The 230686-nt window shown below is 43.0% G+C and carries 190 protein-coding genes, 4 tRNA genes and 3 pseudogenes (1 of these 197 cut by a window edge); 115 read left to right on the top strand and 82 right to left on the bottom strand.

Translation table 11 applies throughout. The features are described 5' to 3' along the window. From VB073_RS04540 to VB073_RS04495, 10 genes are all read left to right on the top strand, one after another. Positions 1 to 866 carry the 3' portion of a DUF2851 family protein gene (locus tag VB073_RS04540; RefSeq protein WP_323402957.1) on the top strand. 499 nt of this gene lie to the left of the window's left edge, so the window shows 866 of its 1365 coding nt (coding positions 500–1365); its start codon lies beyond the left edge, outside the window; its stop codon occupies positions 864 to 866. Between the two features lie 269 nt (positions 867 to 1135). Then, entirely contained in the window at positions 1136 to 3136 is a 2001-nt protein-coding gene (locus VB073_RS04535) for an Ig-like domain-containing protein (protein ID WP_323402956.1), read from the top strand. A gap of 41 nt (positions 3137 to 3177) precedes the next feature. Then, on the top strand, positions 3178 to 3987 hold the full coding sequence (locus tag VB073_RS04530; RefSeq protein ID WP_323402955.1) for a DUF3108 domain-containing protein: 810 nt from the start codon (positions 3178 to 3180) through the stop codon (positions 3985 to 3987). A 224-nt stretch (positions 3988 to 4211) separates the two neighbouring features. After that, positions 4212 to 4847 (top strand): redox-sensing transcriptional repressor Rex, encoded by a 636-nt coding sequence (locus tag VB073_RS04525; RefSeq protein WP_323402954.1) that lies wholly within the window; start codon positions 4212 to 4214, stop codon positions 4845 to 4847. Between the two features lie 8 nt (positions 4848 to 4855). Beyond that, positions 4856 to 5470: a fumarylacetoacetate hydrolase family protein gene (locus tag VB073_RS04520; RefSeq protein WP_323402953.1), complete on the top strand. Its 615-nt coding sequence runs from the start codon at positions 4856 to 4858 to the stop codon at positions 5468 to 5470. 29 nt (positions 5471 to 5499) lie between these two features. Beyond that, on the top strand, positions 5500 to 6660 hold the full coding sequence (porV, locus tag VB073_RS04515) for a type IX secretion system outer membrane channel protein PorV (RefSeq protein WP_323402952.1): 1161 nt from the start codon (positions 5500 to 5502) through the stop codon (positions 6658 to 6660). A 4-nt stretch (positions 6661 to 6664) separates the two neighbouring features. Beyond that, positions 6665 to 7147 carry a 2-C-methyl-D-erythritol 2,4-cyclodiphosphate synthase gene (gene ispF / locus VB073_RS04510; RefSeq protein ID WP_323402951.1) on the top strand — a complete coding sequence of 161 codons (483 nt, stop codon included), beginning with the start codon at positions 6665 to 6667 and terminating at the stop codon, positions 7145 to 7147. A gap of 6 nt (positions 7148 to 7153) precedes the next feature. Continuing rightward, the gene (locus VB073_RS04505) at positions 7154 to 7849 is read left to right on the top strand and encodes a hypothetical protein (RefSeq protein ID WP_323402950.1); all 696 of its coding nucleotides are present in this window, start codon (positions 7154 to 7156) and stop codon (positions 7847 to 7849) included. Between the two features lie 119 nt (positions 7850 to 7968). Beyond that, entirely contained in the window at positions 7969 to 8529 is a 561-nt protein-coding gene (locus tag VB073_RS04500) for a cob(I)yrinic acid a,c-diamide adenosyltransferase (RefSeq protein ID WP_323402949.1), read from the top strand. 56 nt (positions 8530 to 8585) lie between these two features. Next, positions 8586 to 8807, top strand: coding sequence for a DUF2795 domain-containing protein (locus VB073_RS04495; RefSeq protein ID WP_019538324.1), 222 nt, complete (start codon positions 8586 to 8588; stop codon positions 8805 to 8807). Between the two features lie 87 nt (positions 8808 to 8894). On the opposite strand, the gene trxA is transcribed toward VB073_RS04495, so the two are convergent. The 13 genes and pseudogenes from trxA to VB073_RS04430 form a co-directional block, all read right to left on the bottom strand. Beyond that, a complete protein-coding gene (trxA, locus tag VB073_RS04490; protein WP_323402948.1) occupies positions 8895 to 9209 on the bottom strand; it encodes a thioredoxin in 315 nt (104 codons plus the stop codon). A gap of 23 nt (positions 9210 to 9232) precedes the next feature. Continuing rightward, the gene (gene dnaE / locus VB073_RS04485; RefSeq protein WP_323402947.1) at positions 9233 to 12976 is read right to left on the bottom strand and encodes a DNA polymerase III subunit alpha; all 3744 of its coding nucleotides are present in this window, start codon (positions 12974 to 12976) and stop codon (positions 9233 to 9235) included. A gap of 164 nt (positions 12977 to 13140) precedes the next feature. Beyond that, positions 13141 to 13377 (bottom strand): annotated as a pseudogene (locus tag VB073_RS04480) (ATP-binding protein); the annotation flags it as partial. Positions 13378 to 13483: 106 nt separating this feature from the next. Continuing rightward, complete coding sequence (locus VB073_RS04475) at positions 13484 to 14119, bottom strand: outer membrane beta-barrel protein (protein WP_323402946.1); 636 nt, start codon at positions 14117 to 14119, stop codon at positions 13484 to 13486. Between the two features lie 165 nt (positions 14120 to 14284). After that, a complete protein-coding gene (locus VB073_RS04470) occupies positions 14285 to 16672 on the bottom strand; it encodes an ABC transporter permease (RefSeq protein WP_323402945.1) in 2388 nt (795 codons plus the stop codon). 217 nt (positions 16673 to 16889) lie between these two features. Continuing rightward, positions 16890 to 19214: an ABC transporter permease gene (locus VB073_RS04465; protein ID WP_323402944.1), complete on the bottom strand. Its 2325-nt coding sequence runs from the start codon at positions 19212 to 19214 to the stop codon at positions 16890 to 16892. 84 nt (positions 19215 to 19298) lie between these two features. Further along, positions 19299 to 19973: an ABC transporter ATP-binding protein gene (locus VB073_RS04460; protein ID WP_323402943.1), complete on the bottom strand. Its 675-nt coding sequence runs from the start codon at positions 19971 to 19973 to the stop codon at positions 19299 to 19301. Between the two features lie 214 nt (positions 19974 to 20187). After that, the gene (locus tag VB073_RS04455) at positions 20188 to 22557 is read right to left on the bottom strand and encodes an ABC transporter permease (RefSeq protein WP_323402942.1); all 2370 of its coding nucleotides are present in this window, start codon (positions 22555 to 22557) and stop codon (positions 20188 to 20190) included. Positions 22558 to 22743: 186 nt separating this feature from the next. After that, positions 22744 to 25077 carry an ABC transporter permease gene (locus VB073_RS04450; RefSeq protein WP_323402941.1) on the bottom strand — a complete coding sequence of 778 codons (2334 nt, stop codon included), beginning with the start codon at positions 25075 to 25077 and terminating at the stop codon, positions 22744 to 22746. Positions 25078 to 25248: 171 nt separating this feature from the next. Beyond that, positions 25249 to 27591: an ABC transporter permease gene (locus tag VB073_RS04445; protein WP_323402940.1), complete on the bottom strand. Its 2343-nt coding sequence runs from the start codon at positions 27589 to 27591 to the stop codon at positions 25249 to 25251. A gap of 146 nt (positions 27592 to 27737) precedes the next feature. Then, positions 27738 to 30101 (bottom strand): ABC transporter permease, encoded by a 2364-nt coding sequence (locus VB073_RS04440; RefSeq protein ID WP_323402939.1) that lies wholly within the window; start codon positions 30099 to 30101, stop codon positions 27738 to 27740. Between the two features lie 39 nt (positions 30102 to 30140). After that, entirely contained in the window at positions 30141 to 31391 is a 1251-nt protein-coding gene (locus tag VB073_RS04435; RefSeq protein ID WP_323402938.1) for an efflux RND transporter periplasmic adaptor subunit, read from the bottom strand. A 213-nt stretch (positions 31392 to 31604) separates the two neighbouring features. Continuing rightward, a complete protein-coding gene (locus VB073_RS04430; protein ID WP_323402937.1) occupies positions 31605 to 32936 on the bottom strand; it encodes a TolC family protein in 1332 nt (443 codons plus the stop codon). Positions 32937 to 33261: 325 nt separating this feature from the next. Between VB073_RS04430 and VB073_RS04425 the strand changes: the two genes are divergently transcribed. Both VB073_RS04425 and VB073_RS04420 read left to right on the top strand, forming a co-directional pair. After that, positions 33262 to 34632, top strand: a complete 1371-nt coding sequence (locus VB073_RS04425) for a sigma-54 dependent transcriptional regulator (protein ID WP_323402936.1) — start codon at positions 33262 to 33264, stop codon at positions 34630 to 34632. A gap of 11 nt (positions 34633 to 34643) precedes the next feature. Then, positions 34644 to 36062 carry a sensor histidine kinase gene (locus VB073_RS04420; protein WP_323402935.1) on the top strand — a complete coding sequence of 473 codons (1419 nt, stop codon included), beginning with the start codon at positions 34644 to 34646 and terminating at the stop codon, positions 36060 to 36062. 57 nt (positions 36063 to 36119) lie between these two features. Here the strand turns inward: VB073_RS04420 and VB073_RS04415 are convergent, their stop codons facing one another. After that, the gene (locus VB073_RS04415) at positions 36120 to 37658 is read right to left on the bottom strand and encodes a peptide MFS transporter (RefSeq protein WP_323402934.1); all 1539 of its coding nucleotides are present in this window, start codon (positions 37656 to 37658) and stop codon (positions 36120 to 36122) included. A 414-nt stretch (positions 37659 to 38072) separates the two neighbouring features. Here VB073_RS04415 and VB073_RS04410 point away from each other — a divergent pair, with 414 nt between their 5' ends. The 4 genes from VB073_RS04410 (at position 38073) to VB073_RS04395 (ending at position 42444) form a co-directional block, all read left to right on the top strand. Next, positions 38073 to 38918 (top strand): prephenate dehydratase, encoded by an 846-nt coding sequence (locus VB073_RS04410; RefSeq protein ID WP_323402933.1) that lies wholly within the window; start codon positions 38073 to 38075, stop codon positions 38916 to 38918. A 169-nt stretch (positions 38919 to 39087) separates the two neighbouring features. Beyond that, complete coding sequence (locus VB073_RS04405) at positions 39088 to 40260, top strand: pyridoxal phosphate-dependent aminotransferase (protein ID WP_323402932.1); 1173 nt, start codon at positions 39088 to 39090, stop codon at positions 40258 to 40260. A 158-nt stretch (positions 40261 to 40418) separates the two neighbouring features. Continuing rightward, positions 40419 to 41489: a bifunctional 3-deoxy-7-phosphoheptulonate synthase/chorismate mutase type II gene (locus VB073_RS04400; RefSeq protein ID WP_323402931.1), complete on the top strand. Its 1071-nt coding sequence runs from the start codon at positions 40419 to 40421 to the stop codon at positions 41487 to 41489. 181 nt (positions 41490 to 41670) lie between these two features. Next, a complete protein-coding gene (locus tag VB073_RS04395) occupies positions 41671 to 42444 on the top strand; it encodes a prephenate dehydrogenase/arogenate dehydrogenase family protein (RefSeq protein ID WP_323402930.1) in 774 nt (257 codons plus the stop codon). A gap of 116 nt (positions 42445 to 42560) precedes the next feature. Here the strand turns inward: VB073_RS04395 and VB073_RS04390 are convergent, their stop codons facing one another. From VB073_RS04390 to VB073_RS04380, 3 genes are all read right to left on the bottom strand, one after another. Beyond that, a complete protein-coding gene (locus VB073_RS04390; protein WP_323402929.1) occupies positions 42561 to 43664 on the bottom strand; it encodes an LptF/LptG family permease in 1104 nt (367 codons plus the stop codon). After that, positions 43661 to 44791, bottom strand: coding sequence for a tRNA guanosine(34) transglycosylase Tgt (gene tgt / locus VB073_RS04385; protein ID WP_323402928.1), 1131 nt, complete (start codon positions 44789 to 44791; stop codon positions 43661 to 43663). The genes VB073_RS04390 and tgt overlap by 4 nt, the downstream gene beginning before the upstream one ends. 233 nt (positions 44792 to 45024) lie before the next feature. Beyond that, positions 45025 to 47220: a S41 family peptidase gene (locus tag VB073_RS04380; RefSeq protein WP_323402927.1), complete on the bottom strand. Its 2196-nt coding sequence runs from the start codon at positions 47218 to 47220 to the stop codon at positions 45025 to 45027. Positions 47221 to 48003: 783 nt separating this feature from the next. On the opposite strand from VB073_RS04380, the gene VB073_RS04375 reads away from it, so the two are divergent. The 15 genes from VB073_RS04375 to VB073_RS04305 all read left to right on the top strand — a co-directional run bounded on the left by VB073_RS04375 (position 48004) and on the right by VB073_RS04305 (position 62087). Next, entirely contained in the window at positions 48004 to 48459 is a 456-nt protein-coding gene (locus VB073_RS04375; RefSeq protein WP_323402926.1) for a hypothetical protein, read from the top strand. 7 nt (positions 48460 to 48466) lie between these two features. Beyond that, positions 48467 to 48877 (top strand): T9SS type A sorting domain-containing protein, encoded by a 411-nt coding sequence (locus VB073_RS04370; RefSeq protein WP_323402925.1) that lies wholly within the window; start codon positions 48467 to 48469, stop codon positions 48875 to 48877. Between the two features lie 255 nt (positions 48878 to 49132). Beyond that, the gene (gene lipA / locus VB073_RS04365; protein ID WP_323402924.1) at positions 49133 to 49996 is read left to right on the top strand and encodes a lipoyl synthase; all 864 of its coding nucleotides are present in this window, start codon (positions 49133 to 49135) and stop codon (positions 49994 to 49996) included. Between the two features lie 32 nt (positions 49997 to 50028). Beyond that, positions 50029 to 50718, top strand: coding sequence for a lipoyl(octanoyl) transferase LipB (gene lipB / locus VB073_RS04360; RefSeq protein ID WP_416349501.1), 690 nt, complete (start codon positions 50029 to 50031; stop codon positions 50716 to 50718). A gap of 91 nt (positions 50719 to 50809) precedes the next feature. Then, complete coding sequence (locus tag VB073_RS04355; protein WP_323402922.1) at positions 50810 to 51805, top strand: AAA family ATPase; 996 nt, start codon at positions 50810 to 50812, stop codon at positions 51803 to 51805. A gap of 20 nt (positions 51806 to 51825) precedes the next feature. After that, positions 51826 to 52695, top strand: coding sequence for a DUF58 domain-containing protein (locus tag VB073_RS04350; protein ID WP_323402921.1), 870 nt, complete (start codon positions 51826 to 51828; stop codon positions 52693 to 52695). A 2-nt stretch (positions 52696 to 52697) separates the two neighbouring features. Next, positions 52698 to 53777: a hypothetical protein gene (locus tag VB073_RS04345; protein WP_323402920.1), complete on the top strand. Its 1080-nt coding sequence runs from the start codon at positions 52698 to 52700 to the stop codon at positions 53775 to 53777. A gap of 2 nt (positions 53778 to 53779) precedes the next feature. Next, complete coding sequence (locus VB073_RS04340) at positions 53780 to 54766, top strand: VWA domain-containing protein (RefSeq protein WP_323402919.1); 987 nt, start codon at positions 53780 to 53782, stop codon at positions 54764 to 54766. A gap of 15 nt (positions 54767 to 54781) precedes the next feature. Continuing rightward, positions 54782 to 55804, top strand: a complete 1023-nt coding sequence (locus tag VB073_RS04335; RefSeq protein ID WP_323402918.1) for a VWA domain-containing protein — start codon at positions 54782 to 54784, stop codon at positions 55802 to 55804. 104 nt (positions 55805 to 55908) lie between these two features. Next, positions 55909 to 56640, top strand: coding sequence for a tetratricopeptide repeat protein (locus VB073_RS04330; protein WP_323402917.1), 732 nt, complete (start codon positions 55909 to 55911; stop codon positions 56638 to 56640). Between the two features lie 96 nt (positions 56641 to 56736). Then, complete coding sequence (locus VB073_RS04325) at positions 56737 to 58581, top strand: BatD family protein (protein ID WP_323402916.1); 1845 nt, start codon at positions 56737 to 56739, stop codon at positions 58579 to 58581. A gap of 71 nt (positions 58582 to 58652) precedes the next feature. Further along, positions 58653 to 59555 carry a tetratricopeptide repeat protein gene (locus VB073_RS04320; RefSeq protein WP_323402915.1) on the top strand — a complete coding sequence of 301 codons (903 nt, stop codon included), beginning with the start codon at positions 58653 to 58655 and terminating at the stop codon, positions 59553 to 59555. A 135-nt stretch (positions 59556 to 59690) separates the two neighbouring features. Continuing rightward, positions 59691 to 60389, top strand: coding sequence for a phosphatase PAP2 family protein (locus VB073_RS04315; RefSeq protein ID WP_323402914.1), 699 nt, complete (start codon positions 59691 to 59693; stop codon positions 60387 to 60389). A 145-nt stretch (positions 60390 to 60534) separates the two neighbouring features. After that, entirely contained in the window at positions 60535 to 60825 is a 291-nt protein-coding gene (locus tag VB073_RS04310; protein WP_323402913.1) for a DNA-binding protein, read from the top strand. 116 nt (positions 60826 to 60941) lie between these two features. Then, the gene (locus VB073_RS04305; protein ID WP_323402912.1) at positions 60942 to 62087 is read left to right on the top strand and encodes a universal stress protein; all 1146 of its coding nucleotides are present in this window, start codon (positions 60942 to 60944) and stop codon (positions 62085 to 62087) included. Between the two features lie 202 nt (positions 62088 to 62289). Here the strand turns inward: VB073_RS04305 and VB073_RS04300 are convergent. The 8 genes and pseudogenes from VB073_RS04300 to ribD form a co-directional block, all read right to left on the bottom strand. Continuing rightward, positions 62290 to 63231: pseudogene (locus VB073_RS04300) on the bottom strand (IS256 family transposase, variant Zn-binding type); the annotation flags it as partial. A 194-nt stretch (positions 63232 to 63425) separates the two neighbouring features. Further along, positions 63426 to 63932, bottom strand: coding sequence for an OmpH family outer membrane protein (locus VB073_RS04295; RefSeq protein ID WP_323402910.1), 507 nt, complete (start codon positions 63930 to 63932; stop codon positions 63426 to 63428). 78 nt (positions 63933 to 64010) lie between these two features. Beyond that, positions 64011 to 64523 carry an OmpH family outer membrane protein gene (locus VB073_RS04290; protein ID WP_323402909.1) on the bottom strand — a complete coding sequence of 171 codons (513 nt, stop codon included), beginning with the start codon at positions 64521 to 64523 and terminating at the stop codon, positions 64011 to 64013. Positions 64524 to 64669: 146 nt separating this feature from the next. Next, positions 64670 to 67348, bottom strand: a complete 2679-nt coding sequence (locus tag VB073_RS04285; protein WP_323402908.1) for a BamA/OMP85 family outer membrane protein — start codon at positions 67346 to 67348, stop codon at positions 64670 to 64672. Positions 67349 to 67379: 31 nt separating this feature from the next. Then, the gene (locus VB073_RS04280) at positions 67380 to 68144 is read right to left on the bottom strand and encodes an isoprenyl transferase (RefSeq protein WP_323402907.1); all 765 of its coding nucleotides are present in this window, start codon (positions 68142 to 68144) and stop codon (positions 67380 to 67382) included. A 21-nt stretch (positions 68145 to 68165) separates the two neighbouring features. Then, entirely contained in the window at positions 68166 to 68876 is a 711-nt protein-coding gene (locus VB073_RS04275) for a DUF6089 family protein (RefSeq protein WP_323402906.1), read from the bottom strand. A gap of 110 nt (positions 68877 to 68986) precedes the next feature. Next, complete coding sequence (locus VB073_RS04270) at positions 68987 to 70360, bottom strand: DUF6242 domain-containing protein (RefSeq protein WP_323402905.1); 1374 nt, start codon at positions 70358 to 70360, stop codon at positions 68987 to 68989. Between the two features lie 86 nt (positions 70361 to 70446). Further along, positions 70447 to 71517, bottom strand: a complete 1071-nt coding sequence (ribD, locus tag VB073_RS04265; protein WP_323402904.1) for a bifunctional diaminohydroxyphosphoribosylaminopyrimidine deaminase/5-amino-6-(5-phosphoribosylamino)uracil reductase RibD — start codon at positions 71515 to 71517, stop codon at positions 70447 to 70449. A 24-nt stretch (positions 71518 to 71541) separates the two neighbouring features. Between ribD and prmC the strand changes: the two genes are divergently transcribed. The 5 genes from prmC to VB073_RS04240 all read left to right on the top strand — a co-directional run bounded on the left by prmC (position 71542) and on the right by VB073_RS04240 (position 74791). Next, positions 71542 to 72393 carry a peptide chain release factor N(5)-glutamine methyltransferase gene (gene prmC / locus VB073_RS04260; RefSeq protein WP_323402903.1) on the top strand — a complete coding sequence of 284 codons (852 nt, stop codon included), beginning with the start codon at positions 71542 to 71544 and terminating at the stop codon, positions 72391 to 72393. Continuing rightward, complete coding sequence (locus VB073_RS04255) at positions 72386 to 72886, top strand: regulatory protein RecX (protein WP_323402902.1); 501 nt, start codon at positions 72386 to 72388, stop codon at positions 72884 to 72886. Before prmC ends, VB073_RS04255 begins: the two co-directional genes overlap by 8 nt. Further along, positions 72873 to 73568, top strand: a complete 696-nt coding sequence (locus VB073_RS04250; protein ID WP_323402901.1) for a ComF family protein — start codon at positions 72873 to 72875, stop codon at positions 73566 to 73568. Before VB073_RS04255 ends, VB073_RS04250 begins: the two co-directional genes overlap by 14 nt. A 153-nt stretch (positions 73569 to 73721) precedes the next feature. Beyond that, positions 73722 to 74375: an orotate phosphoribosyltransferase gene (gene pyrE, locus VB073_RS04245; protein ID WP_323402900.1), complete on the top strand. Its 654-nt coding sequence runs from the start codon at positions 73722 to 73724 to the stop codon at positions 74373 to 74375. Beyond that, positions 74372 to 74791 carry an SRPBCC family protein gene (locus VB073_RS04240; RefSeq protein ID WP_323402899.1) on the top strand — a complete coding sequence of 140 codons (420 nt, stop codon included), beginning with the start codon at positions 74372 to 74374 and terminating at the stop codon, positions 74789 to 74791. Before pyrE ends, VB073_RS04240 begins: the two co-directional genes overlap by 4 nt. Before the next feature lie 53 nt (positions 74792 to 74844). On the opposite strand, the gene VB073_RS04235 is transcribed toward VB073_RS04240, so the two are convergent. From VB073_RS04235 to VB073_RS04160, 16 genes are all read right to left on the bottom strand, one after another. Further along, positions 74845 to 77280: a glycoside hydrolase family 95 protein gene (locus VB073_RS04235; RefSeq protein WP_323402898.1), complete on the bottom strand. Its 2436-nt coding sequence runs from the start codon at positions 77278 to 77280 to the stop codon at positions 74845 to 74847. An 18-nt stretch (positions 77281 to 77298) separates the two neighbouring features. Next, positions 77299 to 78681 (bottom strand): alpha-L-fucosidase, encoded by a 1383-nt coding sequence (locus VB073_RS04230; RefSeq protein ID WP_323402897.1) that lies wholly within the window; start codon positions 78679 to 78681, stop codon positions 77299 to 77301. A gap of 15 nt (positions 78682 to 78696) precedes the next feature. Further along, entirely contained in the window at positions 78697 to 80922 is a 2226-nt protein-coding gene (locus VB073_RS04225) for an alpha-L-fucosidase (RefSeq protein ID WP_323402896.1), read from the bottom strand. A 2-nt stretch (positions 80923 to 80924) separates the two neighbouring features. Then, positions 80925 to 82277, bottom strand: coding sequence for an L-fucose:H+ symporter permease (gene fucP / locus VB073_RS04220; protein WP_323402895.1), 1353 nt, complete (start codon positions 82275 to 82277; stop codon positions 80925 to 80927). A gap of 125 nt (positions 82278 to 82402) precedes the next feature. Then, the gene (gene fucI, locus VB073_RS04215; RefSeq protein ID WP_323402894.1) at positions 82403 to 84172 is read right to left on the bottom strand and encodes an L-fucose isomerase; all 1770 of its coding nucleotides are present in this window, start codon (positions 84170 to 84172) and stop codon (positions 82403 to 82405) included. 93 nt (positions 84173 to 84265) lie between these two features. Further along, the gene (locus VB073_RS04210; RefSeq protein ID WP_323403186.1) at positions 84266 to 85249 is read right to left on the bottom strand and encodes a GntR family transcriptional regulator; all 984 of its coding nucleotides are present in this window, start codon (positions 85247 to 85249) and stop codon (positions 84266 to 84268) included. A gap of 208 nt (positions 85250 to 85457) precedes the next feature. Next, positions 85458 to 86948, bottom strand: coding sequence for an alpha-L-fucosidase (locus tag VB073_RS04205; RefSeq protein ID WP_323402893.1), 1491 nt, complete (start codon positions 86946 to 86948; stop codon positions 85458 to 85460). A gap of 35 nt (positions 86949 to 86983) precedes the next feature. Further along, a complete protein-coding gene (locus VB073_RS04200; protein ID WP_323402892.1) occupies positions 86984 to 88324 on the bottom strand; it encodes an alpha-L-fucosidase in 1341 nt (446 codons plus the stop codon). Positions 88325 to 88390: 66 nt separating this feature from the next. Continuing rightward, positions 88391 to 89062, bottom strand: a complete 672-nt coding sequence (locus tag VB073_RS04195) for a DUF4998 domain-containing protein (RefSeq protein ID WP_323402891.1) — start codon at positions 89060 to 89062, stop codon at positions 88391 to 88393. A gap of 34 nt (positions 89063 to 89096) precedes the next feature. Next, positions 89097 to 90272 carry a DUF5000 domain-containing lipoprotein gene (locus tag VB073_RS04190; RefSeq protein ID WP_323402890.1) on the bottom strand — a complete coding sequence of 392 codons (1176 nt, stop codon included), beginning with the start codon at positions 90270 to 90272 and terminating at the stop codon, positions 89097 to 89099. Between the two features lie 23 nt (positions 90273 to 90295). After that, positions 90296 to 92215 (bottom strand): RagB/SusD family nutrient uptake outer membrane protein, encoded by a 1920-nt coding sequence (locus tag VB073_RS04185; RefSeq protein ID WP_323402889.1) that lies wholly within the window; start codon positions 92213 to 92215, stop codon positions 90296 to 90298. Positions 92216 to 92226: 11 nt separating this feature from the next. Next, positions 92227 to 95373: a SusC/RagA family TonB-linked outer membrane protein gene (locus tag VB073_RS04180; protein ID WP_416349498.1), complete on the bottom strand. Its 3147-nt coding sequence runs from the start codon at positions 95371 to 95373 to the stop codon at positions 92227 to 92229. 772 nt (positions 95374 to 96145) lie between these two features. Further along, positions 96146 to 96871, bottom strand: coding sequence for a hypothetical protein (locus VB073_RS04175; RefSeq protein WP_323402888.1), 726 nt, complete (start codon positions 96869 to 96871; stop codon positions 96146 to 96148). Between the two features lie 114 nt (positions 96872 to 96985). After that, the gene (locus VB073_RS04170; RefSeq protein WP_323402887.1) at positions 96986 to 98824 is read right to left on the bottom strand and encodes a YgiQ family radical SAM protein; all 1839 of its coding nucleotides are present in this window, start codon (positions 98822 to 98824) and stop codon (positions 96986 to 96988) included. Positions 98825 to 98828: 4 nt separating this feature from the next. Then, positions 98829 to 100550 carry a SulP family inorganic anion transporter gene (locus VB073_RS04165; protein ID WP_323402886.1) on the bottom strand — a complete coding sequence of 574 codons (1722 nt, stop codon included), beginning with the start codon at positions 100548 to 100550 and terminating at the stop codon, positions 98829 to 98831. A 188-nt stretch (positions 100551 to 100738) separates the two neighbouring features. After that, entirely contained in the window at positions 100739 to 101380 is a 642-nt protein-coding gene (locus tag VB073_RS04160; RefSeq protein WP_323402885.1) for a DUF4294 domain-containing protein, read from the bottom strand. Between the two features lie 216 nt (positions 101381 to 101596). Between VB073_RS04160 and VB073_RS04155 the strand changes: the two genes are divergently transcribed. From VB073_RS04155 to VB073_RS04145, 3 genes are all read left to right on the top strand, one after another. Next, a complete protein-coding gene (locus VB073_RS04155; protein WP_323402884.1) occupies positions 101597 to 103399 on the top strand; it encodes a long-chain fatty acid--CoA ligase in 1803 nt (600 codons plus the stop codon). A 174-nt stretch (positions 103400 to 103573) separates the two neighbouring features. Continuing rightward, on the top strand, positions 103574 to 106327 hold the full coding sequence (gene leuS / locus VB073_RS04150) for a leucine--tRNA ligase (protein ID WP_323402883.1): 2754 nt from the start codon (positions 103574 to 103576) through the stop codon (positions 106325 to 106327). Position 106328: 1 nt separating this feature from the next. Continuing rightward, positions 106329 to 107201, top strand: a complete 873-nt coding sequence (locus tag VB073_RS04145; RefSeq protein ID WP_323402882.1) for a YitT family protein — start codon at positions 106329 to 106331, stop codon at positions 107199 to 107201. 5 nt (positions 107202 to 107206) lie between these two features. Here the strand turns inward: VB073_RS04145 and VB073_RS04140 are convergent, their stop codons facing one another. The 6 genes from VB073_RS04140 to nusB form a co-directional block, all read right to left on the bottom strand. Beyond that, positions 107207 to 110026, bottom strand: a complete 2820-nt coding sequence (locus VB073_RS04140) for an FAD-binding and (Fe-S)-binding domain-containing protein (protein ID WP_323402881.1) — start codon at positions 110024 to 110026, stop codon at positions 107207 to 107209. Positions 110027 to 110150: 124 nt separating this feature from the next. Beyond that, positions 110151 to 110348: a winged helix-turn-helix domain-containing protein gene (locus VB073_RS04135; RefSeq protein WP_323402880.1), complete on the bottom strand. Its 198-nt coding sequence runs from the start codon at positions 110346 to 110348 to the stop codon at positions 110151 to 110153. Between the two features lie 118 nt (positions 110349 to 110466). Further along, positions 110467 to 111051, bottom strand: a complete 585-nt coding sequence (coaE, locus tag VB073_RS04130; RefSeq protein ID WP_323402879.1) for a dephospho-CoA kinase — start codon at positions 111049 to 111051, stop codon at positions 110467 to 110469. Next, entirely contained in the window at positions 111051 to 112040 is a 990-nt protein-coding gene (locus VB073_RS04125; RefSeq protein ID WP_323402878.1) for a hypothetical protein, read from the bottom strand. Before VB073_RS04125 ends, coaE begins: the two co-directional genes overlap by 1 nt. A 12-nt stretch (positions 112041 to 112052) precedes the next feature. Continuing rightward, on the bottom strand, positions 112053 to 112373 hold the full coding sequence (gene yajC / locus VB073_RS04120) for a preprotein translocase subunit YajC (protein ID WP_416349497.1): 321 nt from the start codon (positions 112371 to 112373) through the stop codon (positions 112053 to 112055). 26 nt (positions 112374 to 112399) lie between these two features. Next, positions 112400 to 113326: a transcription antitermination factor NusB gene (gene nusB, locus VB073_RS04115; protein WP_323402877.1), complete on the bottom strand. Its 927-nt coding sequence runs from the start codon at positions 113324 to 113326 to the stop codon at positions 112400 to 112402. A gap of 257 nt (positions 113327 to 113583) precedes the next feature. Here nusB and VB073_RS04110 point away from each other — a divergent pair, with 257 nt between their 5' ends. The 18 genes from VB073_RS04110 (at position 113584) to VB073_RS04025 (ending at position 132743) form a co-directional block, all read left to right on the top strand. Next, a complete protein-coding gene (locus tag VB073_RS04110; RefSeq protein WP_323402876.1) occupies positions 113584 to 115488 on the top strand; it encodes a beta-N-acetylhexosaminidase in 1905 nt (634 codons plus the stop codon). Positions 115489 to 115624: 136 nt separating this feature from the next. After that, the gene (locus tag VB073_RS04105; RefSeq protein WP_323402875.1) at positions 115625 to 116209 is read left to right on the top strand and encodes a 50S ribosomal protein L25/general stress protein Ctc; all 585 of its coding nucleotides are present in this window, start codon (positions 115625 to 115627) and stop codon (positions 116207 to 116209) included. 24 nt (positions 116210 to 116233) lie between these two features. Further along, entirely contained in the window at positions 116234 to 116794 is a 561-nt protein-coding gene (gene pth, locus VB073_RS04100) for an aminoacyl-tRNA hydrolase (protein WP_323402874.1), read from the top strand. 74 nt (positions 116795 to 116868) lie between these two features. Next, positions 116869 to 117267, top strand: a complete 399-nt coding sequence (locus VB073_RS04095) for an RNA-binding S4 domain-containing protein (RefSeq protein WP_323402873.1) — start codon at positions 116869 to 116871, stop codon at positions 117265 to 117267. A gap of 255 nt (positions 117268 to 117522) precedes the next feature. After that, positions 117523 to 118695, top strand: coding sequence for an ATP-binding protein (locus VB073_RS04090; RefSeq protein WP_323402872.1), 1173 nt, complete (start codon positions 117523 to 117525; stop codon positions 118693 to 118695). 5 nt (positions 118696 to 118700) lie between these two features. Continuing rightward, positions 118701 to 119282 carry a Maf-like protein gene (locus VB073_RS04085; RefSeq protein ID WP_323402871.1) on the top strand — a complete coding sequence of 194 codons (582 nt, stop codon included), beginning with the start codon at positions 118701 to 118703 and terminating at the stop codon, positions 119280 to 119282. A 119-nt stretch (positions 119283 to 119401) separates the two neighbouring features. Beyond that, positions 119402 to 120793: an aspartate kinase gene (locus VB073_RS04080; protein ID WP_323402870.1), complete on the top strand. Its 1392-nt coding sequence runs from the start codon at positions 119402 to 119404 to the stop codon at positions 120791 to 120793. Positions 120794 to 120871: 78 nt separating this feature from the next. Then, positions 120872 to 121501, top strand: coding sequence for a hypothetical protein (locus tag VB073_RS04075; protein ID WP_323402869.1), 630 nt, complete (start codon positions 120872 to 120874; stop codon positions 121499 to 121501). Next, complete coding sequence (locus VB073_RS04070; RefSeq protein WP_323402868.1) at positions 121498 to 121803, top strand: transcriptional regulator; 306 nt, start codon at positions 121498 to 121500, stop codon at positions 121801 to 121803. Before VB073_RS04075 ends, VB073_RS04070 begins: the two co-directional genes overlap by 4 nt. 149 nt (positions 121804 to 121952) lie before the next feature. Continuing rightward, on the top strand, positions 121953 to 123395 hold the full coding sequence (gene creD, locus VB073_RS04065) for a cell envelope integrity protein CreD (protein WP_323402867.1): 1443 nt from the start codon (positions 121953 to 121955) through the stop codon (positions 123393 to 123395). A gap of 236 nt (positions 123396 to 123631) precedes the next feature. Then, positions 123632 to 124276 (top strand): DUF47 domain-containing protein, encoded by a 645-nt coding sequence (locus tag VB073_RS04060; RefSeq protein WP_323402866.1) that lies wholly within the window; start codon positions 123632 to 123634, stop codon positions 124274 to 124276. A 10-nt stretch (positions 124277 to 124286) separates the two neighbouring features. Continuing rightward, positions 124287 to 126041 (top strand): inorganic phosphate transporter, encoded by a 1755-nt coding sequence (locus VB073_RS04055; protein WP_323402865.1) that lies wholly within the window; start codon positions 124287 to 124289, stop codon positions 126039 to 126041. Between the two features lie 28 nt (positions 126042 to 126069). Further along, complete coding sequence (locus VB073_RS04050; protein WP_323402864.1) at positions 126070 to 127446, top strand: OprO/OprP family phosphate-selective porin; 1377 nt, start codon at positions 126070 to 126072, stop codon at positions 127444 to 127446. 24 nt (positions 127447 to 127470) lie between these two features. After that, positions 127471 to 128310 (top strand): lamin tail domain-containing protein, encoded by an 840-nt coding sequence (locus VB073_RS04045; RefSeq protein WP_323402863.1) that lies wholly within the window; start codon positions 127471 to 127473, stop codon positions 128308 to 128310. 122 nt (positions 128311 to 128432) lie between these two features. Continuing rightward, positions 128433 to 129077: a hypothetical protein gene (locus VB073_RS04040; RefSeq protein ID WP_323402862.1), complete on the top strand. Its 645-nt coding sequence runs from the start codon at positions 128433 to 128435 to the stop codon at positions 129075 to 129077. A gap of 13 nt (positions 129078 to 129090) precedes the next feature. After that, a complete protein-coding gene (locus VB073_RS04035) occupies positions 129091 to 129561 on the top strand; it encodes a CYTH domain-containing protein (protein WP_323402861.1) in 471 nt (156 codons plus the stop codon). Positions 129562 to 129661: 100 nt separating this feature from the next. Then, positions 129662 to 131257, top strand: a complete 1596-nt coding sequence (locus VB073_RS04030) for a DASS family sodium-coupled anion symporter (RefSeq protein ID WP_323402860.1) — start codon at positions 129662 to 129664, stop codon at positions 131255 to 131257. Between the two features lie 22 nt (positions 131258 to 131279). Continuing rightward, positions 131280 to 132743: a hypothetical protein gene (locus tag VB073_RS04025; RefSeq protein ID WP_323402859.1), complete on the top strand. Its 1464-nt coding sequence runs from the start codon at positions 131280 to 131282 to the stop codon at positions 132741 to 132743. An 80-nt stretch (positions 132744 to 132823) separates the two neighbouring features. On the opposite strand, the gene hflX is transcribed toward VB073_RS04025, so the two are convergent. The 3 genes from hflX to mnmA all read right to left on the bottom strand — a co-directional run bounded on the left by hflX (position 132824) and on the right by mnmA (position 135900). After that, positions 132824 to 134047, bottom strand: coding sequence for a GTPase HflX (hflX, locus tag VB073_RS04020; protein ID WP_323402858.1), 1224 nt, complete (start codon positions 134045 to 134047; stop codon positions 132824 to 132826). A gap of 149 nt (positions 134048 to 134196) precedes the next feature. Next, the gene (locus VB073_RS04015) at positions 134197 to 134697 is read right to left on the bottom strand and encodes an outer membrane beta-barrel protein (RefSeq protein WP_323402857.1); all 501 of its coding nucleotides are present in this window, start codon (positions 134695 to 134697) and stop codon (positions 134197 to 134199) included. 138 nt (positions 134698 to 134835) lie between these two features. Beyond that, entirely contained in the window at positions 134836 to 135900 is a 1065-nt protein-coding gene (mnmA, locus tag VB073_RS04010; protein ID WP_323402856.1) for a tRNA 2-thiouridine(34) synthase MnmA, read from the bottom strand. Between the two features lie 256 nt (positions 135901 to 136156). Here mnmA and recJ point away from each other — a divergent pair, with 256 nt between their 5' ends. Together recJ and VB073_RS04000 are read left to right on the top strand one after the other, a co-directional pair. Continuing rightward, positions 136157 to 137872, top strand: coding sequence for a single-stranded-DNA-specific exonuclease RecJ (gene recJ / locus VB073_RS04005; protein WP_323402855.1), 1716 nt, complete (start codon positions 136157 to 136159; stop codon positions 137870 to 137872). Positions 137873 to 137891: 19 nt separating this feature from the next. Continuing rightward, positions 137892 to 139826, top strand: coding sequence for an ATP-dependent DNA helicase RecQ (locus VB073_RS04000; RefSeq protein ID WP_323402854.1), 1935 nt, complete (start codon positions 137892 to 137894; stop codon positions 139824 to 139826). A 127-nt stretch (positions 139827 to 139953) separates the two neighbouring features. Here the strand turns inward: VB073_RS04000 and VB073_RS03995 are convergent. Further along, positions 139954 to 140027, bottom strand: a tRNA-Arg gene (locus tag VB073_RS03995). 370 nt (positions 140028 to 140397) lie between these two features. Here VB073_RS03995 and rplM point away from each other — a divergent pair. The 5 genes from rplM to VB073_RS03970 all read left to right on the top strand — a co-directional run bounded on the left by rplM (position 140398) and on the right by VB073_RS03970 (position 147136). Then, entirely contained in the window at positions 140398 to 140853 is a 456-nt protein-coding gene (gene rplM, locus VB073_RS03990) for a 50S ribosomal protein L13 (protein ID WP_323402853.1), read from the top strand. Between the two features lies 1 nt (position 140854). Continuing rightward, the gene (gene rpsI, locus VB073_RS03985) at positions 140855 to 141241 is read left to right on the top strand and encodes a 30S ribosomal protein S9 (protein ID WP_323402852.1); all 387 of its coding nucleotides are present in this window, start codon (positions 140855 to 140857) and stop codon (positions 141239 to 141241) included. 196 nt (positions 141242 to 141437) lie between these two features. After that, positions 141438 to 142295, top strand: coding sequence for a 30S ribosomal protein S2 (gene rpsB / locus VB073_RS03980; protein WP_323402851.1), 858 nt, complete (start codon positions 141438 to 141440; stop codon positions 142293 to 142295). A gap of 31 nt (positions 142296 to 142326) precedes the next feature. After that, positions 142327 to 143148 carry a translation elongation factor Ts gene (tsf, locus tag VB073_RS03975; RefSeq protein WP_323402850.1) on the top strand — a complete coding sequence of 274 codons (822 nt, stop codon included), beginning with the start codon at positions 142327 to 142329 and terminating at the stop codon, positions 143146 to 143148. 142 nt (positions 143149 to 143290) lie between these two features. Then, positions 143291 to 147136: a TIM-barrel domain-containing protein gene (locus tag VB073_RS03970; protein WP_416349496.1), complete on the top strand. Its 3846-nt coding sequence runs from the start codon at positions 143291 to 143293 to the stop codon at positions 147134 to 147136. 36 nt (positions 147137 to 147172) lie between these two features. Here VB073_RS03970 and VB073_RS03965 read toward each other — a convergent pair whose 3' ends face one another. From VB073_RS03965 to mutY, 4 genes are all read right to left on the bottom strand, one after another. Then, the gene (locus VB073_RS03965) at positions 147173 to 147808 is read right to left on the bottom strand and encodes a 4'-phosphopantetheinyl transferase family protein (RefSeq protein WP_323402848.1); all 636 of its coding nucleotides are present in this window, start codon (positions 147806 to 147808) and stop codon (positions 147173 to 147175) included. Position 147809: 1 nt separating this feature from the next. Then, positions 147810 to 149141, bottom strand: coding sequence for a gliding motility-associated protein GldE (gene gldE, locus VB073_RS03960; RefSeq protein ID WP_323402847.1), 1332 nt, complete (start codon positions 149139 to 149141; stop codon positions 147810 to 147812). 99 nt (positions 149142 to 149240) lie between these two features. Further along, positions 149241 to 149699, bottom strand: a complete 459-nt coding sequence (locus VB073_RS03955; RefSeq protein WP_323402846.1) for a single-stranded DNA-binding protein — start codon at positions 149697 to 149699, stop codon at positions 149241 to 149243. Positions 149700 to 149782: 83 nt separating this feature from the next. Then, entirely contained in the window at positions 149783 to 150853 is a 1071-nt protein-coding gene (mutY, locus tag VB073_RS03950) for an A/G-specific adenine glycosylase (protein ID WP_323403183.1), read from the bottom strand. A 233-nt stretch (positions 150854 to 151086) separates the two neighbouring features. Here mutY and VB073_RS03945 point away from each other — a divergent pair, with 233 nt between their 5' ends. Further along, the gene (locus VB073_RS03945) at positions 151087 to 151368 is read left to right on the top strand and encodes an HU family DNA-binding protein (protein WP_298646694.1); all 282 of its coding nucleotides are present in this window, start codon (positions 151087 to 151089) and stop codon (positions 151366 to 151368) included. A gap of 291 nt (positions 151369 to 151659) precedes the next feature. Next, entirely contained in the window at positions 151660 to 153228 is a 1569-nt protein-coding gene (locus VB073_RS03940; protein WP_323402845.1) for an Rne/Rng family ribonuclease, read from the top strand. Positions 153229 to 153442: 214 nt separating this feature from the next. On the opposite strand, the gene priA is transcribed toward VB073_RS03940, so the two are convergent. Together priA and VB073_RS03930 are read right to left on the bottom strand one after the other, a co-directional pair. Continuing rightward, positions 153443 to 155680 carry a replication restart helicase PriA gene (priA, locus tag VB073_RS03935; RefSeq protein ID WP_323402844.1) on the bottom strand — a complete coding sequence of 746 codons (2238 nt, stop codon included), beginning with the start codon at positions 155678 to 155680 and terminating at the stop codon, positions 153443 to 153445. 3 nt (positions 155681 to 155683) lie between these two features. Then, on the bottom strand, positions 155684 to 156319 hold the full coding sequence (locus VB073_RS03930) for a porin family protein (RefSeq protein WP_323402843.1): 636 nt from the start codon (positions 156317 to 156319) through the stop codon (positions 155684 to 155686). Between the two features lie 624 nt (positions 156320 to 156943). Here VB073_RS03930 and VB073_RS03925 point away from each other — a divergent pair. From VB073_RS03925 to VB073_RS03910, 4 genes are read left to right on the top strand one after another with little or no spacing between them, the layout of a single operon-like run. Beyond that, on the top strand, positions 156944 to 158314 hold the full coding sequence (locus VB073_RS03925) for an IPT/TIG domain-containing protein (protein ID WP_323402842.1): 1371 nt from the start codon (positions 156944 to 156946) through the stop codon (positions 158312 to 158314). A gap of 19 nt (positions 158315 to 158333) precedes the next feature. After that, positions 158334 to 161438: a TonB-dependent receptor gene (locus VB073_RS03920; protein ID WP_323402841.1), complete on the top strand. Its 3105-nt coding sequence runs from the start codon at positions 158334 to 158336 to the stop codon at positions 161436 to 161438. Between the two features lie 13 nt (positions 161439 to 161451). Beyond that, positions 161452 to 163467 (top strand): RagB/SusD family nutrient uptake outer membrane protein, encoded by a 2016-nt coding sequence (locus VB073_RS03915; protein ID WP_323402840.1) that lies wholly within the window; start codon positions 161452 to 161454, stop codon positions 163465 to 163467. Between the two features lie 18 nt (positions 163468 to 163485). Continuing rightward, positions 163486 to 164484 carry a DUF4973 domain-containing protein gene (locus tag VB073_RS03910; RefSeq protein WP_323402839.1) on the top strand — a complete coding sequence of 333 codons (999 nt, stop codon included), beginning with the start codon at positions 163486 to 163488 and terminating at the stop codon, positions 164482 to 164484. 102 nt (positions 164485 to 164586) lie between these two features. Here VB073_RS03910 and VB073_RS03905 read toward each other — a convergent pair whose 3' ends face one another. From VB073_RS03905 to VB073_RS03895, 3 genes are read right to left on the bottom strand one after another with little or no spacing between them, the layout of a single operon-like run. Then, positions 164587 to 165342, bottom strand: coding sequence for a succinate dehydrogenase/fumarate reductase iron-sulfur subunit (locus VB073_RS03905; protein ID WP_323402838.1), 756 nt, complete (start codon positions 165340 to 165342; stop codon positions 164587 to 164589). 42 nt (positions 165343 to 165384) lie between these two features. Further along, on the bottom strand, positions 165385 to 167328 hold the full coding sequence (locus tag VB073_RS03900) for a fumarate reductase/succinate dehydrogenase flavoprotein subunit (protein ID WP_323402837.1): 1944 nt from the start codon (positions 167326 to 167328) through the stop codon (positions 165385 to 165387). 19 nt (positions 167329 to 167347) lie between these two features. Beyond that, positions 167348 to 168022 (bottom strand): succinate dehydrogenase/fumarate reductase cytochrome b subunit, encoded by a 675-nt coding sequence (locus VB073_RS03895; protein ID WP_323402836.1) that lies wholly within the window; start codon positions 168020 to 168022, stop codon positions 167348 to 167350. A 484-nt stretch (positions 168023 to 168506) separates the two neighbouring features. Between VB073_RS03895 and trpS the strand changes: the two genes are divergently transcribed. From trpS to VB073_RS03880, 3 genes are all read left to right on the top strand, one after another. Then, positions 168507 to 169496: a tryptophan--tRNA ligase gene (gene trpS, locus VB073_RS03890; RefSeq protein ID WP_323402835.1), complete on the top strand. Its 990-nt coding sequence runs from the start codon at positions 168507 to 168509 to the stop codon at positions 169494 to 169496. Positions 169497 to 169724: 228 nt separating this feature from the next. Then, on the top strand, positions 169725 to 170621 hold the full coding sequence (locus tag VB073_RS03885) for a DUF2156 domain-containing protein (RefSeq protein WP_323402834.1): 897 nt from the start codon (positions 169725 to 169727) through the stop codon (positions 170619 to 170621). A gap of 128 nt (positions 170622 to 170749) precedes the next feature. After that, positions 170750 to 171625, top strand: coding sequence for a GNAT family N-acetyltransferase (locus VB073_RS03880; protein WP_323402833.1), 876 nt, complete (start codon positions 170750 to 170752; stop codon positions 171623 to 171625). Positions 171626 to 171721: 96 nt separating this feature from the next. On the opposite strand, the gene corA is transcribed toward VB073_RS03880, so the two are convergent. Beyond that, positions 171722 to 172666, bottom strand: coding sequence for a magnesium/cobalt transporter CorA (corA, locus tag VB073_RS03875; RefSeq protein ID WP_323402832.1), 945 nt, complete (start codon positions 172664 to 172666; stop codon positions 171722 to 171724). Between the two features lie 42 nt (positions 172667 to 172708). Beyond that, on the bottom strand, positions 172709 to 173509 hold the full coding sequence (rsmA, locus tag VB073_RS03870; RefSeq protein ID WP_323402831.1) for a 16S rRNA (adenine(1518)-N(6)/adenine(1519)-N(6))-dimethyltransferase RsmA: 801 nt from the start codon (positions 173507 to 173509) through the stop codon (positions 172709 to 172711). 203 nt (positions 173510 to 173712) lie between these two features. On the opposite strand from rsmA, the gene VB073_RS03865 reads away from it, so the two are divergent. The 9 genes from VB073_RS03865 to VB073_RS03825 all read left to right on the top strand — a co-directional run bounded on the left by VB073_RS03865 (position 173713) and on the right by VB073_RS03825 (position 181297). After that, positions 173713 to 174696 carry a lysylphosphatidylglycerol synthase transmembrane domain-containing protein gene (locus tag VB073_RS03865; protein ID WP_323402830.1) on the top strand — a complete coding sequence of 328 codons (984 nt, stop codon included), beginning with the start codon at positions 173713 to 173715 and terminating at the stop codon, positions 174694 to 174696. Position 174697: 1 nt separating this feature from the next. After that, complete coding sequence (locus tag VB073_RS03860; RefSeq protein WP_323402829.1) at positions 174698 to 176161, top strand: aminoacyl-histidine dipeptidase; 1464 nt, start codon at positions 174698 to 174700, stop codon at positions 176159 to 176161. 5 nt (positions 176162 to 176166) lie between these two features. Continuing rightward, on the top strand, positions 176167 to 176667 hold the full coding sequence (locus VB073_RS03855; protein WP_323402828.1) for a flavodoxin domain-containing protein: 501 nt from the start codon (positions 176167 to 176169) through the stop codon (positions 176665 to 176667). Then, complete coding sequence (locus VB073_RS03850) at positions 176651 to 176875, top strand: LPXTG cell wall anchor domain-containing protein (RefSeq protein ID WP_323402827.1); 225 nt, start codon at positions 176651 to 176653, stop codon at positions 176873 to 176875. The genes VB073_RS03855 and VB073_RS03850 overlap by 17 nt, the downstream gene beginning before the upstream one ends. Further along, positions 176872 to 178536 carry a S8 family peptidase gene (locus tag VB073_RS03845; RefSeq protein ID WP_323402826.1) on the top strand — a complete coding sequence of 555 codons (1665 nt, stop codon included), beginning with the start codon at positions 176872 to 176874 and terminating at the stop codon, positions 178534 to 178536. Before VB073_RS03850 ends, VB073_RS03845 begins: the two co-directional genes overlap by 4 nt. Positions 178537 to 178538: 2 nt before the next feature. Beyond that, the gene (xseA, locus tag VB073_RS03840; RefSeq protein WP_323402825.1) at positions 178539 to 179795 is read left to right on the top strand and encodes an exodeoxyribonuclease VII large subunit; all 1257 of its coding nucleotides are present in this window, start codon (positions 178539 to 178541) and stop codon (positions 179793 to 179795) included. Positions 179796 to 179850: 55 nt separating this feature from the next. Beyond that, positions 179851 to 180042, top strand: a complete 192-nt coding sequence (xseB, locus tag VB073_RS03835; RefSeq protein WP_323402824.1) for an exodeoxyribonuclease VII small subunit — start codon at positions 179851 to 179853, stop codon at positions 180040 to 180042. Then, positions 180039 to 180731 (top strand): 2-C-methyl-D-erythritol 4-phosphate cytidylyltransferase, encoded by a 693-nt coding sequence (locus VB073_RS03830; RefSeq protein WP_323402823.1) that lies wholly within the window; start codon positions 180039 to 180041, stop codon positions 180729 to 180731. The genes xseB and VB073_RS03830 overlap by 4 nt, the downstream gene beginning before the upstream one ends. Positions 180732 to 180823: 92 nt before the next feature. Next, on the top strand, positions 180824 to 181297 hold the full coding sequence (locus tag VB073_RS03825) for an Lrp/AsnC family transcriptional regulator (protein ID WP_323402822.1): 474 nt from the start codon (positions 180824 to 180826) through the stop codon (positions 181295 to 181297). Between the two features lie 23 nt (positions 181298 to 181320). On the opposite strand, the gene VB073_RS03820 is transcribed toward VB073_RS03825, so the two are convergent. Both VB073_RS03820 and VB073_RS03815 read right to left on the bottom strand, forming a co-directional pair. Then, the gene (locus VB073_RS03820) at positions 181321 to 183240 is read right to left on the bottom strand and encodes a DUF3858 domain-containing protein (RefSeq protein WP_323402821.1); all 1920 of its coding nucleotides are present in this window, start codon (positions 183238 to 183240) and stop codon (positions 181321 to 181323) included. Positions 183241 to 183312: 72 nt separating this feature from the next. Then, on the bottom strand, positions 183313 to 185133 hold the full coding sequence (locus VB073_RS03815) for a DUF3857 domain-containing protein (RefSeq protein ID WP_323402820.1): 1821 nt from the start codon (positions 185131 to 185133) through the stop codon (positions 183313 to 183315). Between the two features lie 301 nt (positions 185134 to 185434). On the opposite strand from VB073_RS03815, the gene VB073_RS03810 reads away from it, so the two are divergent. Both VB073_RS03810 and VB073_RS03805 read left to right on the top strand, forming a co-directional pair. Further along, positions 185435 to 186010, top strand: a complete 576-nt coding sequence (locus VB073_RS03810; protein ID WP_323402819.1) for a hypothetical protein — start codon at positions 185435 to 185437, stop codon at positions 186008 to 186010. 2 nt (positions 186011 to 186012) lie between these two features. Continuing rightward, on the top strand, positions 186013 to 186309 hold the full coding sequence (locus VB073_RS03805) for a transcriptional regulator (protein ID WP_323402818.1): 297 nt from the start codon (positions 186013 to 186015) through the stop codon (positions 186307 to 186309). 108 nt (positions 186310 to 186417) lie between these two features. On the opposite strand, the gene VB073_RS03800 is transcribed toward VB073_RS03805, so the two are convergent. After that, positions 186418 to 186491 (bottom strand) — tRNA-Pro (locus VB073_RS03800). Positions 186492 to 186575: 84 nt separating this feature from the next. On the opposite strand from VB073_RS03800, the gene VB073_RS03795 reads away from it, so the two are divergent. The 9 genes and pseudogenes from VB073_RS03795 to VB073_RS03755 all read left to right on the top strand — a co-directional run bounded on the left by VB073_RS03795 (position 186576) and on the right by VB073_RS03755 (position 194421). Continuing rightward, a tRNA-Gly gene (locus VB073_RS03795) sits at positions 186576 to 186648 on the top strand. Between the two features lie 271 nt (positions 186649 to 186919). Further along, positions 186920 to 187234: an AbiEi antitoxin N-terminal domain-containing protein gene (locus VB073_RS03790; protein ID WP_323402817.1), complete on the top strand. Its 315-nt coding sequence runs from the start codon at positions 186920 to 186922 to the stop codon at positions 187232 to 187234. A gap of 24 nt (positions 187235 to 187258) precedes the next feature. Next, positions 187259 to 187684: pseudogene (locus VB073_RS03785) on the top strand (type IV toxin-antitoxin system AbiEi family antitoxin domain-containing protein); the annotation flags it as partial. A gap of 34 nt (positions 187685 to 187718) precedes the next feature. Continuing rightward, positions 187719 to 187904 (top strand): nucleotidyl transferase AbiEii/AbiGii toxin family protein, encoded by a 186-nt coding sequence (locus VB073_RS03780; protein ID WP_323403182.1) that lies wholly within the window; start codon positions 187719 to 187721, stop codon positions 187902 to 187904. Positions 187905 to 188020: 116 nt separating this feature from the next. After that, the gene (locus VB073_RS03775) at positions 188021 to 189391 is read left to right on the top strand and encodes a glycoside hydrolase family 140 protein (RefSeq protein WP_323402816.1); all 1371 of its coding nucleotides are present in this window, start codon (positions 188021 to 188023) and stop codon (positions 189389 to 189391) included. Between the two features lie 128 nt (positions 189392 to 189519). Beyond that, complete coding sequence (locus tag VB073_RS03770) at positions 189520 to 190962, top strand: glycoside hydrolase family 140 protein (RefSeq protein ID WP_323402815.1); 1443 nt, start codon at positions 189520 to 189522, stop codon at positions 190960 to 190962. A 202-nt stretch (positions 190963 to 191164) separates the two neighbouring features. Continuing rightward, positions 191165 to 192064: a bifunctional enoyl-CoA hydratase/phosphate acetyltransferase gene (locus VB073_RS03765; protein ID WP_323402814.1), complete on the top strand. Its 900-nt coding sequence runs from the start codon at positions 191165 to 191167 to the stop codon at positions 192062 to 192064. A gap of 23 nt (positions 192065 to 192087) precedes the next feature. Beyond that, entirely contained in the window at positions 192088 to 193167 is a 1080-nt protein-coding gene (gene buk / locus VB073_RS03760) for a butyrate kinase (protein WP_323402813.1), read from the top strand. Positions 193168 to 193257: 90 nt separating this feature from the next. Further along, positions 193258 to 194421, top strand: a complete 1164-nt coding sequence (locus VB073_RS03755; protein ID WP_323402812.1) for a hypothetical protein — start codon at positions 193258 to 193260, stop codon at positions 194419 to 194421. Between the two features lie 137 nt (positions 194422 to 194558). On the opposite strand, the gene VB073_RS03750 is transcribed toward VB073_RS03755, so the two are convergent. Then, the gene (locus tag VB073_RS03750) at positions 194559 to 195929 is read right to left on the bottom strand and encodes a dipeptidase (protein WP_323402811.1); all 1371 of its coding nucleotides are present in this window, start codon (positions 195927 to 195929) and stop codon (positions 194559 to 194561) included. Positions 195930 to 196005: 76 nt separating this feature from the next. After that, positions 196006 to 196962: an SMP-30/gluconolactonase/LRE family protein gene (locus VB073_RS03745; protein ID WP_323402810.1), complete on the bottom strand. Its 957-nt coding sequence runs from the start codon at positions 196960 to 196962 to the stop codon at positions 196006 to 196008. 166 nt (positions 196963 to 197128) lie between these two features. Between VB073_RS03745 and VB073_RS03740 the strand changes: the two genes are divergently transcribed. Next, positions 197129 to 199195, top strand: coding sequence for a hypothetical protein (locus VB073_RS03740; RefSeq protein ID WP_323402809.1), 2067 nt, complete (start codon positions 197129 to 197131; stop codon positions 199193 to 199195). A 122-nt stretch (positions 199196 to 199317) separates the two neighbouring features. Continuing rightward, positions 199318 to 199404, top strand: a tRNA-Ser gene (locus VB073_RS03735). 185 nt (positions 199405 to 199589) lie between these two features. Here the strand turns inward: VB073_RS03735 and VB073_RS03730 are convergent. After that, a complete protein-coding gene (locus VB073_RS03730) occupies positions 199590 to 200969 on the bottom strand; it encodes a DUF1080 domain-containing protein (protein WP_323402808.1) in 1380 nt (459 codons plus the stop codon). A gap of 145 nt (positions 200970 to 201114) precedes the next feature. Here VB073_RS03730 and VB073_RS03725 point away from each other — a divergent pair, with 145 nt between their 5' ends. The 5 genes from VB073_RS03725 (at position 201115) to VB073_RS03705 (ending at position 205092) form a co-directional block, all read left to right on the top strand. Continuing rightward, positions 201115 to 201978: an AraC family transcriptional regulator gene (locus VB073_RS03725; RefSeq protein ID WP_323402807.1), complete on the top strand. Its 864-nt coding sequence runs from the start codon at positions 201115 to 201117 to the stop codon at positions 201976 to 201978. 237 nt (positions 201979 to 202215) lie between these two features. Then, on the top strand, positions 202216 to 203043 hold the full coding sequence (locus tag VB073_RS03720) for an AraC family transcriptional regulator (RefSeq protein WP_323402806.1): 828 nt from the start codon (positions 202216 to 202218) through the stop codon (positions 203041 to 203043). A gap of 178 nt (positions 203044 to 203221) precedes the next feature. Beyond that, positions 203222 to 203410, top strand: a complete 189-nt coding sequence (locus VB073_RS03715; RefSeq protein ID WP_323402805.1) for a hypothetical protein — start codon at positions 203222 to 203224, stop codon at positions 203408 to 203410. 58 nt (positions 203411 to 203468) lie between these two features. Further along, complete coding sequence (locus tag VB073_RS03710; RefSeq protein WP_323402804.1) at positions 203469 to 204533, top strand: alpha/beta hydrolase; 1065 nt, start codon at positions 203469 to 203471, stop codon at positions 204531 to 204533. Between the two features lie 4 nt (positions 204534 to 204537). Continuing rightward, positions 204538 to 205092, top strand: coding sequence for a cyclophilin-like fold protein (locus VB073_RS03705; protein WP_323402803.1), 555 nt, complete (start codon positions 204538 to 204540; stop codon positions 205090 to 205092). 154 nt (positions 205093 to 205246) lie between these two features. Here the strand turns inward: VB073_RS03705 and VB073_RS03700 are convergent, their stop codons facing one another. The 11 genes from VB073_RS03700 to VB073_RS03650 form a co-directional block, all read right to left on the bottom strand. Beyond that, positions 205247 to 205516: a hypothetical protein gene (locus VB073_RS03700; protein ID WP_323402802.1), complete on the bottom strand. Its 270-nt coding sequence runs from the start codon at positions 205514 to 205516 to the stop codon at positions 205247 to 205249. Between the two features lie 370 nt (positions 205517 to 205886). Beyond that, positions 205887 to 207011, bottom strand: a complete 1125-nt coding sequence (locus tag VB073_RS03695) for a hypothetical protein (protein WP_323402801.1) — start codon at positions 207009 to 207011, stop codon at positions 205887 to 205889. 163 nt (positions 207012 to 207174) lie between these two features. Next, positions 207175 to 207549 (bottom strand): DUF3127 domain-containing protein, encoded by a 375-nt coding sequence (locus VB073_RS03690; protein WP_323402800.1) that lies wholly within the window; start codon positions 207547 to 207549, stop codon positions 207175 to 207177. A gap of 88 nt (positions 207550 to 207637) precedes the next feature. Further along, entirely contained in the window at positions 207638 to 208471 is an 834-nt protein-coding gene (locus VB073_RS03685; RefSeq protein WP_323402799.1) for a hypothetical protein, read from the bottom strand. A 137-nt stretch (positions 208472 to 208608) separates the two neighbouring features. Then, positions 208609 to 209172: a pentapeptide repeat-containing protein gene (locus VB073_RS03680; protein ID WP_323402798.1), complete on the bottom strand. Its 564-nt coding sequence runs from the start codon at positions 209170 to 209172 to the stop codon at positions 208609 to 208611. Positions 209173 to 209254: 82 nt separating this feature from the next. Further along, positions 209255 to 210646 (bottom strand): DUF4932 domain-containing protein, encoded by a 1392-nt coding sequence (locus VB073_RS03675; RefSeq protein WP_323402797.1) that lies wholly within the window; start codon positions 210644 to 210646, stop codon positions 209255 to 209257. 98 nt (positions 210647 to 210744) lie between these two features. Next, on the bottom strand, positions 210745 to 211029 hold the full coding sequence (locus tag VB073_RS03670; RefSeq protein WP_323402796.1) for an addiction module antidote protein: 285 nt from the start codon (positions 211027 to 211029) through the stop codon (positions 210745 to 210747). 158 nt (positions 211030 to 211187) lie between these two features. Beyond that, the gene (locus VB073_RS03665) at positions 211188 to 212366 is read right to left on the bottom strand and encodes a TolC family protein (protein ID WP_323402795.1); all 1179 of its coding nucleotides are present in this window, start codon (positions 212364 to 212366) and stop codon (positions 211188 to 211190) included. An 88-nt stretch (positions 212367 to 212454) separates the two neighbouring features. Beyond that, positions 212455 to 215676, bottom strand: a complete 3222-nt coding sequence (locus VB073_RS03660; RefSeq protein WP_323402794.1) for an efflux RND transporter permease subunit — start codon at positions 215674 to 215676, stop codon at positions 212455 to 212457. Between the two features lie 18 nt (positions 215677 to 215694). Next, complete coding sequence (locus VB073_RS03655) at positions 215695 to 217020, bottom strand: efflux RND transporter periplasmic adaptor subunit (protein ID WP_323402793.1); 1326 nt, start codon at positions 217018 to 217020, stop codon at positions 215695 to 215697. Between the two features lie 105 nt (positions 217021 to 217125). Then, the gene (locus VB073_RS03650) at positions 217126 to 217602 is read right to left on the bottom strand and encodes a hypothetical protein (RefSeq protein ID WP_323402792.1); all 477 of its coding nucleotides are present in this window, start codon (positions 217600 to 217602) and stop codon (positions 217126 to 217128) included. A gap of 186 nt (positions 217603 to 217788) precedes the next feature. Here VB073_RS03650 and VB073_RS03645 point away from each other — a divergent pair, with 186 nt between their 5' ends. Next, the gene (locus VB073_RS03645) at positions 217789 to 218439 is read left to right on the top strand and encodes a hypothetical protein (RefSeq protein WP_323402791.1); all 651 of its coding nucleotides are present in this window, start codon (positions 217789 to 217791) and stop codon (positions 218437 to 218439) included. 27 nt (positions 218440 to 218466) lie between these two features. Beyond that, positions 218467 to 219657, top strand: a complete 1191-nt coding sequence (locus VB073_RS03640; protein ID WP_323402790.1) for a hypothetical protein — start codon at positions 218467 to 218469, stop codon at positions 219655 to 219657. Positions 219658 to 219788: 131 nt separating this feature from the next. Here VB073_RS03640 and VB073_RS03635 read toward each other — a convergent pair whose 3' ends face one another. Further along, complete coding sequence (locus VB073_RS03635) at positions 219789 to 220103, bottom strand: HigA family addiction module antitoxin (RefSeq protein ID WP_323402789.1); 315 nt, start codon at positions 220101 to 220103, stop codon at positions 219789 to 219791. 4 nt (positions 220104 to 220107) lie between these two features. Then, on the bottom strand, positions 220108 to 220431 hold the full coding sequence (locus VB073_RS03630; RefSeq protein WP_323402788.1) for a type II toxin-antitoxin system RelE/ParE family toxin: 324 nt from the start codon (positions 220429 to 220431) through the stop codon (positions 220108 to 220110). 490 nt (positions 220432 to 220921) lie between these two features. On the opposite strand from VB073_RS03630, the gene VB073_RS03625 reads away from it, so the two are divergent. The 8 genes from VB073_RS03625 to VB073_RS03590 all read left to right on the top strand — a co-directional run bounded on the left by VB073_RS03625 (position 220922) and on the right by VB073_RS03590 (position 225444). After that, positions 220922 to 221227: a carboxymuconolactone decarboxylase family protein gene (locus tag VB073_RS03625; protein WP_323402787.1), complete on the top strand. Its 306-nt coding sequence runs from the start codon at positions 220922 to 220924 to the stop codon at positions 221225 to 221227. Between the two features lie 9 nt (positions 221228 to 221236). Further along, positions 221237 to 221500, top strand: a complete 264-nt coding sequence (locus VB073_RS03620; protein ID WP_323402786.1) for a TfoX/Sxy family protein — start codon at positions 221237 to 221239, stop codon at positions 221498 to 221500. A gap of 73 nt (positions 221501 to 221573) precedes the next feature. Then, positions 221574 to 222329, top strand: a complete 756-nt coding sequence (locus tag VB073_RS03615) for a class I SAM-dependent methyltransferase (RefSeq protein WP_323402785.1) — start codon at positions 221574 to 221576, stop codon at positions 222327 to 222329. Positions 222330 to 222878: 549 nt separating this feature from the next. Then, entirely contained in the window at positions 222879 to 223454 is a 576-nt protein-coding gene (locus VB073_RS03610) for a dihydrofolate reductase family protein (protein WP_323402784.1), read from the top strand. Between the two features lie 112 nt (positions 223455 to 223566). Next, on the top strand, positions 223567 to 223941 hold the full coding sequence (locus VB073_RS03605; protein WP_323402783.1) for a DoxX family protein: 375 nt from the start codon (positions 223567 to 223569) through the stop codon (positions 223939 to 223941). 7 nt (positions 223942 to 223948) lie between these two features. Beyond that, positions 223949 to 224482 (top strand): dihydrofolate reductase family protein, encoded by a 534-nt coding sequence (locus VB073_RS03600; protein WP_323402782.1) that lies wholly within the window; start codon positions 223949 to 223951, stop codon positions 224480 to 224482. A gap of 109 nt (positions 224483 to 224591) precedes the next feature. Further along, entirely contained in the window at positions 224592 to 224990 is a 399-nt protein-coding gene (locus VB073_RS03595; RefSeq protein ID WP_323402781.1) for a hypothetical protein, read from the top strand. A 106-nt stretch (positions 224991 to 225096) separates the two neighbouring features. Continuing rightward, positions 225097 to 225444, top strand: a complete 348-nt coding sequence (locus VB073_RS03590) for a DUF1801 domain-containing protein (RefSeq protein WP_323402780.1) — start codon at positions 225097 to 225099, stop codon at positions 225442 to 225444. 47 nt (positions 225445 to 225491) lie between these two features. Here the strand turns inward: VB073_RS03590 and VB073_RS03585 are convergent, their stop codons facing one another. Next, positions 225492 to 226358, bottom strand: coding sequence for an AraC family transcriptional regulator (locus VB073_RS03585; protein WP_323402779.1), 867 nt, complete (start codon positions 226356 to 226358; stop codon positions 225492 to 225494). A 183-nt stretch (positions 226359 to 226541) separates the two neighbouring features. On the opposite strand from VB073_RS03585, the gene VB073_RS03580 reads away from it, so the two are divergent. The 5 genes from VB073_RS03580 to VB073_RS03560 all read left to right on the top strand — a co-directional run bounded on the left by VB073_RS03580 (position 226542) and on the right by VB073_RS03560 (position 230593). Continuing rightward, on the top strand, positions 226542 to 227558 hold the full coding sequence (locus tag VB073_RS03580; protein WP_323402778.1) for an EFR1 family ferrodoxin: 1017 nt from the start codon (positions 226542 to 226544) through the stop codon (positions 227556 to 227558). Positions 227559 to 227896: 338 nt separating this feature from the next. Next, positions 227897 to 228382 carry an isochorismatase family cysteine hydrolase gene (locus tag VB073_RS03575; protein ID WP_323402777.1) on the top strand — a complete coding sequence of 162 codons (486 nt, stop codon included), beginning with the start codon at positions 227897 to 227899 and terminating at the stop codon, positions 228380 to 228382. Further along, complete coding sequence (locus tag VB073_RS03570; protein WP_323402776.1) at positions 228379 to 228948, top strand: YdeI/OmpD-associated family protein; 570 nt, start codon at positions 228379 to 228381, stop codon at positions 228946 to 228948. Before VB073_RS03575 ends, VB073_RS03570 begins: the two co-directional genes overlap by 4 nt. Positions 228949 to 229096: 148 nt before the next feature. Further along, positions 229097 to 229936 (top strand): class I SAM-dependent methyltransferase, encoded by an 840-nt coding sequence (locus tag VB073_RS03565; RefSeq protein WP_323402775.1) that lies wholly within the window; start codon positions 229097 to 229099, stop codon positions 229934 to 229936. A 120-nt stretch (positions 229937 to 230056) separates the two neighbouring features. Beyond that, positions 230057 to 230593, top strand: a complete 537-nt coding sequence (locus tag VB073_RS03560) for a CDP-alcohol phosphatidyltransferase family protein (protein ID WP_323402774.1) — start codon at positions 230057 to 230059, stop codon at positions 230591 to 230593. Positions 230594 to 230686 lie beyond the last annotated feature (93 nt).

Below are 230686 nucleotides of genomic sequence, written 5' to 3'. Positions count from 1 at the left end.
TGAAACATTTCAAGGAATCGTGGGATGAAGTGTTTTATGTGCTGCTGACCCGTAACTTCGGGTTTGGACTCAATAGCGATGTATTCGAGAGACTTGCCCTTTCATTGCCATTCAAATATATTCGCCGGCACGGCGATAACCTGTTTCAGGTAGAAGCGCTACTGTTTGGACAGGCGGGATTATTAGAAGGACCTGGAGACAGGAGAGATCGGGGAGACGGGGAGACAGGGAGATCCGGTGATGATGGAGCGGATGCGCAGACCGGGAGAACCCGAGGAGAAGGAGAAGACTATTTTCTGCAGTTGCAGCATGAATACCGTTTTTTGAAGAGAAAGTATTCACTGACTCCACTCGAAGGTTACCTTTTTAAGCGGATGAGAACCCGTCCACACTCATTCCCCGAAATGCGAATTGCTCAACTGGCGGCATTACTCCAATCTTCGGAACGTCTTTTTTCACTGGTCCTTGAACGGGAGAGAGTCGACGACTGGATATCATTGTTCTTTATATCCCCCTCTCCATTTTGGCAGACACATTACTCCTTCAGAAAACAATCGCCGGAATCATCAGGACAACTTGGAAGCGCATCGCGTCAAATACTGTTGATCAACAGTGTAGCACCGGTGCTGTTCGCCTACGGGAAAAGAACAGCTGTAGAGGGATATTGTGACAAGGCGATACATTTGCTGGAGTCGTTAAAACCGGAGAGAAACGTCATCGTTTCTGAATTCCGGGAGGCAGGAGTGATTTCCCGAAATGCGTTCGATACGCAGGCTCTTATCCAGTTGCGAAGGGCCTATTGTGATACGCGAAAGTGCCTCTTCTGCAGAATTGGACATACTCTGTTAGTGAAGAGTGAAAAATGAGATAATGAAGAGTGAAAAATGGGAGTGAAAAACAAAAAGTGCAGAGTGATAGCTGAAAACTAATGGACCTTGTAATTCTAAAAAATGAAAAAATTGTATGAGACAACATAAAACATTGTACATTTGTGTCGAAATTAGCATAGTATACACAATGAGAACTATTTTGTTAAGCAATACGAACAGAAGGCAAGCTTGCTTGGATTATGTCGTTGCGAGAATTAACAATCGAGGAGCGAATGCGACTCAAATAGTCTACATTTATTGAAATAATGTTACAAAAATTTTTCGCTTTCCTCTCCTGGCTGTTTCTTGTGACACTGGTCGCCGTCTTTTGCCACTCCTGTGCCAATATTGCTGCACCTACCGGAGGGTTATATGATGTGGATCCACCGGTAGTGAAAAAGTCTACCCCAGCTTTTAACTCATTGAATGCTAATCCGAAGAAGATTGAGATTGAATTCAATGAAAACATCAAAATCGAGAAGTCCAATGAGAAAGTAATTATTACTCCTCCCCAGAAAAACATGCCGGTGATCCGGTCGGCTGGAAGAGTCGCTATTGTAGAACTCAAAGATACACTATTAGCCAACACTACCTACACCATTGATTTTACGGATGCTATCGTGGATAATAACGAAGGCAACCCGTTGGAAAATTTTGTCTACTCTTTTTCTACCGGTGACCGGCTTGATACACTGTCCATTGCGGGTAGAGTGCTTACTGCGGATAATCTGGAACCTGTCACGGGTATGTTTGTGGGTATTCATTCCAATCATCATGATACGGCTTTTACCCGTATCCCGTTTGAACGGATTTCCAGGACCGATTCGCGTGGAAAATTTATTGTGAGAGGGATGGCACCCGGTAGTTACAGGGTGTTCGCGCTGAATGATCTGAACAGGGATTACAAGTATGATAATCCGCTGGAAAACGTTGCTTTCCTGGATTCAATCGTTATACCTTCTACCATGCCGGCAGTAAGACAGGATACAGTTTTTCAGGATAGCCTTACCATCGACACGATCAAGACTGTCCATTATACCCGTTTTCTCCCCGATAACCTGGTATTGCGCTCTTTCTTATCTGATTTTCAGCGACAATATCTACAAAAACTTGAGCGTAACGAACCGCATAAACTCACTCTCCTCTTTGCTGCGCCTACCGAGAAACCGACTTTCTTCCTGCTCAATCCCGACAGAAGGGATGATGATTGGTATGTGGCTGAGAGAAGTGCTAAAAACGATACCCTCACGCTTTGGGTCACCGATTCTCTGATCTATCAACAAGATTCCATCCGAATGCAGATCAATTATATACGTACCGACTCGCTCAATCAGAATTTTATCGCCACAGATACAGTCGGTTTTAACATAAGGCGCACCGCCCGTGATCGTGGCAATAAGGAAAAGGAAAAGGAAAAAGAAAAGAAAGATAAGGAAAAAGAAGGTGATGAGGAAATACCAATTACCTTCCTGAATGTGCAGACCAATATACAATCGACCTTCGAACTGTATAATCCCATACGGATTGAATTTGAACAGCCTGTCATTGCTTTTGACTCTACTTATGTGCAACTGTTGATCGGCGTTGATTCTTTATTCGAACCGGTTCCTTTTCGTGTGGAGGCTGACTCGTTGAATCCTCGTAAGTTTGCCCTGCGACCCCGTTGGGTGCCCGATGGGAAATACAAAATGATTATTGACTCGGCAGCTATTACCAGCCATTACGGACTCTGGAATAACAAATATGAACAATCGTTTACTGTAAAGAAACTCGACCAGTATGGGAATCTGGAATTATCCCTCTCCGGACTGCCTGAAAGTGAACAGGTTTTCGTGGAGTTACTGGATAAGAGCGATAAACCTTTTCGGAAAAGTTTCGTCAAAGGCAACAAGGCAAGATTTCAGGATCTGCCTCCCGGTGAAGTTTACCTGCGTCTCGTGATCGATGAAAATGGGGACGGTGTATGGACTACCGGTAATTATGAGAAGGGGCGACAACCAGAGCAAGTGTTTTATTTCCCGGGTAAATTGCCAATAAGGGCTAACGGATACCTGGACCAACCCTGGGACATCCATTCAACACCTGTGATAGAGCAGAAACCGTTGGAAATAACTACCAATAAACCACAGGAGAAAAAGCGGCGCGATCCCAATAGGGAGAGAGAGGAGCAGCAACGACAGAATCAACAAGGCTCTTCTTCCTCCAGGAGAGGAAGTTCAAACTCAGCTCCGGGTTCGAGTCTGGGAACTCCGGCCGATATGAGGTAAATGCAGTAATTGTTGCCGCCGTAAACCCTAAAATAACAATTATGAATTATATAAGGACTATATTTACTCTTGTTTTACTATTTTCTTTTTTTATCGTTAAGCCGGTCAGTGGTCAACAATGTAAACTGACCAATACGGCATTTTCGAGTGGTGAGGATATAAAATATGATCTATATCTGAACAGAGGTATTTTGGGTGTACGTGCCGGGAGAGGATCGCTCACGGTGACCGAAGCCAATTATCGCGGTGAAAACGCCTATAAGATGGTGATGATGCTTAATACATCAGGGTTGGCTGGTAGCTTTTATACTGTAAACGATACACTTACCTCGTATGTTGATAAGAACCTCCGGCCATTATTGTTTACCAAGGAAGCTTTCGAAGGAAAGGATTATTCGGTGGAGAGACAGTCTTATACCTACGAGGGGGATAAGGTGAAAATACGTGCTTATCGTCTCTGGAACGGAAAAGAGTTATTTGATGAGGTAATCAATTCCGATCATTGTACCTACGATTACCTATCCATATTACCCTATATCCGCAATCTCGACTATACCGGCATGAAACCGGGCGACAGACACCATATCCGCTTCATTTCCGGAAAAAAATCGGTGAATATGTATGTCAATTACCAGGGTATTTCATCGCTAAAAGCGAACAATGGTGAAAAATATGAAGTGATCAATCTCTCGATGACCATTCTCGATGAGGCTTTCGCAAATCAGAAAGATGCTTTGAAGGCCTCGCTTACCAATGATAAAAATCGTATTCCCGTAATTATAGATACTACCTTGAAAATTGGTACCATTAGAGCAATCCTGAAGGATATTTCGGGAATCAGACACCCGTGATATTCGGTAGTGATTCGGTAGATTTTCGGTTGTTGTTCGGTTGTTACTATCGAATAACATGAACGAAGTGAATGAATAACCACTGAATCATCCCGCAAAGCGGGAAATAACGGCGAAGCCGAATAACGCACGAAGTGTAAATAACAATAGATAAATTAGGATTAAAATTCTGAAATTTCTCCAAAAAGAGCGTATCTTTGTAAATTACTAAAGATTACAAAGGTATGCCAGACCTGATATATTCCACAAAAATACCTGAACCGGCCCTCAGAAGGCTTCCCTGGTATTTATCTTATGTGAAACTGCTTAAAAGTCAGGGTGAAACTATTGTTTCTTCTACCCGTATTGCAAAAAAAATAGATGTCTCAGCTTCACAAATTGCAAAAGATCTCTCTTATGTTGATGTGACCGGCAAGACGAGAGTCGGGTACGATATTGACGATCTGATCAATGTCCTGGAATCGTTTCTTGGATTTACCAACACGCATACGGCCGTTGTCTTCGGAGTAGGAAGCCTGGGAGCAGCATTATTATCGGACTCTGGTCTGGAGCAGTTCGGTTTGAAAATAATCGCCGGCTATGATGTGAATACGACAATTGTTAATCACTCGATAGGAGATATTCCGGTATTCCATTCCAATGAATTTATTGAACGGAACAAGATGATGAAGGCGGAGATAGGGATTCTCACCGTGCCGCCGGGAGCCGCCCAGGAGGTGTCGGAATATATGATCCGTGGAGGGGTTAAGGCTATCTGGAATTTTACACCTTTCCGGATTCGTGTGCCGGAAGGTATCGTTTTGCAAAATACCTCCCTTTATGCACACCTTGCCGTTATGTTTAACCGATTGAACGGATAGATTTTGAAATGAAGATTTTTGCTGTCGGATTGAATTACGCCTCTCACAATAAAGAGATGGAACGTACGTTTCAAAGTAAGGAGCCGGTTATTTTCATGAAACCGGATACCGCTTTGTTGAAAGACGGAAAGCCCTTCTTCCTGCCCGATTTTTCGGATGATGTGCATTACGAGACGGAGTTGGTGGTGAAAATAAACCGCTTGGGAAAAAATATAGGTGAACGTTTTGCTCATCGCTATTATGACGAGATAACGGTGGGTATAGACTTCACGGCACGCGATCTGCAAAGGAAGCAAAAAGAATTGGGCTTACCGTGGGAAATCGCAAAAGGATTTGATAATTCTGCCGCTATAGGAGGGTTTATTTCTAAAGAGGAAGTGGCTGATATCCAAAACGTGAATTTCCACCTTGAAATCAATAACGAGACGGTTCAGCAGGGTAACACCAGCGAGATGATCTACCCGGTAGATAAAATTATTGCCTATATCAGCCGGTTCTTTACCTTGAAGATAGGAGACCTTATTTTTACAGGAACTCCTGCCGGTATCGGACCGGTAGCGATCGACGATCATCTGGTGGGCTATCTCGAAGAGCGGAAGCTGTTGGATTTCCGTGTGAAATGATATTCAATCAACCATTATATCGTAACAACATGAATAAAGCAATTCTTACTATAATTTGCTGTATGCTCTGCATAACAACGACCTTCTCTGTCAGAGGGCAGGAGTATAATCCGATCCCGGTGGCGTTACCATCTCTCCAGATTGCACCCGATGCCAGGGGAGGAGGTATGGGGGATATAGGGGCAGCTACCATGCCTGACGTCTATTCCCAACATTGGAATGCAGCAAAATATCCATTTATTTCGGGTGAGGGTGGAATTGCGTTCTCCTATACGCCATGGCTCAGTAAACTGGTTAGTGATATTAATATGCTTTATGCATCGGGATATTGGAGATTCGGAGACGATAAGCTGAATGCTATCAGTACGTCATTACGTTATTTCTCGTTGGGAGATATAGAGGTGGGTAGCCTGAGCGATGAGTTCTGGCAGAGTATCTCACCTCATGAGTTCGCATTCGATGTGGCTTATTCCAGAAAGCTTACCGAAACATTTTCGGGAGCAGTTACATTGCGTTATATCCACGCCGACTATTCTACCGGAGACGATGAGACGACGCCGGGAAATGCTTTTGCAGCCGACATTTCTGGCTACAATGAATCCTATTTTTATATGGGACGTTCTGAGATGCTTCTTGGCTTAGGATTCAATATCTCCAATATTGGAACAAAAATATCTTATGATGGGGGAAACAGTTCCATGTTCCTTCCCGCGAACTTACGGGTGGGTGCTTCTTTAGGTTATCCGGTAGATCCGAAGAATACGCTCTCTCTCAGTTTTGATGTCAATAAGCTACTGGTTCCTACTCCTACGTTGGCATCGGAGGATGAAACCGACGAGGAGGCACAGCGACGGGTGGAAAAATATAATAATATCTCTTCTATCGGGGGTATTTTCAAATCGTTTGGTGATGCGCCCGGTGGATTCAGGGAAGAAATGCAGGAGGTCATGTGGTCGTTCGGGGTGGAATACCGGTACGACAACCGATTCTCGCTCAGGACAGGCTACCATCATGAGAACGAGTATAAGGGTAATCGTCGCTATTTTGCTTTTGGCGCCGGTTTCAGGAGTAATATCTTTCAGATTGATGCCGCTTATCTGGTGTCGACAGCCCAGTCGAATCCGTTGGATCAGACGTTGCGATTTTCCCTGGGGTTCGATATTGAAGGCATAAGGAATTTAATGAGGTAAGAATATGCAGATACGGGTTGGTTTCGGTTACGATATGCACCGTCTTCAGAAAGGGAGGGAACTCCGGATAGGAGGGATAAAACTGGATTATGAAAAGGGATTGCTGGGACATTCCGATGCCGATGTACTGATTCATGCGATCTGTGATGCTCTTTTGGGGGCAGCGAACCTGCGTGATATTGGTTATCACTTTCCCGACACTTCTCCCGAATACCACAATGTAGACAGTAAGCTGCTCCTGGGAGATACGATGAAGTTACTAAGAGAAAAGGGGTATAGCCTTGGAAATATCGATGCAACCGTCTGTGCGGAGCAACCCAAGCTCAATCCACATATTCCTGCCATGCAGCAGGTATTGGCCGAAGTGATGGCGGTGGACAGCTCCCTTATTTCCATCAAGGCAACCACCTCCGAGAAAATGGGATTTGTCGGTCGTGAAGAGGGTATCACCGCTTACGCGGTGGCTCTTATCCAGAAATCGGAATAAATTCTCATGGTAAGCTTTAATTGGCTGGCTAGATATGTAGATTATTGTGAGAGATGGTTCTATGCCCGCTTCCCGTGGCTTTTACGCAAAAGACAGTCGAAAGGGTATGGTATTCATTCTCCTTTTGCTTTCGATCTGATCACTAACGTGATTTATTCTCCTCACCATTTCTATGCTTTTTTCGATATCTGGGAAACGTTATCGCAAAACGACATCAGCCCCGAGTATATCACCCGGTTCAATTATCTTTCTTTTCGTTTGGTACATTATCTTCAAGCCGAAAATATTTTAGAGATCAACTCGGGTATCGGGATAAACAGCCTGTTTCTTACTGCTCTTTCGTCGCGTATCCATTGTAAATGTCTGGAGGTAGAAACTGAGAAAATTGCTGTGGCAGGAAGGCTTCAAGAGCAGACAGATCGGAAGTGGAAGATGATTTCTTCCCTCTCCGATTGTGAAGGTGAAACTTATGATGCTATTTTTGTAGATTTTCAGAGAAGTTGTATTCCGGATATACAAACTTTGTTAGAGATGAGCCATTCCAACACTTTCTGGGTGTTTGGTGCGATAAAAAAAGGAATTGGTAAACAATTTTGGAATAAAATCGTTCTTGATGAGAGGACACGGATGACTTTCGACCTGAAGGATACGGGAATTGTATTCCTCAGACCGGATCTTAGTAAGGCGAATTATCTGGTGTGAATGCGACAATGGATGTTCAGTTGTGATTCGGTTGTGGTTCTGTTGTTACTATCGAATAACATGAACGAAGTGAATGAATAACTACTGAATAACGGCGAAGCATGAATAACTACTGAATTATGAAAAAAAGTATAGTATATACAAAGACTGGTGACAAGGGTACTACTTCGTTGGTGAGAGGAATGCGGGTAAGTAAGACGCATATTCGCCTTGATGCGTATGGTACTGTGGATGAGTTAAACAGCTATATCGGCTGGTTGAATTGTGTCATGGAGGAGAGCGCTCATCGTGATTTTCTCCGCTACCTTCAGCATAAACTCTTTACTGTAGGTTCCTATCTGGCCACAGAGACTGAGAGTAAGGATCCTAAGGCGGCGAGCATTATTTCCGAAAAGGATATCTCTCGTGTTGAAGAACAGATCGATATGATCGATAGTGAGCTTCCGCGTCTGACCCGATTCGTACTACCCGGAGGCAATGAAGCGGCTGCGCGAGCACATATATGCCGTACCGTGGCACGGCGGGCGGAAAGGAATGTGTACCGTGTAGCCGAAAAATTTCCCGTTGCAGATGAGGTGCTTATTTTTATCAATCGGCTATCAGACTACTTTTTTGTGTTAGCACGCTATGAAAGTAATAAAACCTCAGAAGAAATATTTTGGGAACAAGGTGATATATAAAAAGTTTTTATACATTTGCGAAAAATTACACTAACAACAAATTAAATAAATAATCAATGTATTGGACACTTGAATTGGCCTCGAAACTAGAGGATGCTCCCTGGCCCGCTACAAAAGATGAATTGATTGATTATGCCCAACGATCCGGCGCTCCATTGGAGGTGATTGAGAATCTTCAGGAAATTGAAGAGGATGGTGAAATATTTGAATCGATAGAAGATATTTGGCCCGATTATCCCAGTAAGGAAGATTTCTTCTTCAATGAAGATGAATATTGACACTATTAGGTAGTGAGTGTAAGCATCAAACAAAAACATCCCGACAGTTCATTGCCGGGATGTTTTTTTATGCTATAAAGATTATATTTACATAAGTTTATTGATCTTATCAGTGAAAAGGGTTTTAGGACCTGCACCTACCAGTTTGTCCACAACTTTTCCGTTTTTGATGAAGAGCACGGTGGGAATATTGCGGATACCATATTTTGCGGTAGTATCGTCGTTGTCATCCACATTTAGTTTGCCCACAACTATTTTGTCCTTGTATTCTTCTCCGATCTCTTCGATGATCGGTCCGATCATCTTGCAGGGACCGCACCATTCTGCCCAAAAGTCTATGACCACCAGTTTGTCTGTATCCAATACTGAGTCAAGGCTTGCATCTGTAATTTGAAGCGCCATATTTCTCTTTTTTTTATTATTGATTAGTTAATTGTAAAGTCTATTGAAAGATTGTTCTTTAAGTAATCGATGAACCGTTTATTGACTTGAATTTTAGCCGGCCGTGAAAACAACTGAATTCTCATGTGCGGTTCTTCGCCGATGATTTGGAAATATAACAATGAATTTCCGGAATTGTTTTTTACAAGTGCCGATAATTCAGTTACTGAAGTATCATCTATCTCTGAAAGAGGTATCTGAAGTGTAATCTTTGACACTAATTTATCCTTCACTTCGGATAGCAGGGAGATGGATGTGATTTTTACTTCCATCTCCTCCGGACGGTATGTCTTGGGCTGTACTTTTCCCTGGATATAAACCGAAAGACCTATACGTGCGTATCTGCCGAAATTTACACTGTCTTCGCTGAAAAGCGCAATCTCAAATTTACCCGCATAATCTTCAAGTTTGAAAATGGTATAGGGTGAACCCCTTTTGGTCTGTCCTTCCCGAACAGCAGTAATAATACCTCCGAAGGTGATATCTTTCCCGTTGAGTGAATCGAGATCCTGTAGTTGCTGCGTATCGGCATTACATACATACTTGAGGATAAACTCATATTCATCCAGCGGATGTGCCGAAAGGTAAATCCCGATTAACTCCCTCTCTTTATTCAGTCTTTCCAGATCGGACCAACGGGCAACTTGCGGAATTTCAGGACGAGCTATCTGAAAGGAAGTATCGTCGCCGAAGAGTGAATTCATCGCTGCAATTTTGTCCTGTTGGTACTTATTACCGTAACGGATAAGGGTCTCGAGGAATTCCTCCCCCTTACTGTTCTGTGCGGCAAAGTGTTCTCTCTGTATGCCGGGGAAGGAATCGAAAGCCCCCGCCATCGCCAGCGCTTCGATATTCTTTTTATTGCAGGATGAGAGGTTTATCCGTTCTACGAAGTCGAAAATATCCCTGAATCGGCCGTTTTTTTTACGCTCGGCAATGATATCATTTACCGCGTTTTGCCCCACACTCTTGATGGCAGCCAGCCCAAAACGAACATCACCCGCATCATTGACCGAAAATTTCAGCAGTGATTCATTTACGTCGGGAGGAAGCACGTTGATGCCCATCGCCATGCATTCATCCATGAACTTGGTAATTTCAGTGATGTTGTTCAGGTTGTTGGAGAGTACTGCCGCCATGTATTCCGACGGGTAGTTGGCTTTGAGCCATGCCGTTTGGTAGGCTACCCATGAATAGCAGGTGGCGTGCGATTTGTTGAACGCATAGGAGGCAAATTTCTCCCAGTCGGCCCATATCTTATTGAGTACCTTGGCATCATGACCATTCTTGGTGCCGCCGGCGATAAACTTCTCCTTCAGAGCATTCATCTTGTCTATCAGCTTCTTCCCCATCGCCTTGCGCAACTCGTCCGATTGTCCACGGGTGAAATTGGCAAGCAGACGGGAGAGAAGCATCACCTGTTCCTGATAGACGGTAATCCCGTAGGTCTCATCCAGGTACTTCTCCATGATGGGGATATCGTACGCGATCTCCTCCCTGCCATGCTTACGGGCTACAAATGAAGGGATATAGTCCATGGGGCCCGGCCGGTAAAGGGCATTCATGGCTATCAGGTCTTCAAACTTGCTTGGTTGCAGCTCCTTGAGGTATTTCTGCATGCCCGCCGACTCAAACTGGAATGTTCCGGTAGTTTGTCCGTTACAATAGAGTTGATAGGTGGCAGCATCATTCATATCGATGGCGTCGATATCCACCTTGATCCCCCGGTTTTGCTCGATGATAGAAACAGCATCCTTGATGATGGAGAGTGTTTTGAGTCCGAGGAAGTCCATTTTGATCAATCCCGTCTCTTCGATCACCGAGCCTTCGTATTGGGTGACGAGCAGTTTCTCCCTGGTTTCCTTATCTTCCGCCGTGCTGATTGGGACTATGTCGGAGATATCGGTCTGGCCGATAATTACACCACAGGCATGTACTCCCGTACTTCGTACGTTTCCTTCGAGCATTCCGGCATATTTCAGTGTATCTTTCACCAAAGGGTCATTGCTTTGGGCGGCTTCCTGCAACTCAGGTACATTTTCGATCGCTGCTTTCAGGTTGATTTTTTTGACATTGGGTATCCTGTCGGGGATGAGTTTGGCCAACCGGTTCGATTCCGACAGGGGCAGTTTGTGTACCCGTGCCACGTCGCGGATAGATGATTTGGTGGCCATGGTACCATAGGTGATGATGTGGGCTACCCTTTCGCTACCATATTTCTCAGTTACCCAGCGTAGTACTTTGCCGCGACCTTCATCATCGAAATCGATATCGATATCGGGCATCGAGATACGGTCGGGGTTGAGGAAACGCTCGAACAGCAGGTCGTACTTCAACGGGTCGATATCGGTAATCCGCAGGCAGTAGGCCGCTGCTGATCCTGCTGCCGATCCACGTCCCGGACCGACGGCCACATCCATCGATCTTGCAGCATTGATAAAATCCTGTACGATGAGGAAGTAACCGGGAAAACCCATCGTCTTGATGGTATCCAGTTCGAAATCGAGCCGTTCTTCGACTTCGGGAGTAAGGGCATCACCATACCGCTTGCGGGCACCTTCCCTTGTGAGGTAAGTGAGGTAATCAGCCTCCAGTTTGATACGTACCACCTTGTCGTAACCACCCAGACGTTTGAAATTGGCTTCGCCGAACTCTTTGATCAGCACTGCTTCCGAATATTTTTCTTTGTAACTCTCTTCGGTACCGAATGTCGGGTCAATAGGATAGAAGGGCATCAGTGCGGCGTGATCAATCGAATAGTTTTCAATCTTTGCCGCTACCTCCAGCGTGTTGGTGAGCGATTCGGGGATATCGGCGAAGATCTGATTCATCTCGGCGGTAGTCTTCAGCCACTCCTGCTTAGTGTATCGCATCCGGTTGGGATCATCAAAATCCTTACCCGTACTCAGGCAGATAAGGCGGTCGTGCGCGTCGGCATCCTCTTCGTTGACGAAATGGACATCGTTGGTCGCGATGATCTTTACATCATACTTCCTGGCGATACGTATCAGTTCCTGATTTACCCGCTCCTGTTTGGGATAAGTAGTCTGGTCGGCATCGATGCGATCGGTTTTATGTCGTTGCAGTTCAATATAATAATCTTCACCGAAAAGGTTTTTGAACCATTGCACTGCCTCTTCGGCTTCCTGTAACTGTCCGCTGTCGATCTTCCGGGAGATCTCTCCTCCGAGACAGGCGGAGGAGACAATCAGTCCCTCGTGGTATTGTTCCAGCAGTTCCTTGTCGATACGGGGGCGGTAGTAAAAACCTTCAGTCCAGCTTTTGGAAACCATCTTGATCAGGTTTTTATATCCTTGCAAGTTTTTAGCCAATACCACTAAGTGCCATCCGCTACCGTCGATCTTCTCCGACTGCAAGTGGCGGCTGCGCCGTGCAACGTAGCATTCACATCCCACGATCGGTTTAAAGAGTTTACTTTCCGTTTCGGAGAGTTTTTGGCGGAGTTGTCCGATTTTTTCTTCGCTTTCTCCGTTTTTTTCCAGTTCGCTGATCTCTCCTTTTATTTTTTTAATCTCACCATTCACCGGCGCATTTTTCTTGCCGGCGTAATTGAGAAACTCCTTGATGCCGTACATGGCTCCATGGTCGGTGAGTGCCAGCGCTTTCATGCCGTCACCGATTGCTTTGTCGATCAGGCGCTGTATGCTTGCCTGGCCGTCGAGTAGCGAATATTGCGAGTGAACGTGTAGATGTACAAACGGATGCATATAAATTGGTCGATTTTTTTTCGTTCTGAGTAGGGCAAATATAGTGAAAGCCGAACGGTAAGCCAAACTTGTTTGAGCTTACCTGAGGCGCATCCTATATTTTACAAATATACGGAAAATCGGCCAAGGTTGGAGGAGATACCGGCAGAAGTTATCAACGGGTTTTAGAAATTGTCAATTATCTCTTTTGCCAGCTTCCACGCTTGGATATGACGAATGCCGCTGTTGGAAGGCAAGGAGAGATCGTCGAGTGAAACGACAAACTTTTCGTAATTATCGTGTATAGCTTCCAATGGGGCATATTCCGGGCGAATAGTTTGTTCGTCTGCCAGTAGATAAGTTGATTGAAGATAGATCAGCCGATCTCTTTTTCTTGCCACGAAATCAACCTCCTTTCCACGAATATCGTATCGTTCAGCACGATGTACAAGGAAAAATAAGAAAGGAATTCCCAACTTGAAAGAAAATCGTTGATCATTTTCGTATCGACCGGAAATAAGGTTGATTTTACGGAAGGTGATAGACGACACCCAACCGGAAGCCGCTTTCGTCTGTTCGCTGATGATAATTATCCAAAGAAAACGGAAGCAAGCTATGCATTTTGAAATAGGGATTGAAAAAGAAGCCTATCGGTATATTTTTCAAGTCATATTTTGCCCCGACACCGATCATCGCTCCAATACCGGTCTGGCTATCCAAATCATTCTCTTTTCCGGTATCTATTCCGAGTAACAATCCTCCGTTCAAAAAGAAATGCTTGAGAAATGTCCATCGAACAGTTACCGGTATATCGACTACGTCATTCGTTACATTGTAGGGCTTTGGTGTACCCTGGCCTGGCGGTGGCGTACTACCGACTTGATACTTATATTTACTATAAGAGATGCCGGTTTCTATATCCAAACGTTTTGTGAGAGGGTGTATATAGGTAATTCCAAGAGAATAATACCCTTTGCCGTTATATCCGGCTGTTCCTTCAAGGCTTTCAAAATAGTAGGCCTGGTTGTCCAATGAACCGGAATAGGTGATGCCGATAGCTCCTTTTGAGTTCGAAAAAGTTGATTGTGCATGTAGGTTGGTCTGCCAAAGATGGGAGATGGAAAAAAGTATTCCAATCAAAAAGAATTTTGCTGATCGTTTCATATCTGTTTGCCTGTTTTTAATTCAGTAGTGGTACAAAGAAAGGGTTTATATTATCAAGACGTATAGGAAAGAAAAACGTTGCATTATTTTTTAATTAATTTTAATTTATATCCAATCACAGGATCATGCATTTCTTCAACAGAGTAATCCGATGTTCTAAAAATTTCATTCACTTTTAACCACATCGGCAGGGTTTTGAGTGGAAGCCCGCCAGCTTTGCCATGACACAGATGCGGCCGATAACAGCAATACAGCAATACCTGCCAGTGCGAATATCCACCAGTCGAGTGTGGTCTTATGGGCGAAGTTGGTCAGCCATTGCCGCATTACCCACCAGGCGAGAGGAGAGGCAATCACAAAAGCGATGCTGATCCGGAAGATAAAGCTCCTGTTCAACATCCGGATGATCTGTCCGGGTTGCGCTCCGTTAACTTTGCGGATAGCAATTTCTTTACGACGCCGTTTGACAATAAATGCCATAAAGATGATCAATCCCAGGTTGGCAATAATAAGGCACAGTAGTGAGAACAGATTGACAAGTCGCCCCGCGTTGAACTCGTTCCGATAGACTTTCCCATAGACATCCTGCAGGAAACTGTAATTGGTAGGGTAATCGGGATTCAGCTTGTCCCATACCTTATTGAAAGCCTTCAATCCCTCTGCCTGCTTGTCTGGCACGAATTTCAGCATAAGACAATGCTGGAACATCTGTCTCTGCATGATCAGCAACGGGATGGAGTCTTCGTAGATATTGATATAGGTAAAATCATTGGTTACACCGCATATGGTGCCTTTGCTGATATAATCCAGTGCACCTTGCGAGAATTGAATGTTTTTTCCGATCGCCTCTTCGGGAGCGTGGAATCCAAAGATATCCAATGCCCTCCGGTTGAGCATATATTGTTCGGTGACATTCGGAGAGGAGGATTTATCCATAAAAAAATTCATCATCATGTTGAATTCTTCATTATAACTTATTTTGGGTGGGTCGAATACCTTGCCGGCAATGGTTTTTATGCCGAAGAACGAGAAGAAATCTTCGCCGACCACGAGAACTGGTAGTGGTATGGGTTCACTCTCGCCTTCTATTGTCACTCTTACTCCATCGCGGATAGCGGTGCCGGGTAACTGGAAAGCGGTGGTGACCAGCTCTATCTCGGGATGTTTGAGTAGTTCCGTTTTCAGTAATTCAAGACGTTCTATTACCTCACGAGGTTGTTCCTCCATCACGAGAATGTTTTCTGTCTTGCCGCCTACTTGTGTCGTTTTTATCAAGTCGAGTTGTTTCGATATCCCGAATGAGATAATCACGATAAATATCACAATCGCATACTGGACCACGAGCATATACCTGATATTGGCAAAGGAAAAACGTATTGGATGGAGACTACTTCTGGTACTGTTAAAAAGCGTGGAAGAGATATTTGCCAGCACGGGAATAAGTGATACGAACAGGGTAAGTGCTAAAAAACCGAGAACCAACCATAGTGTTCCGTGGGATAGGAATGGGAGTGTTGTGAAATGCAGGATGGGTGACAGGTAGTGGACAGTTATTCCACCGACCAGGACGGAAAGTAAGCCGATCAGGAAGGCCGGTATTGCCTCGTTATAGAGAATGGTGGAATTGTCCGCTCCGTTTAGTCTCAATAATTGATAATACCTTTTGTTGTAGGAGAATAAAAGGTTGTGATTCAACCATAAATTGAATAATACCACCACCAGTAGCAAGATGTTGGCACCTACAATCAGATAGATATAATAGATATTTCCGTTGAGTTCCATTTCCCGTTGTGCCCGGCCATGAAGATGGATATCGGTCAGCGACATCAGGTGAGTGGTCACTTTCTCGGGAATTTCTTCCTTCGCATTGTAATGTACTTCTACATGTTCCCTTACCTGCGGAAGCGTATTGATATCATTCAATAAAAGATAGACATACGCCCAGTCGGGATTACCTTCTGTACGGTGAAAAATCAAGTCGGTATGAAAATGGGAATTTTCGGGAAAATCATCGAAGACCCCGCTGACGAAATAGGTCTTTGTATTCAATCTTCGGCCTTCGAGTGAGAGTTCTTTCCCCATGGGATTTTCATCACCGAACAGTTCTTGTGCCAATGACCCGCTGACAAGGATACTTTCCGGTGATTTCAACACTTTCGACGGATCACCTATGGAAAGCGGATAGCTGAATACCTCGAAGAAATTGGGTGAAACCGAATAAAAGTCGTTGATGATACGCTTCTCTCCCGCATAGGTCAATATACCTGTATTATTTCTGGTGATGGAGACAAATTGCTCTATTCCGGCAATATCCTTTAATTCAGCCTCCACGTTTTCCACGTATAACCTCCCGTCCAAAGGCCTATCACCATATTGTAACGATAGCCGTGCGATACGATTGGCATTTTCATTGAAACGGTCATAACTGAACTCCTTGTAGATATATTGGTACGATAGGAGCAGGCACGCAAAGATTACCGATAGCCCCAGCAGATTCACAATACGTAAGGATCTGCTTTTTACAAGACGACGGAAAATTACAGATATGTTCATAGTTTTTATTTTAGACAGAAGAGCGAATACTTTTATAATTGAAAATGGACAATTGACAATGAATTGCAAATCGACATAGTCAATTAACAATCGGCGTAAGCCAAATTTTTACTTCTTCACTTCTCAACTTCATACTTCTTTTCTAATTAGTCTTATCCCAACATTTTGTGATCTCCACTTCGTTTCGATTGGCATATTGAATAATTGGCACATTGAACTACTCTCCTTTCAACGACTCCACTGGATTGGCCCGTGCTGCTCTCCAGGTCATATAACTTACCGAAATGAGTGTGAGAAGGAGTACTACCAATCCGGCGACGACAAATACCCACCAAGAAAGCGAGATCTTGTAAGGGAAATTCTCGAACCATTTTGTCATGGCCCAATAAGCAGTTGGACAGGCAACCACAAAGGCAATAACCACTCTTTTCAGTGAATCCTTATTGAGAAGCATCAATACCTCTTCTTCGGTAGCACCATTGATCTTCCGCAAGGCAATCTCTTTCTCCTTCTGGCGGATCAGGTAAAGTGACATGGCGAATACCCCCATCACCATAATGACAATAGTCAGCAAAGTAAAAGCACTCATGATGGTTGACATTTTATTCACCTTTTCGTAATTCTGTTGAACCCCTTCATCCACAAACTGGGCCTCGAACAGTTCACCGCCTGTATATTGTATATACTCCTTCTCAATCTGCTTTGACGTGGTGATATAATCGCTTCCGGGTGTCATCTTTACAATGATAGTCCATGGACCTTCATCACTTTTCCTCCATCTTATTCTCAGCTGAGAATAATCGCGATACAGATCCCTTATCTTGAAATCGCTGAAGATGCCGGCTACCTGAATTCTTTTGTCCCCATCTCTTTCCCGGAATGTTTGGGTTATTGCATCCACATGTAGTGCTTTGTATCCCTTTTCGTTTAACCACCAGGTATCATCTGATGGGGTAATTCCGGTTGGTTCAATAGTGATGCCGTATATTTGGAAAAAGGTGGAATCTACATAGAATTCCTGAAAACTGAACTGTTCTCCATCCACCTCGAACGACAAGTTATTGCCGCTACCAAGCGGTGTACCACATGAGAACGATACTAATTCTACTCCGGAAATAGACTGAAGTTTAGATTTGAATCCATCTAATTGCTTTATTTCTAATGCCGTATTTCTGATTTCTAGAATGCCTTCCCGATTATAACCCATATCGTAGTTGATTAAAAAATTGGATTGTCGTTGGATAAAGATGGTGGAAATAAGCAGGGCTATTGCCACACTGTATTGGAAGATAATCAATACTTTTGAATAGGAAGACTTCACTTTTCTGGAGAAAGTCCCTTTCACCACTTCGAGCGGATCGAAATTGGAAATGAACAAAGCTGGGATAATGCCCGCAAGAAACGAAACAACAAGCAAGAGAAGTAGTGATATTCCCACCATGGACAGAGTAAACTGATGAGCCAGATTAAGTTTAGTATTCAGTACGTTGTTGAAAAATGGCTCCGTGAGAAATGCAAGTAGTAACCCGATCAGGAATGTCATGGTGGTAATCAACAACGACTCGGATAGTAACTGAGTGACCAATTTGGATTTGCTGCTACCCAGTAGTTTTTTGATGGCTGATTCCTTGCCTCGGAATCCTGCCTGAGCCACAGTAAGATTGATATAATTCAATAGAGCAATTACCAAAACCAGTATGGCGATTGCCATATATACCGTGATGGTGGTCATGCTGTTATGCTGAAGACCAGCAGATCCTGAGTTCTTCACTTGGAAATAGGCTTCTTTGAGAGGAATAAACTCAACGCTTTCGGATAATCCGCGTTGGAAATACCAAAAATCTTTTTTGAACATTTCAAGCAACATGGGAGCTTTTGAAGGAAGATCGGCTCCTTGGTTCGCCATGAAGAACATGGTAAAACCAAAGTTGTCAGAGGTGTCGAGCACCCAGTTACCCCAAAATAGTGAGATTGAGAGGTAGTTTATCACTATTTCGGAACTGGGGAGCATGGAATTTGTGGGCATATCTTCCATTATGCCTGTCACTATATGTTCATGTCCTTCAATGAAAAGGCTTTTCCCAACCGGGTTTTCGCTGCCAAATGTTTTTGCAGCGAAGGTACGGCTTACCACTACACTTTTTTGTGCCTCCAATACCTTTGTCGGATTCCCCTCGATCAGTGGATATGAAAAAACGTGGAAGAAAGCAGAGTCGGCTAACAGTGCTTCTGCCTTAACCTTATCATTTCCACTCTGACCGATGGCTACACTACGGGAATGTAGCCTCACGTACGATTCCACATCGGGTGTTTTGTCCTTAACATAAGAGGCGACAGGATTACCGAAGTAGGGTTGATAATCGTGCGTCATTAGGAAAATACGGTCTTTGTTCTTCTGAAAATTATCGGTCGATAATTCTTGCTTGACATACAATCCCAGGATGATGACGAACATCAATGAAATGGAAAACCCGACAATGGAAACAAACGTATAGAGTTTGTTACGTGAAAGGAATTTGAGATAGGTTTTTAAGTTGAGCATGTTCTTTAATTAATTGACAATGGACAATTGAAAATAGATGAAAATTTTCAATTGTCCGGAAGATTACACCGCTTGCCTAATTTATTACATCTGCACCTCGGTGACGATCTGGCCGTCGAACAGGTTGACGATGCGATGTGCAAACGAGGCATCGTGTTGTGAGTGGGTTACCATCACGATGGTGGTTCCTTCCCTGTTGAGCTCGGTGAGCAGGTCCATCACATCCTTCCCATTTTTGGAGTCGAGGTTACCGGTCGGCTCATCGGCGAGGATCAGTTTGGGATTGGCGATCACTGCACGGGCGATGGCGACACGCTGTTGCTGTCCTCCAGAAAGCTGGTTGGGGAAGTGTCCTGCCCGGTGGCTGATATTCATACGACGGAGTACTTCTTCTACCCGTTTTTTGCGCTCGGCGGATTTTACTTTAAGATAGGTGAGAGGTAGTTCCACGTTTTCATATACCGTCATTTCTTCGATCAGGTTGAAACTCTGGAATACAAATCCGATCTGTCCTTTCCGGGTTTGGGTCCGCTCTTTTTCTTTGAGATGTCCCACCTCCTTGTTGTCGAGCCAGTATTGACCAGATGTCGGGTTATCCAGCAATCCGAGAATATTCAACAAAGTGGATTTACCACAACCTGATGGCCCCATGATGGCCACGAATTCACCCTCTTTTACTTCCATCGAGATATTGTTCAACGCGATGGTTTCTACCTCTTCGGTACGGAATACTTTTCTTAAATCGTTAATCTTGATCATAATTGGTTTATTTTTAGAAGTTGTTTGTTATTTTTTAGAAGTTGAGAAGTCAAGAAGTTTAGAAGTGAAGAATGGGATGGTGGAGAGCGGAAAAATGAGAAAGTAGAGTAGAAAAACCCAGCTCCCCAACCAAAAATCCCAAATTCTTCACAATGCATATTTTTTTCATTAATCTTATTGGCACATTGGCATATTAGTACATTGACACATTGAATTATTCTTTTTTCAACGAATCAACCGGGTTCTGATTGGCTGTTTTTATACAGTTGATGATAACTGCTACCTCAATGAGTATCAGCAAAGCCAATGCACAAACGAGATATTCCCAAAACGCAAATCTCCATTGCTCACTGAAATTCTCCATCCATTTTGCACTGACAAAACGAGTAGCAATGCATCCCGTAACTACTGCGGGAAGAGCGATATAGAAAATATTTCTTGCAAAAAGCTTTAGGATATCGGTAAGCGTGGCTCCGTTGATTTTACGGATGGCTATTTCAGCGGTACGGTATGAAATCTCGTTGTTGATATACCCGATAAGCCCGATAAGAGAAATTATCAGCGTGATGAGTGCGCCTATCAGAATAGTATTTCTGAAAAGCCGCTCTTTTTCGTACATTTTTATTATACTTTCGGTATAAGGGATAAAGGAAATTTCACGTTCCGGTAATATCCGGCTTATGCTTTGGTTGATAGCTCCCAGACTTTCCCTGTCGATATTTTTCAATTTTACCAGCAGATAGTTTTGCATGGAATGAAGAATGTCGGCTCGATGTGCTGCAAAATGCAAAACGGCAGGGCGTGTATCCTGATACCCGAAAGAGCTGATGCGGATATCCGGGAAAACGCCGACAATACGCGATAGTTCCTCATGTTCTGTTATAATTACGTCTTTTCCTACTACATCATCCCAATCGACCAAGGTTTTCATTCTTTTGCGGAATGATTCGCTTACCAGAGCGTTCCGGGTATCGTCGTCCTCACCGAAGTTTCTGCCAGCTATGACAGGGATATTCATCAACGGAAGAAAGTGCTCATCGGCGTAGTACATTTCTGCGATATTAAACAATTCGCGGTCGTCGCCCGGTATAAGTACGTTATTTCCGGACATACCATAGAGGGGTACTATGGATGTAAATGAGGTGGTTTCTACTGGTGTAAGCTGCCTTAATTCCGTTTCCAGCGTTTGTTTGCGGACACTGTCGACTCCGGACAAATAGACATATGCTATGTGCTGGTAGTCGTATCCGGGGTTGTCGTTTATCATGGAATTATACTGTTTGCTGACAGCCCCCGTGAGTGTGAAGAGGAAAGCCGCTGCACCGAATTGGACAAATAACAGCGCCAGTTTCCAGCTTTGTTTGAATCTTTTGTTGTTACGGAAAATAGTGGCTAAAGGGATGTGCTGCAATATGTTTACGGGGATAATTACCGAAAAGATAAAGATAACGGTGAATACCCCTGCCAGCAACAATAGCGCTTTTTGAGAAAAAAGTGCTGTAAGCGATGCGCCCAAAATTTCTTCGATAGTGGACCTGAAGAAAAAGAGCAATAATGCTGCCAGCATGAGTGCCAGCAGGAAGTGCAGCAAGGTCTCGGACGAAATAAGCCGTACAATGTTCAATCCCGATGCACCGTAGCATTTGTTTACGGCGACTTCTTTGGCGCGGTGCATCAACGCAGTAATGACGATGAGCAAGTAATTGAGCATCGTGGTCAGCAGCAGTGCGAAAGCGATAATGCTTAGTATGAGAATGATGTTTTTCACCTCTTTCGAACTACTGTGCAATGTGTTCAGCGGTGCAAGTACATAAGTCATATCTACACCGGCTTTTCTTATTTCTTCGATCGGTTGGTTCTTTTCCTGCATTTGGCGGATAGCGGGCGCCAGGCTTTCCGGGGTAACGCCTGGTTGTAATTTTACATAGCCCTGATAACGGTCGTTTCCTACCCAGTTATTGCTTCCGTCCCAGTAAAATTGTCCGATAGATACCAGCGAAACAACGGCGTCATACCGCTCATAGCTGTTTTCCGGAATATCTTCAAAAACGCCGCCGATAGTAATTTCTATGCCGGGATACGCTTCCAGTTCAATAATTTTTCCCACGACATCACCACCCATTTTTTTTGCCAGCGAGTGGGAGATAAGCGCATGCATGGAGCGCGAGAGTGTTTCTTTGGCGTTACCGGCTATCATCGGGCGTGGAAACAGGTCGAAAAAACATTCATCAGCCAGGATAAAATAGCCTTTGTACCGGTTTTTCTCCTGCGTATAAAATGTGCCGCCAGCCAGTCCGGTAGAACGAGTAGCAGTTTCCACACCGGGTACTTCGGCTTTCATGCCGGGAGCAATTGCACCGCTGACCTGCCCATACTCTTTGGGCTCATCGTTTCGTACTACCTTCGTTTCTATACGGTAAATACGTTCGTTATCGGGATAGAAATCGTCGTAATTCTGCTCGAAACTGACTTTTGAGAGTAGGACCAGTCCAACGGCTAATCCTGTTCCGAGAGAAAGGATTTTGATCAGACTGTTCTGTTTTTTTCTAAACAGGTTGCGATAAGCTAACTTTAAGTTGTTCATATTATTTTTTTTAAATCAAGAGCTAAGAATCAAGATTTTATAATTGAAAATGGACAATTGAAAATGAATTGCAAATTGGCGTAAGCCAAATCTTGACTTTTTCACTTCTCAACTTCAGACTTCTTTTCTAATTAGTCTCATTGATATATTATTCACATTGGCATATTGGCATATTGGCACATTAATTTATTCCATTTTCAAAGAATCTACCGGATTTACCGTGGCTGCACGCCAACTTTGTCCGCTTACGGTCAGTACCACGATAAGCAAAACGATAATGCCCGACAGCGGGAAAATCCACCAATGCAAGGGTGCTTTATAGGCAAAGTTCTCTAACCATTTTATCATTACATAGTATGATATTGGTGTTGCGATGATAAAAGCAATACCGAGTTGGAGTAAAACTGTGCGGTTCAGCATGAATAGTATCTCCTTTTCAGTTGATCCGTTGATTTTCCGGATGGCTATCTCCTTCGATTTTGATTTCGAAGCAAACAATATCAATCCGTACACCCCCATGACTGCGATCACCACGATGATTAACCCGAAGATGGCGATCAAGGAGGCCATATTGGTTTCGGTCTTGTATAGCTTATCCATCTCAACATCCAGAAAGTGCATTTCAAATGAGTCATTACTGAACTTTTTCCAGGTGCTTTCAATATAATCCAGACTCCCTTTTATATCATTGCCCGCAAGCTTGATCATAAAAGTATTGAAATGGTTCCATCGGTTAAGGACACCGAAAGCCATGGGTGAGATACTCTCATGCAGCGTTTCGAAATGAACATCTTTGGCGATTGCCTGTATGCGTCCCGGTCCGAACGCATTGAAATCTTTTCCTACTATATCGTTTGTGAATCCATATTCTTTCAGGAATGTTTCGTTGACCACGATCTGGGATACTATCGAGTCCATATGTTGCGGCTTGCGTCCTTCAAGGATCTTGATATCGAAAAAGTCGAAGAACCTGTTATCGACCGACCATACACTAAGGTTGATCTGCTTCCCTTCAAATTCTCTTCCCCATGACATACCTACTTTCCCGGGAATGTCCCGTGTAATGGTGTAGTTCTTTATGCGTGAGTCGCGCAGCAGCTCCTGCCCGAAAGTTTGTGCTTCCCGGCCAAGCCCTTGAAGAGGCAGGTAGACCACGTTCTCTTTGGGTATTCCCCAATCATAATGCAGCATATAGTCATTCTGTTGCTTGATGAACAGGGTTACACCAATCAGGGTAATGGCCGTGGTGAATTGGACTCCAATCAGCGCATTGCGAAGAGCAACGCTTCTCTTGTTCATCGAAAAAGATCCTTTTAACGCTTCCGATTCGTCCACCGAAGTGCAGTAACGTGTTGTATAAAGCCCTACAAGAAAGGATGCGAAGAGTAAGACCAGAGATATAGTTATCAACAACGGGAGATGGTGTTCAAACGACAAGTCTGCCGCGAATATCTCTTTCGCGAAGGAGGTGGAACGGAGGTAGAATATCGCAATTAAGGCGATGAGGGTGGCTATCAGTATAAAAAACACACTTTCCGTGGCCAACACCAATTTCAATTTCGTTTTGTCAACGCCCAGTATCTTGCGGATATTGATTCCCCGTACGCGGGCAGGTGCCATAGCTACAGACAAGTTTACGAAATTTACTAACGCGATAAAAACAGTTAGTATGCCTATCGCCATCAGCGTATATGTGGTATTGATACGTTTGCTACCTCCTTTCCCTGCATTGTACAGGTATAGGTCACCGGGAGAAGTCAGTCGTAATTCAACTCTTTCGTCGGGGTTATCTTCATTGTATTTTACCCATCCTTCTCCGAGTATCTCCTTGCTGTTCAGCTTTTCGTGAATGGTCGACTTATTTTCCTTGCTTACCAGGAAATAAGATTTGAAGCTCTGTTCCGACCCGTCACTTTCAGGCAGATAGGAGAACAGTCCATTTGGCAGACTGCAGTTTTTAGGAAAATCTTTATAGACGGCAGCGATTACCAGTTCATTGTTGCTATAACGGAAACGTATGGTTTTTCCGATCGGATTTTCATTTCCGAACACGCGCAACGCCGTTTTTTCGGAAATCATCGCCTTACCCGGTTGTGAAAAAAGGGCGGTTGTATCACCGGAAAGGATTTCAGGGGTGAAGATATCAAAAAATCGGGGTGTTGTCCGGGAGTAAGATATTGAATAAGTTTCCGGTGATGTACCCCCTTTGTCGACCTCGAAATTTCCTTCTCCCACAAACTCTGCCATGCAATATCTCTCAATCTCGGGAATGGTCTGTGTTATCTTTGCAGGGAACTGAAAGTTGACTTTTGTGTCTGCTGATCCGGAGTTTACACTGTATTGGTTGAATTGAAGGATCTTACCCGCATTTTTATAGGAGCGGTCGTAGGTGAAGTCGTAATGTACCTGTATGGCGACAATAAAAAATACGATCAGTGCAACGGATAATCCCACAATATTAATCACGGAGGATGACTTGAAAGTCTTCAACAGACCGAAAAAGTTTTTAAAGATATTCATATAATTGTTTTTTAAGAGCCAAGACTTTATCAATTGAAAATTGACGTAGTCAAATGTTGACTTCTTCACTTTTCAACTTCAGACTTCTTTTCTAATTATTCACATTGGCATATTGGCACATTGGCATATTATTCTTATTGGCACTACTTGTCCCGACTCATCGGGGTTAGTTTACTCCGTTTTCAATGAATTCACCGGATTGGCCGTAGCTGCCCTATAGCTTTGCCAGCTTACGGTAATTAAATTAGCGAACAAAGCAATCATTCCGGCGATGATAAACACCCACCAACTTAGTGGCGTTTGAATAATAAAATTTCCTAACCAGTTTTGCACAAGTAAATAGGATAGTGGAGAAGCTATCAGAAAGGATATTACAACCAGAAATATAAAATCCTTGTTCAACAGAGCTTGTAAATCCGTGATGGTAGCTCCGTTCACTTTGCGGATTGCAATTTCTTTTACACGCTGCATCGTGGAATAATACGCCATGGCAAAAAGTCCTGTCAGCGCGATGAGAGTTGCAATAATCATGGCGTACGTAAGCATTTTGCTTGTATTTGTTTCGGATTCATATAGCTTAGCATATATATCATCCAGAAATATATATTCAAAAGGCTTATCATGCACGAGTTCATTCCATTTTTTTTCTATAGTTTGAATCGCTTTTTGAGGATTACCCTGAATCTTGAAAAATAGTGGATAGGATATCGGTTTTTCTTTGTTCCAGTTCAGTTTATAATATATCTGCGGGTCTACGGGTGTATGAAAAGAGCGCACTTGGGCATCTTTTACAACTCCGGCGACTGTAACATGATCTCTTTTATTTGTAATCAGTGTGACCCCTACCGGATTGTCTAATCCCAAGACTTTTGCTGCCGTTTCATTGATGACACATACCTTGGAACTATCCGCCTCCGCCCGGTCAAACGGGTTTTCTCCTTCAATAATGGACATCTCGAAGAAATCGAAATAATTGGTTTTTACCCTACATTGTTCCATCAGGAAGTCTTCCTCGTTGTCAACAGTCCCTACTCCCCATCCTTGTTGCCACACGGTTGGAAGTGAGTTTTTGACTGTCATATCTGTTATCGAAGACTCTTTCATCAATTCATCTTTCAATACCTCAAAATCACGCCCGAAATCGCCACTTGCGAAAACCAAAATCACATTTTCCTTATTAAATCCCAAATCCGCGGACAGCATATAATCTATCTGTCTATTGAAGAAGAAGATAATAATCAACAGGCTGATGGAAGCTGTGAATTGAAAGATGACCAGTCCTTTTTGTACTATTGAGATACGTTTGCCCTTGAACCGTCCGAATAAAGTATCAATAATTCCAAAACGGGTCATGTACAAAGCAGGGAATGAGCCGGCAATCAGTATGGTAAATAAGGATAAGCCGAGTAAAAACAGATATAGGCGCATGGAGCCGAAATCTATGATGAAACTGGTTTCTAATGCCTGGTTAAAAAACGGATAGGAAAGGTAAGCCAGGAATAATCCTAATAGGAGGGATATACCTACATAACAGGCGGTTTCTCTATAAAACTCAAAAACGAGTCCTTTTCTTTCAGCGCCTTGTGCCTTTTTTATTCCAATAGTTTTTGCTCTTTTGAAAGATGTCGAGACAAACAGGTTTGCAAAATTGATACATGAGATAATAAGTATGACAAGAACGGTTATTATAAAAAGTATCACTACCGGTTTGCTTCCCTTAACTACAAAATCGTTCATAAAGCCTGTCCCGAAATGAATATCTTTCAATGGTTCCAGCGTAAACCGGTATTCCTGAGTTGAATATTGGGACATATTTGCAGTATAAATCGCAGATAATTCGTGTTCAATTTTTGGAATATCGGCATTCTCCCGTAAAACAAAATAGTTGATAAACACATCACTCCACCCCCAGGAACATTGTTCAAAATAGCCGAAAAATAGAAATACAAAGTCAGCTTGCAGATGAGAGTTTAAAGGCATGTTTTCCATAATGGCAACAACCCTGAAACTCTTGTCCCATAAATTGATAAATTCATTAATGGGCGATTTACCAGGAAAAAATTTATCTGCTGCTTTTTTACTGATTACAACTTCATCGTGCCCCAATAGATTATTATTTATATGCCCTTCAATCAAAGGGAAGGTGAAAAATGAAAAGAAGTTGCTGTCAGTCATTATTATAGCATTATTCGGATATAACTTGTTTTCTATTATCAGGTCATAATAATTGCTGTAAACAACCCTGCATTGCTGTTCAATATCCGGTAAAACTCTCATTGCCTCTTCACCCAGAGGTTTAAAAGTGCTGCCTAATTTTGTGTGTTCGCCATTTAATATTATATTGTTTACAGCACGATACATTCTGTCTCCATTCTTGTGGAATTTGTCAAAACTAAATTCGTTTAATGCCCACAATCCCACAATTACAGCACACATCACACCTAAACTTAACCCCACAATATTTAGTATTCCGACAGTTTTTTGCTTCCTGAAATTTTGTATAAATTGTTTCATCTTGGTGATACTTATTTTCTCCAGTTATAAATCAAGTGATATTCATTTATTAATGTGTCAATTAAGTTATTAAATCATTCAATTGCATTGATGTATTATTTATATTGGCATATTGGCACTACTTGTCCCGACTCATCGGGGTTAATTTACTCCGTTTTCAATGATTCCACCGGATTGGAGATAGCCGCCCTATAACTTTGCACCGAGACGATTGTCACCGTGAGCAGCAAAACCACTACTCCTGCCAATGCGAATCCCCACCAGCTAAGCGGTGTCTTGAAGGCAAAATTCTCCATCCACCGATCTATAGCATAGTAGGCTGCCGGAACCGCCAATAGAAAACAGACGCCCAAGATAAGCAAGTATGCCTTGTTGAAAAAGAGCAGGATCTCCCGAGTGGAAGAGCCGAACACCTTGCGTAAGACTATCTCCTTCCGCCGGTATTGGGTATCGAACATAACCAGTCCGAAGATGCCTACTACGGAAATAAGGATAGCCAGCAGGCTGAGCAACGAAATATTTTTATTCAGATGTTCCTCTTTCTGATACAGGTTTGCCAGTATCTCATCATAGAATTCCACTTCCAATGGGAATGTGGGATCGATATCTGTGACTGTCTTGCGAATATGTTTCACTGCCTCCGGAATGCTTGTACCGGCTTTGATGCGGATATATGAAACCGGAAGTGGGGCTCTGGAACCCACTAAAAACAAGATATCGTCATTCCCTCGGCGTAAGGAGGTGAATTTGACATCCCCCGTAATCCCGATCACGTTACAGTTGGGCATATCCCATGATACCATCTCGATGGTTTCTCCCGCGCTTATCCCGGTCCTTTGCTGAAAAGAGCGGTTTACAACGAAAGTAAGATTCCCGCTAGTGACATCAGAGGGGAGAAAACTCCTTCCTTCGGGAACTGCGATATTCATTACATCCAGGAAATTATCACTTACTTCGAGGGTGTATCCGAACACTTCCTTGTCTTTGTACTTTAACCCGTAGCTGGTGTACCCATCGGATGCACCCAACGTTTGTTTGGAAAACGCCACATCTTCAATGCCGGAATAACTCTTCAACTCATTCACATATGAATCCCTGCTGTTTTGGTAAAGATCCCTGTTGAGTTTCACGACCGCTATCTGCTCCTTGTCGAATCCTTGGTCGAAATGACGGAGGTAGAGGTTTTGTTTCTGGATGAAGATGGCAGCTATAATCAATACAATGGAGGTAACATACTGAAATCCGATCAGTGCAATACGCAGTTTCCGTCCGGCAGGTAAAACGCCAAAATTCCCTTTTAATACCAACGCTGGTTGAAACGAGGTGCTGTAGAAAGCCGGATAAAGTCCTGATATCAGCCCTGCGGATAGAACAATGAGTGCGGTAAGGAGTACCAACGGTATATGCTTGAGGGGATGTAAATCGGCTTCAAAAAATGGAAGAAGATTGTATTCGGTCAGGATAAAAACCCACATCAGCGAAAGGGTCCATGCCATAAGGGCGATAATCACAGCCTCGCTTATCAGTGAGATCCGTAGTCGACCAACGGAACTGCCCAATATTTTCTTGGTATTGAGACTGCGTATGCGCATGGGTGTCATGGCGATGCTGAAATTGATGTAATTGATAGAAGCGATAATGATGATCAGCAGTGCGATGGCAAAAAGTATCCGGACGGTATTGGCATTACCCGACCTGAATCCTGTCTTGCTGAAATAGATGTCGGTAAGCGGTAGCAGCCGGATATCGGTTTTTTCAGTGAGGTTAAGTACCGAAAAGTCAAACTTGTTATTGAAATCGGTTTCAAACTGTCCCGCTTCTTGTTTGTCATTGAAAAGAAGGTAGCAAAGGTAGTTGGAGGAGTACCAGTCGTTCGATTGCGTATTGTCGATTCTCGTATATATGACATTTTTTATCTGTGTATTATCAGGAAAATCCTCATAGATACCGCCAACGGTCAGATCCTTCATACTGTCTTTTGTCCATAGGTTTTCTTGTAGGTGTACCTGCTTCCCGATAGCTGTCTCATTGCCAAACAAGCGCTGCGACATACTTTTGGGGATGATGATTTTCTCAGGATCTTTCAGGCAGTCCGGATCGCCTTCTGTAAACTGAAAGCCAAATATCTTGGTAATACTCGGGTAGCACGTCTGAAACGGTTCTTTAAAGCCGTTGCTTTCCGCTCCCTTTCCCACCGTGATATAAAAATTACCCGACCATTCGTTGATAGGCGTAATAATGGTTCCTTCGCTGATGTGAGGCGATGATGCGATAACGGCATCGGCAAAAGCTCTCGGTAGAATTCCATAAGGGTTGCCATCACGGACTAAATCTACCCTGAAGATTCGTTCTGCATTGGGATGGCAATGGTCGAACCGGTTTTCAAAATCCACCTGAATCATGATAACGATAAAGGCGGCGAATGCAACCGATAAGCCTATTATATTCAGCATACTTGCCACGCTGAACCGCTTGAGAACGAATGATAAGTTTCTGAAAACTGTTTTCATTTGATAAAGAAATTTTATCTCACACTAATCTTTTACCTTTTACTTCAAAACCAATTCCTCGGCTGTGCCGAATGTTTCATAACTGGAGGTGATTACCCTTTCTCCCGATTCGAGTCCGCTTGTTACTTCGTAATAGGTGGGGTTTTGCCGCCCGATGGTGATTTTGCGTTTTACCGCTTTTTTCCCATCTTGTGTGACGACAAAGATCCACTGTCCGCCGGTGGTTTGATAAAACGGTCCACGGGGTATCAGCACCGCTTCCACTGGTTGTCCGAGTTGCAGGCTGATATAGTAAGTCTGCCCCGCACGGATATTGTCGGGACGTTCACCCTCGAACATGAATTCTGTCCTGAATTGCTTGTCGCGTACTTCGGGAAATATTTTCCGTACCCGTAAAGCGAAGTTTTTATCCTGCCGTTCGAAAGTAGCATCCAATCCGGTTTTTACCCGGTCGATATAGTGCTCGTCGATCAGAGCCTCTACTTTGAAGTCGGAGAGTACACTGATCTGGCCGATACGTCCACCGGTAGGGATATTCTGTCCAATCTCCACATCGAGTAGACCCAATTGTCCGTCCACCGGCGCTTTGATATTCAGGTTATCACTGCGTTGCCGTATCAGCATGAGATTTTGTCTCATATTGTGCAGACTCTCCTCCATCTGGTCGATTTGGACAGTACGGTAGATAGAATCCTGCTTCTGTCGTTCGACCACCAAATGTCGTCCGTCCACCGCAAATTCATAATCCTCTTCTGCCTGCAGGTAATCTTCTTTGGAAGCCAGGTCCTCTTCGTATAGTTTTTTGTATTGCTCATATTTACGTTGTTTACGGGTCACGTCGAGGTCGAGTTGCAGCTTTTCTTTCCTCAATGTAAGCCTGTCCTGCTCCATGGCTACCTGTGTGTTGCGCAGGAAATTCTGCTTCTCCGCCAGTTGTGCTTCACTGTCCAATATATTTAGGCTCAGCATGGGATTGCTCAGACGAGCGATGATATCTCCTTTCTTCACATTGGCCCCCTCTTCTACTAATTTTGCTTCCACCATTCCACCCTCGATGGCGCTCAGTTGAATGGTGCTGATTGGCTGAACCTGTCCGCTGACACGTATATAATCATTGAATTCACCCCGCGTGACGGATTGAATGGAAATACGGTTGCCCTCTATATTCAACTTCGACGCATGGTTACCGAAGATAAGCCATAATACCGCTACCAGAAACAGCATTCCTCCAATGATGTAGGGTATATGTTTCTTTTTCAATCCTTTTTTTTTCTCAACTAAAATATCCATAATGTATGTTCACGTTATTCAATAGTTATTCGTTCGCTACGCTCTCGTTATTCAGCTTCACTGTTATTCAATAGTGATTCGGCTTCGCCATTATTCAATGGTTATTCCCCGCTTTGCGGGATGATTCAGTAGTTATTCATTCACTTCGTTCATGTTATTCGATGCTAACAACTGGAATTACAATTGAATAACAATTGAATAACTACTGAAAATCTATCGAATCATAAACGATTCCCCTTTGTAGTACCGTACCAGTCGTTCTTTGAGGCGGTATTGCAGTTCGGCGTTAAGTTCTTCTGTTTTTGCCTGTACGACACGGTTGGCACTGGTATGTAGTTCGAGTGGACTGATTAACCCCTCTTCATATTTTCTTTGATTGGCTTCGTGTGCCGTCTCCATTGCTTCCCGCTGTTTTACCGCCTGCTGGTAAGCGTCTGCCTGACCGTTCATGTCTGCTACAGCCTGTTCGATTTCACTGTAGAGACTACGGAGCGTTTCCTGAAGGTCGTTCTCGGCAATGATTACCTGCGCTTTACTTCGTTTATAGGAAGCCGATTTTGAAAAACCATTGAACAGGGGAACGGACAATGTAAACCCGATATAGGTACCTCGCCTGTTTCTGAGCTGTTGGGAAAAGGACTCCGAGTTATCACCGGCGAGGTATCTTGCATATCCGGTAGATATACCTGTCTCCATCGAGATGACAGGAGAGAAAGCACCCAGGGCGGCACGTCTGTTCATTTCCTGTACTTTCAATGCCGATTCGGCAGACAACGCTTTGGGATTGATTGTTTGGGCTATTTCATAAATCGACGATGCCGTCTCGTCCAATTTGAGGATCAGAGTGTTTGATTGTTTATCCGTGATATCCAGTACTTCTTCTACCGGGAAATTCATCTTTTCTTTGAGTAGTATTATGCCGATAGTGAGCAGGTTCTTTTGACGGGTAAGAGTATAGATGTCAGCTGCTTCCTTTGCCGCCATTTCTGCCACGTCGGGTTTGGCTTTCATTCCCAACTCCTCCATCCGTCGGGCTTGTTTCATGTTATTGGCACTTTCTTCGGCCTGTTCCTCTGCCAGTTGTACCATCCGTTTGTAGTACAATACATTGAAAAAGGCTTCCATCGTATCGTAGGCTACCATTTCCCGCTCCTGTTCCAATTGTTGTTTCCCTGCGAGTTTATTGGCTTTCTGCATTTTCACCCTGTAGATATTGGAGAAACCATCGAAGATCGTCAGGTTGGAATAGACGGAATAAGTATTGCTAAAAGTATTTATGTTGGTGTAGGTGTTTGTTTCGGGATCTATCCCGCGCCCATAGTTGAAATAGGTATTCGTGCCGGTATTCAACGATGGCAGCAGCCTGCCTATGGCATTCATGTAATCTTGTTGATAGATACTGTTCTGCGCCTTCTGCTTATTGATCCGTGGACTGTTCTCTATCGCGTATCCTATGCAATCATCCAAAGACCATCGACTCTCTTGCGCATGTGATGATAGGGCAATAACGAGAAATAAGAGTAGTATGTGTATAAATCGATTCATCTCTGATTATATATTTATTCAAATAATCTACTCTGAAATAAACCAATATCGTGCCAAAACAGTTAAATTATTTATTATTAATTGATTATTGATTTTATGATTATTCCTGTATGTAAAATAATTTTACATAAGTGTTGATATTTTGACAATATTATGGTTACATTTGTATTTCAGATTCAAGAACCAATATTAAGCTAATGCGCTAATTTATTAATGCGCCAATTGAATTATTAGAACCAATGTACGCTGAATAATTGAAAATGAATTACAAATCGACGTAGTCAAATCTTAGCTTCTCAACTTCCGACTTTTAATTTGTAAAAAAATGAAACAAGGAAAAATTCTTGTCGTTGACGATAACAAAAATGTGCTCAGCGCATTGAAGATTCTGTTGAATGCCCATTTCGAGGAGGTAACACTGCTCTCTTCCCCCAATACGTTGTTGGCTACATTACGGGAGAAAAATCCCGACGTGGTGTTGCTCGATATGAATTATTCGTCGGGGATCAATACCGGGAACGAGGGACTGTACTGGCTTTCAGAGTTAAAAAAGGTAAATCCGGATTTGCCGGTAGTCCTTTTCACTGCTTATGCGGATATCGATCTGGCGGTGACTGCCTTGAAAGAGGGTGCATCCGACTTTGTGGTAAAACCTTGGGATAATGCCAAGTTGCTGGCTACATTACAGTCGGCATTGGAACTGCGTCTCTCCCGGAAGGAGGTAGTCAAGTTGAAAGAGAAACAATATGTCCTTAACTCCCAGTTGAACAAGGATGGTGATGTGTGTTGGGGCGAATCTCCGGCGATGCGGGAATTACTGCGTTTGGTAGAGAAAGTAGCCGGGACAGATGCCAATGTCCTGATCACCGGTGAGAATGGTACAGGAAAAGAGGTGATCGCCCGCAGGATCCATCAACTCTCGCCCCGATCGAATGAGTCACTGGTTACGGTGGATATGGGAGCGGTGACTGAAACGCTGTTTGAAAGTGAACTTTTCGGTCATGTGAAAGGCTCGTTCACCGATGCCCATAGTGACCGGGCTGGTAAAATCGAGGCGGCGGACAAGGGAACTCTCTTCCTCGATGAGATCGGAAACCTCAGTTATCCGCTACAGGCTAAACTATTGAACGCACTGCAATCGAGGCAGATCATCCGTGTGGGAAGTAATAAGCCTGTATCGGTAGATATCCGGTTGATTTGTGCGACCAACCATAATCTGTTCCTCGATGTGGAGAACGGCCTTTTCAGGGAAGACCTGCTCTATCGCATTAACACCATTCAGATTGAAGTGCCGCCGCTGCGCAACAGGAAAGAGGATATCCCTACACTGGCGTCGTTTTTCCTCGATCGTTTTGCTTCAAAATACAATAAGATAGGTATAACGTTGGGTAGAGAGGCCATCTCAAAAATGCAGGAATATGGTTGGCCGGGTAATGTGCGTGAACTGGAACATACGATAGAGAAAGCGATCATCCTTTCAGACAGCCGGGTGATTGACTCTTCGGAACTATTTCTCCGACAACGGTCCAATAGCGAAAAGAGTAAAGAACTCGAGAATGTTACCCTGGAAGAAATGGAACGGATACTTATTGAGCGGACGATGCGAAATTATGGAAACAATATATCGGCGATCGCCAAAGAACTGGGTGTTTCCCGCCCCACACTCTACAGTAAGATCAAGAAGTACGGACTTTAACCAGTGCAATCATGTTTAAATCGATTGAATATAAGCTATACCTCTACATGATCCTGCTGATTGCAGCAGTAGTGATGAGTACTTATTTTGCCATGGGAGCCGAATATCTCTATATGGTACTGTCGATAATTCTTGTTTTTTTCCTGCTTCATAACCTACGGCGGAGTTATAACCAGTTCAACAAGAACATTATTTTCCTGCTTAATGCGTTGGATAATGGCGACTACTCGTTCAATTTCGCGGAGACCAAACTTTCACGGAGGGAGAGGGAACTTAATCAGATGATGAACCGGATCAAGGATATTCTTTCGAGGGCGCGCAAGGAGGTGATCGAGAACGAGAAGTTTCTGGGTGTGATCATGGAAAGTGTATCGACCGGCATCATTATTCTGAATGAATCTAACGTGGTGGTGCAGTTAAACCGTACTGTCAACCAGTTACTGGGACTCCCGGTTTTTACCCATGTCAACCAATTGGCGAATATCGATAAGTCATTTCCCGAATTGTTCCGTAATCTGAACACATCTGACACGAAGACGATCAAGATAGCCAATGAACGGGAGGAGATCCAGTTGAGCCTGAGGGCTTCCGAGATTATGTTGCAGGGGAAAAGACTGAAAATTATCACGTTGAATAATATCGGCAGTGAACTCGATTACAAGGAGATGGATTCGTGGATACGGTTGATCCGGGTGATGACGCATGAGATTATGAATTCGATAGCACCTGTCACCTCACTGACCGATACATTGCTTTATGCTTTCCGTCAGGATGAATCTGATAAGGATGATGGGTTGATGCAAAATACAGTGGAGGCGTTACAGACGATCAATTCGACCGCTAAAGGGCTGATCAGTTTTGTCAACTCCTATCGCCGCTTTACAGGAATCCCCAAGCCCCAGTTACATCCTGTCCCATTGCAATCCGTCATCGAACGGGCTCTCGCTTTGGAGTCTGCCGTGCTTGAAGAAAAGAATATATCGGTGGCGTTAAGCTTCCCCACTGTGCCGACAGTACGGCCAATAGATGAGTCGCAGATCATGCAGGTATTGCTTAACCTGTTGAAGAACGCTGCAGAAGCTCTCTCGCCAGAAGAGGATAATGGTCACAAAAATGTCCGGGGAGCGAATCAAAATGTCCATAGAGTGGACCAAAAGGATCAGGAGAGGCAGGGAGAAGGTTGGATCAGGATCGAATTGTCGGAAGAAAAGGATAAAATCTTCCTGGATGTCTACAATAACGGACAACCCATTGCAGAGAATGTGCTCCCCAATATCTTTGTGCCATTCTTCACCACCAAGCATTCCGGTACCGGGATAGGATTAAGCGTCTCCCGGTATATCATGCGTCTGCATGGAGGTACGCTGACCCATTTCACTAAAGGTGAATGGACTGTATTCCGGATGGCGTTCTACCACTCCGGAAAATAAAATAGGAGGAAGACGCTATTGCCTTCCTCCTATTTTATTATTGTAATTCAATAAGGGTTATTTTGCGACTCTCTCTAACCATTTTACCATGAACAACATTGTAAACATGGAGATAAGGCATGCTGTGACAAATACCAGCCATGTGCCCCAGATAGAGATACTTTCATAGAAAATAGTACCGATAAAGAGCAACTGATTACCCAGTGCGGTTGCTCCCAGCCATGCACCCTGCATGATTCCCTGATACTGTGGAGGAGCAACTTTGGATACGAACGACAGTCCTAACGGGCTGATAAATAGTTCAGCAATAGTAAGAATAAAATAGGTGCCGATCAAGAGGAAGGGTGTCACCCTTTGTGCATCGGCCAGACCGCCCATCGCTTTCACTTCCTGAGAGCTTGGCAATCCAAGTGAGCCCAGAGCCAATACAGTAAATGCTACGGCGGCTATACCCATGCCAATGGCTATCTTGCGTGGAGTAGAGGGTTCTTTTCCTCTTGCTTTAAGCCATCCAAAGACTCCAATCACGATAGGGGTCAGGAACACCACAAAGAATGGATTGAAGAACTGGAATATCTCAGCACCCTTGATACTGGTAAATCCAAGGTCGATATTGATCATGCTCAAATCGGTATAATCGTTGGCGAAGAAGGTGAGTGTGACCCCATTCTGGTGGAAAGAAAACCAGAAGAAGATAACAACGCCGAATACTGCAAACAATGCATAAAGCCGTTGTTTGATTTCAGCTACGCTCATTTCTACTTCATTAGTCCCCGTGGTCACGAAAGCTTTGACTTTATCTGCCGGATTGGGTAGCTTGTTCCGGTTTACAAGGAAGATAGTGAGTGAGATCAACATCGCAAAAATGGCTGCAGCAAAAGCGTAATGGAATCCGGTATTGAAAACGTTCAGATACTCATTGGCAAAAGCCATTAAATCCGCCGGAGCACCGCCCAGAGTCGATTCCGCAGCAAGTTGTGTAAAGCGTTGAGATGCTTCTGGGGTTACTGTTCCCTTGATAAATTGATGACAAAGAGCCGGTAAATCGGAATTATAGAGGAATCCGTTGCGTTGCACCCACCAGTTTCGGATACCGACAGCAATCAGCGGCGCAAAAAGCGCACCTACGTTGATGAACATGTAGAAAATCTGGAAACCGGTATCACGCTTGGAACTGTATTTGGGATCGTCGTACATCTGTCCCACCACAGCTTGCAAATTCCCTTTGAACAGCCCGTTACCAAAGGCGATCACGAACAATCCTACACAAGTAAGAGCCAGATAGAGGGCAAAATTAGGAACAGGAGTTGGTGTTGGGATGGCGATAAGAAAATAACCCACTGTCATCAACACTAATCCTATCAGGATCGTGGATTTATATTTCTTTGTTTTATCTGCAATAAATCCCCCTGCAAGCGCAAGAAGATAGATCAAAGCATAAAATACGGAGTAGATGACCGTGGCCGGTGTTTTCTCCAAACCAAACTTGGAAATGAGGAACAATGACAGAATAGCCATCATAATGTAGAATCCGAAACGCTCGCCCATATTAGATAAGGCAGCCCCAATAAGTCCTTTTGGATGATTTTTCAACATTGATTTATTTGTTTAGGGATGTGTAAATTTTAGTGGGCAAATATAAAAATATTTTTGTTATAAGCACGATTGTTTGGATAAAAACTGATCTGCTTTTTAAATGTTTTATGAGGTCTTTGTGTACATTTTTTTAATATTCGATACATTTTTTCTTCATTTTGTTTGTTGAAAAAAAAAAAGTAGTACTTTTGCACCGTTAATCGTATGATGATTTTATCATGTCGATTTATAAAATTGAATATACAATGATTTGTTCTGTATTTGCATTTGCTTTCTGGTTTTACTTTTACTTTAGTAGGTAAGGGCAGGATTTTATATGCGAAATGAGACGAAAATAAAAAAGTCATATCAGAAATAAATAAAGTCCTGCCGATCACACGGTGGGGCTTTTTTTACTTAATAAAGATAGTTTAGATGAAACGAGTAGCCATTCAGGGAGGATTGGGTTCATTCCACGAGATCGCAGCCCGCGAGTATTTCCGTGGAGAGGAATTAGAGATTGTTCCGTGCAGCACCTTTCGGGATATCTTCGCGGAGACGAAGAAAGATTTCGATTTGATAGGTATGATGGCGATTGAGAACACCATCGCAGGAAGTTTGTTGCAGAACCACGACCTGTTGAAAATGAGTGATATGCAGATTGCGGGTGAGCATAAACTACGGATATCCCATTCATTGGTAGCGCTACCCGGTACGACGGTAGGAGAGATCAAAGAGGTGATGTCGCACCCTATCGCCTTGATGCAGTGTGAGGCTTTTCTCGATACCCTGCCGGGTATCAAAATTGTGGAACATGAAGATACTGCACTTGCGGGAAAAGAAGTGAGCGACAAGCAACTGGCATCGACAGCCGCAATCTGTAGCAGCCTGGCGGCTGAGAAGTATGGTTTGGAAGTGCTTGCTTCAGGCATCGAGACTAACAAACGAAATTTTACCCGTTTCCTGATCCTGGCACAAGGAGATATGCTCAAGGAGGTGCAGAAGGAAAATCATATCAATAAATCGTCGTTGGTTTTTGTGCTCCCCCACAGCGAAGGAAGCCTCTCGCAGGTACTCTCGGTACTCTCTTTCTATAATATCAATCTTACTCGAATCCAGTCGCTCCCCATCATCGGAAGTGAGTGGGAATATCAGTTCTATATTGATCTCACCTTTACCGATTACAACCGTTACCGCCAGTCGATTGATGCGATCATGCCGCTGATCAGCCGACTCAAGGTATTGGGGGAATACAGGGAGGAAAAACATGGGGCTGGATAGCTTTGCAGTTGTTTGCGCTTCGCGCGTTATTCGGCTTCGCTGTTATTCAATAGTTATTCATTCACCTCGTTCATGTTATTCGATAGTAACAATTGAACAACAACTGAATAACAATCGAAAATAAATTTCAAATTTGAGTCTTGACTCTTGGCTCTTTATTCTAAAAAAAATGATCCAACCAGCAGAACATATAAAATCGATTTCCGAGTATTATTTCTCGGTGAAACTGGCGGAAGTAGCCCGGATGAACGCAGAAGGGAAAGATGTAATCAGTCTGGGAGTGGGTGCCCCCGATCGTATGCCGTCGGAGGAGACCATCCGGACACTTTGTGAAACGGCACAGCGCCCCGATACGCACGCTTATCAGCCTTACACGGGCATTCCCGAGTTGAGGAGAGCATTCGCTCAATGGTATGGAAGGATATACCAGGTGGAACTGGCCGATGAGGAAGTGTTACCGTTGATCGGTTCGAAAGAGGGTGTACTGCATATCTCGATGGCATTTCTCAATTTTGGGGATGGTGTTTTAGTTCCCGATCCCGGTTATCCAACCTACAGTTCGGTATCGAAAATGCTGAGGGCAAATGTAATTCCCTACGATCTGGTGGAAGGAAATAACTGGGAGCCCGATTTCGAGGCATTAGAAAAGATGGATCTCTCAAACGTAAAGTTGATGTGGGTCAATTACCCGAATATGCCTACCGGTGCCAATGCATCGATGGAGTTATTCGGGAAGCTGGTTGATTTCGGTAAAAGACATGATATTATTATCTGTCATGATAACCCCTACAGCTTTATCCTGAATGATAAACCGATGAGTATCCTGTCGGTGCCGGATGCCAAGGATATATGTATAGAACTGAATTCTTTGAGCAAATCCCATAACATGTCGGGCTGGAGAATGGGGATGCTGGCTTCCAATCCTCAATTTGTGAAATGGGTACTCAGGGCTAAAAGCAATATCGACAGCGGCCAGTTCAAGCCGATGCAACTGGCGACGATTGCAGCCTTGTCGAATCCGGACGAATGGCATGCCAACATGAACAGGATTTATGCCGAACGTCGCGTATGGGCCGAAAAGATTATGGAACTATTGCACTGTAACTACGACAAACGTCAGGTGGGGCTTTTCGTGTGGGGAAAACTTCCGGATAGTGCACCGGATAGTAAAACATTTGTGGATGATGTGCTTTATAAGGCAAGAGTCTTTATTACACCGGGAGCTATCTTTGGAAAGAATGGGGACCGTTTTATCCGGATCTCGCTCGGATCAGCCGCAGAGAAGCTGGAGGAAGCGTATAATAGGGTGGATAGGTGGCTGAGTGGAAAGGTGGAGAGGTGATAAAGTGGAGAGTGAAAAAATAAAAGTGAAAAGTGAAAAAATATTTCCAAATTTCTTCAGTTCTTGGACTTCTTCACTTCCGACTTCTAATTTCTAATTTGGCTACATCGATTTTCAATTCTAACTTCTTAATTTAACAATAACAAAACAATAAATATATGGATTTCGAATCAATCTTATTACCGGGTATAGAGGACAAGAGGCCGCTTGTGATTGCCGGCCCTTGCAGTGCGGAAACGGAAGAACAGGTGATATGTACTGCCCGTCAGTTAGCCGATGCAGGCATAAAGATATACCGGGCAGGTGTCTGGAAACCCAGAACTAAACCGGGTGGGTTTGAAGGAGTAGGTAGTCCTGCGATCAAATGGATGATGGAGGCTAAAAAGGAGACCGGCATGTATATGTCGACCGAGGTAGCCACAGAAAAGCATGTCTACGAGTCCTTAAAATATGGAATCGATATGTTGTGGATAGGTGCTCGTACTGTGGCAAACCCTTTTGCTGTGCAGGAAATCGCCGACACGCTCAAAGGGGTGGATATCCCGATCCTGATAAAGAATCCGGTTAATCCCGATCTGGAGTTGTGGATTGGTGCTATAGAACGTTTATACAATGCGGGCATAAAGCGATTAGGAGTAATCCACCGTGGATTCAGTACTTCAGATAATACTATCTATCGTAACCTACCCCAGTGGCATATTCCTATTGAATTGAAACGTCGTTTCCCGACGTTACCCATTATTTGTGACCCGAGTCATATCGGTGGCGCCCGCAATCTGATTTCTAAGCTAAGCCAGCAGGCAATGGATCTTAATTTTTCGGGTTTGATCATCGAATCGCATTGTTCGCCTGATGAGGCCTGGAGCGATAAGGCGCAACAGATTACACCTGCCACCCTCAAAGAGATTATCGATAATCTTGTGATCCGCGATACGATACAGACTACGGAAGATCTTTCCGTATTGCGCGAACAGATCGATGAACTGGATAATGAACTGTTACAGCTATTGGCTAAGCGGATGCGCGTGTCGAGAGAAATTGGACAATATAAACTGGAACATGATATGCCGATCCTCCAAACGCATCGGTACGATCAAATCCTGACCGACCGTGCCGGACAGGGCGAACGGATGGAAATGGCAGGTGATTTTATTAAACAGGTGCTGGAGGCTATTCATTCCGAATCGGTGCGTCAGCAGATGGTGATTATGGAGAGAGCGAAGAAGTGATGTTCGGCTTCGCCGTTATTCAATAGTTATTCCCCGCTTTGCGGGATGATTCAGTAGTTATTCATTCACTTGGTTCATGTTATTCGATAGTAACAACCGAATAACAACCGAATAACAACTGAAAATCTACCGAATAACAACCGAATAACAACTGAAAATCTACTGAATAACAATTGAATATATGAAAATATTAATTCTCGGAGCCGGCAAGATGGGGTCGTTCTTTGCCGATGTGCTTAGTTTCGAACATGAAGTGGCAGTGTTGGACCCCGACCCCCGGAAATTACGGTTTATCTATAACACGCAACGGATGACAGATGCGGCCGAGGTAAAAGATTTTGCACCGGAGTTAGTGATTAATGCAGCCACACTCAAATATACCATCCCTGCATTTCATAATGTATTACCCTATCTTCCGGAGACATGTATCCTGAGTGATATCGCTTCTGTGAAAACCGGATTGGAGGAGTTTTACAGGGAACGTACCCGTCCCTATGTCTCTACCCATCCCATGTTTGGACCCACTTTTGCCAGCCTGAGCGACCTGAGTAGGGAAAGTGCCATTATCATTTCCGAATCGTCGCACATGGGCAAGGTGTTTTTCAGGGATCTCTATCAACGGCTTAAACTGAACGTATTTGAATATTCGTTCCGGGAGCATGACGAAACGATTGCCTATTCACTCTCGATCCCTTTTGCATCGACATTGGTATTTGCTTCAGTGATGAAGCATCAGGAAGCACCGGGTACCACGTTTAAAAAGCATATGAACATCGCGCAGGGACTGCTCTCTGAAGATGATTACCTGCTTACGGAAATTCTTTTTAACCCCCATACTTCGGAACAACTCGAAAATATCAGGATAAAACTTCGAGAGTTGCTGGATATTATCGGTGAGAAAGACTCCGAAAAGATGAAGGATTTTTTAACCGGTGTAAGGAAGAATATTGAGTAGTTGTAGTATGATTACTAATTACTACATAAGCCGGATATAAATTATTTGGTGCAACTTGCAGGAATTGGTCCATTAACCTTATTGGCACATTGGCATATTAGCATGTTGACACATTATCAATTAGGCGCTCTCTTATAGAAAAATAAGGCGATTCCGGAAAAGATGATGTTGGGTATCCATGCGGCAATGAACGGGCTCATCCCTCCTTTCACGGCGAAAGTGGAACTCACGGTCATGAAAAGGATATAGGCCATGCTCAACGCCAATCCAATACCAATGTTGAGCCCCATTCCCCCTTTTACTTTCCGTGCGGAGATAGCAGCACCAATGAGGGTGAGGATAAAAGCCGAGAAGACAGAGGCAATCCGTGAATGGTACTCTATCTGGAAGGCCTGTATATTTCCCAATCCCCGTTCTTTCTGGCTCTTGACATATTTGCGTAGCTGGGGTGAGGTCATCATCTGCTGGTCTGTCTTGGCGATGATGAAATCGTTGGGTACAATTTGCAGGACGGTATCTATGGATGTACCTTTGGTAATGGTCTCTTGTAATCCTTCAAATCGTCTGATCTGGTAATTGTTGATAGTCCAGTGGTATGCCGAGTCATAACGTATAGATTGTGCCGTGAGCCTTGCAGATAGTCGAAGGCTGTCGAAATGATCCATCGAAAAATAGTATCCCGTTTTACTGGTCATGTCAAAGTTTCCGAAATAAACGATAGTCTGCGGCCCTATTCTGAACTGGATATCATGATCGCTGGTCACCTTTTTACGTGAATCTACATAGATCTGTTCGAAATTGATGCGGGTAGCATTGGCGGGCGGGATGATATAGCTTCCGAATACAAAGGCAAAGATAGCGATCACCAATGCAGAGATCATATAGGGCTTCATCATTCGTTTAAAACCGACACCGTTCGACAGGATAGCGATGATCTCGGAATTATTGGCCATCTTGGACGTGAAAAAGATAACAGCCAGGAATACAAAAAGCGGACTGAACAGGTTGGTATAATAAGGGATGAAATTTAAATAATAATCAAATACAATCGCTTTCAACGAGGCGTTATTGGTGATGAACTTGTCGATCTTCTCATTGATGTCGAACACCACTGCGATAGAGATAATCAGGGCGATCATAAAGACGTAGGTGCCCAGGAACTTCTTGATGATGTACCTGTCCAACCGTTTTAACCTGAGAAAGTCGTTCTTTATTTTCATAATCGTCTGGTCACATTTTCCAAGATCACCGGTTTCCACTCCGGGAAGTCGCCTGCGATGATATGTTTTCTGGCCTCCTGGACCAGCCAGATATAAAAGGCCAGATTGTGGATGGAGGCGATCTGTAATCCCAATATCTCGTTGACGTTGATGAGATGCCGCAGGTAAGCCTTGCAGTAGAGAGTGTCCACGAACGATGCGCCATCTTCTTCGATGGGTGAGAAATCGTTTTTCCACCGCTCGTTACGCATATTCATTATCCCCTGCTTGGTGAAAATTTGCCCGTTACGTCCGTTGCGTGTCGGCATGATACAGTCGAACATGTCCACACCCCGTTCAATGGCTTCCAGGATATTCTCCGGTTTGCCCACTCCCATCAGGTAGCGTGGCTTGTTTTTGGGCAGGATCTCATTGACCAGTTCCACCATTTCGTACATCTTTTCGGTGGGTTCCCCTACCGCCAATCCTCCGATAGCATTACCATCAGCTTCCTTGGCCGCCACATTCTCCGCAGCTCGGCGCCTAAGGTCGGGGTACACACAACCCTGCACGATGGGGAAAAGGGTCTGGCGATGTCCGTAGGGACATTCCGTCTCACGGAAACGGGCCAGACAACGGTCGAGCCACCGTTCGGTGAGGTCTAGCGATTTTTTCGCGTAGTCGTAATCGGCGTCTCCCGGCGTGCATTCATCGAAAGCCATCATGATATCGGCGCCGATGATGCGTTGGATATCGACTGCTTTCTCCGGTGTGAAGAAATGTCTTGAGCCATCAATATGCGATTGAAATTCTGCTCCTTCTTCGGTCAGCTTCCGGTTTTCGGTCAGTGAAAAAACCTGAAATCCCCCACTGTCGGTCAGCATCGGTTTGTTCCAACTGTTGAAGTGGTGTAACCCTCCTGCCTGTTGCAAAATCTCAAGCCCCGGCCTTAGATAGAGGTGGTAGGTATTACCCAGGATGATCTGTGCTCCGATATCTTCTTTCAACTCACTGATATGAACCGCTTTCACACTCCCCACAGTACCCACCGGCATAAACACCGGTGTCTCCACCTCCCCATGGTCGGTGGAAATGATGCCCGCCCGGGCACTTGATCTGGGGTCGGTATGTAATAGTCGAAAGTCCAATATAATCAGCGCTGACTGAGTTTAGGGGGCAAAGATAATGATTTAATCCCGATTTCTCGGGACAGGTAGTGATAATTTGCCAATATGCCAATGTGCCAATGAGACTAATATGCCAATCCCGATGATTCGAGACTACTTGCCCAGACTTGTCGAGGATTAGCGCCAATGTGGATAATGTGATTAAGAAGGTAAGAGCGACTTGAAAAGGCGTTTGAAAATAGTTAGGAGCTATTTCATAGTTTTCTTATTATTTCAATTGCCTTTTCCAATACTTCATCTCTTCCCTGTTTTATACCATTGATGGTTGGTTCAATCCAACTGTCAGGAACTATCCCGATGCGTTGTGTTTGTGTGCCATCAGGATAGCAAACGCCAATGCCGGAATTCCATGTTTTTAATCCGCCCGGAAGAATCATATCAGATGTATGCCCGTCTGCTCCTGCAGTTTGGCTGCCGACAATTGTAGTATTATCACCTGCACGAAACGCCATGGCTGTTGACTCTGAACGGCTTTGGCTCTTTTCGTTTACAATGACGACCAATTTCCCCGGATAATATTCCTTTGATTTAAAAACTTCAAATTTTCCACGCAAATTAAATTCCCCGGGATTGTCCGGATTTCCTACTGAATATCTTTCGAAAACCGTATCTTTTGATACAAAAAATGATCCCAAATTACTTGCCACTTCATATAACGCAGAATAATTACGAATATCTATAATGATACCTTTTGTATTGATAAATTCTTTTTTGATGGCATCCATATCTTCTGCCCTTATTGTCTCCAGGTTGATATAACCAATGCCTTTGTCTAACAATTTGTAAGATTTAACCGTATCCGGTATACTGTAAACATGTTGATGCAGCACCTCAAAATGTACAGTACTTATTTTCTCTTGTTTCATTTCACCGGACGAAATATAATTGACAAGAATAGCATTGTTGTTTGAACGAAGCATATCGCCGGCAATATCTCTCATTCTTGCTGCTTCATTAGAGGCGGGATAATAATTTCTTACGCTGTCGACAATGGCTTCAATTGGCTTCCCTTCAATATGCGTGATGATATCACCAATTTGTAATCCGGGATCATTTATTCTATGTTCATTCGGGATTTTTGATTTGATGGTGTTGTCCGTTACTACCAGCTTGTTTTCAATAAAACGGACAGAAACTGGTGCATACCGGTCTCCTCTCAACAAGCTGATCTCTCTCCCTCCCTCCAATAAAATGGCATGGGAATCTGATAATTCGCCAATTAATCGAACGGAAGCTAATTCATAATCCAACCTGTTTTTCGCATCCATAAAATATGGTATGTATTCTTTCAACACCGTGCTCCAGTCCTTGTCCGTCAAATCCTTATACGGAAAAAAGTAGTTTGTCATATTCCATAATCGGAATAAAGCCAATAGGCGAAACCCGTCATCGGGATAATCCATTTCTGAATATGGGTTCTCATTTATAAACAGGGGTCTTTGATACGGATAATCCATTCGTACGTAATATTGATTTCCCTGGTGCCTGTTCTGATAAACATTGTGCAGCAAATTTTTCACTTCTTGATCGAGGTCGCTTTCATAAATCCACGACAAATCGGGCTTGAGTATGGCAGCGTCGGATGTTGCCTGGTAGGTTATACATTCCGGCACTCTTCCATAACGGTTAATCCATTTTCGCAAAACTCTATCCCTCTGGTGATTGTTGTCTGCCCTTAAATAAACACGCAGTATCCTGAAAAGCTCATAGTCCCAATTGTATTTCCCGTCGGCAATAGCCGGATGATGGTACTTTAGCAACCCCCATATCTTGCCAAGTAGTTCCAGGTCATTTATTTTTTGTACTGTCAGTTCCGGAAATTCGATTTTGGAGCCATTATCAAAAGTGTTATCCTTTTTTGCCGGAGAAGATTTATATCCGAAATAAAGGAGTTCGCTGTCAGGAAGTTCAATGTCTTCAATATTTTCTCCATCGATTGAAATCTGCAAATTGTCTACCCACATTTTTCCTTTTCCCCACAATCCGGCGCCAAGAAGTATTCCTTGTGTGTTTTCAGGATCCAGATCCATCTCTAACGTTATTTCATATTTTTTCCAATCGGTAGTACCTGTGACTCCTCGCTGCCGCATATTGTCAAAAGCAATCTGAGGGTCGATTCGCACCCATAAGCCGGCATACCCGTCAGTCACATTTTCTGTTTTGATATATCCTGACAAGGTAATTTTTTCTCCTTCATAATTCTTTGGAAGAATTAATTGGATCGCCTGGAAGTAATTTTGAGAATTGGAAATACCCCCTGCATACTCTATGGCAACCGAATAACTGCCAGACTTTACATCGGTGGAATCTATGGAAATAGTATAGTTGGGTTGGAAATACATTCTATACCATCCCTTAGGCATACCATTTTCTATTTTCTCAAAGTCCAAATTGAGTATGGAATTGTTTGTAATTGTTTGATTGCAGCTATATATCACGAGCAAGGACAAAATGAAAATTGAAAGGAATAATTTTATTTTCATACGCACAACATTATAAAAGTAAGGTCTCCCCCAAAAGTAGTGAATTAACTCCAATTCTGGTTGAACTTCAGGAAAAGTTTAAACTTGGCTCGTATAAAGTTCATTGGCTCGTTTATTTGTGCCCTTTGCAAGGTTCAAACCGTCTGTTTTGAAAAGTTTGCCTGCGGCTTTAACAATGACTGCAAAAGAGGTTCTTCCCTACGCCGGATACAGAATTTTCGGTCATCAATAACCGAAAATTCTATTGTAGATAATCTGAAGATGAATTTCTACGGTGAGATAATCCAATAGGAATTGGGCCAATCTCCCTTTGTAGACAAATAGGAGTCCCATCGGGGAGGGGTTTGAAAATAGTTAGGAGTAAAATGATTATTGATTTGAAGATGTGAGACAAGATTGGAGATTTTTTCTAATTCTTTGGTTTTGTTGTATTTTTTGTCTATTTTTAGCGTAAAATTACCCTGAAACATGAATATAGATACTCCCCGGACAGTTGTTACCGCTTGTAGATAAGGTTTCCAAGTGGCAAGTAGTTTTTGAGTTCCTGTTTTGTCTTACCTGCTCCCCTCATAGATAAGAAAAAGGGATATATGAAAAGAAGAATATTTATATTGCTTTTTTACTTAAAAGGGCATAGTTCAAATCTTGCCAATGACGACTTTAGAAGTTGTAAAATAAAAATCTAAAAAGATGAAAACAAAAAAATTAAAACTACTGAAAACCCTTCAACTCCTTTTGCCGCTTTGTATGGCGCTGTTGGTGGCAGGGTGCGAAAAAGAGAAAGAAAAAAAACTACAGTATGAAATTTATGAAAACCATGAAATTTCTGCCTGTGGAGTGGAAGACCCTTTGGTGAATATTGAATGGCTGAAAATAACATGTGACAAAATAGTATTGAATAAGAATCACATCCATTCAAGTTTTAAAATTGACTTATATGAAGAAAACGAGACCAAGGAACATGTAATTTTAATTCCTTACTCTCCGGATAAAGGAATATTTAATGATAATGTGTACGACTGTTCGGGAAAAATAACCGTCTATTTTGCTGGTAAAGCAGGAGAACCTACATCTGTACCTCCTCAATATCCTTTAGGATTGTATTGTAAATATGTTGGGACACTTTGGTCATTAACTATAAAATAGAAATATCATGAGAAAAATATTACTCTTAATAGCATTGGCATTTTGTTTTCAAACGCAGTTGAAAGCAGTCCCAGCTTATCCTTATCCGATAGAAATAATTCAACCCGACGGTAGCAGTTTAACTATTATGCTAAAAGAAGATGAATATTATAGTTGGACAGAGACAACCGATGTGGTAAGTGTAGAGTTAAAAGTGAAGCAACAGCAAGATAGTACTGCTGTTCCTCAAAATATGACTTCGGCTCGGATATCGGGGATGTATGAAATTCAACTGTGGAGTAGTGCTTCCCTGTTGAAAACCGATAAGACCGACCAGCCCAAATATCAGATTTCCGTGAGTGGATTACCTGCAGGCATCTATTTTATACGGGTAATAAAAGATGGAAAGACTTATACCAAGAAATTGATAAAGAGGTAATTTAGTCTCAAATCAGTCAGGTATATGTATATTCATAAATAGAATTTTCGGTCATCAATAACCGAAAATTCTATTGTAGATAATCTGAAGATGGATTCTTCAGGTTAGAGAATTCTTATGCTACTCGTTGGTGAAAACCCGAATAAAATCGTATTTTTGTTCTCTATATAACATTTTATAGAATCACTTTTTCGTTATGTCTTTGACAGGGGGTATTTCTCTGTCTGATATTACGGATGAAATAATGAAAAAAATATGGAGAATAAACCTGAGTTAATGACAAGGAAGCCTGACTGGCTCAAAATATCACTCCCGCAGGGGAAACAATATCTGGATGTAAGAGAGATTATTGCGAGGAAAGGATTGCATACGATCTGCGTAAGCGGAAAATGCCCTAACCTGTCGGAATGCTGGGGCAGGGGAACCGCCTCTTTTATGATCCTTGGCGATGTATGTACACGTGCTTGCCGCTTCTGCTCCGTGAAGACGGGAAGTCCGCAGGGCATCGTGGATTGGAACGAACCGGAACGTCTGGCAGAAAGTATAGAGAAGATGAAGTTGAGACATTGCGTGATCACCAGTGTGGACAGGGACGACCTGCCTGATCTCGGCGCGGAATTCTGGGCGACTACAGTCAGACGCGTGAAAGAGAGAAATCCCGAAGTGACACTCGAGACGCTAATTCCCGATTTCAACGGAATAGAGGAGTTGATTTATAAAGTGATAAATGCGGGTCCGGAAATCATATCTCATAATATGGAAACCGTAAGACGGCTGACGCCGAAAGTGCGCAGCCGTGCTAAATACGATGTCAGCCTCAAAACGATAGAGACTATCGCCAAAAGCGGCAAGGCAAAACCCAAATCAGGTATTATGGTCGGTTTGGGTGAGACCGAAGAGGAGATACTGGAGACGATGGACGACCTGGTCAACGTAGGTTGCCAGGTACTCACTGTGGGTCAGTATCTGCAGCCGACCCGGAAACACCTGACGGTAAAAGAGTTTGTGACACCGGAGCAGTTCCGGAAATATAAAATGATCGGACTGGAGAAAGGATTCAAGTTCGTCGAAAGCGGCCCGCTGGTACGTTCTTCCTATCACGCGGAGAAACATGTTTAATGTGCCAATATGCCAATGAGACTAATGTGCCAATGACTGTAGATGTGATTTTTGAAAACCTCGGGCGTATCCGTTACAAGGAGGCGTGGGATTATCAGGAGACGTTGTTTGAAAAGGTGGTTCAGGAGAAAGCGGAGAAGACGGAGGATAAGGATCAGTATCTCCTCTTTTGTGAGCATGAGCATGTCTACACCCTCGGTAAACATGGCGATAAACAAAATCTGCTGATTGCCAATCATATTTGTAAGAGCAAAAATATCGATCTGCACACCATCGACCGGGGGGGGGATATCACCTATCATGGACCGGGACAGTTGGTGGTTTACCCGATCATCGACCTGGGATCGTTCGGGATGGGAATAAAAAGTTATATATCCACCCTTGAGGATGTGGTAATAGATACATTGGACTCTTATAGTATCAAAGGGGAGAAAGATGCTAAGGCAATGGGAGTGTGGATTGACGCAGCCGATCCGGCAAAAGCAAGGAAGATTTGTGCGATTGGTGTGCGGGCGAGTCGTTTCGTGACGATGCATGGTCTGGCACTTAATATCAATACCGATCTTTCCTATTTTAACTATATCAATCCCTGCGGATTCAGGGATCGTGGTGTAACTTCCCTTCAGAAGGAATTGGGTCATGAAGTCGACTTTGAGGAGGTCTCTTCACGAATGAAGGAAGCTTTTACCCATCGCTTTGAAATGGAGTTATATACGACTTAAACATTTTTAACCCCTAAACTAAGAGAAACCTCTTTAACATTTCTAATTTTGTAAGTCGAAAAAAATCCACACATCTTATAATTAAAAAAATATGAGCCAAGTTGTCGATATTAAGGAGCTAAATGAGAGAATAGAGCAAAAAAGCGGCTTCGTCCAGACACTCGTTAACGGAATGAATCAAGTGATCGTGGGACAGAAACATTTAGTTGAGTCGTTACTGATTGGATTATTGTCAGACGGTCATATCCTGCTGGAAGGAGTACCCGGGTTAGCAAAAACACTGGCTATTAAAACGCTGGCTCAGCTGATAGATGCAGATTACAGCCGTATCCAGTTTACTCCCGACCTGTTGCCTGCTGATGTAATCGGAACCATGATCTACAGTCAGCGCAAAGAGGAGTTTCAGGTGAAGCACGGTCCCATTTTTGCCAACTTCGTGCTGGCCGATGAAATAAACCGTGCTCCCGCCAAAGTGCAGAGCGCATTACTCGAAGCGATGCAGGAACGCCATGTAACTATCGGCGAGCAGACATATAAACTGCCTAATCCGTTCCTGGTGATGGCAACCCAGAACCCTATCGAACAGGAAGGTACTTATCCGCTGCCCGAAGCACAGGTTGACCGTTTTATGTTGAAAGTGATTATCTCCTACCCATCCAAGGAGGAAGAGAAACAAATTATCCGGCAGAATATCTTTGAACCTGTTTCCATTGACAAGGCGGTTATCTCTAAAGATGCAATCCTTGAGGCACGCAAAGTGGTGAGAGAGGTATATATCGATGAGAAAATCAGTAAGTATATTGTAGATATCGTATTTGCATCCCGTTTCCCCGACCAGTTTGGTATGGCGAACCTGAAAGAGATGATAGGCTTCGGGGCATCTCCCCGTGCTTCCATCAATCTGGCACTGGCTGCCCGTGCCTTCGCCTTCATCAAACGCCGCGGCTATGTGATCCCCGAGGATATCCGTGCCGTTTGCCATGATGTGCTTCGCCATCGTATTGGTCTTACCTACGAGGCAGAAGCCAATAACATGACCTCCGAAGAGATCGTCAGCGAAATTCTGAACAGGGTAGAGGTGCCGTAAGGAGTAAATGCAGGATACAAATGGAGACGACCGACCTACTTAAAAAAGTACGACATATAGAGATCAAGGCGCGTGGCCTTTCGCGGAATATTTTCGCGGGAGAGTACCACTCTGCGTTCAAAGGGCGTGGTATGGCTTTCTCTGAGGTTCGGGAGTACCAGTACGGTGACGATATGCGTGATATCGACTGGAACGTGACGGCACGTTATAACCGACCCTATATCAAAGTATTCGAAGAGGAACGAGAATTAACCGTGATGCTGCTGATCGATGTGTCGGAGAGTTTGGGTTTTGGCTCCCAGTCGCTCCTGAAACGTGATATAGTGGCGGAAATCGCAGCTACACTGGCATTCTCGGCGATCCAGAACAACGATAAAATCGGTGTGATTTTCTTCACCGACAAGGTAGAGAAATTTATTCCTCCGAAAAAGGGAAGGAAACATATCCTTTATATTATCCGGGAGATCTTAGGTTTTAAGCCTGAGAGCAACGGAACTGACCTCAACGCTACACTATGCTATATGACCAACGCTATCAAGAAACGGTGTACCGCTTTCCTGATATCTGACTTCATTGATGGCGGCGATTACAAGCAGGCTCTCCGGATCGCAGCCAAGAAACACGATGTGGCTGCTATTCAGGTGTATGATAAGTTAAGCACCGAACTTCATCCAGTGGGACTGATGAAGGTAAGGGATCCGGAAACAAGAGAAGAGCGGTGGATCAACAGCTCTTCTAAAAAAGTGAGGGACCGCTACCGTTCATGGTGGAACGAGCTGCAGTTGTCGATGAATAACACCTTTCGCCAGAGTGGGGTAGACAGTGTATCGGTCTCTACCGAAAGCGATTATGTGAAATTGTTACTGCAACTATTTAAACAGAGAAAGTAACTTTGAAACGGAAAAAACTATATATCGTCTCATTGTATAGGGCAGCCGCTGTGGTAGCATGCCTTATATCTGTCGCTTCCCTCACCGCGCAGAAGTCTTCGGTGCAGGCAACCGTACAGCCTACAGAAATTGAGATCGGTGAGCAGGCGTTATTAAATCTGAAAGTGATTACCCCGAAAGAGCGTATTATTCATTTCCCGGTGTATGATAAGGAGATAGTCCCGGGGATCGAAGTGATTACCATGCTTCCACCTGATACCCTCATCGAGAACAATGTGATGACACTCAACTTCAAGTATCTGATCACTTCGTTCGATTCCACATTGTACCATGTACCCTTTATACCCATTTATGATGGAATAGATACCATCTACTCCAACTCATTTGGACTGAAGGTTACATCGCCGGAGTTGTCCGATTCCACATTGGCTTATCTGGAACGGATGAACAGGGGAGAGACAGACTCTATCGATTTCAGGCAACTGCAACTCTATGATATAAAACCGGTACACAAAGCTCCTTTTGTGTGGACCGATTATCTCTGGGTACTATGGATCCTGCTGGGGGTAATATTGCTGATTGGTTTGATAGGTTTTATCATCTATCTTGTACTGAAGAAAAAGAAAAAAGGGTACTTCTTTAAACCTCCCGAAGTATTGCCGGCTCATGTGCGCGCACTTGGTGAACTTGATAAGCTTAAAGCTGAGAAAATATGGCAGCAGGGAAGAGAGAAGGAATTTTATAGCAAGTTAACGGATGTACTTCGTGTTTATATCTACGAACGGGAGGGAATCAACGCGATGGAGATGACTTCGGGAGAGATACTGAACGCAATCCGTAAAACGACCGATATAGAATCGGTATATGAAAACCTGAAACAGATTCTTTCTACTTCCGATTTGGTGAAATTTGCCAAGTACAAACCCTATCCAGATGAAAATGACCTGAGCATGGTCAATGCTTATTTCTTCGTGAACCAAACCCGGGAGCCGGACCCTGTTATCAGGGAAGAGGAGACTGAAAAGGAGGGGGAGACCGGGAGACGAGGAGACCAGGAGAATAATATTGAAAAAAGTAAATGAGAATGGAATTTCTGCATCCTGAATATCTATATCTGTTGTTGCTGATCATCCCGCTGATTGTGTGGTATGTGCTTCGTTTGTCGAAGACGCAGGCTTCATTTAAATTGGCTTCTACCGGTGCTTTCAGAGGGATGAAACCCGATTTCAGGGTTTATATGCGGCATTTTCCGTTTGTGTTGCGGATGATCGCTATTGCGCTGATCATTGTTGTGATTGCCCGTCCACAATCTGTGGATAGTTGGGAAGAGACGGAGACACAAGGGATTGATATCGTGATGGCACTCGACGTGTCGAGTTCCATGCTTGCACAGGACCTTCAACCGGATCGCCTGCAGGCAGCTAAAAAGGTGGCAGCAGAATTTATTACCGACCGTCCCAACGACAATATCGGGTTGGTAATCTTTGCCGGTGAAAGTTTTACACAATGCCCGCTCACTACCGATCATAAAGTGCTGTTGAACCTACTCAACGAGATAGAGTTTGGAATGATAGAGGATGGCACAGCCATCGGGCTTGGATTGGCTACTTCGGTGAATAGGTTGAAAGATAGCCAGTCGGATTCACGGGTGGTGATCCTGCTCACCGACGGAACCAATAACAGCGGACAGATCGCTCCTCTCACGGCTGCCGATCTGGCGCGCTCTTATGGCATACGCGTCTACACGGTGGGTGCGGGTACTAAAGGTATGGCACCCACTCCGGTGCCTTCACCATACGGAGGGGTCAGGATGCAGAATATGCAGGTGGATATCGACGAGAAGACGCTCACCGAGATTGCCGCGAGGACCGGAGGACAGTACTTCCGGGCGCAGGATACCGAAGGACTTCGCCAGGTATATGAAGAGATCGACGAGATGGAGAAATACCTGATCAGCGTACAGAATGTGACGCGACGCAAGGAACTGTTCCTTCCCTTTGCTCTGGCAGCACTGGGATTGATATTGTTGGAGTTGTTATTACGAAGGACATGGTTGAGAAACGTGCCCTGATAAAATACGATGGATATGTTTAGATTCGGAAATCCGGAATATTTGTGGTTGTTCATCGCCATGCCCCTGTTGCTGGCAATATACATCTATTTGAACATCAGGAAACGAAAGGACGTACAGAAGATGGGTAATCTCTCTACGTTGAAGATGATGATGCCCGAACTGTCGCTCAAACGTTCATATCTGAAATTCTGGCTGATTTTCGCAGTGTTGTGTGCAGGTATCATTATGATTGCCCGCCCGCAATTCGGTACGAAAGTGGAGACGGTGGAGAAAGAGGGTATTGAATTGGTGATCGCTATCGATGTCTCGAACTCCATGATGGCCGAAGATGTCTCGCCCAACCGGCTGGCAAGGGCCAAGCAGATATTGTCGAGGCTGATCGACCTGCGTAAGAATGATAAGATCGCATTGATTGTGTTTGCCGGAGAAGCATATGTACAAATGCCGCTGACATCGGATACACAGTCGTCGAAGATTTTTCTCAATACCATCGACCCGAGCCTCGTTCCGATACAGGGTACTGCTATAGGGCAGGCAATCAACTTGGGGATGAGTTCTTTTTCCGGAGATCAGGGAATAAGTAAAGCGATGGTAATTATTACTGATGGTGAAGATCACGGGGGAAGTACAGTGCAGGCCGCTGCTGAAGCCGCAAAGGCAGGAGTGACAATTAACGTGGTGGGAATTGGTTCTCCCGATGGGTCACCGGTCCCTGCTCTGGAGTATGGAAGTAAATTTATGACCGATTCCGAAGGTAATGTAGTGGTCTCCCGACTGAATGAGCAGATGGCAATGGAGATCGCCCAGAGCGGAGGAGGGATGTATGTCCGCGCAGACAATTCGAACAATGCCATCCGTGCACTGGAGACACATCTCGATGACCTGGAAACAGGGAAGACTACCAGCCTCACCTATTCGGAATATGATGAGAAATTCTCACTGCTCGCCTGGATAATACTGGTAATTCTGTGGGTGGAGATACTTCTTTATGACAAGAAAAACCCGCTGTTCAGGAATGTGAGAGTGTTTAAGTGATTCGTTTACTGTTTGATTGTTTAACTGTTAAATGAAAAAGTGAATTGATATAAAGTTAGGCAAAGCTAAAATCAACGATTCAAAAATTCAACGATTTTGAAAGAATGAATAAGTATCTTATAAAATATATCATGTTTCTGATAATGGGGATAATGCTTCCTGCAGCTCTCTCTGCGCAGAAAGATGCCAGGAAGAATATCCGTAAGGGGAATAAGGAGTATCAGCAGGAGAAATTTTCCGAGGCGGCTAAGTTCTATGGAAATGCAGTGGAGGAAAATGCTGCATCCAAAGAGGGGAATTTCAACTATGGAAATGCGCTCTACCGGCAGAAAGAGTGGGATCAGGCGGTTGAGAAATACAACCATTATATTGCATTAGAGCAAGAAAAGCCTGAGGATGCTTCCGCTGCATGGCATAATATAGGGAATGCGACATTGCAAAAGAAAGATTTACAGAATGCGATGGAAGCCTATAAAATGGCACTTCGTTTGAATCCCCGGGATGATGAGGCCAGGTATAACCTGGCGGTGGTGCAGAAAATGCTCCAGGATCAAGAGGATCAGGATCAGCAGGATGATCAGCAGGATCAACAACAAGATGACCAGCAAAAAGATCAGCAGCAACAGGAACAACAACAGCCGCAGAACGATCAAAATAAGGAGAAAAAAGCGGAAGAATCGCAACAACCCGAGCAGATGTCGCGCGACAATGCCCGACAATTGCTTCAGGCAATAGAACAGGATGAGCGTGAGACCCAGGAGAAGGTGCAACAGATAAAAGCCAAAGAAAGAGAACAACAGGCTGAAAATAACAGGAGAAATAATAAGAATTGGTAAGACTAATTTAACAATGTGCTAATATGCCAATGCGCCAATGAATTAAAAAATTGAATATTCTTGCACTTATTGACTTCTAAAGAAAAAATAACTCATATGAGACGCATATATATACATTTTCTTCTTTTCGCTGTATTGTTGACAGGCGCCAGCAAGATGTCCGGACAAGAGGTGACCTTCAAGGCTGTCGCCCCTGCGGCAGTGGTTGAAGGGGAGCAATTCAGGCTGAGTTTCATCTTGACGAATAAGGTAGGGAGAGACCTTCGTATACCCGATCTGCCCGATTTTGATATTCTGTTTGGCCCGGTCACTTCCCAAGGTCACTTCCAGAGTAACATAAATGGTAAGATGACCTCAGAGAGCTCCTATACCTATACCTATACCCTGATGGCGAAGAAAGCGGGGAAATTTACTATTCCAAAAGCTTCTATCAAGGTGGATGGGAGTAATTACGAATCCAACACCCTGCAGATAGAGGTACTTCCTCCCGATGAATCTTCTTCACGGCAACCCACAACTGGAGGGAACCGGGCTGAAGAGCGTTCGTCCGACAAAAGGGCGGCCACCGTTTCTTCCGATGATGCTTTTATCAGGGCAATCGTTTCAAAAAATGATCCTTATGAGCAAGAGGGCTTTACCGTTACTTTCCGGCTCTATACCACACTTGATGTAGTCAACTTCGGGAAGATCCATTTCCCCGAATTTGAGGGGTTTATGGTTGAGGAGGTGGATCTTCCCATGAATCGTCAATTGCAATTGGAACGATATAACGGAAGAAACTATTCCACGGTCGATCTTCGAAAGACATTGCTGTTTCCGCAACGTTCAGGCCAAATATCTATTCCTCGCGGTAGCCTCGAGATGGTCTTCTCCGTTCGGTCGGGGAAAATGGCTTCTACCTTCTTTGGTAGTCAGGAGTTGATGGTAGACGTGAAAAAGGAGTTGGTGACAAATCCCTTGACGATTAACGTAAAGCCTCTCCCTGCCAATAAGCCGGCCAGCTATGCCAATGCCGTGGGCTCCTTCTCATTGAAATCTCGTATCAATTCTACGGAAGTGAAGGCCAATGAAGCAATCACAGTGACATTGGAGATATCGGGTACCGGGAATATAAAACTGATAAGGGAACCTGCGATAGGATTTCCCAATAATTTCGAGGTATATGATCCCACAATCACTAACTCTTTGAACGTGACAACTAACGGACTGACCGGGATGAAAAAGATAGATTATATGGCTATCCCGCGGTACGAAGGATCTTATACTATTCCGGCTGTCGAATTTACCTATTTCGATCCCTCCAGAAACAGCTACCAGACATTGACTGTACCTGAACAAAGCCTGCAGATTGCAAAAGGAGACCAGGGCAGCAATGTGGGAAGTACTTTTGTAAACCGGCAGGATGTGAAGGTGGAGCAGGATATCCGTTTTTTGAAGACAGGCGAGCCTTCCTTTGTTTCCGGAAATCTCTTGTTTGTGGGTTCATTGAATTACTGGTTATGGTATCTCATTCCGCTCATCATACTGATTGCCTTATTTATCGTTAACCGAAAACAAGCGCGTGAAAATGCAAATGTGACGTTGATGCGTACCCGGAAGGCAAATAAAATGGCTATTAAAAGGTTGAAAGCAGCGAATAAATATCTCAAAGAACAGGATAAGGAGCATTTCTACGATGAAATGTTACGTGCACTATGGGGATATTTCAGCGATAAATTGTCGATTCCGGTGGCGCGCCTTTCAAGAAATAATATCGAAGAGGAGCTCTCGGGAAAAGGAGTCAACGAAGAGTTGGCTGCCCGATTTATCGGGATTCTGGATACCTGTGAATTTGCAAGGTATGCTCCAGCCGAGAGTAATGCTGAGATGGACCGGATTTACAACGACACGATGAATGCAATTGAAGAGATGGAAAACAAGTTGAGGAAAGCAATTAAATGATGTGTTGATTTAATGATTTATGCCCATAATCAGCTAATCAGTAAATCAGCTAATTTTCAAATCGAAATAATATGATACGTAATATATTCAATTTCATTTGGCGTTTTCTACGTTCGGCAAAACAAGTAAATTTGTTTTGCTCTTACTTAACGAAAACGTTGGTCTTTGTTTTGACGTTGTACTGTGGTATGGGGATAGCGGTGGGACAGGAAGTGAGTGATACACTCTCTCAGAGTGGTCAAACAGTGTCAGAGCCGTCGACAACGGGAATGGAGGATAGAAACGATGTCGCAGCCCAAGCGTATCGCAGTCAGGATTATAAACAAAGTATTGCCCTCTATGAAGAGCTTATAGCGCAAGGGAAATCTGAGGATAAAGTGTCGGCTCAACTCTATTACAACCTGGGAAATGCTTATTTCAGGGATAATCAGTTGGGCAGGGCGATTCTTTGTTATGAAAGGGCACTGCTTCTTGATCCAGGTGATGGCGATATCCGTCATAATCTCCGATTTGCACAGAATCGTACTGTGGATCGTATCGATACGGCCGCCAATCTATTTCTTACCAACTGGTTCAGAGGTATCAGGAATATGTTCAGTTCGGGCCAATGGGGAACCATGGGGATAATATTTTTTATACTGTTCCTGGTTTGTGTGGGTGTTTATCTTTTTATGCGACTGCTATGGGCGAGAAAAAGCGCCTTTTACGCAGGTATTGTGTTATTTCTGTTAGCGATTACTGCAAATGTCTTTGCTTTCAGTCAAAAGAACGAGCGTGTGCGAAAAGACTCCGCTATTGTGATGTCGGGGGCAGCAGCAGTGAATGCATCACCCGATAGCCACAGCAATCAGCTTTTTGAACTGCACGAAGGAACGAAAGTGAGGATCAGAAATAATGATGGTAAGTGGTTTGAGATTCAGATCTCTGATGGTAGCGTAGGTTGGATCCGTCAACAGGATGTTGAGATTATTTAATATGCCAATGAAATGTTTGTTGAACTGTTGAATTGGAAAGATGAATTGAAACAATGCCCGGGGTGGGATCAAAATCGTTGTGGTCAAATATGGAAATCCTAAATAGTCTTGACTCTTGTCTCTAAATAAAATAATATGAAAGATTTTGTAGAGCGGTTACTACCTCTGGAGCGCAATCTCTTCTTTGCCATGAACGGCTCAGACTCTCTATTCTTGGACAATGTGATGTGGACCATCAGCGGTCGCTTTATCTGGATCCCTGTTTTCCTCTTTATCCTTTTTCTCTTCTTCTACCGTGCACGCAGGAAAGAGGCTATTCTGGTAACTCTTTTCTTTATTCTTCTGTTTGTAGCTACAGACCAGATCTCATCGGGCTTCTTTAAGCCTTTCTTTGAACGTTTCAGACCCACTCATCATCCCGATTTCAAGGATATGGTAGATATAGTGAAAGGCTATAAAGGCGGTAGATACGGTTTTATTTCCGGCCATGCCACCAATAGTTTTGGAGTGGCCGTGTTTCTTTCACTGGTATTCCGTAACCGCCTTGTAATATTGAGTACGCTGCTCTGGGCCACGATCAACAGTTATACGCGCATTTATCTGGGAGTTCATTTTATCTCGGATATTATCGCAGGAATGGTTGTCGGAACGATAGTGGCATTTATTGTATACGCTATGTATGCGGCAACGCGGAATGCGGTGATCCATCCTCCCTCCACCCGCAGACAGAGTGCCTATGGAAAAAAGGAGGGGACGGTGTTGTCTGTTTTTATCATTTTATATTTGATCGTCATTACTGTTTTTAGTCCTTTTTTATCAACTTTACCTCATTGAAGACGTTATAACAACAGAGACGAAACATTTTGTAAAGATTTTAATATAAAAAATTTGGTTTCTCTGTTTTTTTGTGTATGTTTATGGCATGAAACGAGTGAGTGGATTATCAAATTGTATTATTAATAAATAAAAATAAAAAGCCATGGCAAGAACAATTACTTTTAACGAGTTAAGAGAGCTGAAAGACAAACTCCCTGACGGTAGTATCCACCGGATAGCCGAGGAATTGGATATGAAACCCGAAACCGTGAGGAATTATTTTGGTGGATACAATTATAAGGAAGGCAAAAGTGTGGGAATACATATTGAACCGGGTCCGAATGGTGGTATTGTTGTGCTTGATGACACCACAATTTTCGACAAGGTGCTCAGTATTCTTGGTCTTAAGGATTATCCGGAACCCGATTCGGTGGAAACCGAAGAGGTAGAATAAAAACAAAAACCCTTTATTGATTATTTTCAAATTCAATATGGGGTTTTTTTATCTTTGAATTATTACCCCGGCATTCGTGGGAGTGATTTCTTGTGGATGTATAAAATGATGATAGTATGGGAAAAGATAAAAAAAATAGTGATTCATACGATGAGAAATTGGTTACAGTGGCCATCCACACGTATGAAAGAGCGCATATGTTAAAATCGATCCTTGAATCAGAGGGAATTCCAGCGGTTATTCATGGTATAAAGTTGATCGATCCGGTATTGCCCGGGAATGTGCGTGTGCGAATAAATGAAAGCGATCTTCCCAAAGCACTCCGTATCATTGAAGAAGTGGATTTTACCTCAGTAGAGGGTGAGAAAGAACAGGTGAAAATCAAGAATGAGATCCTCATTCCGGTGGATTTTTCCGATTATTCCTTAGCTGCTTGTGAATTTGGATTTCGTTTGGCCAGTGATCTGGAGTGCAAGGTGAAACTGCTCCACGCTTTCTTCACCCCTTTCTATCCGGCATCGGTTCCCTTTGGAGATACTTTCACTCTCCAGACCACAGATAAAGACCTTTTTCAGGACGTTCGAAACAGAACCGAGCGGGAGATGCAGAATTTGGTAGAGAAAATCCAGAAAAGGATTGCTTCAGGATCTATACCCGATATATCTTTTAAGACTGCCCTGGTGGAAGGGTTACCTGAAGAGGAAATTATCACCTACTCGAAGAAGATGCGTCCGACGGCTATTGTAATGGGTACAAGAGGAAAGAATGCCAAGGAACTGGATCTTATCGGCAGTGTAACCGCCGAAGTGATGGAGGGCTGTAGGACGCCTGTATTTGCTATTCCGGAGGGAGCCAAGATAAGAAATCTTTTTGAAATGAAGACCATTGTTTTTCTTACCAATTTTCAGGAACGTGAGTTTCAGGCATTCGATATCATGATGACATTCTTGAAGCCATATCCTGTTAAAGTTTATCTGGCACATATAGCCAAAAAGGAAGACGTATGGAATGAAATCAAACTGTCAGGGGTGCAGAAACGGTTTTCCGACCTATACCCCCACCTACAGATCGAATATAAATTGATCGACCAAAATGAAGGGTTGGAGGTAACACTTGATAAGTTTGCAGATGAACACAACGTGGATATGATATCCTTGTCGAGTTCACGCCGTAATATTTTCGCAAGAATATTTAATCCTGGAATTGCGAGAAGAATGATTTTCCATTCAGATACACCCCTATTGGTAATAAAAGGGATTTAAATAAAAATAGGTAATGAGCTCAAAAATGGTTGGTGATTTCAGTTAAAATCATCATATATTTGTATCGAAGTTTAAGAGGAAGTAGGCTCTGCAGAGGTGCAACCTGCCAGCAATAAAACTTCGGATTATACGGTAAAAGCGGAGCGGGGAAACCCCTCCGTTTTTCTTTTACCGGTAATCCTTTTATGGCTAAGAAAACCTGTTACTCGTTGCTTTTAAAGTAGATGTACCACTTGATGTAATTTCTAAAATGTGCCTTGGACAAGCCCCTATGCAGGGACACGTTTTGTTTGAGGTGTCCGAAGAATGATTCCAGTCCGTTCGTCGTCTTGCCGATACGCGGATTGTCCAGGTAATGGAACATCTCGGGCAATGCCCTTTTGATGTGGATGAAGGCTTTCCTCACACTCTTGTGGGTATACCAGTAACGGCCGGTTTCTTTCTTGTAGCTTTTATGGTTGACAAAATCGCGGTGACGGTCGTACCAGCTGACCAGATCCACCACCCAATACCCCCATGCATCCCGGTTGTTTATCCTGTGCAACCTGCGGATAATCTCACGCAGCTCCACCCCCGCCTCACTTTGAGGATTACGTGACAGCCAGGTGAGCGTCTCGCGCTGGATATGGGCCAGACATCGCTGGATGACCGTATCCGGGGTAGTTTTACGTACCGCCTTGATGATATTGGTCAACCCGTCACAAGTGACACTTTCGATATAAATACCCAGCGAAAGAACATTCTGCAAGTCTTCCACCAACTCTTCAAACCACTCCCCGTCACCCAGGCGATAAAACAGGGTGACCTTTACATTGCTTTCACGGTACAGAACCAGGCATACCTTGTTGGTGAAATAAGTCCCGTCAATCAACAGGTTGACCTTTTCCCTATGGGAAATCTTCCATGAAGGATATTCGGACAGGTAGACTGAAAAATAGCGTTTCAAACTGCTGATGCTGTACCCACTTTGATTACTAAGCTGTTCAAGTGTCTGTTTGCCCGTTATCCAATGACGGAACCATACGAAACGGTTATGATGGCTCACCCTCTTGTTGGTCCAGGTTGACAGGGCCCCACAATCCTTGCAACGGTAACGTTGCTTACCTTCTCTCTGACCCCATTTTATCGTATTGCTACCCTTGCAGACCCAGCATTTTTTTTATTCATAATATAGAAAATTGAAAACGGTTTCAATTATTATAACTGAAACCGTTTACCAATATTGTTTTCAACCAGGTTTTACCAACCTTTTTTGAACATTATACCTAAAAATAGGCTGTTTCAAAATGAAGTTTTAACTTCAGTGAGACAGCCTATTTTCTATAGGATCTTTATACCCTAAATACCCAGTTTTGTTTTTACCTGTGCAGTAATATCTACGGCAGAAGGGGTAAAGTAGACAATGGGTGCTTGCATCGCAGAGATGTCATACACAAACGTGTATTTGTTCTCATCACCCACAGCTTTAATGGCATCCTTTATTTTTAGATTCACCGGTTCAAGCAATTGCTGTTGTAATTGTTGCATTTCCTGTTGTCCACCTTGCATTATGGTCTGATATCTTTCCTGCAACTGAGCCAGCTGTCTTTGCTGATCCTGTTTCATAGTTTCAGAAGTGGCAGGATTCTTTTCAAATTCTTCGCCTCTCTTTACGAATTCTTCCTCCAATGCCTGAAGTTTCTTTGTGATCTCTTCCTGCTTATTGGAGAGTTGAGTTTCAATACCGGAGCGTTCGGGCATTGCGTAGAAAATCTCATTAACATTGATAAGGGCGATCTTCACCTCTTGTGCCTTGACTGCTAAAGGAGCCAAAACAATAAATAAAACCAATAATTTCTTTAACATGATTGCTATTTCTAATTTTTTAGTTGGTAATTGGATAAAAAAACCGGCTACAAAGATAATCTATTTATTTTAATTATTTTAGTAACCTAACCTTGAAAGTACCTGATCACTGATATCAATGCTGGGTGAGGCAAAAATGATGGATGTGGCAGAGGCTCTGTCTACTACAATTGAATAGCCCGATTCCGCGGAAATGGCTTTAACCGCTTCGTAGATATCATCCTGGATGGGTTTGATAAGTGTTTCCTGCTTTTTGAACAACTCTCCCTGCGGACCGAAATATTTGTTCCTGAGTTCTTGAATGGCATTTTCCTTGGCGACAATCTCATTTTCACGTTTGGTCTTTTCTTCTCCTGCCAACAAGGCCAGATCAGCCTGATATTTTTTATACATAGCATCCACTATTGCTACCTCTTTGTCCACTTCACTCTGCCATTCTTTCGAAAATGACTCAAGTTGTTTATTGGCACTTTCGTACGCGGGAATTTTTTTCAGAATATATTCCATATCGATCAAGGCATACCTTTGTGCATAGGTGTTCCCTATCGCCAATGCCATGAATACTCCTACCAGAAAAAGTACTTTTTTCATATGATTCCATTTTTATGTTTCAACTTAGAACTAAGAAGTCTTGTATCTTGGTTCTTTTCTAAAGACGGTTACAGCAATAAAACGTTTACCGGTGGCACAATAAATTATGTTAAGCGATAGTTTTTTCTATTTTAGAGTTGGGTTGATTAGAATTCCTGTCCGATAATGAAGTGGAACTGGCCTTTACCTTTTTCTCTGGTACCTCGTCCGTATACCGAGTCGAACCCGTATGCCCAGTCAATTCCCATTAATCCGATCATCGGAAGGTAAATACGTGCCCCCACACCGGCCGAACGCTTCAGATCAAAAGGATTGAAATTTTTCATTTCTGTCTGCTTCCAGGCATTTCCAGCTTCGAGGAATGCAATGCCGTAGATAGTAGAACTGGGTTCCAGGATAAACGGGTAACGCATTTCAAGACCCAGGCGCGTATAGGCACGAGCTTGCGTCGCTACCGAGTTATTTTCATATCCACGCAACGCTATATTTTCGGTGGCGAAAGTACCGGTATAACCTGTCATTCCGTCTCCCCCTACATCGAATGTCTCGAAAGGAGTTTGCTTGTCACTATTATAGTGTCCCAGTAATCCGAACTCAACCCTGGTAGCCAGTACCGGCGTCCTTTTTATCGTTGAGGGAGTGAGTGGAGTAAAAGTACGTATCTTCAGTTTCCATTTATGGTATTCGTTCCATCTATATTTTTCCGGGTCGTTATATGCTATTTTTTTATAGTCTTTGCCGTCCCACAGCGAAAATGGAGGAGTAGCGTTCACACTCAGCGTAAACTGTGAACCGCTACGCGTGTAAATAGGGTTGTCGGTGGAGAAGCGGGAGAGAGTCAGTCCGAGGGTAATACTGTTACTTACCCCTGTCTGGAACAGGAAATTGTTATAGCTCCAGTTTTTCAATCCATAGAGTTGATAGCCTAATTCTGCCGTAAACTGGAAATAGTCATCAGGCCAATTGAGCCGTTTTCCGTATCCCAATGAGGCACCTACCATGTTGAAGACCTGATCGGGGTCGGATGCATATTGCATCGCATCCTCGTATCCGTAACCACCATATCCGTAGCCACCATATCCTCCGTAGCCACCATAATAAGGGTATCCACCATACATGTAGGGGTTGTTGTACATATTCTGGCTTAAGTACCGGTCGCTGATCCCGGTCATCCTTGAATAATAGACACTGAATGATAGATTATTGGGTCTTTTCCCACCAAACCAGGGTTCTATAAACTGAAACTGGTAAGATTGATAATATTGGCCATTGGTCTGAGCACTCAGTACCAGTGTCTGCCCCTCTCCCTGGGGAATGATACCCCTGTGCATAGAGGGATTCAGCATGTTTTGCAGAGAGAAGTTGTTGAGTCTCAAACTTAGTTTTCCCACTAACCCTGTCACTCCCCATCCGGCCGAGAATTCGATTTGATCGTTTCCTTTTGAAGTCAGTGGATAGGTAATATCTACAGTTCCGTCTTCCGGATTGGGCCGGATTCCGCTACCTATCCCCGATTGAAGTGCTTCCGGATCGAAGTGGCCTGTCTGAGAGATTTCACGCACCGAGCGCAGAAGGTCTTCCTTGCTGAATACCATCCCTGGCTTGGTTCTCAACTCGCGGCGGATGATATCTTCATAAAGACGGTCATTCCCCTGGATAATCACCCGTTTGATAGTTGCCTTGGATCCCTCGTGTACGCGTAGTTCCAGGTCCACCGAGTCATTTTCGATATTGACTTCTATCGGATCGATGTACGAGAACAGGTACCCGTTATTCTGGTAGAGGTTAACGGCTGCAGTTTCATCGTCTCTAAGCCTTTCCTGTAGTTTTTTCTGGTTGTAAATATCTCCGGGAGCCATGTCGAGGAGTTCTCCCAGTTTCGAAGAGGGATAATGCGTATTTCCCACCCAGTTAATAGAACGGATATGATAGAGAGGACCTTCCTCCAGTACTATGTCAATATTTACTGTTTTTTCATTATGTTTGTAAACTGTGTCACGAATAATCTCCGCATCGCGGTATCCAAATTCATGATATTTGCCGATAAGATTATTTTTATCCTCCTTATAAAGACTTTCAACGAACTTTTTCGAGCGGAAAAGGTTAATGAGCTTTCCCTTCTCGTTAGTTTTCTTCATCGCCCATTTCAGTTTACGTTCTGAGAGCGATTCGTTCCCCACAATGTTGATACTGTTTACTTTCAGTTTTTCTTTTTTATCGACATCAATCTCCAGTATTATCTGGTTTTTCTGTGTGTCGTCGGGACGTTGCATAATTCTCACCTCGGCATCACCAAATCCTTTTTCAGAGAAGTAGCTTTTGATAAGCACTTCGGCACGGGATATCTGGGGAGGGGTAATCTGATTTCCTTTCACAACTCCCATCTTCTTCTCAACATCCTCCTGTTCTCCCTTCTTCATACCGATATAACGGATATTACTCACACGCGGCCGGTCGGTAAGGCGTATCTCAAGCCAGACACTGTCACCCTGGACCTTCGACTTGAGTATCTTGATATCGGAGAAGAGCCCGTGTTTCCAGAACTTTTTAATGATATCGCTTATCTCCTCTCCCGGAATTTGTATCTCTTGCCCTTTGGACAAACCTGAAAAACCGACAAGGGTAAACTTCTGATCTTCATACATGGTACCTTCCACACCCGTTACATCGATATCAACGATGTAATATTTTTTTGGAGGATCGGTATAGTTCACGCTTATTTCACCGGGAATAGGCGAGGAAATGGTGTCATTGGTCTGCGCCATTGACACGAACCGCGACAGGGTGATAAATAACAGAAGTAAATAAGATATTTTCTTCAACATTGTAATATTTTCTTTTCTCTGACTCTTTTGTTCAGTGGGAGCTATTATTGTTTTCTCTCTCTATTTGTTCACTGATTTTACCGTATCTTCTCTCCCTTTTCTGGTATTCAAAAATTGCTTCATAGAGCGTTTCTTCATCAAAATCGGGCCAAAAAGTATCGGTAAAATAAAACTCTGCATAGGCACATTGCCATAACAGAAAATTGCTGATCCGTTGTTCACCTCCACTCCGAATCAACAGGTCGGGATCGGGAAGTCCACGTGTGGTAAGGTAATTGCCCAGGGTTTCTTCATCAATATCTTCTATCTGTATAACTCCTTTTATCGTGTCACTTGCTATTTGTCTCGCCGCTGTAGACAACTCCCATTTAGCGGAGTAGCTTAGTGCCAGTATTAATGTAAGCCTTGTACCTCCTGCCGTTTCCCTGATACATTCTTCCAGAGCAGTGCGTGCATATTCCGGTAGGCGGTTCCTGTCACCGATAGAACGGATAGATACTCCGTTTTTTTTCAAATCTGCCGTTTCCCTGGAGATAGCATACACCATCAGATCCATCAATCCACTCACCTCTTTGGAAGGTCGATTCCAATTCTCAGTAGAAAAAGCGTAGAGTGTGAGATTCCGTACCGAAGCTTTTGTTGCAGCTTCTACCACTCTTCTTACTGCATTAACCCCTTCTTTATGCCCTTCACCCCGTTCTAATCCCCTGGCTTTTGCCCATCGACCGTTTCCGTCCATAATGATGGCGATGTGCGTGGGAACGCGATTCTTATCTATCTTGTCAAACAACGACATCTTTTTCTAACGGATAAGTTATTAATTTCCGTGACAGGGATCTTCACGCCTGCTGAATTCCCATGTCAGGAATATCATCGTGAATGAATACCAATCCTGGTTTTTAAGAATACTACTCCGAATACCGTAGGGAGTGTCCAGATTCCATCCAGTGCCCTTTTGCGTAACGTCAAAATCGTCACTAAACAGTTTTCGCATCGAAAACTCAATACCGATATTCATCCTGTTTTTTAATTTATATTTAAACCCTATCCCTAAAGGAATATTTGCACCCATAAAAAACTTCTCTCCCGTTGCATAAGTCCCACCCACTCCTGTAAACAGGTAGGGAGTGAAAATTTTTGTCCCGAGATATGCATATCGGTCACTATACGGGAAAAAATTGAACTCCACTTGTATCCCTAATTCGGCCAGAGTACGGTGGAAAGAACCGTGGTGTGCAAACGGAAAGAGATTGCCTGAATCTTCGCTCTTCCCTGAAATGTTCCCGGCAAATATGTTGGCTTTGATACCCCAATGAAAATTGATGTTATATCTGAACAGGAATCCATTGGCAATGCCCGGATGAAGATAGAATTTCGTTCTGTTGACATCACCCATATAGAACGAAGTTCCCACTGCCCCCCCAATTTCATATTTATATTCCTGAGCGCAGATATTTGCGATGGATATCATTATGAAAATACCCGTTGCAAAAAGTGAGACAATGACAGATCTTTGATATACTCTCATTCTGTTTTGAGTTATATTGTCTCAACTCTAACGCAAATTTAGCATATAAATTGTTTAGAACAAAAATAAAGAGTAAAGAACAAAGAATTCCGTAAAAGTGGCTTTTTCTATCAATTCAGGATAAACTTATTGAGTCTACCTCTCCAAATATCCACAATTTGGGTATTGGTTGAGGATATTCCGCCGAATATCCATATATAGTGGTTTGTATCGGTAATTACCGATGCATTTGTCCTTACCGTAAAGTTGCTCGGGAATGATTGGTTCTCTCCGGATTTGATCCAATGAAGCCCCCAATTTTCTGAGTACATCAAAATATTTTTTCCGGATGATGATGAAACCAAATAGGGTTGGTTGTCATAGAAAAAAAGAGAGCTTCCCTTTATCGTTCCGTCTTCTGGCCTGTTGGATACGATATGTTTAATAATGCCATTATCCTGCTGTAATACCCAAATATCGTTGTTTTGAATATTGTTATTGGTAGTTCCACCTGAGAGGAAGATAAATTTGGTAGCATAGGAGATGCCACTCTCTACTTTTATTGCCGAGAAGTCTTTGACTGGTAAATTATCCGGTATGCGGTTCATCGGGGTGATATTTGAAAAGTCGGTATTTGCCTGGCCGAACTTAAGCTCTCCCTGATGATTTACCACTACCAGAATATTCCCGGGAGTGGTAAAGGGTAGTTCGCCGTAGAGCGCTACCACTTCATAATCAGTCTGAGTTGGAGTTATTTCCCAACTAGAACCGTTGGATGATCGATACACGTTGCCTGTAGTTGCATCCATTGCGTAGAGTGTATTTTCGGTAGCGATTAGCGACGAAAGAGTGAGAGTATTGGGTATATTATTGATTGATACCCACTTTTCTTTGTTGGTTGCCTCGGAGATCGGAACATAAACAGCTTTTATTTCTCCTCCGGAACGGTAATAGGTGAAAAACTTGTTATCGAAAGCAACGGTCTTCTGGCTTTCAACGGCACCAGCAATATAGTTTCCTTCAATTTTTTGCCATGAGATTATATAGGGGTCTGCCTGATGTATATTCAATTGAAAATCATATTCTTTTTGGGTTTTTCCGTCGGCTGCAGTGGTCTTGATTTTCCGTAACCGGGGTATGGCGATTGAATCCGATTCCCTCCAGTAGTACATGCTGTCTTTATCACTGTCCGGTTTAAAGAGCCCGATTTCTACCGCAGCAAAAGTATAATAATTATTGGGATTACTGGTGATGGATAGCTTTACACTATCTACATGAAACTTATAGGGAAGTGGTTTCTTATTGAATATTTTTCCATTTACCTGATCTATAGTAAAAGCAACTCCGGGCAAAAGGCTGGCTGTATCGGCTCTGGAGGATAATGAAAGACTATATATCTGGGGATCAGTAGGATATTCTATATTGTCGGATGAACCAAGACAAGAAGAGAATAACAAAATGTTCACGATAAGTACCGATGTCCAAAGGAAATATTTAGATATCATTTGTTTCAAAAATATTGTACGCCATAGTTAATTATGATATGCAAAAGTAGAAAGATTTTTCTCTATAACCATATTAAAATGAATATTTAATGAAAATTTCGAGATATTTTACTCTTTAAATGAAATTGCACCGATCCGGGATATTTTTTGGAAGAAGCTATCCTTCCTTCTATTAATGGCGCCTTTACTCCTGTATAGAGTTCTTTTTCAGATATTTCCACATATGCTTCGTCCCACATCTCCTTATCGATAAAAGAGGCCAGTAATTGAGCTCCTCCTTCTATCAGAAGGGAATGTATTTTTTCATCAAACAACCGATCCAGGAATTGTTTATTGGTATCACCCGAGAAGTCAATCTCTATATATTTGATATACTCTTTTTTCCCGGCATTGGTAGGAACGGATGCCGTGAAAACGATGATAGGCGCTGTTCCGTCGAACAAGGGTGCATCTGTGGAGATTTTATTTTCCCTGTCAATAACCACTCTTGTGGGATGATTCCCGAACCATTTCCTTGCTGTCAATTGAGGATTATCCAGAAGTGCGGTATTGGTGCCTACCATAATTCCTTCTATTTGTGTACGGAATTTATGTACGATAGTATGGGTAAGAGTATTGGAAATGATGACCGGCATCTTTCCATCACCCGGTGTACGGTGACGATCCATGAATCCATCACTGCTCTGTGCCCATTTTAAAATTATGTAGGGCCTGTTGTACAGCTGATTTACGAAGAATATCCTGTTAAGATCGCGGGCTTTCTCTTCCAGCATTCCCACCGCCACCTCAATACCGCTTTCTCTCATCATCGCGATACCTTTTCCCGATACTTTCGGGTTAGGATCACCGGTGGCCACCACTACGCGAGGGATCTTTTTTGTAATGATCAACTCTGCACAGGGAGGGGTTTTCCCATGATGAGCGCAGGGCTCGAGCGATACATAAAGCGTCGATTCCGGGAGCAGCGAACTATCCTTGACAGAAGCGATCGCATTCACTTCCGCATGTGCTTTTCCGTATTGACGGTGAAATCCCTCTCCGATGATTCGTCCATCATGTACCAATACAGCTCCAACTAGAGGATTGGGCTTTGTGAAGCCTTCTCCCTTGCGGGCAAGTTGAAGGCATCTCTCCATAAACAGCGGATTTAATTCCATTTTTCATTATCTTTACAAAATATTATGCACAATTCGGGTCGACATATCCAGCAAGAATTGGAAGGGCTCTACTCCATGCCGGAGATATCCGTTCTTACGCAACTTATCTTCAAAGAAGTATGCGGTAACTCTTTTATTGGTATGACGACAGACAAAATTAGTCATTTATCCGGTCCGCAGCGTAGGAAAACAGAAGATATTGTTCGTAGGTTGAAAACCGGGGAACCTATACAGTATATATTGGGAAAAACGGAATTTTACGGCTTGCCTTTTATTGTCACCCCCGATGTCCTTATTCCCCGTCCTGAAACAGAGGAGTTGGTGGAATGGGCTCTTTCCGGCAGCCGTAAAACGAACTGTTCGGTGTTGGACATTGGAACGGGAAGCGGTTGTATAGCGGTGACGTTGGCAAAGAAAATGAATAAAGCCGATGTGTATGCCTGGGATATATCGGAAGGGGCATTGGAAGTAGCCTCAGAAAATGCGCGCCTGAACGGTGTCAGTGTACATTTTTTGGTGCATGATATTTTTCAGCCTGTAGAGGATAATCCTGTTTTCGATGTGATCGTAAGTAACCCACCCTATGTGACTGAATCGGAAAAAGTGGATATGGAAGTGAATGTGCTGGATTTCGAACCGCATGTAGCCCTTTTTGTGGCTGACGACAATGCGTTGCTGTTTTATGAACGTATCGCTGATATAGCGCTTGTAATGCTGAATGACAGGGGAGAGTTGTATTTCGAGATCAATAGGGAGAAAGGATCGGAAATCTGTAATATGCTTCGGGATAAAGGATTTGAGTCTGTTGAACTGAAGAAAGATATTTCCGGCAATGAGAGAATAGTGCGTGCTGTAAAACCGGAGAGTCATGGATAGGAAAGACAGGATCATTACCGAAGAGCAGGCTTATACGAGTATGACGCGGGTTTGTTCGAAAAAGGAGTGCGCACCCTTCGACATAGAGCGGAAGCTGATACGAATGGGTTTCTCGGTGCAGGCTGCCAATAAGGTAATCAATCGGTTGAAAAAAGAAAAATATCTCGACGAAAAACGATTTATCCATAGCTATATCCACGATAAACTCCATTTTAATAAGTGGGGAAAGAGAAAGATTACACTCCTCCTGGAACAGAAACAACTGCCTCCTGACTTGATCGAAGAGATGTTTTCAGAGTTTTCCGACGTCGCGACCAGTGAATCGTTACAGCCGATACTGGAGAAGAAATGGAAGAGTGTGAAAGGGAAATCGGACTATGAGAAGCGTGGTAAGCTGATCCGGTACGCACTGGGCAGAGGTTTTACCATCGATGAGGTGATATCGTGGCTGAAAAAAATGGAAATAGGGGAACTCTTTGATGAGACGGAATGAGTTGCTGAATTCACTGATGTACCTTTTTTACCCGAATATATGCGTTGTTTGTGGCGGGGAATTGTTACCCGGCGAAGAAGGCGCTTGTCTGCAATGCCTGTACAAATTGCCGAAGACCCATAACTTCAAGGAACCCGATAATGATGCCGAGAAACTGATGGCTGGCCGTATCCCTTTCGAACGGATCGCCTCATACTGCGTCTATACGAAGGGAGGAACCCTGCCACCCCTGATCTATCATTTGAAGTATCGACACAATCAGCGTATCGGGCTCCTATTGGGAAGGATATTTGGAAAAGACCTCATAGGGAGTGATTTTCTCGATTCGATCGACCTGATAGTACCCGTACCACTTCATCCAAAGAAGGAAAAGGAAAGGGGATATAATCAGGCTGAAATAATTGCGAAAGGTCTATCTGAAACCACCGGCCTGCCTGTTTCTACGGGTAACCTGGTTCGGGTGGTGTACAATCCTACCCAGACAAAACGTTCCAAGACACAACGATGGGAAAATGTGAAAGATATATTCAAGGTAGCTGATCAGGCACTCTTTGAGGAGAAACACCTGCTACTGGTGGATGATGTGATCACCACAGGGTCAACGCTGGAGGCTTGCGGTGTAGCGCTGCAGGAGTGTAAAAGGGTGAAAATCAGCATTGCTACGCTTGGGGAAGTCTTTTAACCCTTTTTTTCGTGAAAATGCACACAAATATTTTTGAAAAAGCGTACTTTTGTGGTTAATCTGCGGAAGTGCGGATAAAGAAAAAAGTTATCAAACCGCAAGGTTGAAAATTTGTTTAGATAGATCACTGATAGGAAAAAATGAATTAATCGTATGAATACGTTACAGAAATTAACAGCCGAAAAGCTTCTTAGAATTAAAGCCATAAAATTACAGCCGTCTAACCCGTTTACGTGGGCTTCAGGCTGGAAATCGCCCATATATTGTGATAACCGGAAATTGATGTCCTATCCGGCCATCCGTAATTTTGTGAAGGTGGAGTTTGCCCGTCTTGTCCTAGAGAAATATCCGCAGGCTGATGCTGTAGCAGGAGTTGCTACGGGAGCTATTGCACCGGGCGTATTGGTGGCCGACCTGCTCGGCTTGCCATTCGTCTATGTCCGTTCTGCACCGAAAGATCACGGGCTGGAGAATATGATCGAAGGTGACCTGAGGCCCAAACAGAAGGTGATTGTGATCGAAGATCTGGTTTCTACAGGAGGTAGTAGTCTGAAAGCGGTAGAAGCTATTCGGAACAACGGGTCGGATGTCCTTGGCATGTTGGCTGTCTTTACCTACGGATTTCCTTATGCTGAAAAACGAATGCATGATGCACGGGTAGAACTCACCACACTTTGTAACTATGACGCTATTCTCGATGAAGCACTGGCTACCGATTATATTGATGAATCGGAGTTACTGACGCTGCAGGACTGGCGCAAAGATCCTGAGAACTGGGGACAAACCGTAAAAAAGAGCAAGAAATGACCGAGTTTACCAGTGAGGTAAAGACCATATTACACAGCGACACAGATGTGTTCCGTGTGCTTTCCGACCTTCGGAAGCTTGAGTTGGTAAAGGATAAAATCCCCGAGGATAAACTCAAGGACTTTTCTTTTGATGAAGACAGCGTCTCATTCCGGGTAGATCCGGTGGGGACAGTGACTTTTCTTGTCGTGGAGCGCGAGCTGAATAAACTGGTAAAGTTTAAGTCGGATAAGCTCCCTTTTGATGTTTTCCTGTGGATACAACTGATAGCGAAAGGTGAGAGGGATACCCGGCTGCGGATGACGGTTAAGGCCGACCTGAACCCTTTTATCAGGGGAATGGTTGAGAAACCCATGAAAGAAGCAGTGGATAAGATTTCCGATATGCTGGCACAGTTGCCTTACGATCAGATCTGATCCTGCTGCTTATCCTCATGGCTTTTGGCAAAAAATACCCTTTCTGATAGGGTTTAAACGGGATAGGTCAGATCCAGTTCCGTTTTTTCACCCTTTTTCATTTCTAACGGCACGAACCCGTTCTCAATCGGGAGTTCTCTGCCGTTTTTCTTTATTGCTGTTACACCGTCAGGTACTTTCAACTGAAAATTGTTGTCAGTTTTTGCGTGCAGAGTTAATCGGGTTATTCTGCCTTTTTCCCATGCTGCATCTACTTCGGCGCCTCCCCTTACACATAACCCTTTGAAACTTCCTTTTGACCATCCTGTAGGCAAAGCCGGCAACAGTTGGATATATCCACTTTGGCTTTGTATCAGCATTTCGGCAATTCCTGCCGTACCTCCGAAATTGCCGTCTATCTGGATGGGGGGATGAGCGCAGAACAGGTTGGGATAGGTTCCGCCTCCACCACTCATTCTTATTTCGCTTCCCGATGTCGGTTCCAGCAGGCTTTTTAACAGCTTATAAGCACGGTCGCCATCGTGCAGACGAGCCCAGAAATTCACTTTCCATGCACGTGACCATCCTGTGCCGGCATCACCGCGCCGGTTAAGGGTTTTGCGTGCTGCGTCGGCCAAATCGGGAGTGGTGATGGGAGATATTTGGTTGGAGGGGTGTAATCCGTAAAGATGTGACACATGCCTGTGTTGCGGATCGACTTCTTCATAATCTTCAAGCCACTCCTGCAAACGTCCGTCGGGGCTGATCTGCATGGGTGGGAGTTGTGGAAGTACTTCCCTGATCTTTGCGGTAGATTCATCTTCTATGCCGAGTATTTCTGCCGCGGAGAGCATATTGGTGAATAGTTCCCTGATTATCTGTACGTCCATTGTGGGGCCCATACAGACGTTTACGGCATCCCTGGTTCCGGGGAGGTAGAAAGCATTTTCGGGAGAAGAGGAGGGAGCGGTTATCAGCCATCCCTGTTTCGGTTCCCGGATCATACTGCTCAGGAAGAAATCGGTCGCTCCTGCCAGTACGGGATAGATAGATTTCAGGTATTCCTTGTCCCGGGTAAAGGCGTAATGCTCCCAGAGGTGTTGACACAGCCAGGCACCCCCGGTGTTGGTCGACCCCCATGATGCATGTTCGCCGGGTGCGGTAAATTGCCAGGGATTGGTCATCATATGCGCTACCCATCCTTTGGCTCCATAAAAGGTCTGCGCCGTTTTCTCGCCTGAGGGCACGAGTGATGCTGTGAAATCGGATAAAGCTTTATGTAACTCTGACAGGTTACACACCTCTGCCGGCCAATAATTCATCTGTACGTTGATATTTAGGTGATAGTCGCCGTTCCAGGGCGTTTGTACCGTATTGGCCCATAATCCCTGCAAGTTGAGCGGCAGGTTGCCTTCCCGTGCACCGCAGATCATCAGATAACGGCCGAATTGAAAATAGAGGGCGGCAAGCGCCGGGTCATCGTCCGATTGGAACCGGATAAGGCGCTCGTTCGTAGGTGTTGTGTTGTCCTGTTCCCCGAGGTTTAGCTCTACCCGGTCGAATTTTTCCTTATAGACTTCGATATGGGCTTTTTTTAACCGGTTGTATGGATTGTTTTTCGCTTGTGCCAGCAACAGTTCGGCAGATAGCGAGTAAGTGGTGTGGTTCTCCTTGTCGAACATGTCGGTAGCGTTGGAGATAAGGATAATCGCTTCATCCGCATCAGACAATGATAATGAATGGGCGGATGGTGTCAGTTTGCCTCCTTTGTTCACAATCTCCAATTGAGTGAGATAGCGTACTCCATTTTCACCGTTATGGCCGTCGTTCAACTCTCCTTCCATGTATAGTTTATTCTCCTTTACCGAGACAGTAGCCCTCTCCGGCCTACTCATCTTGACATCAAAAGATAATGATTTTTTCTTATCGGCAGTCAGCCGGATAACGAGCACATCATGAGCATGAGAGGCGAAGTATTCACGGGTATAGGCGATGCCATTCTTGCTGAAGTGAGTCGTGGCTATCGCATCATTGAGAGAGAGCGTTCTTTCGTAATGGCTTACACTGTCCGTTTGTGGATAGCTGTAAGTGATATGCAGATCACCCAGCATCTGGAAACAGCCATAAGGGGCATCTTTCCCGTTACCGTGGTCGGAACCCAGTCCGCCGCAGCGGAAGTGCCGATACATCAATTGCTGTGCATCACGATTCTTGCCGGCGAGTAATAATTCCCGGATTTCCGGTAGATAATTGATCGCTTCCGGGCTGAATGCCTCGGAATCTTTACTCCCCGACCACATGGTGATATCATTCAATACGATGTGTTCGGTGTCGATACCTCCGTCGGGCATCATGCCGATCCGTCCGTTGCCCAGTGGAAGGGTTTCTTCCCATACGCTTGCCGGTACATTGTAACGCAGAACAAGCTTTTGTTTCTTGATATCACCCGTAATGCATTGTATCAATACGCAGGAAAGCAGGATCGGTAGTAAGAATACATATTTTTTCATGAGTCAGTTTTTAGCATATTATTTCAGGAACAATTCGATCACAGGCAGGTCACTATTCGGACGTTCTACGGGAAGGTTCAGGATAACATCGTTTTCTTTTGACGTTTCCACTATATGGCTGCCGGATTGTGTTTGCGAGTGGAATTTAACTTCCGAAGCGTCATTCAACAGTTGCACATATTTGATCTTGTCTCTCATTCCCGGTAAGTGGAGTGATTTGAAAGGCCACTCCAATACATGGATATAAAGCCTGTGAGTCTGTGGATTATAAGTCATAAGGCAATTCTGTGGAGCCTTGTACTCATCTGGCGCCTGAGTACAGCCATAGATCGACCGGCTATGAAATCTCATCCATTCGCCAATACCGTCGAGGCGTTCATTGGCACGATCATCAAACACTCCTCGCGCTGTGGGTCCCACATTCAGGAGCAGGTTACCACCCTTGCTGACAGCTTCGACCAGCATGACAATCAACTGATGAGTACTCTTCCACGAATATTGGTCGCGATAATAGCCCCATGAACCGGAAAAAGTCTGGCAGGTTTCCCACGGCACACGTTCTCCGTCGACAGTCGGCCATTCCTGTGGCATGAACTGTTCCGGCGTAATATAATCCCATCCCCAGTCGGTATGATCCAGGTCCATCCGGTTGTTGATGATAATCTGTGGTTGCAATTCGCGGACAAGTCTTGCCAGTCCTTCCGAATCCCAATCCTTATGGCCTTTACCTCCTTCACCGGGATAAGAAAAATCCATAAACAGTTCGTCGATCTGACCAAATTGAGTCAGCAACTCCCGTAACTGGTCTTTCATATATTGCCGGTAAATATTCATATCCCGCTTTTCATTCTCTTTCTGTCGTTCTTCCTGATTCGTCGGAACAGGGGGATGACTTCGGTCGAAAGCAAAGTGCGGATGGTGCCAGTCGATCAACGAATAATAAAAGCCGATCCGTATCCCCTCGGCACGGAAAGCCTCCACAAAAGGTTTTATAAGATCTTTTCCGTAAGGCGTATTGGTCACTTTATAATCAGTGTATTTGGAGTCCCACAGGCAAAACCCGTCGTGATGCTTGGTGGTCAGTACGACATACTTCATGCCCGCCTTCTTTGCCTTGGCAGCCCACTCTTTTGGATTGTAGAGATCGGGGTTGAAATGATCGAAGTATTTTCGGTATTCGGCAGCGGGAATTTTTTCGTAGAGTTGTACCCATTCGTGTCGTGCCGGCAAGGCATATATTCCCCAATGGATGAACATGCCGAACCGGTCATGGGTCCACCATTCCATCCTTTTAGCTTTCTCGTCTCCGGTTTCACTCCATGCTTGTCGCTGTGAAAAAATAAGACTGTTGTTAACGATTGTAGAGAAGAGGACAACTAAAATTATTCCTTTCGTATTCATAGTGGAAATATTTAATTACAAAAAATCAAGTTCTGCAATAGCTATAGATTTCCCGTTCCCGGCGACAGCAGCGCTTTGTAAACGTATATAACGGGTCGTAACCGGCTTGGCGAATTGATGTGTCCGTGGGGTCGGGTCGTTGATCAGGTTCCCGAACTCAAAGGTTTCCACCGTTTTCCAGTTTTTTCCGTCGGCACTTACCTGGATATTTCCTCCCGCCATCATTCCATCGCCATGAAATGTTTGTGGGGTGTAGACCATCGCTTTCAATTCATACTCCTTCCCAAGATCAATGGCGATAAAGTGGGTGCTACCCTCCTGTGATTGCCAGTAAGAACGGTTATTTGCATCAAAGGCATTCAGGGCAGCGGTACGATCGCTTCGTTGGCTGCTGGCACCGAGTAACGTCCAATCTTTTTTCACTATACCGAAAGCTTCACTGTGTATTGTCCCTGGTGCCCCGTTGTTGAACGAGACTGCTTTCAACAGCTTATTCTCCACCTTAACCGGTTCCTCATATTTGGGAGAGTTTTGTGTAGGCTCCGATCCGTCAAGGGTATAGAATATTTCGTATCCGGTATTCAGGTTCCCCGCTGCATTATGACCGTGGGGATTCCAGTTGAACTCTGTCTGTAGCGGAGCAATGGTGACCATCCCCTCTTTATCGCGTGTAAACGCCAGTTGTGGCGGGCGGGTATGGTAATAGTGGGCAGATATATGGCTGATCGCGGGATCGAGTCTTGACTCCAATATCCGGATACGGAGTTTATGGGTGGTAACCTCCGGAAAACGTAAAATGCGTTTATATCCGATATTGGTTGCCGTGGCAATCTCTTTCCATTGATTGTCTATCCATGCATCCAAAGCGTGCTGCTCCACCCGTTCACTATGGGTGGCGACGGCTTCCTGCAGTATCAATCGGTTTATAGTCGCAGGAGCGGGTAGTGTGACAATGATCTCGCGTTTGTTTTCAGTCAATAACAGATATGTGTCCGGATTAGTGTCCAACACCTGCTTTGGTCCTTTAGCCCCTTTCAGCAGGTTTATTTCGTAGGTTTCTTTTATCCGCTTCCCTACTTCTTCCAGCACTTCCACATCCCTGGCAGAGAATTTACCTTCACGGTTGGGCGGGATATTCAACAACAATGTGGAGTTGCCACCTACAGAACGTTCGTAGATATCGAATACATCATCGGCACTCCGTACCTTTTGATGGGTATCGTCACGATAAAACCACCCTTCACGGATGGAAGTATCGGTTTCACCCTGTTGGTAATGAAGGTATTTTCCTGCATATAGTTTCTCCCGTGAGCCGAGGTCGGTATCGGTCAGATCCGGGAAATGAGTAGAGGTGCGGGGATCCTCAGGATAGGGGATTATATTCCACTCCGTCTCTCGTGTAGCACCTGCTTCGTTACCGCACCACCGTGTATCCTCACGTCCGAAAATGACCGCTTTGGGTGCTAACGTGCGGATCAACTCTCTCCACGCCGGATAATTGTATTTCTGTCCTCCTTTGGTTTTGGGGTGTGCACCGTCAAACCATACTTCATGGATTTCTCCGTATTCGGTCAATATTTCGAAAAGTTGATTCAGGAAATATTCATTGTAGTCATCTACTTCAAATTTGAATGTGGCCTTGTTTTTGAACGGACGACCCGGTATCTCGCGCGGGATAGTTCGTTGGGTATATTCACTCAGGTTGCCGTACAACCCCTCGGGACTCTCTATCTGGTAGAGATCAGCAGGAGAGAGGTAAACCCCCAGTTTCAACCCATATTTATGGCACGATTCAGACAGTTCTCTGAGAATATCTCCTTTCCCATCGAGGAATCCGGACGACATAATCCCATGATCGGTATACCGGCTTTGCCAGAGGACGAAGCCATCATGGTGCTTGACAGTGAGAATGACCATTTTCATGCCGGCAGCTTTCATGGTCTGGCACCACTGGTCGGTATCGAGGGTTTTCAGATCAAAGATGGCCGGATCTTCCATTCCGTTTCCCCATTCCTTACGGGTAAATGTGTTGGGGCCAAAATGGATGAAAGCGATGAATTCGTTTCTTAACGCATCCAGTTGGTTCTCTGTAGGAACCACATGGGCTGCTTTTTCTATGATGACTTCTTTACTGTCTCCCTCTTCTATTTTGATGGTACTTTGGGGTGTGATGGAACTTTGTGGTTCCGTCCGGCACGATAGAAGCAGGATGCCGATCAGGAATAGAATTGTTTTTTGCATTATCAAAATGGTTTATTTACTCGTTTCAATTTAGTGATACTCGTTTGACTCCTTTGGTATGCTTGGGTTCCGTACCAGGCTACTACTACAAAGCAGATGAAAGGGAGGATAAAGGATGCATTTACGGCAGGGAACGAAGTGCCGATAGCCCCTAAATCGATAATGGCAGCCTGTACCGGAGGAAGGATTGATCCTCCCAATATGGCCATAATGAGTCCTGCCGCACCGAATTTGGCATCTTCTCCCATCCCGGTCAGGGCAATACCATATATAGTGGGGAACATCAGCGACATACATGCGGATACTGCTACCAGGCAATAGAGTCCCCAGATATTCTGGAAGAGAATTACACCCAATGTAAATAAGCCTCCGGCGATGGCAAAAGTGCGTAACATCTTCCCCGGATCAAAGAATTTCATCAGATAGGTGGCGATTAGACGACTCAGGCAAAAGATGACCATAGCGGCGATATTGTATTTCTGTGATAAAATCTCCGCAGCCTGTTCCTCCATTCCCTGTGCCATAAAAATAGGAGTACCGTACTGGATAATGAATGTCCAGCACATGATTTGGGCACCCACATAAAAGAATTGTGCGATGACACCCTGACGATAGTTGGGGATGGAGAAAATACGCTTCAGGGTAGCCCCGAAATGGAGGCTCTTGTCTGCATCTCCGTTTTTTGGCATTCGTGCTATCAGGATGATAAGGAACATTACCATGACGACAATACCGATAGCCAGATAGGGCCCGATAAGGATGGTGAGGTCGGACTGTTTCATCGCTTCAAATTCAGGATCTGAAAGCAGTGCCCTCTCTGCGGTACTCATAGGGTTGAGTCGTGCCTGGATAAAATTCATAGCGACAAACATGCCGAGCAATGAACCTATCGGATTAAAAGCCTGTGCCATATTCAGCCGTCGGGTAGCATTTTCTTCCGGCCCCATAGTCAGGATATAGGGGTTGGCGCTGGTCTCAAGAAATGATAATCCGCAGGTAAGGACAAAATAGGCAGCCAGGAAAGGATAGTAATTTCCGGACTGCATTGCGGGAAAAAACAGGAACGCACCAAAGGCATAGAGCGCCAGTCCCAGCAATATTCCCGACTTATAGGAGAATTTCTTGATGAATATGGCGGCAGGGAATGCCATGGCGAAATAGCCTCCATAGAAAGCCAGTTGTACCAATGCGCCCTGGGTGACGTTCATCCTGAAAATCTTCGAGAACGCCTTTACCATAGGATTGGTGATGTCGTTGGCAAAGCCCCACAAGGCAAAGCAGGCGGTGATAATGATAAACGGCAACAGGTAATTGACTCCGTTGTGTGTGAGTAATGGAAGTTTAGTCTTATTCATCGCTTTTCTTTTTGATCTTCCAGGATCATTGTCTTACCGCCTTGCCTCCCCCCTTTGGTTATTTTTGAATCCAATGGGAAAGGGAGGAGCATAGGCGATATAGTTGTTAACTGTTGTACGATTGATTATTTATAAATAGGCCCGAAATTCTGGCAGGCGCGGAAATCGGCACCCTCCTTGTCCATACCGAAAGCATTCCATGCCGACGGACGGAAGATGTCGTCGTCTTCTACATTATGCATGCATATTGGAATACGGAGGATTGATGCCAGGGTGATCAGATCCTGTCCTATGTGGCCGTAGCTGATGGCGCCGTGGTTGGCTCCCCAGTTGTTCATCACCGAATATACATCTTTGAACGGCCCTTTTCCGGTAAGACGGGGCGCAAACCATGTGGTGGGCCATGTCCTGTCGGTACGTTGGTTGATGATGTCATGCACTTCCGGGTCGAGATCGACTGTCCATCCCTCGGCTATCTGAATGACTGGCCCCAGGCCGTCTACCATGTTCAGGCGCGACATGGTGACGGGTATGCCGCCACGGGTCAGGAAAGTAGATGAATATCCGCCGCCACGGAAATAATCGCGGTTGGCCGGCGACCAGGCGGTGGCGGCAAGACAAGCTTTTGTCTCTTCTTCGGTGATGTTCCACGGCTCTTTCATGGCCGGTCTGCCGTCACAATCCATACGCCCTGTACCGTCGAGGGTGGTAGCGCCCGAATTGATCAGGTGAAGCACTCCATTGGCTGCTAAGCCGGTAAGCTCTTTTCCGGTAACACGTTTCACCGCTTCGGGACTCCAATAAGTACGTACATCCGAGAAAATCTGTGCGGTATTTGTCATCAGATGACCGAACAGCATCATCGTTGCGTTCAGACAATCATTTTCAGTGGCGAAGGTATAGGCTTCACGAATACCGTTCCAGTCGAATGAAGTAGTCAGTATGGTCTCGCTGAAATCACCGTTAGGCAGGAAATCGGTCCACTGGCGTTGTCCCTGGAAGCCCCCGAAGATGGCGTTATGCCCGATCGCTTCTTCCTTAAAACCCATCGTCTCCAGTTTCGGATTGCCTTGCATCAGATCGCGGATAATGATAGTCATTTTTACTACAAACTCCCAGTCTTTGTCTTTCTCTTCCCTACTCTTTGTTTTTTCAGGCCTGTTGACATCGCTCCCTTCATTCACTTTACAGTATTTTTCGGTCCAGGCCATCGCTTTTTCGAATTCTTCGTGATCGTAAATCCCTTCCTGTATCCGGCGAAGGATTTCTGTGGAATCGACCGATTCATTACGGACTCCCAAATATTTCTGGAAGAAGTCGGGATTCACCATAGAGCCGGCAATACCCATCGATATGCTGCCGATGGAGAGATATGACTGTCCCCTCATCGTGGCCACAGCCTGTGCGGCACGTGCGAACCGAAGCAATTTTTCAGCCACATCTGAAGGGATAGTATTGTCCTGCAGTTCCTGTACTTCATGGCCGTAAATACCGAAAGCGGGGAGTCCTTTTTGTGAATGCGATGCCAATACTGCCGCAAGATAAACCGCTCCCGGGCGCTCTGTCCCGTTAAAACCCCATACGGCTTTCGGATAATGAGGATTCATGTCCATCGTTTCCGATCCATAGCACCAGCTTGACGTTACTGTAATGGTGGAACCCACTCCTTCCCGTTCGAATTTTTCGGCACAGGCGGCGCTTTCACCTACACGGCCGATAGTGCCGTCGGCAATCACACATTCCACCGGGCTTCCATCTCCATTTCTTAAGTGGGTAGTGATTAACTCGGCCACAGCTTTTGCCAAATTCATAGTCTTCTCTTCGAGGCTTTCCCTTACACCTCCCTGACGTCCGTCGATAGTGGGGCGGATTCCGATTTTAGGATACTTTTTCATATTAATTTCTTTTTAGAATGTTATTTATCTGTTATTTTCCATTTTTCCCTTTATTGGGGTTGGATTGTCCGGTATGGATAGTCGTGTAGGCAGTTAAAATGAGTTTCGAAGTATGATTTCTGTCGGCAAGAACTTCTGGATGGAATTTTCTTTAACAACGAAATCCGCAGCCAGATTGCCCATTCTTTCCCAATTAACCCCGATACTGGCTATTCCGTTTTCAATTACCTCATAGAACGGATTTTCATTATAGGCCAGTAACCCGTAGTCCCTTCCTGCTTTGAGTTGCTCTAATTTTCCCTTTTTTATGATTGAAACCAGATCTTCCTGTTTGATGACCAGATAGAATGCGTTCTCCAAAATGGCAGTCTTCCCGGTGATCTCATCTATGATCTCGAACATAAAATTATTGTCGATGCAAAACTTACAAAAGTATTCCTTACTGGTTTGCGGATGTTTATGGTGCTTATTAAATACGAAGAACAACTTTCGATATTTCTTCAAGTCGTTTTTTATTGTTTGTAATGCATTATAAAGAGCGTTGTCGAAATCCTGACAAACATAGGAATAACCGTTCTTGTCGAATTTCCCGAAATCCAGTAACAACAGCTTTTTCTTGTCTATTTTCAGCAACGCTTCCGAAAATTTTTCGTTGTGATAATTCATTACCAGGTACTTGTTGTACATACCCAGAGAATTGCTCACTATCTGGTTGAATAGATGCTCGTTGTATTGGTGAAACCAAAGATCTATCTCATAGTAGGACGGTATTCTTTCTCTTAGCGTGTTGTATAATACCTCTTTAAAAGGAGTGTATTCGTCCAATAATAGTAAGATGTGTTTGGTATGAGAGGCTACGTAATAGTTCTTGCCGTGTATGGAGTCAATGATCTGCCTGTTTTTCAAATCGGTGAAAGCTTTGAAAACAGTGTCGCGGGAAAGATGAAATTGTTTGCTCAATTGATTGATAGATGGTAATTTATCACCTACTTTCAATTCGTGCGTTGAGATGGATCGTTGTATGAAATCAGTAAGCTGCTGTACTTTTGTATTTTTGTTATTGAACTCCATTTCCATGAATAATAATATGCCGTCCTGTACTGTGCTGATGCAAAGATAGGTTGACAAACCGAAGAAAACAATTTTTTTTATATGTTATATATCATATTTTAGCCCACATAATAAACTCGCCCAAGTCTGATGTTTTTTACTTTGACTTGGGCGAATTGGGTAAGAATTCAATTTGAAACAGATTTATAATCAAACTACTACCTGTTCATCGATTTTATTTTATTTCATTATAAATACCTATTTCAGTTATTATTGGAGGAGAGGCAAATTCATCCACCCATATTTTCACTTTATTGGCCCATACCTGATTAAAGCGATCGACTTTAATGCTCTTCTCGCTATTATTGCTTAAAAGCGGTATCCACTGGTTATTTTGCATATACTCAATCCTATATTTCCGGATATTGCTTTTTTCTCCACCTTGAGCGATTGTGATCAGGTTAAACGGCTGCTCTGTTCCCAGATCGATTTCAATCCAGGGATGCCTGACTGATTTATTGGATCGCCATGCTGTACGGAAATTGTCATCATTGGCAAAATCCATAATATGCATATCGTCGCTCCAACTTGAATTTGTCGGTTTGAATTTCGCTATATTGGTTGAAATAATAGCTCCATCATTAGGTGGTAATTGAGGTAACGGGTCGGTATTATGCCACAGGCGGCCAATCTCTTTCAATGCTTCCACCGCATTGTCATCCACCAGCCCATCCCGGTTGGGAGCCACATTCAGGATGAAATTACAATAGGCTCTGTTAAAAGGAATAAGATTGTCATCTACCAGCACTTTGGGATCTTTCACCGGCGTGTCAGGAAAGCTGGTCTTCCAGAACCAGCTACCATTAATTGGCAGGCAGGACAAGGCGGGCAAGCGATTCTCCTCTTTGGAGATGTGTTGACCGGCACCCTGTTCATACGATTTGATATCAGTATAATATAGAATATCTGCCGGATACTTGGCTGCATTCAGGTCCATCACCAGGCAATCAGGTTGGATACTCTTTATCAGGCGGTAGATGTCGGCAAAGGGTACCTCGTCGTACGATATTCGGGACCAGGGTGCATCCCATCCGTCAATAATTAGGGCTGTTATTTCTCCATATTGGGTCATCAATTCTGTCAACTGGTCTTTAATCATCTGAATATGCTGTTGGCTTATCCATCCCGGGCGTAACTTATGATGTGTATCCAGAATAGAATAATATAACATCACCTTTAGCCCTTGTTGACGGAAAGCATCTGCATATTCTCTCACCACATCCCGTTTAAGCGGACTGTTCATCACATTGTAATCGGTTGTCTTTGTGTCCCAGATACAAAATCCGCTATGGTGTTTCGTGGTCAGGCATCCATAGGTCATCTTTGCTTCTTTGGCCGCTTTAGCCCATTGGGAGCAGTCAAGTTTGACAGGTGCGAAAATCGCAGGCGAGGCTTCCGGGTCTGCCCAGTCTTCGTCCATATATGTCGGGATATTGTAATGGATGAACATTCCAAAATGCAGATTGACAAATTCCTGTTGGAGATCAATTAAGCTTTTTGGTGCTGATCTCTCCTGTGCAAAGAGAGCGCATACGTTGATGGTGAAAATAAATATGGCTGATGGCACAAGATGATTCCCAAAAAATATTGCAGGAAAGAAATTTGTCCGGTACCCATTACTGTTTTTACCTGACAATCTGTTTTCAGTTTTAAAGATATGTTTCATTCGATTTTAAATTTCAATTAGTAAATTTTGCTACTCTATTTTAATATTAATTCAATGACAGGTACTTCATATGGTGGTTTTTGAGTAGGCAACTCGAATATAATATCATTATCATTACTTTGATATCTTATTTCAGAGTTATCGTTCAGCAGTTGCGCATATTTTATTTTGTCCTTATATCCTTTTAATCTAATCTTTCCTCCGGAAGAATAATCAAATAAATGGAGATATAGTCTTCTTCGTTCAGGATTATAAGTAAGGCGGGCATCAATATTCTCAGGAATTCCGAACTCATCGGGCGCATAAGTACAGTTGTAAATGGACTCACTATTTGCCTGCATCCAGTATCCGATTTTTTCTATCGCTTCTGTGGCTCTGTAATCAAACTCACCTTTGGCGGTGGGACCTACGTTTAATAGTAAATTTCCTCCATTTGCAGTTGATGTGATGAGTAAATCTAACAATTGTCTTTGGGTTTTCCATGAGGATTCGTCTCTATAATAACCCCATGAGCCGGAAAAAGTCTGACAGGTCTCCCAATATTTTCCTTTATACTCTGCCAGTTTCGATGGTGAAACCTGTTCGGGAGTCTCAAAATCATAGCCATCTTCATAATCGTTCAGATCAAGACGATTGTCGATAATGATGCCTGGCTGTAACTTCCTCACCATCTTAATGAGTTCTATCGCTCCCCAATCGTCTCGCCCTTTTCCGTTTTCCCCGGGATAAGAGAAATCCAACCATAAAATATCAATCTTACCATAATTGGTGAGCAACTCTTTTATCTGATCGTGCAGGTAAGTACGATATCGATTCATATCTTTTCCCTTGTTTAACGTCTCATATTCGGCTGACGATGTGACCCGTTGAGGATGTACCCTGTCAATGGTGAAATCGGGATGATGCCAGTCTATAAGGGAATAATAAAAGCCCACTTTCAGGCCTTCGGCTCTGAAAGCATCCACAAATTCCTTTACGAGATCTCTTTTTATTGGTGTATTTGTAGATTTATAATCCGTCAATTTAGAATCAAAAAGACAAAATCCTTCATGATGCTTCGACGTAAGCACAGCGTATTTCATCCCGGCCTGCTTTGCCGCCTTAGCCCATTTTACCGGATCGTAATTTACCGGATTGAACTCTTCGAAGTAATTCTGATACTGTTCATTGGTAAGTCTTTCATTATGTTTTACCCATTCATGGCGAGCGGGAAGTGCGTATAATCCCCAATGAATGAACATCCCAAAGCGGGCGTCGGTCCACCATTTCATTCGCTGCTCTTTCTGAGCCGCTGTTTCATTTCCGATTTTTGATTGTGGCAATAATGCACTCCATGCAATCAGCAACACTGTAAGCGTAATAATAATCTTTTTCATATTCGTGAATTTAATATTAATAATCAATAAATTATTCATCATTGTTTGTCATAGATCCGTTTTGTTTCAGGGAAATACACCATTCTCAACCATCGACGCGAAAGTATCGATAGAATTAGGAGTGGGTTTATATAGCGTTTTGTATGAATATGTACCTCCTTCTTTTGCATTTGTTAGGGTGGTTGTATTTTCACCTGGAAGTATCGCTATTTCGCTGCTTTCGCCAGTTGAGGTTTGGTATGTGAATTGTGTTGAAACTACATTAGTCCCGGCAATAGATCTCCATTTTATAATAATATTACCTCCATTCTTAGTTATATTTTCTATGCTTCTATTCAATAAAATAGAAGCATATGAATCACCATAACAAATGGCTGTTAATTCATAATCAAGGGATCTGTTATTATAATCATCAAAACTCACGAAGAAAAAGATGTATTCACCTTCTTCCAGGTTTGATACTAATTGCTTATAAATTCCAGGTTTATTATTCAACATTACATCTACAGAATCATTCTTGTCATTCCAGTAAATCCGGACTTTATTGATCCTTTGTGATAAGGCGTACATTTCAAACTCAATGCGATTAAATCCCGGATTGGGTGCCACACTATCCAATTTTGCAGCATAAAGTTTTTCTCCGTCGTCTAAATACATTTGATGCATATCGTTCATCTTGGAACAAGAAATTATAATTATCAATAGTGCGGAGAGGAGAGAATAAATCTTATAGTTCATTTTGTTATCAGTTTAAATGTGAGATAAATAATTGTTAAAAGCGATTATCTCCGAAGACTTCTATTTCAGAGATATGTACAAAGTCTCCACCTGACCAATTATCGGTAACCAAAAATCGGATATACCTGACAGTAGGATTTTCTGGCGAATTAATAAATTCTTCACCATCTGCTGCCCAAGCTTGATCTTCAGCTGAATATTGTCCGAGGGGTAACCCTGAGGGTTTTATTGATTCACAATCCATCAGTTTTATCCAGCTATCCCAGTTTCCGGATACATCTAAAGTATTGCTCCCCCAGAGTTGGAACTTCTTAATATTACCATGGCGGTATATCCAATCACCTTGTCTTTGATACATTTTAATCCGGCTAATTTTACATGATACTCCCAAATCAATCGTAAAAGCATGGGGCCATCTACCGGAACCTTGTGCAGTATGAAAACCTTGGTCGCCGATAATTCCATCAAAAACATTTTGTAATACCCAACCCCATGCTGAAGGTTCGTCGTTGGGCAATGTTACAGCGCGGAATTTAAGTCGGTCGAGTTTTGTTTCAAACAGTGGGGTTAAAGTATTATATAATATTTCACTACGATTTTCCCATCGATCTTGTACAAAGATACCAAAGTTCATAGGTATGGTATCCAGTCCCCGCACAGCCCCATTTGCATCTATAACTGAACTATAAAAAGTTTCAATGGGAACATATTCCATATTACTATCCTCTCTTAGCACAACTACAGATATCTCGGCTCTATCTTCATTCTCCCAATACAGATGGATCCCACCAAAGTCTTCGATCATCCGTAACGTTTTTGCTATGGTAAGTACTGGGGGTTCCAGAGGTTCAACTGTTACAGATACACCTTCCGATTCGTTTCTGCTTCGATCTACAGCGTATAATGTTACCTGACGGGGTTTGGTATCTCCAAATCCATATATTTTTAATGTATCCGTGTATAGGGAGGATTTGACTTCATTGGGAATGCTGTCTTTCAACATATATTGAGCTTTTACATACAGTAAATCCTCATCTTTGGGTAAAACGTAAGTGATAATAGCACCACCTTTGATGTTCTTAACGCTCAAATCGGTCACTTTTCCCGGGGGAGTATTGTCAATGGGTATTTGGCCTATCGGCTCTTCCTTACAAGAAAAAAGTATAATCGTAAGGATGAAAATAAAATTGATAAAATTATATTTTTTCATTTTTTATTATATTAATGAGTTTATTACCATCCATAATTTTGAATCAGATTTTTGTTGACAGAGAGATCATATTCTCTAATTGGCCAAAAATAATCTTTTACAGAAAATTTAATCGGCTTTTGAGGGAGATTGGTCAACCTGTAAAAGTCTTCTGGATTGTCTCCGATGGCATTCCATCCTTGCGGTTGTACATTGTATGTCGAAATTTGTTTCCATCGACGTATATCCCAAAATCGTTTTCCTTCGAATGCCAATTCTATATTTCGTTCTGCCTGAATAATTTCACGTAGACCCTCTTTTGTATCCGGTTTAGAAGGATTTACCGAATAAGTATCCCACGATTGTTTAACTCCCTCGAGTCCGCCTCTTGCCCTTATAGCATCCAGATAAAAGAAAACTTCATCCGACGGACCACTCGCTTCATTCAATGCTTCTGCATAATATAGGTATAAGTCGGCTAAACGCATTACAGGAAAAGGATAATATTCAACACTATTCGTGCTGTTTGTGACGGCATTTTTGAAACTATGCATCTTTTTTACCGAATAACCTGTTATTGAGAAACATTCTGAAGCAGAACTCATCCCGGAGAACTCTTTTGCCATGAATTCGGTCCATTTTACGTTGTCGGGGAAGTCATAGTAGCCGTTACCGAAATAAATTCCACGATCGAATCCAAGGCTCGCGTAAAATCTGGGCTCACGGTTATAATGAAGATATATTGTTTTTTGACCTTCTTTTATGTAATACTTCTCGTCACCCGATGAAGGTTCCGGTCTCATCCTGAAGCGCTGGTCGTACCATTCATTATCGATCCATTCTATATCCTCGCTGATGGGTACACCATTTTTAGAATAATACGATTCTACCATTTTAATGGTGGGTCCCCATTCGGATCTGATCGATGTATGCTCTGCAGCTAAACGCATTATTTTCGCTTGGGCTTGTCGTGATAGTGAGGCGCAATCGACATTGGTGCCTCCCCAGATCAACTCCTTATTCCATCTGTCGCAGATTGCTTGTCGATAGGTAGTCTGTATCCAGAAAGGTTCCGGGGCTGTCATGGCTTGTGGATCCACTAGATCATAGAGAGCTTTGCCCTGGTTGTGGCACATCTCTATGGCTTCTTTACAGGCATCTGCTGCAATTTTCCATTTATTTCCATCATAGGTTTGAGGAAAGAGATGGATCCCCCGATTGTCGACTATGCTTGCATAATTTGTATTACCATTAAATAATGGGCTTGCTGCAAAAATGAACACCTGGGCACGCACACTCATCGCAATCAGGTTATTCATCCTTCCCGCTTCAGTTCCTTCTATGACATCTTTTTCCGGAGGTAATTCCTTTGAAGCTTCTAACATTAAATCGGTTATATAGTTAACGACAGAATCAACCGGTTCCCTGTATACTTTCACTGCGTCAATCCCCGCAGAAACCGGAAGATTTACATCAACAATGGGTATTGGGCCATACATTCTGAACAAATAAAAGTGATAATACGCTTTTAAAAATTTCACTTCTGCTGCCCATCTTATTTTTTCATACTCAGGAATATCAATTACACTGTTGATATTTTCAAGAAAAATATTGCAATCTCTTATCCCCTGCCATAAGTTGACATCTGCCCCTTGTCCACCATTCCAAAAGTTTATATAAGGATTCGTAGAGTTTTGTCTGGCATTGGCAATGTTTCGTGCACTCCATCCGATAAATGAATGAGTCCAGGTGTCGTCTCCTCCTCCCATGGCCACATCCCACAATACATCACCTTCACGTGGCAGGTAACCATAACAGGTATATAAGAATTTTTCAGTAGAAGTTCTGTTTCTAAATGCATATTCTATTGTTGCCACATTATCAGGCACCACGTCTAAATAGTTGCATGAAACCATAACCCCGTTGAATAAAATTGTAGCGATTAAATATATCAATTTCTTCATGATCTTGTTTTTTAAAAAGTTGTTTGAAGTCCTATGTTAAATACCTGTTGAATTGGGTATCCCAAACCATTACCCCCCATTTCCGGGTCCCATAGTTTGAATTTACTAAACGTCAACAAATTTGTTCCACTTACATACAACCTGAAATTGTTTATCTTAATTTTAGAGATCAAATCTTTTTGGAGGGTATATCCAATTTCTAATGATTTCAAACGCAAAAAAGAACCATCTCTCATAAACCATGTAGATGTCTGGACATTATTTTCGATGACTGTCTCCGAGAGTCGAGGCCATAAAGCATATAAATCACGATTGGATTCCGACCAGTGGCTATCTGCGTATGCCTTTAATAATGCATTCTGCCTGTCAATGAAAGGTGCTGTACCAATTTCATTATTATCGGGATTATATCCATTGGGATTAATCCAAAAAGATTCCCTAGCCAGTCCTTGGAAAAAACAGGAGACGTCGAAATTCCTGTAACCCATTGAAAAACCAAAACCATAGATAATTTCAGGACTCGTGGGGTAGCCAATAAAGACTTTGTCCAATTCCGATATTTTACCGTCTCCGTTGATATCTTTATATTTGATATCCCCAGCCCTATAGTTCCCGAATTGAGGCGGAGAATTCCTGACCTCATCTTCATCCACAAACAGTCGCTCAGCCACGTACCCTTGTACTTGAGAAAGCGATTGCCCGACATGCGACAACCAAGGCATGGTAGTATAATCGGGTTCTTCATATACTGTATATGCATTAGTAGCATATGTGAAATTAGCCAAACCTGTTAACCAGAACGATTTATTAAATATATGGTCATAGTTCATTGAGATATCTATTCCTTTGCTTTTCGCCTTACCTACATTCGCTTTAATAGATGATTGTAGTCCCATTGTGGCAGGGATAGCGGCTCTGCTCATCAAAATGTTTTTCCGGTTTTCTTTGAAAACATCGACCTGGATATTCAATTTCTCCAGAATACCTAATTCTACGCCTAAATTTGTTTTTTCTGCTGTTTCCCATGAAATCAGGTCATTCGAATATCGTGAAATTGAAATGCCATTTAATGTTCTTCCTCCATTATTCCCATACGTCCCAAAGGAAGACCCACGGCTTTCATCATCCATATTTACATTTGACAGGTAAAAGAAACGGTCGCTTGATGAGCCGATTTCATCATTTCCTACAAGTCCATAGGTAAACTTAAATTTTAGCTGATTGATCACTTTCTTCAACTCTTTATCCCAGAAATTTTCATTTGATGCAATCCAACCTAGTCCTATCGAGGGGAAGAGCCCGAACCTTTCTTTCTTTGAAAAACGCTCAGATCCATTATACCCAAAATTAAATTCAGTAAAATACCGTGAAGCATATGCATACGTAAAACGTCCCGCCAATCCTAAGTTCCTGTTCGGAAGAGATTGTTGTAAATCTCCTGCATTGGCACGGATTGATTCTCTCATAGTACCTACCAATAGCCCGCTTATAGCGTGGTCTTCAATGAAAACACGATCCCAGTTCAGAGCTCCTTCGAAATAAGTGCTTGAGGTGACATCTTTCCCCCCTTCCCTATAATCTAAATATTCTTTGCCTGTCTGTTCATTGATGACATTTAAAATGTATTCATCCTGCTCTTTGATATAGCGGGAAATGTTATAATAAAAAGGAGAATAGAAACGGCTAACTTCGTAAAAAGAATACCTGTTTGTGTTGAACATGCCTCTTAGGAACAGGCCTTTGGTAATGAAATCGAGATTTTGTTTGAATTCCACTTGTGCAAACATCTGGGAAGTGGTGTAATCCCTGTATCCTTTTGTCATTTCTGCATAGGGATTGACGAATTGCCCCTTGTCATAATTACCATACAAAATATGTTTCGTGTATATATTGGCTTTATCCGGTTTATAGAAGGGTGGGAATAATACCGGATTGGCCCTCATCACCAGGGAATACATTGCATCTCCTCCCTGTAGGGGGCCGGTATAATCGTCGAATGTTCCTTGCAAACGAACAGCTACTTCTGTGGTTGGAGTAACGTTTATATTCACGTTGGCACGTAACATATACTTGTTTAACTGTATGTTATTATTGAAGTTGTTGATCGGATCCACTTTCAATACTCCGTTATCGTTGTTCAATGTCCCTGCCAGATAATAGCGGGCAATATTACCTCCCCCACTAAGATTAAAGTTTAGGCGCTGATTCTGGGCGTAATCCTTGAAAAGGATATCATACCAATCATTTGTAGGATAGACATAAGGATTCCCACCGGCAATAGTGTTATCTATCTTGTTTTGTGAATATAGCGTAACACCCAATGGATCCCTTGTTCTTACCGCCTCATTATGTAATTTCATGTAGGTTATAGGATCAGCCAGTTCCACCCTGTGTGTTGGTGTAGAGATAGAGTTTTCATACCTGATATTCATGATCGCTTTACCCTCCCTTCCTTCCTTTGTCGTTACCAGAATTACGCCATTTGCACCTCTTGATCCATATAAAGCTGTTGCCGTGGCATCCTTCATGATGGAGAAACTTGCGATATCGTCAGGTTGCATCCTCGCAAGATCTTGTGACGTTACTTCATTTCCATCTAATAAAATCATCGGATCTTTTTTGTATCCGAATGTGGTAACCCCTCTTACAAAAAAATCAGCATTATCCTTACCCGGTTCCCCGCTCCGTTGATAAGAAATTAAACCTGCAATACGACCTGCTAACGCTGTGGTAAGATTACTACTGGGTATTTTTAGATCCTTCGTGTTTATAGTGGAAATTGCACTTATCACACTCTCCTTTTTTTGCTTCGCAAAAGCTACAACAGTAACTTCTTCCAACTCGTCAACTTTCTCTTTTAAAGTTACGTCTAATTTCCTTTGTTCTCCTACTCTAATTGTTTGAGTGCTATAACCAACAAAGGAAAATGTCAACTGATCACTGGGTTTTACCTCTATGGTATAATTCCCATCTACGTCTGTGATCACACCTTTGGTAGATCCCTCTATTGTGATTGTTACCCCGGGTAGAGGATAGCTTTGTTCATCGAATACTCTTCCTTTCACGGTAATGTTCTGTGCATACATTCCTAAAGACACTATCCAGGCACAGATGAATAGTAGCCTTTTCCATTTAAATGAATCTTTTTTCTTTTTCATTGGTCCAAATTAATAATTAGTTAGATGTAAATATCACTTTCACTCCCACTTCCCCCACTGCATTGATTTTATTGATTAGGGAGCCTTTCATTTTTCATTAAATCGGTATTGTCCGATTTATAAAGCTACTTTGAGGTTTTCTGGACGCACCTCCATGACGTCTGTTATAGTGAGATACTCACTGTATTCGATTATTTTATAATATTTCAAATCTATATATAGTGTGCTGAACTGTGCTGATTTTTGGTCGAAAAAATAGGATAAATTTTTTGTTGACGCTCTCAATGAACATGAGTGATCTGTTATTGTAAAAACAAAATTTGCTAAAAAATTTTCTGCTCATTGTGGCGTGTTTTCGATACTTGTCAAATACGGAGTGCAATTTCGAATATTTTTGTAACAGGTTTTGGTATATTGATCCATTAAAAACCATATATAAAGAAACAGATCTATGTTTATTCAATAACCTAATATAGGATAGTTTATCTCTATCCCAACTCATATGCAGGAATGGATTCATACCTGTAATCCGCAAGTTACTGCACTTTGGTATTTTATTACATCGCAGTTTCATTAGAAATACTGTGCTGTGCTGTACTATACTGATACAAAGATAGGGCTAAAAGGTATTTTTAAAAAATATTTTTATATGTTATGTAACATATTTTTATACAAAAGTAAACCGGGCGAACTCTTCACAGGGGTCGCCCGGTTATTGGAAAATCAAAAAGTCATATAAGAAATAGAACTAATTTAATTGTGGTTTTAATAATCAATAGTATTCATTGAATGAGATTACAGGTATAGGCATCTGGGCGGAAGCTTCCACCGCAGGCTGATTATATCTGTAAATAACATCGTATGTTGTATCTCCACTCCATTCATTCACTTTGATGGAGAGTTTTACTGAATCGGCATCATTTGCCCTGAACGGTTTCAGGTCGAAGCAAACAAATCCTTCGATTAAATTTGTATGGGAGCTGTTGTAAGAGTTGTGTCGCAGTTCCAGATCAATAGCTTGCGAAGATTCTTTTGTAGAAAGAGTGTTTTTGACAAGATTGATCGCATGTGGCCTGACGCCACCATAATTGAAAAGGAAAGAAACATTTAGATAGTCTCCTCCAACCCATACTGCTCTCGCTTTTAGAGGATCGTTACCTATACTGTCTTTATTTTGTGCATTGAGCTCGATGGTTTGTTTTGTGAGTATATTCCAAATTTCATTGATTTTGACATCGTAGTCATTTGCTCCGTTCTTCTCGGAGAGAAGAGTATAATTTACATATACACGCTGGTTATACTTGGGAGAATATCTTACATCTCCGGCAGTAGGGAACAGTCGTTTACCATTATCCAACAGTAATGAATAAGCCTTATCACCCTCCGGTACGACGGTGGCTATACTAATACGGAAACTACCCAGATTGTCGTCACAAGAGGGAGTGAAGAGTAGTATCCCCATCAGAAGGATGCTTATTGCCATTGCTTTTTTCTTCATGCGACTTTCTTTCATTTTTTTCTTATACCTATCAGATGCATGAAAGACAAAAACGCTGCACGAAAAAATGAACAAATTTGATAATTTGACAATATTTAACTGTTTGTCCTTGTATTATTTCCCTGAATTGCCCGAATAAAGCTTATTGATCAGATCGGGTCGTCCTATCCGTTTTAGTTCTTTTATAACGGATTGTCTCTGTTTGGGGTCATACCAAAAGAAAAATTGTCGTTGTGCATTTTTTTCTTCCTTGCTCTTTGCTGTAAAGACGGGTTGTAATGTATAAGGATGGTAGCCGGTATAATAGATTTCGGTAGCGAGGGTCATGGGGGAAGGCGTGAAGTCCTGTACTTGTTCAAGCCTGAAGTCGAGTTTTTTGGTGGTAACCGCCAGTTCAGCCATATCTTCTTCTGAACATCCCGGGTGCGAAGAAATGAAATAGGGGATAAGCTGCTGGTTCAACGAATTTTTTTTATTCAGTTCATCGAAAGTCTTTTTGAACTGGTTGAAAAAAGTGAAAGAGGGTTTTCGCATTATTTTCAGTGTGGAATCGGAAGTGTGTTCCGGGGCGACTTTCAATCTACCCGAGACATGATTTTTGATCAATTCAGTCAGATATTTCCGTTGAGACTCATTGGCTTTCTCATCGTTGGTCTGCTGCAAAAGCATATCGTAACGAATACCGCTTCCGATAAAAGATTTCTTTATTCCGGGCAATGCATCCACCTCTTCGTATATATCCAGCAAGTCGGAATGGTCAGTATTCAGGTTGAAACAGATTTTAGGGAATATGCAGGACGGTTTTTTACATTTCTCGCAGATTGTCAAATCTTTTCCTTGCATCTTGTACATATTGGCCGAAGGGCCTCCCAGATCGCTGATATAGCCTTTGAAGTCGGGCATTCGGCTGATTTTCTTTACCTCTTCCAGGATAGATTGCTTGGAGCGGGAAGCGATAAATTTTCCCTGGTGTGCGGAGATAGTGCAGAAGGCACATCCTCCGAAACACCCGCGATGAAGGTTGACAGAGAATTTGATCATTTCATAGGCGGGGATATGTTTTTCCTTGTATTTAGGATGGGGAAGGCGTGTATAGGGGAGGTCGAACGAGGCGTCAATCTCTTCTTCTTTCATCGGAGGATAGGGTGGATTTACAACAAGAATCCTACTCTCCACCTTTTGGAGAATGCGTGCAGCCGAAAGTCGGTTAGACTGTTCCTCTACCACACGGAAATTCCTGGCCTGTTTCAGTTTATCTTTTAGACACTCCTCGTGTGAAAAGAGGCTTATCTCTTCCGCAAACCTGTTTGCCGGCACTTCGGGACGCAAAAAAGCGGTTTGCGGGATATCATTTATCTCAGAAATGGATTTACCTTCACGAATCTCACGTATCAGCTGTTTAAGAGGAAGTTCTCCCATTCCATAGATCAACAGGTCCGCTTTTGTATCGGCCAGGATGGTCTTATGAAGTTTGTCGTCCCAATAATCGTAATGGGTGACCCGTCGCAATGAAGCTTCCACCCCACCAATTACTACCGGTACATCGGGATAAAGTTCCTTCAGGATACGGGAATAGACGGTGACTGCCCTGTCGGGGCGCATATCGGTGCGGCCATCTGGCGTGTAGGCATCTTCAGACCTGAGTCTCTTGTTGGCCGTGTAATGATTGATCATCGAGTCCATTACGCCAGCCGTTACAGCGAAGAAGAGGCGGGGAGCACCTAATTTTTTGAAATCACGCAAATCATCCCGCCAGTTCGGTTGGGGGATAATGGCTATGCGTAACCCCTTGCTTTCAAGCAAGCGGCCAATGACCGCAGTTCCGAATGAAGGGTGGTCGATATAGGCATCACCGGAAAAGAGAATCACGTCGGGGGTGCCCCATCCACGAAGATCCAATTCTTTCCTGGTAGTGGGCAGCCAGTCGGTGAGTTGATAGGATCGGTTGTCCATACGGTTAACCTTTATTTCCCTGTTTTTGTTTTCGCTGGGCATCCAGCAGTTCTGCCCTTGCTACTGCCAGGTGAATATTAGAGCAGATATTGTCGCTACCGATGATTTGCGGAATGTCGGACTTCTCAAGGCTTTCGCGCACACTTTCATTGACACCCGAGAGAATGACCTGTATCTTCTCTTTCTTTGAGTGTTTACACAATATCTTGAGATTATTCAATCCGGTTGAATCGATGAATGGTACCTTGCGCATGCGGATAATACGAATGTGAGGTTGGTCGCCCAATTCCCGCGTTATCTCATCGAATTTACTGGCCACGCCGAAAAAGAATGGTCCTTCAATCTCGTAAACCTCTACTTTGTCGGGTAATTGCAGTACCTCTTCCGGTATGTCGATAGAATGGAATTCCGCCTCTTTCCCCAAATCAATACTGCCAGTGGTACGTGATACGTGCGTGCTCTCATTCAGTCTCTTCAGAAAACCGAAAATGGCAAGTATCAGGCCAACCCCAATGGCGATGGTCAGATCGAAAATAACTGTGAGTAGGAAGGTGGTCATCAAAATCCCCATTGTTGATCTCGATTGTTTGATAAGAGATACGAATGTACGCCATTCGCTCATGTTGTAGGCTACAACCACCAATACACCTGCCAGGCAAGCCATGGGGATGTGCCGGGTGAGGTCGCCAAGGAACAGGACGATCAGCAGGAGTACGAAGGCATGGATGACACCCGCAACAGGTGTTCTCCCGCCGTTATTGATGTTGGTCATCGTGCGTGCGATGGCTCCGGTAGCGGGAATACCCCCCAAGAACGGGGTAATGATGTTCGCAGCACCCTGTGCTACCAATTCCATGTTGGAATTGTGCTTATAGCCTGTTGCACCGTCGGCCACCGTGGCGGATAACAGTGACTCTATTGCTCCCAGCATGGCAATTGTAAAAGCAGCCGGGAAAAGAAGGCGAATACTTTCGAGGCTCAAAGGTATTTGCTCCATATCCGGTAACTCGCTGTTGATGATAAACCTGTCACCTATCGTTTCTATGCCTGTGATACCTCCGTAGGTTTTCATCAGGTATGCTGCCACTGTCATTACGATAAGGGCTATAAGTGAACCGGGCACTTTCCTGGATATTTTTGGAGTAATTACGATAATTGCTACGCTGGTAACTGCTATGAGTGCTACCCACCAGTTGATCGAGTCGAAATACTGCAAGTAGACCCCCCATTTTTCAAGAAACCCCGACGGTAATGCGGGAGTGATAAGACCAAAGAAATCTTTTATCTGTGTGGAGAAGATGGTCAGGGCGATACCACTCGTGAAACCTATGACAATAGGATAGGGGATAAATTTGATGACAGCTCCCATTTTCAGGAAGCCCATCACCAGAAGCATGATACCGGCTAGAACCGTCGCGATAGCCAGACCCTGTACTCCGTATTGCTCTACAATACCATAGACAATCACGATGAAAGCTCCGGTAGGGCCGCCAATCTGAACTCTGCTCCCTCCCAGGAAGGAGATGATGAATCCAGCAATAATCGCGGTATAAATCCCTTTCTCGGGTGTTACTCCCGAGGCGATCCCAAAAGCGATAGCCAGAGGCAGCGCTACTACACCCACAATCAATCCCGACATCAGATCGGCAAAGAATTTTTCCTTATTGTAGCTTTTTAAAGATTGAAAAAGAGCCGGTTGGAAATCCTGTAAAAATTTTATTCTCATAAAACAAATGAGATGATGTGAATAATATGCCCATGAGACAATATGCCCATGAGTCCAAATAATTGGCGGTGCAAAGGTAATGATAGTTTGTTGAATTGGAAAGGTGAATTGAAGCAACGCTTGGAGAGACCAAAATCGTCGTAGTCAAATCTTGAAATCCTAAATAGTCTTGGTTATTGGCTCCAAGATTATACCGATCCCTGTTCTACAAGAACGCAGATACGTTCGGTCATCCGGTCTTCGCCATATGGGTTATAGCGGATTTTAAGGCTGTTACCGAATAAACTGGCAAATAAGTTGTAGGACCATGCTTTTGCCGAACCCATAAAAGCATCAATAATATGGTAGGAGGAGGAATTAGTTTCACGGTCTACTAATTTCATTAATAACTGTCCCTGTGATCGGGTAAGTTTTTTCATTTTTGGAGTATATGCATCCATCAGGTGCTTTTCCATCTGATTCAAATGCTTTTGTCTCTCTTTATCGTTGGGAAGGGTCTCCATATATTCATATGTCTCCAGAATAATGACAGCGATCTCCTTAGCATAAGGGAGCGTTTTTTTTACATCACGAATCAGTTTGGTGTAAGCTGTCTGATCTTTGGTGGTCTGGAAAGTGATGGGGGCATACTTGACAAAATCTTGCAGCCACATGCAGGCTACCGTGTCTCCATCTAATATCACTGCAGGATACACATTCGGCATTAAGTAGATTTGCGATACCGACTTGTCGGAGTCTGGGTCTGTGTTGGCATAATACCCCTGTGCTTTTATCCCGGGAGACAAAAGTATTGCAGATAGTGTAAGGGATATGATGATAAGTTTTTTCATAACCAAAGTCCTTCCATAACAATGCAAAGATAAATGGCTAAGTTTTATTTTCAGTCACGAAGCACGTTAAGTGTAGTTAATTAATTCCCGAGTTTTTAGATTGTTAAGTAAAATCGAGGTAATCTATGTAAAAACATGGCAAAGTGAAAAAAATATATTTTTTTGAGGGATAATCGAAGAAAAACTGTATTTTTGAACGGATTAAACCGAAAAGCAATGACATATTATCATTTAGGTGGAATTATTCACCAGCATGCGCAGAAATACAGGCGCAAGACAGCGATTATGTATCAGGGTCCTGATGGTCAATGGTTGGATCTCTCCTGGAGCGATTTTTCCGGGAAGATTATGAAAACTGCCCAGGCATTGGCTGAGATGGCATTGAAGCCGGGAGATAATATAGGTATATATTCCCAGAATATGGATAAGTATCTGATCACCGATTTTGCTGTCTATGCAAATAAGGCGGTGACGGTGCCAATGTACGCCACTTCCTCGCCGATGCAGGTGAGCTATATAGTGAATGATGCGCAGATAAAACTGCTTTTTGTGGGAGAGCAATTTCAGTATAATAATGCTTATAAAGTTCAGAAAGAGAGTCGTTTCCTGGAGAAATTAATCGTGTTCGACCGGAATGTCGTACTGAATCCTGAAGATAAGACTTCAATCTATTTTAATGATTTTATCACCACTGGCGATAATTCCGAGTCATTGGCTTTAGTGAACGCGCGGTTGAAGCTGTTGGAGAATAATGACCTTGCGACCATTATCTATACCTCTGGTACAACCGGCGAGCCCAAGGGAGTGATGTTGAAACATGCCAATTTTGCAGAAGTATTCAGGATACATGATATCCGTCTTACCAATATGTCGGACAAAGATATATCCATGTGTTTTTTACCCCTTACACATATCTTTGAAAAGGCATGGAGTTATTACTGCCTGTGTAGGGGAATAACTGTCGCAATAAACAAAGAGCCGGGAGAAATCAGAGAAACGATCACGCAGGTGCGCCCCACATTGATGAGTAATGTTCCCCGATTCTGGGAAAAGGTATATGACGGCGTGAAAGAAAAGATGGACAGTGCCTCCGGCATTACGAAATGGTTGTTCAGCGATGCTTTGAAAACCGGATGCAAACACAATCTGCAGTTTGTGAATGAAGGGAAAAGACCGCCATTGGGTAACCGGCTTAAATTCTTTCTTTACAGGCATACGGTTTTTTATCTGATAAAACGGGTGGTGGGAATAGACCGTGGTAATTTCTTTCCTGTAGCCGGTGCACCTCTGTCAGATACTATTAACGAATTTATGCAGTCGATTGATGTGCATCTGATCTATGGCTATGGCCTTACAGAGACTACTGCCACAGTGAGTTGTTTCCCTGCAAAGGGGTTTCGGATCGGTACGGTAGGAAAAGTGATGCCGGATGTAGATGTGAAAATAGGAGAGAACAATGAGATATTGGTAAAGGGCGCTACGGTAACGTGTGGTTATTACAACAAGCCGGAAGCGACCAGAGATGCTTTTACGGAGGATGGTTATTTCAGGACAGGGGATGCCGGTTCCCTCACTGATAATAATGAAATTATTCTTACCGACCGGATCAAGGATCTTTACAAGACTTCCAACGGAAAATATATTGCGCCTCAAATGATCGAGACTCGTATCGGTGAAGATAAATATATCGATCAGGTAGCTGTAATAGGAGATCAGCGGAAATTTGTGAGTGCGTTGATCGTTCCTAATTATGAAGTACTCGGCATCTATGCAAGGGAACAGGGAATTTCGTTTGGAACGACTGAAGAGTTGGTGAACAACCCCGAAATCAATGCTTTTATTTTCGGCCGGATTGAATTGTTGCAGGCTCAATTCACTTCGTATGAAAAAATTAAACGTTTTGCCCTGCTACCAGAACCATTCCGGATGGAAACCGGTGAACTGACCAATACACTCAAGATCCGTAGAAAGGTAATCCAGGAACGTTATGCCGATATTATTGAGGGGATGTATGTTTAATTGACAATGGACAATTGACAATGGACAATTGACAATTGAAAATGATTTTCATTTATCATGAGAAGAGAACTATTCTCATTGGTAAATCATCACATTATTCTAATTGGCATATTGGCACATTGATATATTGGCACATTAGTATTATCTTTGCACCGTTTTTTAAAGTGTAAAGGAATGGACTATAATTTCAGAGAAATAGAGAAACACTGGCAGCAGTACTGGATTGATCAACAGACGTATAAAGTGACGGAAGACAAATCGAAACCCAAATTCTACGTACTTGATATGTTCCCGTATCCTTCCGGGGCCGGGTTGCATGTGGGGCATCCACTGGGATATATCGCGTCGGATATTTTTTCGAGATACAAAAGATTACAGGGATTCAATGTATTGCACCCCATGGGGTATGATGCTTACGGGTTGCCGGCAGAACAATATGCTATTCAAACCGGACAACATCCGGCTATTACTACTGAAAACAATATCAAGCGCTATCGCGAACAGTTGGATAAAATAGGGTTCTCCTACGACTGGAGCCGCGAAGTACGTACCTGTGATCCGGGTTACTACAAGTGGACGCAATGGGCGTTCATCCGTATGTTCCATTCCTATTATTGCAATCAGGCACAACAGGCCCGTCCGATCGCTGAATTGACAGAAGTCTTCTCTCAACAAGGGACTGCCGGTCTTAATCTGGCTTGTAGCGAACCGATGGTATTCACTGCTGAAGAGTGGAATGCCAAGTCTGAGAAAGAGCAACAGGAGATATTGATGAACTATCGTATCGCCTATCTGGGGGATACAATGGTAAATTGGTGTCCGGAACTGGGAACGGTACTCGCCAATGACGAAGTGAGCGAAGGTCTTTCCATTCGTGGAGGTTATCCGGTAGAGCAAAAGAAGATGCGTCAGTGGTGCCTGCGTGTATCGGCATATGCACAACGCCTGCTCGACGGTCTGGATAAGATAGACTGGACCGATTCCTTGAAAGAGACCCAACGCAACTGGATAGGGCGCAGCGAAGGTGCCGTGATGCATTTCAAAACTTCACAGGGGTACTCTTTTGATATCTTTACTACACGTGCCGATACTATTTTTGGTGTGACTTTTATGGTACTTGCACCCGAGAGCGAGTTGGTTACAGCATTGACTACCGAAGAGCAGCGAGAAACCGTTGAAGAGTATATCATCAGGACCAAGAAGAAGACCGAGCGTGAACGTATTGCCGATAAGTCGGTCACCGGTGTGTTTTCCGGATCGTATGCCATACATCCTTTTACAGAGGAAGAGCTTCCTATATGGATTTCAGATTATGTGCTGGCAGGATACGGCACTGGCGCCATTATGGCAGTGCCGGCACATGACAGCCGTGACTATACTTTTGCCAGGTATTTCAATCTGCCTATCATCCCTTTAATTGAAGGATGTGACGTGTGGGGAGAGAGTTTTGATGCCAAAGAGGGAATTATGATGAATTCCGGGTTCCTGAACGGATTGACAGTGAAGGAAGCTATTCCTGCCGCCATCGATGAGATAGAGAAGCGAGGGCTGGGTTACCGGAAAATCAATTTCCGTCTCCGTGATGCCATCTTCTCAAGACAACGTTATTGGGGCGAACCGTTCCCTATTTATTATAAGGATGGGATGCCTTATACGCTTGAGGAAAGTGAACTGCCGTTAGAACTTCCGGAAGTGGATAAATATCTGCCCACCGAAACGGGTGAACCGCCGCTGGGACGTGCTGAAAACTGGCAAACCAAGGAGGGTTATCCGCTGGAAATGAATACGATGCCCGGATTCGCAGGATCATCGGCCTATTACTTACGCTATATGGATCCGCAGAATGACAATGCGTTGGTATCGGAAAATGCCGATAACTACTGGCGCAATGTCGATCTTTATATAGGCGGTACCGAACATGCAACCGGACACCTTGTCTACAGTCGTTTTTGGAATAAATTTCTGTTCGACCTGGGTGTTTCCTGCGAAGAGGAACCTTTTAAGAAACTGGTCAATCAGGGAATGATTCAGGGCCGGAGCAATTTTGTGTACCGGATCAAAGGGTCCAATACATTCGTATCGCTGAACCTGAAAGAACAATATGATGTGACACCCATTCATGTGGATGTCAATATTGTCTCTAATGAAATCCTTGATATAGATGCTTTCCGCAATTGGAATCCCGAATACAAGACTGCAGAATTCATCCTGGAAGATGGAAAATATATCTGCGGATGGGCTGTAGAGAAAATGTCGAAATCGATGTTCAACGTGGTGAATCCCGATGATATCGTGGGAAAATATGGGGCAGATACCCTCCGCCTTTATGAGATGTTCCTGGGACCGCTCGAACAATCCAAGCCCTGGGATACCAACGGAATAGATGGAGTACACCGTTTCCTGCGCAAGGTGTGGAACCTCTTCTATAAGGAGGATAGCTTATTGGTGACGGAAGGTGAACCGACGAAAGAGGAGTTGAAATCGTTGCATAAACTGATTAAAAAGGTATCGTACGATATCGAACATTTTTCCTTTAATACGTCGGTCTCCGCATTTATGATCTGCGCCAATGAACTGACCGCCTTGAAGAGTTCCAATAAAGCAATATTGAGAGACCTGGTCGTTTGCCTTGCTCCCTTTGCTCCTCATATGGCAGAAGAGTTGTGGCACGCTCTCGGCAATGAAACATCGGTATGTGATGCAGAATGGCCGGTATGGAATGAGGAGTATCTGAAGGAAGATGCTTTCCCTTACTCCATCTCCTTCAATGGAAAATCGCGCTATATACTGGAATTCCCGGCGGATGCGACCAATGAGGAGATCGAAAAGGCTGTGCTTGCCCATCCTAACTCCCAAAAATGGATGGAGTCTAAAACGCCGAAGAAGATAATTATTGTTCCGAAAAAAATTGTGAATGTGGTGATATAAGATGGAAAAGTTACCTGAATTCAGTCTGAAGAGGTTTTACTGGAAGGATTATCTGATCATTGCACTGGGGACTTTCATGTATGCTTTGGGTGTAACCCAGTTCATTATGCCGCACCAGTTTGTCATGGGTGGTCTGGCCGGTGCTGCCGTACTTCTGAATTATGCGTTCGGATTGCCTGTATCGTTGATGGTATTTGTGATGAACGCCCTGTTGTTGCTGGCTGCCTTCAAGGTATTGGGTACGGACTTCCTGGTGAAGACCATCGTGGGGGTCTCCATGCTTTCGGCTTTCTTAGGCATGTTCGAAAGTTTTCATTGGGAGCCGATTATGATGGACGAGCCTATTATGGCTGGATTGATAGGTTCCATCGTGGCAGGTTCGGGAGTCGGTTTGGTGATGTCGGTCAACGGGAGCAGTGGCGGAACCGATATCGTAGTGCTAATTATCAATAAATACCGGAATATTACCCCCGGTCGGACAATGTTGTTTGTCGACCTTGTTATTATTGCATCTTCTTTCCTGATATTCAAGAGTGTGGAGACCATTGTCTTCGGTATCATTATCATCGCGGTGATGGCTACTTCGGTCGATTGGGTACTGAACGGTATTCGTCAGTCGGTACAATTCTTTATCTTCTCAAGCAGGTATGATGAGATTGCCACACAAATCAACCTCCAGTTACATCGTGGTTGTACTGTATTGGATGGAGTCGGATGGTACTCCCAAAAACCACAAAAGGTGCTCCTGGTGATGGCCAAACGAAATGAATCGACTTCTATTTTTCGACTGGTGAAGCAGATCGATGGTAATGCCTTTATTTCACAGAGCAATGTGGTAGGTGTTTATGGGCAGGGATTCGACCGGATGAAATGAGGGCCTCAGGTGGTAGCCTTATCTACCAGATAAACCAGTGATTTATAGGTAATACCACTATTTATCGACAGTCCGATTTCACATGTGCGGCTGTTGGAATATCCTTCCGTGGCATCACGTATACCTTCTTTTAGCGGTGCAAGCGCTGAATTGTTGAGTTCCGGATAGAAGAAACCCCGGTCTCCGGCCCATCCACAACATCCTACATTTTCCGGAATAATCACTTTTTCCGCACATTGAGATGCCACTTTATGGAGTTTCTCTTCCAGGTGCATCTTGGTGGAACTGCATGTGGTGTGTATAGCGACAGATATCGGTTGTTGGGTAAACTGCAGGCGGTCGAGCAGGAAATCATGAATAAACTCTACCTGATCGTACAACCTAAGCCGTTTGTCGAGGGTCTCACGCATATGCAACAGGCAAGGGCTCATATCACATATAATGGGCAGTTCTCCGTCGCGACTGGCTTTCAAAAGCGCTTCATTCAGTTCATTCTCCTTTTTCTGTGCCTGTTCGCGGAATCCTTTACTGTTAAAAGCCATCCCGCAACAGAGTTTATCTTTCCCCTCCGGAATAATAACGGTATATCCTGCTTTTCGCAATACGGATAACATTTTTTGAGGCAGATCTTCCGATTCCTTATAACCGAATGAAGGGCCGCCCATAGTACGGGTGATGCATGTCGGGAAATAAACTACCATGGGGGCATCTGCACTGTCTGTAGGGAAAATATGACGTTGGATCTTTTTGCCGGCAGAGGGGGTGTGGCGTGTCCATAAGGGAAATGCTCCGTTGGATAATTTATACAGCCCCATTGTGATACTTTCCATGGCATTATACCCTACTATTTTTCCTATATGATGAGGAATAGGTAGTAACCCTCGTAAAAGAGAGGTAGTACCGGTAATGTTACTGGCAATGGTATTTGCGGTCCACTTTGCCACTTTGCTGTTCTGCACCCATCGCAATTCCTTGACCAGTTTTCCGGTATCGATCTTCACCGGACATGCAACGCCACATAATCCGTCGGTAGCGCAGGTTTCCTCCATGGGGTAGGAGATTCTTTTCATTTGCTCCTTGATCGGGTTCTTTCCCCTGTTGCCGGTAATTGTCAACTCCGACAGGTGACGGTAGGCCACGATCCTTTGCCGCGGGGTAATGGTGAGATTCTTTGAAGGGCAACTCACTTCGCAAAATCCACATTCAATACATTTGTCGATGATAGGATTAGCCTCCGGGATCCGTTTCAGGTGCCTGATAAATATGTCGTAATCATCGTTGATCAGTACACCGGGATTGAGGATATTTTCAGGGTCAAATACTCTTTTAATCCGTTTCATCAGATCGTAGATTTCGCTACCCCATTCTCTTTCGACGAAGGGAGCCATATTGCGTCCTGTACCGTGTTCTGCCTTGAGACTACCTCCGTGTTTCATGGCTACCAATTCGCAGAGCTCATGCATGAAAAATGCATATTTTTCCACATCTTCGGGAGAATTTATATCCGGAAAGACTGTGAAATGGACATTCCCGTCAAGCAGATGCCCCCACATCACTGCATTTCCATAACCGGTCCGTACGAGTAATTCACGTACATCGGTGAGTGCATCTCCTAAAGATTCGGCCCTGAATGCGATATCTTCAATAATACTTGCCGTACGGGGAGGACGGGTGGCCGCCGCGGAAGTAAAAAGCCCGTTACGTACGTTCCAGTACAGATTATAGAGCTGTTTGTCGGAGGTGAATCTTATCGGGGCAAGCGTTTTGATATGTGCCAGTTTTGCTTCAATTTCGGCCATCTGCATCCGTAAGGTTTCCTCGTTATCGGCGGAAGTATCGATCAGGAGTGCGGCAGCATCCTCGGGTAATGATTTCAACTCTTCCGGCATGCCTTCCTGATCTTCCACCGCACGCAATGCATTGCGGTCCATCAATTCGGCCGCACTTACCTGGCAACTTCTCAGAGGAATGATGGTATTGCTTACATCGCGGAGATTAGAAAAATAGATCATCGCCGCAGCTTTTAGCGGAGCATCGTGTACTGTCTCAAAAGTGGCTTGAGAGACAAAACCCAGGGTTCCTTCCGATCCGATCATCAAATGCTGGATAATCTGAATGGGATCATTGAAGTCGATCAGTGAATTCACCCCGTAACCACAGGTGTTTTTGAGTTGATACTTTGAAGAGATTCTCTCCCGTATGAATTTATTGTTTACCGCATCCCGATGGAGTTGCTCAATTTTCGATATAAATTCCGGGTGACTGGCAATGAAAGTACGGCAACTCTCTTTGTCGGCAGTGTCTAAGAGTGAGCCGTCAACAAAGATAATACGCATCGATCTGATTGTATTATAACTATTATGCCGGATACCGTAACTCGATCCGCTTGCATTGTTGGCTATGATTCCTCCGATCTTTGCTGAGTTGATGGATGCCGGCTTGGGACCCAGCTTACGTTTATATTTTATCAACATACGGTTTGCCGCAGCGCCGGTAAGCGAACATCCGAATGTGGCTGTATGACCTTCATCCTTGATAATGGAAAATTCAAAGCCGGGACCTGTTTCCATCAGAATAGAGTCGGAGATGGTTTGTCCGCTCAAACTGGTACCGGCTGCTTTGAATGTTACCGGCAGTTTTTCAGTATGGCAGAATTGTAGTAAACGGATTACCTCATCTTCTGAATTTATCCTGACTACCGCTTTGGGTATAAGACGATAAAGTCCGGCATCGGTTCCTTTGACCAGACGGGAAAACTCATCGGTGAAAACCTGATCCTCAGGAAATAATTGCAGGAGACGGAGACGTAATTGATTCAGATTCATCTGGTCGTTATCTTTTTGGTAAAGATAGATGATATATTTTATTGGTACAGAAAAATTAACAAGAAAAAAGCTGTCATTTATGACAGCTTTTACTCACTTTTCATTTAAACGATGAGTTTGCATTTCAACTCAAAGAGGCGAAAACTTCTTTTTCTTCGGCTTCCAAGGCAACTTTACCCTCCCTTGCCAGCCATCCGAGAGCTGCATAGAGATCTTTATCGGTTAGTTTTGTTGCTTTCTTGATCTCCTTTACATTTTGCCGGCCATTTTCGTCAAGGACTGTCCATACTTTACCGGCGTTGATTCCAATTTGTTCAACCATTTAATTTGATTTTTAATAGTATAACCTATAATTTCAGTGCAAAGTTACGTCTATATTTGCAGAAAAACAACAAATGGGTGATGATTATCAATCAGGTAGTCTTAATCCGCCATTTATATCAGCTTTCAGTCACTCTTATCATCAGCTCTGATACTTGCCTGATGAGAGAATGAATGTTGTCATTGGTGATCACATGATTGGCATATCTTAGTTTCACCTCCTCCGGCAGTTGACTATTCATCCGTGCTTCCACCTCACTTCGGGATACCCCGTCGCGTTGCATTACTCTCGAGATACGAAGTTCTTTCGGGGCTTGCACTATGATCACTTCATTCACGAATTGGTTGAACCCAGCTTCGATGAGCAATGCAGCATCAAGGATTACCACCGGGTAATGTTCCCGTTTCCGGCACCATTCAGTAAAGTGTAGGGCTAATTGGGGATGAATGATGGAATTGACGATAGATAGTTTTTGGTCATCATGAAAGATGATAGATGCCAGTTTCTTTCGATCAAGCCTGCCACCTACATAGAGATCTTCACCAAACTGCAATGTGAGTTGTGCACGAATAAAAGGCGAAGTGTCATTCAGTTTTTTAGCCTCCTGATCGGCATTGTATAACGGAACTCCATACAGATGAAAAATTTCGGATACGATCGATTTTCCACTGCCTATACCTCCGGTGATGCCGATTTTTATCATCAGGGTTTGCTTTCAAACAGAAATTCCACCGACGCCGGGGAGATCCGCGGATTGATAATTGTAGAGGGTATCTTCGTTAGTTCCAGTGTTACACGACCATCCTCATTCGTGTGAAATTTTCTATAATCCAGCTCAATGGCAAAGTCTTCCGCTGCGATTTTTTTATACTCTTCGAGTGTCACAGAGAAAGTAACGTTGGCACGGGACGGGAAAAATTTCACATCCAGTTTTGAGGGTACATGTATTGCAGTAATGGGTATTTCAAACGTACGCTCGGTATACTCTTCTATAGGAATGTATATATCCACCTGAGAAGGAATGAATTTTACCCCTTCAACTTTATTTATCTTGATAGGCAACTGAGATGTCGCTTTCAGGTTTTTGAATACGGTATATTCGGTCGCTGCACGTTTCAGGCTGTCGAGCGATTTCTTGGAACCGTATGCCATTACTACTTCCGGAATAAAGGTAGCACTGTCTGCTACTAAATTTGCTCTGCTTGTTGTAATCTCACCGTCGAAAACTACTCGTAATTCTTTACTCTGCAATTTAGAGGTTGCCAGCGAGATGAGCGTGGGATAACTACCTATTATGGTGGTGCTGGGGAATAACCTGGTACGGATGAGTTGAGTGTATTGATCACCTTGAAGCGCTTTATTTCCCGTTTCGGTTATTTTGGCCACATTGATCTCAAGCGAGTCCATTTTTTTTATATCGAGACGGAAGATTTGCGCCCCATAGTCTTCCACGCTAACCTCCAGGAAAGAGGGCAGTTCCTGATCAAACACCACATCCTCGGGTATATTGGTGTATTTTAATGGTATCTTGTAAGTACTCCCTACTTTTTCCTTCTGAAAAAAAAGCATTAACCAGAAAATAAAAGCCAGCAGCAGAAAAAACAGAAAAGCCAATACATTTTTCCACGGGAAAGTGGAAAAAAAGGCTTTGATCCCAGGCTGCCATTTCTTGATGATAGCTTTTATTTCCATCACGCACAGAGTTTACTTGGTCTGCGACTGTTGTGCTGCGTCAGTTGTTGAGGCGTATACCGAGCTTTTTTCAAATTTTAATCTTACCCCATCGGCTACTTCCACCAAAAACCAGGTGTCGCCTACTTCTTTAATTCTTCCGTGAATACCTCCTGAAGTGACAACCTTATCTCCGGTTTTCATTGTTTCCCGGCTCTTTTGAATTTCCTTCTGTTTTTTCTGCTGGGGGCGTATCATAAAGAAATAGAAAACGGCGAAAATAGCCACCATCATTAACAGGGTACCACCCATACCTCCACTCGGGCTGGCGGCTGCTTGTAATAATACATTCATAAGAATTATTGTTTAAGTGTTTATAATTAATTTTTAAAGATACGTTTTTCTTTTTTTATTTCCTGCACAATCGCATCCAAAATTCCGTTGATAAATGTACCGCTTTTAGGAGTACTGTAGGATTTGGCAATTTCTATATATTCGTTGAGCGAAACATTGGTGGGAATCGAGTCAAATGTAAATATCTCAGAGAGAGCTACCTGCATTATAACCAGATCCATAAATGCAATACGGTCGAAATCCCACTTTTCTGTATGTTTTTCGATAAGTTCCCGGTATTCCTTTTCGTCTAATATGGAATTATGCAGTAATTTCAGCGCATATTCCTTGTCTTCTTTATCCTTAAACATCGGGAGGAGAGGCTGATTGTCACCATTCTCTGAGGAAAACCGTTTGATAGTTTTCATTACGAAGGTCTGCACGATCTCCACATCATCGTTCCAGTATATGCATTCATCTTCCAGAATATCATCCAATTCCTCATTCAAATAGATGTACTGCCTGAATATTTTTCTCCAGAACTCCTGGTCATCTTCATAGGTAGGTGAAGCAATCTCGGCATACTCCTTGTAAGTGTCGGAAGAAAGTACGGTGTCCAACAAGTTTTTGATGAACGCTTCATGGATTTCCCATGACATAGGCCGTTCCGCAAGCTGTTTTTGAAATTGTCTGTTCTCCCGCAACTGCATAATAAACCTGTTCTCTGTCAAATGAGTGTTGGGATGTAAATCCTCCTCCGTGGGCAGAAATTTATTACGTTTCGTTTCTACCCTGTTTTGATACGAATCGGTGAGTTCTACCATCAGAAGAAGTAGAAAATAGTAAAGATCGTATGATTTCTGTAACCCGAACAAGAGTTCTTTTTCGGCGTTACGTAAATCTTTATTCGTATTTTGGTACCAAGCATAAACCAATTGTACTACCCTGATACGAATTAAATTTCTGTTAATCATTTAGTCTGTGAACTTAATTTAGCGTTGCAAAAGTAGCTAAAATTTCGGTATTAAACATATTGTTACGTGAAAAGTAAGGATCTTTGACAAAATCGAATAAAGAACCGGCTGATTCTTTCCAACAAAATTCGTAGATTTGCAAATATTGTGGGATAGAAGAAAAGAGACTGGAATGGCCTGGAGTTTAGCTCATTTTTGAACGAAAAACATTCTGGAATGCTTGACTCTGAAAGTCTTTGTTCTAAAATAAAAGTTATATGAAAAAAGGAATTTTTATATTTACACTTATACTGATAACCGTATCGGGTATGGCACAACAACAAGAGCGAAATATTTCCGTTATTCCCGAACCTGTTTCCCTTCAAAAGAAGGTAGGGTACTACGTATTACCTGACGAAGTAATCATCTCAAGTCCCACCGATAAAGAAAATGCTTATGTAAACAGGTTGCTGGAAGAGAAGCTCTCAACCGCACCCGGTAAAAAGGTGAAAATTGTCACCTCCAATGCCAATGCCACTATCGATCTGATATTAAATAAAAAAATAGACGTAGAGATTGGCCGTGAAGGGTACCGGTTACAGGTTACAACTGGCAAAGTGGTTATAAAAGCCAATGAGTCGGCAGGGTTGTTATACGGAATACAAACACTTTTCCAACTTTTACCTCCACAGATAGAAAGTAACAAAAAAGAGGAGAATGTTTCGTGGCAGATACCGTTGGTGGAGATCGTGGATTATCCCAGGGTGGAATGGCGCGGATTGATGCTTGACGTATCACGTCATTTTTTCACAGTGGACGAAGTAAAACAATTTATCGACAACATGGTGAAATACAAGTATAATATATTTCACTGGCATCTTACAGACGACGAAGGTTGGCGTATTGAGATAAAGAGTTTGCCGAAGCTGACTGCGGTTGGTGCCTGGCGTACTGAACAGATAGGATGGTTCGGTAGTCTCTCAGATCCTGATCCCGATGCTCCTAAGAACTATGGAGGTTTTTATACACAGGAAGAGATCAGCGAAGTAATTGCTTATGCCATGGAGCGTAATGTGCAGGTGATGCCAGAGATCGATGTGCCGGGACACTCTTCTGCTGTACTCGCAGCTTACCCTGAACTGGCGTGCTTCCCGGAGAGCGGCGATCATTTCGTGCGTACCGGTGCTCCTTTTCTCGACTGGAATACCGGGGGACGTCCCGCTGCTATTTATGAAAACACGCTCTGTCCCGCCAACGAAAATGTGTATGAATTTATGGATAAGGTGATCACGGAGGTGGCGAAACTTTTTCCGTTTGAATATATTCATACGGGTGGCGATGAGGCTCCCTATACCTTCTGGGAAAAGAGTCCGGCTGTGCGGCAGTTGATGAAACGTGAAAAAATTGAAAATATGGCTGGCGTGCAGTCCTATTTTGGCAAACGGGTAGAACAGATCATCTTATCCAAAGGCAAGAAAATGATGGGGTGGGACGAAATACTGGAGGGTGGTATCACTCCTACTACCGGATTGATGAGTTGGCGCGGTATCGAGCATGGAATTGAAGCCTCTAATTCCGGTCATTATGTGGTGATGAGCCCGACGAATTATGTCTATATCGACTATATGCAGGGTGATCTGTCTACTGAACCGCGCGTATATAGTAGTTTAAGATTGAATCAAACTTATAAGTTCGATCCGATACCGGAGGGTGCCAATACCAAGTATATATTGGGGGGACAGGCAAACTTGTGGACAGAACAGATTTATAATATCCGTCAGGTGGAATATATGGTTTGGCCACGCGGTTTTGCTATTGCGGAATCGCTTTGGTCGCCGAAAGAAAAGAAGGAGTGGAATCGTTTCGTCTCTAAGACGGAAGGTCATTTTACCCGGTTCGATTATGCCCGGACCAAATATTCATCGGCCATGTACGATCCTGTTGTATCAGTGAACAGAGACGGAGATGAACTTGTGGTGACACTCACCACTGAGATTGAAGGATTGGATGTATACACCAGTTTTGATGCTTCTACTCCCGATAATTTCTATCCGGTTTATAAGGAACCGCTGCGGGTTCCAAGGGATGCCTATGTGATGCGGATCATTACCTATCGTAATGGTAAACCCATCGGGAGGTTAATGACTATTTCCAGAGAAGAACTGGAGAAAAGAGTGAGATAGATAAGTCAATAATAACAATTAAGCTGTTGTTTAATAAAAAGAAAATCATTATCTTTGCGCCGCTTTTTTGAAAGCTCCCGTGTGATGGGAAATAAAGAAAGCACTTTATTTTGAGTAACACAAACAAATTGTAAAAATGAAAACATTTGAATTAAAAGGTGAAATCAGAGATGATTTCGGTAAAAAAGCGGCCAGAGCATATCGTAGCGAAGGGCTGATTCCATGTGTTGTTTATGGCGGACATGGAGAAGAGAATGTGAACTTCGTAGTGGAGCAAGGCGATGTGCGTAAATTAATTTATACGCCGGAAGTGTTCCTGGTGAACCTCAACCTTGGCACGAAGAATTTAATGGCTGTTGTAAAAGAGTTGCAATTCCATCCGGTAAAAGATACCATTCTTCATATCGATTTCCTGCATGTGGTTGAAAATGCTCCTGTAACCATTGAGATACCTGTTCGTCTGGTAGGTCTGGCTGCTGGTGTGAGAGCCGGTGGTAAGTTGTCACTCGATATGCGTAAGCTGAAAGTGAAAGCATTGCCTGCCAAGTTGCCCGAAGAACTGGTTGTAAACGTTGAAAAACTGGAATTGGGTAAATCTATTCAGGTAGGACAATTGAATTTCGAAGATGTTGAAATATTGAACGCGAAGAATGCCGTTGTTTGTCGTGTACAATTGACACGTGCCGCAAGAGGTGCCGCAGCAAAGGGTGACGGAAAATAGTGTTGGAAAATTAAATATTATCGCATGAAATATTTGATTGCGGGATTGGGCAATATCGGACCCGATTATGAGCAAACCCGCCACAATATTGGATTTATGGTATTGGACGCTTTTGCTAAAGCGTCCAATGCTGTTTTTGAGGACAGACGATACGGTTTTGTGGCAGAGATGCGGCTCAGGAGCAAATCGCTTATCCTACTCAAACCTTCCACTTTTATGAACCTGAGCGGAAATGCCATTCGCTATTGGTTGCAGAAAGAGAAGATAGAGGATCAGAATCTGTTGGTAGTGGTGGATGACCTGGCGTTGCCCTTCGGAATACTACGTATGAAGTCGAAAGGGAGTGATGCTGGGCATAACGGCTTGAAACATATTCAGGATCTGATTGGACAGAATTATCCACGTCTTAGATTTGGTATTGGTGATGATTTTCCTCGCGGCGGGCAGATCGATTATGTGCTGGACCGGTTTTCTGAAGAGCAGCAGCAGCAATTGCCCGAACGGATAGAAATAGCGGTGGATATGATTCGTAGCTTTTGTTTGGCAGGTATTCAAAATACAATGAATCAATACAACAACAAGTAATTCTTGTTTGTATCAGCGCATGACTTTTCCTGTCTGATAATCCTGGTTCCAAAAAATACACTAATCTGAAGACAATGGATGAAGTAAGAATAGATAAATGGTTATGGGCGGTGCGTATTTTTAAGACGCGCACCGTTGCTTCCGAAGCCTGTAAGAAGGGACGGGTGATGATTGGGAATGTTGCTGTGAAGCCATCGAGAAATATCAGGGTGGGTGAGATCATTGAGGTGAAGAAGCCTCCGATTACCTTTTCATTCAAAGTGCTGGCACTATCCGACAAGCGTATGGGCGCTCCTAAAGTCCCGGAGTTCATGGAGAACGTGACTCCTCCTGATCAGTATGAGTTGTTGGAATTAAACCGTATCGGTGGATTTGTCGACAGACAGAGAGGAACCGGCCGCCCTACCAAGAAAGAACGGCGCGAGTTGGAACAGTTTACCGATTCATTCGATTTTGATGAGTCTGATTTCTAAATAGCTGTCGTGATTAATTTTTGTTCTTGCGTGTTGTATATGGGTACTAATGGAAACGGTAAGGGTATAAGGCTAGGCAAGGACAAAGATCGAGTATCATACATTGCTTGTTTTAGTGTTGCAAATATAGTGAATGCTGAGAGAAAAGCCAAGTTAATATAATATCCTTTTATTTACAATTCAGATTATCAGCTGAATATTAATCGATCCTATTTTTTGCGCATTTTGTATAAAACATTTTGTATAAAACATTTTGTGCAAAGAGAAATTCTTTATACTTTTGTGGTAAAAGTAAATCCCTGTGATATGAATCCTTTTGTGCTAAATAGTTATTCGGGTCCCGAGTTCTTTTGTGACAGGGAAGAAGAGACCGAAATGCTTCTGAAGAATATTGAAAACAGGAGTAATACAGCCATCTTTTCACAGCGTAGAATGGGTAAAACCGCATTGGTAAAACACGTTTTTCATTTTCTTGAAAAGAAAAAGGGAATAATTCCCGTCTATCTGGACATCTATCCGACCTCTAATTTAAAAGAATTCTCAGATGCATTATCGACAGCCATATACAATGTATTCCCAATTCATGCAACTATTGGAAGGAAATTCTGGGAACATCTTAAACTGTTACGTCCGGTAGTCACGGTGAATACGTTGAGTGGTGCGCCGGAACTCTCTTTGGATATATCCAGCCCGGAGCAAATTGAAAAGACCATACCCCAACTGTTTTCCTTTTTAACACAGCAAAATAGCCATGTTGTGATCGCGATTGATGAATTCCAGCAGATTTTGTCATATCCCGAAAAAAGGGTAGAGGCATTATTGAGAACAACCATACAGGGTTTGAATAATGTTTCTTTCCTGTTTTTGGGAAGCGACCGGACATTGATGAGTGAGATTTTTAACAGTGCGAAGAGGCCTTTTTACGCGAGTTCGAAGTATTTGATATTAGATCAGATATCGGCAGCATCTTATCAGCTTTTTATTGAAAAAGCATTTGTCAGGTCAGGTGTCATGGTAGACGATGGCGCCATCAAAAAGATTTTAGACAGTACGCAAAGGCATACCTTTTATACACAACTACTTTGTCATGAGATTTTTTCAGATAATATATCCCATCTCAAGGAAGAGACTGTCATAAGGACACTTTATAAGATCATCAAGCAGTATGAACCTGTATTTTTCCAGTATCGGAGTTTGCTCACCCATTCTCAGTGGAAAGTACTAAAAGCGGTTGCTGCCGAAGAGAAAGTAGTGAAGCCATATTCACAGGATTTTATTAAGAAGTACGATTTAAATTCATCTTCTAATGTAAAACGGAGCTTAGATGCACTCACTGAAAAAAGCATTGTCTATCATAACATGTCAATAAAAGAGCCGTTCTATGAAGTAGAGGATAAGTTCCTTATGAGATGGTTGCAAAATAATTAATAGATATGACTTTTTTTACCAATAATTATCATCTTATCCTCGCCTCCAATTCTCCACGAAGGAGAGAACTGCTCTCGGGGATTGATGTGGAATATGAAATACTGACATTACCCGATATTGATGAATCGTATCCCGATGCCATTCTACGTGAGGAAGTCCCCGAATATCTGTCAAAGAAAAAGGCGTCTGCATATATTTCAATGATGCAGGATGATACGCTGCTTATCACTGCAGATACGATTGTGCTGTTACATGACCGTGTTCTGGGAAAGCCTATGGATGAAGAAGATGCGAAAAATATGTTGAAAGATCTGTCCGGAGAGACTCACCGGGTGGTTACGGGTGTCTGCCTGACTTCGAAACAGAAGCAGGTTTGTTTCTCGGATACTGCCTATGTTACATTCGGAGTGCTGACAGAGGAGGAAATCAATTATTATGTGGAAAAGTACAATCCTTCCGACAAGGCAGGCGCTTATGGCGTGCAGGAATGGATCGGTTATATGGGGGTAGAGAAAATAGAGGGTTCCTATTTCAACGTGATGGGGCTGCCTATCTATAAGGTATATCGAGAATTAAAAAGATTTTAGTAATCATTTTTTTCAGTCACCCTATAATGGAATAGCAAAAATAATCTATCTTTGCGTCTCGTGTCTTGAAGCTTGGTTCTTGGCTCTCTTCAAAAATAAATTACAAATCATAAATATATATGTTGACAGTAGAAAAAATAGGGGGTACTTCCATGTCTCAGTTTCAGGATGTGCTCCAAAATATCATCAAGGGTGACCGTAAGGGTGACCAATTATATAACCGCATTTTTGTGGTTTCGGCATATAACAATGTGACCAACTGGTTGCTCGAACATAAAAAGACCGGTGAACCGGGTATTTATAATAAATTCCTGAATGGGGAGGATTATAGTAGCGCTTTAGATTCGTTCTGCCAGCGTCTGCTACTTATCAATGATGGTTTTGCCGATTATGGACTCGATCTTAAAGAAGCACGGGATTTCATTCGTTTCCGTGTTGATCAGGCAAAGACAGTGCTTTACAGTTTGGGAAAGGTGCTGGCATCGGGATACGTGGATCCGAAGGCGATACATCTGGCCGCACGGGAAATTCTGGCTTCTATCGGAGAGGCCCATTCAGGGTGGAATTCGGTTAATATACTTAATAATAATGGCATTAATGCAAGATTTGTAGATCTGTGCGGTTTCAATGATAATGAGTCTTTGACTATCGATGAGCGGATCCATAAGGAGTTCAGCGATATAGACTTTAGCAGTGTCCTCTGTATTGCTACAGGTTACACCAAGGGAACAGAAGGTATTATGCGTGCCTTCGACCGTGGTTATAGCGAGGTGACCTTCAGTAAGATCGCTGTAGAAGTGAAAGCTGATGAGGCTGTTATCCATAAGGAGTACCACCTCTCCAGCGCCGATCCAAAGATAGTAGGAGTGGAGAATAGTGTGCCTGTTGGACATACCAACTACATCATCGCCGATCAGTTAGCTGATATCGGTATGGAGGCCATCCATCCTAAAGCTGCAAAACCACTCGAACTGGCCGGTATCAATATCCGTATAAAGAATACTTTTGAACCCAATCACCCCGGGACACTTATATCCCGAGATTATATTTCACCCGAACCACGCGTGGAGATTGTCTCCGGTTCAAGGAAAGTACTTGCCATTGAAGTGCACGACCCGATGATGGTAGGCGAAGTGGGTTTCGACGGACATTTGATGCAATATTTTGTGAAGTATGGAGTGAGCTATATCCTGAAGTCAACCAATGCAAACTCGATTACGATGGTCGTGTGGGACCATGAGAAGAGCAGGGAACTGGTCAAAGTCCTTCAGGGAGATTTTTATCAGGTGACTGCTGAACCGATGGCTATAGTCTGCGCTATGGGATCCAATATTGCAATGCCCGGATTCTTATACAAGGCGACAAAAGCATTGTTCGAAAAAGGAATCAACGTTGAAAGTTTTGCCCAGTCATTGATGCAGGTGAATATGCAGTTTGTAATTCAACGTGAAAGCTATGAAAATGCTGTGATTGCCTTGAACGAAGCATTGTGCAAAGAAAATTATTGTTAAAAATATGTAATTAAACTCTCCTTCTATTGGAGAGTTTATTTTTATATATTTACTTTGTAATTCAAAGTACTTTTTAATATGAAGAATAACGAAGCATTTGAAGCAGTAAAGGAGATACGGGTGATGATGGAGAAATCGTCCCGTTTTTTATCATTCAGTGGTACATCTGCCATTCTTATCGGTTTATATGCATTGGCAGGCGCATTTATAGCTCAAGGTATCATCATGTCGTCCAAATATACTCCGGGTGACTATTCTGCACCCACTTGGGTTGTTATTGCGCCGGACATTATTATTATAGCGCTGATTGTGTTTGTATTGTCGCTGACAACAGTTCTCTTCTTTTCAGTTCGAAAAGCGAAAAGGATGGAGGCTCCTTTTATAAGTGGACCGGCTTATCGCACCTTCCTTAACTTTTTCTTGCCTCTCATGGTTGGAGGGATCTTCAGTGTTGCGCTTTTGATAAGTGGAAATATAGGAATTATCGCACCTGTCATGTTGCTGTTTTACGGGTTGTCGCTGATCAATGCATCGAAGTACACCTATGGAAGTATTTTCTGGCTGGGCTGCGGTGAATTGCTGATTGGACTCATTTGTGCTTTCTCTCCCGGACATGGCTTACTGTTATGGTCGCTCGGGTTCGGTGTGCTGCATATTATTTATGGTATCTACTTCTTTTTTCGTGTTGAAAGAGATTCGAAAGCATGATTGAATATCTGGAAGAAATAAATAAAGCGTTTGAAAGCAGGGTTCGTCTTGGGATTATGTCGGTGCTGATGGTGAATGATGAGATCGATTTTAATTCATTGAAGGATTTACTGGACGTGACCGATGGTAATCTGGCAAGCCATACCCGCGCGCTGGAAGGTCTGGGGTATATCGCTGTTAAAAAGCAATTTGTCGGTAGGAAACCAAAGACCACTTTTTCCCATACCGACAAGGGAGAAAAAGCATTTCGAGAGCACCTGCAAGCATTGGAATCTTTCCTGAATAATGTGGAAAGGTTATAGAAGTGGATAGGTGGGAAAGTGAATAATTTGTTGATTCGATGATGTAAAAATTGATTGATATTGAATTGAATGATTCTTTATTTCTTGACTTCAGACTTCTCAACTTCTAAGTTCTTAATTCTAAATTCTGGATTTTTAATTCTTTAAATATGGAAACAACAGATTCTTCAAAACAAGTCCCACCTTTGTCACCGGATGGCAATGGTATTAGAAAGAGTATCACTGAACGCTATTCTGTAACGATTAAATTCTTTGCGGTAGGATTTTTAATATTGCTGCTGCTTATCCCCTTGGCAATGATTCGAGGACTTATCAATGAGCGAAAACAGACGAAGGCAAGTGCCGTACAGGAAATTACGTCGAAATGGAGTGGTGAGCAGATTATCACCGGACCATGCATCTCTCTGCCATACACACAGGAGTGGATAGTGAACGATAAACGTGAAGTTATTACCAAGAATGTCCTTTTGCTTCCTAAAGAGTTGGATGTAGATGGAAATACTGCAGTGGAAAAACGTAAGCGGGGCATTTACGATGCGACGGTGTACAAATCGGAAATCGGACTGACGGGCAGTTTTGATTTCTCAGAGATTGAAAAGACCGGTATTAAAAGAAAGGATATACAGTTTGACAAAGCCCGTGTTATTATTGGGATTACAGATTTAAAAGGTATCCGTGAAACGGTTACATTACAGCTGAGAGGAAAGACATTTGCTATGGAGCCCGGGATTCCGGTTGAGAATTTATATACCGGCCCCGGTAAGAATGCTTATTATCCCGAAAGTGAGAGACCTGTAGGTACACCTAATGTATCTACAGGTATTTTTGCCGCAGGATTAAATGCCCGTTTGGAATCTCTTTCGGAAGATACTTTGATGAAAGAGAAAATACCTTTTTCTATGACGTTATATCTGAATGGCTCAGAGGGGTTATTCGTAGTGCCGGTGGGAAAAATCACGACAGCCACTTTTGGATCAGATTGGGATACACCTAGCTTTGGAGGAGATTTTTTGCCCGTAGATCATCATATCACCGATAAAGGGTTCTCTGCCTCCTGGAAAGTGTTGGATCTTAATAGGAGTTATGGACAGGTAGTAGGAGGCGACGACAGTGGGGCGATTGGTATGATGTCTTCATCACTCTTCGGTGTCAAATTTATTCAATCGGTCGATCAGTATCAGCAGAATCTTAGAAGCGTAAAATATGGTATTCTGATTATTTTATTGACGTTTGTTGTAGTATTCTTTATTGAATTGATCAAGAAAAAACCGGTTAATCCGTTTCACTATCTACTTGTCGGTTTGGCACTGGTGCTCTTTTACACCTTACTGCTATCCATGTCGGAGATATGGGGATTTAATGGAGCTTATGTGGTTGCAGCACTTATGACCATTTTCATGATAACTCTACATATGGCAGCTATCCTTCGGAATAGACGGCAGGGATTGTTGGTGGGAGCACTCTTGACCTTTCTCTATATTTTTATTTTCCTGTTGATCCGAATGGAAAACTATTCGTTGTTGGTTGGTAGTCTTGGTCTGTTTGTTATTTTGGGTGTGATCATGAATTATGCGAGGAAGGTTAGGGCTTAGATTGCTTTAGTAACCTCATATATATACCTTTACATCAACTCTACATTTTAAATGTAGAGTTGATTTTTTTTGTTTAATAACTCTATATTATAATATTAATATGCAGATAATAAATAATATAATTTATAATATAACTATACATATTCTTCTTATTTCCTTTTGTAATGTAGTGTGAATTTTATTACTCATGAGAGTGTCAGCACTGAAAAAGTTCGTAACATTGCAGAAAAAATGCTATGCTATTTTCCCGGACCAATAAATCAATAGAGCTCATAGATAATTTTCTGAATTGTGTTGATCAGAGTTTGCTGCTTTTTAAAGAAGGGGTGAAAAATTATCTATATAATAATACCGAGAATTTTAATAACGATATATTACAACTGGCCAACTCCGAAAAAGAGTCGGATCAGTTACGGCGTGAAATCGAAACCACCCTGTATGTACAGTCGTTGATGCCGCAAGTACGAGGAGATATCATGCGTTTGCTCGAAGAGATGGATAATCTGATCGACCAGGCAAAAAAGAATTTATTCCAGTTTGAGGTGGAAACTCCCAATATTCCGGCGGAGTTGATATCCGACTTTATCCGTCTCACGCAGACATCGGTATCGGCAGCTGAATCTACTATACCTGCCGCCAAATCCTATTTTAATGAGCCGGTGAATGTAAATGAAAAGATACACAGGGTCTATTTTTATGAGAAGGAGACTGACCTAATGGCAGATATCATCCGCAGGAAGATATTTAAAGAGATGCCGAATCTGAAATTGAGTGAAAAGTTCCATCTGCGGTATTTTACATTACATATTGAAAATATATCAGATACTGCCGAGAAGGTAGCAGATCTGCTTTCTATTATGGCAATTAAACGAATAGTATAATATAGAAGATATGTTTATATACCTTTTCCTGGTTAGCGGTTTGTTTCTGGGCTGGTCATTAGGTGCCAATGATGCTTCCAATCTCTTTGGAACGGCGGTGGCAACCCGTATGGTCAAATTCAGAACTGCTGCTATCCTTGGAAGTATCTTCGTTATACTGGGATCGGTATTACAAGGATCTGGTACTACCGACACATTGTCCCATCTTGGTGCTGTCAATGCTATTGGGGGTGCTTTTACAGTCGCATTGTGTGCTGCTATTATTGTAACGATAATGACCAAGTATCAACTGCCAATATCAACAGGTCAGGCTATTGTCGGTGCTATCATTGGCTGGTGCTATTATACGGCAAATCCGGTTGAATACGGTGTCTTAATGAAAATTGTAGGTTCATGGGTTTTTGGTCCGATCCTGGGTGCCGCTTTCTCTTGCGTACTTTATCTGCTTGTCCGTAAATTTATTCGTACATCCCGTATGCATATGTTGAAAATGGAGTCGATAATCCGGACTTCGTTGATCGTTGTCGGCGCATTTGCTGCTTACAGTCTTGGGGCAAACAATATTGCCAATGTGATGGGAGTATTTGTAAACTCATTTTCTATTTCATTTAGTATTGGTACATTATATCTCTCTTCTACACAGTTGTTGTTTTTTATCGGCTCTCTTGCGATTGCACTGGGTATCTTCACTTATAGTAAGAAAGTGATGTACACGATTGGGAACGGCGTTTTGTCAATGACACCGGAGATGGCGATAGTAGCTGTGTTGGCGCAAGCATTGGTATTGTTTGTCTTTTCTTCTACAGCCCTTTCCAATGCGCTCGTGAGTATCGGATTACCACCTATCCCCCTGGTGCCGGTTTCAAGTACGCAGGTAATGGTTGGCGCTCTGGTGGGCATAGGGCTTGTAAAAGGAGTCCAGGAATTGAAAATGAAAATGTTGGGAAATATTATGCTGAGTTGGGTTACTACACCCGTTCTGTCGGCTGCTTTCACCTTTGTCAGTCTCTTCTTTGTAGACAGGCTATTTGGAATTCAGGTGTCGGATAATGAAATTATACCGGAAACGGCAGTTCATTCAGGGCAAACCGCTACGGTGACCTATCATATTCCAATTGATAATACCAATCATTTTTTTATTATCACACTAATCGTTTTGGTCATAGCTTTTATCATTTATGCTATCCTGCTCAACCGGAAAAATTATGCGAAGGCGCGAGCGGAGGGTTATCGGCAAGCCGAACAGAAGCAACTCAGTGATTATCGGAAAGCATTGAATGATATAGAGGTGAGTACTGTGCATCTGGAGAATGTGACTCTGGCTACGCGTTTGGAAGAAAAGAAAAATCAGTTGATTACCTATTCACTGAATATCGGCGAACAGCGAAGTTATCTGGAGCTTATTTCAGATTCTATTGAGGAAGCTATCAAGGCTGATAGTATTGGGGAGAAGAATATGATATTGAAAAATCAGTTGGTAGAGATAAAACAAAGGATGAGTTTTTCGGGTGAAGTGGATGAAATCTATCGCCAGGCAGAGCAGGTACATATGGAGTTTATTGAGAAATTGAATGAATGCTATCCCAATCTGACGAGCAAAGAGAAGAAAATCCTGGTATTGTTGCGAATAGGTCTATCTTCAAAAGAGATGGCGCCACTGTTGAATATTTCCACCAAAAGTGTGGAGATAGCCCGTTACAGGTTAAGATCTAAAATGGGACTGACCAGAAATGATAGTCTGACACAATTTATTCAATCACTATGAATATGTTTAATTTAAAATAATATTACGAATGAAGAGAAAAACAATTTATCTGTTGCTGGCTCTTTTTGTTACAGGATCCGCTTTTGCGCAGGATGGAGTAAAATACGACCAGTATGGAATGGAAGTAGAGTCTAAGAAAGTAAAGACTGAGATGCAAGATGGAAGACTTGTGTTTGAATCGGCAGATGCTGACTACAAGCTTTGGTTCGATGCACGTGTGCAAGCCGATTATGCGAGTTTTTCCGGAGTAGATGATGATTATGATGCCGTTGGGAACGGAGCAAGTATCCGTCGTGCCCGTTTCGCGGTAAAGGCTCAAGTAACGCGTAACTGGTATGGTGAAATTGATATCGACATGGCAAACGGAATCGCCGAGTTAAAAGACGCAGTACTCCGTTACGACGGAATTAAGAACGTGGAGATACAAATCGGTAACTTCAAGGAAAATTTCTCCATGCAACGGAATACATCCTCACGTTACCTTCAATTCATGGAACGCCCCATGTTGACTTATCTGGCTCCTTCACGTCATTTGGGTGCCAATATCAAGTATAGCATTCCTCTGATCTGGGTGTCGGGAGGTATTTTCTTTCAGGAGATAGCAGGCATTGAAGAAGTGACCAATGTACAGGATAATAACAAGGACTTTGGTCGTGGTACCGGAGAGTCTTACACAGGAAAACTGGTGATTCGCCCTTTGTACCAATTTAATGAAAAGGGGTTGCATTTAGGTGGAGCTGTGTCTTACCGGACCCCAAAATCAACTGATGCTCCTGCCGATTTTGGTGGTATGCGTTATAGTATGAGAAATTCTACTTCTATCAATCGGAAAAAGTATCTCGATACCGATGTAATTAAAGGAGTAGATCATTCTCTTCTTTATACAGCAGAGTTAGCAGGCCATTACAAGGGGCTCCGTGTGGAAACCGCCTATATTGGAACAACGGTTTATCTGAAGGACGATTCCCCCATGGCGAACAAGAACAATAAAAGTTTCGGCGGCTGGTATGCACAGGCAGGATATCTCCTTTTTGGCGGACAACAACGCTATGATTACGGTGGTGCGAAATACAACCGTGTACAGCGTGGACAAAAATGGGGTGATGTGGAATTGACTGCCCGTTATGAAAATATCAGCCTGAATGATTTCGACGGAGGTGTTTATGGCGGTGCTTCCGAAGCCTATGCCTTAGGAGTGAACTTCTGGGTAAATAATAATGTGAAATTTATGCTCAACTATCAGTACAACAATAACGACCGCTATGCAAACGGTAAGGGCAAATTGTTCGTTGGACATGATGCAGCCGGAAAACCCACTAAAGACTACACCAAAGTAACCGAATTGAAAGGCAAGGCCGGTGTAGATTATAGTATGGTATCAATGCGTTGTGAAATCGTATTTTAATCATCCTCTAAATTTGAAATCATAATGAAGACGAAAATTTTAATTGCAAATATATTAGTTGTATTGCTGCTGATAGCCGTATCATGTGTAGAAGACGAGATGTATAAAGGTCCGGCAACCATAGAAAAAGTGGAATATGCGCCAACGAAGGTAACCCCTGATGACGATGTAACTGTAACGGCAACCATTACCGACCTGCAAGGCGTAACCACTGCAAAGATACAGTATAAAGTAAATGGAGGAAGCCAGTCGGAAGTAACCATGACGAAAGGAAGTGGTGACACCTATACTGGTGTTATTCCGAAACAAGCCGATAAAGCTGTAGTGGTATTTACCGTTTCAGCTGATAATAAAGCGGGAATAAATATCGTATCAAACGAGCAGACTTATACTGTGGGAGCACCTCCTGTTGATTATACGAAACTGGTGTTGAATGAAATCGATGGAAACAGCAAAGCGATAGAATTGTATAATATCGGTACAGTTGCCTTGTCACTGAAAGGTGTATCGTTGATAAAAAATAACGACACCTCAAAACCCTGGTGGACAGGTACCGACGAAAGTGGAATAATACCGGCAGGAGGATATGTGGTTATTATCCAAAGTAATCCCGATAATCCGCATTTGTCCGGAGGAGCTGGTATTTCGCCAAAGCAAAATCTGAAATTCGAACTGCTTGGTCCTGACGGAGCTAGTTTAGGTGTATTCCTGCGTGGTGATGAAAGTGCGTTGGGGGGTGGTATTAGTGATACCGCTAAAGATTCTTACCAAAGGATTCCCAATGGAACCGGTGACTGGAAATTAGCCGCACCGACCAACGGCGCAGCCAATCCATCCACAGGAAAAGATATTCCTCAGAGCTAATAAAAAAAGTTTCTCGATATGTAATCCAGCATAAGACCGGAATACCGCATACCGATTCGGTATGTTTATTCCGGTCTTATAGGAGGTTGTTATGAGAGTTGTAATAATTAATATCAAAAAATATGAGTAAAGAAAAGATGGAGATCGGAGCAATCTCAAAACCAAGATTTGAATTCCGTTCGTTCGGACGTTGTTTTAGTGAAGCTGAAAAACGAATGGCACGCCTTTCGGTTCCCGTTCCTGAAAAAGTATGGGAACGCCGCAGTACGGAAACTTACATTGTAAGCCGTACCAACGATGTAAACAATACAAAGATTCGTGATGGGAAGATGGATATCAAAACCTACGTACAGACCGTGGATGGACTGGAACAATGGAATCCGCTAATGAAGGGTGAATTCCCTATCTCCGCTCAGGTACTGAATGAAGAGGTATTTCCCGCTTTCAAAGTGGAGAGTTTGCCCGCGCTTACAAAAGATACCTATACCCTGGAAGAATTTCTGGGTATGATTGATGTGCATCCCGACCTGCAAGCCGTGACCGTGGAGAAAGTGCGTTACGGATACATGGTAAATGATACCATTTGTGAAACGGGAGAAGTTTATATCAACGGTGCCATGGTGAAAACCATCAACTCAGAATCTACCGAAGTGGAAGATATCAAAAAGACTATTCAGGAAGTGGGCCTGGGAGGTGTGGAAAATATCAATTACCTGCAAGCGATCAAACGCGTCATTGGAATGACAAAGAAACCATTAGCGAATTAATTATAGAAAAATCATGGCACAAGAAATAGAAAGAAAATTTCTGGTAACGTCAGACACTTTCAAAAACGAAGCGGCTAAACAAACCCGCATAACACAGGGATATCTCTCTTCTGTCCCCGAACGTACCGTGCGTGTACGCATCAAGGGCGACAAAGGGTATATTACCATCAAAGGCGTAGGAAATGCCAGCGGTGCATCGCGTTACGAGTGGGAAAAAGAGATTCCCGTGGCAGAAGTGGACGAATTGCTCAAGATATGCGAACCGGGTGTGATCGATAAGACACGTTACGAAGTGAAATCGGGCAAGTTTACTTTCGAGGTGGATGAATTTTACGGTGAAAATCAGGGATTGGTGGTTGCCGAAGTTGAATTATCCAGTGAAGAAGATCAGTTTGACAAACCGCAATGGGTAGGAGAAGAAGTAACCGGAGATGTAAAATATTACAACTCCATGCTGATGAAAAATCCCTATACCAAGTGGTAATGAACAGGGTATGGATACTCGCTTTCACACTCCCTTCATGGGCTGTGTGAAAGACGGGCTTCCTCACTAATAATGTCATTTGTCATTCAAGCACAAGAAAATGGAAAAAGAGAAGAATTTCGATCCGCTCGATATGAATAATTACCGGATAGAGAAGCTACCTAAAATGCAAAAATCCGGAGTTGAGAAATGGATGGCCATTATAGGAGGTCCTTTGGCGATTATCGTTTTTGCACTGATTTATTGGGTTATAGATATCCCTTTCCTGAATACGTTATCGGCGGACGGGTTGGACAAGACTGCCATGGCGCGTCTCGACATCTTAGGCTACGAAGCGTTTATCAGGATCAATTACGCGATGCTGGCCATATTTGCTGCGTCGATCGTGCTATGGATCACTGAGGCGGTACCCAATTACCTCACATCGTTACTGGTTATCTTCGGCATTGTCATTTTCGGAGTCACCACTGAGAAGACTGCTTTTGCACAACTCGGCCATCCGGTGATGTGGTTGAATATCCTCTCTTTTGTGCTGGCCAGTATGCTGGTGAAGACACAGGTCGCCAAACGGTTCGCATTATGGTTCATGGTGCGATTCGGAAAATCGGCTTCATGGATCGTTTTCAGTTTTATTGTGATCAATATCGTCCTTTCCGCATTTATTTCCGCTACCACAGCTAAAGCGGCCATTTTATTGCCTATCTTTATGGTGATTGCGGCTATCTATGGGGCAACTGGAGGGAGTAACCGCAATAATTTCGGACGGAATCTGGTGCTGCAAAACCTGTTCCAGATCAATGTAGGAGCCTCTGGATTCCTTACCGGCGCCGGTTCCAACCTGCTGGCAGCAGCTTTGATGGCCGGTGCCCTCGGTGGAAGGATATTCAGCTATCAGGACTGGTTTATTGCCGGATTCCCGTTGGCTATCATTCTGATCCTGATTGCATGGTTCGTGGGATCGAAAATTATTTTTCCGCTGAAGGAAGAAGAAAAAATACCGCAGATTGAAGGCGGGATGGAGCGACTCAGAGAAGAACTCCACAAGTTGGGAAAGATGGGTGTCCAGGAATACAAGGCTATCGCGATATTTGTGGTGGTTCTCATATTGTGGGCGACGGACAAGCAGCATGGTATCAGTCAGACCACTGTAGCCTTCGCCGGAGCTATTGTGGCATTGCTACCTGGAATCGGCATTGTAAACTGGAACGAAGTGGATATTCCCTGGCATTTGATGCTGTTCTCGGCTGGCGCGTATGCTTTGGGTGTAGGACTTGATGCCACCGGATTACCCGGTACCATTGTCAATGTATCTTTCGAGAAAATGGGAATCACCGCAGCTACCCCTTTCTGGGTAATCTACATGGTCCTCACTTTCCTGATGCTCTTCAGTGCGTTGTTATTCCAGTCCAAGACGATGCGTACACTGATATTTGTGCCTATTGCACTGGGGATCGAACAACAATTTGGCTTTCCTACGTTGAGCCTTGCCTTTCCGGTTGCCTTATTAAATAATCATGTATATGTGTTGCCGTTCAACAGTAAGCCCGCTGCATTGTTATATACCACGGACCAGTATAGTTGGAGCGATACGTTTAAATTCGGGTTCACAATGATGATCATTGCCTGGGTGATGATTATTGTATGGGGAGAAACGGTGTTCAGGTGGTTAGGATATACAAACGGATTGTTCTTTTAAAATGAAAGGAGTAAGTTGAAAAATGATTGATATTGCAGCAAAGGTACATGATAAGTTTTCTATTGAGTTCAAAGTAGGATTTTTGGTTCGTCGTAAGTGCGAGCAGAGCAATTTCTCTATCAATACCTGGATGTTTGTGCCGAACAGCCTCGATATCAATCCACTCACCTATGATAAAAACCATTTTTACCGCGATGTGAAGAGCTACATCCGGTTGATAACCCCGGTTTTTCTGTTGCGGGAGATTACGGCAGGCGAAGCCATTCCTTTGAAGAATCTGGAAAAGGCTTTCCATAAGGCAGCCAGTGAGCCCACGCGTACCGCTATCAGGGAGTATGAGTCCCAGATCAAGATGTTTACAGCTATCTTTAAGAGCGCTATACGCAATGAGGTAGTCCATTTCCTGAATAATCATATCAAAGATGATATGGAATACCTGATCACCTCTTATGTGGAAACCATCAGGGATATCCTTGTAAAATTCAGAAACCTGAGGCGGATTATCAATGTGCCGACTATTTCTACCGAATACCTGAATTATTATTTCTTTGCCGATGAATATATCAGCAATCTGGTAGACCAGAGAACATGTTATCTCATCGGTTTCCTGCAGTCGAAGAAAAGCAGGAAATATAAGAAATCCACTGCTCTCTTGTCCTCTCTTTGGCAGGAAGAATCAGCATATAGAAAAGAGAAGGGATATATCAGCGTAGATAAGAATAATCCTACGAAGAACAGGGAGTTTATTTTTCGAAGAAGTATATTGAAGAAGTATGTCGAAAGTGATCTGTTCCTGCGAGCCCGTAAGAAGAAAGAAGGTGTACTCGTGGAACAAATCTACTACAGTATCGCTGCCGGGCTTTCCATGATCTTTGCCACCGCAGTGGCATTCTCTTTCCAGATGAGATATGGCAATTTTACGATGCCGTTGTTTATCGCACTGGTAGTGAGTTATATGCTTAAAGACCGTATCAAGGAACTGATGCGTTACTATTTTGCTCATAAAAGGCTTAACCGCTATTTCGACAATAAAACCGAGATAGGAATTAAGGATGCTTCGATAGGGTGGATCAAGGAGGGAGTGGATTTCATCTCCGAGGAAAAAGTGCTCCGTGAAGTGATGAATTTGAGAAGTCGGACACCTTTGGTAGAAGCGGAAAACCGTATCACGGATGAAAAAATAATCCTATATCGTAAGCAGGTTTTCCTGGACAGGGTAGAGATCGATAAGAACAGCGACTATCCGATAGCGGGTATCAATGATATTATGCGCTTTCACCTCTCCCGTTTCATGCAAAAGACGGATAACCCGGAGGAGGCGATCTATTACCTGAATGAGGAAGGGGAATCCGTAGAGATATATGGAGATAAAATCTACTATTTAAATATTCTCATGCAGTTGCAATTTGAGGATCAGGTGAACTATAAACGGTTCAGGGTTTCCTTTACCCGGGCCGGCATTATCCGGCTCGAAGAATTGGCTTGAGATAAAACCGTTTTTCTGTTTTGTCGACGGATGAGTATTAACCCGGAATAACAGGTAACCGGATGTGAATTGATAGCCTGCTATTCTTCCTCGTAATTATGATACAGGAAATCATTGTAGGGAAAACGGGTGATATGGATCTCCTTAACCTTGTCGTAGATGATCTGCTTGAGGTCGTCAATATTTGTTTTCTCCCTTGCCGAAATGAAGATACAATTCTCTTTCATCTTCTGCATCCAACTCTGTTTCAACTCCTCGAGTGTATAATTTTCCCTTTTTTTCGGGGTGAGATCGTCCTCATCCTTTACCACATGAGAGAAGGCGTCGATCTTGTTGAATACGAGGATGGTGGGTTTTTCGGTATCATCTATCTCGAACAGGGTTTTTTCCACTACCTCAATTTGCTCTTCAAATGCGGGATGTGAAATATCCACTACATGCACCAGTATGTCGGCTTCCCGCACCTCGTCGAGGGTCGATTTGAACGACTCGATCAGATGAGTGGGGAGTTTGCGGATGAAACCGACGGTGTCGGTAAGCAGGAACGGTAAGTTTTCTATGGTTACTTTGCGTACGGTTGTATCGAGCGTGGCGAAGAGTTTGTTTTCAGCAAATACCTCACTCTTGCTGAGCAGTGTCATCAGCGTGGATTTTCCCACATTGGTATATCCTACCAGTGCTACACGTACTAATTTCCCACGGTTCTTGCGCTGCACTGCCTTTTGCTTGTCGATTTCCTTCAACTCCTGTTTCAGGCGGGAAATCTTATCGAGGATAATACGGCGGTCGGTCTCCAACTGTGTTTCCCCGGGGCCGCGCATGATGGTGCCACCTCCGCCCCGTTGACGCTCAAGGTGCGTCCACATACGGGTGAGTCGCGGTAGGAGGTATTGGTATTGTGCCAGTTCTACCTGTGCCTTGGCATGTGCCGTCTGGGCACGCATCGCAAAAATATCAAGGATGAGGCTGGTACGGTCCATGATGCGGATTTGGAGTTCCTTTTCAATGTTACGAAGTTGACGGGCCGACAGTTCGTCATCGAAGATGACCACCCCTATTTCGTTTTCTTCCTCTTTGACATACCGTTCTATCTCCTCCAGCTTTCCGGTTCCTACAAATGTAGCTGTGTTGGGAGTATCTAACCGCTGTACGAAGCGTTTTGCCGGAATAAGCCCTGCCGTTTCGGCCAGGAAAGCCAACTCGTCGAGATATTCATTCACCTTTTCTTCGTTCTGTTCGGGAGTAATAAGCCCTACCAGTACGGCATTCTCTTTTTTTATTTCGTTAGTAATAAAATCTTTCATTTTTGTAATAAGATGCAAGAATCAAGATCCAAGACTATATTAATTGAAAATGGATAATTGAAAATTGAAAATGATTTTTATTTGTCGCCGAAGGCATTATCGCACGAAGCGCACTATCATACGAATCCACCTAGGCACCTGTCCACCGATCAGAACCAGAACCCAATTCCTGCAGTAAAGAGCACTTGCGAGTGGTTGGGGATAAGCTGGTATTTTAACTCGTAATTAGTCCGTATCCTATAAGCTATATCATACTGGAATCCAAGTCCAAGATTGGCCCCTGGAAGATGCTTTTTCCAGCCCTCATCGGCAATTCCATCCTTTTTGGGAGGATTGTATTTCCATTGAGAGTAATGGAGTCCTGCAATCGGGTATAACGAAGCTGCGTAAGAAACCGGAAAGACGTAATGCGCATCGACATCTGCCATCCACATGCCACTTCCTTTTCGTTCAAGGAAACTGGTGAACGAAGGGGCAAACCGTATATTGTTAGTATAATAATAATGGGCATGCACACCCGCTCCCAGACTTTTGATACCTGCACCATATCCGGTATGTACACCTAATCCGAAAGTACCTTCAAACTGTGCAAGCATCTTTGGAGTGGACAGCAGGGATAAAAAGCAAACCAGAATAAATATTCGTCTCATTTTTTTTAGAATCAAGAATCAAGATTTTTAGACTTTTAGATTTAGGATGTTCGAGTTTTTCCCGCCTATCCAATCTTCTAAATTTAATTATCAAATCAGTAAATCATCGAATTATCACATCCTCCATTGATTGGCGCATTAATAAATCATCCCACTCCCAAGACAAAGTTTCTTCTCCTTGTCGTACACTACACCAAACTGTCCGGCTGCAATTCCCTGTATCGGTTCGGAAGAGTGGATGCGATACATATCACCGATTCTTGAGATCTTTCCCGCTGTGAAGTCGGGCGTATGTCTTATTTTAAAAGTGATTTCCTTTTCATCATCAAAATCACCCCATATATCTTTAGTGATAAATTCAAATCCCTGCATATTGATGATTTCTCCATACTGATATTTCGTGTCATACCCCTTAGAGACATAGACGATATTCCTTTGTATATCTTTTTTTATCACGAACCATGGACCACCACTCAGCCCCAGCCCTTTGCGCTGGCCGATGGTATGGAACCAGAATCCCTGATGTTTCCCTAGAATATTTCCAGTCTCTAATTCTACAATAAGTCCTTCTTTCCTGCCCAGGTAACGTTCGATGAAATCATTGTAGTTGACTTTCCCCAGAAAACAGATTCCCTGGCTGTCTTTCCGTTGGGCCGAAGGCAACTTCTCACGGGCGGCTATATCACGTACTTCCGACTTAAGCAGATTCCCGATCGGAAACAGCAATTTCGAAACCTGTAGGTAGCTTATCTGTCCCAGAAAGTAAGTCTGGTCTTTTACATGGTCTTTCGCTGTGGAAAGCCAGGTCAGACCATCAAGTTCCCTGGTGGTGGCATAATGACCGGTTGCTATTTTATCGAACTGATGCCCCCACTTCTGTTCAAAAACACCGAACTTGATCAATTTGTTGCACATCATATCGGGATTGGGGGTCAGTCCCCGCTTCACAGAGTCTATAGTATAGCGTACTACGCTATCCCAGTACTCCTCATGTAGTGATATGATCTCAAAACGGCATCCATATTTTCGGGCAATGAATGTTACTATCTCGATATCTTCTTCTGATGGACAGTCGATATAGCCGTTTTTGTCCTCCATACCGATTTTTATATAATAAATAGTCGGGTTGTATCCCATCTCTTTTAACTGATGTACAACAACCGAACTGTCCACTCCTCCGGAAACAAGTGCTGCTATTTCCATTTTATGCCTATTTTCACTCCGTCACTTTCAGTGATTTTAAGCTACAAAGGTACGAATAAGAATTGAATCATGGAAAATGGGTTATTTATTGTTAGAAATAATACTAAAAGAAAAAAAATAGTATTACCTTTACAACTTCGGAATGGTGTATCAATTAACCATTACTGAGATATTTTCCTGCAGCACCTTTTGTGGTATGCTAGCCCTATCCCCGAAGCCTCTTCGGGATTCGTGAGAGAAAGAAAAAACGATATAAATGACTTACAGATGGAATTATTCAACCCTTACAAACGACCAAAAAAATAAAAAAGATGAATTAGCGAAAGAATTAAATTTACATCCCGTTCTTGCTGAATTGCTTATCAAAAGAGGTATTGAAACCAAGGGCCAGGCAACCGGATTTCTGTATCCCAAACTAAAGGATTTACATGACCCTTTTCTGTTACCCGATATGGATATGGCGATCCGGCGAATAGAGCGGGCACTGGGCAACAAAGAGCGGATTCTCATTTACGGGGATTACGATGTAGATGGTACAACCGCTGTTTCACTGGTGTACAAATTCTTTCGCGGAATTACAAGTAATATTGATTATTACATTCCGGACAGGTACGATGAAGGGTATGGCATTTCGTTTCAAGGAATCGATTATGCCGTTGAGACAGGCGTAAAGCTCATTATCTCTCTCGATTGTGGCATTAAGGCCGTGAGTAAGGTCGCCTATGCCAAAGAAAAAGGTATTGATTTTATTATTTGTGATCATCACATGCCTGATGATCAGCTTCCGGATGCCGTAGCCGTGGTAGATGCAAAGCGGCTCGATTCGACTTATCCCTATAGCGATCTTTCAGGTTGCGGAGTTGGTTTTAAGTTGGTGCATGCTTTTTCAGAGCGAAACGGGTACCCATTTTCCGATATTGAACCATTGCTTGATCTGGTAGCGGTAAGTATTGCTTCAGATATCGTTCCTCTGACAGGAGAGAACCGCATTATGATGTATCACGGGTTGAAACAACTTAACTCTAATCCCAGTTTCGGGTTGCGTGGGATTATTGAGATATGTGGTCTGCAACGGAAGAATATTACCGTCAACGATATTGTTTTCAAAATAGGTCCACGTATCAATGCCTCGGGGAGAATGATGAACGGAAAAGAGGCGGTTGATCTGATGATTGAAAACGACATGACTTCTGCCAGGGAGAAGAGCAAGAATATCGACAAGTACAATGAAGACCGACGGGAACTGGACAAGAAAATCACAGATGAGGCCATAGCATATATCGATAACCATATCGATATGATTCAGCACAAGAGTATTGTAATCTATAATGAGACGTGGCACAAGGGGATAGTGGGTATTGTAGCTTCAAGGTTGACCGAGAAATATTACCGGCCGGCGGTCGTACTTACCAAATCGGGAGAAATGATCTCCGGATCGGCCCGTTCCGTCCCTGGTTTCGATGTCTATAAAGCCATTGAATCGTGTCGTGATATCCTGGAGAACTTTGGGGGCCATACTTATGCTGCCGGATTGACATTACGGGAGGAGAATCTGCAGGAGTTCACCGAGCGGTTTAATATGCTCTCTTTTGATGGAGTAGAAGCCCGGATGATGCTGCCACAGATCACGGTCGATGTGGAGATATCACTGTCGCAAATTAGTCCGTCGCTCATTGCCGGTCTCGATCTTTTTAATCCTTTCGGCCCTGAAAATGAGAATCCCATCTTTCTTACCAGAGAGGTATATGATGCCGGGAGCAGCAGGCTTGTTGGAAAAGAAGGCCGGCATATTAAATTGGAGATCGTAGATAAGACAATCGATAGACCATTCCCGGCTATCGCATTTAGTCAGCACGATTTTTATCAACGCATTAAATCCGGCCTGCCGGTAAATATTTGCTATACCATCGAAGAGAACAGACATGGTAGTAATTCTTTTACCCAGCTTATTATAAGGGATATAAAAGAGTAAACAGCAGGGGCGTTTGCGTATGCAATCGGATCTATTTCATAATATACTGCGTGAAAATTGGGGATATTCCTCATTTCGGCCTTTGCAGGAGGAGATTATCCAGTCTATATGGGAAGGACGGGATACCTTGGGTCTAATGCCTACAGGCGGGGGTAAATCATTGACCTTTCAGGTTCCTGTGATGGCCATGAAAGGGATTTGTTTAGTCGTAACCCCGCTGATTGCATTGATGAAAGATCAGGTGGATAACCTCCGCGAACGCGGTATCAAGGCGGCGGCTGTCTATTCGGGAATGTCGCGTGACGATATTATTACCACACTTGAAAACTGTATCTTCGGGGACTATAAATTTCTTTATGTCTCCCCTGAACGTCTATCTTCCGATATATTTATTACGAAGTTGCGGGCTATGGATGTCTGCCTGCTGGTGGTCGACGAGTCGCATTGTATCTCGCAATGGGGGTACGACTTTCGCCCCTCTTATCTGAAGATAGCGGAGATCCGTACATTACTGGAAGGGATTCCCTTGCTTGCGCTTACTGCCACAGCTACCAAAGAGGTAGTGGATGACATTCAGGAAAAGTTGCTTTTCAGGGAGAAAAATGTGTTTAGTGTAAGTTTTGAGCGGGAAAACTTGTCGTATATAGTGCGGACTGCAGAAAATAAGATCGGTGAATTATTGCATATCCTTCAATCGGTACCCGGATCAGCAATCGTTTATGTGAGAAGTCGACAGAAAACGGTCGAGGTTGCTCAATCGCTACGCAAAGCAGGTGTTTCTGCCGATTTCTTTCATGCCGGTCTCTCCTATAAGGATAAGGTCTTCAGGCAGAACGCATGGAAGATGGATGATTGCAGGGTGATGGTGGCTACCAATGCTTTCGGGATGGGGATTGATAAGCCCGACGTTCGTGTGGTTGTCCATCTGGATCTCCCTAACTCACTCGAGGAATATTTTCAGGAAGCCGGACGGGTTGGCCGTGACGGTGAACGCTCCTATGCTATTATTCTCTATACGAAAGCGGATAGTTCCAAGTTGAAAAAGCGGATTGCAGACTCGTTTCCTTCCCGTGATTTTGTACTGCGTGTTTACGAGGCATTGGGTAATTATTACCAGGTAGCTGTCGGATCGGGATATAATGATGTGTATGATTTTAGCCTCCAGGAATTCTGTCAACCCTACAAGCTCCCTTTTCTTCAAACCCATCACGCATTGAAAATACTGGAGTTGGCCGGATATATTGAGTATACCGAAGAGATAGATATGCGTTCCCGGATCCGCTTTCTGGTTTACCGTGACGAGATTTACTCGTTGCATCTGGAGCAAGAGATGGATGTACTTTTACATGCGATCCTGAGAAATTATACCGGTGTTTTCTCTGACGATGTCTATATTGATGAGTCGTTGCTCGGAATAAAAACAGGGAAGAGTCGACAACAGGTGTGTGAAATGCTTGTCGCCCTCTCCAGAGCAAAATATATCCGTTATATACCACACAAGAAAACCCCTTTTGTTGTTTTTACTGCTTCACGTGAGGAAACACGCTTTGTCTCGATCCCGCGCACAATATATGAAGAGCGTAAAAAGCGCTTTGAGAAACGGATCTTATCCATGATCGGTTACGCCGAAGAGACGAATGTCTGCCGTAGTAGGATATTGTTGATATATTTTGGGGAGCTTGCCGCTGAAGATTGTGGGCACTGCGATGTCTGCCTGAGAAAGGGAGAGTCGGGCCTACCGAATTATCTCTTCCACAGAATCGGGAACAAACTGAAAGATTACATACAGCCCATCGGATCTCTGCGCTTCCATGAACTGGTGGATGCAGTCTCGGTTGAACAGGATAATTCGGATGAAAGCAGGGAGAAAGTAATATCGGTACTCCGTTTTTTGATCGATACCGGGGAGTTTGAGTTAAAAGATGATGAGGTCTTTTTAGTAAGGAATATTTAGTCATTCAGACACTCAATAGGCATCAATACTCTTCATCTATTCATTTTGTTCGTCAATTTGGCTGAAATCCCTTTGGTACACAAAAAAAGCACCTGCAAAACAATTTGAAAGTGCTTGATAATTAGCGTGACTCCGACAGGATTCAAACCTGTAACCTTCTGATCCGTAGTCAGATGCTCTATTCAGTTAAGCTACGGAGCCCTCATTTACGGGTGCAAAAATACACTATTTTTGTAAAACTGCAAAATAATTTGATGATTAATGATAGAAGATAGAAGTAGGAAGTAGAGAACGCTGAAGTTGAGAATTCATTTTTCACTTTTCACTATTCATTTTTAATTTACAAAATCTTGTGTTTTGTGTCTTGGTTCTTATGTCTAAATAATAAAATAATCCAACAAATCGTTTGCTAATTTTCTGAATTATTGTAACTTTGCAGTCCGATTATTAGTTTTTATCAATTAAGAGTTTGATTCATAGCTTTTTATTTGCCAAAACCCACCTTAGCCCGGCTAAATAGGAAGCAATAGGGATTGAATTCGCAGTAATTTACTAATTAAAATCAACAAAAGTGGATACACTAAGTTATAAAACCATTTCTGTGAATAAAGAAACGGCACAGAAAGAATGGGTTGAAATTGATGCTACCGGGCAACCGTTAGGCCGTCTCTGTTCCAAAGTAGCCAAGTTGCTGAGAGGAAAGTACAAAGCAAGCTTTACTCCGCACGTGGATTGTGGTGATAATGTGATCATCCTGAACGCCGATAAAGTAGCGCTTTCAGGTAACAAATGGACAGATCGTGTTTATTTGCGTTATTCGGGTTATCCTGGAGGACAACGCGAATTTACTCCTGCCGATTTGATGGCAAAAGGTCCGGACAGACTTTTTAGAAAAGTTGTAAAAGGAATGTTACCTAAAAATAAATTAGGCGATGCGATCATCAACAATATGTATGTCTATGCAGGAAGCGAACATCCCCATCAGGCACAGAAACCCAAAAAAATAGATATTAATACGCTCAAATAATATGGAAGCAGTAAACGCAATAGGAAGACGCAAAGCAGCCGTAGCCCGTGTTTTTGTTACTGAAGGTACCGGTAAGATTGTGATCAATAAACGCGATCTGGAGAATTATTTCCCCTCTTCTATCCTTCAGTTCATTGTGAAGCAGCCACTCAATACCCTGAACGTAGTAGATAAATACGACATCAGGATCAACCTCGACGGTGGTGGTTACAAAGGACAGTCGGAAGCAGCCAGATTAGGTATTGCCCGTGCATTGGTGAAAATTAATGCTGAAGATAAGCCTGCATTGAGAGCCGCTGGTTTCATGACTCGCGATCCTCGTGTGGTAGAACGTAAAAAGCCGGGTCAACCCAAGGCAAGGAAGAGATTCCAGTTCTCCAAGCGTTAGTATGCCGGCTGCAATTCAGAGGATTTATGCCGTATCTACTGTATCGATCTTCAGGTTGTGCCGTTCAAAGCCGCTTGCGGCTATAACGTTTAGTATCTAAATCGTAAGGACGTTATCCATTGCAATAAAATTAGGGTAATTTACCTTACGATTCGATTTAGAAAAAGAATGTAAACGAATAAATTAAAAAACAAAAATGGCAAAATTAGAATTTGACCAACTTCTTGAGGCCGGAGCGCACTTCGGTCACTTAAAAAGAAAATGGAATCCTGCTATGGCTCCCTATATTTTCATGGAGCGTAACGGAATCCATATTATCGATCTCTACAAAACTATCGCCAAGGCTGAAGAGTCGGCAGCCGCTTTAAAACAGATTGCCAAGGCAGGCAAGAAAATACTCTTTGTGGCAACCAAAAAACAGGCAAAACCTGTGATTGAAGAGAGAGCGCAAAGCGTGAATATGCCTTATGTAATTGAACGTTGGCCGGGCGGTATGCTCACCAATTTCCCTACTATCCGAAAGGCGGTGAAGAAAATGGGCAGCATCGATAAGATGATCAAAGACGGTACATTTGATACACTCTCTAAACGCGAGAAATTACAGATTACCCGTCAGCGCGCTAAACTCGAAAAGATGTTGGGATCCATTCAGGATCTTACCCGTCTTCCTTCTGCAATTTTTGTAGTGGACGTGATGAAAGAGCATATTGCAGTAAAAGAGGCTATACGTCTGGGTATCCCCGTATTCGGTATCGTTGATACCAATTCCGATCCGTCGAATATCGACTTTGTGATCCCGGCTAACGACGATGCTGCAAAGGCTGTGGATATGATCCTTGGTTTCCTTTGTGACTCTATCAAAGAAGGACTCGATGAACGTAAAGTGGAAAAAGCTGATGCCGCTGCTGCTGAAGAGCAGGACGAAGATGCTCCGCAAAGACGTGAACGCAAATCGAAAGCCGCCAAGAAAGAGCGCGTGAAGAAAGAGGATACCGAAGCGATGAAAGCTGCTGTAGTAAGTAAGTTTGCAAAGGACGTTGAGGTTGACGAATAAGATTTATAATTAAACATAAGATATATAGAATATGGCAGTAACAATGGCAGAAATCCAACATCTACGCAAAATGACAGGAGCGGGGATGATGGATTGCAAAAATGCACTGAATGAGTCAAACGGAGATTTCGATGGAGCCATGGAAATAATCCGCAAAAAAGGACAGGCTGTAGCTGCAAAACGTGAAGATCGCGAAGCGTCGGAAGGTTGTGTATTGGCAAAAACAGAAGGTGATTTCGCCGCTGTAGTTGCATTGCAATGCGAAACCGACTTTGTGGCAAAGAATGAGGAGTTCATCGCTTTAACACAACAGATTCTTGACGCTGCTATCGCCCACAAGCCCGAAAATCTCGAACAACTGCTCGCAGTAGAACTTCCTAACGGTTCAGTTTCCCAGTTGATCACCGATAAGATCGGAGCTACTGGCGAGAAGATGCAATTGGGTTACTACGAATATATTACCGCTCCTTATGTTACTTCTTATATACATATGGGTAACAAATTGGCGACTATCGTCGGTTTCAGTAAGGCAGTTGCAAATGAACAGGTAGCGAAAGATGTGGCAATGCAGATTGCAGCCATGAATCCGATCTCTGTTACACCTGAAGGAATTCCTGCTGAGGTGAAGGAGAAAGAACTGGAAATTGCCCGTGACAAAGCCCGTGAAGCCGGTAAACCTGAAAACCTGCTTGACAGGATCGCTGAAGGTGCGTTGCAGAAATTCTACAAAGAATCTACACTTCTTCAACAGGAATATGTGAAAGATTCCAAGAAAACTATCGAACAGTTCTTGAAGGAAAACGATAAAGAATTATCAGTTACTACATTCAAACGTGTATCGTTGAATGTGTAAGTTATCTCTCTTGATCGAACAGATAAGGCGCTCTGGAAATTTTCCGGGGCGTTTTTTTTACTTGTGGAGTAGGGATCTTGTCATATCTTTTGTAATTTTGAGTTTTCTAAAAAATAACCCCTGATCGATAAACATTTCCTTCATGAATATGAAAACGAACGGACTGAAATTCGCACTATTGGCTCTCTCCATCCTCCTGACAACGGTAACAGATGCACAAAGTGCGGACAGCATACGCCTCATTAACCCCACAACCGCTGAAATTCGTTTACCGGACAATCGGCGTATGTTTGTTGATTTTTACGGTGAAGATATCTTTCGCATTTTTCTTGATCCGTCGGGTGATATACTACGTGATCCGCAGGCAACTCCCCCGGCCCAAATACTCACGGATAATCCACGGAAAGGCGTGAGCCGACTCCGGGTAGAGGACCTGAATGATACCGGATGGATGAGTATTTCTTCCGGTCGTGTCAGGATCGATATTGATACGCAAAGTGGGCGACTTCGGGTTACTGATCGGAAAAAGAACGAGATTGTTGTGGAAGAGTCGGTAGCACCTATTGTCCGTAAAAACCACGCTGAATTGTTGCTGAAAGCGCAACCGGACGAATATTTCTACGGTGGTGGCATGCAGAACGGACGTTTCTCGCATAAGGGTAAAGCCATTCAAATTGTCAATACCAATAACTGGGTAGATGGAGGTGTTGCCTCTCCCACACCCTTCTATTGGTCAACAAAGGGTTACGGTATTATGTGGCACACCTTTAAGTCTGGACGCTACGATTTCGGCTCACAAAAAGCGGATGAAGTACAACTTGTCCATGAAGAGAGTTATCTTGATCTGTTCTTTATGGTCGGTGAAACCGCTGTCGATCTGTTGAACTGCTTCTATCAGCTGACCGGAAATCCGGTATTGTTGCCTAAATTCGGATTTTACCAGGGGCACCTTAATGCCTATAATCGCGATTACTGGAAAGAATCGGAAAAAGAGGGTGAGGGTATTCTGTTTGAGGATGGCAAGCGATACACCGAGAGCCAGAAAGACAACGACGGCATCAGAGAGTCGCTGAACGGTGAAAAAGAAAATTATCAATTCTCTGCCCGTGCTGTCATTGACCGTTATAATGCATATGATATGCCATTGGGTTGGTTGTTGCCTAACGACGGTTATGGTGCGGGGTATGGTCAAACCGAAACATTGGATGGGAACATCCAAAACCTGAGGGATCTGGGTGAATATGCACGTCGTAACGGCGTGGAAATCGGATTGTGGACACAATCGGACTTACATCCGAAAGAAGGAGTGGAGCCGTTGTTGCAACGTGATATCGTGAAAGAGGTTTCCAACGCGGGCGTCCGGGTGCTTAAAACCGATGTGGCATGGGTGGGGGCCGGCTATTCGTTCGGATTGAACGGCGTCGCCGATGTAGCGCAGATAATGTCTTACTACGGTAACAATGCACGGCCATTTATCATTACGCTTGACGGCTGGGCAGGTACACAGCGCTACGCAGGGCTTTGGTCGGGCGACCAGAGCGGCGGAAATTGGGAATATATCCGTTTTCATATCCCAACTTACATCGGAAGCGGACTCTCGGGACAACCGAACGTGTCGTCTGATATGGACGGTATTTTCGGAGGAAAAAATGTGGCGGTGAATGTGAGAGATTTTCAATGGAAGACGTTCACCCCCATGCAACTGAATATGGATGGCTGGGGCGCTACTCCCAAATATCCGCACATTTTGGGCGAGCCTGCTGCAAGCATCAATCGCTCATATCTGAAGCTGAAATCGGAACTTATTCCTTATACTTACAGCATCGCTCATCAGGCTGTAGACGGAAAACCGATGGTGCGCGCCATGTTTCTCGACTATCCCAATAATTATACGCTGGGGAAATCCACCCAATACCAGTTTCTTTTCGGTCCCTCTTTTCTGGTTGCACCCATCTATCAGGATACCGATATGGACGAGGAGGGTAACGATATCAGAAACGGAATTTATTTGCCGGAAGGTTCCTGGGTTGATTATTTCTCGGGTGAAATGTATAATGGAGGCTGTATCATCAACAATATCGACGCACCGCTATGGAAGCTTCCCGTTTTTGTGAAAAGGGGTGCCATTATCCCGAAAACTAATCCGCATAACAACGTGAGCCAGATCGATAAAAAGCGGCGGATATACGAGATTTATCCCTTCGGAAAAACTACATTTACAGAATATGACGACGACGGTGTGAGTGAGACATACCGTCAGGGAGAATTGGTGAAGACACTCATTATCTCTGACGAGCAGAAGGGGAAAGCAAATGTCGTGATTAAGCCTACGACCGGTTATTTTGAAGGTTTTGTAAATGATAAATCGACTGAATTTCAGATTAATGTGACTGAAAAACCCAAAAGTGTAAAAGCCAGGATCGGAAAGAAAAAGATCAAAATGAGGGAAGTTGCATCGTTGGACGAGTTCGAGTCAGGCGTCAACACCTATTTTTATGATGTGGCACCTAATCTCAACCGGTTCTCGACAAAAGATTCGGAATTTGAAAAAGATGTCATTACGAAGAATCCACAACTACTCGTGAAGCTGGAAGAAACGGATGTTACCAGGAATGATATTTCACTGTCGATCTCGGGATTCGTTTTTGCTCCGCAAGACAGGCGGCTTAAACTGTCCGGTGCGCTTGATGCACCTAAGGTCTCTATTCCCGGTGAAAACATCGGAGCATACCGCATAACACCGCTGTGGAACAAGATTGACAACGCCGACTATTACGAAATCGAATTTGGAGGAATGCGTTATTCCACCATCCAGAGGGATAGTTTAGCATTCGAGGATTTAAGCCCTGAAACCGATTATACGTTTCGGGTGCGGGCTGTGAACAGAGATGGTAAATCTGATTGGACCGATATCGGAACCCGGACAAAAAACAATCCGCTGGAATTTGCCATAAAAGGCATAAAGGCCGAGGTAACAAGTGAAGATCAACGTGGTCAGGGAGTAAATAAATTGTTCAATTTCGATGAGAGTGATATGTGGCATACGAAATGGGGTGATAAAGGCACCGCTGTACCATTCGAGATTTCCATCGATTTACGGAGTATCAACACTCTGGACAAACTGGAGTACCTGCCGCGTGAAACCGGTACAAACGGAATTGTATTGCAAGGAAATATTGCTTACAGCCTTGATAATGAAAACTGGTCAGATACCATCCCATTTACATGGGATAGAGACAGCCAGACAAAATGTTTCCCGTTCACGGATAGACCGACGGCGCAATACCTGAAGATATCGGTTGCGAAAGCCGTCGGTGATTATGGTTCTGGACGGGAAATGTATATCTTTAAAGTGCCGGGAACGGAAACAATCTATCCGGGTGACATCAACCGCGATGGCAAAGTGGATATGGACGATCTCACATCCTACATTAACTATACAGGTTTGCGCAAAGGTGATTCCGATTTCGATGGTTACGTGAGTGGAGGAGATGTGAACCGTAACGGATTGATCGATGCTTATGATATCTCAGTAGTTGCCACGCAACTTGACGGTGGTGTGGATGGTTCCGGGGTCCCACCCGTAGCAGGCACATTGACATTGATTTCAGATAAAGTCGAATTTAAATCAGGTGATGAAATTCAAATCATCGTATATGGCGACAGCCTCCGTTCGGTGAATGCCTTAAGCTTTGCATTGCCCTACACTACTGAAGAATTAGAATTCGTAGGTGTGAAAGCAACCGGACTGGAAGAGATGGAAAATCTCACTAACGACCGTCTGCATACAAATGGAGAGAAAGTGCTCTATCCTACTTTCGTGAATATCAGCGATAAAGAATCGCTGGAAGGCTCGTCCGAACTGTTCACGCTTACATTTAAAGCAAAACATAACGGTAAACTCCAGTTAAAACCGATAGATGGAATATTGGTGGATAAGAATTTGAATTGGAAAAAGAACGAATTCTCTGACACTTCGGCTAAGTGAAAAAGTCAATGAGTTGTTTGGATTCTTTTGCCGTCTTTATGGAGAATCCTGAACCCACGTAAGCACGTAATCAGGATGTACTTCGTAATCTATGGTAAAGGAGCGATTGCGACGGGTTCTGGTCTCCATAGCAGTGAAAATTCCCTTGGCTGCTGGAATGAAGGGATGGATATGAAGGTGATGCTTGAAATGGATCTCATTTTCTTCCATCAGCTTGAACATACTTTCTTTTGCCGACCAGTGCAATAATAGATGTACTATTTTCTGTGAGGGATCGATATATTCGTTCTCTCCAATGAATTTATGAGCTACTTTGCTCACCCGATCCGACCGGATCTCGATATCAATTCCTACCAGATGGTTTTCCTGCAGATAAATAGCGGCATAATCTTTTGTATGGGATATGCTGATATGGTGGGTTCCCTCTTCAAGATAAGGCTTACCGTCTGGATTATTAAGGATGGTTTTCTCTTCGTTCAAGAGGCGGAACAGCAGAATACGCGTGGAGAGCCATTCAATGGTACGTCTTTCGGAGCGAATCTCTTTTATATGTTCAATCGCATCAGAGCGCATATATTCCGGAAGAAGTTGTATCAATTCTTCGCATGATTCATCCATTTTCCAGATTCCCAGTAATCCTTCGTTATCAATATGTTCTCTTCTGATCAGCATTTTATTCCTCGCTCTTTACTTTGGGAGGGATGTAGCGCACTTTGGTAATTCTTTTCTTACTCAAATCTTCTGCCTGAAAAGTATGTTTCTTGTAAATGAAGCTCTCTTTCCGCTTTGGAAAATCACCTTTCAATTCCAACAACAGTCCGGCGAGAGTATCCACTTCCTCCGACATCTTCTCGAAATCTTTTGCCGGTAATTGGGTAATCTTAATGAAATCCTCCAATTGGGTTTTACCTTCGAAAATATAAGAACCATCGGATTCCACCGTATAAAACGGTAGTTCATCATCATACTCGTCGCTGATATCACCAACGATCTCTTCAAGGATATCTTCCATCGTAACCAGTCCGGAGGTACCCCCGTATTCATCCACTACGATGGCCATATGGATTTTCTGGGTGCGGAATTCCTCTAACAGGTCGTCTATACGTTTTGTCTGTGGTACAAAATAAGCTGCCCGGATCAATGTCTGCCATTTGAAAGAGGGCGCTTTTCCAAGATGCGGCAGCAGATCTTTTACATATAATATTCCTTTGATATTGTCTGCATTCTCTTCAAAAACGGGAATGCGTGAAAAACCGGCATCAACAATAAAATCAATCACTTCACTGAACGGTTTTTGTAGTTCAATGGCAACCATATCGCTTCTGGAGACAGATACATCGTCTACCAGTTTATCCTTGAAACGTATAATCCCCTCGAGCATCTCCTTTTCCTGTTCATGTGTGGTCTCGTTTGACCTGATCTCAAGCGCCTTGGAAAGATCATCAGCGGAAATTTCGTGGAGCCATGGTGAAGCATCGTGACTAAAATTCTTGGTGGTTTTCGCAAGTAGCCAGGAAATGGGCCTCATTATCGTATTTATAACCCTGACAAATAGATAGTTGTTGCCTGCAAAACGCAAGGGGTGATGCGAAGCATAGAATCGGGGGATGATATTTGACAGTAAGAGGATACCACAAATGGATATAATTATTATCGGCAGGGGGATATTCAGGTTCTCAACTCCAAAAAGTGACGGCCGGTTGAGAAGATAAATGATCAGTACGGTAATAGTAACTTGCAGGAATAATTGGGCAACTATAAGAGCTGCCATTAGTTTCTCCGGATTCTTGAGAAGGTTTGATATCCGTATTTTCTCTGGCTCTTCGGAAGTGTGGAGATCGTCTGCAAATTTCTTTTCGAGTGTGGAGAAAGCTACTTCAGCACCTGAAGCAATTATATTGAAGATAATGAACAATAGAAGCACCGCCGTTAAGATATAATCGGATAATGCATACAGGTTTGCCCTCAGGTATAGGTCTGATAACGATAAAGGGTCAGGGTCCAAGTGACAGTTTTTTAGTGAAACAAAGAGAGAATGTTTTAGCACTTGATTTCCACTGGAAAAAGTGGTAAAACATTCTCCTGCAAAATTACAATGTTTTATTTAAAATGGCAAATCATCTACATCTGAGATTTCGTCCTGCTCGTCGCGCGGAATCGGACCCGGCGATGAAGAGTAATTATGTCCATTTTCATTATCCCTATTCCCAAATCCTTCATCACTACCCCCTCTGCGGCCTAAAAGCTCAAGATTGTCGGCCACAACTTCGGTAATGTACCTCTTCACTCCATTTTGGTCATCATAGGTGCGGGAACGTATTTTTCCTTCCACATACACCAAGGTACCTTTCTTTACAAATTTTTCGGCAATCTGTGCCAATCCTCTCCAACAAACAATGTTATGCCATTCCGTGCGTTCAGGCACCTGTGTGCCGCCAGAAGTTGTGTAACCCCTTTCACTGGTTGCAAGCGAAAAATTCGCTTTTGCAACATCATTGTCAAAATACTTCATTTCAGGGTCTCTTCCTACATTCCCCACTAAAATTACTTTGTTTACCGACATAATTTAAAAATTTTTGGTTTTAGAATAGCTCTCACTGTAAAAACAAAATTAATCATTAATTTGTAATTAGCAACAAAGAACAACTAAATTATTTCGAGATATTTATGGATAAGTCTCGATACTGGAAACTCTGAAAGTTGTTCATTTTCAATTTTTAAAATACCTTCCGGTGTATTGTAAGAAACTTCATCGGGAATAGTTATCTGGTAAAAATGGGTGTGTATGGCTTGATGGGTAAGCTGATGTTTGATTGCCAGTCGGTGGTTGACAGATAAAGCAGGTATTCCACTGAAGAGTTTCCTGAAAGCTTCATTCCTTTCCAACTCTGCAAAATCGGATGATTCCGGAGTCTCGATCAACGGAAATTCGAACAGATTCTTCCATATATCTGAACCATTACGTTTTTGAAGATATGTGTTACCATTGTGCAGGATATGAAAATAGTAAAAATATCGATTCCTGATCAGGATTTTCCTGTCGTTTACCGGGAGTTTCCCGACTTGGTTCCCGGCAAAAGCGATGCAGTAGTCCTGAAGTACACATAGGGTACATTTGGGCTGTACTGGGGTACAGATTATAGCTCCGAAATCCATCACGGCCTGATTATATCTTCCGGGATCTTTGATGTCGAGCAGTGATTGGGCCATCTCTTTGATTACCTTTTTTCCTTCCGAACTGTGTATCGATAATGCAATGCCGAACAATCGAGCTATTACGCGGTATACATTGCCATCTACTACGGCGTGGGGTTCATGAAAAGCTATAGAAGCAATCGCTGCTGCAGTATATTCGCCTACACCCTTCAATGAAATGATATCGGAATATATTGAAGGAAATATACCGTTGAAGGTGTGCGTCACCTGTTTGGCTGCAGCATGCACATTACGGGCTCGGGTATAATACCCCAATCCCTGCCATAGCTTTAAGACCTCATCTTCTTCAGCTGTGGCAAGTGACACTATATCGGGAAATCTCTCGATAAACCGGAAATAGTAGTCTCTCCCTTGTGCGACCCTTGTCTGTTGCAGAATTATTTCCGATATCCATATTTTATATGGGTCGGTGGTTCTCCGCCAAGGCAGATCACGACCTTCTTTCTCATACCAACTCATTAATAGTGATGTAATCACTGAGTTATTGTCTTTCTCTGTCATTTCTTCTTCGTTGCCTTCAGTTGTTCCGGCAAAGCTAATGAAAAAGTAGGACAGTGGGAAGGTGGGATAGTGGAAAGTGGGAAGGCGGATGTGTGAAAAGTAAAAAAAGAGGAAATTCAGAAAAATTCCCTTCATTTATTTTTCGTGTTGAGAAAAAAGCTATATATTTGCAGTCCAAAATTTTACTAAGTAATAACCGAAGGTATTATTATTAATATTAAAATATAGATAAAATGACTAAAGCAGACATTGTAAATGAGATTGCGAAAAAGACCGGCGTAGATAAAGCATCGGTATTGGCAACAGTGGAGTCTTTCATGGAAGTGGTAAAAGATTCTTTGGCAAATAACGAAAACGTATACCTCAGAGGTTTCGGAAGTTTCATTGTAAAGAAGAGAGCACAGAAAACTGCTCGTAACATCTCCAAAAATACGACTATTATTATCCCCGAACATAATATTCCTGCCTTCAAACCGGCTAAGACTTTTGTGAGCCAGGTAAAAGGTGATAAATAACAATAATTAAATAAGGAGAAAAAGCATATGCCAAGCGGAAAAAAAAGAAAAAGGCATAAAATGTCTGTACACAAGCGTAAAAAAAGACTAAGAAAGAATAGACATAAGAAGAAGAAATAGCCTGTCTTACTTTTTTTACTCGACAATAGAGGAACAAACTTAAAAGAACCAATTGGCTATTAAGTTTGTTCTTTGTGTATAAAACAGGGTGAGGATTCTGGCGAGAATCTCCTTTCTGTTGTGACGACAGAAGCCTAACATATTGAAAATTAATTTATAAAACGAACAATTGTGACAAGCGAACTTGTTGTGGATGTTCAACCAAAAGAAATTACCATTGCGGTTCTCGAAGAGAAGAAACTGGTAGAATTGCAGCAGGAGAGCCAGGATGGTTCATTTGCGGTTGGAAACATCTACGTGGGCAAAGTTAAAAAACTGATGCCCGCCCTTAACGCTGCATTTGTGAATGTGGGACATAAGAAGGACGCTTTTCTTCACTACTTGGATTTAGGGGTTGAATTCAATTCTGTACTCTCTTTTCAGAAACAGGTTGAAGACAAGAAGAAGGTACCGCAGCTCCAGAAGATGAAGCTGCAGCCCGAAATCGAGAAAGAAGGGTCAATCGCGGATATATTGAAAGTAGGGCAGGAGATACTGGTGCAAGTCGCCAAAGAACCTATTTCAACGAAGGGTCCGAGATTGACGGCCGAAATCTCTTTTGCAGGACGATTTATGGTGTTAATCCCATTTATCAACCGGGTATCGGTATCACAAAAGATTAAATCGCGCGAGGAGCGTGCCCGGCTGAGACAGCTGATGCAGAGCATCAAACCGAAGAATTTCGGAGTGATCATACGCACCAATGCTGAAGGTAAGCGGGTCGCCGACCTCGATGCGGAGCTGAAAGTGCTGGTAAAGAGATGGGAAGACAATAACGGAAAGATACAGAAAGCCAAGGCGCCCTCACTGATTTATGAGGAGACAGGGCGTACCGTAGCGCTGTTACGCGATATTTTCAGTCCCTCTTTTGAACAGATCCATATCAATGACCGGGAGGTTGCCCGACAGATTGCCGATTATGTGAGTGTGATTGCCCCCGACCGTAAGAACGTGGTCAAGGAATACAAAGGAGCACTTCCCATTTTGGATAATTTCGGCATCACCAAACAGATTAAATCACTTTTTGGAAGGACTGTTACGTTCAAAAATGGTGCCTATCTAATTATCGAGCATACCGAAGCATTGCATGTGATCGATGTAAACAGTGGAAATCGTAATAAATCGAAACTCGGTCAGGAAGACAGTGCTTACGAGGTGAATGTGGCCGCCGCCGAAGAGATTGCCCGCCAGTTACGTTTGCGGGATATGGGCGGTATTATCGTAATCGACTTCATTGATATGAATAAAGGGGAGCATAGGAATAAGTTGCTCGCCAGGATGCAGGAGTTGATGGCAAAAGATAGGGCCAAGCATAATATCCTGCCATTAAGTAAGTTCGGTTTGATGCAGATTACGCGTCAGCGTGTCCGTCCCGAGATGGAAGTTGCCACAAGCGAGGTTTGCCCCACCTGCTTCGGTAAAGGAAAGATAAAGTCGTCGATTCTTTTCACAGACACTTTGGAAGGAAAGATCGATTATTTAGCTACCAAGCTACAAGTGAAGAAATTCAGTCTGCATATACACCCTTATGTTGCAGCTTTTGTTCAGAAGGGTCTCTTTTCGTTGAAATACAAATGGAGAAAAAAATTCAATGTAAGCATGAAAGTTATTCCCGACCAGAAACTCGGGTTCCTGCAATATGAATTTTACGACAAAGAAGGAAACGAAATAGATCTGAAAGAAGAAATTGAAATGAAATAACGTTTCGTAAGAACGAGACAAAAGCAAAATAAAAACCGGTATTCCAAAGTGGATATCGGTTTTTTTGCTTCACCGCTGTTCAATAGTTATTCATTCGCTTCGCTCATGTTATTCGTGCTTCGCACGTTGTTCGCTTCGCTGTTATTCACGCTTCACGTGTAATTGCCGAACAACCACTGAATAACAATCGAATAACAATCGAATAACCACCGAGTCAGGTCCAGTCCACGTTGTAGTATAAAAGGATCTGTTTGAAGTCATTGTTTTCCCGAAGACGGGTTTCGGCTAATTTTATGAACATCCTGACCTGTGAAGGAGAAAAGTGATGGTCGAGTTTCAATAAAATTTCACGAATATATTGTTGTTGAATACGGCTGACTATCGGTTTATTGGGTCCCAGCACGCTGTTTCCGAGGACTTGTTTTAGCTGCTGGGAAATGAAAACTGCTCCCGACTCTACTTTGTGTTCATCTTTATGTTTCAAAATAATAGAGATCAGACGGGTGAATGGAGGGTACTTGAACAGTTTCCTCTCTGCGATTTGGGAGAGATAAAAACCTTCGTAATCATTGCAGGTGATAAACCGGTAAATGGGTTGCTCCGGATCGGCTGTTTGAATAATGACCGTTCCCTGCTTATCTCTTCGTCCTGCACGGTCGGCCGCCTGGGTGATCAGCTGAAAGCCCCGTTCGTGGGAACGGAAATCGGGATAGTTCAACATCGAATCAGCAGCAATAATTCCCACTACCCTTACATTCCCGAAATCGAGCCCTTTTGAGATCATCTGCGTACCGACAAGTATCTGGATCCGGTTTTCCTGAAAATCGTTGATGATACGCTCGAACGAATCCTTACCGCGTGTAGTGTCACTGTCCATCCTGGCTACTACGGCATCCGGAAAGAGTTGAGCTACTTCCTCTTCCAGCCGTTCGGTACCGTTTCCCAGGGTTTTCAATTCTCCTTCGTGGCATGAGGGACATTCTGAAGGTAAAGGGTAGGAGCTGTTGCAATAGTGGCAAACCAGACTGTGTGCTTTCTTGTGATAGGTAAGCGTGACATCGCAATGGTCGCATTTCGGTGTCCAGGCACATGCTGAACATTCTATCATCGGGGCAAAACCGCGGCGGTTCCGAAAAAGAATGGCCTGTTCTCCGTTCTCGAGTGCGGTGTTAATCTCCTCCAGCAATAGCGGGGTAAGCAGGCTCTTCATTTTCTTTCGTAGGCGCAGATCTTTGGTGTTTTGCAGCCTGATCAGAGGTAGCTCAATCTTGCCAAAGCGTTCATTCAGGGTTACCAGCCCATATTTTCCACTCCGTGCATTATAATAGGATTCAATGGAGGGTGTTGCAGAACCCAATAATGTTTTTGCCCCGGAAATATGTGCCAGCATGATGGCCGTATCACGTGCATGATAACGGGGAGATGGTTCTTGTTGTTTGTAACTTGTTTCGTGTTCCTCATCCACGATCACTAATCCCAATCGGCTGAATGGGAGAAAAAGAGAGGAACGTACTCCCAGAATGATCTCATAAGGGGTGTCGGATAGCATCTTCTGCCATATCTCGACCCGTTCCTGATCGTCGATCCCTGAGTGGTAGATCCCGATTTTATTACCAAAAAGTGCTCGAAGCCGCTGTGTGAGTTGCGTAGTTAATGCGATTTCCGGCAGGAGATAGAGTGTCTGTTTGCCTTCATTCAACAGTTGGTGGATAAGATGGGTATAGATCTCCGTCTTTCCGCTCGATGTAGCTCCATGCAAAAGGATGGTCTGTTTGTCGGAGAAACGGTTTTGAATAGTATCCAGAGCCTTCTGTTGTTCTTCGCTTAAGGTATAAAGGCTACGGATAGAGTTATTATCCGTATGTAAGCGGCTTTGCTCTACGGTAAAATAATCTATGATTCCTTTTTTGCATAAACCCTCCAATGTTGCTACCGAGTACCCATTCAATTCTTTTACCTCTTTCTTACTGATACTTTTCCTGTCTCTCTTGGTGAGGAACCAGATGATCTCATCCAGCAATATTTGCTGTTTTTTTGCTTTCCTGATAAGCGTGGAGATGGTTGTATCATCCAATTCCGGGTTGATTCGCAGATGGGTCTCGCTTTTGGGGATGAATCCTGTTTTAAAGTCAGCCGGTATCATGGGAGAGGGGAATGCCGCTTTGAAAACATCTCCCTGAGCCGAGAGATAATAAAAAGATATCCACTCCCACAATTCCAACTGTTGTTCAGTGACAACAGGGCTGAAATCGATAAGGGTATGGATATCCTTGATAATAAAGTCACCCGGTTTTTGACCGTGTAACTTTGTAACGATAGCGGTGTAATATTTTTTACTTCCGAAAGGTACGGTTACCCTGATACCCCGTCTGATTCTGTCTTGAAATTCATTCGGAACTGAGTAGGTAAACAGAGGGGATAGTGGAAGCGGTAATATTACATCGGCATACATGCATTAAAAGTAGATAGCTCCGGTAATACTCCATGTTTCTGTTTTACCATTCAACGGATCTCTCCAGTTGGGTTCATTAACTGAATAGTTATCGGTTAGCTGTACCTTGTAGTTCACTCCTACCTGCAACATCTTGAATAGTTCCAGACCGAATCCCACATTCGCTCCTGCTTGAAATTCCTTCGCCTTGACATCATCCCGTATTTCTCCAAAATCGACCTTGTCACTCGAGATCAGGTAACCGGCATAAGGGCCTGCAGTGCCGAACAGTTTTATCGGTAGCCCACCCAGACCGAGTTTCACCTTTGCATTAAGCGGTAACGTGAGATAACGGTTCGACACATCGCTACTCTTCGGTTCATCGCCGGTCAGCCTGGAGATAGTCATCCGGTTATCGTTGTAAAGCAACGACGTTTCGAGTCCAAAATCCAATACAGCAAAGGGAAACATCATTTCAAGAGTGGGACCTACACTGTATGCTGTCATATTTTCCACTTTCAACGTCTCATTGTTGAATTTCGGATTATTTAAACCTACATCGGCCTTTACACCTATCTTGATCTGAGAGAAGGTAGGCAAGGCAAGCATAGACAGTAGCACTATCAACATGCTGCTTCTGATGATCTTTTCTTTTTTCATACTGAAAACTGTTTAGTAAAACATTTACATTGTCTTAAAGAGAAGACAAATGTACATATATGACTTCGTTTAAACAAAAAAGATTGGCTATTGGTTGTTAAATTAATCATAAATAGGAAATGGATTTATCCTCTTCTTCAAACTTTTGTGTGGTTAGTACTCTTTTTCAAGAAAAATATTGTAAAAAATATTCAGATATTAGTTAAAATATTTGCATCACTAAAAAAATGTACTTTTCTTTGTATGAAAATTCAAATTAAACACTATTAATTACTATATTAATAGGGATTCGAACTTAAAGACTATGAATACAAGTATCGTGTCCAAAGGAGAGGGTGTTATAGAGAAAATAAATTACATTAATTTGTGCGTCTTTAATTTAAAATGAGAATAAGACTGAATGTGAATCTATTCTGTGTTCGTACACATGTTAGAGCGTGTTCGTGCACAATCTGAAAAGATAAACACAAACGATTGCAAATTTGGCTGTGTAACTGTTAGAACTTAAAGAGAAGATTAATGAGGTGTGTACGTCTACAAGACCAATAATCTTTGAAACCAATATCATTCATTAAAAATAAGTTTATCTAATATTTTAGAATTATGAGTAATCTTTCAAAAAAAATGAATTTTGGGTGTTTGATACTCTTTTGTTTAGGTATGCTTTTCTTTATCAGTTGTAAAGAGGAGACTGAGAACAATAAGAATGAGTTTGATCCCAACAAACCGGTTGAAGTAACCGATTTTACACCCAAGAGCGGGTCGGCAAAGACACGCATGCACATTTATGGGAAGAATTTTGGAACCGACATCTCTCAGATATCCGTAAAGGTAGGAGGGATTCCAGCGAAGGTTATAGGGAGCAATGGTGATATCATATATTGCCTGGTTCCACACCGTGCAGTTGAAGGTACTATTGAGGTAGCAATAGGTTCTGGAGGTAAGCAGGCTATTGCTTCTGAGTTATTCCAATACCAAAGTAAAACTGTTGTTTCTACTCTTGCGGGATATGTTGATCCGACTGGGAAGAAAGAGGTTAAAGACGGTCCTTTTGATGACTGTGGATTTGAAGGCCCCCGCTGGATGAATATTGATCCGAAAAACAAGCATCATATTTACATGATCGATGCGAGTGGCGTCACCGGTGTCTCTATCCGGCTTTTAGACCTTGAGGCAAACACCGTCTCCACGATACTTCAGAGAGGCCAGGGAAATTGGGAGAATATGCGCCAGATAGAGTTTTCATTGACTGGGGATACCTTGTTGATTTCTAATGAAAGAGATGCGAATGGAGCAATTGCAGTATCTTATGTAACTAGGTCCAATGGTTTTAAAAGACCCCAACACCTCGTTTATTACAGGAAAAACAACACTTGCGGCATTCATCCGGTGAATGGGGAATTATATTACAATTCCCGTACAACCGGAGAGATCGTGCGCTATAACTGGCAGACGGGAGATTCTGAAGTACTCTATACTTTGAAAAGCAGAGATTGCCAGTTTTTTGTATTTTTTCATCCCACCGGAGATTATGCCTATATGACCATTCCGAATAAGAAATTAATCATGAAAGCGGAATATGACTGGGAAAATAAAACGTTGAAAGTCGCCAACAACTTTGTGGGAAGTGATGGCAAGGAAGGATGGCAGGATGGACAGGGTACCAATGCCTTATTGGGGAATCCGATGCAAGGTTGTTTTGTCAAGAATGAAAAATATGTACAGGAAGGCAAATCAGATCTTTATGATTTCTATTTCGCCGACCAGAATGCCCATTGCATCCGGTATGTAACCCCGGAAGGTTTCGTGTATACCTATGCCGGACGTGGTAGCAAGGGTGTGAACAGTAGCGCGAATGGATATGTGGATGGAGATCTGTTAAAAGAAGCACGGTTCAATCAACCTGTAGGAATCGCTTATGATGAAGAAAACAAAACCTTCTACATCGGAGATGCTAACAATGCACGCATCCGTACTATCGTAGTTGACGAATAATAATTTTAAATTTCTGATAATGAAACATTTTACAGTGGTGTGTACCCTTCTTTTCTGGTTTGTCCTGACAACTGGATATGCCCAAAATAACGGAGGGGGTAAAACACTTGAAGTTAGGGGAATAGTTACCGATGAGAATAATGAACCTCTGATCGGAGCTAATGTGGTGGTAAAAGATGTGCCCGGATTAGGTGCCATCACCGATATGGACGGAAAATACAAAATAAAGATTGAACCTTTTAACCGGCTTGTTTTTAGCTATATCGGATATGAAACGCAGGAGGTACTGGTAAAAACAGAGACCGTGATCAATGTGATAATGAAAGAATCGGAATCGAGCATCCTGGAAGAAGTAGTGGTTACCGGTACCGGAATACAGAAGAAGATAAACCTGACAGGTGCCGTCACGGCCGTCGATGTGGATGTACTGAAAGCTTCCCCCACTGCTAACATAACAAACGCGTTGGCGGGAAATGTCGCAGGGGTGTTGGCCATGCAGACCAGCGGACAGCCGGGACATACCACTTCCGAATTCTGGATACGAGGTATCTCCACTTTCGGGGCAAGCAATAGCGCCTTGGTTTTGGTGGATGGTTTTGAGAGAAATCTCGATGAAATAAACGTCGAGGATATCGAGTCGTTCCAAGTACTGAAAGATGCTTCGGAAACAGCCATCTACGGATCCCGTGGTGCTAACGGGGTGGTGTTGGTCACCACCAAGCATGGAAAACCGGGAAAGATCAATATCAACGCAAAGGTTGAGACAATCCATAACTCCCTGATCAAAGTACCCAAATATGCCAATGGGTATGATTACGCTGTCATGTTGAATGAGTCGCGTATTACCCGTAATCAGGAGCCGGTATATGCGGAAGACGAATTGATTTCCATCAAATATGGACTGGATCCTGATATATTGCCTAATGTAGACTGGCAGGATGTCATATTGCGGGATCATGCCATGAGTTACAGGGCAAATGTGAACCTTGACGGAGGGGGCGCCAATGCCCGTTATTTCATATCTCTCAGCTATATAGAGGAGGAGGGTATGTACAAGACAGATAAATCCATCCAAGATAATTATAGTACCAATGCCAATTCGAGACGATATAATTACAGGATAAACGCAGACATGGACATCACAAGTACTACTTCTTTGCATATCGGGATATCGGGGATGTTGAAGAAGATTAACGATTCCGGAAAAGGGAGTGATGCTATCTGGAACAGCCTTACAGGGCAGAATCCGGTACAGATGCCCGTCACTTATTCGAATGGTTATTTTCCCGGCTTTAACGTGAGTGATATCCGTGATAATCCATGGGTAGCCGCCACGCAGACCGGTTATAGGCAGAACTGGTACAATGAGGTGCAGACTAACGTCACATTGGAACAAAAGCTTGATTTTATCGCCAAAGGATTGAGATTTGTGGGAAAGTTCGGTTATGATACGAATAACAGCAATTGGATACACAAGCTAAAAGCTCCTGAACGGTGGACGGCTGAACGCCAGCGCGACGATAACGGGGAAATCGTTTTTAAACGGGTGAATGCAGAGATATTAATGGAACAGACTTCGGGGGGTGGAGGAGACCGCCGCGAATTCCTCGAAGCTGAACTACATTACAACCGGAATATAAGTGACCATCATTTCGGTGGCACAGTGAAATATAATCAGGATTCGAAAGTACAAACCTATAATTTGGGAAGTGATTTGAAAAACAGCATACCCCGTAGGCATCAGGGAGTGGCCGGTCGTATCACGTATGATTGGAAACATCGTTACTATGCTAATTTTAACTTCGGATATAGCGGTTCTGAAAACTTTGCCCCCAATAATCAATTCGGTTTTTTTCCGGCTTTTTCTGGGGCATGGAATATTTCAGAGGAGCCCTATATCAAAAATAAACTCAATTGGCTGGAAATGCTCAAACTTCGTTACTCATGGGGGAAAATCGGTAATGCCAATGTAGGAATCAGATTCCCCTATTTGTACACCATTGGGGAAAATATGGGCGGGTATCAATGGGCTGATTTTGATTTTAACCGCTCGTATCAGGGGAAGTCTTATAGCCAGGTTGCTTCTGAAGATATTACCTGGGAGATTGCGACCAAACAAGATGTCGGACTGGATGCCTCTGTCTTGAAGGGTAAGTTCAGCTTTATGGTCGACTATTTCCATGAAAAGACTACGGGTATTTTTATGTCACGCACCTCATTGCCGTGGATTGTCGGACTAAATGATGGGGATAATCCAAGGGCCAATGTCGGAAGCGTTCTGTCGCAAGGCATGGAAGGTAATTTCATTCTTAAACAGAAGATTGGCAATGTGAACCTGACCATCCGGGGTAATGCGACCTACAGCAAAAATGAGATATTGGAAAGGGACGAAGGTTTCAAACAATTCCCCTATCAATATGAAAAAGGATATAGGGTGAATCAGGCAAGAGGACTTATAGCCATCGGCCTTTTCAAGGATTGGGACGACATCCGTAACAGCCCGGTGCAGAATACATGGGGATCTGTAATGCCGGGAGATATTAAATATCAGGATGTAAATGGAAATGGAGTGATTGACAATAACGATAGGGTGGCGATAGGCGCTACCACCAAGCCTAATTTAATATACGGATTGGGAGCATCCGCACAATGGAAGAATGTGGATTTTAATATCCATTTCCAAGGTGCCGGTAAATCGTCTTTCTTCCTTTCGGGAGGTATCGCTCATCCTTTTTCCAGAGGACAATGGGGGAATGTTTTACAGGACGTAGTGGAAAATCGTTGGATTTCACGTGATATATCGGGCGACCCGGCAACAGAAAATCCCAATGCGAAATATCCCCGTCTGGAATATGAAAACTCCAATGGGAACAATCGCCAGCAATCCACTTTTTGGTTACAAGACGGTTCGTATGTACGTTTAAAAACACTTGAGATGGGGTATAATGTGCCGAAAAACTTTGCCAATAAATTTAAATTCAATAAAATAAGAGTCTTCTTTATTGGCACAAATCTACTCACTTTCTCCAAATTTAAATTGTGGGATCCGGAAGCTGCGAGAAATGACGGAGGAGGATACCCTCTCTCCAAGTCTTTAAATTTTGGATTGAGCGTTAACTTATAAAAAGAACAGAAAAATGAAAAAAGGATTAATTATATTTACTGTGGTGGCAATAATTTCCACATTTGTCTCTTGTTCCGATTTTTTAGAAGTTGACAAGGAAATAAAAGATCGGCTGACCCTTGAAGCCGTTTTCTTAAAAAGAGATTATGTGGAAGAATGGTTGGCGAATGCTTATTCATATTTAATTGATGATAACGGGGATATCGGTATCGGGAACTGGCACTTTGCTTTTAGTGACGATATGTATAATCCCAAGTACAAAAACATACGGGAAGCGGCCTATATTGAAGAGGACTATCAGAATTCCTGGGTAAATGCTTACAGGGGTATACGGCAGGCTTCCATATTCATAGAAAATATTAAGGTTTGTGAGGAGGTAATAGAAGAGGAAGTTATCGATTTCAAAGCGCAGGCGCGTTTTGTAAGGGCATTCTACTATTGGAAACTATTACAAAAGTATGGCCCTGTCCCTCTTTTACCCGAAAAAGGGTTGGATTATACTGAAACTTATACTGAGTTGTCGATTCCACGTAGCAGTTATGACGAATGTGTGGAGTATATTGTTTCGGAAATGTCGCTTGCTGCCAAAGATCTACCTTTGCGCAGGGAACTGCTCTCCATTAGTAGGCCTACCCGTGGCGCAGCATTGAGTGTCAGGGCGAAAGCCCTTTTATATGCGGCGAGCCCTCTGATGAATGGCAATAAGGATAACTATGCCGCTCAATTGGTGGATGATCAGGGTAAAAGGTTGCTGTCTGAAACCTATGATGAGGAAAAATGGGCGAAGGCCGCTGCTGCTGCAAAAGATGTAATGGATTTGAATACCTATCAATTGTATGTCTCCTATAAACGTGAGAGCGGCGACCTTGCTTATCCGGCGACAATTCCTCCCTATGAGGATGGTGATTTTTCGAACAAAAATTGGCCGCAGGGATATGCCGACATAGATCCTTTCGAATCCTACCGGTCGGTATTCAACGGAGAACTGACTGCCACTGAAAACCCGGAGCTGATCTTTACCCGCGCCCAAAATCAAGGAGGTTCCGGTGTGAATTTTATGGTATTGTCCCAACTGCCACTTAGAGCCAAAGGGTATAATCAAACCTGCTTGACACAGAAACAGACCGATGCTTATTACATGCTCGATGGAGCTGACTGCCCGGGTAAGGATATGGAAATTGGTAGAGGAGACGGTAGCCAAAGAGCACCCGGTTTTGTGACGGATGCCGATATACAAGCGGGAAACTATAAACCTTTGGTAAAAGGAGTTTCTCTTCAGTATGCTAATCGAGAACCCCGCTTCTATGCTTCTGTGGCATATAATGGAACAATGTGGAATTTGTTGAATGCCACCCTGGAGATAGATAAAGGGCCTTATTATTGCTGGTATTACCGTGGTGGAGAAGAGGGACAGAGTAATTCGGGCAATTGGTTGCTCACTGGTATTGGTGTGAAGAAATTTGTACGTCCCACCGATACCAACGACGACTTGAACACCAGCGGAAGCAATTCGCATATTACTAAAAAAGCGGATCCTGCCATCCGATATGCGGAAATATTGTTAATATATGCAGAAGCGTTGAATGAATTGACCGCAACTTATCAGATAGAGTCGTGGGATGGAACCACAACCCATTCAATCAGCAGGGATGTCTATGAATTGAAAAAAGGTATCCAGCCAATACGTATCCGAGCGGGAATACCTGATTATGATGAAAATATTTATGCGAATGCCGGTGAATTCCGTAATAAATTGAAACGGGAACGTCAGGTAGAGCTGATGGGGGAAGGACATCGTTATTTCGACCTGCGTCGATGGAAAGATGCGCCTGAAGAAGAGGCATTGCCTTTCTATGGTTGCAATACCTTAATGACGGAAAAAGAAAAGGAACAATTTCACATGCCTGTAGAAATTACAAGTGTACGCACATGTTTTGCTGAAAAGACCTATTTTTGGCCTATCCATAGGACTGAATTACAGAGAAATATTCGTTTAACCCAGAATCCTGGTTGGTTAAATAGTTATTAATTAGTAAAAGTTGCAGAAATGAAGAATATCATATATCTACTGGGAAGTATTTTAGCGATCCTGATTATATGTAGTGCTTGTAATGACGAATGGAAGGAAGAACAGTATATACAGTATGCTTGTCTGAAAGCACCTGCAGGTAGTGGTAGTACTGTAACCCAAATCAGGGTGAAATACAGGAGCGAAGAAACTACCCGTTATCAATTGCCCGTTATTATGTCTGGTACAACACTTAATAGCAAGGATAGAGATATACATATTGTGCTGGATCCGGATACATTAGACATATACAACAGAGAGCATTTCTACAGTCGTACGGATTTGTATTACCACTTATTGGAGGGCTCATTTTATGACATTCCCAATCCTGTGGTACATATTCCTGCAGGAAAACAATCAGCTCTTTTAGATATCAATTTTAAGTTAAAAGATATAGATCTTGTAGAACAATGGGTGCTCCCTCTCAAAATTGATGATGACCCCTCTTACAATTATCAGTCGCATCCCCGTAAGGATTACAACAATGCATTATTATGGGTGACTCCTTTTAATGATTACTCGGGAACTTATGGTACCACGAACTTGTCGGTCTATACCGAAACAAGCAATCAGCCGATCATTGAAAATCAACGTACAACTCATGTGGTGGACGAAAATTCAATATTCTTCTATGCCGGAGTGACAAAAGAGGAAAGGAGAGATCGTAAATATTTCAAGGTGATTGCTACCTTCAACGCCGAAACAGACAGTACGGGTACAGTCTCCTTAGAGGCTGCATATCCCGATGTGATCAAGCTACAGGTAATTGGGCAGCCCACATATCAGGTTGTTAAAGTGATGGATACAGCAAAACCGACTTTGCAAAGAAGAACCGTTACGGTGAGTATGGAGTATACCTTTGAGGATGCACTCGAAGTGCCTGATCATATTACTCGCTATTCAGTGAAAGGTACAATGTCGATGCAGCGTAATATCAATACGCTGATTGAAGACGAGGAGTTTGCCATTGAATGGTAGTACTGTTTATTGTTTTATCGACATAAAAAAAGCGACAAATGCCGCTTTTTTTATGTCGATAGATCTTAAATTCCAAGGAATAAAGTCATTGGATTTTTAAATTTAATCAGCAAATTTCGCTTTCAGGAACTCGCGATTCAACCGTGCGATATTGGTGATAGAGATGTTCTTGGGGCATTCCACTTCACATGCACCGGTATTGGTACAGTTACCGAAACCTAGTTCGTCCATTTTGGCTATCATCGCCTTGGCTCGCTGCTTCCTTTCTATGCGTCCTTGCGGAAGTAACGCGAACTGGCTTACCTTGGCCGATACGAAGAGCATCGCCGATCCATTCTTGCAGGCTGCAACACAAGCACCGCAACCGATACAAGCAGCAGCATCCATCGCCATTTCTGCATCGTCACGAGGGATGGGGATAGCATTGGCATCAGGTATACCACCGGTATTGACTGATACATAACCTCCAGCCTGAATGATCTTGTCGAAGGCCGAACGGTCTACCATCAGATCCTTGATGATGGGGAATCCGGCAGAACGCCATGGTTCTACAGTGATAGTATCGCCATCGTTGAAGCGGCGCATATGAAGCTGGCAGGTAGTAACTCCCTGGTCAGGCCCGTGTGGATGTCCGTTGATATAGAGACTACACATACCGCAGATACCTTCGCGGCAGTCGTGGTCAAAAACCACTGGCTCTTTTCCTTCGTTGATCAGTTGTTCATTCAGGATATCGAGCATCTCCAGGAATGAACTTCCCTGTGAGATATTTTGCAATGGGTAAGTTTCGAAGTGCCCTTTGTCTTTCGGTCCGTTCTGGCACCAAACTTTTACTTTTATATTGATATCTTTATCCATGATCGTTTTGTTGTTTTAAAGTTTACCCGTTTTAATCTGCCTTTACGATTTGTAGTTTCTCTGTTGACGAACCACAAACTCATAATCAAGAGGTTCTTTATACATCACCGGATCTTTATCTTCTCCCTGGTATTCCCAGCAGGAAACGTAGGAGAATTGATCGTCATGGCGCAATGCTTCACCTTCTGGTGTCTGATGTTCCAGACGGAAGTGTCCTCCACAAGACTCTTCGCGGTCGAGGGCATCGTGTGCCATCAGTTCGCCGATTTCGATAAAGTCAGCCAGACGTAACGCTTTTTCGAGTTCCACGTTGAGGGTCTCTTTGTCGCCGGGGATCCGTAAGTTGGTACAGAAGTCTTTTTTTACCTCTTTTAACTTCTCGATAGCGTTCTTCAGACCTTCTGCATCGCGACCCATACCTACGAAGTCCCACATGATATGGCCCAACTCCTTATGGATATGATCCACTGAGTGTTTTCCCTTGATGCTCATCAGGCGGTCGATCCTGTCGTTGATATCTTTCTCTGCCTTATCAAATTCAGGTGCATCGGTTTTAAAGCGTGGCACACCAATCTGGTCGGAAAGATAGTTTTGTATGGTGTAGGGAAGTACGAAATAACCGTCAGCCAACCCCTGCATCAATGCAGATGCTCCCAGTCGGTTGGCACCATGGTCGGAGAAGTTGGCTTCGCCGATGGCAAACAGTCCGGGGATACTGGTCATCAGTTCATAATCTACCCAGATACCACCCATGGTATAGTGGATGGCGGGATAGATCATCATGGGCGTTTCATAAGGATTATCGTCCACGATCTTTTCATACATCTGGAAGAGATTGCCGTAGCGGGCTTCGACCACATCCCTGCCGAGACGGTTGATCGCTTCGGCAAAGTCGAGGTAAACTGCCAGACCGGTGTTGCCTACTCCGTAACCTGCGTCGCAGCGTTCTTTGGCGGCACGTGATGCTACGTCACGTGGAACAAGGTTACCGAATGCCGGGTAACGACGCTCCAGATAGTAGTCGCGATCTTCTTCCTTGATATCGGTTGGTTTCAGCTTACCCTCACGGATAGCTTTTGCATCTTCTAATTTTTTCGGTACCCAGATACGTCCGTCGTTACGCAACGATTCCGACATAAGGGTCAATTTTGACTGGAATTCACCGTGAACCGGAATACAAGTCGGGTGGATCTGTGCCATACAAGGGTTGGCGAAATAAGCGCCTCTCTTGTAGCATTGCCACGCTGCCGAACCATTCGAAGTCATGGCGTTGGTTGACAGGAAGAAGGTGTTGCCGTATCCACCTGTACCGATTACCACGGCATGGGCGGCGAAACGTTCCAGTTTTCCTGTAACTAAGTTGCGGGCGATAATACCGCGTGCACGACCGTCGATGATGACCAAATCCACCATCTCGTAACGGGTATAGAGTTTCACCTGCTTCTTCTGTACAGCGCGGCTCAATGCTGAGTAGGCACCCAGCAGAAGCTGCTGACCTGTCTGACCGCGGGCATAGAATGTACGGGAGACTTGTGCTCCACCGAATGAACGGTTGGCGAGCAATCCGCCGTATTCACGTGCAAAAGGAACGCCTTGAGCTACACACTGATCGATAATGCTGTTCGATACTTCCGCCAGACGGTGTACGTTGGCTTCGCGGGCACGGTAGTCGCCCCCTTTAATCGTATCATAGAACAGACGGTAGACGGAGTCACCGTCGTTCGGATAATTCTTGGCAGCATTGATACCCCCTTGTGCAGCGATAGAGTGTGCACGGCGGGGAGAATCCTGGATACAGAAATTCAGTACGTTGAAACCCATTTCGCCTAATGAGGCTGCTGCTGATGCACCTGCCAGACCGGTACCTACCACGATAATATCGAGGCGGCGTTTATTGGCCGGGTTCACCAACTTTTGATGGTTCTTATAATTGGTCCATTTCTCGGCGAGAGGTCCTTCGGGTATTTTGGAATTTATCTTGTTCATAATATTCAATTGCTTTTGGTTATCCTAATAGGTTAGAGTATCCCAGGTAAATGGCGATCGGTACGATAGCAAACCCCAGGCATATAATGGTCGCTACTACGTTCCCAAGTACTTTGATCCGTTTCATCCAGACGCCGTTATCCACTCCTGCAGAATGGAGAGCGCTCCAGAAACCGTGTGTCAGATGGAACCATAGGGCGATGAAAGCGAGCTCATAGAGGATCAAGACCCAGATGTTGGAGAATACTTCCGCTACCAACACGGCGCTATCGTGGCGTGCACCGTCAATCATAAAGAGCTCCTTGAACTGCATCTGATACCAGAACTGATAAAGGTGAATGATCAGGAACAGTAGGATAAACAACCCCAGGACGAGCATGTTTTGCGATGACCAGGTGGTTTTGGTCTTAGTTGCGGAAGCGTACTTTTCTTTTCCGCGAGCCCTTCTGTTTTGTAACGTGAGGATAATCCCCCAAATAACATGAATCACGAAACCTGCCGCGATGACCGCAGTCCCTACAATAGCCCACCAGTTCGCACCAAGGATTTCATTGGCGAGGAAGTCGTATGTCTCATAGCTGAAAAGCAGCACCAGGTTCATCGACAGATGGAACAACAGGAACAGAATCAGGAAAAGGCCGGAAATACTTTGTACAAATTTCCGCCCGATAGATGATTTGATTAGCCAACTCATAAAGTTCTCTTTTTTTAATTATTTTGATGTATTGTTTCTTTACGTCCCGGTTTCGTTTTTTATCGAAAATTTCACTTTCGAAAAGGTTTTACAAAAGTACAACATTTTATCAGTTTACCGAGAACTATTTGAAGAAAAATTTCTTTAATAGCCTTTTCCTTGGCCTCCCAGAATTTATGCCGGATAATGTTTTTCAATTTGAGAGTTCGTTCAAACCTTTTTTCAATTAAAGTCATTTTTGCTGCTTTCTTATCCCTGCAATGGAACGAAAAACAGCAATATATACCTATGCAATGAAACAATTATTTGACTTTTTACCTATCTAATGAAACACTAAGGTTATATTTGTAGTTGAAATATAAATTATTACGTTATTTTTGTAAGGAATATGGAGTTTGAGTGATCTGATCTCCCAGCTACCTCAGATAGTATAAAATGGAAAAAAGGGTTACCTTTGTGTCTTCAAAAAGAATTCTAACTGATTATGGATATAGTATTAAGCGGTATTCGCTCTACTGGAAAGCTGCATCTGGGGAATTATTACGGCGCATTGCGTAATTTCATCAGGATGCAGGAGGAAAACAAGTGTTATTTCTTTATTGCTGATATACACTCTCTTACTACGCATCCCGACCCGAAGATGCTACATGAGAACGTGAAGAACGTGTTGGTGGATTATCTGGCTGCGGGAATTGATCCCGAAAAGTCGGTAGTCTATGTACAGAGTGATTTGCCCGAGACTGCGGAGTTGTATCTCTATCTCAATATGCATGCTTACCTGGGAGAACTCTCCAAAACCACTTCATTCAAGGAAAAAGCACGCAAGCAACCGGAAAATGTGAATGCGGGATTGCTAACCTATCCCACGCTGATGGCTGCTGATATCCTTATCCATAATGCAGATAAAGTGCCGGTGGGAAAAGATCAGGAGCAACACCTCGAAATGACCCGCCGTTTTGCCCGTCGCTTTAATAATTTTTATGGAGTAGAATATTTCAAGGAACCGGTAGCCTATAACTTCGGAGAGGAACTGGTGAAAATTCCGGGACTGGACGGAAGTGGAAAGATGGGTAAATCGGAAGGAAACGCTATCTATCTTGGTGAAAGCCCGAAGGAGATCGAGAAGAAGGTGAAGAGAGCGCTCACCGATTCAGGCCCGACTGAACCCAACTCCGTGAAACCCGATTATATCGAGAATCTTTTTACGATTCTCCGGGTAGTTTCCACTCCTGAGGTGGTACAGCATTACGAATTGCTGTGGAACACATGCACGATACGTTATGGTGATCTGAAGAAACAGCTGGCTGAAGATATCATCAAGGTTACCACTCCCATCCGTGAGCGGATTCTGGAAATAGAGAAAGATAACGCCTACCTGCGTAAAGTGACCCTCGAAGGAGCTGAAAGAGCAAGGGAAAGTGCCCGTAAAACCATTGATGCGGTAAGGAAAATCGTAGGGTTCAAACCATTTTAGAAACAGGTGCCCTATTGAACGGATTTGCTTCAAGGAGTAGTACCTTTGTCTTATCTCCAAATAATACCGATTTCGCCGGTAGGAACAGAATGATACTTCATCATTCTGTTTTTTATGAAAACTTTTCAGGCGATTGGTTGTTCACCAAAAGTAAAAGGAGACGAGCATTGTGACTGTTCTCATATAAGGAGATTATGCGCGTTCCATTGAAAAAGAAACTATGTCCTTATGCTGACATTTAAATCGATAGAATTAAAAGACAAAGATATTATCAATCCCTATCTTCGGCAGCAGAATTACAGGGCGTCGGATCTCTGCTTTGCTAATTTATATTGCTGGGGAGAAAAATTCGATACCCAATTTGCTGTAACCCCCGATTGGTTGTTTATCCGTTTTAAGGATAATAACGGCAGGAATTCCTATCTCAAACCGGTAGGTATGGGAGACCTCAGGGAGGCCATCGCGCTTATCCAGGAAAATCATTCATCATTCGCCACTCCTTTCCAAATGAGGGGATTGACCAAAGAGATGATAGCCGGAATTGAAGCGGTGATGCCCGGACGGTTCGACTACAAGCTGAACAGGTCAGTCTCCGACTATATTTACACGACAGAGAAACTAATCCATCTCAAAGGTAAAAAACTGCAGAGCAAACGAAATCATATCAACCGGTTCATCCGGGAAAATGACTGGAAGTATCATTCACTCACCGGTAACCCGGAACTGGTGAGAGAGTGCAAGAATATGCTTGACAAGTGGATGGAGGTGAATAAGGAAGAAAAAGATCCTTCACTGGTCTATGATGACCATGCCACCACGTTGATGCTCGATCATTTTGAATATCTCAATCTGAAAGGAGGATTGATTTGCGTGGACAACAAGATTGCCGCCTTTACCGTCGGCGAGCAGCTTACCGAAGATACCGTCGTGGTGCATGTAGAAAAGGCGTTTACTACTATTCATGGTGCCTATACCATCATCAACCAGCAATTTGTCGAGAATGAAGCATCAGAATATCTCTATGTGAACAGGGAGGAGGATATGGGAATGGAAAATCTCCGACAAGCTAAGTTGTCCTATCATCCTGATATACTGTTGGAGAAGTATAACGCAAGGTGTAAGTGATTAGCATTTCGTGCGTTGTCTGGCTCGTTTATTCAGTAGTTATTCATGCTTCGCACGTAATTTCTGAACATCAACTAAATAACAACTGAACAACAACTGAAAATCAATAGAATAACAATTGAACATCAATGATTCGATTTGCCGACGAAACGACCAGACCGCAGGTACGGGAGATATGGAAAACCGTATTCGGTGATCCCGATGAGGAGGTGGAACTCTATTTTCGTCATAAGTACCGTGACGAGAATACGCTGATCTATATGGAAAGCGAAAAGGTTGTTGCGTCGCTACAAATGTTGCCTTACCTGTTTACCTTCTGTGGAATGGAAATCCCTGTCATTTACCTTTCAGGTGTCTCTACCCTTCCCGAATACCGGAAAAGAGGGTATGTGAGGCAGTTGTTGATAAGGAGTTTCGAAGAGGCAGCCCGCAGAGATGTACCGTTAATATTGCTGGTTCCCCAGGAGGAGTGGTTGTTGAAATTCTACGCCCGTTATGGTTTTGCACAGACGTTCGATACCGGGACGGAGGAGTTGATTTCCCTGCAAGTATTGCTGGAGAGATATCCCGGAGACCTGCATATGGCGTTTAAAATGTTCAACAGCTTGTTCCGACAGGAAGATATGACCGTACAAAAATCATTTGACGACTTCCGTGCCATAGTGGAGGATGCAACGCTTTGCGGTTTTCCGCCCAAAAGAAACCTGTTGGGAATGGCGCGTATAATTGATGCTGAAAAATTGCTTTCCCTCTTTGCCCGTCGTTATGGAGATAAAACCTTTTCAATCACGGTTGAAGACGAGTTATTACAAGAGAATCACGTCCTGTTTAGGATTGCAGACGAAAAAATCCAGAAGGAATGCCCCGGCGTTGAATCTTCACTTACAACTGATATAAGGGAATTAGCACAACTACTACTTGGATATCATACCTCAGAAAAAGAGGCGCCTTTTAATACCCTCTTCCCTGAAAAACATCCCCAAATGCATTTTATGTTAGAGTAAAATTCAATCCCAATGAATCGGGACAAATAGTCACAATTAGTTAATTCAATCCCAATTTCATTGGCACATTGGCATATTGGTAAATTAGCACATTAATCATAGCCACTTCTTCTTCCTGAAGAAATAGAGAATTAGCAGTGATGAGAGAACCATCAATGCCATCGCCGCAGGATATCCCCATTTCTTATGCAATTCCGGCATCACGTCGAAGTTCATTCCATAGATGCTTGCGATCAATGTAGGGGGCATAAAAATTACCGAGACGATGGTGAATATTTTAATAATCTTATTCTGTTCGATGTTTACATACCCGAGGAAAGTATCCTGCAAGTAGTCGAGTCGGTCAAAGCTGAATTTGATGTGTTCGACCAGCGAGTTGATGTCCTTCACGATAATGGTCAGCTTGGGTTGCAATTCGGCAGGAATAAATTCGCTCCGTAACATGCTCGATACCGTACGTTGTTTGTCGATAATGTTTTCTCGCAGCATCATTGTCTTTTCCTGCAGGTTCTTGATTTCCGACAGCAACTCCTCGTCAGCCTCCTGCAGTGTGAGAGAGTTACTTAACTGGGTGATCTTCTGGGTCATATTCTCGATCATGTCGGCATCGAATTCCACGCGCGTTTCCAGGAGCGCTACCAGTACGTGTGCTCCCGTAGGGTAATTCCGCGGGTTGGCAGATATCTTTTTCACCGTCTCGTGGAACGAAATTAACTCTTCGCCACGGACAGTCACTAAAATGTTATTTTTGAGGATAAACGATACCGGATCGGTTTCAAAATTCGACAACAGGAAGTTGGAATTGACCACCAACGTATCGTTGGTTTCGATGTAGCGGGATGACATCTCAATCTCGATCATCTCTTCTTCTTCCTGGATATATATCTTGAGGAAATCTTCCAGTTCATTCTCTACTTCTTCGTCTACGTCGTTAAGGTCGATCCACAAAAAATTTCCAATGGGGTTTGATTTTAAGAAATCGAGGCTGCGGCTCAATCTCACGATACCGTCTTTATGATAAAAAAGTTTTACTTCCGCCATGGTGCTCTTTTTTAATCGTGATTCAAATTAGTTCAAATTGGTCTATCTTTTTTCCGGGTGAGCTTGTCTGACCAGCGGTTCCAATAAATTGGTCAGTTCTTCGAATTGCTCGATCGATAGTTGCTCGGGTCGTTTCATAAGCATAGGGTCGTCGGGCAAAGGGCTCTCTTCGGACAGTAGTGATTTTACGGAGTTACGCAGCATTTTTCGTCGCTGGTTGAAGCCGGTCTTCACTACCATTTTGAATAACTTCTCGTTGCAGTTGAGCTGCTTTCGCTTATTGCGGGTGAGCCGTACAACTGCCGATTTGACCTTGGGCGGAGGGATAAACGCCTGTTCGTTCACCGTGAAAAGGTACTCTATATCGTACCATGTTTGCAGTAAAACAGTCAGAATACCGTAGGCCTTGCTGCCGGGTGAAGCGATCATGCGTTCCGCAACCTCTTTTTGGATCATACCCGAACAGCAGGGAATCGTCTCCTTGTGGTCGAGTACTTTGAAAAAAATTTGAGATGAGATATTATAGGGATAATTGCCAATAATACAAAAAGGTGTGTCGAATTGTTGTTCGAGATCCATCCGCAGAAAATCCTGCTCCAGTATCCTGCCTTCCAATGTGGGATAGTACTCCTTGAGGTAGGTAACCGACTCACGGTCGATTTCTACCACAGTAAGATCCCTTCCCTTCTCCAACAGGAATTCGGTAAGCACACCTGTGCCAGGTCCCACTTCCAGCACAGGAAGGGAGGAAAACTGATCGAGCGTGTCGGCAATCCGCCGTGCGATCTCCTTGTCTTTAAGGAAATGCTGCCCCAGGTTTTTTTTTGCTTTTACCGTAAACATTGCAATATGGTGATTATTCCTTATCTTTACCGCCGCAAAGGTAACATTTTATTACGTAAAACAGGACAAATGCGTTCATAAAAGAAGAGATACGGGCGCCAGGCGATTTGTGTCGGCTTGTCTTTATGTTGAGGTGATAATCATAGTTGTATAAGATTAATTGATAACAGGTGAAAGTAAATAAGGATTCATTCAAGAGTCTGATGAAGATACTATTTTCCCTGTCGCTCGGATTGCTGATTATTTGGGCGATGTATAGAAATACCGATGTGAGGGAGTTGTGGCGTATCATCAAATCGGCCAATATCGGCGTGATTGCATCTTCTCTTATTTTTGGACTGATAGGGAATTATATCAGGGGATTGAGGTGGGAACTGTTTGTGAACTCACTCGGGTATCATCCGCCCAGGGCCAGTCTGGTCTATTCTACTCTGGGTAATTACGCTGTTAATTTTGTGCTTCCACGTGCCGGAGATATATGGAGATGCGGAGTGGTGAGTCGGTATGACAAAATCCCTTTTGCAAAGACTTTGGAGACATTTTTAGTAGATAAGATGTTGGATATTATAGCAGGACTGATTATCATTTTCGTCAGTATAGTGCTCTACATCGATTTTTTTGCCTCCTATCTACACGATAATGCTGAATTGACGGATAGCTTAACCGGTTTTTTCTCATCTGTCTGGATGTATGTAGGGCTGGCTGTTCTGCTGGTGGCTATCCTATTGATGTGTACTGTCTTCAGAAAAACCACTTTTGTGGAGAAAATCTATAAATTCTTCGGTACTTTGAAATATGACATGATGCTTATTTCGAAGATGAAGGAGAAAAAACGCATAATAATTTACACGATACTGGTCTGGTTCTGTTTTTATTTGTATTTTTACATTTGCTTCTTCGCGTTTGATTTTACAAAAGATCTTGGCCCATTGGCAGGTTTGATCGTATTCGCGATGACCAATATCGGTATTTCCGTCCCTGTGCAGGGCGGCATAGGACCTTGGCATTTCGTGGTAATCTCCTCGCTACTTATCCTGGGAGTTACGGAAAAAGAAGCACTCGCCTTTGCCGGAGCAGTATTCATAATCCAATCGGTATGGCAGATTCTTTACGGCCTTTTTGGTGTACTTGCCATGCCGTATGTAAAAAGAGAAAATTCGTCTAACTTAAATCAAGAAATAAAATAATATGGCTGTAGCAGAAATTTTGAATTTAGATCCGAAAAAAGTTTGGAACCATTTCTATTCACTTACCCAGATACCCCGTCCGACGGGCCAGATGGAAGATGTGACCCGCTTCGTGATGGAATTTGGGAAATCCCTTAACCTGGAAACGAAACAGGACGAAGTAGGGAATGTTGTGATCGGTAAACCGGCTTCCAAAGGGTATGAAAGCAGTAAAGGGGTGATCTTGCAATCGCACCTCGATATGGTACCTCAAAAAAATGCGGGTGTGAAGCATGACTTTGCCACAGATCCCATAGAGACTTATATTGATGGGGAGTGGGTGAAAGCCCGCGCCACTACGTTGGGATCCGACAACGGTATCGGTTGTGCTATGATGATGGCCGTGCTCGAAGATGAATCACTCCAGCATCCTCCGATCGAGGCACTTTTCACCATCGACGAAGAGGTCGGTATGGATGGTGCGAACGGTTTGGAGAGAGGTTTATTGAAAGGAGAAATGATGCTCAATCTTGATACCGAAGAAGATGGAGAACTCTGTATCGGTTGTGCCGGAGGTCGAGATGTGAATGTCTCTTTCCGTTTCCAACCCGACAAGGAGATCGAAAAAGGCGATGTGGCTTATAAGATAAGCCTGCAAGGATTGAAGGGTGGACATTCAGGAGTGCAGATCCATCTGGGCCGGGCCAATGCCAACAAGCTGATGAACCGCTTTCTGAAAGATGTGGTTGCCAATTACGAAGCCCGTATCGCTAGCATACAAGGGGGATCGCTACGTAACGCTATCCCGCGTGAATCATTCGTGGTACTGACTATACCCGAACAACTTTCGGACGACTTGATCGACTTGGTAAGTGAGTATGAGTTGTTGTTCCGCGAAGATTTTTCAGGTATTGAAGACAATATTTCTTTCAGTGCTGAGATGACTGATATGCCTGAAGCTCTTTTGCCCGAAGAGGTACAGGATGATATTATTAATGCGGTAGAGGGTTGCCCCAACGGTGTGATAAGCTATCTGGCCGATTTTCCCGGAATCGTGGAGAGTTCGTTGAACCTCGCACTTGTACATTCCGAAGGGGACAGTGTGGAGATAAAATTACTGGTGCGTAGTTCTTCCGAAAGCCGTAAGGATTGGATATGCTCTTCGGTAGAAAGCCTTTTCCTTCTGGCCGGAGCGAAAGTTGAGTTCGGAGGTGATTATCCGGGATGGCAACCCAATGCCGGATCAGAACTGTTACACACCATGGAGAGGATATATCTCGAGAAGTATGGGGAAAGGCCTAAGGTGGTGGTGATACATGCGGGACTGGAATGCGGTATCATCCAGTCGAATGTGGAGCAAAAACTTGATATTGTCTCTTTTGGCCCAACTATTACCGGTGCACACTCCCCCGATGAGGCGGTGCTGATCGCTACTGTAGGGAAATGCTATGATTATCTTGTTGAAACATTACAGAATTTGAAATAGTATTCATGGACAATACGCTGATTGTCTTTGCATCCAACCACGGTACAGTTGAGAAATGTGCCAGGGAATTGTTCAGGCGGATAGAGGGAAAAGTGGATATCTGCAACCTGAACCGGAGGAATTATCTGCCCGATCTTTCAGGATACGAAGCAATCATTGTGGGCGGATCCATCCATAACGGGAAGATACAGGATGAAATATCATCTTTTTGTAACGATAATCTGGAATTGCTTGCTTCGAAACGCCTCGGTTTGTTTATCAACTGCCTCTACTCGGGTGAGAAAGCGCAACAACAGTTAGACGATGCATTTCCGGATGTTCTTAACCGGAGGGCAGTGGTGCGCGATTACTTCGGGGGTGAGGTTGATAAATTAAAACTTTCTTTTTGGGAGCGTGTCGTGACCAGCCGGATGATCAGAGAAGGTGAGTTAGTGGTTGCGATCTCAAAGGAGAGAATTGAACGTTTTGCTAAAATAATCTCATCAGTCAATGAGCCGAAAAATTGAGAGACATATACTTTTACCGGTAGCACTGCTCCTCTATTTTGCCGTGATGGCCGCGATGGCCTATCCCAGATATAAGGTATCCGGTAACTGGGGCGAATATTTTGGAGTTATCGGAGTATGTTTACTGTTCGCGTTATTGCTCTTTTTTATCCTGAAAAGAAGGAAAAAAATAAGAGCTCGCTTCTCCAAAAAGGATTTGAACCAATGAAATACTTTTTTACATTTCTGTTTTTTCTCTTTACTCTTTTTTTATCCGGACAAACAACTCAGCATCCGCAGTGTTATAAATTCCGTGTCTACCTGAAAGACAAAGGGTATTCTACATATTCGACGGAAAATCCCAGAGCCTTTCTTTCCAAACGGTCAATCGAAAGAAAAAGAAAGGAGAAAATTATAATCGATAAATCTGATTTCCCGATCTCACGCGACTACTTCACGCTGGTAGAGAAAGCAGGAGGAAAGATCGTCACGCATAGTAAATGGTTTAATACTTTAGTGGTTGAGGTGACTGACAGTGTTGGGATTGGAAGTATTGAGTCCTTCCCGTTTGTCGACTCGGTGAAATATATCTGGCGGGGTAGTAAAACCCTTTCCGATGAGAAAGCCCGTCCCCGTCTAAGTTCAACCCCGTTCAATGAGATTGGCGATGCCGAAAACCAGGATTACACCGAATATCGCCTTACCGATGCCCAATTCAGGATGCACAATGCTACAGCCATGACTGAAGCCGGGTTTAAGGGTAAAGGTATGTTGGTAGGTGTGATAGATGCAGGATTTACCAATTTCGACGTAATACCCCTTTTTGAGTCTATCAAACTGGGTGGCTACAGGGATTTTGTCGTTGGAGGAAATATTTTCTCATCAAGCGATCATGGTACCAAAGTATTGTCGACTATGGCAACCGATCTCCCGGGATTGATGGTGGGATCCGCACCCGAAGCCACCTATTGGCTCCTGAGATCGGAAGATGTTTCAAGTGAATTTCCGGTAGAGGAGGATTATTGGGTACGGGCAGTTGAATTTGCGGACAGCCTCGGTGTGGATGTCATTAATACTTCGTTGGGATATAATAATTTTGATGATAAGTCATTGAACTATACGCATGCCGAATTGAACGGACGCAGTTCACTTATGTCGCAAGCTGCCGATAAAGCCTATGAAAAAGGAGTGTTAATCGTGGTGAGTGCGGGTAATGAAGGAGACAAACCATGGCGGAAAATCACCCCACCGGCTGATGCAAAGAATATACTGTCTGTAGGTGCGGTAGGGACGGACAGCATCATCGCCCCTTTCAGTTCTCACGGTTTGACTGCCGACGGACGTATCAAACCCGATCTGGTGTCTGTGGGATGGGAAACTATTACTATTGGAAAGGAAGGAGCGATCGGGTACACGAGTGGCACTTCCCTGTCATCTCCTTTCCTGACCGGGTTGATAACGTCATTATGGTCTGTAAATCCAGATCTACCCCGATCGGAGTTGATCGATATCGTCAGACGTTCGTCTGACAGGTATATGAATCCTGATTCGGTATATGGTTACGGAATACCCGATTTTCATCGGGCCATGAAGGAGGTATTGGCTAAATTAGAGGCTTATCCCCAAAATGTGAACGATAAGATTTGGATTATTCGTCCTGAAACTACTGGGGGTTATATGGTGAGTATATCTGATCCAGTCTATTCCCCCGCTTCTTATTCTTTTCGTCTACTCGATGAATCGGGATATCCGATCTCATCATATAGATTTAGTGTGGATAACCTGCAGCAGTTGGTCCCGCTTCCGGATGATATCCGTAAAAGTAATCGTTTTCTCTATTTTGTTGTTGAAGAGCCGTTTAAACAACGTGTATATAAGGTGGAAATCTGATCATGACCGAATCTTCTCTGACATTATCGGAACTCAACCGCCAGGTGAAGGATGCCATTCGTGATCACCTGCCGGAAACCTACTGGATGCGGGCCGAGACAAGTGATGTGCGTCGTAACCGCAACGGACACTGCTATCTTGAATTTATTGAAAAGGATCGTATAACACAATCCATCATAGCGAAGGCGAGGGGAGTGATTTGGTCGAATGTCTTCCAGATGCTGTTTTCCTATTTCGAGAACGAGACGGGACAGCAATTTACATCGGGTATCAATGTGTTGGTGCGGGTATCGGTAGAGTTTCATGAACTGTATGGTTACTCACTTACGGTAGTGGATATTGATCCCTCATTTACCATGGGGGAGATAGCCCGTAACAGGCAGCTTGTCCTGAAAAAGTTGGAGGAGGAAGGCGTTTTAGCACTTAACAGAGAACTGGTTTTGCCGGAACTGGCCAACCGGATCGCGGTGATCTCATCACCTACTGCCGCAGGGTATGAGGATTTTTGTAATCAATTGGAAAACAACTCTGGTGGACTTCTCTTTTATACAAAGCTATTCCCTGCCATTATGCAGGGTGACAGGAGTGAAGCATCTATTATTGCGGCATTGGAGAAGGTGTTTCAATATAGGGAACTCTTCGATGCGGTAACTATCATCCGGGGTGGAGGTGCCACTTCCGATTTGAGTTGTTTTGACTCCTACCTTCTTGCAACGAATGTAGCCCAATTCCCGCTTCCCGTAATCAGTGGCATTGGGCACGAAAGGGATGTAACCGTACTGGATATCGTGGCGCATACCCGTGCGAAAACACCTACGGCTGTTGCCGAGTTTTTTGTTGCTCATCTCACTACAACAGCAACGCATTTGATCAGTCTGGAAGAGAGGGTTGTCTCCGCAAGTGAATCACGGTTGATAAAAGAACAAACCGATCTTTTATCATTATCCAAAGAGTTGGTACATCAATCTTCCCTAATGATACAGAGAGAAGTAGCTACCGTGCAACATCTATCCGGTAAGATGAAATATGGGGTGAGGCATCTGATACAGCACCAATCCTATATTCTTGAAAATAGAGCGCAATTTGTAGAAATGGTTTCACCAGAGAATGTACTCAGACGGGGGTATACCCTCACGCTTAAAAACGGGAAAATTGTAACTTCGCTCCATGATCTTTCTGTGGATGATACTATTGAAACTCGTTTCAGGGACGGTCTTACCACTTCTGTCGTCACCAGGATAGAGAATTCTGAGCTGTAAATAAGACTTGCTTAAGTCCGTAGCTTTAGTTTCATAATCAACAAAAGAAAATAATATGCAAAAAAAGACCTATATTGAAGCCAAAAAAGAGCTCGAAGCAATTGTCGCTGCGATTGAATTGGGTGAGTTGGATGTGGATGCCCTTACCGAAAAGGTGAAAAGGGCGTCGGAACTGATTGCTTTTTGTAAGGAAAAGCTGACTAAAACCGATAAGGAACTACAGAAAATATTGGACGATATTGTATGATGCCTGAAAAAAAACTGAGTGTTATCATTGTGGCAGGCGGAAAAGGACTCCGGGCAGGAGGAGAATTGCCCAAACAGTTCCAACCTATTGGTGGTGTACCGATGCTGATGCACACTGTCCGTGCCTTTTATGGTTACGATTATAGGATACGTATCGTAGTTGTGCTTCCCGAAGGAACTCAATCGTTGTGGTCGCAATTGTGTGAGGAACATCAGTTTACTCTCCCACACAGAGTGGTTATAGGAGGAGAAACGCGGTTCCATTCCGTTAAAAGTGGGTTAGCCGAAATTTCGGACGATGAAACCGTGGGAGTACACGACGCTGCTCGTCCCTTCGTGACGTCGCAACTGATAAAACGTTGCTTCGATGCTGCATTTGAAAACCAATGGGGGGTGATCCCCGTGGTAGATGAGGTAAATAGTATACGTCAACTAACCGGAACAGGCAGTAAGATCATAGATCGGGGACAATTGAAACTTGTTCAAACTCCGCAAGTTTTTCCTGCCGGCCAATTAAAAAAAGCTTACGAGACCCCTTTCGATCCTTCTTTTACCGATGATGCGTCTGTGGCAGAGAGAGCCGGAATACAAATTCAATTGGTGGAAGGTGAAGAAACCAACATCAAAATTACCACACCCTTCGATATGTCGCTTGCCGGATACTATAATGAATTGATGGCAAATCGATAGATATTCGGTGTTTTCTTCATTAAATCACTCCATTTTGTCATAATATCATAGAAATTTATTATTTTTGAAGGATAAATCAAATGCAAATTTCTATGGAGAAAATAGATAAGTTAGACAGGCAGATTTTGGAGATCATTTCACAAAATGCCCGTATTCCTTTCAGAGATGTGGCGGAGCAATGCGGTGTATCGCGTGCCGCCATTCATCAGCGAGTGCAACGGATGATCGAAAACGACGTGATTACCGGATCAGGATACCATGTAAATCCCAAAGTTCTTGGTTACGCTTCCAGTGCTTATATAGGGGTAAAACTCGAAAAGGGATCGATGTATAAAAACGTGATTCCCGAGTTCGATAAGATACCCGAAGTGACCGAATGCCATTTCACCACCGGCCCCTATACTCTTCTGGTAAAGATTTTTGCACGCGACAATGAGCATCTGATGGATCTGTTGAATAACCGGATACAGGAAATCCCTGGTGTCGTAGCTACGGAGACAATGATTTCTCTGAGCCAGAGCGTAAAACGGGGAATTCCGATTATGAAAGAAACAAACGGAGAGTGATCGTCGCAGCTTCGTTACGATCTTTATTCTTTTACCAATACAACCATTTCTGAAAGACTTTTGATCATCTTGTTGAAATCGTCTTTCAGTGTCTGGTATTCTTCTGGTTGTATAATGTATTGCTTTAGATTGAAATGAGCATCGAAAGATAATTGATTCTCAATTTTTACTGCGTTGTAAGAGAATGAAATCAGCTCATTTTCGATTGATTGGTTTTCTGGAATATATTCAACTTTGTACCCTTCAGGTATGGTAACTGTACTTTTATAGGATTCTCCCCGTAAATAAATCAGATCAACCGGGAGTGCCCTGCTTGTTTGTCTGAACGGATTTTTATTTAAAGTCAGAGAGGTAAACGGGTTAAAGAACAATTTTCCGGAATGATTATCGATCAGATATTCAACTTTAAAGAAAAAGGTGAATGGTTTATTCAAAGCTACCATTTCCGGGACATTAATGTCGGTAGCGTTGATCTGTTCTTTCTCTTTTAAGAATTTAGCCAGATTATCAGTATTACCGTTATACGCTGAGCGAAACCTATATGCGTCCGGTCCGGTGGCCAAATAGATTGCTTCAGCCTGAACGTTATTCTTTTCGGAATTGATTGTCAACTTTAGGTTTTTCTGTATCATGGATGATGTCCTCTGGTGAATGGTAATCCATTCATCCGATTTAGGTTTTACTACCAACCCATTTACATTCATGCATCTTTCGGGTAACACTGTATAATACAAGAGCGGTTCTGTAGCATCAAGAAGCTGAATCCGTCCATCATCGTCAGCCATTACAATGACATAATTAAAAAATTGCTGGAACGGGTGATTCATACTGATGACCCCATTGCCACGGGTACTTAGTATGACAGGATACGCATCAACACCTGCTGAATTCAGTAGTCCTGCTAATAATAAATTGAGGTTCCCGGCATTGCCGCTTTGTTGTTTTAAGAAATTCTTCAATTCCAGATCTGCAAATTTCCCCAAAAAACCATTCCATACGTACTTTGTTTTCACAAATTCAGTAATAATTTCGATCTTCTCCTTTTTTGTTTTTCCTTTAATATCTACTTCGGCTAAAATTTTAGGAGCCTGTTTCTCTACATCCTTAATGTATTTCCCGAAATTATCATTCTTAAGAAATTCATCACACATAGCTGGCCAGGTTGACATAATTTCCCTGCTTCCTCCACGAGGATTATGAAATTTGGCGAGCTGGAAGTTGATATTGATCATATAATCATCCACCGAAGATATAAATTCTTCATCCTTAAATGCGGGGACATCATTCAGTCCAAAATCATAAGTTACTTCCCTGTAGGTGAGATTTCTGAACTGGAGCTCAGTAGAGGATGTGTGGGATTCTAAAATATCAAGTTTATTGCTACCTTTAAGAATGTAAACATACTCGTAATAAGGGATTGCCCTGTATCTTAAACCACTATAAATAACTGGTATCCGTTGCTGAAAATACCAACTGCGCATGTTGAAGAAGTAAGGCGTCACAATGGTGTAGCTCAGCTCGACAACCGAGCCGGAGCGTACGTCGGAGAGTGCAATTTTCTTGACACGCACATTGTCGTTCACTTTCTCTTCAAATATATTTTTCGACTCCAATTTTGTTTGAGTAAATCCCTGATCGATATTATAGGTTGTACCCTCTATACTTTCGATCGTTTCCCATTCCTGGTCTCCATTGAATAGAGGAATTTCGAAATTTGCATATTGAACCCCTGATTGCTTCAGGATTTTAATCTTGATTTGCCTCTTCATGCGAAGCTGAAATCCCCCTTGCTCATAATTCCCTGAATAGTAGTATTCTCCCTGATTATAAAGTACAACCGCATCTGCGTCAGGGTCGTGCTCATATTCTTTCATTATCATTTCATATTGGGTTACTTTGCCGAACTCACGCGAGAATTTTTCCTGCTGGGAAAATCCTGCCATTGATATAATGAGGGAAAAGGATAAAATAGTAATTTTTTGCATCGTATGTACAAGTTAGGTGTGTTGATTTAATTAAAGTGTTTCTATATGAATATTCTTCGTCTCGCTATTTTTCATCGTTTGGATAAAACGGAAGAACTCTTCATACCGCTCAAGTGGATATTTGCCGGCATATAATAAAAAAGATTTATAGCAAATCAATGTATTGTCTATATGGTCAAAAGAGATCTCATATTGTCCGAATTCGGTATCTATGCTAATCCCCTCCGGAAGTGAGGATATCTGTTTCCCTGGGATCTCATAGTAAACCGTATCTTTATAAAACTCAGGATAATCGATTTGTATACCGGTTTTCCTTTCATCAGGATTTTCAAAATTTTTAATTCCTGTCGGGAAAGGGGGAAGAATTATATTTTTTCCATATTCCCTATATAGATTTTCAGATTTGAAGCGGGCCTCCAGATCTATTTCCGGAGTTTGTCTGTCGTTCGGACTTAATTGATAATTCACAAGCTCTGCTTTCCCCGGGAAAATGTAACTGCGGATGATCTCATCCACTTTATCCTTTCCCAGCTCTTTGACTGCATAATTGAAAAATTCATACTTGTGTCCTCTCTGAACCTCCTGTAGATGGATCTCCTGTACTTCCGGTTTTATCCTGATAGTCCGGCTGCAGAGTACCTCCTCCGGTTGTAGTGAAGGTATATCGATCAAACAGCTGTTATTCTCATTGACTAAAAGTGCTTTCCTGCCTTGTGTAAACGTACCCATATATCCCAACGGGATATTTTTGTTGGTACATTCCAGGAAAATAGTATCTTTTTCCAGTGGAACGGTTAATATGACGTGGTTAAAGGCTTGTGACGGAAAATCAATGTCCAATCCCGGAACTTTAGTTCCGGCTTCAATGAGTGTGTAGTATGATTCTATACCGGCGTACTTTAATAAGGATTGAAGGTAATTACTGAGGGCTTTACAATCACCGTACTTGTAATTGCAAACATAACTTGCCGGATAGGTTTGAAGACCGCCTAACTTAATACTTACGTTGATATAACGTGTATAATCCTGAAGATATCTGTAGAGCGTTTCAACTTTTTGTTTCTTGCTGTCGATGTTTCGGAGCATGCTGTCTACTATTTTAATTTCTTCCGGCGTTAGTTTGTCTTTATTTTTATTCAGACGGAATATCCAATTCCCAAACGTTTGCCACGATTCAAAACTTCCGTTTTCACCATATTTGAAATTAAGGGGAACAATATGGATGGAGGGGGATGTCAAATCTTTGTCCCAACTATATGATTCGATGGAAGAGGGTGGTGTATGGCTATATTTCCAGATGTATTTCCTGAATCGATTTTGTATACTGATATCAGGACTCTCTACATTTTTATACTTGTATTTTATGGAATCGTTTTGTGGCACTTCTACGATCAGGATCCCCGAGCGAACCGGGGTTTTTGCACGAGCATGGTCTATATCTATAATATTGAGCGATTTCGCATAACTGATTCGTGATATATAGTAGATCCGATAAGGATATTTATCGTGTTTCAAATCAAAATATTTTACAAAATCATCTTCATATAAGGAGATGGATGAGATATAGCTCCGGTCTTTTATCTCATTTTTTTTTAAATTCCGGATAATATTGCCATGCTGATCTTCAATCCATACTTTCTCTACATTTACCCGATCCCCTTTGGAATAGGGGATGAGAATCTCTGTGTCTGCACTTCTGTCGTTTATTTGCATCAATACCGTATCGATTTGAACCATCCCATTGTTATGAAGTACAAAGTGGGATGTCCGGCTTATTATCTCGCTCGAAGATGGCTGAGAAAGGCAGACCAATGACTGGATAATGAAGAATGGAATTAATAGGTGTTTCATAGTGTGCAAATCTTCAAACCTATGTTTAACTTAATTGGACTACATGTTACTTTTTGTCGCAGTGTAGGATTGTTTCTCAATAATTTTTTCAAGACTCATGTGTGCCTTTACAAGACAAATGTAAACAATAATTTGATATTTACAAGAATTTGTAGGACTATTTTTATATATTCCGTGGGAAAAAAATAAATATGGTGAAATAATTCGAAATATATTAGGTTTATATTATAAACTGATTTATATTTGCAGCGTGATTATAGTTTAAAATATAAACCGATTTACTTTTATAAAAATTAAAACAATGGAAGAGAGACAATTAAATGAGAAAGAAAGTTTGGAACTTATCGCTCGAATGATTCAGAACACGCAACAGAAGTTGGAAAAAGGAAAGGGGATGACCTTTCTTGTCTGGGGGTACACTACTATTGTGGTGTCTTTACTGGTATGGTATTTTTTGACGACAACCGGTGATTATCGGATGCATTATTTATGGTTTCTGATCCCCATAGTAGCTGGTCCGGCAATGTTTTTCCTTATCCGCAAATATGAAAAGGGCGTAAAGACCTATATCGACAGGGTAGTGGGATATGTCTGGCTGGTGATGGGATTAGCCGGTTTCATGATATCGGTAACTGCCATATTTTTCTGGAATCTGCCTATTCTGTTCATTATTATTCTGTTGATGGGAAGCGGCACAGCAATCACGGGACTGGTCATACGATTTACTCCGTTAGCTGTTGCCGGATTTGTAGGGATAGCCTTATCGCTTGCATGTCTGTTTATGAAAGGTACGGAGCAGATACTGGTTTTTGCCGCTGTATTTCTGGTGATGATGGTCATTCCCGGCCATATTCTCAATGCAAAAGGGAGGAAATAATTATGTTTGCATCGCTCGATCCGTTATTGCATTCCGAACTGCGGTTGGCCGTAATGTCTATCCTTATTTCGGTAGAAGAAGCCGATTTCGTTTATCTTCGCGAAAAGACCGGAGCTACTGCCGGTAACCTCAGCGTGCAGATCGATAAACTCAATGAAGCCGGATATATTGATATGGAACGCGGATTTGCCGGTAAACGCACCCGTACTGTCTGTCGTATTACCCCAAAAGGCATAGATGCTTTTCAACAGTATGTGGAAGCATTGCAAAGTTATCTGAACCCGCCGAGAGAGGAATAAAAAAGGCTGGAATCCATCTTTTTCCTGAGCTCTATCCAGTATCTGTCCCGGTAAAAGAATACGACCACCTCTCAAAGGTAGTCGTAAGCCAGATAGTGGGTAATTATGTCGGGATGAGGTGACTCGAACACCCGACCTCCACGTCCCGAACGTGGCGCGCTAGCCAACTGTGCTACATCCCGATCAATTTGTGGGTGCAAAGGTAAATAATTTTTTTCGAATCGGAGAGGAATTCTATGAAAATTGATTATTTTTGCATCGGTAATGCGGCAATAGCTCAGTCGGTAGAGCATTAGCTTCCCAAGCTGAGGGTCGCGAGTTCGAGTCTCGTTTGCCGCTCAATCATTATTAAGCACTTATCGGTTAATTCTGGTAGGTGCTTTTTACTTATAACAAACAAATAACAAACATACGTCCAGAAAAACAATGAAAAGAAAAACAGCGTCAACAAAGCGACACACATTTTCAATTACGAAGTGATCTACATGTGGACAAATTGTTGAACCCGAATAAGAAATACACGACGATCAATTCCGGCAAGGCGGTAGAAGCCGGGTAAATGATCTGCCGGGAGAGATAATCGGTTTATATTGTATAGTATATTTGCAGTATGACTGCAACAGGACAGACAAAAATAAACTCATTGCTGCAGAGATTCCCACCGGGGGCATTGTACTTTGCCTCGTGGTTAAATCAAAATGGCATATCCTATTCCCTGCAGAGACATTATCGTAATTCGCAATGGCTTACGGCTATAGATGATGGTGTGATGTACAGGACAGGTGAAGAACCGACCTTGTTCAATGCTTTGTCGTGCTACAATAGCCAGTTAGGTAAGAAACTTCATATAGGGGCTGTATCTGCTTTGGAAATGCGGGGATTGGCCCATTATGTTCCACTTGGCCGGCAGACAATAGTAATATAATGTCCCCGGGGTGAATGGTTTCCAAAATGGTTTTCGGAATATGACTGGGGTGTTGATATCCTGAAGAAATACTCGGAATATAACGGGAAAGGAATATCAACAGTCAATGAAAACAATTTTGAGGTGGCGGTTTCGCTGCCTGAAAGGGCATTTCTGGAAAGTTTAGACCTTGCTCCAAAATATTACAATCTTACCGATTTGTACCAGATCATGGAAATGCTTACCGGTTTGAGGCCAAAATTACTGCAGGAATTATTAGAGGAAAACAGTTCGGTCAAGGTGAAACGGTTGTTTCTTTATATGGCAGAGAAAGCCCGACATCCGTGGTTCCATGATTTGAATTTGGACAGGATAGACCTGGGCAAAGGAAAACGCTCAAATGTGAAGAATGGCGTTTATGATCCGAAATATCAGATAACCTTACCGAAAGATTTGGCATATTATGAATAGAATGTACCGGCAACAGGTTTAATTACTCCTTAGAATTATCCCGATATTAGAGGACGTGGAGAGTTTTGCCATTCATGGTGGAACGGCAATAAACCTGTATATCCTCGACCTCCCTCGGTACTCCGTTGACGTTGACCTTACTTATATTCCAATAAAAGCCAGGGAAGATTCGTTTGCTGATATCCATAAAAAGAATACCTGTTTTTTATGTGGGAAATAAAAGAGTTATTTCAGCAGAAAATCGCTGAAAATGATTTATCTTTGAGTTCCTTAGATTGGTAAAAACACTGCCTCGGCGCGGGGTAATCGATATGAACCATAAAAACAGATTGAAAAATGAGAAGATTGTCATTACTATCTTTATGTATTTTTTTTGCCGGATTGGCTTTTGCGCAAACCGGCAATAAATGTAAATTGTTGAAAGTGGCAGATAATGGTCATTATCTTGAGTCGGAAGATGGAAGACCCTTTTTCTGGCTTGGGGATACCGGATGGCAACTGTTCAGGGCATTGACGGAAGAGGAGACCAAAGAGTATCTTGACAACAGGCAACGTAAGGGATTTAACATTATTCAAAGTGTCATTGAGGCGGGCAAGACAAACCGAAAGGGGGAGTTGCCTTTCCCGGACGAAGATCCTTCCGATTTCAATGAAAAGTATTTTGTGGAAATAGACCAAACAATTGCAGAAGCGGCAAAACGGGGTATCTATGTCGCTCTTCTTCCAACCTGGGGACATAGTATATCTCCCTTATGGGAGAAAGGTGAACGCGTTATCTTTAATGAAAAGAATGCCTATGAATATGGTGTGGCCTTGGGTAAAAGGTATGGCAATTACACCAATATTGTTTGGGTAGGGGGAGGCGATCGGCCTGCCTTTACCGATACCGCCGACTGGCGACCTATTTACCGTAGTATGGTAAAGGGACTCCGGGATGGAGGAGCAAAACAGTTGGTTACTTATCATCCTGCCGGAGAAACCTCGTCCACTCATTTCTGGAAAGATGAAGATATGCTGGATTTTCATATGCTACAGTCGGGACACCGTAAACACGATTTACCTACATGGGCTTGGGTAAGAAGGGATCGGGAATATATTCCGGCTAAACCCATTATCGATTCCGAGCCCAATTATGAGGCTCATCCTGTGAACTGGAAAGCTGAAAGGGGATATTTCACTGATTATGATGTCCGCAAGCAACTCTACCGATCCGTTTTCGCAGGTGCTGCAGGGGTTACGTATGGTCACCATTCGGTCTGGCAATTCTATCAGAAAGACAAACCTGCGTACGCACAACCGAAGAACTATTGGTATGAGTCTCTGGATGATCCTGCTTCTTTTCAGGCCGGTTATCTGCGCAAACTAATGGAGTCAAGGCCTCCCGGTAACCGTATTCCTGCCTGGGAGATAGTGATCGATTTCCCAACCGAAGATGATAAATTTATTACTTCCTTTTATCACGAAAAGAAGAGTTATGCAATGGCTTATATCCCTATCGGTCAAAAGGTCAAAATTAATACCAGATATGTCGGTGGAAAAAAAATTACGGCATGGTGGTATAATCCCAGGAATAATGAATCAATAAAGATTGGTACCTTCAGGAAGTCGGAAACAATGGAGTTTATACCTCCCTCTTTGGGTACCGGTAACGACTGGGTATTGGTTCTCGATAATGCTTCGAAGAAATACGGTATGCCCGGAAAATAGAGTACGGATATAAGTTCTTTTTCCTGAGCGGATTCAATCGCAGTGCATTGGATGCAAGCCATGCTTCAATTATTAAATATCGGAAGATAATATCAAAATAGTATAAATTTATTTCAACCTGAAAGCTTATGAATTTACGCATTTTATCCAATTTATTCCTCCTTGCGGTTTTACTTTCATGTTCTGTTGTAAAACCGAAACAGCCGGGTAAGGATACCTTTTCTCATGGAAAATTAAAAGTTTCTGAGAATAAACGTTTCCTACAACACGAAGATGGTACTCCTTTTTTCTATCTTGGAGATACCGCCTGGGAGCTTTTTCACCGTTTGAATAGGGAAGAAGCTGATCAGTATTTAGAGGACAGGGCAAAGAAAGGTTTTAATGTTATCCAGGCAGTAGCACTGGCGGAATTTGACGGACATACTGTGCCAAACGCTTATGGCTATCTACCTCTTCAGAACTTGAATCCTGCGCAACCGGCTGTAAAGGAAGGTGCTGATAATGATTACTGGGACCATGTGGATTATGTTGTAGACAAAGCCAACGAATTAGATATGTATATTGGTTTTTTACCAACCTGGGGCCGTTACTGGCATGATGACGGAATACGCTTTTTTACACCTGAAAATGCACGGGCTTATGGTGAATTCCTTGGAAAACGATATAAAGACAAGAAAGTGATATGGATATTGGGGGGAGACCGGGAAGTAAAGAATGACCATCATTATGCAATAATCAGGGCGATGGCGCAAGGTATAAAGGCGGCTGATGGCGGATCACATCTTATCAGTTTTCATCCACCCGGATCAAGAGGTTCTGCAGAGTGGTTTCATAACGACAACTGGCTGGATTTTAATATGCGCCAGAACGGACATGCTACTGATTATACATACAGATATAGTAAGACGCAGGAAGATTATAACAGGGAGCCTACTAAGCCTGTAATGGATGCGGAACCTTTATATGAAGACCATCCTGTAAATTTTGATGCAGGCAGACAAGGACATTCCATCGCTGCCGATATCAGAAGGGCACTATACTGGAATCTTTTTGATGGGGCATTTGGTCATACCTATGGCCATCATTCCATATGGCAGATGTATGATCCTGAAAAAGAAAGACATCCTATCAATAATCCCTTGATGTCATGGCAAGAAGCGCTTGATCAGCCAGGAGCCTTACAAATGGTCTATGGAAAGAGATTGATCGAGTCGCGTCCATTTTTTACGAGAATACCTGATCCTTCAATTATAGTGAAGGGGAGAGTTCCTACGTCTGTTCCGGGAGAAGGCCGTTATCGGTTCGTGGCAACCCGTGATACGAATGGTACTTACGCCATGATTTATTGTCCCGTGGGACGTGCTTTCACCGTTAATATGAAAGCCATCAAAGGGTCAAAAGTAAAGGTATGGTGGTATAATCCACGTAATGGTAAAGCAACTCTTTTTGATACGTTTGAAAATGTGCAGGACGAGAGGGTATTTATTTCACCTGATAAAGGAGAGTTAATCGACTGGATATTGGTATTGGATGATGCAGCATTCAATTATCCTGCACCGGGAAAGCAATAATGAAGGTAAGAGCTTATTATTGTAGATCATAAAATCTTTTGTTGGGTTGATGTCACCTATCAGGAAAAATTCTTTAGCGGTGAATTATATACAGGAGTTTTGTCTTGTTTTACTTTTTGTCAATAAATAGTCGGAATTGTAGCTGAGTATTGCCGGATTTTTTGTTTATTTGCAAGTAAAACAGCGCAAAATAATAATTCTTATGATTCGCGATTTGGATGAATTGCTGCGTAAAGCGAAAGAACGATCTATACGGAAAATGGTTGTCGCCGCTGCCGAAGACAAACATGTTTTGAAAGCTTTGCAGGATACCATGAGAGAGGGGATTATCATTCCTCTGCTGATAGGAGATAAGGAGAAGATTGAGCAGATAGCGCAATCGATCGGTTTTGTGCTGGATGGCATCGAATTGGTCGATAACCGGGAAGGAGGTGCTGTTTCCGCCCGTATCGCTGTGGCAAAAGTAAAAAGCGGGGATGCGGATTTTATCATGAAGGGTTTCGTGAGTACTGCCGATCTTCTGAAAGCAGTGCTGGACAAAGAGATCGGTCTGCGTACCGATCAGCTCTTGAGTCATGTGGCTTTCTTCGAATCGCCCTATTACCATAAGATATTTTGTGTGACGGACGTGGCAATGAATATTGCTCCCGATCTGGATGCAAAGGTGCAGATCATCCATAACGCAGTGAGAGCCTGTCAGGGGATTGGTCTTGAAAATCCCAAAGTTGCTGTCGCTGCTGCGGTGGAGATAGTGAATCCTAAAATGGAGGCGACGGTGCACGCTGATCAGTTGAAAGAAATGAACGCAAAAGGTCTCCTGAAAGGATGTATAGTCGACGGCCCCTTTGCGATTGATATAGCGGTGAATGCCACAGCAGCCCGAAATAAAGGTATCGGAGGCGAGGTGGCCGGTGATTGTGATGTGATTCTTGCTCCTGATATTGAAGCTGGAAATATGTTTTACAAGGCACTCAATTTTTTGGGAGGAGCTACGTCGGCCGCGGTGGTGATGGGTGCTTCCGTACCGGTAGTGCTGACATCGCGATCGGACGATGAGCGGAGCAAACTGCTCTCCATCGCTTTGGCCACACTGATAGATTAACAACTTATAAATAAGACATTCAAATGGGAATAAATACACGTATTTTAGTGATTAACCCCGGCTCTACGTCCACAAAGATTGCCATCTTTCAACAGGAAAAAGTGATTTTTTTGAAGACGATAAAGTATTCTCTCGATATGTTGAATAAATACAACCGTATCACAGATCAGGTGGAATACCGCAAAGGAGTCATTTACGAAGAGTTGAAGAATGCCGATATACCTTTGGAGACAATTGATGCGGTGATCGGCCGGGGAGGATTGGTGAAACCGATAGGTTCAGGTGTTTACCGGATAAACGAAGAGATGAAGAAAGATCTCCTGGAGTGTAAACGGGGGGAGCACGCCAGTAATCTGGGGGGATTGATTGCTGCCGATATTGCCAGTATGCTCCCGTCAGCCGTGGCTTTTATCGCCGATCCGGTGGTAGTGGATGAACTTGATCCTCTGGCAAGGTACTCGGGACATCCTGCCTTTGAGAGGAGCTCTGTCTTTCATGCATTGAATCAGAAAGCAATTGCCCGTTCTCACGCCAATTCCATCATGAAAAAATATGAGGATCTGAATCTTATCGTCGTCCATTTGGGAGGTGGTATTACGGTAGGTGCACATCGTAGGGGGAGAGTGGTGGATGTGAACCAGGGATTGGATGGCGACGGCCCCTTTTCTCCGGAACGTTCGGGAACACTACCCATGGGAGCGTTCCTGAAAGCTGCTTTCAGCGGGAAGTACACCTATGAAGAGATGTACTCGATGATCATCGGTAAAGGGGGTATGATGGCATACCTTGGAACAAATGATGCCTATCTGGCTGAACGGGAAGCAAAAGATGGCGATGAGAAAAGCAAAGAAGTCCTGGAAGCGATGGCCTATCAGGTAGCAAAAGAAATAGGAGCGATGTCCACCGTACTGAAAGGTGAAGTCGATGGAATCCTGATTACCGGTGGAATTGCCAACAGTAAATGGTTTTGCAACCTTATTATCGAAAGGGTCTACCGGATTGCACCTGTCCATGTTTATCCCGGACAGGATGAGATGGGGGCTTTGGCGGCCAATGCGTTGCTTGCGCTTAACGGCGATATCGAGATAAAGGAATACAAATGAGTTTCCTGTAACTGCAGAAAACAACCGGCACGAAACGAATCAGAAGAGTATAAAATCAGAAGTATAGGACGAGCCAGAACCATATAGTCGATGTATCTTTTTAATCCCGAGAATGACCTCGCATTGGCCAATTTTACTCCTAATTACACACCCCCGGCATCCGCAATCCGAATGGCGGAAGAGTTGGCAGTCTTGCCTATCTGGTACGCCGGGAAGGATACGAAAGTGATTGCCAGTGGAGAATTGAACCAGTCATATCTGGAGATAGTGAGAAAGGTTTTACCGGTGGAAGCGTCACTTATCTCGTTCTCCGATATCGCATTATACCCCAGTCGGAAGATTGTTCCCTGGGGATGGAATCCCACGTTAAGACGCAAACTCATATCGTACGGAGTAGATGAACGGGCATTGGTCTCACCGGAAGATTTAATGCGGCTAAGGAATTATTCTAGCCGTCGACATGCTGTGGAAATATTGCAAGAGCTGCAAACCGAAGAGACCGGATGCTGCGGAGAGTCTCGTTTTTTTACTGATACGGACGAATTATATGTATGGTTACAATCTGTTCCCGGAAATAAAGTATTAAAAATGCCTCTTTCCGGTAGCGGCAAAGGGTTAATATGGATATTGGGAGAGATCACCGATAAACAATGCGACTGGTGCCGGCGGGTCGTCAGGGAACAGGGTGGTGTGGTGGCAGAGCCGATGCTGGCCAAAATGCAGGATTTCGCGATGGAATTTTACCTGCACGAAGGAGAGGCCCGTTTTACCGGTTATTCCATGTTTAACACAGCCGCTTCGGGCGCTTATATAGGGAATGAATTGCTTAGCGATGCCCGGATTGAGGAAAAACTTTGTAAATATATGCCGATAGAATTATTGCACCGACTCAGAAAATCACTGGCGGAAAAACTATCCCGCCGTTTTCTGCTTTATACCGGTTATGCGGGAGTGGATATGATGGCCTGTGAGACATCAGGAGGATATTGTATCCAACCCTGTGTGGAAACCAATATGCGGATGAATATGGGGATGGCAGCCCGTATCTTTTATGATCGCTACGTCCATCCCGGTGCAGAAGGCCGGTTCGTAGTGGATTATTTTAAAAAACTGGAAAGCGCTTTATCGTTTCATGAAAAAATGCAACGGGAGTCCCCATTGATGGTAGAGAACGAAAAAATCCTTTCCGGCTACCTCTCGTTGACTCCCGTTACTAGGACTACGAATTATATTGCTTACGTAAATGTCTTTTAAATTACCAATTACTAATTACCAATTCAATCTTTCTCAATCTCAAATTCCAAGTCTTGGCTCTTGATTCTCTTAAGAAACAAAATGTTTCAACGCAATTTTTGAACGGATAAAAACGTTCTGGAATGCTTGGTTCTTCTTCACTTTTTTAGTTCACAAAAATATTGATAAAATAACGGCAGGGTCCTGATACCGTTATAGAACTGCTCCAGCGGGAAATTTTCGTTGGGAGAGTGAATGGCATCCGATCCCAGACCGAATCCCATCAGTACCGACTTCACGCCCAGTATTTCTTCAAATGTGGCGATAATGGGGATACTTCCTCCGGAACGTACTGGTACGGGATCTTTCCCATACACCTCCTTTAATGCTTTCTCTGCGGCTTTGTAGGCAGGAAGATCGATCGGGCAGACGTAGGAAGGACCGCCATGCAGGTATTCCACCTTCACACTGACCGATTTCGGGGCGATGGACTCGAAGTATTTGACAAACAGCTTCTCAATTTTTTTGTGGTCCTGGTTGGGTACCAGACGGGTGCTGATCTTGGCATACGCCTTGGAGGGCAGTACGGTTTTAGCTCCTTCACCGGTGTAACCGCCCCAGATACCGCATACGTCGAAGGTAGGACGGATACCGGTCCGTTCGTTGGTGGTATATCCTTTTTCACCGGACAGTTCCTTCACGCCGACAGATTGTTTGTACTCCTGGAGGGAGAAAGGGGCTTTGCCCATCATCGCACGTTCTTTTTTGGAGACTTCCGCTACGTCATTATAAAAACCGGGGATGAGGATTCTCCCTTCATCATCCATGGTCTGGGCGATCATCTTCGAGAGCACGTTGATCGGATTGGCTACTGCTCCACCGAACAATCCCGAATGGAGATCGGCCGCAGGTCCCGTCACTTCCACCTGCCAGTAGGCAAGACCACGCAACCCGGTAGTGATGGAGGGTACATCACGGGCGATCATCGAAGTGTCCGAAACTACGATTACATCGGCTTGCAGCATCTTCTTGTATTTTTTGCAGAACTTCGGAAGATTGGGCGATCCCACTTCTTCTTCCCCTTCTATCAGGAATTTCACGTTGCAACCCAGTTTGCCCGATTGTACCAGGTACTCGAATGCTTTGGCGTGCATGAACGACTGACCCTTGTCGTCGTCAGCACCACGTGCCCATATCTTGCCATCTTTTATGACCGGTTCGAAAGGTTCTGTCTTCCATTGGTCGAGCGGATCGACCGGCATCACATCCATATGGCCGTAGACCAATACGGTCGGCGCTTTCTTGTCGATAATCTTTTCTCCATAGGTCACCGGATTCCCGTTGGTCTCCATCACTTCTGCCTTGTCGGCACCGGCCGCCAGCAATATTTCTTTCCATTTTTCCGCCGCACGGTACATATCGGGTTTGTGCGCAGGGATGGATGAGATGGACGGGATGCGGATCAGTTCGAATAACTCATCCAAAAACCGTTGCTTGTGTGCTTCTACATACTTGCTGATTTCGTTCATGTTCTTTTATTTTTATAGTTGGATAATAATAATCTTGTTGATTGTCTGAAAAAATGAAGCCGTTACTTTACAGCCGTTAATTCTTTGTACCTTTTACGCCCTTCGCACTCTTTACACTCTTTACACCTTTTGCACCCTTCGTACTCTTCGCATTCATTACACCCCTTACATTCATTTTTAGGGTGTAGACCGAAGTGCGGGCTGTGATGAACAGTATATCCCGGTCTTTCCCGCCGAAGCAGACATTGGACGGGCTTTCGGGCACTTCTATCTCTTCTATCAGGCTCCCGTCCGGGGAATAGACCCACACCTTGCCCATGGTGAGGTAGACGTTTCCACGGTTATCAATGGTCATACCGTCGGATCCTTTGGGAGCAAAAAATATTTTTCCGGTAAGAGTTCCGTCTGACTGGATCTCATATTTCCATATTTTCTGATCGTTTATGTCGGCTACATACAGTGTTTTGCCGTCTTCTGTCCCAATAATCCCGTTGGGTTGCTTGTAATCATCGATCACACGTGTTACAACTCCTTCGCGGGAAAGATGATATACACCACGTACATCCTGTTGTTCGGAGTGACCCTCTTTCCAGTAATCCCGGTGATAATAGGGATCGGTAAAGTAGATATCACCATTGGGAGCGATCCACAGGTCGTTGGGGCCATTCAGGTGCTTATCCCCAAAATTCTCAAAGAGAACCTGCCTCTTCTTATTCTTATCGAAATATACCAGTTGATTTTGTAGATCGGCACAGGCGACTAACTGGCCGGCAGCATTGAAGTACATCCCGTTGGATCTTCCGGTATCGTCCGACCACAACTCAATTCCTTTGGTTTCATCCCAGACATAAATCCGGTCGTTGGGCTGGTCGGTAAAGAAAATCTTGCCGTCAGGATAAACAGCCGGACCTTCGGTGAATGCATATCCCGTTCCGACCTGTTGAATCTTTGCATTCCCGGTAATAATACCGGACTTTTGCCCGAAGAGGGAGACAGTTGCCATAAATAAAAGCAGGGTACTCGTTAATCTCATTTGAATTATTGTATAATGATTTCTTCCGATTTATGTTATGGCGTAAAACTATAAAAAAAATCCGTAACATCGGGTATCCCGAACATGATTTTTAATTGATTTTTATATCTTTGTGAATTATGCGCAATGTGAAGAATCTTTATGTATTTAAACTGATAACAGCGTCATGAAGAAGTTTCTGTTCTTTACCCTTTCTGCCTTTTTTATCGGACTATCAGCATGTAACAGTTCCGGTCAAAACAATACAAACGAGATGGAGACAATAGATTTTATCCCCAGTGCACGGGTTGATGAGGTAATCAAGCAATTGAAGGATTCTCTTGGAGAGTCTCACGCATTCCGTATCGAGCGGGGCGTACAACAGGTGGCCGGTTTGTGGCGGGATACGGATGGCTCTGTGGATGATTTCGCTACCTTCTGCAAATATTCGTTTATGGGTGATACGGCGGAATTTTCCCGACTTTTCAATACCCTGGAACGAAATTTCGAGGTGATCCAGGGGTATAACCATAAGATAGACGTGATGCTGAAAGCTCCCCTGCAATTGGAAGGTCCCGAGATCACGCCTGTAGACATGATGTTTGGCGGGTATGATGTTTTCGCCCATCTGACGGATGACATGTATGCCAACAAGATCGCTTTTCTTGCCGCCTTGAACTTTCCCTATTTTTCTCTGGAAGAAAAGACGGAATTGGGAGCAGGATGGTCCCGCAAGGAATGGGCTTATGCGCGTATGGGAGATAAATTTATTTCTCGGGTCCCTGCGGCCATTCAGCAGGATATCTCCAGAACGGTGACCGAAGCCGATGCCTATATTTCGGACTACAACATCTATATGGGAAAACTGCGGAATGACAACGGAGAGCAGTTATTCCCCGCTGCTATGAAGCTGATCTCTCACTGGGGGTTGCGCGACGAACTGAAATCGAACTATGCCGATCGTGATAGAGGGCTGGAGAAACAACGGATGATTTATCAAGTGATGCAGCGAATTATCGACCAGTCGATCCCTCTTCAAGTGATCAATAACGATAGCTATTCCTGGAATCCAGTCACAAATGTAGTGTTGGACGAAACCGGGGGAACAGTGAATGCTAAACCCGAAGATACCCGCAGGTACGAGGTGTTCCTGAAGAATTTCCGGGCGATGCGACAACTGGATGCCTACTCTCCCCATTATCCCACCCAGCTTGTACGTGCATTCGACGCTACGATGGAGATCCCTCAGAAGGATGTGGAGGAATTATTCAAAGGATTGCTCTCCTCGCCGCAGGTGAAAGAAGTGGCTGCATTTATCGAATCGCGCCTAGGGCGGAAACTCGAACCGTTCGATATCTGGTACAACGGTTTCAAGTCGGGTGGAGGCATCCCAGAAAATGAACTGACAGCCATCACTTCCCGCAAATATCCCGATGCGAAGGCGCTTGAGGAAGATCTTCCCAATATCCTCATAAAGTTGGGATGGAAGTCCGCCAAAGCAAGGGAAATCACTGCCCTGGTTACCGTGGACCCTTCCCGTGGTGCCGGACATGCCTGGGGAGCTGAAATGCGGAATGACGTGGCACGTCTGCGTACCCGTATTGGTGCCGACGGGATGGATTACAAAGGTTATAATATCGCCGTCCATGAGTTCGGGCACAATGTGGAGCAGACCATCACCATGAACGATATGGATTATTATATGCTGAACGGCGTTCCCAATACCTCTTTTACGGAAGCGGTGGCATTCCTCTTCCAGAAGAGGGATCTGGAGTTACTGGGACTGAAAAAGAGTAATCATGAAGATGAGTATTGGCTGGCATTGGATAACTTCTGGTCCTGTTACGAAATCATGGGTGTGTCGCTGGTCGATATACAGGTGTGGGAATGGCTGTATGCTAACCCCGATGCTACGCCGGAGCAGTTGAAGCAGGCGGTGATCAGTGCCGCCAAAGAAGTGTGGAATAGTTATTACGCTGGAATATTGGGCGGAAATGACGAGACCTTGTTGGGTATCTACTCGCATATGATCGACTATCCACTTTATCTCCCCAACTATCCGATGGGACATCTGATCGATTTCCAGATAGAGCAGCAGGTGCGGGGTAAGAACCTGGCCGACGAGATGGATCGGATGTACACGCAGGGAAGGATTATCCCCCAGCAATGGATGAAGAATGCTGTCGGTTCACCGATTTCCATTGAGCCGTTGCTCACCGCAACCAGTGAAGCATTGAAGGCGTTAAAGAAATAACCGGAGTGCAAATGTGGATGGGAAAATCCTCCCAGAGGTCATGTTGCAGTGAGTGATATTCTGATTTTATTTTGCGATTAACACTGTTTTACCGGAAAATAGCGTACTTTTGCACCTGATCAGGAAAGATGCCGGAGTGGTCGATCGGGGCGGTCTCGAAAACCGTTGTACTCTCACGGGTACCAAGGGTTCGAATCCCTTTCTTTCCGCTGAAAATATATAAGAGGGTGGGATCATAATTTTTGTGACTCCACCCTCTTTCTGTTCGTACTCCCCCTATCGGAGAATAATTTCAAATATTCAATTCTCAAAGGCTTATTTTTTATTTTGAACCTCTTTTTTCTGGAGATTGTATCCTTTCAAGCATAGAAAAGAGGGGATGTCACGCCTTGGCTCAAAGCTTGATCTTAGGCTTGTACATATCTGTCTGGGTTAATCCACATTCCTTCATCATCCGAATGCTGTAACTCAGATCACTTACTTCGGGTGTGATATTGTTGGATCCGAAAGTGAACTTGACACCTTCTTTTTTCGCCATCAATATCATGGTCTTGTTCGGAATCTGATACAGTTCGTTTACCTCTAACGCCTTGCCACTTTTCGACAGGGCATCTATCACCTTGTGCATTCGTGCTTCTGTCCAGAATTGGTCGTAGCGGTCGGACAAGGCTTCCGGCAGAAAGAACGGATTGACGAAAACATCGAACGGCTCCTGTAACACATCGCATGTCCTGTCGACAATCATGTCCATATATTGCTGCTCGTCGTCGATGATGACCTCTTCATTCACCCATAAGTGCACACGGCGCCCCTTATGGTCGTCGAACGTAAGCGCATCCGAAAAGACAAAATCAAATTCATCACGTGCCTTTTGGGAGAATGTGGTCACCCATTCCCGTCCCTCTGCCTGCATGGCCAATATGTAGGGCTGGCTTCTCATCGAATCGAGATAGGCGAAAATCTCTTCATCGTTGGTGATCGGAAATCCGATTCCACAGTTGGGTGCTACCGCATAATTTATACCGGTTCTGCGGGATTGTTCCGCAGCTGCTTCTTTCGTCAGGCCGCCCTTGAGGTGTACATGATAATCCAGCACGGGGAAGTCCTCCTGGTGCAACCGGATGATATTGTCTTCCTGCTCATTTTCGGTAGTCCTCAATTGATCTGCCATATTGATATCCCTGGAATTGATGGGTGCAATGGACATCCGACTGATTTCAATCGATCCGTTCCCCGTGGATACCAGCGACAAAGTGCCTTCGGATATCAAAGTATGATGATTGATTTCACTCCTGTAGGGATTGGCCGGCTCGATATAGTCGACGACAAGCTCATCATTTATTTTCACGGTGATGCGCTGCCCTTCCACCCGGATACGCATCTTGAACCACTCATCATCCTTCACAAAACTCTTCGTGAGGTTACGGACGGAAGCCAGACTACCGGTCATCCTCCACCAGACCATGTCATCCCTGTCGTTATTGATAAGGATACGATGACCTTTTCCGGTGTTGTCGGTGTGAATCCCCACAAAACCTTTTCCTCCCGAGAGGGTCCGCAGTTCCATGTCCAACTCAAAATTCTTGTAGCTGGTATCTTTCATAATGGATCGCGTAATGCCATCCAACACAAGGATTTCATCCTTCACATCGATGTTTCCGACGATAAGCCACTCATCATTGTCGATACTTTTAATAAGATCCTTACTCTTTGGACTATTACATGATGTAGTCAACAACCCGATAATAAGTACAATCAGAACAATATTCTTCATACAATTAAAACTATTTATTTTTTTATCATTCTCTATCCCGAAGTTTTTCTTGAAGAGAATCAATACAAAAGTAGGTCCAATTCCATGGTTTCGATTGTTCGATATTGTAATTTGATTGTTGTATATTTGTATTTTATACTTCGATATGGAAAATGATAGTAAAAATATCAAATATTGTCATATGCCGGATGAAGCGGAGACATCATTCACATTTGACTATGTACGTATAGTCTGGAATGAACATCTGTCCCTTCATCAACAAAAGACATGGGAGTTGGCGCATGTGATGATCGGGAAAGGTACAAGGATTATTGGCGATACGATAGAACCGTTTGCGCAAGGGGAAGTGATTCTGATTCCGCCTGACATACCTCATTCCTGGTCGTATAGTAAATCCCTGTCCAATGGTCAGGGTGAAATAGAGAATATTACCATCGTCTTTTCCGATTTGCTCCTTGATAATTTGGTGATAACCTTTCCTGAATTGTCGACGGTTATTTCAGCCATCCAGAAAAAAAAGGATGCCGTATCGTTTAGTGGAGACGCATTGAAACAGTTGCAGACACTCATGATTTCAATGATCAGGGAGACGAAAATTGAACAGATAGCTTCATTGATCAGACTGCTTGTATTGATCGCCTCCGCTGAAGATACCGATATTGTTGGGCATCCGGTGGTGGAGGACAAACACAATAAAAGGCTACAACAGGTGTATTGGTATGTGATGAATCATTTTCAGCAGGATGTCATACTCGACGAGGTTTCGAGATTTGTGAATATGGAGAAATCATCGTTCTGTGCATTCTTTAAAAAAATGACCGGCAAGACATTCTTTGGTTATCTCACTGAATACCGGATAGATTCATCCTGCCAGATGCTGCTGAAGACGGAAAAGTCAATCTCCGAAATTTGTTTTGCTTCCGGCTTCAGGGATGTGCCCTATTACAACCGGGTTTTTAAAAAATTAAAAAAAATTACGCCGACGGACTATAGAGCGCAATTCAGTTGATTGTCATGATTTCTTTGGTTTCTGCTCGGTTCTAGTTATTATACCATCTTCCATGAAGTTCAGAGGGATGCCTGTCTGTTCCTGCTTTACAATAAGAAGAGAGATTCTTGAAATCTATGTAGAAAGGGAAGAAACTGTTTTAATGAACTGTACAGAAAAGTCGAATGAGCCTGAGAACAAAATAAATCAGGAGTTAAATTTTTACCTTTGTCCGGTAATAACGCAACATTAGAAATTATGGTAGAGCAACAGGATGATTCATTACAAACCATCAGTTATTCGGGGATTTTCCTCTCATGTGCTTCCGAAACCGGAACACATTGCGTCCACTCCAAACCCGAACATGTTTTGGTGTACCTGTACTCTGGCGAGCAGGTCATCACCGACAGGAATAAAAAGATAACCATAAAAGCCGGAGAGTGTGCGTTTGTCAGGCGTGACCATCGGTTAACTATGTATAAGAACGGCAAAGGAAAAGAGGTATACAAAGGTATCTCGCTTGTATTTCAACGTAATGTGTTGCGTGATTTTTATAGTAAGATGGATAAATCCGAAATTCCGAAGGATCTGAAAATCTCCGATAAAAGCGTCTTCAAATTAAAGCCAACCCCTGCGATAGAAAGCCTGTTCCAGTCGCTTACTCCTTATTTCGATAGTAATGTAAAGCCCTCTGAAGCCGTTGTCCATTTAAAATTATTGGAGGGAATCCATGCCTTGTTGAGTAACAATGAATCACTCTACCCGATACTCTTTGATTTTGCCGAACCATGGAAGATCGACCTTCTGGAATTTCTGAACGAGAACTACCACGAGGATTTCTCCATGGAGCAAATTGCGTCATTGACCGGACGTAGTCTGGCGACTTTCAAGAGAGATTTCAAGAAGATCAGCAACCTTACTCCGCAGAAATGGCTGATCAAAAAACGGCTGGAGATGGCTTATGTAAAGCTGAAAGAAGAGAAGAAAAAAGTACAGGAAGTCTGTACTAAAGTGGGATTCAAGAATCTTTCCCATTTCTCTACGGCGTTTAAAAGGCAATATGGAGTGCCTCCGACAGAAGTGTGATTATGAAATATTGACGAAAGGAATCCGGTACAATGTAACAGTTTATGATCAGTCACATAAATTAGTAAAAGAGTAAAAAATATTACAGTTATTGAGCCTTATAGCAAAATAAATTGAGCCTCACAGCAAAGTTGTTGTGGGGCTTTGTTTTTAATTTTGCATTGTGAATAATAGAACAATGCAGATAACAGATATTTTTAAACGGTTACGAAACGGAGAAACCATTTCTCCCGACGACCCGCAAGCATACAGAATGCATGAGGCATCGTATAACGGTGGTAGGAGGAATTCCGGCGAAAATTATCAAACGCCTTGTGTAAGGGAGGCACAAATTGACTGTTTTACCGAATCCGGAATTAAAAACTGAGGAGCGAAAGCGACTTAAACAACCGGCTTTAGCAAACTAATTAAAAAATAACAGTAAAATGAAAAGATTATCACTTCTTGCAGTAGCAACCCTGATGTTCATAGGGCAATCCTGCAACCAGCCATCAAATAAGAACAACGAAAATTCAGAGAATATGAACGATACAGCAAAAACGGAATACTATACTTTTGAGTTAAGCGATAAGGTGACACGTCAGAAAGTGACTTTTATAAACCGTTATGGCATTATACTCACAGGCGATCTGTACAAGCCAAAGAATCACGACAACAGGCCTTTGCCCGCATTGACCATCAGTGGTCCGTTTGGAGCAGTGAAGGAACAATCGTCGGGATTGTACGCCAACCAAATGGCAGAACGTGGATTTGCTACATTGGCTTTTGATCCGTCCTACACCGGTGAAAGTGGAGGTGAGCCTCGTGGCGTTGCATCGCCGGATATTAATACCGAAGACTTCAGTGCAGCGGTTGATTTTCTGGGTATCCAGAAGAACATCGACCGAAACAAAATAGGTATCATCGGTATTTGCGGTTTCGGAGGTTTTGCACTGAATGCTACCGCTGTCGACAAACGGGTAAAAGCGGTGGCCACCACAAGTATGTATGATATGACGAGGGTCATGTCGAAAGGCTATAATGATACTATAACATCGGAACAGCGCACACATACGTTGGAGCAATTGGGAGAACAGCGGTGGAAAGATGCAGAAACAGGTACATTCGCATTGGGATCAAGGTTGAATGTCGAGAAACTGGAGGGTAACGAGCCACAATTTGTAAAGGATTACTTCGATTATTACCGTACTCCGAGAGGATTCCATGAACGTTCCCTGAATTCTGTCGGTGCATGGACTGCTACCAATGCCCTATCATTTATGAATATGCCAATCTTGGCTTACCTCAAGGAGATTTCGCCGAGACCGATGCTTTTAATTGCGGGTGAGAATGCGCATTCCCGTTATTTCAGTGAGGATATCTACAAAGACGCTGCCGAACCCAAAGAATTGATGATTATCCCTAGCGGTGTTCACGTCGATTTGTATGATAAGGTCGATATGATTCCGTTCGACAAGCTTGAAACGTTCTTTAATGAAAATCTACAATAACAGTATGAAACGACCATTTTTCATTATTCTGGCGCTTATGGCTATTTTTATCAGTAGCGCATTCTCCTGTAATAGGGAAGAGGATAAAGTCGACACGGAGAATAATATCCCAGGAACGCCTGGTAATCCTGGCACCCCGGGTAATCCCGGTAGCTCCGGCAATCCTGATAACCCAGGTACGCCCGGCAACCCCGATACCCCCAACACCCATGCAAAAATCAAGATAACGGTCAATTCCAAAACCTTTACGGCCACTCTTTTGGACAATAATTCCGCAAAAACATTCAAGGAGATGTTGCCCCTAACCATCAATATGATTGAGTTGAATGGAAACGAGAAGTACTTCGACCTGCCGAAAAGCCTCCCCACAAACTCCTCCAATCCGGGCACAATAAAAAATGGCGACTTGATGTTGTACGGCTCAAAAACATTGGTGCTGTTCTATAAAACCTTCTCAACACCGTACAACTACACCCGATTGGGCTCCGTGAATGATACAACCAGTCTGGCTTCCGCATTGGGAGGGGGAAACGTGACCGTCACTTTCGCACTTGAGTAGGAATTCTATTTGACAGATGAGCTAAAAATATCGGAGGAAGTGTCTTTACGTAAGGGCCGATGCATGAGAGAATTTGTCCGTTCCTTACACGTTCGAGCAGATTACCCTCTTTGCCGTTTTAAGAAATGGTGAATATTGGATTATCTTCTCTTCATTACAATGCTTTCTCTAACTTGGAAACTTCTCCTTTTAGTTCCATTAGTTTCTCTTTCCCTCTTTTTTGCAAGTTAATCGGGTATCCGGTTGCAAGAAAATCATACATTGCAGGGGAGATATCTTTTTTGCCTTGTTTCGATAGCACTTCTTGACTAATCATATCATTTTTACTCTGATAATATGCTCGGAACTCATCCTGAAATCCCTCTATTTGGTCATATACGTCCCAGATGGAGAGCTGTAAATCCTTGTCACTTATCAAACGCATGCTCCCCGAAGATTTAAACATCTCAAAAGCATTGTATTTTAATTTAGTATCTCTGATTTGAGTAATTGCGTATTGATATTCTTGTATAGTATAGCTGTTCAAGGTCTCTCTGTTATGGGATAAAACGTACCGTGAATAACTTGCGGATTTGTCTAATAGGTTGATTTCACTTTCAATTATCTCTACATTTTTCCTCAACTCCAACTTTAGCGTATTTAGATACTGCAGGTACTCCTTCTTGATGTCCCTATTGTTAATCCAACTGTTTATACCAAAGGTAATGGCAATACCTATTACTACAATGGAGAGACTTCACGCAGATACTCTCTAATGAACTTTATTGAATTCTTTTTCTTCATATTTTGTGCGTTTATAGATTTACACATTTTATCGGAAATCCGATTCGGGCAAATTCTTTTTTTATAATATCAAATCCTTTGCCCTCATTTAGTTCCTTATCCTTTTGGATTAGCCCATAATATAGGTCGTACCATTCAATTTTATCATGAAGTTTCTCGTCCTTGTTAGTTGTATAAAATTCACTGCGCATATCCATGAATTTATTCAAATCTAAAATAGTTTCGGCAACCAATCTATCTGTTTTTTCTTGGTTCAATTGCTCACGGATACGCCATAGGGTAGAAGTAATTATCATTCCCCCTCGGTGATTGTCAAGTATGTCGAGATAATCTCTATAAGTAGTCATATACGCATGACAGAACTTGGAAACATTGCTTTGAGGGTCTTGTGTTTTTTGAGGATAAGATGCAGCTATTCCCTCCAATAGACCTTTTAGTGACAATGAATCATGTGGTGGATAGCCATATATCCAAGCTGCATTTCTAAGTATTTTCACAGGCAGAAAATCTTCTCCGACCAAAGCAGAGTTGTTCAATGATACCGTAAAATATTCGAGTAATCCAGCATGTATATAGCTCTGCCCCTTAAATTTTATGCCTAATTCTCCTTCAATATACCAAAATGCCCGATGCCCAATCTCGTGGAAAAATAAAGAGGGAGACGGATTAGAATTTTCCTCAAAAATGAAATTATTGGGACTTGTTAAATATGGAACATCACCTATTGTCACTTCGATCTTTTTATACTCTTCCTGTGAGTTAAAATCAATCTTATTATCAAATAACTGATTATAATATTCGATTACCTTTGCGACATTGAAAGCTGTGTATGCCATATAATATTCTGGAGAATAGGGCTTAATCTTTTTCGTGAAATCAAGTGCAATGGGAGTAGAATAAATCTTTTGTTCGTCAGGATTATTCTCGATATATGCAAGAGAGTCCAAATAAGAGAACTTAACAGAATCAATATATTCCGACACTATTTCTCCGTTTTCATCTATAAAATCAAGAGGGATGGTTTCCGTACACAGCAATCCTTCTTTCAGATAATTCACATCGATTGTATTATTGTTGTTGCAACTGGTAAGAAATAAACCGAACAAGATTAGTGTAAGATTAAAGTTTGTACTCATTGTTGTATTCTTTAATTTCTCGAAAAAGTCTACTATTTGAGACCCATTCGATTACAGCCATAAAGGTACAATATTATTCGTAACGGCTGTCTCAAAATGGCGGCAGATTGCTGCAAAATATAAAGCGTCGAATGTCGAAATTGAACACAAATCGCCCGCATTTTTAGAACGGTAGGTCGTCAATATCCTCATTGGTTCCACTGAAAGGGTTTTCAGGTGGTGGTACCTCATCATAGTCGTTACTTGGGACGGGAGCGGGACCAGTTTTTTGTGCACTTTGTATTTCCATCTTCCAGGCTTTCACGTCGGTATACCATCTTCCGTTGAACTCCCTGCTTTCCACATCGAAATCAATAGTGTACATTTCACCTGCGTTGAGGGGCACATTTTGAAATTTCGTTCCCCATAACGATACACATACCTTCTTGGGATATTGGTCTTGTGTCTCTACGATAATATCCTGTTTTCTCCACTCCCCGTTTCGTCCGGTACCGGATTGAAGTGGCTGAACTTGAATTAGTTTTGCTGTCAGTTGCATTATTTTATCTTTGATTATGAATTACGGTCGTTGTCCGACGGAACCGTTTTGGCTTGCGAAATTAGCATGAAAAAGGGGAATTGCCAAATTATTCCAAAATCCCTTCCGGTATCCTCTCATTCCAAAAATAGGTATAGATTTCTTTTTCAGTCTCTACTTCTTTCATATTGAGTATTCTTGAACCAGTCTCCCGTAATGCTTTTTCTGACGGCTTTTGAATAAGTTTTTCCCAATCGATATCAAATAAGAAGGCTAGGTACTCATAAGCGTATGACGGATTTCCCGAAATATCTAATTTGTGAGAAGTAGGAGCGATAGATACGTCTGTTTTAGCAGCATCGGTGAAATGTCCTTTTTCGTCCGATGCATAAGTCAATGTCAGATAAGGTGTAGCTCCATTCTCTTTTGGTTCTGCCGTGAATTCATATTTCCCTTTAGTTATGATATTGCGTGGGTTATTTTCACCACCCGATATAAAATAACAGCTACGCTCTTCATCGTTTATCAGGAAGATTAAAATATCTTTTACCAAAGCCGGATGATTACCCCCTACTACTTTGAGGTTTAAATACTTTTCAATGACTTTTATTTTTAATTTTACGGTTTCGTGGGAGAGATTATCCGTTACCGATAAGATAGTTTCGCCTTTCTTTTTTCCTGTTACAAGGATGTCGCCCATACCGATAAGACTGCTCAGGTCCACATCTGCATCCAAGATTTCGGGGTCTTGGACTGATAAGGAATAATCTCGGTTGCCACCTCTGATCATGATAGGAGTTTTCCTTTTCAGTTGCACTTCATAAGATCCTTTCTCGAATGTTAGCTCATAGAGTTCTTTGCCGTCATTTTTATCATCGCAGGAAATTAGAACAACTGTCAAAACCAGCATTGATAAAATCTTTGTTATGATTGTTGGTTTCATTACAATAGGTTTTTAAGGGTTTTAAAGTGTAATCCCATAGTGCTATCGCTTCATACAATATGACTTGTACAAAACTGCATTGGCAAAGTTACTCCTATTTTCATAATTAGGGGTAGAGTTGCACAAATATTTCCAGATCATTTTTCAATATCGATGTCGTATTTATCCAGAAGACCTAAAACACTAGGAATGGAGAACTTTGCCTTTTTGATCCGATTGATTTCAGGGTCGATGGAATAATTGAAAGATGTCCTGAAGTCCACCTTTTCGAGTATGGTATGATCAAAAATGGCTTGAGCAAAGTTGCAGTTCTCGAACAGTGCATTTGTCAGATCGGTTTCTGTAAAGTCGGCCTCTTGCAATTGCGAGTTTTTGAAGATGGTCTTTTTGATTTTCAATTTGTAGAATGAAGATAGGTTCAGTTGACAACCGTCGAACGAAAAGGAAAGACCGAATTCGTTACAAGCGTCGAAATGAAGCCCTATCATTTTGCACTCTTTGAAATTCACGTCTCTGAATACTGTCTTGTCAAGCTTTGCCAGACTCAAATTGCAACCATTGAACGTGCAGTCTATAAACTTGAATTCAGAAAGGTCACTATCGGCAAGATTGCAATTATTGAAAATGCAGTTCTCATATTCCCCTTTTGTGAGTAAGTCATTTTTGTCAATGGTCTTATCGTATGTAAAAGTTTCCTGCATTCGATTGTTTTGTATTTGGAGTGGTTGTTGTTATGTAGTAAGTTGCAAAACTGTATGTTCCAAAATATTAGCTGTTCGGTTTTTATTTAGTCTTAAAGTTGACCTCATACGTTTTTAATGGGATACCTTGTTCTGTTTTGAAGTTTGTACCAGTTAATACAAATTGATATTCTGTATCCGCTGTCAACTGAACTTCCATTATAACTGATTTATTATCATTTGTGTAATAAATGTTGTCAAGTTTTGGAAAGGCAGATTGTCCTTTACTGCCATAATTTACTGAATAGCCTTTACCCGCTAATGGTCTGTCAAAATTTATCGTTATAGTTTTTATTTGAGGACTTACACTTTTATCGTTGTTTATAAACTCTGCTATTGATTTGACTTTAGGTCTTAGAACATCAAATTGACTTATTTTTTCAGCAAATATTTTATAGGCATTTGAAAGGACAGGCATATAGCTTTCAAGTGTCGGGTATATATCTCTTTGATTATCGTATTTCGTCAGTTCATCGACAAGTCCTTTAATCCAAATAAAGCCATTATTTATCTCTTTGTTTAGCATCATTTGAATTTCCGTTTCGTTAACACCATGGTCAATAAAATATTTTATTACCGATGCCCTTACCAGCGCTTCATTAAGCATTGTTTGCCAATTTCCGTAGGCTTGCTGGCTCATCTCGTATTCTACAGCTTTGTATATTTCTTTCCCATTTTCCTCAAATGCTTCCTCGTTTTCTGCTAAAAGTGGATTTATAAATGAATGATTAAATTCGTGTATAATGGTTGGTAAATATGCATCCTTTTCATAAATGGGCATTCCGGATTTATCTACTTTCCATATTCCCATAATGGCAAACATTTCTTTTTTTGCATTCGGAAGTGTGTAAGATGATCCATAATTCTGCCTGCCACAACCTGGACCTATTATAATATTGAAGTTTTCTTCTACCTTTTTATTATAAAACGATTGAAACCAATTCAAGTCTATGGTTTTATAAATCGGACTAAATCGATTAGAAACCTCCAGAAAAAATGCCTCATTTTCTCTGAAGAACCTTTCACACTCAGCGTCCTTATAAAATTCCTTTAGCAATTGGATGAATTTATTTGCATCATCTCTATTCCATCTTTTTTCAGGGAGAGTAGTTGAAAAATCAATCATAGAATTCAGATTGTCATCAAGCACAACTGCCATACTTACCACAGCATCATACGAGATCCCTTTATTTTCTTTTAATGTCTTTGCGAACTTTATTAATTCATGATTTTTATATGCATTAAAATGTTTTTCTACCCTATCGGTGTATTTTTTAAAGATAGTTGCATTGTATTCTTTATTCTCCGCTAATCGAAAAACAATGCTTAGCAACTCCACTCTTTTATCGACTTTTGGAGATTCAATAAATAGTTTTTCACCGGCATAGCTTTGCAAGCTTAAAATAATACATGTAAATAATATTATTGTCCTCATATTCATCGATTTATGTCTTTTTAAGCTGACTGCGAACAAAGGTCTTATCGTATATCAAAGTATCCTGCATTCGATTGGTTTGTATTCCCTTGTATATTTTAAGCCGATATTGGATTTATCCTGATTTGACCGCCAATCGCCTTCAAAACTTTCATAATGGTTTCAAATTGGGGTTTTGACCCTTCAGACAATGCTTTATACAGACTGGGTCTGCTCAATCCTGTTTCTTCTGCTATTTTGGTCATACCGATTGCTTTTGCTATATGACCGATTGCGTTAATCATATCAGCATTATTGCCTTTTTCTAAAACAGTATTAAGATATTCGGCAATCATCTCATTGCTGTCCAGATAGTCTGCTATTTCGAATTTTGAAGTTTTCATAACAAAGTACATTTTTTTCTGAATTGTATCCATTCGGATACAAAAATAAGAAAACAATTTTAATTCAGATGCATTTTTTCGACTGTTTTTGTTTCTAAGTCTTCAACTACTGCAAACAGAATATATGTGTGTATCCAAAGTGATATCTTCGTCGAAAATCAAAGTTCCACTGCAGATAATTCCGCAAAAGCTTTCTGAAAATCCCTTTCGGTTCCTAATACCTGATTGATGATGTCGTAGTACAACCCCATCTCGACCATATATTCCAATAGCGATATCTCTCCGGCATCGAGGGCTTTCTTCAACAGTTCGGTGTTATTGGCCATTTCCAACGATTGCTGGTATTTTTCGGTCGCTACTTTCAGACCGGCAGTGCGGTTGTAGAGCAGTTGCAGTTGGTTGTAGAACTGCAAGCGACTGTCCACTGCCCGTGATTCGGCGGCTCTGACCGATGCTTTGGCCTGCTTTACACGGTTCTTGTTTTCCCATAATGGGATGGAGATACCGACTGAAACGCCCTGAAATTGCTCTCCCACCACCTTCTCGCTCATATATCCGGCAGAGAGGGAGGGTAATGACTTCATCCTGCTGAGGGTGACTTGCTGTTTGCTTACCTCTATCTCCTGCCTGGCATAAGCCAAGACAGGGTTCTTCTGTGATGCCTGTTCGAACCAAGCATCGAAATGGGGTGGAAGCAACACTTCATCGTACCGGTTATCTTCGAACAGAATATCTTTTCCTCCGTTCAGCCGTTTGAGTTGTTCCAGCAACGCATTACGTTCCACATCAACACGGGATATCTCCCCTTGAACCGTAGAAAGGTTGAGTTGCACCTTGTTGTATTCCAGCCGACTTACATCGCCTGAATTGAGACGGCCTTCGTAACCGGCGGCAATCGTTCTGGCGTGCTGTAGGCGCAGGTCGAGTTCCTTTCTCAGTGCATTGTAGTAAATCAGGTCGATGCAGTACTGTTTCGCTTCCAGCAGGATATTCATCCGGTCGGCTTTGTATTGCCAGTCGACCAGCACATTCTGTTTGTCGGCTGCCTTGCTTTTCGTGCCGGTGATGGTCGCCATATCGAATGATTGCATCACGCTGAAATCGGTACGGTTGCCAATTGCCGTGGGACTCCCCCATAGGTAGTTGAACCCGACTTCAGGATTTTCGAGATAGATATCCGTTTTGTTCTCCAATTTCTGCGCTTCGGCACCTTCCCGAAGCGATTTTAATGTGGTATTGTGCTCCTCAATAGAAGCCAATACGGAATTGATACTTGTCTGCGCATTCAAGCCAATGCTCACAAAAAATATCAATAGGGTTATTATGTTTGCTTTCATCTGAATTTTATTTGTTGCCTATCTTATTTAATTTTCGTCAGGTGTTCCGTTGCTACTGAAGCTTCTTTGGCATACACCTCCCAATCATTTAAATCTCTTCATCTTTCACTGTCTCTGTCTTAGTTACCTTCCTTTCAGTAATCAGATACATGATCGGAATAATAAAACCGTTCAGAAAGGTAGAGGTGAGCAATCCGCCCAGGATAACTTTCGCCATCGGACTTTGTATCTCGTTACCCGGCAGGTCTCCCCCTAAGGCAAGAGGAATCAATGCCAGTGCGGAACAGAGCGCCGTCATCAATATCGGGTTCAGACGGTCCAATGAACCGTGCATCACACATTCCAACTTCGAATAGCCTTCACGCTCCAGATCATTGTAACGTGATATCAGTAACATCCCGTTTCGGGTGGCAATACCGAACAGCGAAATAAAGCCGATAATGGCAGGAATACTTAATGTGCCGCTGGTGAAGAATATGGCGAAGACACCGCCAATCAGCGCTAACGGAAGATTCAACAGCACGACGGTAGCCTGGTTGATGCTTTTGAACTGGGCAAACAGAAGCATGAAGATGATCATAATGGCGAACAGGGAAGTGACCAGCAGGGTGCGTGATGCAGCCTGTTCGCTTTCAAACTGGCCGCCATACTCGATATGATAGCCTTCGGGTAGTTTGATTTCATCACCGACTTTTTTCTGGATATCGTTGACAACGCCCCGTAGATCACGTCCTGCCACGTTGGCTGAGACAACCAGCTTTCGGGAGACATTTTCGCGGTTAATGGTGTTCGGCCCTGTGGATGAAGTGACTTCGGCAATGTTTTCCAGTGGGACTTTCCGGCCGTTGGCATCCACGATCAGGTTCCTGATCCTGTCGGCTGTCGAACGACTTTCATCATTCACCTTCAATGTCAGGTCAAATGAGTTATTCCCTTCGTAAACCTGTGAAACTACTTCGCCCGAGAGCATCACGTTGACGATCTCCGCAAATTCGGGCAACGATATCCCGTACTTGGCCAACAGCTCCCGTTTGGGTTCTATCTTCAGCTGCGGACGCTCGATCTGCTGCTCCACGTTGAGGTCGGCAATCCCTTCGACATCCTCGATGGATGCTTTGATTTGGTTCCCGAGGCTGTACAGCTTGTTCAGGTCGTGACCGAATATCTTGATGGCGATATTGGCCCTCGTCCCCGAAAGCATATGGTCGATACGGTGCGAGATTGGTTGTCCGATTTCGATATTGACTCCCGGAAGGATTTTCAGTTTCTCCCTCACCTCTTCCAATACCTCGTCTTTGGAACGCTTGTCGAGTATGAACGGTGCTTCTATCTCCGACAGGTTTACGCCCAAAGCGTGTTCATCCAGTTCGGCACGGCCGGTCTTGCGCCCTGTCGTTTGTATCTCCGGTATCGAGAGCAACAACTCTTCGGCTATCCGGCCCATTTTATCCGATTCTTCCAGTGATATACCGGGCATGGTGCTGACACTGATGGTGAATGATCCTTCGTTGAATGGCGGAAGGAAATCACGGCCGAACGAGAAGAACAGAAGCAGCGAGGCGATCAGCACGACGCCGGTTCCTCCAAGAACCCACTTCCGATGGTTCAGCGTCCATCTGAGTGCTTTTTCATAGATATATTTCAGTTTCAGGGCGACGAAAGACTCTTTTTCTATCGGGGGATTATTTTCTTCAGACTCATCATTATTCCCTCCCAGCTCTAAATTGTCCTCTTCTGATTTATCGTTACTTTCCACTGATACATCACTCTTCAACTTTGATTTGGCACTTCTTTTCCCGGGTCTCCCTAATAAGTAACTACACAATACCGGCGTCAAGGTAAGGGCGACCGCTGTGGAGACGATCATCGCCACGATAAAGGCGATACCGAGGGGGACGAGCATACGGCCTTCCATCCCTGAGAGAAAAAAGAGCGGCACAAAACTGGCAATCATAATCAGCGTGGAGTTGAAAATCGGCATACGCACCTCTTTCGATGCGTCATACACGACCGCTATCACGCTTTTCCGCTCGTCTTTTGGTTTTAGTCGATTCTCTCTTAATCGTTTGAATACGTTCTCCACATCCACGATGGCATCATCCACCAGCGAACCGATGGAAATAGCCAGACCTCCTAGTGACATGGTGTTGATGGTCAATCCCATATATTTGAGTACCAGGATAGAGACCACTAATGAAAGAGGAATGGTGACGACAGAGATAACGGTCGTCCGCACATTCATCAGGAAGATGATCAGGATAATCACCACGAAAATTCCCCCTTCGTACAGCACTTTCTGGATATTGCTGATCGAACTCTCTATAAAGCGAGCCTGACGGTAAATATCGGTGGAGACCTTCACGTCGGCAGGAAGCGACTGCTGAAGATCAGCCAGCGCATGATCTATCTTGTGGGTCAGCTCTACCGTGTTGGTGTTAGGCTGTTTAGTGACCGTTACCAGTACGGCCGGCTTTGCCTTCTCAGAGGCCACACCCAGTTTGGGGGCCTTGTCGCCAATTTTCACATCGGCGATATTTTCAATCAATATGGGTATATCGTTCACACTTTTTACCACCGATTTCCCTAATGCATCCACCTGGTTCGTGAAAAGCACGCCACGGATGATATACTCGTTCCCGTATTCGTACAATACGCCTCCCGAAGCATTCTGGTTCATACCTTGTACCACGTTGATCACCTCATCCAGACTGATGCCGTAATGCTTCATCTTTTCGGGATTCAACAATATCTGGTACTCCTTGATCTCGCCGCCGATGACGGTCACCTGTGCCACACCTCCTGTCGATAGCAGGCGTGTACGTATCGTCCAGTCGGCCAACGTGCGCAGATCCCGTAGCGAAGTCGAGTCGGAGGTCAATCCTATGGTGATCAGCTCACCCAGGATGGAGGATTGTGGTCCTAATGTGGGATTCCCGACATAAGAAGGGAGTGCGTCCCTCACTTCTGACAGCTTTTCGGATACGATCTGTCGTGCGAGGTAAATATCGGTTCCCCAATCGAATTCTATCCATACAATCGAAAATCCCGTGGTGGAAGAAGAACGGACACGGCGTACGTCGGTCGCACCATTCAGGGCAGTCTCGATGGGGAAAGTAACCAGCCGTTCCACCTCTTCGGGTGCCATTCCCTGCGCTTCGGTCATCACCACGACGGTCGGTGCGTTCAAATCGGGAAACACATCCACTTCCATATTGCTGGTCGTGTACAATCCTGCTACCATCAGCAAAACCGCGGCGACCAGTACAACCATACGGTTGTTCAACGAAAATTTGATAATCTTATTCAGCATAGCGTTTCGTCTTTGCGGTTAGTGATTATGGGTATGACCCTCCGGCATCACCGACGAAATCGCCGCCAGTTTCACCTGGTAAACACCTTTGGTAACCACCTTGTCGCCCGGTTTCAGCCCCGAAACGATTTGCACCCTCGTGCCGTCGCTTTGGCCGGGGGTGACTTCCTGTTTCTTATAGTGCTCCTCTTCGAGTTGCAGGTAAACGAAATAAAGCCCCTGCTCTTCGGTGAGGGATGAGGCAGGTACCGAAATCACATCGTTTTGCGGATTGGCCAGTAAGTAGACTTCGGTGAAAGCACCCGGAAGGAAGTCGCCCACGTTATCGAATTCAAAGGTGACGGGAATAAAGAATGACTGTCCGTCCGCCGATCTTCCGAACGACAACAGCCGCCCGTTCAAATCGGACAGTCGATAGACCTGGTCGTCATAAGCCGGCTTGAAATGGGCCGAGATGATGTTCCTGACCGTCTTGTAGTCTTTTTCCGATACCTCCGCACGCAGTTGCAGCCGCCTGTTTTGGGAGACCGTCGCGATGGGTTGCCCCACCGACACATATTCGCCCTGCGCCACCATCCTGTTCTTGATAAATCCGTGGATGGGGGAGGTCACCCTCACGCCGTTGGCGGTCATATTCGACGCCTGCGCATGGTAGGCAGTCTTCGCCGTTTCGTAGCGGAGACGGGCCTGTTCAAACTCTTTGGTCGAGATAATCTGATCCTTGACCAGCAGTTCCGCCCGTTGAAATTCCTTTTCGGCCGTCTCGAACTCTATTTTGGCTCTGGTCGATGGATCCCCTTCCAGAAGATTTCTGGCCGATATCGTCACGATGGACTGGCCGGCCTTGACAGTGCTCCCGTCGGTAAGGGAAGGACTGGAAAACGATACGATCCCGTTAGACGTCGCAGCGATAATTACCTCGTCGCCCTGCGCCACTTGGATATGTCCGCTGGTCTTGATCACATAGCTGAAAGGGGCAGGAGCGACCTGCTCCACTTCGAGACCGACCACTTCGGCCTGTTGACGGGAGAAATGGATTTCATCCGTATCGCCGGATGAATGATCGTGGTCATGTCCGTCATCTGTCGAATGGACGTGGGCGTCATTTGCCGAATGGCTGTGCTCCCCATCGGACGAGTGATCGTGATCATGCCCGTGTTGATGGTCGTGATTATGATCGTCGTCGTGACTGTGCCCGTCTCCATGATCGTGGTCATGGTCATGGTCGTGCAGATGTTCGTGCGCATCTTTTACGTCCGCAGGTGATGCGTTTTTATTTCCGGAATGGCAACCCGAAATAAGCAAGGCCATTGCGATCAATGAGCCTACAATATAAGTCTTCATTTTTGATAAATTTATTGCTCCGTGATGATAAATAAAAGAATGATGCATCGACAGCTATTGCGAGAATAGCCATCAACCCTGAAAGCTGGAATGCAGCCGGTCAGTTCAGGAAAGGATAAAAGGCGGAGCGCGCAAGCCATGGAAACGGCTTACTTCGGCAGAGGTGTAAAATTGCAGGTATTCCCCCTGCTTCGGTTTCGTGTAGGTATTATAAGCAGGGTTTATCAGGAAGTCCGGGACAAGATAAAGCAACGGGAAAAACTGGATATGAGCCGGGTTATCGCCATTATCGAAAGAAGGCGTCTTGATTTTTATCTTGCCCTCCGGATTGGTATAATAGGTCGTTTCAGCGATGCAGGTCGGATCGTCGTGGCAGCCATGGCCGTTTTGTGCCGTGTGGTCATCCCCGTCCGAAGCATTATGATCGTCGTGATTGTTATGATGATCCTGATCGTGATTCTGATGATGCGTCACATGAAAACAGATTGCCCCGTTATCGTGATGATGATGCGGTATCGCTCCCGCCACCAGCACGACAAGTATCGCTACTACAATGGATGATATGGCAATCTTCTTCTTCAATCCAGTCTGATTTTCAGCAAAAGTACACGTTTATTTTCTTTTCTCCAAGCAACCCGTTAGATTTTCAATGGGTTGGGGGAGTAGAACTAATGGAATTAAGATGTAATCATGGCTGTATCTCAAATATTTTGTATTTTTGATATTGAAAAGGAATCTGTAATGGATAACTGAAATAAATAAGCAGAAATGAAAACAAAAAATTTCCTGAAATGGATTTCAAAAAAATGGCTCTCCGCTTTTTCGGCTAATCTTCTGGGGGTAATTATCGGTATTGCTGTTACTTTTATGGTTAGCGATTGGATAAGTTCCCGTAATGAGAAGAAAGACATACAACGTCACTTGGACATGGTAAAAATGGAATTGGAAGATAATTTACCGATGGTTCAAGAACAGTCTATCTTTTACAAACAAACCAGAAGCCTTGCTAATTATTTGATTACTATTGGCAGACAAGAAAACTTACAAGCCGATAGTTTGAAGAAGTACGAAGATGTGATTAGGAATGTACCAATAGTGAGCTATCAATCTAACGCATATGAAATGCTGAAATCGTCGGGGACAATGCGTTTAATTCGGGACAAAGAGCTGTTGAAATCAATTCTCGACAGTTATTCCGCTTTGGAGGATGCTCAAAAAGTGGGAAACGGGGAAATGGAGAGAAAAAGTAATAAATTGTTCGATGTTATAACCGAAAATGAGCTGGATTACGAGCTATTACCTTTAATGCAAAAGCCTGAAAACAAGTCGTTATTCAATTATTTTTCCATTTATACAGGCGCAGAGGGTAATTTCCAACAGTGTGAACAACAAATCCAAAAAACATTGAAATTATTTTAAGCGGGTTTTACCTTTAAAAGGTCTATTATGAGAAAGATTTTAATATTGTTGACTATTTTAACGCTTACCATCTCTGTCCATTCACAAACCCAAAATGGCCTCAAAGAAGACTTGGAATACTTTGCGCAAAACTTACCACAGAAGCACATAAATTTATTTGCCAAAATAAGTAAAACTGAATTTGAGTCGAAAATCTCCCGAGTAGAATCTCAATTAAACTCGCTGGATAAAGAGGCTTTTCTCAACGAACTTTTTAAATTGTTGGTAGCAGTGGGCGACGAACACACAAGAGTAGAACCTGAAACTATGGGTAGTGGCAACGTGCCCGTTCAGTTTTCGATATTTACGGAAGGTGTTTTTATCACTGCAATTGATAGTGCTCATACAGAGTTGCTTTTGTCAAAAGTAATGAAAGTAAACGGAGAGCCGATAAATAAAGTTATCGACGAGCTCAAGACGATTATTCAGCCCGATAATCCGTCTTATTTTAATACGATGATGTTATATTATTTGGGCAACGCACCTATACTTAAAGGTATGGGCATTTCAAATTCAGCGGAAGAAGTAATATATACGTTGGAACGCGAGAGCGGAGAAATAATTGACATTTCTTTTAAATCTGGTGGCTCGTCGAAATTGGTAATGGCTAAACAATTCCCGAAAGCGGATATGTATTCGAATAGTTATTGGTATAAATACGATGCTGTAAATCAGTCGATTTATTTCAATTATTTGAATTGTAGAAACGACGGTCAACTTCCGTTTGAGAATTTTGCATTGGAATTATTCAAATCGATAGAAACGAATAAACCTGAAAAAATTATTGTGGATTTGCGTTTCAACGGAGGTGGAAGTTCGTATGTGCTACAACCATTTCTAAAAAAAATAAAGGAGAGTTACCTGAATAAAAAAGGAAGTTTTTATGTGCTTATTGGTCAAGGCACGTTTTCATCGGCATTGATGAATGCGGTAGATTTGAAAAGAGATTTCAATACGATACTCGTGGGTGCACCTACGGCAGGAAGCATAAATCATTACGGCGAAACACTCGTGTTCAGACTTCCGAATACGAATGCAAGCGTAATTTATTCCATCAAATATTTTGAAACTTGGAAAGGCAAAGAAGGGGCGTTATATCCCGACGTGAAAGTCAAATATTCGGTTGAAAATTTTAAGAACGGTACTGACGAAGCGCTTGAATATATCCATAAGCAATAAAAACCAGTATTATCTACGCAGCGAAAGAGCATAAAATGATAGATATTGGAGGGTGTAAATGAAAAAAGAATATAAGGTTGGCGATTTAATCTATGATGCAAATCATACGGTATTCAACGAATGGTCCTTTCCTACAACATGGTCACACTCGTTTTCCGGATTTTCTCCCACTTCTTTATGTTCTCGGTTTTGCTACGGGCCACTTGTAGGTTGTAACGTAGCTGCATGCGCACAAGAAGTTCGGCACTGATTCCCGTGGCAGCTTCTATCGTAAGCGCAAAATCGGTACTGACGGGACGTTTCCCATTCAGTATATCGTTGAGCATCGTATATGATACGTCGATAACTTCCGCAAAATGTTTTTGCGAAATTCCCCTATATTCGAGTTCCTCTTTTACGATTTCACCCGGATGGATGGGTATATATGAATCTCCTAAATTATCCATGACGTTACGTCTTATAATGATTTGAAATATCCAGGATTGAGCAGATATTGATTATCTCTTCGCCCGAATCATGATGCGAGACTGTATATTCCAACCGATACTGTTTGTCGATTCGAATAGGCGAAATCCCTTTTTTATCTCCCTTTAAATTCTCAAAATTCAAAGAATTCAACGCATATAGTTGTTCTATCTTACTTATACTTGCCAGCGTGATAACACGCTTCACATAGTTTCGAACAACTTGGGGTTGAAACCGGTGCTTCTTATCTTTACTCTTTCCTAAGTAATAGAGGTCGGAAAGACATTCTTTATCAAAACGTATGACCATAAGCTTTGCGTTTTGTCAAAAGCAAAGATAATCATTTTTCAGACAAATCATCTAAAAAAGTGGATTTTTTATTTTGCCAATATGATCGGTTATACATGGATATAGACGTAAAGGTGGAATAACATGTTTTTTGAAGAACCGATCAGCTTATAAAAAGAGTTTCAGAATTTATGTCACAACTTGTGGCACTATTAACCCATACTACGATTTGTCTCATAAGAATATTCGTTACTTCTAAAAAATAAGGATAATTCTCTTTCAGGTATTTCTCTCCTTATCAAATACCATGATTAGCTATTGTTATATAACTTGACTTAGATTCAATTGATAAAGAGCGTTTTTTTGCTATTATTGCGTACATTTGTAAGTTGGGCGTAAGTTTAAGGAATGCACATTGAAAAATTTTTGTAATTTATTCACTGACATAGTCTTGTCACGGAGGAGTAATAGATTTCGACATTAATCTTGTAACAATATAAAAATAAAAAGCATGAATCCACTTGAAATTTTTCAAAACGAGGCTCCGGAAGTCGCAGAAGCATTTAATGGCCTGATTGAAGCATTAAAAAACACATCAGGATTAGATGCCAAGACAAAACAACTGGTTTATATAGGGATAAAGTCGGCAATGGGTGATACTACTGCAATCTATTTCCATGTTCAAATGGCAAAAAAACTTGGAGCGACCAGGGAAGAAATTCGGGACACTATTTTAATTACCTTGTCTGTGTGTGGATTGAAAGGAGTAGCAAGCTGCCTTCCGACCGCATTAGAAATTTATGACAAAACAGAATAATTTTCATATATGGCGAGTGATTTATCAAATCAAATAAACATTGGCAAGGATACGGAAACCAAGCTAATACAAGTTGGCATAGATTCTTATGAAAAATTAGTGTCAATAGGTAGCGAGGGAGCATTTATCCGACTTCAAACAATGGACCCGGGCGCATGTCTGAGTTTGCTGTATGGATTAGAAGGTGCAATAGAAGGAGTTAAGTGGAATAAATTGTCAGCGGATAAGAAACAGGCTTTACAACAGTTTTATAAGATGACAAAAAAGAAATAAAGCCTGTGTTATCGTTGATTGATCTGGTAAGACAAAATGGGAAATGGGATAAAATGGATATCGGAGGAGATAAATGAGTAACGAATATAAGGTTGGCGATTTGATCTATGATGCAAGTATTTATGATGGGATGAATACCGGTCTGGTTGATTTGCAGTTTTATCGGCGATGGATGCCACAAGATAAGAATTCCCGAATACTTGAGCTTTGTTGTGGCACTGGCAGACTTACTCTTCCAATTGCAAGGGACGGGTATGATATCAGTGGGGTTGATTATACTGCTTCAATGCTTGAGCAGGCAAAGACTAAAGCTTCCGAAGCAGGATTGGAAATTCGTTTTATCGAGGCTGATATCAGAACTTTAGATCTACAAGAGAAATACGACCTCATTTTTATTCCATTCAACTCAATCCATCATTTATATCAAAATGAAGATTTATTTAAGGCGTTGAGGGTAGTTAAAAATCACCTCAAAGAGGGAGGTTTATTTCTGTTGGATTGTTTTAATCCGGATATTCGGTATATCGTAGAAGGAGAAAGAGAACCGGAGGAGATTACCAAATATACAACTGAAGATGGACGGGAAATATTGATAAAACAGACTATGGAGTATGAAAATAAAACCCAGATTAATCGCATAGAATGGCATTATTTTATCAATGGAGAGTTCAATTCTATTCAGAATTTGGATATGAGAATGTTTTTCCCTCAAGAGTTAGATGCCTATCTGGAATGGAGTGGCTTTACTATTATCCACAAGTACGGAGGATTTGCAGAGGAAGCGTTTGATGATCATTCTCAAAAACAGGTATTTGTTTGTCGATGTTAGCGCAAATATTGACGATCTATTAACCAGACAATGACCGGGTAGCTATCTTGAAATCTGTCTTATCTTAGGAGATTTCGTCATGTTTTTGCAGTTATGAATTCAATATATGGTGAATATGGAGATTAATGAGTTTATGAACTCATTAATTGTGTAGAAATTGATTTTTTTGAGCGTATGATTGCATTTTTTGTCATCTCTTCTCCGAAAATCGGTTATGGTGCTATTTAGATGAAAATTAGGAATTGTTTCCGGTTATTGAATGGAAAAAGGAGGTACTAAACCTCTTGCATTTGCGGTGAAAATTTATGTATAAACGATCGGAGGAGGCACATCCATACAGATTCTTTCCTTGTCTCCTCGTTTTAATCCTTCTTTTAGAATTCTTTTTAAATCTCCATTTAGGAAAAGTAAATGTCTAATTATTAGGTTAATACGGAGGTTATTCTTTTAATCTTTCTTGTGAATTTTATTTCTTGTCTTTTGCAAAGTTGGATTAGAGGAAAGAGAGCTTATATTTGTAACTCAAAGTAATAATAATAAAAAAGGGAAATGGGAAAGGTAATTGCAGCGATCAATATGACACTTGACGGGGTTTTCGACCATACGGCAGGGTTACCTGATGACGAAATACATCAATATTATACAGAATTATTGGATAAAGGGGATGTAATATTATATGGGCGGACAACGTATCAACTTATGGAATTTTGGAGAACGTTTTTAGAAAATCCATCAGAAGAGCAATCAATGAATGACTTTGCTATGGCTATTGACAAGATCCAAAAAATCGTTTTTTCCCACACACTTAAAAATATAGATTGGGAAAGTGCAAAGCTTGCTAACAGAAATCTTGGAGAGGAAGTTTTAGAACTTAAGAAACAATCGGATAAAGACATTTTTATTGGCAGTAGGAGTTTAATGATACAGCTAATGAAGCTTAATTTGATTGACGAATACCAGATATGTGTCTACCCTGTCGTTGCAGGAACCGGGTCGCTCTTATTTGAAAATATAAACGACAGGACAATCCTGAAACTTATCAAATCAAAAACTTTTAGTAGCGGTGCAGTAATACTTTACTATAAACCTACAGAAGAAAACCCAATAAACGGTTTGAATAATTGAAGTAGAGAAAGTGACTAAAGACTTGTTTATTGACACTTTATATTGTGAATATAAGTAGGTTACAAAGAAAAAAACGTAGTGCCTTCGTGTTAAAACTTAAAAAAACGGAACAATGAAAAAGAATAAGATCATTTTTTGGACAGCTACCATTGTCATTGCACTGTGGGAAGCCGTGATGCCAATGGGCACTTGGATTTTTGCACCTGAATATATGACATTCGGCACAAAAGCACTGGGTTATCCTGATTATTTCACATACGCATTGGCAATAGCGAAAGTGCTTGGTGTTATAGCCATTATGTATCCCAAAACACCTGCAAAGCTAAAAGAATGGGCATATGCAGGATTTTCATTTACGTTCATATTTGCATTTATCAGCCACGCTTGTGTAGATAAAAACGTCAGCTATATGGCAATGCCTTTGGTCTTCCTTGGCATACTTGCGGTATCGTATATTTACAACCAAAAATTAAATAACAGCAAATAAAGAAATAATGCGAGCACTAATAAGTTTCATAGCCACGAGTCTGGACGGATATATTGCTCAACCAAACGATGACCTTAGTTTTCTGTCATTAGTGGAAAAAGAGGGAGAAGATTACGGATATAAAGAATTTACCGATACCATTGATACCATCATTGTTGGAAGAAGAACTTACGATTATGTGTTCAGGGAAATCGGTACTTCCCATTATGATAATGGCGAACGGAATGTATATGTTATCACAAGGACAGAAAGACCAAATGTCGGGAGAACAACCTTTTACACGGAAAGTCTGATTGACTTGGTGAAACAACTGAAATCGGAAGAAGGAAAAAATATTTATTGTGACGGTGGAGCCGAAATAATTCACGAACTGTTGAAGAATGACCTGATCGACGAGTTTATCATTTCGGTTATTCCTGTATTGGTGGGTAATGGCACACGACTTTTCAAGGACGGAAGACCCGAGCAGGAGTTAGAACTTGTGAATGTAAGAACTTATGATACGGGATTAACCCAGCTACGTTACAAACGTAAAAAATAAGGATGGAACAAACTTTGATAGAGAAGATGTTGTTGATGATAGAAAAGTTCCTTGACAAAGATTGGACAATAGGAAGTTGCCAATTAAGAAATAAATGGATCACTGAATTATGGGAAAAGTAAAAAGTGTCGGGCAGACAAAAGATACAGGTTGGCAGTTTGGTATCAGAAGAAGTGTGCCATTCAACATAAATGAAGTTTGGGATTTCCTGTTTTCAGAAAACGGAACCCAACTTTGGCTTAAGGGTGCAGACAAGGAGTTTTCAACATTCAAGAATCTTTCACATATAAGGACAAAGTGGAAACTGAAAGATTGGACGAACGAAGCCACGCTTCAAATGCGGCTGATTGCCAACAAAGACAAAACTACTATTGCATTTCATATTGAGAATCTATGTGACGAAAGACAAAGGGAAGAAACAAAAGCATATTGGAACACAGTAATAGAGACAATAATCGAAAAAATAACAACGAGCGACAGTGAGATTTTGGCTGGGAAAAATCATTAAAAAATAAAATATAAATTTCAAGTGTGCTGCATCCATAGGTTAGGCTATCTGCATTAGTTTTAGTTAAACTGATTGCAGAAGCATTGTCACATAATAGACGACTGAAATGAAAGAAATCGAAATATATATTCAGCAGTTTCCAGACAGTGTTCAGGAAATCTTACGTAACATCAGGAAGCTGATAAAAGAGAACGCACCTGAAGCCGAAGAACTTTTTTCTTACGGAATGCCCGCATATAAAATGAATAAAAAACCTTTGGTTTATTTTGCCGCATTCAAAAATCATATCGGCTTCTATGCAACTCCCTCGGGACATATCGAGTTTCAGGACGAACTTTCAAAATATAAGCAAGGGAAAGGTTCGGTGCAGTTTCCGCTTGACGAACCAATACCCTACCAACTCATAGAAAGAATGGTGAAATTCAGGGTAGCCGAAAATAATGCAAAGGTATAAGTGTTGATTAATCTTTGGTTGTACGAGTTAAATGTCAAGACGGACATTTATTCCACCGGAATACACAAATGGACTTTATAGGGTTGAGAAAGTGGAGTGTTGTCGGCCGTTTTATACATTTCATAGATATTGGCATTCCTGAATGTATATCCATCTTCGATTAAAGTCCGGTAAATGGTATTCCATGCCTTCTCGAACTCCATATCCGACAGTTTAAAATAACCTGCCAGATATTTGCCTCCGTCGATCACCATCTTGCTGACAGGACTTCCGGGTTTGAAGTTGTCGGGTATCGTAATGCATACACTTTGGCGGAGTTTATCCATCTTTGTCACAGAGGGATCATCGTGATAGACAGTGAAAAAGGCTGATCCTTCCAGATGTAGCAGATCGTTTTGCTGCGATGCCCAACCGATTAGCTTGTCGTAAGTCTCCCCAATCTGATAGAAGTCGCCGACAAAACGGATATAGGCTACCTGAAAGGGCGGCATCCACCTGACTTGAATATCCGCATCCTGCATAATGGTATCGTTTCCAAATGCAAAGATCCCGGCTTTTTCATAGTGGATGGTCTTGCCGGTCCGATCGAGTAACTCTCCTTTGGCATTATAGAACTGCTTGTCTTTCGCAAAGACGGCCTTTTCGAGCTTCCGAAATTCCTGTGCAGTCACCCCGAAATATTTTTTAAAGGCCCGATTAAATGAGGTGTAGTTGTTAAAACCACAACGATAGGCGATTTCCGTTATGGATGCATTCTTTTGTTCTTGAAGTAACCTTGCCACCTTTTCGACACGCACTCTAAGGATGAACCCGGCAGGCGTTTCTCCTTCCAGCGCCGTAAATATCCTGTGGAAATGGAAAGGTGAGAAATTTGCATGACGGGCAATATCATCAAGGCTCAATGGTTTGTCCATGTTTTTTTCGATATAGAGAATAACCGAATTAATCCTTGATTTATAATCATTTATACTTATCTCTTGCCTGCTGTTCATCATCTGCAAAAATACATAATAATATCCTGATTCCATGTTAGCAAGATATGTAAGTTGATGATGTGTAATTTGGTCTACTTTTGCCGATACACGATATACGTAGATATGGATGCTATTCGGGATTTGACGATTTTCTATTTTTCGGGGACAGGCAACTCGAAAAAGATAGCCGTATGGTTTTCCGAATTTGCCGTAAAGAAAGGAATATCGTGCGAGATGGTTAATATTTCGAACGTGAATAGAGGCTCTTTATCAAAAATTCATCCGGATAGCCTGATTGTAATTATTTCTCCCATACATGGATTTAATTTCCCGAAGATCACGCTGGATTTTATCCGGACGTTTCCCGAAGGAAATAATCGTGTTGTATTGATGAATACCAGAGGCTCCGTGAAAATAGGCAAGATGATAACTCCCGGACTGACAGGCATCGCCTTCATGTTATCCTCCCTGATGCTGAGAAGGAAAGGCTATCGGATTGTCGGCCAGATTCCATTTGATATGCCTTCGAATTGGATTTCACTGCATCCAGCTATCAGGGAGAAGAGGGCTAAGTTTATTCTTGACAAGAATTTTTTCCGGGTAGGGAAGCACTTTGAAAGGATTTATTCGGGCAAAAAAGATTTTGCATCGCGAAAAGAGATCATCCAGGATATCCTGATATCGCCGGTATCGCTTGCCTACTACCTGATCGGGCGGTTCTTCCTTGCGAAATCATATTATGCGTCGTACAAGTGCATCAATTGTAACCTGTGTATCAAGCAATGTCCCGTGAAAGCGATCAAGAAAGTCGACGGCAGGCCGTTCTGGATTTTCCAATGCGAGAATTGCATGATGTGCATGAACAACTGTCCCGTAGATGCGATTGAGACGCCACACGGACTGTGGTTTATCGCCGTCTACCTCACATCAATCGTGACGACCTATCTTTTCTATGGATTATTGCCGGATTTTATCCAGTATTGGATCGTGAAGTTCCTGCTTTTTAATCTGCTACTGATTTTTTACGTGTGGATATTGTATAGGATCCAACAGCTCGAATTAAAGAACCGGTTCATCGCGAAGATAATTTCTCTCACATCACTTACCCATTACCGGTTTTGGGGAAGGTATAAGCAATAGATCAACCCCATCTTTTCTGCGAATCTGATGATTCCAAAGGAATTACGGGTGATTGTTTTTTGAAGAATGTGCCGTCGATGAATATCTCTTGGAAAACAAATGGATTTGGATGTGATGATTTCTGTTTATCGGATATTTTGTACTTTTGAGAATGGATATTCACTATAGCAAATATGTGTATTAATGACGTGGCATACATTATAAAAAACGGATGTTCAGCCTGGGCAACACACTGGTTAGGAATTGAAAATCAACGTAGTCAAACATGAGCGAAAGTGTGGTATTGAATGTTTACATAAGATTTAAACCGTCCGATAAGGAAACAAATAGCAAGAAAGATGAAAAAAGCATTAGTTGTAATAGACATTCAAAATGATATAACAAAGAATTACAAGGAAATAATTGGTAATATAAATAAAGCCATAGATTGGGCAGTTGATAATGCCGTTCATGTTGTTTATATAAGACACGAGAATTTATCAGACGGCACAAGGACTTTTAAACCCAATACACTTGGGGCTGAATTAGTTTCGGATTTGAAAATTGTATCAAGGAATGTTTTTACAAAATACAAGGGGAACGCATTAAGTAGTGAGGAATTCGCAGACTTTATCAATAAAAATGGAATAGATGAATTCTATATAGCGGGAGCAGATGCAGTTGCTTGTGTCAAATCAACCTGTTATAACATGAATAAGGCAAATTATAAGGTTAATATCCTATCAGATTGCATTACGAGTTATGATAAAAAGAAAATAGACGAAATGCTTCATTATTACGAAAGTAAAGGCAGTAAAGTAATTGGTTTGAAAAACTTGTCATGACAACAGAGAATACAATAAAGTATTTTGAAAATCGGCAAGATTGGAGAAAGTGGCTAATGGACAACTTCGACACCGCCAATGAAATATGGTTTGTATTTTCCCGCAAGTCGTCTGGCAAAAAAAGCATTTTATACAATGATGCTGTTGAAGAGGCCCTTTGTTTCGATTGGATCGACAGTACGGTAAGATCGCTTGACAAAGAACATAAAATACAGCGTTTCACACCAAGAAAGCCTAAGAGTACCTACTCGCAAGCCAACAAGGAAAGACTTAAATGGCTATCGGAAAATAAAATGATACACCCTACATTCGAGGACAAAATACAACATGTCTTATCTGAGCCTTTTATTTTCCCCAATGATATAATTGACAAGTTGAAGGAAGATGAAATAGTATGGAAAAACTATCAACAATTTTCCGATTCATATAAGCGAATCCGGATTGCGTACATTGAAGCCGCAAGGATGCGTCTTGAGGAATTTGAAAAACGGTTAAACCACTTCATCAGCAAAACGAAGGACAATAAAATGATAGCAGGATTTGGCGGAATTGAAAAATACTATTAATAAAAAGAGAATGTGCAATCGCCTCTCGCTGTCGTGAGATTGTATCGCGTTACGATGCACAAACGATGTAACCATGCGATGCAATTGCGCGGTAGCAATCGTAGTAAATTAAGTTCGTTAAATATAATTTATAGCCATCATCAATTGTATGAAAGCAAAACAACCGGACAATACAGCATTACGGACAGCTCTGTGGAGAGCTTTGCACGTTTTGACAGATGATAAACCTTATATCATTGAGGATAGAGTTGGATATGACCTGATCAAACCTGAAAAAGATTGGCAGGAGCGTCCTGATATGAAATACACGAAACGACTTCGGACATCTATTGTTGCCCGTGCCCGATTTATAGAGGATATGGCCAAAGAGCAAATCGAAAAAGGCCTAAGACAGTATGTTTTGCTTGGTGCAGGATTAGACAGTTTTGCCCAACGAAACATGTCAATCAGCTCACAAATTGATATTTATGAAATTGACGAACCTGACACGTTAGCCTGGAAAAAAGAAAAATTGATTGAAAATGGCTATGAAGTTGCAGACAATCTTCATTTCGTCCCTGTTGATTTTGAAGTTTCATCATGGTGGGACAAACTGTTAAACAAAGGTTTTAATATCAATCAGCCGACTTTTATTTCTTGCACAGGTGTAACACTATATCTTACCAAAGAAGCTATTAGAGATATGCTAAAAAAAATGACGATGCTTGCGTCTGAGTCGGTAATTGCCATTGCATTTTATCTGCCAATGGAACAACTTGATGAGGAAGACCAGCCAATGCAGAAAATTGCAAATGAAGGAGCGGAAGCTTCGGGAAATCCTTTTGTCAGTTTTTTTCCTATTGAAGAAATTGTAAAACTTGCCAACGAAATAGGGCTGAAAGAAATACAGACTATTTCAACGAAAGATATGACCGAAAAATATTTCAAAGACAGGACAGATAATCTGGTTCCTGCGAGTGGCGAATTTTTTCTGGTTGCTAAAATATAATCCCTTGCTGTCACGTGATTGTAACAATATGGTCTATTTAATATATGTGATATTCAGCTTGTTAATTAGTTGTAAATCGTTCGTTGCTGACGGGAAATTTCGATAAATTGAGAAATAAGAATGAAACAAATTCCAAACATATTATCAATAAGTAGGATTTTCCTTTCATTATTGTTGCTGTTCTTCTTTAAAAGTCCTCTCGTATTCATGATCTTCTATTTATTGATCGGAATTACTGATTTTTTAGATGGCTTTATTGCCCGAAAGTATAACGTTGAATCAGTAAAAGGAGCAAAACTGGATTCGATCGGAGACTTCTTTTTCTACATCATTCTATCTGCCTATTTAATCATAGAACACAAAGAAGTAATCTTCACATTTTTAATTCCTATATTGCTGATTTTTATATTCCGATTTGGAAATATTGCTATTGGATTTATCAAATATAAGAAACTCATAATGATTCACACTTTTGCGAATAAGCTCACAGGCCTTCTATTGTTCATATTGCCAATAATGATAATATTGGGAGTGAAAGAGTTTTTATTTATAGTAGTGATTGTTGCATTATTATCGCCAATTGAAGAATTAATTATTCTTTTACGTAGTCCGAAAGAAAAAATAGATTTGAATAAAAGGAGTATCTTTATAAATTGAATGAAATGAGAACCATTATGAAAACTGATGTTCCTGAATTACTGTTTCCTTCACGTAGTGATTTTCGCACATGGCTGACTGAAAATGCGAAAA

Origin of the sequence: Proteiniphilum sp. (assembly GCF_034927365.1) — a bacterium.
Lineage (GTDB): Bacteria > Bacteroidota > Bacteroidia > Bacteroidales > Dysgonomonadaceae > Proteiniphilum.
Note: the sequence above shows the minus strand (reverse complement) of the source record. Positions and strands in the feature narration are given on the sequence as shown.

Coding starts and splice junctions, on each gene's coding strand:
- VB073_RS04535 (WP_323402956.1), top strand. CDS start 1,136: ATGTTACAAAAATTTTTCGCTTTCCTCTCCTGGCTGTTTCTTGTGACA.
- VB073_RS04530 (WP_323402955.1), top strand. CDS start 3,178: ATGAATTATATAAGGACTATATTTACTCTTGTTTTACTATTTTCTTTT.
- VB073_RS04525 (WP_323402954.1), top strand. CDS start 4,212: ATGCCAGACCTGATATATTCCACAAAAATACCTGAACCGGCCCTCAGA.
- VB073_RS04520 (WP_323402953.1), top strand. CDS start 4,856: ATGAAGATTTTTGCTGTCGGATTGAATTACGCCTCTCACAATAAAGAG.
- porV (WP_323402952.1), top strand. CDS start 5,500: ATGAATAAAGCAATTCTTACTATAATTTGCTGTATGCTCTGCATAACA.
- ispF (WP_323402951.1), top strand. CDS start 6,665: ATGCAGATACGGGTTGGTTTCGGTTACGATATGCACCGTCTTCAGAAA.
- VB073_RS04505 (WP_323402950.1), top strand. CDS start 7,154: ATGGTAAGCTTTAATTGGCTGGCTAGATATGTAGATTATTGTGAGAGA.
- VB073_RS04500 (WP_323402949.1), top strand. CDS start 7,969: ATGAAAAAAAGTATAGTATATACAAAGACTGGTGACAAGGGTACTACT.
- VB073_RS04495 (WP_019538324.1), top strand. CDS start 8,586: ATGTATTGGACACTTGAATTGGCCTCGAAACTAGAGGATGCTCCCTGG.
- trxA (WP_323402948.1), bottom strand. CDS start 9,209: ATGGCGCTTCAAATTACAGATGCAAGCCTTGACTCAGTATTGGATACA.
- dnaE (WP_323402947.1), bottom strand. CDS start 12,976: ATGCATCCGTTTGTACATCTACACGTTCACTCGCAATATTCGCTACTC.
- VB073_RS04475 (WP_323402946.1), bottom strand. CDS start 14,119: ATGAAACGATCAGCAAAATTCTTTTTGATTGGAATACTTTTTTCCATC.
- VB073_RS04470 (WP_323402945.1), bottom strand. CDS start 16,672: ATGAACATATCTGTAATTTTCCGTCGTCTTGTAAAAAGCAGATCCTTA.
- VB073_RS04465 (WP_323402944.1), bottom strand. CDS start 19,214: ATGCTCAACTTAAAAACCTATCTCAAATTCCTTTCACGTAACAAACTC.
- VB073_RS04460 (WP_323402943.1), bottom strand. CDS start 19,973: ATGATCAAGATTAACGATTTAAGAAAAGTATTCCGTACCGAAGAGGTA.
- VB073_RS04455 (WP_323402942.1), bottom strand. CDS start 22,557: ATGAACAACTTAAAGTTAGCTTATCGCAACCTGTTTAGAAAAAAACAG.
- VB073_RS04450 (WP_323402941.1), bottom strand. CDS start 25,077: ATGAATATCTTTAAAAACTTTTTCGGTCTGTTGAAGACTTTCAAGTCA.
- VB073_RS04445 (WP_323402940.1), bottom strand. CDS start 27,591: ATGAAACAATTTATACAAAATTTCAGGAAGCAAAAAACTGTCGGAATA.
- VB073_RS04440 (WP_323402939.1), bottom strand. CDS start 30,101: ATGAAAACAGTTTTCAGAAACTTATCATTCGTTCTCAAGCGGTTCAGC.
- VB073_RS04435 (WP_323402938.1), bottom strand. CDS start 31,391: ATGGATATTTTAGTTGAGAAAAAAAAAGGATTGAAAAAGAAACATATA.
- VB073_RS04430 (WP_323402937.1), bottom strand. CDS start 32,936: ATGAATCGATTTATACACATACTACTCTTATTTCTCGTTATTGCCCTA.
- VB073_RS04425 (WP_323402936.1), top strand. CDS start 33,262: ATGAAACAAGGAAAAATTCTTGTCGTTGACGATAACAAAAATGTGCTC.
- VB073_RS04420 (WP_323402935.1), top strand. CDS start 34,644: ATGTTTAAATCGATTGAATATAAGCTATACCTCTACATGATCCTGCTG.
- VB073_RS04415 (WP_323402934.1), bottom strand. CDS start 37,658: ATGTTGAAAAATCATCCAAAAGGACTTATTGGGGCTGCCTTATCTAAT.
- VB073_RS04410 (WP_323402933.1), top strand. CDS start 38,073: ATGAAACGAGTAGCCATTCAGGGAGGATTGGGTTCATTCCACGAGATC.
- VB073_RS04405 (WP_323402932.1), top strand. CDS start 39,088: ATGATCCAACCAGCAGAACATATAAAATCGATTTCCGAGTATTATTTC.
- VB073_RS04400 (WP_323402931.1), top strand. CDS start 40,419: ATGGATTTCGAATCAATCTTATTACCGGGTATAGAGGACAAGAGGCCG.
- VB073_RS04395 (WP_323402930.1), top strand. CDS start 41,671: ATGAAAATATTAATTCTCGGAGCCGGCAAGATGGGGTCGTTCTTTGCC.
- VB073_RS04390 (WP_323402929.1), bottom strand. CDS start 43,664: ATGAAAATAAAGAACGACTTTCTCAGGTTAAAACGGTTGGACAGGTAC.
- VB073_RS04375 (WP_323402926.1), top strand. CDS start 48,004: ATGAAAACAAAAAAATTAAAACTACTGAAAACCCTTCAACTCCTTTTG.
- VB073_RS04370 (WP_323402925.1), top strand. CDS start 48,467: ATGAGAAAAATATTACTCTTAATAGCATTGGCATTTTGTTTTCAAACG.
- lipA (WP_323402924.1), top strand. CDS start 49,133: ATGGAGAATAAACCTGAGTTAATGACAAGGAAGCCTGACTGGCTCAAA.
- lipB (WP_416349501.1), top strand. CDS start 50,029: ATGACTGTAGATGTGATTTTTGAAAACCTCGGGCGTATCCGTTACAAG.
- VB073_RS04355 (WP_323402922.1), top strand. CDS start 50,810: ATGAGCCAAGTTGTCGATATTAAGGAGCTAAATGAGAGAATAGAGCAA.
- VB073_RS04350 (WP_323402921.1), top strand. CDS start 51,826: ATGGAGACGACCGACCTACTTAAAAAAGTACGACATATAGAGATCAAG.
- VB073_RS04340 (WP_323402919.1), top strand. CDS start 53,780: ATGGAATTTCTGCATCCTGAATATCTATATCTGTTGTTGCTGATCATC.
- VB073_RS04335 (WP_323402918.1), top strand. CDS start 54,782: ATGTTTAGATTCGGAAATCCGGAATATTTGTGGTTGTTCATCGCCATG.
- VB073_RS04330 (WP_323402917.1), top strand. CDS start 55,909: ATGAATAAGTATCTTATAAAATATATCATGTTTCTGATAATGGGGATA.
- VB073_RS04325 (WP_323402916.1), top strand. CDS start 56,737: ATGAGACGCATATATATACATTTTCTTCTTTTCGCTGTATTGTTGACA.
- VB073_RS04320 (WP_323402915.1), top strand. CDS start 58,653: ATGATACGTAATATATTCAATTTCATTTGGCGTTTTCTACGTTCGGCA.
- VB073_RS04315 (WP_323402914.1), top strand. CDS start 59,691: ATGAAAGATTTTGTAGAGCGGTTACTACCTCTGGAGCGCAATCTCTTC.
- VB073_RS04310 (WP_323402913.1), top strand. CDS start 60,535: ATGGCAAGAACAATTACTTTTAACGAGTTAAGAGAGCTGAAAGACAAA.
- VB073_RS04305 (WP_323402912.1), top strand. CDS start 60,942: ATGGGAAAAGATAAAAAAAATAGTGATTCATACGATGAGAAATTGGTT.
- VB073_RS04295 (WP_323402910.1), bottom strand. CDS start 63,932: ATGTTAAAGAAATTATTGGTTTTATTTATTGTTTTGGCTCCTTTAGCA.
- VB073_RS04290 (WP_323402909.1), bottom strand. CDS start 64,523: ATGAAAAAAGTACTTTTTCTGGTAGGAGTATTCATGGCATTGGCGATA.
- VB073_RS04285 (WP_323402908.1), bottom strand. CDS start 67,348: ATGTTGAAGAAAATATCTTATTTACTTCTGTTATTTATCACCCTGTCG.
- VB073_RS04280 (WP_323402907.1), bottom strand. CDS start 68,144: ATGTCGTTGTTTGACAAGATAGATAAGAATCGCGTTCCCACGCACATC.
- VB073_RS04275 (WP_323402906.1), bottom strand. CDS start 68,876: ATGAGAGTATATCAAAGATCTGTCATTGTCTCACTTTTTGCAACGGGT.
- VB073_RS04270 (WP_323402905.1), bottom strand. CDS start 70,360: ATGATATCTAAATATTTCCTTTGGACATCGGTACTTATCGTGAACATT.
- ribD (WP_323402904.1), bottom strand. CDS start 71,517: ATGGAATTAAATCCGCTGTTTATGGAGAGATGCCTTCAACTTGCCCGC.
- prmC (WP_323402903.1), top strand. CDS start 71,542: ATGCACAATTCGGGTCGACATATCCAGCAAGAATTGGAAGGGCTCTAC.
- VB073_RS04255 (WP_323402902.1), top strand. CDS start 72,386: ATGGATAGGAAAGACAGGATCATTACCGAAGAGCAGGCTTATACGAGT.
- VB073_RS04250 (WP_323402901.1), top strand. CDS start 72,873: ATGAGACGGAATGAGTTGCTGAATTCACTGATGTACCTTTTTTACCCG.
- pyrE (WP_323402900.1), top strand. CDS start 73,722: ATGAATACGTTACAGAAATTAACAGCCGAAAAGCTTCTTAGAATTAAA.
- VB073_RS04240 (WP_323402899.1), top strand. CDS start 74,372: ATGACCGAGTTTACCAGTGAGGTAAAGACCATATTACACAGCGACACA.
- VB073_RS04235 (WP_323402898.1), bottom strand. CDS start 77,280: ATGAAAAAATATGTATTCTTACTACCGATCCTGCTTTCCTGCGTATTG.
- VB073_RS04230 (WP_323402897.1), bottom strand. CDS start 78,681: ATGAATACGAAAGGAATAATTTTAGTTGTCCTCTTCTCTACAATCGTT.
- VB073_RS04225 (WP_323402896.1), bottom strand. CDS start 80,922: ATGCAAAAAACAATTCTATTCCTGATCGGCATCCTGCTTCTATCGTGC.
- fucP (WP_323402895.1), bottom strand. CDS start 82,277: ATGAATAAGACTAAACTTCCATTACTCACACACAACGGAGTCAATTAC.
- fucI (WP_323402894.1), bottom strand. CDS start 84,172: ATGAAAAAGTATCCTAAAATCGGAATCCGCCCCACTATCGACGGACGT.
- VB073_RS04210 (WP_323403186.1), bottom strand. CDS start 85,249: ATGGAAATGGAGTTCAATAACAAAAATACAAAAGTACAGCAGCTTACT.
- VB073_RS04205 (WP_323402893.1), bottom strand. CDS start 86,948: ATGAAACATATCTTTAAAACTGAAAACAGATTGTCAGGTAAAAACAGT.
- VB073_RS04200 (WP_323402892.1), bottom strand. CDS start 88,324: ATGAAAAAGATTATTATTACGCTTACAGTGTTGCTGATTGCATGGAGT.
- VB073_RS04195 (WP_323402891.1), bottom strand. CDS start 89,062: ATGAACTATAAGATTTATTCTCTCCTCTCCGCACTATTGATAATTATA.
- VB073_RS04190 (WP_323402890.1), bottom strand. CDS start 90,272: ATGAAAAAATATAATTTTATCAATTTTATTTTCATCCTTACGATTATA.
- VB073_RS04185 (WP_323402889.1), bottom strand. CDS start 92,215: ATGAAGAAATTGATATATTTAATCGCTACAATTTTATTCAACGGGGTT.
- VB073_RS04180 (WP_416349498.1), bottom strand. CDS start 95,373: ATGAAAAAGAAAAAAGATTCATTTAAATGGAAAAGGCTACTATTCATC.
- VB073_RS04175 (WP_323402888.1), bottom strand. CDS start 96,871: ATGAAGAAAAAAGCAATGGCAATAAGCATCCTTCTGATGGGGATACTA.
- VB073_RS04170 (WP_323402887.1), bottom strand. CDS start 98,824: ATGGACAACCGATCCTATCAACTCACCGACTGGCTGCCCACTACCAGG.
- VB073_RS04165 (WP_323402886.1), bottom strand. CDS start 100,550: ATGAGAATAAAATTTTTACAGGATTTCCAACCGGCTCTTTTTCAATCT.
- VB073_RS04160 (WP_323402885.1), bottom strand. CDS start 101,380: ATGAAAAAACTTATCATCATATCCCTTACACTATCTGCAATACTTTTG.
- VB073_RS04155 (WP_323402884.1), top strand. CDS start 101,597: ATGACATATTATCATTTAGGTGGAATTATTCACCAGCATGCGCAGAAA.
- leuS (WP_323402883.1), top strand. CDS start 103,574: ATGGACTATAATTTCAGAGAAATAGAGAAACACTGGCAGCAGTACTGG.
- VB073_RS04145 (WP_323402882.1), top strand. CDS start 106,329: ATGGAAAAGTTACCTGAATTCAGTCTGAAGAGGTTTTACTGGAAGGAT.
- VB073_RS04140 (WP_323402881.1), bottom strand. CDS start 110,026: ATGAATCTGAATCAATTACGTCTCCGTCTCCTGCAATTATTTCCTGAG.
- VB073_RS04135 (WP_323402880.1), bottom strand. CDS start 110,348: ATGGTTGAACAAATTGGAATCAACGCCGGTAAAGTATGGACAGTCCTT.
- coaE (WP_323402879.1), bottom strand. CDS start 111,051: ATGATAAAAATCGGCATCACCGGAGGTATAGGCAGTGGAAAATCGATC.
- VB073_RS04125 (WP_323402878.1), bottom strand. CDS start 112,040: ATGGAAATAAAAGCTATCATCAAGAAATGGCAGCCTGGGATCAAAGCC.
- yajC (WP_416349497.1), bottom strand. CDS start 112,373: ATGAATGTATTATTACAAGCAGCCGCCAGCCCGAGTGGAGGTATGGGT.
- nusB (WP_323402877.1), bottom strand. CDS start 113,326: ATGATTAACAGAAATTTAATTCGTATCAGGGTAGTACAATTGGTTTAT.
- VB073_RS04110 (WP_323402876.1), top strand. CDS start 113,584: ATGAAAAAAGGAATTTTTATATTTACACTTATACTGATAACCGTATCG.
- VB073_RS04105 (WP_323402875.1), top strand. CDS start 115,625: ATGAAAACATTTGAATTAAAAGGTGAAATCAGAGATGATTTCGGTAAA.
- pth (WP_323402874.1), top strand. CDS start 116,234: ATGAAATATTTGATTGCGGGATTGGGCAATATCGGACCCGATTATGAG.
- VB073_RS04095 (WP_323402873.1), top strand. CDS start 116,869: ATGGATGAAGTAAGAATAGATAAATGGTTATGGGCGGTGCGTATTTTT.
- VB073_RS04085 (WP_323402871.1), top strand. CDS start 118,701: ATGACTTTTTTTACCAATAATTATCATCTTATCCTCGCCTCCAATTCT.
- VB073_RS04080 (WP_323402870.1), top strand. CDS start 119,402: ATGTTGACAGTAGAAAAAATAGGGGGTACTTCCATGTCTCAGTTTCAG.
- VB073_RS04075 (WP_323402869.1), top strand. CDS start 120,872: ATGAAGAATAACGAAGCATTTGAAGCAGTAAAGGAGATACGGGTGATG.
- VB073_RS04070 (WP_323402868.1), top strand. CDS start 121,498: ATGATTGAATATCTGGAAGAAATAAATAAAGCGTTTGAAAGCAGGGTT.
- creD (WP_323402867.1), top strand. CDS start 121,953: ATGGAAACAACAGATTCTTCAAAACAAGTCCCACCTTTGTCACCGGAT.
- VB073_RS04060 (WP_323402866.1), top strand. CDS start 123,632: ATGCTATTTTCCCGGACCAATAAATCAATAGAGCTCATAGATAATTTT.
- VB073_RS04055 (WP_323402865.1), top strand. CDS start 124,287: ATGTTTATATACCTTTTCCTGGTTAGCGGTTTGTTTCTGGGCTGGTCA.
- VB073_RS04050 (WP_323402864.1), top strand. CDS start 126,070: ATGAAGAGAAAAACAATTTATCTGTTGCTGGCTCTTTTTGTTACAGGA.
- VB073_RS04045 (WP_323402863.1), top strand. CDS start 127,471: ATGAAGACGAAAATTTTAATTGCAAATATATTAGTTGTATTGCTGCTG.
- VB073_RS04040 (WP_323402862.1), top strand. CDS start 128,433: ATGAGTAAAGAAAAGATGGAGATCGGAGCAATCTCAAAACCAAGATTT.
- VB073_RS04035 (WP_323402861.1), top strand. CDS start 129,091: ATGGCACAAGAAATAGAAAGAAAATTTCTGGTAACGTCAGACACTTTC.
- VB073_RS04030 (WP_323402860.1), top strand. CDS start 129,662: ATGGAAAAAGAGAAGAATTTCGATCCGCTCGATATGAATAATTACCGG.
- VB073_RS04025 (WP_323402859.1), top strand. CDS start 131,280: ATGATTGATATTGCAGCAAAGGTACATGATAAGTTTTCTATTGAGTTC.
- hflX (WP_323402858.1), bottom strand. CDS start 134,047: ATGAAAGATTTTATTACTAACGAAATAAAAAAAGAGAATGCCGTACTG.
- VB073_RS04015 (WP_323402857.1), bottom strand. CDS start 134,697: ATGAGACGAATATTTATTCTGGTTTGCTTTTTATCCCTGCTGTCCACT.
- mnmA (WP_323402856.1), bottom strand. CDS start 135,900: ATGGAAATAGCAGCACTTGTTTCCGGAGGAGTGGACAGTTCGGTTGTT.
- recJ (WP_323402855.1), top strand. CDS start 136,157: ATGACTTACAGATGGAATTATTCAACCCTTACAAACGACCAAAAAAAT.
- VB073_RS04000 (WP_323402854.1), top strand. CDS start 137,892: ATGCAATCGGATCTATTTCATAATATACTGCGTGAAAATTGGGGATAT.
- rpsI (WP_323402852.1), top strand. CDS start 140,855: ATGGAAGCAGTAAACGCAATAGGAAGACGCAAAGCAGCCGTAGCCCGT.
- rpsB (WP_323402851.1), top strand. CDS start 141,438: ATGGCAAAATTAGAATTTGACCAACTTCTTGAGGCCGGAGCGCACTTC.
- tsf (WP_323402850.1), top strand. CDS start 142,327: ATGGCAGTAACAATGGCAGAAATCCAACATCTACGCAAAATGACAGGA.
- VB073_RS03970 (WP_416349496.1), top strand. CDS start 143,291: ATGAATATGAAAACGAACGGACTGAAATTCGCACTATTGGCTCTCTCC.
- VB073_RS03965 (WP_323402848.1), bottom strand. CDS start 147,808: ATGCTGATCAGAAGAGAACATATTGATAACGAAGGATTACTGGGAATC.
- VB073_RS03955 (WP_323402846.1), bottom strand. CDS start 149,699: ATGTCGGTAAACAAAGTAATTTTAGTGGGGAATGTAGGAAGAGACCCT.
- mutY (WP_323403183.1), bottom strand. CDS start 150,853: ATGACAGAGAAAGACAATAACTCAGTGATTACATCACTATTAATGAGT.
- VB073_RS03945 (WP_298646694.1), top strand. CDS start 151,087: ATGACTAAAGCAGACATTGTAAATGAGATTGCGAAAAAGACCGGCGTA.
- priA (WP_323402844.1), bottom strand. CDS start 155,680: ATGTATGCCGATGTAATATTACCGCTTCCACTATCCCCTCTGTTTACC.
- VB073_RS03930 (WP_323402843.1), bottom strand. CDS start 156,319: ATGAAAAAAGAAAAGATCATCAGAAGCAGCATGTTGATAGTGCTACTG.
- VB073_RS03925 (WP_323402842.1), top strand. CDS start 156,944: ATGAATTTTGGGTGTTTGATACTCTTTTGTTTAGGTATGCTTTTCTTT.
- VB073_RS03920 (WP_323402841.1), top strand. CDS start 158,334: ATGAAACATTTTACAGTGGTGTGTACCCTTCTTTTCTGGTTTGTCCTG.
- VB073_RS03915 (WP_323402840.1), top strand. CDS start 161,452: ATGAAAAAAGGATTAATTATATTTACTGTGGTGGCAATAATTTCCACA.
- VB073_RS03910 (WP_323402839.1), top strand. CDS start 163,486: ATGAAGAATATCATATATCTACTGGGAAGTATTTTAGCGATCCTGATT.
- VB073_RS03905 (WP_323402838.1), bottom strand. CDS start 165,342: ATGGATAAAGATATCAATATAAAAGTAAAAGTTTGGTGCCAGAACGGA.
- VB073_RS03900 (WP_323402837.1), bottom strand. CDS start 167,328: ATGAACAAGATAAATTCCAAAATACCCGAAGGACCTCTCGCCGAGAAA.
- VB073_RS03895 (WP_323402836.1), bottom strand. CDS start 168,022: ATGAGTTGGCTAATCAAATCATCTATCGGGCGGAAATTTGTACAAAGT.
- trpS (WP_323402835.1), top strand. CDS start 168,507: ATGGATATAGTATTAAGCGGTATTCGCTCTACTGGAAAGCTGCATCTG.
- VB073_RS03885 (WP_323402834.1), top strand. CDS start 169,725: ATGCTGACATTTAAATCGATAGAATTAAAAGACAAAGATATTATCAAT.
- VB073_RS03880 (WP_323402833.1), top strand. CDS start 170,750: ATGATTCGATTTGCCGACGAAACGACCAGACCGCAGGTACGGGAGATA.
- corA (WP_323402832.1), bottom strand. CDS start 172,666: ATGGCGGAAGTAAAACTTTTTTATCATAAAGACGGTATCGTGAGATTG.
- rsmA (WP_323402831.1), bottom strand. CDS start 173,509: ATGTTTACGGTAAAAGCAAAAAAAAACCTGGGGCAGCATTTCCTTAAA.
- VB073_RS03865 (WP_323402830.1), top strand. CDS start 173,713: ATGAAGATACTATTTTCCCTGTCGCTCGGATTGCTGATTATTTGGGCG.
- VB073_RS03860 (WP_323402829.1), top strand. CDS start 174,698: ATGGCTGTAGCAGAAATTTTGAATTTAGATCCGAAAAAAGTTTGGAAC.
- VB073_RS03855 (WP_323402828.1), top strand. CDS start 176,167: ATGGACAATACGCTGATTGTCTTTGCATCCAACCACGGTACAGTTGAG.
- VB073_RS03850 (WP_323402827.1), top strand. CDS start 176,651: ATGAGCCGAAAAATTGAGAGACATATACTTTTACCGGTAGCACTGCTC.
- VB073_RS03845 (WP_323402826.1), top strand. CDS start 176,872: ATGAAATACTTTTTTACATTTCTGTTTTTTCTCTTTACTCTTTTTTTA.
- xseA (WP_323402825.1), top strand. CDS start 178,539: ATGACCGAATCTTCTCTGACATTATCGGAACTCAACCGCCAGGTGAAG.
- xseB (WP_323402824.1), top strand. CDS start 179,851: ATGCAAAAAAAGACCTATATTGAAGCCAAAAAAGAGCTCGAAGCAATT.
- VB073_RS03830 (WP_323402823.1), top strand. CDS start 180,039: ATGATGCCTGAAAAAAAACTGAGTGTTATCATTGTGGCAGGCGGAAAA.
- VB073_RS03825 (WP_323402822.1), top strand. CDS start 180,824: ATGGAGAAAATAGATAAGTTAGACAGGCAGATTTTGGAGATCATTTCA.
- VB073_RS03820 (WP_323402821.1), bottom strand. CDS start 183,240: ATGGCAGGATTTTCCCAGCAGGAAAAATTCTCGCGTGAGTTCGGCAAA.
- VB073_RS03815 (WP_323402820.1), bottom strand. CDS start 185,133: ATGAAACACCTATTAATTCCATTCTTCATTATCCAGTCATTGGTCTGC.
- VB073_RS03810 (WP_323402819.1), top strand. CDS start 185,435: ATGGAAGAGAGACAATTAAATGAGAAAGAAAGTTTGGAACTTATCGCT.
- VB073_RS03805 (WP_323402818.1), top strand. CDS start 186,013: ATGTTTGCATCGCTCGATCCGTTATTGCATTCCGAACTGCGGTTGGCC.
- VB073_RS03790 (WP_323402817.1), top strand. CDS start 186,920: ATGACTGCAACAGGACAGACAAAAATAAACTCATTGCTGCAGAGATTC.
- VB073_RS03775 (WP_323402816.1), top strand. CDS start 188,021: ATGAGAAGATTGTCATTACTATCTTTATGTATTTTTTTTGCCGGATTG.
- VB073_RS03770 (WP_323402815.1), top strand. CDS start 189,520: ATGAATTTACGCATTTTATCCAATTTATTCCTCCTTGCGGTTTTACTT.
- VB073_RS03765 (WP_323402814.1), top strand. CDS start 191,165: ATGATTCGCGATTTGGATGAATTGCTGCGTAAAGCGAAAGAACGATCT.
- buk (WP_323402813.1), top strand. CDS start 192,088: ATGGGAATAAATACACGTATTTTAGTGATTAACCCCGGCTCTACGTCC.
- VB073_RS03755 (WP_323402812.1), top strand. CDS start 193,258: ATGTATCTTTTTAATCCCGAGAATGACCTCGCATTGGCCAATTTTACT.
- VB073_RS03750 (WP_323402811.1), bottom strand. CDS start 195,929: ATGAACGAAATCAGCAAGTATGTAGAAGCACACAAGCAACGGTTTTTG.
- VB073_RS03745 (WP_323402810.1), bottom strand. CDS start 196,962: ATGAGATTAACGAGTACCCTGCTTTTATTTATGGCAACTGTCTCCCTC.
- VB073_RS03740 (WP_323402809.1), top strand. CDS start 197,129: ATGAAGAAGTTTCTGTTCTTTACCCTTTCTGCCTTTTTTATCGGACTA.
- VB073_RS03730 (WP_323402808.1), bottom strand. CDS start 200,969: ATGAAGAATATTGTTCTGATTGTACTTATTATCGGGTTGTTGACTACA.
- VB073_RS03725 (WP_323402807.1), top strand. CDS start 201,115: ATGGAAAATGATAGTAAAAATATCAAATATTGTCATATGCCGGATGAA.
- VB073_RS03720 (WP_323402806.1), top strand. CDS start 202,216: ATGGTAGAGCAACAGGATGATTCATTACAAACCATCAGTTATTCGGGG.
- VB073_RS03715 (WP_323402805.1), top strand. CDS start 203,222: ATGCAGATAACAGATATTTTTAAACGGTTACGAAACGGAGAAACCATT.
- VB073_RS03710 (WP_323402804.1), top strand. CDS start 203,469: ATGAAAAGATTATCACTTCTTGCAGTAGCAACCCTGATGTTCATAGGG.
- VB073_RS03705 (WP_323402803.1), top strand. CDS start 204,538: ATGAAACGACCATTTTTCATTATTCTGGCGCTTATGGCTATTTTTATC.
- VB073_RS03700 (WP_323402802.1), bottom strand. CDS start 205,516: ATGCGTTTGATAAGTGACAAGGATTTACAGCTCTCCATCTGGGACGTA.
- VB073_RS03695 (WP_323402801.1), bottom strand. CDS start 207,011: ATGAGTACAAACTTTAATCTTACACTAATCTTGTTCGGTTTATTTCTT.
- VB073_RS03690 (WP_323402800.1), bottom strand. CDS start 207,549: ATGCAACTGACAGCAAAACTAATTCAAGTTCAGCCACTTCAATCCGGT.
- VB073_RS03685 (WP_323402799.1), bottom strand. CDS start 208,471: ATGAAACCAACAATCATAACAAAGATTTTATCAATGCTGGTTTTGACA.
- VB073_RS03680 (WP_323402798.1), bottom strand. CDS start 209,172: ATGCAGGAAACTTTTACATACGATAAGACCATTGACAAAAATGACTTA.
- VB073_RS03675 (WP_323402797.1), bottom strand. CDS start 210,646: ATGAGGACAATAATATTATTTACATGTATTATTTTAAGCTTGCAAAGC.
- VB073_RS03670 (WP_323402796.1), bottom strand. CDS start 211,029: ATGAAAACTTCAAAATTCGAAATAGCAGACTATCTGGACAGCAATGAG.
- VB073_RS03665 (WP_323402795.1), bottom strand. CDS start 212,366: ATGAAAGCAAACATAATAACCCTATTGATATTTTTTGTGAGCATTGGC.
- VB073_RS03660 (WP_323402794.1), bottom strand. CDS start 215,676: ATGCTGAATAAGATTATCAAATTTTCGTTGAACAACCGTATGGTTGTA.
- VB073_RS03655 (WP_323402793.1), bottom strand. CDS start 217,020: ATGAAGACTTATATTGTAGGCTCATTGATCGCAATGGCCTTGCTTATT.
- VB073_RS03645 (WP_323402791.1), top strand. CDS start 217,789: ATGAAAACAAAAAATTTCCTGAAATGGATTTCAAAAAAATGGCTCTCC.
- VB073_RS03640 (WP_323402790.1), top strand. CDS start 218,467: ATGAGAAAGATTTTAATATTGTTGACTATTTTAACGCTTACCATCTCT.
- VB073_RS03635 (WP_323402789.1), bottom strand. CDS start 220,103: ATGGATAATTTAGGAGATTCATATATACCCATCCATCCGGGTGAAATC.
- VB073_RS03630 (WP_323402788.1), bottom strand. CDS start 220,431: ATGGTCATACGTTTTGATAAAGAATGTCTTTCCGACCTCTATTACTTA.
- VB073_RS03625 (WP_323402787.1), top strand. CDS start 220,922: ATGAATCCACTTGAAATTTTTCAAAACGAGGCTCCGGAAGTCGCAGAA.
- VB073_RS03620 (WP_323402786.1), top strand. CDS start 221,237: ATGGCGAGTGATTTATCAAATCAAATAAACATTGGCAAGGATACGGAA.
- VB073_RS03615 (WP_323402785.1), top strand. CDS start 221,574: ATGAGTAACGAATATAAGGTTGGCGATTTGATCTATGATGCAAGTATT.
- VB073_RS03610 (WP_323402784.1), top strand. CDS start 222,879: ATGGGAAAGGTAATTGCAGCGATCAATATGACACTTGACGGGGTTTTC.
- VB073_RS03605 (WP_323402783.1), top strand. CDS start 223,567: ATGAAAAAGAATAAGATCATTTTTTGGACAGCTACCATTGTCATTGCA.
- VB073_RS03600 (WP_323402782.1), top strand. CDS start 223,949: ATGCGAGCACTAATAAGTTTCATAGCCACGAGTCTGGACGGATATATT.
- VB073_RS03595 (WP_323402781.1), top strand. CDS start 224,592: ATGGGAAAAGTAAAAAGTGTCGGGCAGACAAAAGATACAGGTTGGCAG.
- VB073_RS03590 (WP_323402780.1), top strand. CDS start 225,097: ATGAAAGAAATCGAAATATATATTCAGCAGTTTCCAGACAGTGTTCAG.
- VB073_RS03585 (WP_323402779.1), bottom strand. CDS start 226,358: ATGGACAAACCATTGAGCCTTGATGATATTGCCCGTCATGCAAATTTC.
- VB073_RS03580 (WP_323402778.1), top strand. CDS start 226,542: ATGGATGCTATTCGGGATTTGACGATTTTCTATTTTTCGGGGACAGGC.
- VB073_RS03575 (WP_323402777.1), top strand. CDS start 227,897: ATGAAAAAAGCATTAGTTGTAATAGACATTCAAAATGATATAACAAAG.
- VB073_RS03570 (WP_323402776.1), top strand. CDS start 228,379: ATGACAACAGAGAATACAATAAAGTATTTTGAAAATCGGCAAGATTGG.
- VB073_RS03565 (WP_323402775.1), top strand. CDS start 229,097: ATGAAAGCAAAACAACCGGACAATACAGCATTACGGACAGCTCTGTGG.
- VB073_RS03560 (WP_323402774.1), top strand. CDS start 230,057: ATGAAACAAATTCCAAACATATTATCAATAAGTAGGATTTTCCTTTCA.